General features: G+C 66.7%; 208 protein-coding genes, 1 tRNA gene and 10 pseudogenes (2 of these 219 running past the window's edge). 76 read left to right on the forward strand and 143 right to left on the reverse strand.

Annotated features, from left to right (window positions below; all coding sequences use genetic code 11):
- The 4 genes in view from KXD98_RS14430 to KXD98_RS14445 are tightly spaced (at most 18 nt apart) and all read right to left on the reverse strand, a layout consistent with a single transcriptional unit that may run on beyond the window.
- Nucleotides 1-57 carry the beginning of a S9 family peptidase gene (locus KXD98_RS14430; protein ID WP_260759077.1) on the reverse strand. 696 nt of this gene lie to the left of the window's left edge, so 57 of the gene's 753 nt are visible here — the first part of the coding sequence; it begins with the start codon at nucleotides 55-57; its stop codon lies off the left edge, out of view.
- A gap of 18 nt (nucleotides 58-75) precedes the next feature.
- Entirely contained in the window at nucleotides 76-1614 is a 1539-nt protein-coding gene (locus KXD98_RS14435; protein WP_260759078.1) for a class I adenylate-forming enzyme family protein, read from the reverse strand.
- The gene (locus KXD98_RS14440) at nucleotides 1596-2180 is read right to left on the reverse strand and encodes a cyclopropane-fatty-acyl-phospholipid synthase family protein (RefSeq protein WP_260759080.1); all 585 of its coding nucleotides are present in this window, start codon (nucleotides 2178-2180) and stop codon (nucleotides 1596-1598) included. The genes KXD98_RS14435 and KXD98_RS14440 overlap by 19 nt, the downstream gene beginning before the upstream one ends.
- The gene (locus tag KXD98_RS14445) at nucleotides 2177-2524 is read right to left on the reverse strand and encodes a DUF3253 domain-containing protein (RefSeq protein ID WP_260759081.1); all 348 of its coding nucleotides are present in this window, start codon (nucleotides 2522-2524) and stop codon (nucleotides 2177-2179) included. The genes KXD98_RS14440 and KXD98_RS14445 overlap by 4 nt, the downstream gene beginning before the upstream one ends.
- 155 nt (nucleotides 2525-2679) lie before the next feature.
- Here KXD98_RS14445 and KXD98_RS14450 point away from each other — a divergent pair, with 155 nt between their 5' ends.
- Nucleotides 2680-3102, forward strand: coding sequence for a hypothetical protein (locus tag KXD98_RS14450; RefSeq protein ID WP_260759082.1), 423 nt, complete (start codon nucleotides 2680-2682; stop codon nucleotides 3100-3102).
- A 62-nt stretch (nucleotides 3103-3164) separates the two neighbouring features.
- Here the strand turns inward: KXD98_RS14450 and KXD98_RS14455 are convergent, their stop codons facing one another.
- Nucleotides 3165-4148, reverse strand: coding sequence for an esterase family protein (locus tag KXD98_RS14455; protein WP_396881300.1), 984 nt, complete (start codon nucleotides 4146-4148; stop codon nucleotides 3165-3167).
- A 162-nt stretch (nucleotides 4149-4310) separates the two neighbouring features.
- Between KXD98_RS14455 and KXD98_RS14460 the strand changes: the two are divergent.
- Together KXD98_RS14460 and KXD98_RS14465 are read left to right on the forward strand one after the other, a co-directional pair.
- Nucleotides 4311-5618 (forward strand): annotated as a pseudogene (locus KXD98_RS14460) (NAD(P)/FAD-dependent oxidoreductase); the annotation flags it as partial.
- A 366-nt stretch (nucleotides 5619-5984) separates the two neighbouring features.
- On the forward strand, nucleotides 5985-6839 hold the full coding sequence (locus KXD98_RS14465; RefSeq protein WP_260759084.1) for a thioesterase family protein: 855 nt from the start codon (nucleotides 5985-5987) through the stop codon (nucleotides 6837-6839).
- Here KXD98_RS14465 and KXD98_RS14470 read toward each other — a convergent pair.
- Together KXD98_RS14470 and KXD98_RS14475 are read right to left on the reverse strand one after the other, a co-directional pair.
- The gene (locus KXD98_RS14470) at nucleotides 6828-7193 is read right to left on the reverse strand and encodes an RNA-binding S4 domain-containing protein (protein WP_260759085.1); all 366 of its coding nucleotides are present in this window, start codon (nucleotides 7191-7193) and stop codon (nucleotides 6828-6830) included. The two genes, KXD98_RS14465 and KXD98_RS14470, sit on opposite strands and share 12 nt — an antisense overlap.
- Nucleotides 7194-7225: 32 nt before the next feature.
- On the reverse strand, nucleotides 7226-7822 hold the full coding sequence (locus KXD98_RS14475) for a TetR/AcrR family transcriptional regulator (RefSeq protein ID WP_260759086.1): 597 nt from the start codon (nucleotides 7820-7822) through the stop codon (nucleotides 7226-7228).
- A 178-nt stretch (nucleotides 7823-8000) separates the two neighbouring features.
- Here KXD98_RS14475 and KXD98_RS14480 point away from each other — a divergent pair, with 178 nt between their 5' ends.
- Both KXD98_RS14480 and KXD98_RS14485 read left to right on the forward strand, forming a co-directional pair.
- Nucleotides 8001-10499, forward strand: coding sequence for a SpoIIE family protein phosphatase (locus KXD98_RS14480; RefSeq protein ID WP_260759087.1), 2499 nt, complete (start codon nucleotides 8001-8003; stop codon nucleotides 10497-10499).
- Nucleotides 10499-10810, forward strand: coding sequence for an STAS domain-containing protein (locus tag KXD98_RS14485; RefSeq protein WP_260759088.1), 312 nt, complete (start codon nucleotides 10499-10501; stop codon nucleotides 10808-10810). The genes KXD98_RS14480 and KXD98_RS14485 overlap by 1 nt, the downstream gene beginning before the upstream one ends.
- 145 nt (nucleotides 10811-10955) lie before the next feature.
- Here KXD98_RS14485 and KXD98_RS14490 read toward each other — a convergent pair whose 3' ends face one another.
- Nucleotides 10956-11531 carry an FKBP-type peptidyl-prolyl cis-trans isomerase gene (locus KXD98_RS14490; protein ID WP_396881303.1) on the reverse strand — a complete coding sequence of 192 codons (576 nt, stop codon included), beginning with the start codon at nucleotides 11529-11531 and terminating at the stop codon, nucleotides 10956-10958.
- A gap of 47 nt (nucleotides 11532-11578) precedes the next feature.
- A complete protein-coding gene (locus KXD98_RS14495) occupies nucleotides 11579-12022 on the reverse strand; it encodes an N-acetyltransferase (protein WP_260759090.1) in 444 nt (147 codons plus the stop codon).
- Between the two features lie 58 nt (nucleotides 12023-12080).
- On the opposite strand from KXD98_RS14495, the gene KXD98_RS14500 reads away from it, so the two are divergent.
- Nucleotides 12081-12545, forward strand: a complete 465-nt coding sequence (locus KXD98_RS14500) for an SRPBCC family protein (protein WP_260759091.1) — start codon at nucleotides 12081-12083, stop codon at nucleotides 12543-12545.
- Nucleotides 12546-12562: 17 nt separating this feature from the next.
- Here the strand turns inward: KXD98_RS14500 and KXD98_RS14505 are convergent, their stop codons facing one another.
- The 13 genes from KXD98_RS14505 to KXD98_RS14565 form a co-directional block, all read right to left on the reverse strand.
- Entirely contained in the window at nucleotides 12563-14491 is a 1929-nt protein-coding gene (locus KXD98_RS14505) for an HAD family hydrolase (RefSeq protein WP_260759092.1), read from the reverse strand.
- A gap of 36 nt (nucleotides 14492-14527) precedes the next feature.
- A complete protein-coding gene (locus KXD98_RS14510) occupies nucleotides 14528-14851 on the reverse strand; it encodes a circadian clock KaiB family protein (RefSeq protein WP_260759093.1) in 324 nt (107 codons plus the stop codon).
- Between the two features lie 7 nt (nucleotides 14852-14858).
- The gene (gene kaiC / locus KXD98_RS14515; RefSeq protein WP_260759094.1) at nucleotides 14859-16577 is read right to left on the reverse strand and encodes a circadian clock protein KaiC; all 1719 of its coding nucleotides are present in this window, start codon (nucleotides 16575-16577) and stop codon (nucleotides 14859-14861) included.
- Nucleotides 16578-16748: 171 nt separating this feature from the next.
- The gene (locus KXD98_RS14520) at nucleotides 16749-17414 is read right to left on the reverse strand and encodes a sterol desaturase family protein (RefSeq protein WP_260759095.1); all 666 of its coding nucleotides are present in this window, start codon (nucleotides 17412-17414) and stop codon (nucleotides 16749-16751) included.
- On the reverse strand, nucleotides 17414-18133 hold the full coding sequence (locus KXD98_RS14525; protein ID WP_260759096.1) for a FadR/GntR family transcriptional regulator: 720 nt from the start codon (nucleotides 18131-18133) through the stop codon (nucleotides 17414-17416). Before KXD98_RS14525 ends, KXD98_RS14520 begins: the two co-directional genes overlap by 1 nt.
- A gap of 54 nt (nucleotides 18134-18187) precedes the next feature.
- A complete protein-coding gene (locus tag KXD98_RS14530) occupies nucleotides 18188-19021 on the reverse strand; it encodes an arylamine N-acetyltransferase (protein ID WP_260759097.1) in 834 nt (277 codons plus the stop codon).
- 116 nt (nucleotides 19022-19137) lie between these two features.
- On the reverse strand, nucleotides 19138-19704 hold the full coding sequence (locus KXD98_RS14535) for a dihydrofolate reductase family protein (RefSeq protein WP_260759098.1): 567 nt from the start codon (nucleotides 19702-19704) through the stop codon (nucleotides 19138-19140).
- A 64-nt stretch (nucleotides 19705-19768) separates the two neighbouring features.
- Complete coding sequence (locus KXD98_RS14540; RefSeq protein ID WP_260759099.1) at nucleotides 19769-19915, reverse strand: hypothetical protein; 147 nt, start codon at nucleotides 19913-19915, stop codon at nucleotides 19769-19771.
- Nucleotides 19916-19978: 63 nt separating this feature from the next.
- Nucleotides 19979-20668, reverse strand: coding sequence for a class I SAM-dependent methyltransferase (locus tag KXD98_RS14545; protein WP_260759100.1), 690 nt, complete (start codon nucleotides 20666-20668; stop codon nucleotides 19979-19981).
- 220 nt (nucleotides 20669-20888) lie between these two features.
- The gene (locus tag KXD98_RS14550; RefSeq protein WP_260759101.1) at nucleotides 20889-21698 is read right to left on the reverse strand and encodes an LLM class F420-dependent oxidoreductase; all 810 of its coding nucleotides are present in this window, start codon (nucleotides 21696-21698) and stop codon (nucleotides 20889-20891) included.
- Nucleotides 21699-21755: 57 nt separating this feature from the next.
- Nucleotides 21756-22793 carry a zinc-dependent alcohol dehydrogenase family protein gene (locus KXD98_RS14555; RefSeq protein WP_260759102.1) on the reverse strand — a complete coding sequence of 346 codons (1038 nt, stop codon included), beginning with the start codon at nucleotides 22791-22793 and terminating at the stop codon, nucleotides 21756-21758.
- A gap of 8 nt (nucleotides 22794-22801) precedes the next feature.
- Nucleotides 22802-24508: a GMC family oxidoreductase gene (locus tag KXD98_RS14560; protein WP_260759103.1), complete on the reverse strand. Its 1707-nt coding sequence runs from the start codon at nucleotides 24506-24508 to the stop codon at nucleotides 22802-22804.
- A gap of 90 nt (nucleotides 24509-24598) precedes the next feature.
- The gene (locus KXD98_RS14565) at nucleotides 24599-25201 is read right to left on the reverse strand and encodes a TetR/AcrR family transcriptional regulator (RefSeq protein WP_260759104.1); all 603 of its coding nucleotides are present in this window, start codon (nucleotides 25199-25201) and stop codon (nucleotides 24599-24601) included.
- Between the two features lie 110 nt (nucleotides 25202-25311).
- Between KXD98_RS14565 and KXD98_RS14570 the strand changes: the two genes are divergently transcribed.
- Nucleotides 25312-26025, forward strand: a complete 714-nt coding sequence (locus KXD98_RS14570; RefSeq protein WP_260759105.1) for an SDR family NAD(P)-dependent oxidoreductase — start codon at nucleotides 25312-25314, stop codon at nucleotides 26023-26025.
- 12 nt (nucleotides 26026-26037) lie between these two features.
- On the opposite strand, the gene KXD98_RS14575 is transcribed toward KXD98_RS14570, so the two are convergent.
- Both KXD98_RS14575 and KXD98_RS14580 read right to left on the reverse strand, forming a co-directional pair.
- Complete coding sequence (locus tag KXD98_RS14575) at nucleotides 26038-27195, reverse strand: serine hydrolase domain-containing protein (RefSeq protein WP_260759106.1); 1158 nt, start codon at nucleotides 27193-27195, stop codon at nucleotides 26038-26040.
- A gap of 146 nt (nucleotides 27196-27341) precedes the next feature.
- Nucleotides 27342-28136 carry a helix-turn-helix domain-containing protein gene (locus tag KXD98_RS14580; RefSeq protein ID WP_260759107.1) on the reverse strand — a complete coding sequence of 265 codons (795 nt, stop codon included), beginning with the start codon at nucleotides 28134-28136 and terminating at the stop codon, nucleotides 27342-27344.
- Nucleotides 28137-28219: 83 nt separating this feature from the next.
- On the opposite strand from KXD98_RS14580, the gene KXD98_RS14585 reads away from it, so the two are divergent.
- Nucleotides 28220-28912 carry an O-methyltransferase gene (locus tag KXD98_RS14585; RefSeq protein ID WP_260759108.1) on the forward strand — a complete coding sequence of 231 codons (693 nt, stop codon included), beginning with the start codon at nucleotides 28220-28222 and terminating at the stop codon, nucleotides 28910-28912.
- 80 nt (nucleotides 28913-28992) lie between these two features.
- Here KXD98_RS14585 and KXD98_RS14590 read toward each other — a convergent pair whose 3' ends face one another.
- Nucleotides 28993-29256 carry a hypothetical protein gene (locus KXD98_RS14590; RefSeq protein ID WP_260759109.1) on the reverse strand — a complete coding sequence of 88 codons (264 nt, stop codon included), beginning with the start codon at nucleotides 29254-29256 and terminating at the stop codon, nucleotides 28993-28995.
- A gap of 514 nt (nucleotides 29257-29770) precedes the next feature.
- A complete protein-coding gene (locus KXD98_RS14595) occupies nucleotides 29771-30913 on the reverse strand; it encodes an amidohydrolase family protein (RefSeq protein WP_260759110.1) in 1143 nt (380 codons plus the stop codon).
- Nucleotides 30914-31294: 381 nt separating this feature from the next.
- Between KXD98_RS14595 and KXD98_RS14600 the strand changes: the two genes are divergently transcribed.
- A complete protein-coding gene (locus KXD98_RS14600) occupies nucleotides 31295-31699 on the forward strand; it encodes a DUF4267 domain-containing protein (protein WP_260759111.1) in 405 nt (134 codons plus the stop codon).
- Between the two features lie 24 nt (nucleotides 31700-31723).
- Here the strand turns inward: KXD98_RS14600 and KXD98_RS14605 are convergent, their stop codons facing one another.
- Nucleotides 31724-32080: a helix-turn-helix transcriptional regulator gene (locus KXD98_RS14605; RefSeq protein ID WP_260759112.1), complete on the reverse strand. Its 357-nt coding sequence runs from the start codon at nucleotides 32078-32080 to the stop codon at nucleotides 31724-31726.
- A gap of 344 nt (nucleotides 32081-32424) precedes the next feature.
- On the opposite strand from KXD98_RS14605, the gene KXD98_RS14610 reads away from it, so the two are divergent.
- From KXD98_RS14610 to KXD98_RS14620, 3 genes are all read left to right on the forward strand, one after another.
- Nucleotides 32425-32901: a GNAT family N-acetyltransferase gene (locus tag KXD98_RS14610; protein ID WP_157835606.1), complete on the forward strand. Its 477-nt coding sequence runs from the start codon at nucleotides 32425-32427 to the stop codon at nucleotides 32899-32901.
- 175 nt (nucleotides 32902-33076) lie between these two features.
- The gene (locus KXD98_RS14615) at nucleotides 33077-33550 is read left to right on the forward strand and encodes a GNAT family N-acetyltransferase (protein ID WP_016895292.1); all 474 of its coding nucleotides are present in this window, start codon (nucleotides 33077-33079) and stop codon (nucleotides 33548-33550) included.
- The gene (locus tag KXD98_RS14620; protein WP_043988409.1) at nucleotides 33550-34212 is read left to right on the forward strand and encodes a uridine kinase; all 663 of its coding nucleotides are present in this window, start codon (nucleotides 33550-33552) and stop codon (nucleotides 34210-34212) included. The genes KXD98_RS14615 and KXD98_RS14620 overlap by 1 nt, the downstream gene beginning before the upstream one ends.
- A 203-nt stretch (nucleotides 34213-34415) precedes the next feature.
- Here KXD98_RS14620 and KXD98_RS14625 read toward each other — a convergent pair whose 3' ends face one another.
- Nucleotides 34416-35735: an IS256 family transposase gene (locus KXD98_RS14625; RefSeq protein WP_064961518.1), complete on the reverse strand. Its 1320-nt coding sequence runs from the start codon at nucleotides 35733-35735 to the stop codon at nucleotides 34416-34418.
- A gap of 208 nt (nucleotides 35736-35943) precedes the next feature.
- On the opposite strand from KXD98_RS14625, the gene KXD98_RS14630 reads away from it, so the two are divergent.
- Complete coding sequence (locus KXD98_RS14630) at nucleotides 35944-37113, forward strand: MFS transporter (RefSeq protein ID WP_232004316.1); 1170 nt, start codon at nucleotides 35944-35946, stop codon at nucleotides 37111-37113.
- A gap of 631 nt (nucleotides 37114-37744) precedes the next feature.
- Here the strand turns inward: KXD98_RS14630 and KXD98_RS14635 are convergent.
- The 5 genes and pseudogenes from KXD98_RS14635 to KXD98_RS14655 all read right to left on the reverse strand — a co-directional run.
- Nucleotides 37745-39079 (reverse strand): annotated as a pseudogene (locus KXD98_RS14635) (hypothetical protein); the annotation flags it as partial.
- A 142-nt stretch (nucleotides 39080-39221) separates the two neighbouring features.
- Complete coding sequence (locus KXD98_RS14640; protein ID WP_043988411.1) at nucleotides 39222-39575, reverse strand: helix-turn-helix transcriptional regulator; 354 nt, start codon at nucleotides 39573-39575, stop codon at nucleotides 39222-39224.
- Nucleotides 39572-40675 carry a site-specific integrase gene (locus tag KXD98_RS14645; RefSeq protein ID WP_232004317.1) on the reverse strand — a complete coding sequence of 368 codons (1104 nt, stop codon included), beginning with the start codon at nucleotides 40673-40675 and terminating at the stop codon, nucleotides 39572-39574. Before KXD98_RS14645 ends, KXD98_RS14640 begins: the two co-directional genes overlap by 4 nt.
- Nucleotides 40676-41512: 837 nt before the next feature.
- Entirely contained in the window at nucleotides 41513-42871 is a 1359-nt protein-coding gene (locus tag KXD98_RS14650; protein WP_260759113.1) for an aminotransferase class V-fold PLP-dependent enzyme, read from the reverse strand.
- A 694-nt stretch (nucleotides 42872-43565) separates the two neighbouring features.
- On the reverse strand, nucleotides 43566-44444 hold the full coding sequence (locus tag KXD98_RS14655) for a class I SAM-dependent methyltransferase (RefSeq protein ID WP_260759114.1): 879 nt from the start codon (nucleotides 44442-44444) through the stop codon (nucleotides 43566-43568).
- A 459-nt stretch (nucleotides 44445-44903) separates the two neighbouring features.
- Between KXD98_RS14655 and KXD98_RS14660 the strand changes: the two genes are divergently transcribed.
- The gene (locus KXD98_RS14660; RefSeq protein WP_260765201.1) at nucleotides 44904-45815 is read left to right on the forward strand and encodes an MBL fold metallo-hydrolase; all 912 of its coding nucleotides are present in this window, start codon (nucleotides 44904-44906) and stop codon (nucleotides 45813-45815) included.
- A gap of 100 nt (nucleotides 45816-45915) precedes the next feature.
- On the opposite strand, the gene KXD98_RS14665 is transcribed toward KXD98_RS14660, so the two are convergent.
- The 9 genes from KXD98_RS14665 to KXD98_RS14705 all read right to left on the reverse strand — a co-directional run bounded on the left by KXD98_RS14665 (nucleotide 45916) and on the right by KXD98_RS14705 (nucleotide 55574).
- A complete protein-coding gene (locus KXD98_RS14665; RefSeq protein ID WP_260759115.1) occupies nucleotides 45916-46329 on the reverse strand; it encodes a cupin domain-containing protein in 414 nt (137 codons plus the stop codon).
- 18 nt (nucleotides 46330-46347) lie between these two features.
- The gene (locus KXD98_RS14670; protein WP_260759117.1) at nucleotides 46348-47070 is read right to left on the reverse strand and encodes an SDR family NAD(P)-dependent oxidoreductase; all 723 of its coding nucleotides are present in this window, start codon (nucleotides 47068-47070) and stop codon (nucleotides 46348-46350) included.
- Between the two features lie 14 nt (nucleotides 47071-47084).
- On the reverse strand, nucleotides 47085-47696 hold the full coding sequence (locus tag KXD98_RS14675; protein ID WP_260759118.1) for a sigma-70 family RNA polymerase sigma factor: 612 nt from the start codon (nucleotides 47694-47696) through the stop codon (nucleotides 47085-47087).
- 179 nt (nucleotides 47697-47875) lie between these two features.
- Entirely contained in the window at nucleotides 47876-50662 is a 2787-nt protein-coding gene (locus KXD98_RS14680) for a LuxR family transcriptional regulator (protein ID WP_260765202.1), read from the reverse strand.
- A gap of 132 nt (nucleotides 50663-50794) precedes the next feature.
- Nucleotides 50795-51550 carry an SDR family oxidoreductase gene (locus KXD98_RS14685; RefSeq protein ID WP_260759119.1) on the reverse strand — a complete coding sequence of 252 codons (756 nt, stop codon included), beginning with the start codon at nucleotides 51548-51550 and terminating at the stop codon, nucleotides 50795-50797.
- A 145-nt stretch (nucleotides 51551-51695) separates the two neighbouring features.
- Nucleotides 51696-52163, reverse strand: coding sequence for a ribose-5-phosphate isomerase (locus tag KXD98_RS14690; RefSeq protein ID WP_260759120.1), 468 nt, complete (start codon nucleotides 52161-52163; stop codon nucleotides 51696-51698).
- Nucleotides 52164-52168: 5 nt separating this feature from the next.
- On the reverse strand, nucleotides 52169-53926 hold the full coding sequence (locus KXD98_RS14695; RefSeq protein ID WP_260759121.1) for a dihydroxyacetone kinase family protein: 1758 nt from the start codon (nucleotides 53924-53926) through the stop codon (nucleotides 52169-52171).
- Entirely contained in the window at nucleotides 53923-55050 is a 1128-nt protein-coding gene (locus KXD98_RS14700; protein WP_260759122.1) for an ABC transporter ATP-binding protein, read from the reverse strand. Before KXD98_RS14700 ends, KXD98_RS14695 begins: the two co-directional genes overlap by 4 nt.
- A complete protein-coding gene (locus KXD98_RS14705) occupies nucleotides 55047-55574 on the reverse strand; it encodes a TOBE domain-containing protein (protein ID WP_396881319.1) in 528 nt (175 codons plus the stop codon). The genes KXD98_RS14700 and KXD98_RS14705 overlap by 4 nt, the downstream gene beginning before the upstream one ends.
- On the opposite strand from KXD98_RS14705, the pseudogene KXD98_RS28545 reads away from it, so the two are divergent.
- Nucleotides 55573-55617 (forward strand): annotated as a pseudogene (locus tag KXD98_RS28545) (hypothetical protein); the annotation flags it as partial. The gene KXD98_RS14705 and the pseudogene KXD98_RS28545 overlap by 2 nt on opposite strands.
- Before the next feature lie 192 nt (nucleotides 55618-55809).
- Here KXD98_RS28545 and KXD98_RS14715 read toward each other — a convergent pair.
- Nucleotides 55810-56019 (reverse strand): annotated as a pseudogene (locus KXD98_RS14715) (ABC transporter ATP-binding protein); the annotation flags it as partial.
- 93 nt (nucleotides 56020-56112) lie between these two features.
- On the opposite strand from KXD98_RS14715, the pseudogene KXD98_RS28550 reads away from it, so the two are divergent.
- A pseudogene (locus KXD98_RS28550) lies at nucleotides 56113-56190 on the forward strand (hypothetical protein); the annotation flags it as partial.
- 9 nt (nucleotides 56191-56199) lie between these two features.
- Here KXD98_RS28550 and KXD98_RS14720 read toward each other — a convergent pair.
- Nucleotides 56200-57615, reverse strand: a pseudogene (locus KXD98_RS14720) (sensor histidine kinase); the annotation flags it as partial.
- A 74-nt stretch (nucleotides 57616-57689) separates the two neighbouring features.
- A complete protein-coding gene (locus KXD98_RS14725; protein ID WP_313901234.1) occupies nucleotides 57690-58466 on the reverse strand; it encodes a response regulator transcription factor in 777 nt (258 codons plus the stop codon).
- 489 nt (nucleotides 58467-58955) lie between these two features.
- Between KXD98_RS14725 and KXD98_RS14730 the strand changes: the two genes are divergently transcribed.
- The 10 genes from KXD98_RS14730 to KXD98_RS14775 all read left to right on the forward strand — a co-directional run bounded on the left by KXD98_RS14730 (nucleotide 58956) and on the right by KXD98_RS14775 (nucleotide 75897).
- Nucleotides 58956-61136 carry a bifunctional SulP family inorganic anion transporter/carbonic anhydrase gene (locus KXD98_RS14730; protein WP_260759123.1) on the forward strand — a complete coding sequence of 727 codons (2181 nt, stop codon included), beginning with the start codon at nucleotides 58956-58958 and terminating at the stop codon, nucleotides 61134-61136.
- 354 nt (nucleotides 61137-61490) lie between these two features.
- Complete coding sequence (locus KXD98_RS14735; protein ID WP_260759124.1) at nucleotides 61491-61724, forward strand: hypothetical protein; 234 nt, start codon at nucleotides 61491-61493, stop codon at nucleotides 61722-61724.
- Between the two features lie 1554 nt (nucleotides 61725-63278).
- Nucleotides 63279-64739 (forward strand): hypothetical protein, encoded by a 1461-nt coding sequence (locus KXD98_RS14740; RefSeq protein WP_260759125.1) that lies wholly within the window; start codon nucleotides 63279-63281, stop codon nucleotides 64737-64739.
- 209 nt (nucleotides 64740-64948) lie between these two features.
- On the forward strand, nucleotides 64949-65812 hold the full coding sequence (locus KXD98_RS14745) for an urea amidolyase associated protein UAAP1 (protein ID WP_260759126.1): 864 nt from the start codon (nucleotides 64949-64951) through the stop codon (nucleotides 65810-65812).
- On the forward strand, nucleotides 65809-66459 hold the full coding sequence (locus KXD98_RS14750; RefSeq protein ID WP_260759127.1) for an urea amidolyase associated protein UAAP2: 651 nt from the start codon (nucleotides 65809-65811) through the stop codon (nucleotides 66457-66459). Before KXD98_RS14745 ends, KXD98_RS14750 begins: the two co-directional genes overlap by 4 nt.
- Nucleotides 66456-70064 carry an urea carboxylase gene (gene uca / locus KXD98_RS14755; RefSeq protein WP_260759128.1) on the forward strand — a complete coding sequence of 1203 codons (3609 nt, stop codon included), beginning with the start codon at nucleotides 66456-66458 and terminating at the stop codon, nucleotides 70062-70064. The genes KXD98_RS14750 and uca overlap by 4 nt, the downstream gene beginning before the upstream one ends.
- Nucleotides 70061-72547: an allophanate hydrolase gene (gene atzF, locus KXD98_RS14760; protein WP_260759129.1), complete on the forward strand. Its 2487-nt coding sequence runs from the start codon at nucleotides 70061-70063 to the stop codon at nucleotides 72545-72547. Before uca ends, atzF begins: the two co-directional genes overlap by 4 nt.
- A gap of 11 nt (nucleotides 72548-72558) precedes the next feature.
- Complete coding sequence (locus KXD98_RS14765; RefSeq protein WP_260759130.1) at nucleotides 72559-73593, forward strand: isopenicillin N synthase family oxygenase; 1035 nt, start codon at nucleotides 72559-72561, stop codon at nucleotides 73591-73593.
- 67 nt (nucleotides 73594-73660) lie between these two features.
- Nucleotides 73661-75151, forward strand: coding sequence for a sodium:solute symporter family transporter (locus KXD98_RS14770; RefSeq protein WP_260759131.1), 1491 nt, complete (start codon nucleotides 73661-73663; stop codon nucleotides 75149-75151).
- 17 nt (nucleotides 75152-75168) lie between these two features.
- Nucleotides 75169-75897, forward strand: coding sequence for a TetR/AcrR family transcriptional regulator (locus KXD98_RS14775; protein WP_260759132.1), 729 nt, complete (start codon nucleotides 75169-75171; stop codon nucleotides 75895-75897).
- Here the strand turns inward: KXD98_RS14775 and KXD98_RS14780 are convergent.
- The gene (locus tag KXD98_RS14780; RefSeq protein WP_260759133.1) at nucleotides 75856-77514 is read right to left on the reverse strand and encodes a cation:proton antiporter family protein; all 1659 of its coding nucleotides are present in this window, start codon (nucleotides 77512-77514) and stop codon (nucleotides 75856-75858) included. The genes KXD98_RS14775 and KXD98_RS14780 overlap by 42 nt on opposite strands.
- A 97-nt stretch (nucleotides 77515-77611) precedes the next feature.
- Here KXD98_RS14780 and KXD98_RS14785 point away from each other — a divergent pair, with 97 nt between their 5' ends.
- On the forward strand, nucleotides 77612-78385 hold the full coding sequence (locus KXD98_RS14785; RefSeq protein WP_260759134.1) for an enoyl-CoA hydratase/isomerase family protein: 774 nt from the start codon (nucleotides 77612-77614) through the stop codon (nucleotides 78383-78385).
- 22 nt (nucleotides 78386-78407) lie between these two features.
- Here the strand turns inward: KXD98_RS14785 and KXD98_RS14790 are convergent, their stop codons facing one another.
- Genes KXD98_RS14790 through KXD98_RS14800 form a run of 3 tightly spaced genes read right to left on the reverse strand, consistent with a single transcriptional unit; the run spans nucleotide 78408 to nucleotide 82146 of the window.
- Nucleotides 78408-79661 (reverse strand): DUF4010 domain-containing protein, encoded by a 1254-nt coding sequence (locus KXD98_RS14790; RefSeq protein ID WP_260759135.1) that lies wholly within the window; start codon nucleotides 79659-79661, stop codon nucleotides 78408-78410.
- 12 nt (nucleotides 79662-79673) lie between these two features.
- Entirely contained in the window at nucleotides 79674-80090 is a 417-nt protein-coding gene (locus KXD98_RS14795) for a pyridoxamine 5'-phosphate oxidase family protein (protein WP_260759136.1), read from the reverse strand.
- Between the two features lie 58 nt (nucleotides 80091-80148).
- Nucleotides 80149-82146, reverse strand: coding sequence for an ecdysteroid 22-kinase family protein (locus tag KXD98_RS14800; RefSeq protein WP_260759137.1), 1998 nt, complete (start codon nucleotides 82144-82146; stop codon nucleotides 80149-80151).
- Nucleotides 82147-82285: 139 nt separating this feature from the next.
- Between KXD98_RS14800 and KXD98_RS14805 the strand changes: the two genes are divergently transcribed.
- Both KXD98_RS14805 and KXD98_RS14810 read left to right on the forward strand, forming a co-directional pair.
- On the forward strand, nucleotides 82286-83275 hold the full coding sequence (locus tag KXD98_RS14805; RefSeq protein ID WP_260759138.1) for an SDR family NAD(P)-dependent oxidoreductase: 990 nt from the start codon (nucleotides 82286-82288) through the stop codon (nucleotides 83273-83275).
- Nucleotides 83276-83318: 43 nt separating this feature from the next.
- On the forward strand, nucleotides 83319-83798 hold the full coding sequence (locus KXD98_RS14810; RefSeq protein ID WP_260759139.1) for an SRPBCC family protein: 480 nt from the start codon (nucleotides 83319-83321) through the stop codon (nucleotides 83796-83798).
- A 2-nt stretch (nucleotides 83799-83800) separates the two neighbouring features.
- Here the strand turns inward: KXD98_RS14810 and KXD98_RS14815 are convergent, their stop codons facing one another.
- The 5 genes and pseudogenes from KXD98_RS14815 to KXD98_RS14835 all read right to left on the reverse strand — a co-directional run bounded on the left by KXD98_RS14815 (nucleotide 83801) and on the right by KXD98_RS14835 (nucleotide 86199).
- Nucleotides 83801-84136, reverse strand: a complete 336-nt coding sequence (locus KXD98_RS14815) for a hypothetical protein (RefSeq protein ID WP_260759140.1) — start codon at nucleotides 84134-84136, stop codon at nucleotides 83801-83803.
- A gap of 20 nt (nucleotides 84137-84156) precedes the next feature.
- Nucleotides 84157-84543 carry a hypothetical protein gene (locus KXD98_RS14820; protein ID WP_260759141.1) on the reverse strand — a complete coding sequence of 129 codons (387 nt, stop codon included), beginning with the start codon at nucleotides 84541-84543 and terminating at the stop codon, nucleotides 84157-84159.
- A gap of 67 nt (nucleotides 84544-84610) precedes the next feature.
- Complete coding sequence (locus tag KXD98_RS14825) at nucleotides 84611-84808, reverse strand: hypothetical protein (RefSeq protein ID WP_260759142.1); 198 nt, start codon at nucleotides 84806-84808, stop codon at nucleotides 84611-84613.
- 50 nt (nucleotides 84809-84858) lie between these two features.
- Nucleotides 84859-85185 (reverse strand): annotated as a pseudogene (locus KXD98_RS14830) (alcohol dehydrogenase catalytic domain-containing protein); the annotation flags it as partial.
- 102 nt (nucleotides 85186-85287) lie between these two features.
- Nucleotides 85288-86199 carry a manganese catalase family protein gene (locus KXD98_RS14835; protein ID WP_260759143.1) on the reverse strand — a complete coding sequence of 304 codons (912 nt, stop codon included), beginning with the start codon at nucleotides 86197-86199 and terminating at the stop codon, nucleotides 85288-85290.
- A 159-nt stretch (nucleotides 86200-86358) separates the two neighbouring features.
- On the opposite strand from KXD98_RS14835, the gene KXD98_RS14840 reads away from it, so the two are divergent.
- Nucleotides 86359-86757 carry a nuclear transport factor 2 family protein gene (locus KXD98_RS14840; protein ID WP_260759144.1) on the forward strand — a complete coding sequence of 133 codons (399 nt, stop codon included), beginning with the start codon at nucleotides 86359-86361 and terminating at the stop codon, nucleotides 86755-86757.
- On the opposite strand, the gene KXD98_RS14845 is transcribed toward KXD98_RS14840, so the two are convergent.
- The 4 genes and pseudogenes from KXD98_RS14845 to KXD98_RS14855 form a co-directional block, all read right to left on the reverse strand.
- Nucleotides 86748-87572: an alpha/beta fold hydrolase gene (locus KXD98_RS14845; RefSeq protein WP_260759145.1), complete on the reverse strand. Its 825-nt coding sequence runs from the start codon at nucleotides 87570-87572 to the stop codon at nucleotides 86748-86750. The genes KXD98_RS14840 and KXD98_RS14845 overlap by 10 nt on opposite strands.
- A gap of 68 nt (nucleotides 87573-87640) precedes the next feature.
- Nucleotides 87641-88474, reverse strand: a complete 834-nt coding sequence (locus tag KXD98_RS14850) for a thioesterase family protein (RefSeq protein ID WP_260759146.1) — start codon at nucleotides 88472-88474, stop codon at nucleotides 87641-87643.
- Nucleotides 88458-88541: pseudogene (locus KXD98_RS28555) on the reverse strand (short-chain dehydrogenase); the annotation flags it as partial. The pseudogene KXD98_RS28555 and the gene KXD98_RS14850, both read right to left, overlap by 17 nt.
- Nucleotides 88542-88613: 72 nt before the next feature.
- Complete coding sequence (locus KXD98_RS14855; protein WP_260759147.1) at nucleotides 88614-89093, reverse strand: TspO/MBR family protein; 480 nt, start codon at nucleotides 89091-89093, stop codon at nucleotides 88614-88616.
- Between the two features lie 106 nt (nucleotides 89094-89199).
- On the opposite strand from KXD98_RS14855, the gene KXD98_RS14860 reads away from it, so the two are divergent.
- Nucleotides 89200-90684 carry an MFS transporter gene (locus tag KXD98_RS14860; RefSeq protein WP_396881331.1) on the forward strand — a complete coding sequence of 495 codons (1485 nt, stop codon included), beginning with the start codon at nucleotides 89200-89202 and terminating at the stop codon, nucleotides 90682-90684.
- A gap of 18 nt (nucleotides 90685-90702) precedes the next feature.
- Here KXD98_RS14860 and KXD98_RS14865 read toward each other — a convergent pair whose 3' ends face one another.
- Nucleotides 90703-91134: an SRPBCC family protein gene (locus tag KXD98_RS14865; protein WP_260759148.1), complete on the reverse strand. Its 432-nt coding sequence runs from the start codon at nucleotides 91132-91134 to the stop codon at nucleotides 90703-90705.
- 441 nt (nucleotides 91135-91575) lie between these two features.
- Between KXD98_RS14865 and KXD98_RS14870 the strand changes: the two genes are divergently transcribed.
- The 5 genes from KXD98_RS14870 (at nucleotide 91576) to KXD98_RS14890 (ending at nucleotide 96237) form a co-directional block, all read left to right on the forward strand.
- Nucleotides 91576-92616, forward strand: a complete 1041-nt coding sequence (locus KXD98_RS14870) for an ABC transporter ATP-binding protein (protein ID WP_260759149.1) — start codon at nucleotides 91576-91578, stop codon at nucleotides 92614-92616.
- Between the two features lie 55 nt (nucleotides 92617-92671).
- Nucleotides 92672-93853: a spermidine/putrescine ABC transporter substrate-binding protein gene (locus KXD98_RS14875; protein WP_260759150.1), complete on the forward strand. Its 1182-nt coding sequence runs from the start codon at nucleotides 92672-92674 to the stop codon at nucleotides 93851-93853.
- A gap of 59 nt (nucleotides 93854-93912) precedes the next feature.
- Entirely contained in the window at nucleotides 93913-94788 is an 876-nt protein-coding gene (locus KXD98_RS14880; protein WP_260759151.1) for an ABC transporter permease, read from the forward strand.
- Complete coding sequence (locus KXD98_RS14885) at nucleotides 94785-95642, forward strand: ABC transporter permease (protein ID WP_260759152.1); 858 nt, start codon at nucleotides 94785-94787, stop codon at nucleotides 95640-95642. Before KXD98_RS14880 ends, KXD98_RS14885 begins: the two co-directional genes overlap by 4 nt.
- An 82-nt stretch (nucleotides 95643-95724) precedes the next feature.
- Nucleotides 95725-96237 carry a hypothetical protein gene (locus tag KXD98_RS14890; RefSeq protein ID WP_260759153.1) on the forward strand — a complete coding sequence of 171 codons (513 nt, stop codon included), beginning with the start codon at nucleotides 95725-95727 and terminating at the stop codon, nucleotides 96235-96237.
- 4 nt (nucleotides 96238-96241) lie between these two features.
- Here KXD98_RS14890 and KXD98_RS14895 read toward each other — a convergent pair whose 3' ends face one another.
- The gene (locus tag KXD98_RS14895) at nucleotides 96242-97060 is read right to left on the reverse strand and encodes an enoyl-CoA hydratase/isomerase family protein (protein ID WP_260759154.1); all 819 of its coding nucleotides are present in this window, start codon (nucleotides 97058-97060) and stop codon (nucleotides 96242-96244) included.
- A 43-nt stretch (nucleotides 97061-97103) separates the two neighbouring features.
- On the opposite strand from KXD98_RS14895, the gene KXD98_RS14900 reads away from it, so the two are divergent.
- Nucleotides 97104-98012 (forward strand): DoxX family protein, encoded by a 909-nt coding sequence (locus KXD98_RS14900; RefSeq protein WP_260759155.1) that lies wholly within the window; start codon nucleotides 97104-97106, stop codon nucleotides 98010-98012.
- A 31-nt stretch (nucleotides 98013-98043) separates the two neighbouring features.
- Here the strand turns inward: KXD98_RS14900 and KXD98_RS14905 are convergent, their stop codons facing one another.
- Nucleotides 98044-98793, reverse strand: a complete 750-nt coding sequence (locus KXD98_RS14905; RefSeq protein ID WP_260759156.1) for a DUF4333 domain-containing protein — start codon at nucleotides 98791-98793, stop codon at nucleotides 98044-98046.
- Between the two features lie 54 nt (nucleotides 98794-98847).
- On the opposite strand from KXD98_RS14905, the gene KXD98_RS14910 reads away from it, so the two are divergent.
- The gene (locus tag KXD98_RS14910) at nucleotides 98848-99732 is read left to right on the forward strand and encodes an SCO6745 family protein (protein WP_260759157.1); all 885 of its coding nucleotides are present in this window, start codon (nucleotides 98848-98850) and stop codon (nucleotides 99730-99732) included.
- Nucleotides 99733-99741: 9 nt separating this feature from the next.
- On the opposite strand, the gene KXD98_RS14915 is transcribed toward KXD98_RS14910, so the two are convergent.
- From KXD98_RS14915 to KXD98_RS14925, 3 genes are read right to left on the reverse strand one after another with little or no spacing between them, the layout of a single operon-like run.
- Entirely contained in the window at nucleotides 99742-100068 is a 327-nt protein-coding gene (locus KXD98_RS14915) for a YnfA family protein (RefSeq protein WP_260759158.1), read from the reverse strand.
- A gap of 42 nt (nucleotides 100069-100110) precedes the next feature.
- Nucleotides 100111-102069 carry a primary-amine oxidase gene (locus KXD98_RS14920; protein WP_260759159.1) on the reverse strand — a complete coding sequence of 653 codons (1959 nt, stop codon included), beginning with the start codon at nucleotides 102067-102069 and terminating at the stop codon, nucleotides 100111-100113.
- Between the two features lie 45 nt (nucleotides 102070-102114).
- Nucleotides 102115-103635 carry a carboxylesterase/lipase family protein gene (locus tag KXD98_RS14925; protein ID WP_260759160.1) on the reverse strand — a complete coding sequence of 507 codons (1521 nt, stop codon included), beginning with the start codon at nucleotides 103633-103635 and terminating at the stop codon, nucleotides 102115-102117.
- 85 nt (nucleotides 103636-103720) lie between these two features.
- On the opposite strand from KXD98_RS14925, the gene KXD98_RS14930 reads away from it, so the two are divergent.
- Complete coding sequence (locus KXD98_RS14930) at nucleotides 103721-104410, forward strand: hypothetical protein (protein WP_260759161.1); 690 nt, start codon at nucleotides 103721-103723, stop codon at nucleotides 104408-104410.
- 7 nt (nucleotides 104411-104417) lie between these two features.
- Here KXD98_RS14930 and KXD98_RS14935 read toward each other — a convergent pair whose 3' ends face one another.
- The 4 genes from KXD98_RS14935 to KXD98_RS14950 form a co-directional block, all read right to left on the reverse strand.
- The gene (locus KXD98_RS14935) at nucleotides 104418-104996 is read right to left on the reverse strand and encodes a hypothetical protein (RefSeq protein WP_260759162.1); all 579 of its coding nucleotides are present in this window, start codon (nucleotides 104994-104996) and stop codon (nucleotides 104418-104420) included.
- 8 nt (nucleotides 104997-105004) lie between these two features.
- A complete protein-coding gene (locus KXD98_RS14940; protein ID WP_260759163.1) occupies nucleotides 105005-105676 on the reverse strand; it encodes a hypothetical protein in 672 nt (223 codons plus the stop codon).
- A gap of 70 nt (nucleotides 105677-105746) precedes the next feature.
- On the reverse strand, nucleotides 105747-106964 hold the full coding sequence (locus KXD98_RS14945) for an alpha/beta fold hydrolase (RefSeq protein ID WP_260759164.1): 1218 nt from the start codon (nucleotides 106962-106964) through the stop codon (nucleotides 105747-105749).
- Between the two features lie 79 nt (nucleotides 106965-107043).
- The gene (locus KXD98_RS14950; RefSeq protein ID WP_260759165.1) at nucleotides 107044-107394 is read right to left on the reverse strand and encodes a hypothetical protein; all 351 of its coding nucleotides are present in this window, start codon (nucleotides 107392-107394) and stop codon (nucleotides 107044-107046) included.
- 169 nt (nucleotides 107395-107563) lie between these two features.
- Between KXD98_RS14950 and KXD98_RS14955 the strand changes: the two genes are divergently transcribed.
- A complete protein-coding gene (locus KXD98_RS14955) occupies nucleotides 107564-107902 on the forward strand; it encodes an RNA polymerase-binding protein RbpA (RefSeq protein ID WP_260759166.1) in 339 nt (112 codons plus the stop codon).
- Between the two features lie 6 nt (nucleotides 107903-107908).
- Here KXD98_RS14955 and KXD98_RS14960 read toward each other — a convergent pair whose 3' ends face one another.
- The 7 genes from KXD98_RS14960 to cobN all read right to left on the reverse strand — a co-directional run bounded on the left by KXD98_RS14960 (nucleotide 107909) and on the right by cobN (nucleotide 117141).
- Nucleotides 107909-108697 (reverse strand): polyprenol monophosphomannose synthase, encoded by a 789-nt coding sequence (locus KXD98_RS14960; protein WP_260759167.1) that lies wholly within the window; start codon nucleotides 108695-108697, stop codon nucleotides 107909-107911.
- The gene (gene lnt / locus KXD98_RS14965) at nucleotides 108694-110352 is read right to left on the reverse strand and encodes an apolipoprotein N-acyltransferase (RefSeq protein WP_260759168.1); all 1659 of its coding nucleotides are present in this window, start codon (nucleotides 110350-110352) and stop codon (nucleotides 108694-108696) included. Before lnt ends, KXD98_RS14960 begins: the two co-directional genes overlap by 4 nt.
- Nucleotides 110345-111889 carry an amidohydrolase gene (locus tag KXD98_RS14970; RefSeq protein ID WP_260765208.1) on the reverse strand — a complete coding sequence of 515 codons (1545 nt, stop codon included), beginning with the start codon at nucleotides 111887-111889 and terminating at the stop codon, nucleotides 110345-110347. The genes lnt and KXD98_RS14970 overlap by 8 nt, the downstream gene beginning before the upstream one ends.
- A 44-nt stretch (nucleotides 111890-111933) precedes the next feature.
- On the reverse strand, nucleotides 111934-112467 hold the full coding sequence (locus KXD98_RS14975) for an FxsA family protein (RefSeq protein ID WP_260759169.1): 534 nt from the start codon (nucleotides 112465-112467) through the stop codon (nucleotides 111934-111936).
- A gap of 50 nt (nucleotides 112468-112517) precedes the next feature.
- A complete protein-coding gene (locus tag KXD98_RS14980; protein WP_260759170.1) occupies nucleotides 112518-112910 on the reverse strand; it encodes a PPOX class F420-dependent oxidoreductase in 393 nt (130 codons plus the stop codon).
- A gap of 7 nt (nucleotides 112911-112917) precedes the next feature.
- Nucleotides 112918-113301, reverse strand: coding sequence for a PPOX class F420-dependent oxidoreductase (locus tag KXD98_RS14985; protein ID WP_260759171.1), 384 nt, complete (start codon nucleotides 113299-113301; stop codon nucleotides 112918-112920).
- Nucleotides 113302-113487: 186 nt separating this feature from the next.
- A complete protein-coding gene (gene cobN / locus KXD98_RS14990; RefSeq protein WP_260759172.1) occupies nucleotides 113488-117141 on the reverse strand; it encodes a cobaltochelatase subunit CobN in 3654 nt (1217 codons plus the stop codon).
- Nucleotides 117142-117428: 287 nt separating this feature from the next.
- Here cobN and KXD98_RS14995 point away from each other — a divergent pair.
- The 4 genes and pseudogenes from KXD98_RS14995 to KXD98_RS15010 all read left to right on the forward strand — a co-directional run.
- A pseudogene (locus tag KXD98_RS14995) lies at nucleotides 117429-118157 on the forward strand (TauD/TfdA dioxygenase family protein); the annotation flags it as partial.
- Between the two features lie 27 nt (nucleotides 118158-118184).
- Nucleotides 118185-119309 (forward strand): precorrin-3B synthase, encoded by a 1125-nt coding sequence (cobG, locus tag KXD98_RS15000; RefSeq protein ID WP_260759173.1) that lies wholly within the window; start codon nucleotides 118185-118187, stop codon nucleotides 119307-119309.
- A gap of 9 nt (nucleotides 119310-119318) precedes the next feature.
- Complete coding sequence (locus KXD98_RS15005; protein ID WP_260759174.1) at nucleotides 119319-119945, forward strand: precorrin-8X methylmutase; 627 nt, start codon at nucleotides 119319-119321, stop codon at nucleotides 119943-119945.
- Nucleotides 119942-121429 (forward strand): precorrin-2 C(20)-methyltransferase, encoded by a 1488-nt coding sequence (locus tag KXD98_RS15010; RefSeq protein ID WP_260759175.1) that lies wholly within the window; start codon nucleotides 119942-119944, stop codon nucleotides 121427-121429. The genes KXD98_RS15005 and KXD98_RS15010 overlap by 4 nt, the downstream gene beginning before the upstream one ends.
- Here KXD98_RS15010 and KXD98_RS15015 read toward each other — a convergent pair.
- Nucleotides 121411-122760, reverse strand: coding sequence for an FAD-dependent oxidoreductase (locus tag KXD98_RS15015; protein WP_260759176.1), 1350 nt, complete (start codon nucleotides 122758-122760; stop codon nucleotides 121411-121413). The two genes, KXD98_RS15010 and KXD98_RS15015, sit on opposite strands and share 19 nt — an antisense overlap.
- 148 nt (nucleotides 122761-122908) lie before the next feature.
- On the opposite strand from KXD98_RS15015, the gene KXD98_RS15020 reads away from it, so the two are divergent.
- A complete protein-coding gene (locus tag KXD98_RS15020) occupies nucleotides 122909-123523 on the forward strand; it encodes a TetR/AcrR family transcriptional regulator (protein ID WP_260759177.1) in 615 nt (204 codons plus the stop codon).
- 16 nt (nucleotides 123524-123539) lie between these two features.
- A complete protein-coding gene (locus tag KXD98_RS15025; protein WP_260759178.1) occupies nucleotides 123540-124628 on the forward strand; it encodes a phosphotransferase family protein in 1089 nt (362 codons plus the stop codon).
- On the opposite strand, the gene cbiE is transcribed toward KXD98_RS15025, so the two are convergent.
- Both cbiE and KXD98_RS15035 read right to left on the reverse strand, forming a co-directional pair.
- Nucleotides 124591-125784, reverse strand: coding sequence for a precorrin-6y C5,15-methyltransferase (decarboxylating) subunit CbiE (cbiE, locus tag KXD98_RS15030; protein WP_260759179.1), 1194 nt, complete (start codon nucleotides 125782-125784; stop codon nucleotides 124591-124593). The two genes, KXD98_RS15025 and cbiE, sit on opposite strands and share 38 nt — an antisense overlap.
- Complete coding sequence (locus tag KXD98_RS15035) at nucleotides 125781-126530, reverse strand: SDR family NAD(P)-dependent oxidoreductase (RefSeq protein ID WP_260759180.1); 750 nt, start codon at nucleotides 126528-126530, stop codon at nucleotides 125781-125783. Before KXD98_RS15035 ends, cbiE begins: the two co-directional genes overlap by 4 nt.
- Nucleotides 126531-126564: 34 nt before the next feature.
- On the opposite strand from KXD98_RS15035, the gene KXD98_RS15040 reads away from it, so the two are divergent.
- Entirely contained in the window at nucleotides 126565-126990 is a 426-nt protein-coding gene (locus KXD98_RS15040) for a F420-dependent biliverdin reductase (protein ID WP_260759181.1), read from the forward strand.
- 7 nt (nucleotides 126991-126997) lie between these two features.
- Here the strand turns inward: KXD98_RS15040 and KXD98_RS15045 are convergent, their stop codons facing one another.
- Nucleotides 126998-128128 carry a Xaa-Pro peptidase family protein gene (locus KXD98_RS15045; protein ID WP_260759182.1) on the reverse strand — a complete coding sequence of 377 codons (1131 nt, stop codon included), beginning with the start codon at nucleotides 128126-128128 and terminating at the stop codon, nucleotides 126998-127000.
- Between the two features lie 30 nt (nucleotides 128129-128158).
- Here KXD98_RS15045 and KXD98_RS15050 point away from each other — a divergent pair, with 30 nt between their 5' ends.
- Nucleotides 128159-129124 (forward strand): 5'-3' exonuclease, encoded by a 966-nt coding sequence (locus tag KXD98_RS15050; RefSeq protein ID WP_260759183.1) that lies wholly within the window; start codon nucleotides 128159-128161, stop codon nucleotides 129122-129124.
- A 4-nt stretch (nucleotides 129125-129128) separates the two neighbouring features.
- Here the strand turns inward: KXD98_RS15050 and KXD98_RS15055 are convergent, their stop codons facing one another.
- The 7 genes from KXD98_RS15055 to pafA form a co-directional block, all read right to left on the reverse strand.
- The gene (locus KXD98_RS15055; protein ID WP_260759184.1) at nucleotides 129129-129914 is read right to left on the reverse strand and encodes a DUF4333 domain-containing protein; all 786 of its coding nucleotides are present in this window, start codon (nucleotides 129912-129914) and stop codon (nucleotides 129129-129131) included.
- A 38-nt stretch (nucleotides 129915-129952) separates the two neighbouring features.
- Nucleotides 129953-132706, reverse strand: coding sequence for an RNA helicase (locus tag KXD98_RS15060; protein WP_260759185.1), 2754 nt, complete (start codon nucleotides 132704-132706; stop codon nucleotides 129953-129955).
- Nucleotides 132690-133640, reverse strand: coding sequence for a twin-arginine translocase subunit TatC (gene tatC, locus KXD98_RS15065; protein WP_260759186.1), 951 nt, complete (start codon nucleotides 133638-133640; stop codon nucleotides 132690-132692). Before tatC ends, KXD98_RS15060 begins: the two co-directional genes overlap by 17 nt.
- A gap of 77 nt (nucleotides 133641-133717) precedes the next feature.
- The gene (gene tatA, locus KXD98_RS15070) at nucleotides 133718-133975 is read right to left on the reverse strand and encodes a Sec-independent protein translocase subunit TatA (protein WP_260759187.1); all 258 of its coding nucleotides are present in this window, start codon (nucleotides 133973-133975) and stop codon (nucleotides 133718-133720) included.
- 30 nt (nucleotides 133976-134005) lie between these two features.
- Entirely contained in the window at nucleotides 134006-134992 is a 987-nt protein-coding gene (locus KXD98_RS15075) for a YafY family protein (protein ID WP_260759188.1), read from the reverse strand.
- Nucleotides 134989-135987 (reverse strand): YafY family protein, encoded by a 999-nt coding sequence (locus tag KXD98_RS15080; protein ID WP_260759189.1) that lies wholly within the window; start codon nucleotides 135985-135987, stop codon nucleotides 134989-134991. Before KXD98_RS15080 ends, KXD98_RS15075 begins: the two co-directional genes overlap by 4 nt.
- 43 nt (nucleotides 135988-136030) lie before the next feature.
- A complete protein-coding gene (gene pafA, locus KXD98_RS15085) occupies nucleotides 136031-137389 on the reverse strand; it encodes a Pup--protein ligase (RefSeq protein ID WP_260759190.1) in 1359 nt (452 codons plus the stop codon).
- Nucleotides 137390-137506: 117 nt separating this feature from the next.
- Here pafA and KXD98_RS15090 point away from each other — a divergent pair, with 117 nt between their 5' ends.
- Nucleotides 137507-137785 (forward strand): hypothetical protein, encoded by a 279-nt coding sequence (locus tag KXD98_RS15090; RefSeq protein WP_260759191.1) that lies wholly within the window; start codon nucleotides 137507-137509, stop codon nucleotides 137783-137785.
- Nucleotides 137782-139365, forward strand: coding sequence for an alpha/beta hydrolase family protein (locus tag KXD98_RS15095; protein ID WP_260759192.1), 1584 nt, complete (start codon nucleotides 137782-137784; stop codon nucleotides 139363-139365). The genes KXD98_RS15090 and KXD98_RS15095 overlap by 4 nt, the downstream gene beginning before the upstream one ends.
- Here KXD98_RS15095 and prcA read toward each other — a convergent pair.
- From prcA to dop, 4 genes are all read right to left on the reverse strand, one after another.
- Nucleotides 139362-140105, reverse strand: a complete 744-nt coding sequence (gene prcA / locus KXD98_RS15100; protein ID WP_260759193.1) for a proteasome subunit alpha — start codon at nucleotides 140103-140105, stop codon at nucleotides 139362-139364. The genes KXD98_RS15095 and prcA overlap by 4 nt on opposite strands.
- Entirely contained in the window at nucleotides 140102-140980 is an 879-nt protein-coding gene (prcB, locus tag KXD98_RS15105) for a proteasome subunit beta (protein ID WP_260759194.1), read from the reverse strand. The genes prcA and prcB overlap by 4 nt, the downstream gene beginning before the upstream one ends.
- The gene (locus tag KXD98_RS15110; protein ID WP_046365221.1) at nucleotides 140977-141171 is read right to left on the reverse strand and encodes a ubiquitin-like protein Pup; all 195 of its coding nucleotides are present in this window, start codon (nucleotides 141169-141171) and stop codon (nucleotides 140977-140979) included. Before KXD98_RS15110 ends, prcB begins: the two co-directional genes overlap by 4 nt.
- A 125-nt stretch (nucleotides 141172-141296) precedes the next feature.
- A complete protein-coding gene (dop, locus tag KXD98_RS15115) occupies nucleotides 141297-142808 on the reverse strand; it encodes a depupylase/deamidase Dop (RefSeq protein ID WP_260759195.1) in 1512 nt (503 codons plus the stop codon).
- 64 nt (nucleotides 142809-142872) lie between these two features.
- On the opposite strand from dop, the gene KXD98_RS15120 reads away from it, so the two are divergent.
- The 3 genes from KXD98_RS15120 to KXD98_RS15130 are packed head-to-tail and all read left to right on the forward strand — an operon-like array spanning nucleotide 142873 to nucleotide 145823.
- The gene (locus KXD98_RS15120) at nucleotides 142873-144021 is read left to right on the forward strand and encodes a hypothetical protein (protein WP_260759196.1); all 1149 of its coding nucleotides are present in this window, start codon (nucleotides 142873-142875) and stop codon (nucleotides 144019-144021) included.
- Nucleotides 144022-144069: 48 nt separating this feature from the next.
- The gene (locus KXD98_RS15125) at nucleotides 144070-145212 is read left to right on the forward strand and encodes a hypothetical protein (RefSeq protein WP_260765209.1); all 1143 of its coding nucleotides are present in this window, start codon (nucleotides 144070-144072) and stop codon (nucleotides 145210-145212) included.
- The gene (locus KXD98_RS15130) at nucleotides 145212-145823 is read left to right on the forward strand and encodes a hypothetical protein (protein WP_260759197.1); all 612 of its coding nucleotides are present in this window, start codon (nucleotides 145212-145214) and stop codon (nucleotides 145821-145823) included. Before KXD98_RS15125 ends, KXD98_RS15130 begins: the two co-directional genes overlap by 1 nt.
- Here KXD98_RS15130 and arc read toward each other — a convergent pair.
- Complete coding sequence (gene arc, locus KXD98_RS15135) at nucleotides 145820-147679, reverse strand: proteasome ATPase (protein ID WP_260759198.1); 1860 nt, start codon at nucleotides 147677-147679, stop codon at nucleotides 145820-145822. The two genes, KXD98_RS15130 and arc, sit on opposite strands and share 4 nt — an antisense overlap.
- Nucleotides 147680-147825: 146 nt before the next feature.
- Between arc and KXD98_RS15140 the strand changes: the two genes are divergently transcribed.
- The 3 genes from KXD98_RS15140 to KXD98_RS15150 are packed head-to-tail and all read left to right on the forward strand — an operon-like array spanning nucleotide 147826 to nucleotide 149212.
- Nucleotides 147826-148320 (forward strand): hypothetical protein, encoded by a 495-nt coding sequence (locus KXD98_RS15140; protein WP_260759199.1) that lies wholly within the window; start codon nucleotides 147826-147828, stop codon nucleotides 148318-148320.
- Nucleotides 148321-148350: 30 nt separating this feature from the next.
- Nucleotides 148351-148917 (forward strand): hypothetical protein, encoded by a 567-nt coding sequence (locus tag KXD98_RS15145; protein ID WP_260759200.1) that lies wholly within the window; start codon nucleotides 148351-148353, stop codon nucleotides 148915-148917.
- 1 nt (nucleotide 148918) lies between these two features.
- A complete protein-coding gene (locus KXD98_RS15150; protein WP_260759201.1) occupies nucleotides 148919-149212 on the forward strand; it encodes a DUF503 domain-containing protein in 294 nt (97 codons plus the stop codon).
- A 10-nt stretch (nucleotides 149213-149222) separates the two neighbouring features.
- Here KXD98_RS15150 and KXD98_RS15155 read toward each other — a convergent pair whose 3' ends face one another.
- Entirely contained in the window at nucleotides 149223-150059 is an 837-nt protein-coding gene (locus tag KXD98_RS15155; protein ID WP_260759202.1) for a tRNA (adenine-N1)-methyltransferase, read from the reverse strand.
- A 74-nt stretch (nucleotides 150060-150133) separates the two neighbouring features.
- Here KXD98_RS15155 and KXD98_RS15160 point away from each other — a divergent pair, with 74 nt between their 5' ends.
- Genes KXD98_RS15160 through KXD98_RS15170 form a run of 3 tightly spaced genes read left to right on the forward strand, consistent with a single transcriptional unit; the run spans nucleotide 150134 to nucleotide 152312 of the window.
- A complete protein-coding gene (locus tag KXD98_RS15160; protein ID WP_260759203.1) occupies nucleotides 150134-151012 on the forward strand; it encodes a RecB family exonuclease in 879 nt (292 codons plus the stop codon).
- Nucleotides 151009-151806 (forward strand): thioesterase family protein, encoded by a 798-nt coding sequence (locus tag KXD98_RS15165; protein ID WP_260759204.1) that lies wholly within the window; start codon nucleotides 151009-151011, stop codon nucleotides 151804-151806. The genes KXD98_RS15160 and KXD98_RS15165 overlap by 4 nt, the downstream gene beginning before the upstream one ends.
- Complete coding sequence (locus tag KXD98_RS15170) at nucleotides 151803-152312, forward strand: DinB family protein (RefSeq protein ID WP_260759205.1); 510 nt, start codon at nucleotides 151803-151805, stop codon at nucleotides 152310-152312. Before KXD98_RS15165 ends, KXD98_RS15170 begins: the two co-directional genes overlap by 4 nt.
- 50 nt (nucleotides 152313-152362) lie before the next feature.
- On the opposite strand, the gene KXD98_RS15175 is transcribed toward KXD98_RS15170, so the two are convergent.
- The 11 genes from KXD98_RS15175 to KXD98_RS15225 form a co-directional block, all read right to left on the reverse strand.
- Nucleotides 152363-153292, reverse strand: a complete 930-nt coding sequence (locus KXD98_RS15175) for a TIGR03619 family F420-dependent LLM class oxidoreductase (protein ID WP_260759206.1) — start codon at nucleotides 153290-153292, stop codon at nucleotides 152363-152365.
- Between the two features lie 102 nt (nucleotides 153293-153394).
- Entirely contained in the window at nucleotides 153395-154066 is a 672-nt protein-coding gene (locus KXD98_RS15180) for an alpha/beta hydrolase (RefSeq protein ID WP_260765210.1), read from the reverse strand.
- Between the two features lie 26 nt (nucleotides 154067-154092).
- On the reverse strand, nucleotides 154093-154971 hold the full coding sequence (locus KXD98_RS15185; RefSeq protein WP_260759207.1) for an SDR family NAD(P)-dependent oxidoreductase: 879 nt from the start codon (nucleotides 154969-154971) through the stop codon (nucleotides 154093-154095).
- A 283-nt stretch (nucleotides 154972-155254) separates the two neighbouring features.
- Nucleotides 155255-156193: a R2-like ligand-binding oxidase gene (locus tag KXD98_RS15190; RefSeq protein WP_260759208.1), complete on the reverse strand. Its 939-nt coding sequence runs from the start codon at nucleotides 156191-156193 to the stop codon at nucleotides 155255-155257.
- A gap of 1 nt (nucleotide 156194) precedes the next feature.
- Nucleotides 156195-156881, reverse strand: a complete 687-nt coding sequence (locus KXD98_RS15195; RefSeq protein ID WP_260759209.1) for a TetR/AcrR family transcriptional regulator — start codon at nucleotides 156879-156881, stop codon at nucleotides 156195-156197.
- Between the two features lie 68 nt (nucleotides 156882-156949).
- Entirely contained in the window at nucleotides 156950-158320 is a 1371-nt protein-coding gene (locus KXD98_RS15200; protein WP_260759210.1) for an FAD-containing oxidoreductase, read from the reverse strand.
- A gap of 9 nt (nucleotides 158321-158329) precedes the next feature.
- Nucleotides 158330-158812 (reverse strand): DUF4126 family protein, encoded by a 483-nt coding sequence (locus KXD98_RS15205; RefSeq protein WP_260759211.1) that lies wholly within the window; start codon nucleotides 158810-158812, stop codon nucleotides 158330-158332.
- A gap of 70 nt (nucleotides 158813-158882) precedes the next feature.
- Nucleotides 158883-159731, reverse strand: a complete 849-nt coding sequence (hisG, locus tag KXD98_RS15210; RefSeq protein WP_260759212.1) for an ATP phosphoribosyltransferase — start codon at nucleotides 159729-159731, stop codon at nucleotides 158883-158885.
- 1 nt (nucleotide 159732) lies between these two features.
- Nucleotides 159733-160014, reverse strand: coding sequence for a phosphoribosyl-ATP diphosphatase (locus tag KXD98_RS15215; protein WP_260759213.1), 282 nt, complete (start codon nucleotides 160012-160014; stop codon nucleotides 159733-159735).
- 40 nt (nucleotides 160015-160054) lie between these two features.
- Nucleotides 160055-161518, reverse strand: a complete 1464-nt coding sequence (locus KXD98_RS15220; RefSeq protein WP_260759214.1) for a sugar porter family MFS transporter — start codon at nucleotides 161516-161518, stop codon at nucleotides 160055-160057.
- 58 nt (nucleotides 161519-161576) lie between these two features.
- Nucleotides 161577-162260 carry an HAD family phosphatase gene (locus tag KXD98_RS15225; RefSeq protein WP_260759215.1) on the reverse strand — a complete coding sequence of 228 codons (684 nt, stop codon included), beginning with the start codon at nucleotides 162258-162260 and terminating at the stop codon, nucleotides 161577-161579.
- Between the two features lie 40 nt (nucleotides 162261-162300).
- Here KXD98_RS15225 and KXD98_RS15230 point away from each other — a divergent pair, with 40 nt between their 5' ends.
- Nucleotides 162301-163098 (forward strand): SDR family oxidoreductase, encoded by a 798-nt coding sequence (locus tag KXD98_RS15230; protein WP_260759217.1) that lies wholly within the window; start codon nucleotides 162301-162303, stop codon nucleotides 163096-163098.
- Between the two features lie 41 nt (nucleotides 163099-163139).
- On the opposite strand, the gene metH is transcribed toward KXD98_RS15230, so the two are convergent.
- The gene (gene metH, locus KXD98_RS15235) at nucleotides 163140-166955 is read right to left on the reverse strand and encodes a methionine synthase (protein ID WP_260759218.1); all 3816 of its coding nucleotides are present in this window, start codon (nucleotides 166953-166955) and stop codon (nucleotides 163140-163142) included.
- A gap of 221 nt (nucleotides 166956-167176) precedes the next feature.
- On the opposite strand from metH, the gene KXD98_RS15240 reads away from it, so the two are divergent.
- Entirely contained in the window at nucleotides 167177-168055 is an 879-nt protein-coding gene (locus tag KXD98_RS15240) for a PAC2 family protein (RefSeq protein WP_260759219.1), read from the forward strand.
- 8 nt (nucleotides 168056-168063) lie between these two features.
- Here the strand turns inward: KXD98_RS15240 and KXD98_RS15245 are convergent, their stop codons facing one another.
- The 8 genes from KXD98_RS15245 to KXD98_RS15280 form a co-directional block, all read right to left on the reverse strand.
- Nucleotides 168064-169065, reverse strand: coding sequence for a patatin-like phospholipase family protein (locus KXD98_RS15245; protein ID WP_260759220.1), 1002 nt, complete (start codon nucleotides 169063-169065; stop codon nucleotides 168064-168066).
- Between the two features lie 10 nt (nucleotides 169066-169075).
- Nucleotides 169076-170314 (reverse strand): cysteine--1-D-myo-inosityl 2-amino-2-deoxy-alpha-D-glucopyranoside ligase, encoded by a 1239-nt coding sequence (mshC, locus tag KXD98_RS15250; RefSeq protein ID WP_260759221.1) that lies wholly within the window; start codon nucleotides 170312-170314, stop codon nucleotides 169076-169078.
- Nucleotides 170315-170390: 76 nt separating this feature from the next.
- Complete coding sequence (locus tag KXD98_RS15255) at nucleotides 170391-171158, reverse strand: 3'(2'),5'-bisphosphate nucleotidase CysQ (protein WP_260759222.1); 768 nt, start codon at nucleotides 171156-171158, stop codon at nucleotides 170391-170393.
- 17 nt (nucleotides 171159-171175) lie between these two features.
- Nucleotides 171176-172012 (reverse strand): SCO1664 family protein, encoded by an 837-nt coding sequence (locus KXD98_RS15260; RefSeq protein ID WP_260759223.1) that lies wholly within the window; start codon nucleotides 172010-172012, stop codon nucleotides 171176-171178.
- Nucleotides 171996-172586, reverse strand: coding sequence for a DUF3090 domain-containing protein (locus tag KXD98_RS15265; protein ID WP_260759224.1), 591 nt, complete (start codon nucleotides 172584-172586; stop codon nucleotides 171996-171998). The genes KXD98_RS15260 and KXD98_RS15265 overlap by 17 nt, the downstream gene beginning before the upstream one ends.
- Nucleotides 172587-172606: 20 nt before the next feature.
- A complete protein-coding gene (locus KXD98_RS15270; RefSeq protein WP_260759225.1) occupies nucleotides 172607-173287 on the reverse strand; it encodes a histidine phosphatase family protein in 681 nt (226 codons plus the stop codon).
- Nucleotides 173284-174114, reverse strand: coding sequence for an undecaprenyl-diphosphate phosphatase (locus KXD98_RS15275; RefSeq protein WP_260765211.1), 831 nt, complete (start codon nucleotides 174112-174114; stop codon nucleotides 173284-173286). Before KXD98_RS15275 ends, KXD98_RS15270 begins: the two co-directional genes overlap by 4 nt.
- A gap of 42 nt (nucleotides 174115-174156) precedes the next feature.
- The gene (locus KXD98_RS15280) at nucleotides 174157-174465 is read right to left on the reverse strand and encodes a hypothetical protein (RefSeq protein WP_260759226.1); all 309 of its coding nucleotides are present in this window, start codon (nucleotides 174463-174465) and stop codon (nucleotides 174157-174159) included.
- A 101-nt stretch (nucleotides 174466-174566) separates the two neighbouring features.
- Between KXD98_RS15280 and KXD98_RS15285 the strand changes: the two genes are divergently transcribed.
- Genes KXD98_RS15285 through KXD98_RS15295 form a run of 3 tightly spaced genes read left to right on the forward strand, consistent with a single transcriptional unit; the run spans nucleotide 174567 to nucleotide 176940 of the window.
- Entirely contained in the window at nucleotides 174567-175622 is a 1056-nt protein-coding gene (locus tag KXD98_RS15285) for a YncE family protein (RefSeq protein ID WP_396881365.1), read from the forward strand.
- Nucleotides 175619-175879, forward strand: coding sequence for a DUF5703 family protein (locus tag KXD98_RS15290; protein WP_260759227.1), 261 nt, complete (start codon nucleotides 175619-175621; stop codon nucleotides 175877-175879). The genes KXD98_RS15285 and KXD98_RS15290 overlap by 4 nt, the downstream gene beginning before the upstream one ends.
- Nucleotides 175879-176940 carry a quinone-dependent dihydroorotate dehydrogenase gene (locus tag KXD98_RS15295; protein ID WP_260759228.1) on the forward strand — a complete coding sequence of 354 codons (1062 nt, stop codon included), beginning with the start codon at nucleotides 175879-175881 and terminating at the stop codon, nucleotides 176938-176940. Before KXD98_RS15290 ends, KXD98_RS15295 begins: the two co-directional genes overlap by 1 nt.
- A gap of 4 nt (nucleotides 176941-176944) precedes the next feature.
- On the opposite strand, the gene KXD98_RS15300 is transcribed toward KXD98_RS15295, so the two are convergent.
- Both KXD98_RS15300 and KXD98_RS15305 read right to left on the reverse strand, forming a co-directional pair.
- The gene (locus KXD98_RS15300) at nucleotides 176945-177481 is read right to left on the reverse strand and encodes a YbhB/YbcL family Raf kinase inhibitor-like protein (RefSeq protein WP_260759229.1); all 537 of its coding nucleotides are present in this window, start codon (nucleotides 177479-177481) and stop codon (nucleotides 176945-176947) included.
- A gap of 32 nt (nucleotides 177482-177513) precedes the next feature.
- Complete coding sequence (locus KXD98_RS15305) at nucleotides 177514-178848, reverse strand: M20/M25/M40 family metallo-hydrolase (RefSeq protein ID WP_260759230.1); 1335 nt, start codon at nucleotides 178846-178848, stop codon at nucleotides 177514-177516.
- A gap of 92 nt (nucleotides 178849-178940) precedes the next feature.
- Here KXD98_RS15305 and KXD98_RS15310 point away from each other — a divergent pair.
- A tRNA-Leu gene (locus tag KXD98_RS15310) sits at nucleotides 178941-179026 on the forward strand.
- Nucleotides 179027-179051: 25 nt separating this feature from the next.
- Here KXD98_RS15310 and KXD98_RS15315 read toward each other — a convergent pair.
- Nucleotides 179052-180251: an IS481 family transposase gene (locus KXD98_RS15315; protein WP_260759232.1), complete on the reverse strand. Its 1200-nt coding sequence runs from the start codon at nucleotides 180249-180251 to the stop codon at nucleotides 179052-179054.
- Between the two features lie 161 nt (nucleotides 180252-180412).
- Here KXD98_RS15315 and KXD98_RS15320 point away from each other — a divergent pair, with 161 nt between their 5' ends.
- Nucleotides 180413-181711, forward strand: a complete 1299-nt coding sequence (locus KXD98_RS15320) for an acyltransferase (RefSeq protein ID WP_260759233.1) — start codon at nucleotides 180413-180415, stop codon at nucleotides 181709-181711.
- Here KXD98_RS15320 and KXD98_RS15325 read toward each other — a convergent pair.
- Both KXD98_RS15325 and KXD98_RS15330 read right to left on the reverse strand, forming a co-directional pair.
- Complete coding sequence (locus tag KXD98_RS15325; RefSeq protein ID WP_260759234.1) at nucleotides 181690-185631, reverse strand: bifunctional nitrate reductase/sulfite reductase flavoprotein subunit alpha; 3942 nt, start codon at nucleotides 185629-185631, stop codon at nucleotides 181690-181692. The genes KXD98_RS15320 and KXD98_RS15325 overlap by 22 nt on opposite strands.
- Nucleotides 185628-187067: a NarK/NasA family nitrate transporter gene (locus tag KXD98_RS15330; protein WP_260759235.1), complete on the reverse strand. Its 1440-nt coding sequence runs from the start codon at nucleotides 187065-187067 to the stop codon at nucleotides 185628-185630. The genes KXD98_RS15325 and KXD98_RS15330 overlap by 4 nt, the downstream gene beginning before the upstream one ends.
- Nucleotides 187068-187243: 176 nt before the next feature.
- Between KXD98_RS15330 and KXD98_RS15335 the strand changes: the two genes are divergently transcribed.
- The 3 genes from KXD98_RS15335 (at nucleotide 187244) to nirD (ending at nucleotide 190492) form a co-directional block, all read left to right on the forward strand.
- The gene (locus KXD98_RS15335) at nucleotides 187244-187597 is read left to right on the forward strand and encodes a molybdopterin oxidoreductase (protein ID WP_260759236.1); all 354 of its coding nucleotides are present in this window, start codon (nucleotides 187244-187246) and stop codon (nucleotides 187595-187597) included.
- Nucleotides 187598-187599: 2 nt separating this feature from the next.
- Entirely contained in the window at nucleotides 187600-190068 is a 2469-nt protein-coding gene (gene nirB / locus KXD98_RS15340) for a nitrite reductase large subunit NirB (RefSeq protein ID WP_260759237.1), read from the forward strand.
- 109 nt (nucleotides 190069-190177) lie between these two features.
- Nucleotides 190178-190492 carry a nitrite reductase small subunit NirD gene (gene nirD / locus KXD98_RS15345; RefSeq protein WP_260759238.1) on the forward strand — a complete coding sequence of 105 codons (315 nt, stop codon included), beginning with the start codon at nucleotides 190178-190180 and terminating at the stop codon, nucleotides 190490-190492.
- Here the strand turns inward: nirD and KXD98_RS15350 are convergent.
- Genes KXD98_RS15350 through KXD98_RS15365 form a run of 4 tightly spaced genes read right to left on the reverse strand, consistent with a single transcriptional unit; the run spans nucleotide 190482 to nucleotide 193904 of the window.
- The gene (locus KXD98_RS15350; protein ID WP_260759239.1) at nucleotides 190482-190874 is read right to left on the reverse strand and encodes a universal stress protein; all 393 of its coding nucleotides are present in this window, start codon (nucleotides 190872-190874) and stop codon (nucleotides 190482-190484) included. The genes nirD and KXD98_RS15350 overlap by 11 nt on opposite strands.
- Entirely contained in the window at nucleotides 190871-192412 is a 1542-nt protein-coding gene (locus KXD98_RS15355) for a tripartite tricarboxylate transporter permease (RefSeq protein WP_260759240.1), read from the reverse strand. Before KXD98_RS15355 ends, KXD98_RS15350 begins: the two co-directional genes overlap by 4 nt.
- Nucleotides 192412-192927, reverse strand: coding sequence for a tripartite tricarboxylate transporter TctB family protein (locus tag KXD98_RS15360; RefSeq protein ID WP_260759241.1), 516 nt, complete (start codon nucleotides 192925-192927; stop codon nucleotides 192412-192414). Before KXD98_RS15360 ends, KXD98_RS15355 begins: the two co-directional genes overlap by 1 nt.
- Entirely contained in the window at nucleotides 192924-193904 is a 981-nt protein-coding gene (locus KXD98_RS15365; RefSeq protein ID WP_260759242.1) for a tripartite tricarboxylate transporter substrate binding protein, read from the reverse strand. The genes KXD98_RS15360 and KXD98_RS15365 overlap by 4 nt, the downstream gene beginning before the upstream one ends.
- 63 nt (nucleotides 193905-193967) lie before the next feature.
- Here KXD98_RS15365 and KXD98_RS15370 point away from each other — a divergent pair, with 63 nt between their 5' ends.
- The 4 genes from KXD98_RS15370 (at nucleotide 193968) to KXD98_RS15385 (ending at nucleotide 198283) form a co-directional block, all read left to right on the forward strand.
- Nucleotides 193968-195632 carry an ATP-binding protein gene (locus KXD98_RS15370; protein WP_260759243.1) on the forward strand — a complete coding sequence of 555 codons (1665 nt, stop codon included), beginning with the start codon at nucleotides 193968-193970 and terminating at the stop codon, nucleotides 195630-195632.
- On the forward strand, nucleotides 195625-196302 hold the full coding sequence (locus KXD98_RS15375; protein ID WP_260759244.1) for a response regulator: 678 nt from the start codon (nucleotides 195625-195627) through the stop codon (nucleotides 196300-196302). The genes KXD98_RS15370 and KXD98_RS15375 overlap by 8 nt, the downstream gene beginning before the upstream one ends.
- Before the next feature lie 230 nt (nucleotides 196303-196532).
- Nucleotides 196533-197450: an NADP-dependent oxidoreductase gene (locus tag KXD98_RS15380; RefSeq protein ID WP_260759246.1), complete on the forward strand. Its 918-nt coding sequence runs from the start codon at nucleotides 196533-196535 to the stop codon at nucleotides 197448-197450.
- A 161-nt stretch (nucleotides 197451-197611) separates the two neighbouring features.
- On the forward strand, nucleotides 197612-198283 hold the full coding sequence (locus tag KXD98_RS15385; protein WP_260759247.1) for a GntR family transcriptional regulator: 672 nt from the start codon (nucleotides 197612-197614) through the stop codon (nucleotides 198281-198283).
- 113 nt (nucleotides 198284-198396) lie between these two features.
- Here KXD98_RS15385 and KXD98_RS15390 read toward each other — a convergent pair whose 3' ends face one another.
- The 3 genes and pseudogenes from KXD98_RS15390 to KXD98_RS28560 all read right to left on the reverse strand — a co-directional run.
- Nucleotides 198397-199329, reverse strand: a complete 933-nt coding sequence (locus KXD98_RS15390; protein ID WP_260759248.1) for a DUF5996 family protein — start codon at nucleotides 199327-199329, stop codon at nucleotides 198397-198399.
- A 90-nt stretch (nucleotides 199330-199419) separates the two neighbouring features.
- Entirely contained in the window at nucleotides 199420-199827 is a 408-nt protein-coding gene (locus KXD98_RS15395) for a hypothetical protein (protein WP_260759249.1), read from the reverse strand.
- 62 nt (nucleotides 199828-199889) lie between these two features.
- Nucleotides 199890-200192: pseudogene (locus tag KXD98_RS28560) on the reverse strand (hypothetical protein); the annotation flags it as partial.
- A 240-nt stretch (nucleotides 200193-200432) separates the two neighbouring features.
- Between KXD98_RS28560 and KXD98_RS15400 the strand changes: the two are divergent.
- Nucleotides 200433-201731, forward strand: coding sequence for a glutaminase (locus KXD98_RS15400; RefSeq protein WP_260759250.1), 1299 nt, complete (start codon nucleotides 200433-200435; stop codon nucleotides 201729-201731).
- 31 nt (nucleotides 201732-201762) lie between these two features.
- On the opposite strand, the gene KXD98_RS15405 is transcribed toward KXD98_RS15400, so the two are convergent.
- Entirely contained in the window at nucleotides 201763-208599 is a 6837-nt protein-coding gene (locus KXD98_RS15405) for a Calx-beta domain-containing protein (RefSeq protein ID WP_260759252.1), read from the reverse strand.
- A gap of 564 nt (nucleotides 208600-209163) precedes the next feature.
- Between KXD98_RS15405 and KXD98_RS15410 the strand changes: the two genes are divergently transcribed.
- Complete coding sequence (locus KXD98_RS15410; protein ID WP_260759253.1) at nucleotides 209164-209895, forward strand: type 1 glutamine amidotransferase; 732 nt, start codon at nucleotides 209164-209166, stop codon at nucleotides 209893-209895.
- Here KXD98_RS15410 and KXD98_RS15415 read toward each other — a convergent pair.
- Nucleotides 209865-211229, reverse strand: a complete 1365-nt coding sequence (locus tag KXD98_RS15415) for a TIGR01777 family oxidoreductase (protein WP_260759254.1) — start codon at nucleotides 211227-211229, stop codon at nucleotides 209865-209867. The two genes, KXD98_RS15410 and KXD98_RS15415, sit on opposite strands and share 31 nt — an antisense overlap.
- A 109-nt stretch (nucleotides 211230-211338) precedes the next feature.
- Here KXD98_RS15415 and KXD98_RS15420 point away from each other — a divergent pair, with 109 nt between their 5' ends.
- On the forward strand, nucleotides 211339-212034 hold the full coding sequence (locus KXD98_RS15420; RefSeq protein ID WP_260759255.1) for a phosphoribosyltransferase: 696 nt from the start codon (nucleotides 211339-211341) through the stop codon (nucleotides 212032-212034).
- A gap of 7 nt (nucleotides 212035-212041) precedes the next feature.
- On the opposite strand, the gene KXD98_RS15425 is transcribed toward KXD98_RS15420, so the two are convergent.
- The 17 genes from KXD98_RS15425 to KXD98_RS15505 form a co-directional block, all read right to left on the reverse strand.
- Nucleotides 212042-212491 carry a phage holin family protein gene (locus KXD98_RS15425; protein WP_260759256.1) on the reverse strand — a complete coding sequence of 150 codons (450 nt, stop codon included), beginning with the start codon at nucleotides 212489-212491 and terminating at the stop codon, nucleotides 212042-212044.
- Nucleotides 212492-212521: 30 nt separating this feature from the next.
- Nucleotides 212522-213331, reverse strand: coding sequence for a DivIVA domain-containing protein (locus KXD98_RS15430; protein WP_260759257.1), 810 nt, complete (start codon nucleotides 213329-213331; stop codon nucleotides 212522-212524).
- A 225-nt stretch (nucleotides 213332-213556) separates the two neighbouring features.
- Nucleotides 213557-213847 (reverse strand): YggT family protein, encoded by a 291-nt coding sequence (locus KXD98_RS15435; protein ID WP_260765213.1) that lies wholly within the window; start codon nucleotides 213845-213847, stop codon nucleotides 213557-213559.
- Between the two features lie 100 nt (nucleotides 213848-213947).
- Complete coding sequence (locus KXD98_RS15440; RefSeq protein ID WP_260759258.1) at nucleotides 213948-214595, reverse strand: cell division protein SepF; 648 nt, start codon at nucleotides 214593-214595, stop codon at nucleotides 213948-213950.
- Nucleotides 214592-215428: a YggS family pyridoxal phosphate-dependent enzyme gene (locus KXD98_RS15445; RefSeq protein ID WP_260759259.1), complete on the reverse strand. Its 837-nt coding sequence runs from the start codon at nucleotides 215426-215428 to the stop codon at nucleotides 214592-214594. The genes KXD98_RS15440 and KXD98_RS15445 overlap by 4 nt, the downstream gene beginning before the upstream one ends.
- Nucleotides 215425-216174 carry a peptidoglycan editing factor PgeF gene (gene pgeF, locus KXD98_RS15450; protein WP_260759260.1) on the reverse strand — a complete coding sequence of 250 codons (750 nt, stop codon included), beginning with the start codon at nucleotides 216172-216174 and terminating at the stop codon, nucleotides 215425-215427. Before pgeF ends, KXD98_RS15445 begins: the two co-directional genes overlap by 4 nt.
- Nucleotides 216175-216192: 18 nt before the next feature.
- The gene (gene ftsZ / locus KXD98_RS15455; RefSeq protein ID WP_260759261.1) at nucleotides 216193-217359 is read right to left on the reverse strand and encodes a cell division protein FtsZ; all 1167 of its coding nucleotides are present in this window, start codon (nucleotides 217357-217359) and stop codon (nucleotides 216193-216195) included.
- A gap of 181 nt (nucleotides 217360-217540) precedes the next feature.
- Nucleotides 217541-218494 (reverse strand): cell division protein FtsQ/DivIB, encoded by a 954-nt coding sequence (locus tag KXD98_RS15460; protein WP_260759262.1) that lies wholly within the window; start codon nucleotides 218492-218494, stop codon nucleotides 217541-217543.
- The gene (murC, locus tag KXD98_RS15465) at nucleotides 218491-219951 is read right to left on the reverse strand and encodes a UDP-N-acetylmuramate--L-alanine ligase (protein WP_260759263.1); all 1461 of its coding nucleotides are present in this window, start codon (nucleotides 219949-219951) and stop codon (nucleotides 218491-218493) included. The genes KXD98_RS15460 and murC overlap by 4 nt, the downstream gene beginning before the upstream one ends.
- A complete protein-coding gene (gene murG, locus KXD98_RS15470) occupies nucleotides 219948-221015 on the reverse strand; it encodes an undecaprenyldiphospho-muramoylpentapeptide beta-N-acetylglucosaminyltransferase (protein ID WP_260765214.1) in 1068 nt (355 codons plus the stop codon). The genes murC and murG overlap by 4 nt, the downstream gene beginning before the upstream one ends.
- A 119-nt stretch (nucleotides 221016-221134) precedes the next feature.
- Nucleotides 221135-222661 carry a putative lipid II flippase FtsW gene (ftsW, locus tag KXD98_RS15475; RefSeq protein ID WP_260759264.1) on the reverse strand — a complete coding sequence of 509 codons (1527 nt, stop codon included), beginning with the start codon at nucleotides 222659-222661 and terminating at the stop codon, nucleotides 221135-221137.
- Nucleotides 222662-222685: 24 nt separating this feature from the next.
- Nucleotides 222686-224140, reverse strand: coding sequence for a UDP-N-acetylmuramoyl-L-alanine--D-glutamate ligase (gene murD / locus KXD98_RS15480; protein WP_396881380.1), 1455 nt, complete (start codon nucleotides 224138-224140; stop codon nucleotides 222686-222688).
- A 1-nt stretch (nucleotide 224141) separates the two neighbouring features.
- Nucleotides 224142-225221, reverse strand: coding sequence for a phospho-N-acetylmuramoyl-pentapeptide-transferase (mraY, locus tag KXD98_RS15485; RefSeq protein WP_260759266.1), 1080 nt, complete (start codon nucleotides 225219-225221; stop codon nucleotides 224142-224144).
- Nucleotides 225218-226735, reverse strand: a complete 1518-nt coding sequence (gene murF, locus KXD98_RS15490; protein ID WP_260759267.1) for a UDP-N-acetylmuramoyl-tripeptide--D-alanyl-D-alanine ligase — start codon at nucleotides 226733-226735, stop codon at nucleotides 225218-225220. The genes mraY and murF overlap by 4 nt, the downstream gene beginning before the upstream one ends.
- Nucleotides 226732-228270 (reverse strand): UDP-N-acetylmuramoyl-L-alanyl-D-glutamate--2,6-diaminopimelate ligase, encoded by a 1539-nt coding sequence (locus tag KXD98_RS15495; RefSeq protein WP_260759268.1) that lies wholly within the window; start codon nucleotides 228268-228270, stop codon nucleotides 226732-226734. The genes murF and KXD98_RS15495 overlap by 4 nt, the downstream gene beginning before the upstream one ends.
- 44 nt (nucleotides 228271-228314) lie before the next feature.
- Complete coding sequence (locus KXD98_RS15500; protein ID WP_260759269.1) at nucleotides 228315-230228, reverse strand: penicillin-binding protein 2; 1914 nt, start codon at nucleotides 230226-230228, stop codon at nucleotides 228315-228317.
- A protein-coding gene (locus KXD98_RS15505; RefSeq protein ID WP_260759270.1) for a hypothetical protein crosses the window boundary here: on the reverse strand, nucleotides 230225-230686 show its final stretch. 564 nt of this gene lie beyond the right edge of the window; only the last 462 of its 1026 coding nucleotides appear in the window; its start codon lies beyond the right edge, outside the window; its stop codon occupies nucleotides 230225-230227. The genes KXD98_RS15500 and KXD98_RS15505 overlap by 4 nt, the downstream gene beginning before the upstream one ends.

Consider the following 230686-nt stretch of genomic DNA (forward strand, 5'->3'; position numbering starts at 1 on the left):
CAACGATCCGGCCAGCATCGGCCCGGAACTACTCGGAAACGTCACGCGTTCAGCCACGCCGCCATCCTGTCACTGTCAGCGCACCGCGCCGTCCTGCACCCATTCCCGCAACGCTTTTCGGTCGAGTTTTCCGCTCGCCAATGTCGGAATGCGTTCACTGGCGGCAAGGATCCAGCGGGACGGGACCTTGTAGGACGACAGCAGCGTCGCGGTGCGCCGAGCCACGGCGGCCGTGTCGAGCTCACCGCCTATCGGCACCACGACCGCACACACCTCCTCGCCGCGTTCGGGGTGCTCGATACCCACCACCACGCACTGGGCCACATCGTGGAAACTCTCGATCACCGCCTCGACCTCCAGCGGCGAGACATTCGCACCCGAGGTCTTGATCAGGTCGGTGCTTCGACCGACGTAGAACAGTCGAGGGTCGCCGGGCTTTCGGTAGACCCGGTCACCGGTGTGGTACCAGCCGTCGACGTCGAACGTGTCGGATCGTTCCCGCTTGTTGTAGCCGGCCATCACTCCGATGCCGCGGACCCACAGTTCGCCGACGGTGCCGTCCTCGACCGGCGCGCCGGATTCGTCGACCACGACGATCTCGGTGTAGCCGAAGCCCCCGGCGGTTTCGGACATCGTCCGGTGCACCGGGAAGCCATCGGGCACATTGGTCATCGCGATGTCGACGGGGCCATCGCGTAGCAGCGGAGCCGACGACAGGTCCCGGGTGGCGAAGTCGGGATGAGCGCGCAACCGCTGGGTGAACGCCGGCCAACCCACCACCCCGGTCGCTCGCTCGGATTCGATCAGCTCCAACGCGACGCCGGGATCCAGACGCGGCAGCACCAGCAGGGTGACCGGCTCATGCAGGGCTCCGGTGACGGCGAGCACGCCGCCGATCCAGAAGAACGGCATCGCGCACAGGATGACCGGCGAGGCGTCGGACCCGGTGACGGCGCGGACCGCGGCGGGCCACGTCGAGGTCTGCCGCACCAGGGTGCCGTGGGTGTGCAGCACCCCCTTCGGATCCGCGGTGGATCCGGAGGTGTGCACCATGATCGTCAGATCGGCGGCGCTGACTTCGGCTTCCGCGCGGGCGAGAAGTCCCGCCCCGACGCGCTCGTCGGGGCGCGGGGCATCGGACCACCGTGGGCCGGCGCCGCCGGTGATCGCGATCGTCCGCAGGAACGGTGCCTCGGTCAGCATGAGCCGTGCCGGGCGCTGTCCGGCGAGGTCTGGCCAGGCCTGCTCGAAGAGCCCCGCGACATCGACGTTGAGGACCTGCACGGGGGCCACCATCAGGGCGACATCGGCGAGTCGGACCACCTTGGCCAGTTCCGCGGCGCGGTAGTGGGTGCTCAGCGGAACCACGATGGCCCCTATGCGCGAGGCCGCCAGCCACCAGGTCACCCATTCGGGCCCGTTGGGGAAGAACAACCCGACCCGGGTGCCCTTACCGACTCCTCGGGCCAGCAGCCAGCGGGCATGCTCAGCAGAACGCCGCTGGGCTTCGGCGTAGCTCAGCCGGCAGTCCGGGCTGACGACGTAGGTACGGTCGGGATGGTCGACGACGGCGCGCGTGAGCAGCGCGCCGACAGTCAGCGGGGCTTCGGGCACGCACCGATCCTGCCAAGCGCCGGCTGCCGACCCAGCAACCAGGCCAGCCCGCCACCTTCGCCACTACCGATGAGCTCGAGCTCTCCGAATGCTGCGGTGAGCTCGCCTCGGGCCGCACGAAAGCGCCCCGGAGCCGCCCCGACCTCGCTCAGCGCGCTCACCGCCAGCAGACCGGCGGGCGCCAGCCGGGTCAAGATCTCGTCATCGAGGCGCGCGTCCCGATACATGCTGACGACGATGACGTCCGCCGCAGGTCCCGGCGGTAGTCCGGCATCGAGGTCGGCGACGTCGAAACGGCAGCGCGATGCGCATCCGGCGAGCGCGGCCAGATCGCGTGCCTGGCCAAGCGCCTCGGGCGAGATGTCGTAGCCCCGGACACGCAGTCCGCGCCGCGCCAGCCACACCGCGGCCCCGCCGCGCCCACAGGCCAGGTCCAGCGCGGTACCGGCGCTGGGGAAGATGTCGGCGAATTCCCGGAATGCTGCGGGCAGCTTCGCCTCGCCCACATGCACCGGTCCGCGGTCGGCATACCGTTGATTCCAACGATGGCGGTCGGCGTCGCTCACAGGTCGTGCCCCGTCACCCTGATCCGGATCGGGCCGTGCCAGTCGAGGTCCGGGTCGACCGCTTCACCGCGTTGGGTGATCTGCACCTCGCCGCGTCGGGCCATCTGTGCAACGACCTCCCGAGTGCATTCCATCAGCTCGCGCCAATCGTCGCCGCCGACCAGTCGGGCGGCATCGGACGGACATAGGCTGCTGTGCGGGCCGCGGTGCTCGGCCAGCGCTCGGATGCCGGCCTCCAACCTGCGGCGGACGGCTCCGTCGGCCAGGGCGATGCGCGCGTCGGCGGCGCCGACGTCATCGTTGTCGATCACCCGCTGCAATTCGGCCCGCAGTCGATCACTCACCCATCCCAGTGAACGCCATCGCCCCGGTGTGTGCTCGGCCACACCCATCGCCCTGCGCCGGGCTGGGGGTTTACCGCTCCGCCAATAGGGCTAACAGAACTTGGTACTCACTGAATGAGGGTTCCGACGTGAGCCCCGGATAGGAGTTATGCCCGATGAAGATCTCCCAGATCCTCGCCAGCGCTGCTGTCGCCGGTGGTCTGGCGGTTGGTGCGGTCGGCGTTGCCGCCACGGCGGGCGCCCAGCCCGAGCCGTGGCCGCCGGTTCCCGGCCAGCCCGCCACCCCGGACCAGCAGCCCATGCACGGCGAACCGGCTCCGATGGAGTCGATGCAGCCGGCCGACTGGCAGCCCGCGCAGCAGCCGATGGAGTGGCAGCCGACCGAGCCCGTGACCTGGGCGCCCCCGCCACCCCCGCCGGCAGCTCCGCCGGCCGGCCCGAACACCGGTGAGCCGCCGGCCTGGGCCCCGCCGAAGCCGATCGATCCGGCCTGGGCTGCGGGCAACCCGCAGGTCTGGGATGAGGGCTGGAATCACTGGGGCGTCTGGATGGACGGCGTGTTCGTCCCCACGTTCTGATCAACACGTGCTGAGGCCCCCGCAGACGTTGCGCCTGCGGGGGCCTCTGCCGTGACGGTCGATCAGACGCCGAGCGTGCGCTGGATGTCGCCCTTCATCGCGTTGAGCTGGGAGGCCCAGTAGCCCCACCCGTGCGTGCCGTTGGCCGGGAAGTTGAAGACTCCGTTGTTACCGCCGGCAGCCTGATACTGCTTCTGGAACTCCTTGTTGCTGTTGAGCGTGATGGCTTCCAGCAGCTGGCCGGGAAAGTCGCCGCCCCCGCCGAGTTCGCCGGGACGCCCGGTGCCGCAGTACACCCAAACCCGGGTGCCGTTGGCGACCAGCTTGCCCACGTTCACGGTCGGGTCATTGCGTTTCCAGGCCGGCCCGCCGCCGGGGCCCCACATCGAGGTCGCACTGAATCCACCGGCATCGCGCATCGCGAAGCCGACCAGCGTGGGCCAGATGCCGTCGGAGAGGTTGAGGTAGCCCGACAACGACCCCGCGTAGCTGAACTGCCCGGGGTAGTAGGCGGCCAGGATCAAAGCGGAGCTCCCCGACATGGACAGACCGACGACGGCGTTGCCGGTGGGGGAGACGCCCTTGTTGGCCGCCAGATAGGCCGGCAACTCCGAGGTCAGGAACGTCTCCCACTGATAGTTGTAGGTCTGACCGTTACCCACTGCCGGTCCCTGCCAGTTGGTGTAGAAACTCGACATGCCTCCCACGGGCATCACCACCGACAAACCCGACTCGAAGTAGTCCTCGAACGCCGCGGTCTCGATGTCCCATCCGCTGTTGTCATCGCGGGCCCGCAGTCCATCGAGCAGGTAGACCGCCTTGGGTCCGCCGCCCTGGAACTTGACCGGGATGTCACGGCCCATCGCGGCCGACGGCACCATCAGTGTCTCCACCGGAAGGCCAGGTCGCGAGTACGCACCTGCGGTGCCGGACCCGCCGACGACTGCCACCAGGCCGGGTAGCAGCAAGGCTGCCGCCATCCCGGCCAGCAGCCGTCGACCGAGCGTTGGCAGTCCCTTCCGCCGGAACTCATGCATTCGTTTCATCGTGTGTCCTCTTCCGGCACAGCGCACAGCCGTGCCCCTCGGGGATTCGTGACGCCGATTGCGTCGGAGCGGTTGCTTCGCATCCGTTAGTTCGTCATGTGACGATTCGGCGTTACGCCGCGTCGGATATCGCAGGGGGTTGGCTTCGATAACCTCAGGCACATGAAGCGGCCTCGTGTGCTGATCATCGGCGGAGGGTTCGGCGGGCTGTTCTGCGCCCGCAGGCTCAGACGGGCCGACGTCGACGTCACGCTGCTCGATCGCGCCGCCGGGCACCTGTTCCAGCCGCTGCTGTACCAATGCGCCACCGGGACGTTGAGCATCGGTCACATCAGCCGTCCGTTACGCGAGCAATTCGCCGGCCAGGCCAACGTCAGAACCCTGCTCGGCGAGGCCATCGGGCTCGACCCGGCCACTCGCCGGGTGACCGCTCTGCGCCCCGATGCGACAACCTTCACCGTCGACTACGACGTGCTGGTGATCGCCGCGGGGATGCAGCAGTCATATCTGGGTAATGAGCACTTCGCCCAGTGGGCGCCGGGTATGAAGACACTCGACGACGCCCTCAACATCCGGCAGCGGCTGTTCACCGCGTTCGAGATCGCCGAGACGTTGCCGCCGGGTTCCGAGCGCGATGGGTGGCTGACCTTCGCAGTGGCCGGAGGCGGACCGACCGGTGTTGAGGTGGCGGGCCAGATCCGGGAGATGGCCACACGCACACTGGCCAACGAATTTCACAGCATCGAGCCCGAGGACGCGCGGGTCTTGCTCTTCGACGGGGGCTCGCGGGTGCTCAAGACCTTTGCACCGCAACTGTCGGACAAGGCCGCCGGCGCCTTGACCGATCTCGGCGTCGAACTGCTGCTCGGGGTGCGTGTCACCGACGTGCGCCAGGAGGGCGTCACGGTCACACCGAAGTCCGGCGGTGCGAGCCGGCAGTACTGCGCCCGGACGGTGTTGTGGACTGCCGGAGTGGAGGCCGTTCCATTCGCCCGCCACGTCGCCGAGGTGTTGGGCGCCGCGTCTGACCGAGCCGGACGAATCGGTGTCGAAGCTGACCTGTCGGTGCCCGGGCACCCGGAAATCTTCGTGATCGGCGATCTCGCCGGACGCGACCGGTTGCCCGGGGTCGCCGAGAACGCCATGCAGGGCGGCATGCACGCCGCGGCCTGTATCCGCCGCGATCTCACCGGCCGCCCCCGCAAGCCCTACCGGTACCGCGATCTCGGGTCAGCGGCCTACATCAGCCGGCGCAAGGCGCTGCTGCAGGTCGGGCCGATCAAAGTGGCCGGTGTCGTGGGCTGGCTGGCCTGGGGTTTCATTCATATTGCAGCTCTGACGGGGGTCAGCAACCGCGTCAGCACCATCGCGACATGGTTGGCCACCATTGCCCGGCCTACCCGCTATCACCGAGCGTTCATGCTCGGAGCAGCCGAGCACGAATCGCGCTACACATGGAGAAGTTGGGATCAGCCCGGTGTGAGGCCACCCCGACCCGGGCACACCCAAGGCATGACAGTTTCACCGCAAGATCTTCGCCGGCTGCTCGAAGCGGGACCGGATGCGACGCTGGTGCTCATCGAAGGCCGAACCAAGATACTGACCGCGGGCGGCCTGGACAGCGAGGCCAATCGCGGAGCGCTGGAGATCATTTCCCGGGCTGCGCTGCTCGAACGTACCGGGGGAGCGACACAGCTCAGCGACGCGGAATTGAGCACCCAGGCGACGGCGCTCGACACCGCGGTCTCCGAGCTCGGCGGATAACCCGCCGCCTCGTCGGTCTGACTGACCGGCCGGCGAGAATGTTACCGTAAGCACTTCAGTAAGCTGTCGCGCATGACTGGCCGCCTGACCCCTTTTCTGGTGCCCCACGAGGACGGGCTGATGCCCAACACCATCGCCCACGGCGGCTGGGGACCGACATTGGGCGGACAGGTGGTCGGGGGACTGTTGGCCCGGGCGGCAGAACATCAGATCGACGACCCCGAACTGCACCCGGCCCGGTTCACCGTCGAAATCCTGCGGCGGGTGGCCACCGCGCCGTTGCAGGTCAGCGCATGCGTCACGCGATCAGGTAGCCGAATGCGTTCGATCGATGCGCAGATGACCCAGCATGGTGAACTGGTGGCACGCGCCTCGGCACTGTGCCTGCGTCGCGGCGTGCAGCCGCAGGGTCGGTTCTTCAGCACCCCGGTCGATATGCCGCCGATGCCGCCCGAACCCGCGGAGTTCGATGATTCGTCACCGATGTTCATCACTGCCTTCGGCGGGGATTCCGTTGGCGCCGAGGGCATCCCGTGGCAGCATGATGGGCCGCGATACGCGTGGTTGCGCGAGGTGCGTGATCTGGTCGACGGTGAGTCGTTGACGCCGTTCATCCGGGCGGCCATGGCGGTGGACGTGACAAGCTCGTTGACCAACTTCGGCACTGCGGGCCTGGCTTTCATCAACGCCGACTACACCTTGACGCTGAGCCGGCTGCCGCGCGGGCCCTATATCGGCATGGCCGCGCTGACCCATTACAGCGCCGACGGTGTGGCCACCGGCAGCGCGACGCTCTTCGATGCCCAGGGTCCGATCGGCACCGGGGTGTCGGCTGCGATCGCCAACTTCAGCTTCAACCCCAACGGAAAGCTCGCCGATCGCCGAGCAGACGGTCGGCCGGCTCAGGACGCGTCGTCACCGGCCTGAGGCCAGCCACCTGTCGAGCACCCGTCGATCACGCTTCGTCGGCCGCCCGGCCCCGCGGTCTCGTACCGCCACCGGGGTCTGCGCGGTGGGTGGCGCCGGGGGAGTCCGGTCGCGGTAGCAGCTGACCGCGACGCCGGCTCCTACGCGCTTGGCGATCGGTTGCAGAACCTCGACCACACGGGTGTGCTCACCCACCCGGGCACGCACCTCGTCCCCGGTGACCACCGCGGTCGAGGGTTTGGCCACCCGTCCGTTGACGCGCACGTGCCCGCCGCGGCACGCGTCGGCGGCCTCGGGCCGGGTCTTGGTCAGCCGTACCGCCCACAGCCAGCGGTCCACCCGGATCGACTCCATCTGTCCATGATGGCGGCTGTTGGTGCAGTGCGTCAGGACAGTCGGGAGTCCAGGATGGCCAGCGCATTGTCCAGTGAGCGCTCGGGCAGTGGAGTGTCGTGCGATGCGGCGATCAGCACCCCGACGATCGCTCCGGCGAGCACACGTCGTTCGACGTCCTCGACGTGTTCGCCCAGCCGGATCTTCAGCGCGTCGGCGATCCGGTCGATCAGGTGGACGTACTCGGTGTAGATCAGCCCGCGCACCTCGGGAATGCCGTACATCATCTGCTCGCCGGCGATGACATCCTCGCGCTCGTCCGGTGACAGCGCACCGAACACCTGGGCCACGGCGTGCCGGTAGGCCGCGACGAAGTCCAGTTCGCGGGGAGCTTCGATGAACGCGGTGACGATCGGGCTGATCATGTCATTGCTGATCAGCACCGCTTCTTTGACACCGAAGTATCGGTAGAACGTCCGCGGGGAGACCTCGGCGGCGTCCGCGATCTGCTCGACGGTGGTGTTCGCGTACCCCCGCTCAGCAAAGAGCCGGAACGCGGCGCGCCGGATCGCCGTGCGAGTTCGGAGCTTTTTGCGTTCTCGCAGCCCTGGCGGCACGTCGCTGTCCGGCACCATTCCAGTGTCCCTCATGTCGGAAGGCAACTTCGGTGATCCGCCGGCGCCGACGGCATGAACTGCCAGATCCGCGACTGGTTTTTGCTACATCGGCATCGCAGGCGCGCTGATCGGTCGGGTCTGGTCGTCATGCAACCGGCTGGTCTGACCCGATTGCGGGGGCACGAGCCAGTCACGCACTAGGTTGGTCGACATGGAGCATCAACCGGGTGACTCGTTCGCCTGGCAAAGCGGTGACCACACGCCGGACCACCTGCACGACCAGCCCGATGACCCTGTTGCGGCTCGCGAACAGATGGAGCGACTGGTCGGCGCCATCATCGCCATCGGGTCCGACCTCGACGTCGAAAGGACGCTGCGCCGAGTCGTCGATGCGGCCAGAGAACTCAGCCAGGCCCGGTACGCGACGCTGGCGGTCCGCGGCGCCGACGGCGCCTATGCATCGCTCGTCGGTGACGGACTCGACGAGGACGCCGCCGGTGTGATCGGTGCACCACCGCCGGACCGGCAGCCGAGCGACAGCTTCCTCGAAGTGCCCATCGTGGTACGCGGTGCGGACTTCGGAACCCTGTTTCTCCGCGACGATCGGCCGGGTCGGCTGTTCACCGAAGCCCAGCAGAGTGCGGTGCGCGCGCTGGCGACGGCAGCGACGGCAGCCATCGACAACGCGCGATTGTTCGAGCGCGAGCGTGAGGGCGCGAGGTGGACGAAGGCCAGTCGCGAGATCACGACGGCCCTGCTGTCCGGTGACCCGCAACTGGGAACACTGCAATTGATCGTGAACCGGGCACTCGAGCTGGCCGACGCCGAGCAGGCGATTCTGCTGGTCCCGCGGGATTCAGAGACGCCGGGCGAGGTGACCACTCTGGTGGTGGCGGCCACAGCCGGCCGTTACTCGGCGGAGGTGATCGGTCGTCAGGTTCCGATGGACGGCTCGACAACCGGTGGTGTGGCGCGGCGCGGCCTACCGCTGATCACGGACTCGTTCCAGTACCCGATCGAAGGATTCACCGACGTCGGTGAACGATCGGCGATCGTGATGCCCTTGATCGCCGACGACCAGGTCCTCGGAGTCATCGCGGTTGCCCGGCGCATCCAGCAGACCCGATTCGACGAGGCTTACCTCGAACTGGTCAGCGACTTCGCGCGGCACGCAGCGATCGCGCTGGCACTGGCGGCAGGCCGCGAGCACGCACTCAATCAGGAACTCGCACAAGCCAATACCGTGGAAGATGCCGTCGTTGCCGCCGCGGAGCAGCTGCGCCGACTGTGGCGGGCCCGCCGCGTCCTGGCCGTCACGTTTCCCGCCCACGCTGCGCCGTCGCACGCGACGCCGAAGGTGGCGGTGGTCGGCGAGACAGTCGGCGAGTGGGACACCGTGCCGGCTCATATTCGCGCGGCGCTTCTGGAACTGCGCGACGCCGAGTTGTTGACCCCGTACACGTCGACCCCGGGCGCGGCCGGCATTGCGATCCAGCATCCCGACGGCGTGCTCGTCGTCTGGATCGAGCTGACCGAGCAGCGGCCGTTCACGCTCGAGGACCAGACCCTGTTGACGGTGCTCGCCGGGCGTCTGAGCCAGGGGTTGCAGCGGGTGCACCAGGTGGACCAACAACGGGAAACCGCTCTGGCGTTGCAGCATGCGATCCTGGGCCCTGCTGATCTACCGCAGGGCTTTGCCGTGCGCTACCAGGCGGCCAGCAAACCGTTGCAGGTCGGCGGTGACTGGTACGACGTCGTCGATCTCGAAGACGGCCGGGTGGCGCTGGTCGTCGGGGATTGCGTGGGGCACGGTCTGGCGGCAGCCACCGTCATGGGTCAGGTTCGTAGCGCGTGTCGTGCCCTGCTGTACGCCGACCCGAGCCCGGGAGCAGCTTTGGTCGGGCTGGACCGCTTCGCGGCCCGGTTGCCCGGAGCGCAGTGCACCACCGCGGTCTGCGCGGTCCTCGACACCGGCACCGGCGAGTTGGTGTATTCCAGCGCCGGACACCCGCCACCGATCCTGGTGCACTCTGACGGCAACCTCGAGACCCTCGACGAGGGGCACTCGATCGCGCTGGGATTGCGGGTCGACTGGACCCGCCCGGAAGCACGGGTGACCATCCCGGCGCGGGCCACGCTGGTGCTCTACACCGATGGCCTCGTCGAACGCCGTGATACCGGGTTGGAGCACGGCATCTCCCGGGCCGCAGAGTATGTGCACGACCACCGCGACTCCGCACTTGAGGTGCTGGCGAATCAGACGATGTCGGGTCTGGCGCCCAGTAATGGGTATCAGGACGATGTGGTCCTGCTGATGTATCGCCAACCTGCTCCGCTCGAGCTGGACTTCCTTGCCGACGCCAACAATCTCGCACCGGCCCGGGCGGCGCTGCGCGGCTGGTTGAGCCGGGCAGGTGTCGAACCGACGGCAGCGACCGACGTTCTCGTCGCTGCCGGGGAGGCGGTGACAAACGCCATCGAGCACGGTCACCGGCACACGCCGGACGGCACCATCAGCCTGCGTGCGACTGCTTCGGCCGAGTGCGTGCACCTGACCATTGCCGACACCGGATCGTGGAAGCAGCCGCGCACGAGCCCGGAGTCGAATCGCGGTCGGGGGATCGACCTGATGCGCATGCTGATGCACGAAGTCACCATCGAGCACGACACCGCGGGTACTACGGTCGAATTGTCGGCGAGGATCACCTGATGTCCGCAGCGCTGACCATCGACACTGCGCGCAACACTGACGGGTCGGTCACCGTCGTGGCCTGCGGTGAGGTCGATCTGAGTAATGTCGAGGCGTTCCAGCGAGTCCTTGCCGGTGCCGCCGACAGCGCCCCGGCTGCGCTCGTCGTCGACCTCAGCGGGGTCGAGTACGTCGACAGCGCCGGTATCAACGTGTTGTTCGGGCTGCGCGATCACATCGACAAGGTCGTCGCTCACCCGCTGCTGATGACCACCTTCACTGTCAGCGGGCTGACCGAGTTGACCACCGTCGAGCCTGCTGCGGAACGCTGACGCTAGGCGGCCGACAGCTCCTTGGTGTACAAGGCCCCATGCCGGCCAGCATGCGGTGTTTCGGCGACGCGACGGCCAACAGTCGGTAAGGACCGATACCGACGGGAGCATCGCGTACGTTAACGCGGCCGGCCCCGCTCGGGTGTCAGCCGGTGACGTCGAGGATCTTGATCGCGAAGATCAGCGAGTCGCCGGGGACGATACCGGCGGCGGGCTGGCCGCTGGGATAGCCGTCGGCCGGGGTCATCGCCACCGCGACGGTCGAGCCGACGTTCTGGCCGGCGATGGCCTTCTGGAAGCCGGCGATGACACCGTCGAGCGGGAACTCGACAGGCTCGCCGTACTGGTAGCTGCTGTCGAACACCGATCCATCGCGGCCGTTGACTCCCATGTAGCAGACCGACACGGTAGCGGTGTCCGCCACCACAGGTCCGTCACCGGCCTGCAGTGTCTGAACCTGTGTTTCGGCGACGCTGAACGGGGCGCTCACCTCTACCAGTGGTGCCGACGTATCCGTCGACCCGGTCACCTCGACGCTGCCGGTCTCACCGGCCAGCGTCCACTCGGGACTGCCCGTGGGTTCCGGGGCAGCAGTCGGGCAGCCCGTCGGCGGCTGCGCCTCTGAGGAGGCAACGGTGGAGCTGCAGGCACCGAGGCTCAGAGCGGAAGCCGCAGCGGCGGCCGCGAGGGCAACGGAGGAACGCACGCGAAGAGAAGTCACGGGCGCCACGCTACCTGCCCGACGTCGGGCCCAACCGCACCGTCGCGTCAAACGCCCAGCTCGATGGTGAAGTGGTGGGAGGTGATCTGCAGGTGATGGCGCATGTACAGCCGGTGCGCAGCCGCTCGGTCGGGGCCCACACCGGAGTCGAGGTGGACTGCTTCACAGCCCAACCGCTGCGCTTCGGCGATGACCCATCGAAGCAGGAGGTCGGCGTGACCGCGGCCGCGTGCGGTGGACACGGTGCTCAGGTCGTCGACGTAGACGTAGTGGCCCCACGCGGTGGAGTGCGCCTCGCGGAAGCCCAGTGCCGAAGATGCCGCCGCCGAGCCGGGTTCAAACGCGCCGACGATCCGGTAGCCCGCCGGGCGCAGTTGGGAATCGACGAAATCGACCAGAGCGGCGGGCGTCTTCCAGCGCGGACGCAGTTCGAGTAACGCGTCGGCGGCCTCGCCCGTTTTCCCGGTCAGGATCTCCCGAACTTCCACCATGGCGGCAACTTTGCCAGAATCGGTTTGGGCGGTGCGCCGGCCTGGGCAATCTGGGGGGATGAGCGACGACACGAACGTCACCGTCGAGCGAACCATCGACGCACCCGCCGACGCGATCTTCGAGATCCTGTCCAACCCACATCGACACCAGACACTCGACGGGTCCGGTTTCGTGCGAGGGGTGGACCATGCCGACCGAATCCAGAAGGTCGGCGAAGTGTTCACCATGAACATGCACGGATCGCACATGGGAGGCGAGTACAAGACCGACAATCACGTCTCCGGATATGTCAAGGACAAGTTGCTGGCATGGAAGACCGCTCCTGCGGGGACGCAACCCCCGGGATGGGAGTGGTTGTGGGAGTTGGAACCTCAGGGTCCGGATGCCACACTGGTCCGGCACACCTATGACTGGTCCGGCGTCACCGACAAGGCGCTGCTCGAAAAGGTGAAGTTCCCGCTCGTGACGGAAACTCAGTTGGCTGACACGCTCGCACGGTTGGCCGCCGAATCGTCGTCCTGATCAGGCTGGCCGGCGGGTCACCTGGATGCCCGGCTCTGGAGGGCCGCGACCAGCGCGAGGCGGACCTGCTCGGCGATTGCGCCTGGGCTCCCGCGCGGGAGTTGAGACTCAGCGGCGGCCAACTCCGCGGCCAGCCGCTTGTCGTGGAAAACACCCGCCACCCAGTTCGAGAAATCGTGGGCGGGGCAGTGGTGTCGCAATACTCCTGCGTCGCAGCGGTTCAGCACGTCTTCGAGCTCGGCGAGATTGGCGGCGACCGTGCCGGTGAGACGGTCACCTGAGCTACGAAAGTAGAACCGCCGGCTCGGTTCAACGCCGGCTTGGGCGTACTTGTGCTGATGACGCAGGTGCGGTGTCCTGCGGGCGCCGGGAGTGAAGGCGACGGCCTGGTGTGGTTTGGCCCGCCACGCCAGTACGGCACGGCCGGTCGGCCCGTTCAGCAACTGGGCCATCTGCGCCGGCGGCATGCCCGCCACTGCGGCGGTCAGGTCGACCAGATGGTCTGACGGATCCGGTGATGCGAGCGCGATGACCGCATCCAGGGCGGCGGGGACCTCATTGGCCAGTTGTTCGGGCCGCCAGGTGATGAGCAGGTAGCCCTTGGCGGCCGGGTTGAACACCGACAACGCCACGCCCGCCCGACCGAACGGGGCATGGGCCTCGTCCACGACGACCCACTGGGGCAACCCGCTCAAAGCTCGCTGAGCCTCGATCTCGGCGGGCAGCCCCGCAAGGTAATGGGCCTGTTGGGCGGTGTTGAGATGGGACAAATCGATGACGACCGACGCGTTGCGCAGCAGGCGGACGACTTCGGCCGGGTCGGCGAGGCGGCGGTCCTCGCCGCCGGTCACCAGCACGTGCCGCAGCTCACCCAGCCCGACGTGGTCGCCTTCTGGATCGCAGATGACGCTCGCGTAGCCAAGAGCGAGGAGCTGTTCGCAGATCAGCCCGGTGAGGTAGGACTTGCCGGTGCCGGTGTCACCGCACACAGCGATGTTGAGCTGGGAGGCGGGCAGGGTGACGGGCCGGCCGTCGTCATCGGTTCCCAGCATGATCTGCCATCGGCTCGGATGAAGGTGGGTGCGCCCGGCGAGCAACGGTCCCCGCAGGAGGTCGGCCACGCCTTGACCGTCGGGCAGGGTCAGCGTCAGATCGGCCTCGGCACTGAGACTTTCGACGGCGTTGGCAACAGCTACGCCGACCTCGCACACCTCCAGCAGACTGTGGTCGTTCTCGGCGTCACCGACGCCCAAGGTGTTGTGCTGCGACAGTCCGAGTTCGGCGAGCGCCTCCAGCAGACCGCTGCCTTTGGTGACCGCGGCGGGCAGGATCATCAGCTCCCCCCGGTTGCGCACGAGCCGGCACTCCAAGCCTAGCCGACGAATCACCTCCAATGCGGTCGCCTCGTCAGCGGCGGCGCACGCGATCAGCACCTGCCCGTTGCGATGAGCCACGCCGCGGGCGTTCAGCGCCGAGCTGACGGCGCGGTCGATCGGAGCCGCGAGCCGACGAATGCCGACCGAGGTCACGAGCACCGCGCCGTTCTCGGCGACCAGCGCGTCGACGTGGTCCTGCACCTCAGGGAACACGGCGCGCAGCTCGTCGACGATCCGCCCGGTAACCAGGATCACCCTGACCCCGCGGGAACGCACCTCGTCCAGGGCGGTCAACGTGTCAGGCGCGACGGTGCCCTCTGCCAGTGTGCCGTCGAAATCGATTGCCACCGCACGGAAGTAGCCCAGGGCTGCGTTGACGACCACTTCGACCAGCCGGTGCGGCCGCTCGGTCCGGTTGAGTGTGAACAACTCATCGCCGCGGCCGGTGTCGATGACGAGGGCATCGAACTCACCGGTTCGAATGGCGCGCAGCGCTTCTCGTGCCTCGTCGAGTTCGCGGCGCAGTTCCCGGTCGGTCTCGGGTGTGCCGTTCGGGGGATCCTCGATCATCGTGCTGCCGACCGGTGACGATGTGCACGGTGCCGATTACGATGCGTCAGGTCGCCTGCGCAGTTGGAGGCCTGCCAGGAGCCTGTCGGTGTCCGACAGGTCACCGACGATCTTGCGGACGGGCTCGGGCGCCTTACGGACCAGGGTGGGTACTGCCACGATCTGATCGTCGGCGGCCCGTCGGGGGTTTTCCAGCAGATCGACGATCTCGACCTCGTACCGGCCGGCCAAGTGGGCCTCGCAGGCGCGCCGCAGATTTTCGATCGCGCCGAGACACTTCGGCGAGCGACCGGTGACATAGAGGCGCAATTGCCAGATTTCTGCGTCAGCGCCAGGTTCATTGGTGCGCGGATGAGCCATTGTCGCATCATTCGACAGTCTTGGCCGGATCAGCCCAGCGCCACGTGGCGAGGACCGATCGGTCCGCGTCGGCGTCGGCCACCTCGTTCTTCTCGTGCACCTCGAGTCGTTCCAACTCGGCCCGACCGGCGGTCAGCTCTTCTTCGAGCAGACGGAGCTGGGCTTCGTTCTCGGCGATGCAGCGCTGCAGCTGACGCCGCTGACGTGCAGACTCCTCGGCCCGCTGCTGGGCGGCGACCCGCTGCTCTGCCTCCCGCACGATCCGGGCAGAGCCGGTCAGTATGCCTGCTGCGCCGACGTACACGTCGACAAGATCGACGCCGTGGTCGGTGAGGACGAACTCCCGCACCTGATTGGAATGCGAACTGCCCCGCGACTTCAGAACAGACAGCAGGCGGTTGCGCTCGCCGTTGGATTCGACGTTACGTAGCTGCAGCCAGGTGTCCACCAGCGATGACACGCTGACGGTGCTCGTCTCCTCACCGCCGGCCAGCGTCGTCGCCAACGTGGTAACCCCGCTGCTCTTCAACAGATAGATCTCGCGGGCAACCATCGACGTCACCTCGGAGGTGGACGCACCGTGCAGAAGACCGGCCAGCCCGTCGAGGACCGCGACTGATGGCCCGACGTCCTCGAGCAGCTCCGCGAAGATCGCCAGGTGCGCCTCCAGCCCGTACGCGCTCGGACGGGCCGCCCAGACGCGCAGTAGGCCCGAATCGACCCACCGGCTCAGGTCGAGACCGACCGACCGCATGTTGCGGACGTACTGGTCAGGTGATTCTTCGAACAAGACGAGTAGCGCTCGTTCTCCACGGGCGCAGGCCGCGTCGACGAGGTGTGCTCCCAGCGTGGTCTTGCCGGTGCCTGCCCCACCGCTGACCAGCAACGTCGATCCCCGGAACGGACCGCCGCCGAGCATGTGATCGAGGCGCGGCACCCCCGTGGACACGCGCTCCTCCGAGACGCTGTAATCCAGACGAACCGACGTGCTGGGCACCACCGTGAAGCCGCGGTCCGAGATCAGGAAGGGGTATTCGTTGGTCTCATGGGCTGACCCGCGGTACTTGACGACGCGGAGGATGCGTGTGGCAACCTCCTCGCGCACCCGCTGGTCGAGCACGATGACGCAGTCCGAGACGTACTCCTCGATACCGTGGCGAGTGAGCCCGTCGTGGCACTCGCCGGTCACGATCGCGGTCACCGATCGTTCCTCGAGCCAATTGAAGAGGCGACGCAATTCAGCACGCACGATCGACTGTTCGGCGAAGGCTCCGAAGAGCACTTCGATGGTGTCGAGCACGACGCGTTTGGCCCCGATCCGGTCGATCGAGTGGGCCAACAGGATGAACAGCGGCTCCAGATCGAACTCGCCTGCCTCGCCGAATTCCGCAGGGTCCACGCGAAAGGCGTCGGCGATGAGCAGTTGTTCACGCTGCAGTCCCTCGATGTCGAAGCCCAAAGACGCGACGTTGGCGCTGACCTTTTTCGCGGATTCTTCGAAGGTGAGCAGAACGCCGGGTTCGGCGTATTCTCGGGCACCGGCGACAAGGAACTGCAGGGCCAGCAGTGTCTTGCCGGTCCCGGTTCCGCCGGTGACAAGGGTTGTTCTGCCCCGCGGGAGACCGCCGCGGGTGATCTGGTCGAGCCCTCGGATTCCGGTGGGTGTCTTTGGCAACCCAACGCCGGCAGCGACTTCCGCAGTAGCCGCGGCGTGTGGTGCTGTCACTGCCGACTCCCATTCGCAGTCGTGAGGGCGCCGCCATCGTATGCAAGCACAGTTGGTCCCGACGATGGTCCAAAGGCACCATTGTCAGGGCCCTTCGGATCCAGAGTCCTGGTCCCGCTTCCTGGTCACCCAGGCGATAGTCCGTCTTCGCGCGCCGGATACCGCTTGCCGCTACACCGTCGCGTGCAGGTTCCTCGCAGTCGGTGAGGTCGCCACCCCGGCCGGGTCGGGGCAGGTACCCAGTACCCGGTCGGCTGTGCCGGAGCTGGTGACGGTAAACCAGTAGTGCTCGTTCTTGTAGTGGTGCTGTCGGTGATTGCGCCAAACCGCGCGATAGGCAACGGTTTTAGGCTTGTAGTCGGTGTGGACGAGGTAGTGACACCACTCGTAGCACAGGCCCAGCACGGCCAGGAAGGCCAGGAACGTCAGGCCCAGTGCCGTCCGGGGGAACACCAGCAAGGCTGCCCCCAGGGCGACGGGCAGCACCCAGAGCAACGCTTGCCAGGGAATGAAAACCAGCCCGATGTCTCTCGGATCAGTGTGGTGTTCCCGGTGTTTACGTGCCAGCAGAGGATCGACGCGCAGCGCGCCGATCCGCCGTGGTCGCCAATGCAGGATGCAGACGTGCACCAGCCACTCGAAGAACGGGAAAGCCGCGAGCATGATCAGCGGCACCAGCGCGTCGGTGATCTGCCAGTCGCCGACGGCGACGCGCGCACCCAACGCGCCGACCAGAGTCGCCGTGATCATCCAAGGTGAGGGATGGCGCCAGAACGCGCGTCCGGCATCGAAGAGGGTGAATCGTTGCCGGGCGGAACGAGCCGCGGTCGTGGTCATCAGCTTTCCTCCAACTTGTGCAGCGCTTCCAACAGCGCAGTCGTCGCGGGTTCGAGCAGACGGTGGGCGCATTCGCGTGCTGCGGCGGGGTTGCCGTCGCGTACCGCATCGGCGAGCGCACGATAATCGTCCACACGTCCGACTTCGGCGGCCATCATCGTGGCCAGAGCGGGCAGCGCGGGCTCGTAGGTGGCCCGCAAGGTGTTGAACATCAGCCGGAACGCGATGGAGTCCGCGCCATCGACGATGCGGTCCCAGAAGTCCAGCGCATACCGTTGCACAGCAACGGGATCGGTTTCGTTCGCCAGGGTTTGCACAGCGACGTTCAGCTCGCCGGACAGTGCGGCGCCCCCGCGCTGCGCGGCGAGTTCGGCCACCTTGGGCCCGTTGTGCAGCCTGGTCTCCAGGATGCTGCGGACGACGACGAGGTCAAGTTCGCCATCTCGGAGCAACAGCCGGGGGAGCAGGTCGAGCCCTGCGGTGCGGCGGAAGTCGCGCACCGTGGTGGCGTCGCCCTGACGCACTTCGATCAACCCGGCTGCTGCCAACCGCTTGAGCGCCTCCCGGACCGCGGGCCGCGAGACACCCAGCACCTCGGCAAGTTGCCGCTCGCTCGGGAGGGTCTGGCCGGGCCGCATCTCGCCGTTGAGCACGTCGGTGATGATCTGGTCGAAAACGTCCTCGGGTACCGAACGTCGGCTCACCGGTCGAAGTGCCATGCACCCAGGATGGCCCACACCCGCACAGAGGTCAAGTGGTCAGACCAGTGCAACTCAGCTGTCCAGTACCTCGTCGACCCGTTTCTCGATGTCGGCGCGCGCGCCGACGGTTGCCAGGTCGAGGTTGAAGTGTTCGACGAGGGTCTGGACAACCTCGTCGGCGGTACGCAGGCGAGTGCGCTCAGTGCCGGCACGGGTATGCACCGTGAGGTTTCGGCCCCGCATGTTCCAGCGTGCATCGTCGGTGACCAGTGACGCAGTAAGTCCGACGACGAACACCGATTGCGGGTGCGTGGAGACGTACCAACTGCCCACTTCGAGATCGATACGAGGCTGCGGACGGTCGGTGAAGAGGTAGAGCCGTTCCCAGCGATCGCGGATCAACGCTTCCAACACGAAACCCCCGTCCTGTCGCCGAATGCGGTACGGCTCATGGCGCGTGGGCTGCTCGACGTCGACCTCGAACCGAATCGGTGAGGACAGTGTCTGGCCACCGAAACCGACGTCGACGAGGAACCGACCGCCCACACCGGGGATGGCCACCGAGAGGAATTGATGAGTCTGAGCGGGCAGGTTGTCGTCCGCACTCATCCAGACCACGCGGCCGGCGAGCCGATCCACCTCGAATCCAATCGTCTCCAGCACGTAGCCCAGCAGCCCGTTGTGCTCGTAGCAGTATCCGCCGCGGCGCCGGTAGACCAGTTTGTCGGTCAACGCCGGTGCGCCGAGATCGGCGACGGGCACGCCGAGCAAGGGATCGAGATTCTCGAACGGGATGGACCGGTTGTGTGCGGCGACCAGCCCTTGCAATGTCTCGAGGGTGGCCCCGGCACCACCTCGATACCCGATTCGACGCAAATACGCGGGAACATCGACAGGAGCATTCATGACCCGATCGTGCAACCTGAACGGCTGTTGAGGTCAACGGGTGGGGAGACTGGGCGATGACAGTCGAGACCGACTGCGGGTGCGGATCGCGCCCATGGTGTGCCGCGCACGTCCGGTCAGTCGCGTTTCGTCTCGTAGCGCAGCAGGACCGTGCCGCATGGGAAGGTGCGATTTTCCAACAATCGCAGTGAGATCCACGACGGCAAGGTCGGAAAGAACGGAGTTCCGCCGCCCACGGCGGTCGGCGCGACGACGATTCGGTATTCGTCGACCAATCCGGCCTGCACAATAGGCGCAGCCAGCGTCGCGCCGGCCACCTCCAGCCTGCCGTCGGTCTCGGCTTTGAGCTTCCTCACCACTTCGATGGGGTCGCCACGTTCCAGGCGTGAGTTCCAGTCGACGGACTGCAAGGTCTGCGAAAAGACGACCTTGGGCATGTCGCGCCAGATGCGGGCGAAGTCAACGATCAGTGGGGTGGCATCCGGGTCCTCGTCGGCGGTCGGCCAGTAGGCGGCCATCAATTCGTAGAGCCGCCGTCCATAGAACGCCAGAGCGGTCTCCCGCTCGAAGTCGTTCCAGTACTGGTGCAGCTCCTCGCTCGGATCGGACCAGTCGATGTTGCCTCGAGTGTCGGCGATGTACCCGTCGACCGACACGTTGAAGCCATAGATGAGTCTGCCCATACCGATCAGACTGCGCCGACGAGTCGAACTCATCGCGATGCAGCCGGAGCCGCGGGTCCGGCCGTCACTCGTCTTCCTCGTCGCGACGTCGCGCCGCCTCGATCACCTCGGGCGGAGCCGGCTTCTGCAACCAGGCCCGCATCCGTACCAGTCCGCCAACAATCGTGCCGATGGCGAGCACTGCAATGACGATCCAGAGCGCAGTGGACATGGATCGATTGTCCGCCTGCCGGTCAGCTTTTGGGTCGAAAGTGGTACACCGCCGGGTGCAGCTTCAATCGGACTCGTCGACGTAGCAAACCCACCCGCGAAACGTCAGGGCGGTGTAGAACTCGGTGATGTTGGTGAAGCCGGCGTCCCGCAGGATGGCTTGGTCCTCATCGGGGGTCAGGATGTGCAGGTGCTCATCGATGGCCAAACGTGCAGCTTCCGCATCCTCGCGGGCAACACCGGAGGCGACGGCGAACTCGACATAGCGCGACAACCAGTGTGACCGGTCCTCGAGGTTCTGGTGGGGAAACCCAAAATGGGCGACGACAAAGGGCGCGCCCGGCTTGAGCCGGCGTCGAACCTCGGCCACAGTGCGGCTGCGTTCGCCAGGGTCGAGAAACTGCAGAGTCAGTATGCTGGCGGCAGCATCGAACGGGCCCGATGGCGCGTCATCGATAAGCCCGCACGTCAGACGCGCGCGATCGGCCAATGGTCCAAGTGTGTGTTCGGCCAACTCAAGCATGTCGGCCGATGGGTCTACACCGTCGAAGGACCAACCAGGGTTGGCTTCGGCGAACGCCTTGATCTCCAGTCCGCCCCCAGCGCCGAGCACAAGCACCTGCGCGTCGTGGGGAGCATGCTCCGCGATCAGAACCGCGGCCATACGATGCATCGCGTGATAACCCGGTACGCGACGTGGCTGCTGCCCTTCGTACGCCGACAGGAACTCGCGGTCTGAGAATTGGGTCGACATGCGCTAATCGTCCAAGACGAGCTATACCTTGACAACATCTCCTTGCTGAAACGGCAACTGGCGAACAGCATGTCAAATCAGAACGATCTCCGCGTCACATCACGGGTGGCGGTACTACCGGCCCGCGAATTTCAGGCTCGGTCGAACCTCGCGATATCTGTTGGTCCACATGGCCGAAACGTGGGATATGACCGCTTCCGCTACACCGGTTTGGTCATGGTCACCCGTTGTCCCGCCATGTGAGCACCTCCTTGAGAGACGTCAGGTCGTAGCCGTCGTCGGAGGTGAGTTCGGTCTGGAACAACGTGACGCCCGCCTCGCGAAAGGCATCCGCGCTGCGGGCGTTCTGCCAGAGCGTCGAACGTTCGATGTCGCCGCCGTGGCGACCGAACGTCGCCGCCAAGTCGTCGACGCGGTCACTGGACCTGCGGAACGCGTCGAGGTCTTGGAACGCATGCCAGATGTCGGCGTGGCGGGCAACGGCGGGCAGCGAGCGCTTGGGCCCCGTGCCGCCGATCAGGATCGGTAGCTTGCGCACGGGCGGAGGGTTCAATGCAGCCAGCCTGTTCTCGATGCGGATCAGGCTCTCGTCGAATAGGTCGAAACGGGAGCCGAAGGTGCCGAATTCGTAACCGTAAGTGGTGTAATCCTTTTCATACCAGCCCGCGCCGAGGCCGAGAACAAGCCGACCGCCGCTGATGTGGTCGACGGTGCGCGCCATATCAGCGAGCAGATCCGGGTTGCGGTAACCGACGCCCGTGACGAGGAGCCCAATGTCAGCGTGTGACGTGATCTCGCCCCACGACGCGAGCGCAGTCCAACCCTCAAAGTTGGAGACATCAGGCTGCTCGTCCGCCAGGATCGGCTTGCCGTCGATGATGGCTTCCATTGCCGGGCGGTGAAAGTGGTCGTAGCCGAAGATGACGTCGACGCCGAGGTCGTCGGCGGCCAAGACAGCCTCGCGCCACGAGCGGTAGTCAGGCGCGCCGCCCGGCTGGATCTGCACGGCGACACGAATGGGAAGGGTCATGGATGCTCCTGAGTCGGGGAAGAGACGACTCTTGAGCCAAGTTCACCGGCACGCCGTTTATTCCGATGCGGTGAGCGATTGTCCGGTCTCAGTGCGGATAGGCGGAAGCTCCACCGTTTCACCCGCCACATCGATCGCGATCTTGCCGCGCAGCGCATACGACCGCCGGTCCTCGAGGAGTTCATGGGCCTCGGCCATTCGAGCCAGCGGCAGTGTCGCGCCGACGACCGCCTTGACGAGACCGCGCTCGACCAGCGTGGTGAGCGCGTCCAGTTTCCCTCGGTTCTGTCGCGTGAAGACGAAGTGATAGGCGGCATTCCGACCCCACGCCTCGATGAGGTTCTGCGGCTGCGCGATGTCGACGATGCTGACGACGCGTCCAAGGTCGGCGAGCGCCAACGGGCTTCTGGTGAGCGTGTCGCCGCCGATCGTGTCGAAGACGACATCGACGCCCTTGCCGCGCGTGATCTCAGCTACGGCATCGACGTAGTCCGTCGACGCGTAGTCGATTGCAGCATCCGCGCCAAGCGAACGCACGAACTCATGGTCCCCGGCCCTCGCGGTGGTGATCACTCGCGCGCCCATCGCTTTCGCGATCTGGATCGCGATCGTGCCGACACCGCCGGTACCGCCGTGGATGAGAATCGTCTCCCCGACGGTGAGCTGGGCTCGTGTCACCAGGGACTCCCACACCGTTCCGCCGACGAGAGTCAGGCTCGCTGCCTCCAGGTGTGTAAGGTTCTCGGGCTTGCGGCCGACGAGGTCGACGTCGGCGACGTGTTGCTCGGCGTAGGAGCCGGGGCCACCGAAGATCCGTGGCGTGTAGTACACCGCATCGCCGGCGCTGAACTCGGTCACGTGGGATCCGACGGCTTCGATCACTCCGGAGATGTCGTGCCCGATGATCGCCGGGAGCGGCACATCATCCGGGTAATCTCCGCGACGGATCTGATAGTCGAGCGGGTTGACCGCGGTCGCATGGACGCGCACCCGGACCTGACGGGGTCCGACCTCCGGGATGGGAACATCGCGCAGCTCGAAAGCGTCGACGCCTCCGAATCGGTCGAGCGCAACGGCCTTCATCATGTCGGTCATGTGTCCACTCAACGATATGGCGCACCTCCGCATTCCAGGATGGCCCGCGCCGCGCGCTCTGCGATCAGCATGACCGGCGCGTTGGTGTTCCCCGATGTGATGGTGGGCATCGCCGAAGCATCAGCCACTCGAAGGCCTGCGACGCCGAACACGCGGCAGTCGGTGTCGAGCACGGTGCCGATCGACTGTGGCAGACCGCGGGTGTCAAAGGCGCCCATCGCGCAGGTGCCCACCGGATGGAAGATGGTGGTACCCAGTTCACGGGCAGCCATGCGCAGGTCGTCGTCGCTCACCCGTTGCGGGCCGGGAAGCAACTCTTCCGGGCGGTAGCGGGCCAGGGCGGGCGCAGCCATGATCTGTCGGGTCATCCGCAGGCCACGCACGGCGATTTCACGATCGGCTTCGGTGGACAGGTAATTGCAGAGGATCTTTGGGTGGGTCAGCGGATCTGCGTGGGTCATCCGCACGTGCCCGCGCGAGGTGGGGCGCAGATTGCAGACCGAGGGAGTGATGGCCGCGAAGGGGTGAAGAGGTTCGCCGAACTTCGGCAACGACAAGGGCTGCACGTGCCATTCCAGATCGGGGCTGGCCAGCGCAGGGTCACTCTTGGCGAAGGCCCCCAACGTGGATGGCGGCATGGTCAGGGGACCCGATCGCAACATCAGGTACTGAAATCCCATGCCTGCCCGGGTGATCCAATTGCGATACAGCGTGTTGACGGTTCGTGCTCCCCGGACGCGGTAGACGGTCCGAAGTTGGAGATGGTCCTGAAGGTTCTCGCCGACTCCAGGTAGGTCGACGGCGACCGGCACCTGATGGTGGGTGAGCAGTCTGGCCGGCCCCAGACCCGAGACCTGCATCAGGTGTGGCGAGCCGATGGCTCCGGCGCTCAGGATCACTTCCCGACGGGCTCCAACGTCGAGGATCTGGCCGTCTTTGAGTAGCCGCAGGCCGGTGACGCGGTGCTGCGCGGTGGTCCAGGCACCGCGACGCTGATACTCGCTGACCTGATGGTCCATCAGAAGCTGTAGTGCCTGGGATTGCGTGTAGACGGTGAGATTGGGGCGGTGGGTGACAGGGTGCAGGAAAGCGTCAGCCATCGACCAGCGCCGGCCACGCCGCTGATTGACATGAAAATATGCACAGCCGGAGTTGTCCCCCCGGTTGAACTCTTCGATCGGCGCAATGCCCAATTCGGCAGCGGCAGCCTGCCAAGCGTCCAGGATCCTCCAGCGCACCCGCGGGCGTTCGACTCGGATCTCGCCAGCGGCGCCGTGCCAGTCGTCGGCCCCGCCGAAGTAGTCTTCCAGCTCCTTGTAGATCGTCAACGTCTCGCCCGGACGGTCGGAGCCGCCCCAAAGCCACCGCTCGTCACCGGTAGCTTGCGCCCAAAGTTCGTAATCGCTGGCCTGGCCGCGCATGTGGATCATGGCGTTGATCGACGAGCAGCCGCCGATCACGCGGCCCCGCGAGTAGATGATGCTGCGACCGGCCAGACCTGGATCGGCCTCGGTGGTAAAGCACCAGTCGGTGCGGGGGTTGGCAATGGTGTACAGGTAGCCCACCGGCACCTTGATCCAGAACCAGTTGTCCTGGCCGCCGGCCTCAACCAGGAGCACACGATGATCAGGGTTGGCGCTGAGCCGATTGGCGAGCAGGCAGCCCGCGCTTCCCGCCCCGACGATGATGAAGTCGAATTCGGCCACAGGGCTCATTCCCGGCACCGTTCCTCCTCTTGCCGTCGGTTGGTGTCCTAGTCTGCGCGACGACGCCCGGGGAGAAGAACCGTTCGGGCGCGGCTGAGCTCAGGACAAGTGGGGTGCAGGCAGGGGTAGCGGGCTCGCGCCTTGCGGGCGTAGCCCGTCGAAGATGATCGTCAGGTAGCGCCGCCACAAGTCGGGTGGCGGATCAGTGAGACCGTCCATCACATGGACCGGTGCGCACATCAGCAGGAAGACATCGGTCCCGGTGACATCGGGGCGGATCGCGCCCGCGGCGCGGGCGTTGGCCACCAGCCTCTCGACGCCAGCGTGCACCTCATCACGGATCGCTACCACCCTGGAGTCGCTCGCACTATACGTCTGCAGGTAAGTCAAGTCGTGTTGGCGACGCTGGTCGGCGGCGATAGTCAGAAACTCCAGCAGCGCCGCACCGGGGTCACGGGCATCCGCCAACCGGCGCAGGGCGTCGGTGAGGGTGACCAGATGCTCGCAGACGAGGGACGCGATCAGATCCTCTTTGGAGGCGAAGTGGCGGAACACCGTGCCCTTGGCCACTCCCGCACGACGGGCGATATCCGCGACCGAGGCCTCGACCCCGCGCTCGGCGAACACCTCCTCGGCCGCGGCCAGTAGCGACTCGCGGTTGCGCGCGGCGTCAGCACGCAGGGCACGAGGGGTTGACGTCACCCTCGCACACTACCAAGTTGACCGCACGGTCATCTTCTGCTTAGGGTAGCGGAGTCAAGCTGACCGATCGGTCAGCTTTTGCCGCTGGTCCGGAATTCCATGGAGGACAGATGAAATTAGCAGGGGCCACGGCGTTGGTCACCGGCTCCAATCGGGGTATCGGCACGCATTTTGCCACCGAGCTCCTGCGTCGCGGGGCCAAGGTGTACGCCACGGCGCGACGACCCGAACTCGTCGACATCCCAGGGGCCGAGGTGCTGCGCTTGGACATCCTCGACCCGGACTCGGCACGGGGCGCCGCCGAGATTGCTGATGACGTCGACATCCTGATCAACAACGCCGCCGACACTGCCGGTGGCAGCCTGGTGACCGGCGAGTTGGAGGACGTCAGGCGGGTGATGGAGTCCAACTACTTCGGCACACTGAACGTCATTCGGGCATTTGCGCCGGTCCTCGCACGCAACGGCGGTGGCGCTATCGTCAACGTGTTGTCGGCAGCCGCGTGGCTCACGGTGGACGGCAACACCGCCTACGCAGCGGCCAAGTCAGCCGAGTGGGGGCTCACCAATGGTGTACGTCTTGAATTGGCCAGCCAGGGAACACATGTCGTCGGCCTCATGCCGGGGCTCGTCGGCACCCAGACGCTGTTCGACTTCGCTCGCAAGGCGGGGATCGAGTTTCCCGAGGGCGCGGTTACCGAGCCGGCCGCTCTCGTCGAACTGGCCCTCGACGGGCTCGAGGCGGGCAATACCGAGATCGTCGATGCGATCGGGCTCCGGGCCAAGGCCACGCTCGCCGGGCCACCGCAGGTCTTCACCATCTGAAACGCCGCGACGTCACAGCGCGTCGTACACCGCAGCGATGAGCCGATAGGCACGGCGATCGCCGGCCAGCCAGTCACGACGCAAGTTGGGCACAAAAGCGAAAGCGACCTTGCGCTCGAGGTCAGCCAGTCCCACCGAGCCACCGGCCCCGGGGTGGCCGAATGCCGCTTGTTGCGCCGGCTCGGGCACCACGAAGTTCTGCGACGGCAGCATGTAGCCCAGCGCGAATGCGCTTTCCAGCCGCAGCACGCGGTCGCGGCCGCGTACGCGTTGGGTGATCGCTTCCCGCAGATGACCCGGGGCGATCAAGGTGCCGCCGATCAGGTCGTCGTAAAACCTGGCCAGGTCACGAGCGGTGGTGACCAGGCCGGCAGCGGGCCAGCCGGCCGCCAGAACGTCTGGATCATTATAGGAAGCAACGGGATTCGACGCTGACCGAAGGAACAACGATTCTGGATCGTTGAACGCGGCCACCATCTCCGCGACTGTGTCGTCCGGTATCGGCGGTGCATTCTCTGCGCTCCAGACACGCTGCTCGGGCGGAGGCGAACTGACCCGAGCAGCCTCACGCATTGTCGCACCGGAGACGCCGATGAGCAGCCGGTCGCCCAAGTGGCGCCGGGTGAACTCGCCGACGGTCATACCGGTGTGGCGGCGCACGAATTCGCCCACCAGCCATCCGAAAGTCAAAGCGTGATAGCCATGTTCGGTTCTCGGCCGCCAGAGCGGGCGTTGGTGCGCGAGCAGATCAGCCATCGCTGCGGGATCCGCGGCTTGTGCCACCGAAACCGGGCGCTCCAAGACGGGCAAGCCGGCCTGATGGGCCAGCAGATCACTCAGTGTGATCTCGTGTTTGTCGTGTTGTGCGAATTCCGGCCACCACGCGCTCACCGGTTCGTCGGCGCCGTAGCCGCGTTGCTGGGCGACCATGAGGGCCGCGGTCGCTGTCACACCCTTGGTGCAGGAGAAGGTCGGACAAGCCGTGTCGCGCGTCCACGGACGCCCGGTCCGCCTGTCCGCGATGCCTCCCCACAGATCCACCACCGGACGACCGTCGACGAACACCGCCACTGCCGCACCGAGGTCGTCGCCGTCGGCAAGAGCGGCTTCAAAGACGGCCTGCACTTCGGCGAACGCGGGGTCGGCATGCCCCGCCACTGAACTGGACATGCCGAATTAGAACACGTTCTAGTATTGGCCGAGTGCGAATTCTGTACTCCACACGCTTTCCGAAAAATGACTCGCGCCTTGCAGGACGGCGCACTTCGAGACCGGGCGTGAGACGTCTCGAACGCCCAGATTCGGCACAGTGCGGTTCAGTCGCGCGTAGTTTCTGACGCCCGGAGGCCGGCTTGGTAGCGACCAGGCGTCTGTCCGATCACTGCGGTGAACGCCTCGATGAAGCTGGTGGGGTTCGACCATCCGCAGGCGATCGAGGTATCGGTGACCGACTGTCCGTCGGCGAGGTGAGCGAGGGCACGGTGGACGCGCAGCATCGTGCGCCACCGATGGAAGCTCATCCCGAGCTCGCGGTCAAAGAGTCGAGTGAGCGTCCGTTCGCCCGCGCCCACGGCGCGGCCAAACTCGGCCAGTGTCGTCACTTGTGCCGGGTCGTGGTGCAGCAGCTCGGTAACCGCCCGTAAACGGTCGTCACGTGGTTCAGGCAGGTGCAGAGACTGCTCGGGTGTCTCGACGAGTTCATCGATGAGCACGGTGCGCAACCGCGCGTAGACCTCGGGTCGTGTGTCGCGCCGGTCGGTCAACGCCAGAATGGCCTCGCGCAATAGCGGACCGACCGCACACACGCTGGGCCGGCGGGGGAGCCGCGGGCACAGCTCCACGGGGATGACCACGATGCGCACGTCGGTATCGCCGAGGCAGCGGTGGGCGTGCTGGAAGCCCGGCGGCGTCCAGGTCGCCCGATTCGCTGGTGCGACCCAGGTTCCGTGTGAGGTAGTGGTCGCCAATGCGCCGCTGGCGCAATACACCAGCTGACCTTCGGCGTGGCGGTGAGCTGCAATACGAAAACCAGCACGGGCACGACCGGTGATGTGCGGGGCTCCGGCCGGATAGGTCGGCACCGGTACGTCCGACTGGCGGGTTTGCGGCATAGCGAGTCACGTTACCGGTGGTTGAATCCAGTTTGTTAGGTCACCCTTACTCAGTAACCACCATTCAGGATGAAGGAGCGCTCATGGACACTCTCAACTCACCGCCCGTCGCCGACGTGCTGGCCCGGCTGTTCATGGAGGCCCAGGTCGCAGACGGCCCGCTGTACGCCGAATGGTCCGAGGCGTTGCAGGACAACAGCGAGGAAGTGGCACGACTAATGGCCCGGGAGGCGCAAGACTACAAGAGCGTTTATCGAGAGTTCGCGAAAAACTTTCTCAACGTGTCGGCGGAATTCGGGCGGTTCCTCTACGTCTGCGCCCGGGCACGCCGCGCACGCCACATCGTCGAATTCGGCACCTCTTTCGGCGTCTCGACCATCCACCTCGCCGTGGCGTTGCGCGACGGAGGTGACGGCCGAATGGTGAGCACCGAGCTCGAACCGGCCAAAGCCCAACGTGCGCAGGAAAATCTGACTGACGCGGGACTAGCCGACCTGGTCGACATTCGCGTCGGGGACGCGTTGGAGACACTACGGGACGGCATCGACGACGGTATCGACCTAGTGCTGCTCGACGGCGCTTGGAGCCTGTACCTTCCGGTGCTACAGATCCTCGAATCACGCCTGGCGCCGGGAGCGTTGGTGATTGCCGAGAACGCCGTGGACGAGTCGGGTGACTATCTCACCTACGTGCGCAACCCCGGCAACGGGTACCGCTCGCTGCCCCTGCCGTTCGAACCCGGCCGCGGCAACGAGATGTCCGTATACACCGCCTGATACGGCCGGCCCCGACAGACCCACCGCACTCACCGGCAGGAGAACCCGCCGCGCTCTCTGCCGCTGAAGTCGACGGCGCGCTAAAGCAGACCCAACGGCCGGCAGACATTGGACAGGGCGTTCCAATACTCACCCGGCGCACAGTTGTCCGCGGGACGCGGCGTCTGGCAGGTGTTGGTGATCGGATCCCAGAACTGACCGTTGATGCAGTTCAGGGGCTGTGCTGAACCGATCCCGGCACCGAACAGCGACACAGCAGCAAGGGGAGCGGCGGCAGCAATGGTGATGGTCGTACGGATTGAGAGATTGCGCATAGGTTGATCTTGCCCGACGACGCGGGTCATCAAAAGCGTTAGCTCGAGACAATTGCCTTTGGCCGCGACAATTCAACCGACGGGCGCACCCTGCCGGTGTCTCGTAGTTGGTGCGCGAGCGGTCCATGTCGGTGACTTTGTCTTGAGTGATGGACGTAGGGATGGCCGCTCCTTGAGTCCGGATTGATCGCGACCACAGCGCAGCTCGACGCCGAGGCGCTCTACAGCGCCCGCAATCCTAGCGACTACGAACAACTCTCGTCATACCGCCGCCTGGCCTACGAATACCTGCCAACCGAGGACGAGCACTGGCAGATGGCACTCGGCGCGCAACGGCCATCAATGGGTTCTGGCCCCGGGGACCATCTAGCTGTTTGACTTCAAGGCCCGGCGGCAACGCAATCTTGAGCGATTGACCGGTAAACCTCCATACTCGTTTCCGTCGTATTCAGAGGCAGTGCGCCCGCGAAAGATAGGTGCGCTCGACTGTTTGCGCGCGAATGCAGGGGTCGGGCGGTATCGTTTCCAGCGCCGCATCAATGCGTTACACCGTTATGCCGAACAGCTTTTCAGCATTTCGGAACGCGACTTTTTCCTTGGTCTCGCGCGGCAGGTCCACTGCCCGAAACCAGTCGGTTCCTTCCTTCATGTTTGCAAATGGGTAGTCGGTTGCAAACATCACTCGATCCACGGTGATGTACTTCAGCAAAAGATGGAGCAGCTCATCTTGAAAGAATGCGCTGGTTGTGTACCAGAAGTTGTCGTTGAAGTATTGCCCGACAGGCTTGTTCAGATAACCCTCGGTCGGTTCTCCCAGATCTTCGACGATGCGCTCGTAATAGAACGGAAGGCCTTCTCCCATGTGGCCGATAATGATCTGCAATCTTGGGAATCTGTCGAACACCCCGGTCATGATCAGTCTAAGGGATTGAGTAAGCACCTCTTGGTGCCAACCATATCCTGAGCCACTGAAAATATGCTCCTGGTACTCAGCGTCAAATCCTGGGCGTCCGATTTTGTAGTAGATATCAAAGACTTCTTTCGGTGGGTAACCCGGATGAAGGTATATCGGAACATCAAGTGCCTCGGCACGGGCCAGAACGGGCTCGAAATCCTGGTGGTCGAGGAACTTGCTGCCAATGAACCCATTGGTCATGGCGCCAACGAAGCCGTCTACGCGGACGGCGCGCTCCAATTCGTCCGCAGATGCCTCGGGGTCCTGCAGGGGCAGGGTCGCATAGGCCTGGTATCGCCCAGGATGGTTGGCCATTGGGCCATCGGCGATCATCTTGTTGAGGCGATACGCAAAATCGTTGCCCTCCTGACCGGCGAGATCCTGCACGCCCGGCGTGTGTGCGGAGAGAATTTGAACATCGATACCCGCCTCGTCCATTTCGCCGATGCGGCCGGGCCCGAGTTCGGCAAGACCAGTTTCCTTGAGGTACTCTGCGTGATCATCGCTAATTGCGTTCAGCGCGATCAGCTCATCGGTGGTATAGGTCTCTTCTGTGGCAATAAAGAGCAGGTCTTGGTCTCGCAACGAGATGTCCGAAATCTCTGCCGCCGGGTCATTAGATGCAGCGGCACACGCGGACAATCCGGCACCAACACCAAGTGCGGCAGCGCCAGTAAGAAAGTTGCGGCGGCCCATCACGGATTTCTGTACGGGTTTTGCGCTCATCTTCATTTGACCCTGCTCCTATGTTGCCTTGTCCGGTTTGGTGCAACTTTCTCGCTTGACAGGGACTTCGATGGGTCCTCAGTAGCCATCGCTAAACGAAAGTCCCGACCACAGACAGCATGCTGCTGGAAAACTCAGGTGTCACGGGGGATAACCTCCCCGTATGAGTGTGGATAACCTCCGTTTGTTCGGTACTCGTGCGGAGCTCACCATGTCGCGTAGCGTAGGGATACAAAGGAAGTCGAACCATCGATGATGGCATTTCCGGTGATGTTCACCGTTGGTCACCAGAGATCAGCGGTCCGACCCGCTCGCTCGGCTTGCCGCCGCCGTCTCGCCCTGACCGAAACCGGCGCCCACCGCGAGTCGGTGCCATAGGGTTCCGGCATGAGCGCAGATCGTGCAGCCGTGGTTGCTGGTGGCATCCGGCTGGCCTCGGGCATCTCGTTTCTCGTCGATCCGCTTCGCGCGAACAAGCTCTGGGGTGATCCCGACGAGCCGCCGCCGAGCACACGGCTGCTCCTGCGGTCGATGGGCTACCGGGACGCGTTGATCGGTGGACTGTTGATCGCCGCGGGCGTGCGAGGCCACGACACGCGCGGATGGTTCCTGGCCTCCGGCGGCGCCGACGCAGCCGACCTCCTCGGCGGGATGAGCGTGCACGACCAGATGAGGCCGGCGCAGAAAGTCGTCGGTCTCGGCGGCGCGGTCATCGGCATCGCAGTAGGGCTCTGGGGCTGCACGAGACGCCCCCGCCGAGATCGCCAGCGGGAGGCGGTTCGGCACAACTAACCCCGGTGCTCACCCGACGTCCCGTCACCGGGTCAGTGCCCCGCCGTCCTGTGACGCGTTGCGGTAGTGCCGAGGCGAGGAGCCCACTTCACGGCGAAAGGCTGTGCTGAAAGCGCTTTCAGATTCGTAACCCGTCGCCGCGGCGAGCTCGGAGATCGACCGACTGCCGCTGCGCAGCGCGTCGCGGGCCAGCGTCATTCGCCAGTTGATCAAGTAGGTCAGCGGCGGTGTACCCACCTTGGCCTTGAACGCGGCGGCAAATACTGAACGCGACATCTGCCCGATCTCGCTGAGCTCGGCCAGAGTCCATCGGCGGCTGACATCGGCGTGTAGCGCCCGTAACGCCGCACGTAGCGGACGACCGTTGGTGCGCCACCGCAACTCCTGAGTCGACTGACTCTTGCGGTGGCGAATGCGCTCGACGATGTGGCGTGCTGCGGAATAAGAGTGGAGTGGTGGCCGGTAGACGGCTGAGCTGAGTTTACTGGTAACCCTCAGTATTCGATTCAGCCGTAATCCGGTGATTGTTGATATCGATAGGGTCGGCAGTTTCGGGATGGGCGGCTGGCAGCAGCTGTGATGGACTCACACTTGGCAAGCCCTTTGGGCTCTTGGTTAACCGTCCACGGAATGTTTGCTGGCGACTGTTTCGCGCCGCGCCCGTACATCCCATCTCGTCAAAAATCGATATGCGTGCAGCAGGGAACTTCTGCCACAATCTGCCGATGGCACAGTCCAGAGTGCGACTCCGCTCGGCGACCGCTGACGATCACGCTTTCGTCGTCGAGATGGCCCGCCATGCCTGCATTATCGAAGACTGGCCACTTCCTGACCCCGGTGACGGCGAAGTGCTCGAATTGCTCCCACCTGTTGGCATCGTGCCGATCCTTGCCGAGGATCACAGCGCGATCGCTATCGGTGCGGTGTGGACGTACCATAGCAATCCGCCATTGCGCACTGATGCGGCCGGGTCGCCATTGCCGGAACTCTGCATCGCTGTCGCACCAGGCTCGCGGGGAGCCGGCATCGGCGGCTTGCTTCTGGATGCACTGTTCGCCGAGCTTTCGCCACATGCAGAAGCAATGTGCACTAATGTCCATGTTCGCAATCCGGCCAAACATCTGTACGAGCGCAAGGGATTTCGCGTGGTGGGCCAAGGCAATGGACCCCTCGGCATCGCTATGATCAAAGATTTGCGATGAAGGGCCTACGCGTGGATGCCGCGTTCTCGTTGGTCTAGGTTCGGATTTTGCGCGATGATGCCATGTGTGCCGACTTTGATCCCGCCGGCGATATCCGCTGTCTCCTCATCCGTCGTTGTCGGTGGGCTCTATTGCGTTGCTCCGACCGTGGCGACTGTCTGACGCTCGCGCGGTCGTGGACGCCTTCAATGACCCCGAGATCCAACGCTGGCATGTGCGGCGCGCCGATTCTGAGGACGAAGCGCGCCAGTGGATTAGCGAGTGGCGTGACGGGTGGACTGCAGAGGCTCAGTTGAATTGGGCGCTGGTTGACCGCACCAGCGATTCATTGACCGGCCGTATTTCGCTCAAATGCGTGGATTTGCACGATGGTTCAGCTGAAGCGGCGTACTGGATGGCGCCAGCGTGGCGTGGACGAGGACTCTGTTCTCAAGCCCTTACTACTTTGTGTCAGTGGGCATTCCGTGAAGTCGGTTTCCAGCGGATTGGGTTGGAGCATTCGGTCGCCAACCTCGCCTCTTGTCGGGTTGCGGAGAAGGCCGGGTTTCGCGTGGAGGGCATCCGGCGGAGTGCTGCGTTGCACGCTGACGGCTGGCACGACATGCACGTGCATGCGCTTCTGGCCGGTGATACGCAGGACCGCCGGTGATGAGCGCTGCTTTCGGTCGAGTGGATGCGTTGGACTTCGTCGCGGCGCGGATTCCTGTCTTCGACGGTCAGCGTTGCCCGAGGATCGCGATCGACGGGCCCGACGGTGCCGGCAAGACCCATTTCGCGGACGCACTAGCCGAACTTCTACGAGACCGACAACGACCAGTCGTCCGAGTATCACTCGACGACTTTCACAACACCCGCGAGGTTCGGTACCGGCTGGGCCGTAGTTCGCCTGAGGGGTTCTGGTCAGACTCCTACAACTATCGCCAGTTCTATACCGATGTCCTTGTCCCGTTTCGGCCCGGCGGATCTCGGCGATACCGCACCGCCTGCCATGACGTCACCACTGACACGATTCTCATGCCGGAGCCGCAGCTGGCCGCCCCGGGCACAGTGCTCGTGGTGGACGGAATCTTCCTGCACCGCAACGAGCTTGCCACTAGCTGGGACCTATCCGTGTTCCTCGATGTTCCCTTCATCGAAACCGCACGAAGGATGGCCTTGCGAGATGGAAGTAACCCAGACCCGGACCATCCCACCATGCGGCGCTATGTTGAAGCGCAGCGCCGCTACTTCCGAGAATGCAAGCCTCAGGATCGAGCGACGATCCTGATCGCAAACAGCAACCACGAATCGCCAGTAGTACTCCGCGGGTAACCAAACGAACTGCGAGCACGCGCACCCCCCGCTGCCTTCAGAGGTGATCGGGGCCCAGTGGCTTGTCCACAGAACGGGCAAGGTGTTAGCAGTGTCGGCTCTCGACCAGATATCGAGTCCTACCGATCGAAAGGTATTTTAGACTGGTCTCGAGCTGCCTGTTCGCCGTGGAGGAATTGTCAATACCTGTGGATCGGCGTGTTTCAGGCGACCTCCGTTCCGGCTTGCTGATCGCCGTCTGAGGGCGGTGTCGGTGGGGTGATTTCGGTGGGGCGTTCGAGCAGTTTGCCCTTGTGGAAGACCGCGCCGGCGCGGACCAGGGCGACCAGGTGTGGTGCGTTGACGGCACGCCAGCGGGCCGCGGCGGCGTCGATGAGCTTGTAGGCCATGGCCAGACCAGCCGCACGTGATCCCGGCCCCTTGGTGACCTTGGTTCTCAAACGTACTGTGGCAAAGGTGCTTTCGATCGGATTTGTCGTGCGTAGGTGGATCCAGTGCTCGGCGGGATAGTGGTAGAACTCCAGTAGGGTGTCCAGATCGTCGGTGATCTTGGCGACCGCCTTGGGGTACTTGGCCCCGAAGTCGACCGTGAAGGCCTTGACCGCGACCTGGGCCTTGTCGATATCCTCGGCGTTGTAGATCTCCTTGAGCGCCGACAACGCCGACGCGTGCGCTGATTTCGGCAGGGCGGCAAGCACATTGGCTTGCTTATGAAACCAGCACCGCTGTTCTTTGGTGGCCGGGAACACCTCGCGTACCGCTTTCCAGAAGCCGAGTGCGCCATCGCCGACGGCGAGCACGGGTGCGGTCATGCCGCGTCGTTTACAGTCGCGCAGCAGATCAGCCCACGACTCGGTCGATTCCCGGTAGCCGTCGGTGATCGCCACGAGCTCTTTGCGGCCGTCCGCGCGCACGCCGAGCATCACCAGCAGACACAGCTTTTCCTGGTCCAGGCGGACCTTGAGGTGGATGCCGTCGACCCACAGGTAGACGTAATCGGTGCCCGACAGGTCCCGGGCGGCGAACGCGCGGGCCTCGTCCTGCCACTGGCTGGTCAGCCGGGTGATCGTGGTGGCCGAGAGCCCGGCACCCGAGCCCAGGAACTGCTCCAGAGCGGGGGTGAAGTCGCTGGTGGACAGCCCGTGCAGGTACAGCAGCGGCAGCACTTCGCTCATCTGCGGTGACTTGCGTGCCCAGGCCGGCAGGATCGCCGAGGAAAACCGTTTCCGCTCACCGGTGTCGGGGTCGACGCGTTTGTCGTTGACTCGCGGTGCTTTCACCTCAACTGCCCCGGCTGCCGTCAGCACCTCGCGGGCCTGGTGATAGCCGTTGCGGACCACCAGCCGATGCCCCTTCTCATCGAGCTGATCGGCGAACTGGGCCACGTAGGCGGCGACCTCAGCCTTCAACGCGGCGGCCAGCATCTGACGGGCGCCGTCGCGGACGATCTCGTCCAACAACGACCGACCAGCACCGCCAGTGCTTTCGTTGGCCTCGATGGCATCGTGAACTACGGTGAGCATGGGCGTACCTTCCCGAACCAGCGCGCCAACGCCGGCTCATGATCGGACCTTCGGATATTCAGATCATCCTCGGGAAGGTGCGCCCACTTTCACGCCCCCTCACCGAGGCTCATCCACAGGTTCTGATCATTGCTCTTCGCCGTGAGACAGTGGTGTCGTGGGGGATAGTGCGGGTGAAGGTACTCGCTCGGCTTTTGTTCGTTTTTGGGTGGCTGCGGCACTCAGTTCCATCGGGTCGGCGATCTCTGCGGTCGCGATGCCCGTCTTGGTCGTCCAGTTGCTCGGTGCCAGCCCATTCGAGGTTGGCGTGGTCAACGCCGCACAGTTTGTTCCGTACGCGGCCCTTGGACTTGTCGCCGGGGTGTATGTCGACCACTGGCGCCGCAAACCTGTGCTGGTGTGGGCCAGCGTGGGGCGTGCTCTGAGCCTGGGGCTGGTTCCAGTTCTGTGGTTGGCCGGCAGTCTGCAGATGTGGATGCTGGTCGTCGCGTTGCTGGCGTTCGGGGCGTTCTCGGTATTCGGGTTCGCCGCCACGCAATCATTGCTTCCCCGACTGGTACCGACGGGACAATTGGTTGCGGCGAACGCGCGTCTCGATCAGGCCGACGCTGCCGCCCAAACCCTCGGCCCGGCGATGGGCGGTGGACTCGTGGGCCTCTTGGGCGCTCCCGCGGCCATCGTCGTCGACGCGATCAGTTACCTCGTCGAGGCTGTGCTGATTGCGAGCGTCCATGCCCCCGAACCCCAACCAGAACCACGCTCGCGCCACCTCCGTCACGAGATCGGCGAAGGCCTGAAATGGACTTACCGCCACCGGACTCTCGGTCCGCTGGCAGTGTCGACACACATATGGTTCCTCGCCAACGGGGCAGCGATGACAGCGCTTTCCCTGCTGGCCCTGCGCTCCATGGGGTTCACCCCCTACGCATTCGGAATGCTATTGACGGTCTTCGGTGTCGCGAGTCTGATCGGGGCCTCGTTGGCACCGTCGACCGGTGACCGAATAGGGGTGGGACGGGTGATCATTCTGGCGCGCACCGCATACCCGATCACGTGGCTGCTCGTGGCCTGCGCCCCTGAATCCAGTTTGGGCGATGCAGTGATTTTCGTTGCGTTGGGATTCCAAGGGATCGCAGCCGGCATCGAGAATGCCAACGAGATGGGCTACTGGCAGACGCTTACACCGGACCGGCTGCTCGGGCGCGTGAACGCCACGAGGCGCTCCATTAATCAGACGATGGGCGCTTTGGGAGCGGTCCTGGGCGGCTTGTGCATCGGCGCCTTCGGTGAGCAATTCACGCTCGCTACCGCTGTCGCTGGTTTCGCGGTCGCAGCGGCCATTGCCGCGTCATCAGCGCTTCGAAGACACGGCAGCTAGGTGGAATACGTCTCACACCAATGCAAGTCGCGCCTCGGTGGGGTGATTCCGCTGTATTCGGTGCGATCGGTCTGTCTGCTGGATCGGCGCTCAGAGATGGGGTCGTGGAAGGCTCGTGGAGTCATCGATGGGTATCGGCGGCTTGGGTGCGGCTTGAGGTCGTTTACGGTGTCAGCTAGGAGATCGGGATTTCGGATTCATCGCCGTCCTCGACATCGTGAATTGTCGCGTTATCGTCCTCGCGTAAACGTCGAGCCCAGCGTTGATAGGCCGATTGCTGCGAGATACCCAGGGCCTCACCTATTTTCGCCCAAGATACGCCGGCCAGATGCGCCTGGAGCACTACGTCGGTGAGCTGCGTTTTGGCTGCTTTAGCTGTCGCGCGCGCCTGACCGAGGGCGTTCGTGGCCACCTGGACCGCGCCGCGGGCGTCGTCGAATGCGGCCGCCGCGGCTCCTAGTGACTCAATGTGGACGTCGTAGGGCCGAACCGGGGGATCGAGGTCGAACAACGTGGGCTCGGAGGTATCCGTGTCCGGTTCGTCTTTGTCGTCGGTGGGGCAAACCTGCGGAGAGTCGGTCGTCATGGTTCGTCCAGGTGGTGTTGTCGGAGTGTGCTTCCGATCGGTGGCGGATGCGTACTGCGCCCAGGTGTTGCCGGCTTCGGCGGCGTGTTTTTGGGTGACTTGGTCGCTGTAGCCGAGCATTTCGGCGACGACCGGTGGCGGTATTTGCGATACGAGTTCGCGAAGGGCTCTGTTGCGTGAGCCCAGCAACTCGATGCCGAGCCATCGAAGCCGATGCATGATTGATTGCGGGTCGAGGTGACGGCCAGCCCGGCTGCTGGGAAACAGCCAGGGCGTGGCGATGGCTCCGCCGGTGGTGCGTTGATTGGGCCGGTTGTAGAGGTGATGGTGCAGCTGGGAGGCGAACGGCTCGGGCACCGGGGTGGGTTCTTTGCCCAGCGCGATACGGGTCTCGGCGCCTACCCGGATGACAGCGGTGGTCTGCAGGCCGGCGATCTTCGTCAACGGCTGCGCGTAGAGCAGCAGCAGGATTCCAGCGATCCGGTAGGGAAGACTCTCGGAGTCGCCGGTGAGGAGTTCTTTGAGCCACGCGAGGCGCTGGTCTTGGGTGATGGTCGGGGATGTTCTGGCTTGTCGGTGCTCGATGGTGATTGAGGTGTTGATCTTGCTGCGTTTGGCCCAGACGAAGAACGTCCGGATCGAATGGCGGGTGGTCGGACCTGAGGCCAGGTATTCATCGACGTCCTGCTGGCTGCAGGTTGAAGCGGTGCGGTCGTGGGTCTGCTCGAGCCAGGTCAGGAATTTGATGGTTTCGGTGATCTCTTGTTGTGCTGCGCGTTTGGGTCCGTCGGTTCCTTGGCCGGGCTTGGACTCGCTGCGCAGGCGGCGCAGGTGGTGCCAGGTGGCGAACTGCTCCACGGGTCCTCGCACTGTCGGGGAGTCGATGGCGTCGAGTTTGGTGGCGAGCCAGCGTTCGAATCGTGCGAGGTGTTCGTCGCGTGGTGGGAGGAGGTGGTGGTGCACCAGCATGCTGCGTAGGTGTTCGATGTGTCGGCCCGGGCCGGCGGTGTCGAGGCCGTCGTGGGTGAGGGGTATTGCGCCGGAGGTGATTCCGCCGAGGAGCTGCAGTACCTGGATGTTGCGCTTCCAGGTGAGGATGCTTTCGGGCCGGTCGACGCCGCAGAGCACTTCGAGGAGGGTTTCCATGGCGGCCGGGTCGGCGGGATGGTGCAGCAGGATTTTGCACAGGTCGTCGCGTAGAGCGCATCGTGCGCATTCGCCGCGGCGGTGGATTTCGCCTTCGTGGCCGCAGGTGCGGCAGGCGTAATCGCCGGGGATGGCGGCGCAGGTCAGGCAGACCGGCCGTGGGTCGGTGCGGTTGAGGCGGCCGGGAAGGACGCCGTCGTGCCCGCAGTTGGGGCAGATGCCGTGGGTGCGCATCGCAGTGTAGAAGCAGCTGTGGCACAGCTGATCGCCGGGCCAGTAGACGCGCAGTGTGTTGGCCTTGCGATGGCAGCGGCTGCATTCGTAGTGACCGGTGGTGACGGGTGGGCGTCCGCGGCGCCTGGATCGTGGCTTGGGATTAATCGGGGCCATCGGTGATGACCCGCGCCCGCCGTGGCCGGACCGACTTGTTGAGTTCGACCACGTTCGGCGGCGGGGTAGCGGCTGCCCCGGATGCGGTCTTCCGGCGTCGGACGTCGGTGGCAGTGACGGTCACCAGGTCCTCCACGCCACAGCCGAGGATGTCGCATAGCGCGGCCATCAGTTGCAGCGAAACACGTTCGGGCCGTTGGTGGACAACACGGTAGACCTGGGGTCGGGAGAGCTGAATGCCACGTTCGGCCAGGCGGGGGATCAGGTCAGTGCTGTTGTGCATGCCATGCGCGGCCATGAGCTCGGCGAGGCGCCAGGTGTAGTCGACTTCGCGTTTCATGATGATTCTTCCCCGAAGGAGAGCGCATCTTTGACGGTCTGATCGAGCATGCGGCGCAGTGTGCGGGTGCGGTAGTCGCTGGATACACCGGTGTAGAGGGATGTGGTGCTGGCGACATCGTGGCCGGCCTGGTCTTGGACGAATTTGGCGTCCCAGCCGTCCTCTATGAGGTGGGTGATGTGCGAGCGGCGAAACGAATGCAGATCCAGTCCGGCCGGCAGATCCAGTTCGTCGCAGTAGCGCCGGAAGCGGCGCAGCAGGGTGGTCTCAGCGATCAGGCTGCCGCGCTCGCTGGGGAACAGGTCAATGCTGTCGTCGATATACGGTTGGCCGTGGGTGAGCCAGTCGGCGATGACTTCGGGTGTCCAGTCGAACACCGTGAACACGGTGCGCCGCTTCGGCGGTGAGCCTTTTTTGGCCTTGCCGTACCGGATCAGAACCGCGCCATAGCGCCCGAATTCGGCGGCGTGCGGATTGCGCGAGAAGTCGACGGTCTGCAGGTGTCGCAGTTCATTGAAGCGCAGCCCGTAGGAGTAGGCCACCTTGAACATCACCGAGTCGCGGTAAGCCGGCAGCCAGCCCTTCTTACGGGCATTGGCAATCAGGGACACTTGCTCGTCGGCATGATCGAAGAAGTCCTGCAGCTCCTTTTTGGTGAAGGGCCGCTTGAGCGGATTCTGCTCGTTGTCTTGGACGTGGGCAGCGGTGTTCCACTCGAAGAACACTTGCGCAGGGTGAGTGCCGAAGCGCTGCTCGCATACCCGATCCCAGCCGTAGTCCGGATCAGCGATGTACGAGCAGAACAACCGTAGGCCGTTCTGGTAGCCGCGCACGGTCGATTGCGCCCGGCCTTTGATGCCGCGCAGATCGGCGAAGAACTCTTCAACCATCGCCGGTGTCCAGGCCCAGGGGTACTCGTTGCAGTGGTCGATGAAGCGGCGCACCAGGGCGATGCGCTTGCTGATGGTCTCGTGGTCGAGGTTGCGGCACAGTTGCTGGTTGCGCCAGCCGTCGAGCATGTCCTCGACGGTTTGGGCCTCCGGATGCAGCAGCGGAACTGACCCGACCAGAACCACGCGACCGCTCTTGTCGACGGGCAATTCAGCCTCCCAGGACGTCTCATCTGATGCATCATTGAATCATCTAATGAATCATTACCACATCGCCGCAGGTAGGTCCATCGCAAAACGAACGTTCGCCGATGCGTGTCGCGGCGGCCAGCCGGAGAGGGGGTCATGCATACTCGTTCGCATCCACCGAAAACCCCTGGTGTCCAGGCTGTTTCATCCATGGGTACCGGGTCGGTAGGCGAGAGTCACACGATTGCTGCGTGATTCATCGGATGAAAATGCAGTGATTTACCTGACATAATGTCGCTTATCGGCATACAGCAATGGGGTATCACCAGCGAGGACTCAGACCGCGCCAGTTGTCCGTGTCCGATCCGAAACTAGTTGGGAGTAATCCGGGAAAACCTGGTAACTGTCCGATTTCTCGCCCTCCGTTCCAGAACTATCTGACAGTGACACCCGCCCCAGGGGTCGGCGCAGATCTCACGACGGCCTGAGCGCAAATGTGCCGGCGACTGGAAACGTCAGACAGAGCGCAGCGACAAGGGCACTGACGCGAGGTTGCAGGCAGGTACTGGTCGACGGCGAATCCCTATCGCTTCCCCGCCGACTGCCAATATTACGTCACAGTGACAAATTAACCTGGTCTAGCGGGACACCGGAATCTGTTGTTGCACAGACATTCCCGGTCGCTGCATCCGGCCGGTCGAGCCATAAGCTGACCCGGAAAGCCGGCGGATTCGGTAGATCCAGCCAATCCCATTGGGTCTCTTCACCTGGCAGACGCCGCCGCTTTGGCGCTTGTCTGCGCAATCGTCCAGGAAGGCCGTCCACTGCTGGCGGCTCAGCTGAGCCGCAGCATTGGCCTTACTCCTGTTGAGCCTTTCGCGCCGCCGCCAGCGATTGCCGCAGCGCTTCAGCGAGGCGGTCGACGTCGTTATCCGCTGTGGTCCAGTTGGAGAAGGACACACGTATCGCCGCTCGACCGTGCCATTCGGTTCCCGCGACCCACGCCTCTCCGCTGCGTCGCACGAATTCTGCTACAAGCCACGTGCGCTCGTCGCTGTCGTCAGCACGGATCAGGACCTGGTTGAGCACGACGTCGTTGCACACCACAAAGCCGTGCGTGCCCTGGATCATCTGGGCCAGACGGTCGGCATGGTCGCAGCAGCGTTCGATCAGTTGCCGCAGCCCCTCCCTGCCTAGCGAGGCGAGCGCTGCGTAGACGGGTAACGCCCTTGCACGCCGGGACATCTCGGGCACCAGGACACCGGGTTCGCGCTCGCTACTAGTGGGCAGATAACTGGTGTTGGCGCCCAGTGCCGAGCGGGCAGCTTGGGGATCGGCAACGATGGCCAGGCCGCAGTCGTAGGGAACGTTGAGCCACTTGTGCGCGTCGGTCGACCATGAATCGGCCAGCTCGACACCTTGAACCAGTGCCGACAGTCGCGGCGATGCGCAAGCCCATAGTCCGAACGCGCCGTCAACGTGAACCCATCCGCCGTGCTCGTGGGTTGCCGCGACGATCTCTGACATCGGATCACACGCTCCGGAGTTCACGTTGCCGACTTGTGCGCACACGATGGCGGGGTCGGAGTCAGCGGCGAGCGCGTCGGCGAGCGCGTCCGCTCTCATGGCTCCTTGTGCGTCGACTGCAACGCGCTCGACGCGGCGCGCTCCCAAACCGATCATCTGCAACGCCTGCAGTACTGAGGGATGGACCTCGTCGCCCACCAGCACGCGAACACGGGGTGCCTGCGCGAGCCCATCGGCCTCGACGTCCCAACCTCGCCGCGCTAACAGCACGTGCCGTGCGGAAAGCAACCCAACGACGTTTCCCGCCGTGGCTCCGGTCACGAAACCCACGGATGCGTCCGTGGGCAGCCCGAGAGCGTCAAGAACCCAGCGCTCGGCGGCGGCATCGATCGCAGCACCCGCCGGCGACGACATCCGGCTGTACGCCGTCTGATCCCATGTCGATACCAGCCAGTCGGCAGCCAACGCCGCGGGTAGCGTTCCCCCGACGACGAGGCCGAAGTAGCGGGGGCCGGCGCACGCAATCGTTGCCGGGCCTAGAGTTGCGGCTAACTGCTCGACTACCGCGACCGCATTCGTGCCTTGGTCGGGCAACGGCCGGTTCAGGGCATCGACTACTTCGTCGTAGCTGGTACTCGCATCGACCGGCCGGTGTGGGAGACCCGCCAGGTATTCGGTCGCCAGTTCCATCGCCCTGGGCAGAGCCGCGTACATGTCGGTTCGAACCGGGGCAGAATTCTGATCCATCGAAACTATCCTTTTGTCCGGCACTATCGTGTCGTTCTGGATTCTGTCCGACACTCTCGGTTGGCTCTGGACAGACGGCCACGATTCCGTCCAGAACTATTTGAGAGTGCCCAGGTCAGCGCATTCTCCCCTCTCAACAAGTTCCGGATCGGACAGCCCGATCCGGAACTGTTGGGAGTAGTCCGGGAAAACCTGATAGCTGTCCGATTTCTCGCCCTCCGTTCCAGAACTATCTGACAGTGACACCCGCCCAGGTCCCTGCCCATGCACGTGCAGATCTTCGACCGGTGTAACCACGGCGCCGACTCTGAATCCATGACTATCCGACAGCGCCGGACACTACGATCGACAGCCCAGAACTACCTTGACAGCGGCGGACACTCCGCGCTGTCGACGTCCAGCGTGAACCGCTTAATTCGTCACTATGACGTTATGTAGGCCCCCGCCGACAGTGAACGCCAGGCCATAGAACTGTCCCTTCCATGAATTGACGGTCGGTGCCGGACGATGGCACGCACGTACCTCCAGAGGAACTCCTCAAAAGCGAAAACCCCGTTCAGCGCATCCTCATTCGTCACGGCAACCCACGTCCGATTGCAGCCCGAGGCCTTCGGCCCCGAGCCAGCCTCCATACCGTCTAGCTGAACAGATGTTTATCGGCGCGGGTTGGGGTGCGGCCCCCTTTTTTTACAGCCGTCACCAACAGGTACTCGGCGTCGTAGGCCGTGCGGCCCGGCTCGTCGGCCCGGTTCTGATCGGTGAGAAACGACAGCAAGTCGTCATCGAGCGCGGCCACCCGGTCGGGCCGGTCCTGATTGAACCGGTACGCCGCGATGGTCGGCCCGTAGTTGCGCTTCCAGTACTCGCGGAACTCCAGCGGCGTCGCGCAGTGGTCCATCCGCACCGTCCGGCGCTGCAGCGTCAGATCGATGACGTGATCGGCGAACAGCGAACGGACATGGTCCTCGCTGCCCCACAGCGGAGGCGGGCCGGCTCCCGGTGGTGGCGGCGGCGCATACGGTTTCATCGTCGCGAACAGCCCGCCGATGAATCCGTCAGGTGTCCAGTTGATCAGCCCGATTCTGCCGCCCGGCCGGACCACCCGAACCAGCTCGTCGGCTGCCCCCTGATGATGCGGGGCGAACATCACTCCGACACAGGACATCACGACGTCGAAACCGTTGTCGGCGAACGGCAACGCCTCGGCGTCTGCTTCGACCCACTCCAGGTCGACACCACGCTCGGCGGCGATGCGCCGACCGGCGTCAAACAATTCAGGGGTCAGGTCACCGGCAGTGACGACAGCTCCTGCGGCCGCGGCCGGGATGGACGCGTTGCCCGATCCGGCGGCGACGTCGAGCACCCGCTCGCCGGGGCGGACCGCACAGGCCCTGACGAGTTCGGCGCCCAGGGACGGGATCAGCTCGGCGGCCACGGCCGGGTAGTCACCTGAGGCCCACAGCGCGCGATGTCTAGCCTTGAGCGCGCGGTCCGCGTCGAGGTCGGTGGTGGTCATTTCAGTCTCCTTGCCTATCGAGGACATGTGAAAGGATGACTGTGCGACGTTGTGCATCCGTTGTAGACCGGTGAAATCACCTGGTCAGCGGGTATCCTTCGGCACCATTTCCGCCATGGGGCCGATGCGCGCGCTGCCATCGCACCGGCACACCGCCCGGCCCGTCGTGAGCGCTGGGCGACGGCGGCATCTGCCCGTTGCGCCGCTTGCCGACCTGGCGATTTCACGAATGCAACGCAACCGACATCTTGATTCTCATGGTCCCCCAGGAGGATTTCACTTTCAGGCCGCTTTCAGCAGTATTGGCGCCCATCCCTCCGAGGGCTCTCCAGCGGATTAGCAACCAGCGACCTTGTCAGCGACTGCCGGGGATAACTCCGGCGGGGGTGCTGCGTTCGGCAGGTTGGGGCGGACGGCGTGTCCACCGCCTCCGTGCATGTCAATCAAAGGAGGAAGACCATGAACTTGACGAATATTGCTGGGAACACACGGGCTGTCGATGAGCCTGTGCCGTCGCGATACGCGCTGAAGGTCGGCGATATCGACGTGATGGTGATCAGCGACGGTGTGCTGCCCATTACCACCGCGACACTGGCCACCAATGCCGAGCCTGCCGATCTGCGAGAATGGCTGGATGACAATTTCCTGCCGCGTGAGGTGCTGGACTGGCCGCTGAACGTCGCTGTCGTGCGAAGCGGCGGCAGGACTGTCCTCATCGATTCCGGTCTCGGGACGGAGTTTCCGGACTTTCCGCGAGCCGGTCAGTTGGCCATGCGCCTGATCGCTGCCGGGATCCAGCCATCAACAGTGACCGACGTGGTGCTGACACATCTACACATGGACCACATTGGTGGCTTGCTTGTCGACGGATTGCGGAACCGGTTGCGGCCGGATCTGCGCGTCCATCTGGCCGCAGCTGAAGCCGAGTTTTGGGAGTCGCCTGATTTTTCACGCACTGTCATGCCCGATCCAATCCCGGAGGTGCTTCGGCGGACTGCGGCTCGATTCCTGAACGCTTATCGCAGCAAGCTGCGTGCATTCGAAGCCGAGTACGAGGTCGCACCCGGAGTGCTGGTCCGCCGCACCGGGGGGCACACCCCGGGTCACAGCATCGTTCGCGTTGAGGCCGGCGGGGACGCACTGACTTTCGCCGGTGATGCCCTGTTCCAGCCTGCGTTCGATAATCCCTACTGGCAAAACGGCTTCGAGCACGACCCTGTTGAAGCGGCACACGTCCGCGTCCGTCTCCTCGAGGAGCTGGCGGCCACCGGTGAGCAGTTGGTGGCAACGCATCTACCGTTTCCGTCGGTCTGCCATGTCGCGGTCGCCGGCAGTGGGTTCCGGTTCGTCCCTGCCGTGTGGGATTTCTGAGGGGCGTGGTCGCCGACCGCAGGGGTTCCGACGGTGCGTTCGGAACCCCCGCGCGAGGCATGCAATGGTGTGTTGTCTTAGCCGGTGCTCGGCGCATGTATTACTCGTGGGGCGAGACGCGAAGGTGCTTGCGCGCGTCCAGTTCTTCGTCGTCGACGAGTACGAGCATAGGTTCGCCCGGGACGCAGAGCATCGTCACGGTGAATCGGCATCTCATGTCATCCCGGTTGTTGGCGTCCGAATAGTGGATCACGTCGCCTCCGGGTTCCCAGAAGGCCTCCCCTGCTCGCACCACCCGCGGTGGCTGGCCTTCGAGTTCGAAGAGCATTTCACCTTCCAGAACGAGGCCAAATGCCGGCCCGCTGGGATGGCGGTGTGGTGGGGCGCCGGAGCTGCCCGGCGGGTAGTCGACGACAACGGTCATGGCGTGCGCGCCGGACGGGATGGGCGGAGGCGTCACCTCTTGTAGAACCGTCAAGGCGTCTTCCCAGGAGGGATCGTATCGAGTGTCCATGTCTTTCCTTCGTGTATCTCAGATCGCGCTGCCGCCGCCGTCGGCGTGCAGTACCGAGCCGGTGATGAATGTGGCGCGTCGAGAGGCCAAGAACAGCACAGCTTGGGCGATCTCGTCGGGACTGGCGGTGCGCCTCAGGGGTAGGGAGCGCCCCAGCTGTTCGTTGGTTTCTCCCCAAGTCGCTTCGACGCCTTCAGTTTTGGTCGGACCCGGCGCGACGCTGTTCACGCGGATGCCCGACGGGCCGAACTCCGCGGCCCAGGTCCGGGTGAGGGATTCGAGAGCAGCCTTCGATGCGCTGTAGGCACCCGCCCCGGGTACGCCTTTGGACGCGACCATTGTCGTGACGTTGATGATGCTGCCGTAGCCTCGGTTCAGCATGCCGGGTATCAGTTCTGCGGTCAGGAAGTACGCGCCGCGGACGTTGGTGTTGAATGTCGCCTCGAACGATTCGAGTTGCTGATCGAGAGTCAGCGCTGCCGGGAAGCTCGCGGCATTGTTGACGAGGATGTCGACCTCGCCGGCGTGCCCTACGAGTGCCCGCACCGATTCGAGGTCTGCGAGGTCGGCTCGCACGAATCGGACGACGCCGTCGATGCCCGCGGCTGCGGTGGCGCCGCGGGCAGCGTCACGTCCGGTGATGGTGACCCCAGCGCCTTCGCGCGCGAACAGTCGCGCGCACGCCAAGCCGATGCCTGCTGTTCCTCCGGTAATCAGGGCCGTCTTGCCTGCCAGTTCCATGACGACTCCTCGATCTAAGCCACGACGGATGGGGCGACGGATTCGGTATTGCCAGGAGCCAGGTGGGCCAGCGTGATGCGCAGCCGCTTGCGGCCGCGAAAAGTCCGCGACATCACGGTTCCGACCGGGATTCCGAGAATTGCTGCGGTTTCCGCGTAGGTGTAACCCTCGGCATCGGCGTAGTACAGGACCTCGGCGAAGCCTTCCGGTAACGCGGACATCGCGGCCTTGATGTCGCCGCACGGCAGCGATTCGAGCAGCTCCGACTCGGCTGACCGGCCGCTGCCGGGCAGGCGGGAGGCGCTGGCAGCCAGGTCGAATTCGTCGACGCTGTCGGCCAGCACCTCGACGACTCGTGACTGTTTCGCGCGGTAGCTGCTGATCCAGTGGTTATGGAGGATCCGGAATAGCCATGCCCTGAGATTGGTGCCTTCTTCGAAGGTGTGGAAGCCGGTGTACGCGCGAAGCAGGGTGTCCTGGAGAAGGTCTTCGGCGTCCGCCTCACACCGGGTCAGCCGGCGCGCCGCGCGGGCGAGGACGCCGATGAGTGGCTCGACCTCGCGGGTGAATCTGGTGGCGAGGTCGCGGTCGGGTGTGGTTGCAGTGGGTAGATAGGTGACGGTCATGTTCGGACGCCCTTCTCGGCATGCTGGCTGCTGTCACATCTCACAATTGCGACAACACAGCAGATCCGAGCCCTTGGTCGTCCGTAGTGGCGTATCCCCAGTCCGTAGGTGCCGGCAGGAAATCCCTGGGCCCGGGGAGCTCGGCGTCGACACCAGACCGAGATACCCTTATCGAGCGGTCAGAAGGTCAGCGCTCGTAGCTGCCTGCGCGAGGTGACGCCCAGTTTGGGAAAGACCTTTCGAAGGTGCCATTCCACTGTATGGGGACTGATGAACAGCTGTGCGCCGATCTCCTGGTTGGTCAGTCCGTCGGCGGCCATCCGGGCGATCTGCGCCTCTTGGGCGGTGAGTTCCACGCCCGTGCGTGTCTGCCGGCTACGGACCTTCTCGCCGGTGGCTGCCAACTCCCGCCGGGCCCGTTCTGCGAATCCCCGCGCGCCTATACGGTCGAACGCCTCGTGTGCCGAGACCAGCTCGCGCCGAGCGTCAGTGCGTCGATTCGCCCGCCGCAACCATTCGCCGTGTAAGAGCCGCGTTCGGGCCAGGTGCACGACGATGGGAGTGCGGCTCAGCCGCTCGGTGGCCTCGGTGAACATCTCATCGGCGGTTTCGCCGGCGGCCACCATCGCCTGTGCGCTGGCCAAAACTCCTAAGCCCCAGTTGGTTCCGCTGGCACCTGCGGTATCGACGAGGCGCGAGACGGCTTCCTTGGCGGCGTCGCCTTCTCCGCAGCGGGTGGCGGCCTCAACCAGCTCATAGAGACACCAGCCGTGAAACCCTAGATCCAGGTAGTCGCACGCACCGCGCGCAGCGGCGAATGCCTCTTCATAGCGGGCGAGACCGTTGTTCAGTACCGCGGAGGCGTAGCGGGTGAGGCCATGTAGTCGTCCCTCTCCCCGCAGCGTGCCGTCGTTGGCAGCGTCGACGAGTTCGGCGGCCGCCGCGGGGTCTCCGCGCCATGCGGCCAACAACACCGAGTGATAGCGGACCGGCGACATTCCCGCGGTTGCCTCGGTGATGGAGGCAGCCTCGCCGAGAAGTTGCCCGGCCTGTGCGAACTCACCTGAGACCAGGTGCACCCCAGCGCGGTAGGTCAGGGCACGCGGTAAACCAGCGAGCGCACCGGCGTCGCGCGCGTGGTTCACTGCGGCTGTCGAAAGGTGCCGCACGGCCTTTTCGTCCCACAGTTCGTGGGCGGCGGATTCCTGCAGAATCGGAAAGCCGGGCACCCGCAGCCACCGCCCGACTGCGGTGGCGTCTGTGTCAGCCTGTTCACACATCGCTGCGAGCGCGGCGCGCAACGTGTCGGCGCCGCTTCGGAGCCCATCGGTGATTCGCTGGGCCATGCCTTTGAGCAGGAGATCCACGGGTCGCAGGTCACCTGTCGTATCGGCGAGCGCGTTCAGCGCCGCCTCGGCGACCTCCTGGAGGACTGAGGGATCGGCGAGACGTCCGGCATAGACCAGCGCAGCGATGGCCTCGAGGTAGCACTCCCGCGAGCTGTAGTCGTCGAGGCGCTCCAGCCGTCGGGCAGCGTCGAGCAATGTCGAAGCCGTATCGGCGACTTGCGGTGCGCCGGTTTCCCCGGACCGGCTGCGAACGAAATCCATCTGGGCTCGCAGCCGCGAAACATGCGCTTGCTGCACCGCCGAGAGTTCGCTGCACTCGACGATGGTCAACAAGTCGTGCGCCGCTGATGTGTCCGCAGCATCGCGTTTGGCCTGTGCAGCGGCCAGGGCCCTGGCAGCTCGCATAGTCGGATCAGCCGTCAACGTCGTCGCTCGTTCCAGAAACGTCGCCGCAGCTGCGATGCCACCACGTCGTTGGGCGCGCTCTGCCGAACATTCCAGGTCAGCAGCGATCGCGTCATCGGGGCCCGCCGCGGCCTGAGCCGCGTGCCACGCGCGGCGGTCAGGATCGGATTTTGGGTCCGTCGCGTCGGCCAATGCGCGGTGGGCTGCCCTCCGGTCGGCCAGGTCTGCTGCACGGTAAGCCGCAGATCGAATCAGCGGATGGTGAAACCGCATCTGCGGTCCAAAGCCGATCAGACCGTCCGCCTCAGCTGGACCCAAGGCGTCGACAGGAATTCCCAAGCGAGCTGCCGCACCGAGGAACAACCCGGCATCGCCGATGGGCTCGGCAGCCGCGACCAGCAAGAGCAGTCGTGTCTTCTCAGGCAGCGCCTGGACACGGCGCACATAGCCCGTCTCGACAGCGGCCGCCGAGGAGCGCTTGCCTGAAATCCAGAACCCACCCGACAGTTCCGCGGCAGAAATACTGCGCGGCACCTCCAGGATGGCAAGAGGCAAGCCACGGGTCTCGGCGACGATCCGGTCCCGCACGCGCGAGTCCATGCCGCCCACCATCACCGATTCGAGGAGCTCCCTGGCGTCGGCGACGGACAAACCTCCGACGGTCAACTCCGGCAGGCCCCCCAAAAGCTCGGGACTGTCACGAACCGCGAAGACCAACGCGACCGGCTCAGCGAGCAGACGCCGGCCAACGAACGCCAGTGTTTGCACGGTCACCTGGTCGAGCCACTGAGCATCGTCGATGACGCACATCAGCGGTCTGCCTGCCGCCGCCGCGGCCAGCAGACTCAGCACTGCCAGCCCCACCAGGAAGCGGTCCGGCGCCGCCCCGACGGCCCGACCAAACGCCACGTCGAGAGCGTGACGCTGCGGTTCCGCAAGGACGTCGAGGTGCCCGAGCAGCGGTGCGCACAGCTGCTGCAGGCCGGCGTAAGCGAGCTCCATGTCAGACTCGACGCCCGCGATCTGCACGACATCGAAGTCGTGGGCGCGCTTGACCAGATAGTCAAGCAGCGCGGTCTTGCCTGCGCCGGCTTCACCGCGCAACACCAGCACCTGGGAGCTACCCGGTTTGACACCTGCGATGAAGTCATCGAGGGTCGCGCACTCGGTCTCACGACCGCGAAGAGGCATTCTCCGACCCCGGCTTGACATCGGCATCACCGCGCCCGCTGCAGGGACCTCCACCGTCAACCCTGCCGCGCGCCGGTCCGGTCCGGTCTGAATATGGCAGTTTGCAGTTTAGCCCGGCGTTGCCCGGCTGTGCGGCGCCGTGTTCGGGACAATTCAGCCCTTGGCGGCCGCCTGGAGGATCCAGTCCTCGAACCGCGTGTCGAACAGGGTCGCCTCCGGGCCGGGCACCAGGGTGCGCTCGCCCAGATCGATTCCCCAGTACTTGGCTTCCGGGTCGGCCACCACCGTGCGGCTGTCACCGACGGCGGTCAATGCAGTGCCCAGAAGGTCAGGCAGGAGGACTGCCACCGGTCCGCCGATCTCCACGGTGCCATTCTCTGGGCCGTTGACCGTTGCGGTGGCGACGCCCTCGGCGACATCCGCGGCCGCCATCGGCTGGAAATACGCCGGCGGCACACGGACCTTGCCGTCGATCGTCGCCGCGTCGGCAAGGGTTTCGAGAAACTCGAAGAACTGCGTTGCCCGCACGATCGTGTACGGGATCGGCCCCTCGGCAAGCAGCCTCTCCTGCAAAAGCTTGGCATCGAAATAGCCGCTCTGCGTGGCTAACTGATCAGTGCCGACTACCGATAGCGTGACGTGGTGGGCCACACCGGCGGCCTTCTCCGCAGTCAGCAGATTAGTCGTCGCGCACTGGAAGAACTCCTTCGCCGCGGCGTCGAGCGTCGGCGAGTTCGACACATCGACGACGGCATCTGCGCCGGACAGGACCGTCACAAGACCTTTCCCCGTGTAAGCGTTGACCCCGGTCGACGGAGCCGCGGCGATGGCGTGGTGACCGTGTTCGATCAGCGTCTTCACCAACTTCGAACCGATGAGTCCGGTTCCGCCGACGACAACGATTTTCATGGTGACCCTCCCTGGTTGTTCTGATGGCACTGCTTCCATGCCCCCAGAACGGATCGCAGGTGCCGAACTCATCCCCACGACGCCGATCGGTCAGTCGGTGCTCGGGGTTACGTCCTCAGATCGGGAGATTCCCGCTACCGCCGCGTCATCCGGCGGCCGACTCGTACCCGCCGATGGCCTCGACCTTGCCCGCCGAGGCGCCCTGCGGATCGAATTCATAGCCCAGCCACTCCCGCGTCAGGCGGCGCGCCAATTCCAGCCCGATCACGCGTTGCCCAAAGCACAGCACCTGCGCGTTGTTGGACAGCACTGACCGTTCCACGGAAAAGCCGTCGTGCGCGGTGACCGCGCGAACTCCAGGCACCTTGTTGGCACTGATGGCCACGCCGAGCCCGGTCCCGCACACCAGCAGGGCACGGTCGGCCTTCCCCTCGGCGACCATGCGCGCCGCGGCGACCGCGACGTGCGGGTAGGCGGTGTTGTCGTCGGCGCCGACGCCGACATCGGTCACGTCGACAACCCGATCGTCAGCGAGCAGGTCGCCTTTGAGTGCTTCCTTGTACTCGTAGCCGGCGTCGTCGGATCCGACGACGATGCGCAGCCCTGAAGACATTTCGGTCACTTCCCTTTCGCTGATGTCGGGGTCGATGCGAACGTCTCGGCGACCGCGCGCAGACACATCGCCAGCGAGGTCGCGCCGGCATCGGGGGTACCGACGCTTCGCTCGGCCAGCGGACGTGCCCGGCCCACCTTGGGCCGCAGTTCGGCGGTCGCTCGCGCTGCCTCGGCGGCGACAGCGACCGCCTCCTGCCAAGCGCCCTGCCATTGCTGACCGTCGGCGACCCGCCGCTGCACGTCTTCGACGAACGGCAGACCCGCATCGAGCATGGTCTTGTCGCCGGGAGCCGCACCGCCCAGCGTGATCAACGCGTCGTAGCCGTCGCGGACCGCGGCCGCCACGGTCACCGAGTCAGGTCGCCCGACGTCGCCCAGTCGTGCGCCGATCGCCGCCAGCAGCGCACCCCAGAGCACTCCCGACGTGCCGCCGGCCTTGGCTGCCCACGCGGCGCCCGCCTCGGCCAATACCGATCCCTGTCCCCCGCCGGCCACGACCGCCTTCTCGGCGGCTTCGGAGGCAGCGGCGGAACCCTTCACCATGCCTCGACCGTGGTCACCGTCCCCGGCGACGGCGTCGATGCGCCCCAGTTCGTCTTCGGCATCGGCGAGCATCGCGGCCATTGCGGCCAGCATTCGGGCGACCAACCGGCCGCCGCGCCGCCCCTCGTCGTCGGACAGTTCGGCCAGCGCCGGAGCTGTTGTGCTGGTGTGTAACTCATCGACCGTTCGCAATTCGGCCGTTCCGCCCTCGGGAATCTGCGCCGCTGCACCCTTGCGGTAGGCCGGCGTGTCGGCAGGTGCGGTCCAATACCGTTCCAGCTCGTCGTCGAGCCACATCACCGTCAGCGAACAGCCGGCCATGTCGAGGCTGGTGACCAACTCACCGACCTCCGGCTCGATGATCTGGTAACCGCGTTCGCGGAGCAGGGTCGCAACTGTCCCCCACACCACGAACAGTTCCTCGTACTTGGTGCGGCCCAGTCCGTTCAGGATCACCGCAACCCGCGTGCAGTCCGATCCGGGGTGGTCGGCCAGTACCCCGTCGACCAGTTTCTGCGCCAGCTCGGCTGCCGTGGGCATCGGCTCGTCGGCCACGCCGGGTTCGCCGTGGATACCCAGACCGACACCCATCGTGCCCTCCGCGACGGTGAACAGCGGGTGATCTGCCCCGGGCATCGTGCAGCCGTCGAACGCCACGCCCAGCGTGCGGGTGGCGGCATTCGCTTTTTCGGCGACCCGGACCACCCCGGCGAGGTCGAGGCCGTCCTCGGCAGCCGCGCTCGCACACTTGAATACCGGGAAATCACCGGCGATCCCGCGCCGCTTGGCTTCCTGGCCGCGGGGTGCGCTGGCGATATCGTCGGTCACCGCGAAGTAATGAGCCTCGATGGCCTCGTTGCGCAGCTGTGCCACCGCGAGCCCGAAATTCATCACGTCGCCGGCGTAGTTGCCGGTGGTCAGCAGCACACCGGCGTCACCATGCGCAGCCCTGGCGACCGAGGCCGCATCCTCGGCCGACGGTGAGGTGAAGATGTTTCCGACCACCGCTCCGTCGGCGAAGCCGTGTCCGACCGTGCCGCAGAAGGCCGGATAGTGGCCAGACCCGCCGCCGATGACGACGGCGACCTTTCCGGGCCGGGTGCGGTGCGCGCGGACCACACCGCCGGGCACAGCCGTGACGTACCGGGCGTTGGCGTCCAGGAACCCGGTCAGCATGTCCTCGGTGAACTGAGCCGGGTCGTTGTAGAGCTTGGTCATCGCAGACGCTCTCCGGTGTCGGTGTCGAACAGGTACACCCGCTCGGCCGGCGCGGTCACCGTGACCTGCTGCTCGGTTCGATAGTCCTGCTCGGCCGGTGTCTGGACCAGCACACCCTGCTCGATCCCGGGCACGGTGCTGGTCGCCAGACCGAACTCCAGCAGATGTTCGAAATACGCCACCGTCGCTGCCACACCCTGGCCACCGCGCGCCGACAGGACGCAGTCCTGCGGCCGGATCCCCACAGTGACCCTCGTGGTGTCGGGCACGGTGGTAACCGTGGTCTCGAGAAAGCCTGCCCCGGAGCCGATCTCGACCCGGGCCCGGCCGCGGTGGAGCCGCACTGTGCCGGGCAGCACGTTGATCGCGGGCTCACCGACGAACTCTGCGACGAACAGGTTGGCAGGATCGTCGAACACCTCGTCAGGGGTGCCGAACTGCTGGACCTTGCCACCGTCCATCACGGCCAGCCGGTCGGCCAGCGACAGCGCCTCCACCTGATCGTGGGTGACCACGATGGTGGTGTAGCCGAACTCCCGCTGCAGCACCTTGAGTTCGCGGCGCACTCGGTTGCGCGCCGAGGCGTCCAGATGGCTGAGCGGCTCGTCGAGCAACACCACCGGCGGATTGCGGACCAGCGCCCGCGCCAGCGCGACCCGTTGCTTCTGACCGCTTGACAGCCCGGCCGGCCGCAGTCCGAGCAGTTCCTTCATCTCCAGGCGCTCGCAGATCGAATCGACCATCCGCTCAGCGCCCTTGACCTTGCGTGCTTTCAAGCCGTAGAGCAGATTGTCACGGACCGACATCGGCGGATACAGCGCATAACTCTCGAAGCCGACCCCAATCCCCCGCTTGGCTGCGGGAAGCTGGGAAACCTCCCGATCCCCGATCTTGATCGAACCGCTGGTCACGGTCTCCAGCCCGGCGATCATGCGCAGCGTGGTGGTTTTCCCGCACCCGGAGGGTCCCAGCAGGGCCACCAGCTCGCCGGGTTCGATCTCCAGGTTGATGCCCTTGACCGCGGTCACGCTGTCGCTGCTGCGTGATGCGTAGGTCTTTACCAGGTCGCGCAGCGTCAGTCTCTGAGCGACCTGTTGGGTGGTCCTGTCGATCGTGACGCTCACTGCACTGCCTCCAAAGTTGGTTCGCCGAGCCTGGCCGTGTCGCCATCGCCAGGCGTGAACACATGCACATCGGTTTCGGCGATACGCATCTTCACGGTGTCGCCCTCGCCTACCCCGTGCCGGCCCGAGGTCAGCGCGATCAGCTGCGCGCCTCCGACGTCGACCGTCAACTCGATGTTGCGGCCCAGTCGTTCGGTGAGCACAACCCGTCCGTGCAGCGATCCTTCTCCGCTGGTCACGTGAATATCACTGGGGCGCAGCCCTACTCGCACTCGGTCACCACGCCCGCAGCGCACTCCGGCGGGCACCGGAACGTCGAGCGAGCCGTCACCGAGCCGGATCCGTCCCTCGTCGACCACACCGTCGAGCAGGTTGATCTCGGGCTGGCCGAGGGAACGTGCGACGAAGGTGTCAGCAGGTCGGCGCCAGATCTCGTCTGGTGTACCGATCTGCACCACCCGACCCTCTCGCATCACCGCGATGCGGTCACCGAGGGCCAGTGCCTCCTGGTAATCGTGGGTCATGTCCAACGGTCAGCGTCAGCGAGTGGCGCTGGGCCGGGTGCTCGTCCGGCCGGCCGATGTGTATCTGCTCGACGAGCCGCTGAGCCACCTCGACGCCAAGCTGCGCGCATCCATGCGCGCCGAACTCAAGCAGCTGGGCGCGATGTCGAACACCACCACGATCTACGTGCAGCTCACGCGGCAAGCGGTTCTTCAGGGCGTTGATGCCCAGGGTGGTGGTGACCTGATCGATCCGATCTTCCTGCTCAGCAGCCGAGTACCGACCGGTCCGACCGGATCGCAGCGGCGAGGCCAGGTTCTGAGCCACGGTCTTCTGCGGGTAGAGCGCATAGCTCTCGAAGGCCATCGCGACGTTGCGATGGTAGGGCTCCACCGCCGTCATGTCGGCGCCGCCGATCGCCACGGTGCCCGAGTCGACGTCGACCAGCCCGGCGATGGACTTCAGTGTGGTCGTCTTCCCGGCGCCGCTGGGGGATCAGTGCACATGATGGTGCAGGCCGGATTCATCATCGGTTGCGGACTGCTGCTGGACACCTTCGTCGTCCGGACTCTCACCGTGCCGGCGATCGCCACACTCTTGCAGGAGAGGAGTTGGTGGCCGAGTCGAGTTGGGTGACGCGTCGTCTCCCAACGGCGCCAGGCGGCTCGGCAGTGCTGGCAACTGCACCCGGAACGCGGTTCGGCCGTTGCCTGACTCTGCGCTGACAGTACCCTGATGCGCCTGCACGAGCGCCGCCACGATAGTCAGTCCCAGGCCGCTGCTGCCTGACTTTCGGGATCGCGAATTGTCCGCGCGCACAAACCGATCGAACAAGTGCGGCAACAGTTCCGGATCGATCGTCGGTCCGTCGTTGACCACCTCAAGCTCAGCAGCGGGTGCCTCACCGCAGCCAGATATTGTGCGCAGCGTTGCGACGACTGCCGTGCCGGGTGGACTGTGCGCATGGGCGTTGGTCAACAGGTTGCTGACCACCTGGTGCAGGCGCATGGCGTCGCCGCGGACCCAGACCGGGCCGTCGGGCAGGTCCATCAACCAACGGTGTGTCGGTGCCGCGACGGCGGTGTCGTTGACCACGTCGAGTACCAGATCACACAGATTGACCATTTCGCTGTCCAGTTCCTGGCCCTCGTCGAGTCGCGAAAGCAACAACAGGTCAGCCACCAGCTTGGCCATCCGTGCAGCCTCTTCTTCGATGCGCGCCAGCGAATACTCGCTGGAGGCCGGCAGGATCGCACTGTCTTGGCGGGTGAGCTGGGCGTAACCCAGGATGACCGACAACGGTGTGCGCAGTTCATGGCTGACATCGCTGAGGAACTGGCGCATCCGGGTACTGGCTTCGGCCCGCTCCACCAGCGCATCGTCGACTTTGGACAGCAACCGATTCAATGCTTCACCAACAGTTCCGACCTCGTCGTCGCGGTCGGTGTCCTCGGCGCGGACCCGTACCGTGACCCGTTGTTCGTCCTCTTCCAGCGGCATCTTGGCCACGAACCGCGCGGTGTCGGCGATGCGGCGCAGCGGCCGGTGCACCCAGCCCACGACCGCTATCGCGCCCAGCGCCGCCACCCCCAGACCGGCAAGCGCAAGACTGGCGACCGTCAGCGAATGACGCAGGACGAGTTGGTTCTCGTCGGCGAGATTGAGCCCGCACAGCAGCACGAGATCGCCGTCCACTGAGGATGCCTGCACCCGGTAGTCGCCGAGACCGGGCAGGGTGATGGTCCGCGGCTGCGGATCCTGCCACGTCTGCGTCTCCAGTTCCCGCAGCGCCTCGGCGGGTGCCGGCAACGGATCTGTGTCGGAGTACACCGCAGAACCCGCGACCTCGCCGTCGCGCATGACCGCGATCAGGTTCCCAGGCCCCTGGCCGATGAAGCCCGCGAGAACCTCAGCCGAATCGCGCAGGTCTTCGTCGGTCAGGTTGGTGTAGGAGTACTCGAAGGCCGCAAGGGACCGGTTCAACTCGACATCGGTCATCTCTGTGACATAGACGCGCAGGCTGTGCATCGAGAGGGCGCCGATGACCGCCAGGACCAGCATGACGATCGAGGACGCCCCGAAGACCAGCTGGCTGCGCAGGGAACGCGGCCACAGTCGGCGAGATCGCAGGTCACTCACTCTGGTGACCGAAGCATGTACCCCACGCCCCGGACGGTGCAGATCATCGGCTCACGACCGTCGTCGATCTTGCGTCGCAGGTACGAGATGTACAGGTCGACGATGCTGGAACGACCACCGAACCCGTAGTTCCACACCTCATCGAGAATCTTCGACCGGGTCAGGACGCGGCCGCTGTGCCGCAGCAGACAACGCAGCAGCTCGAATTCGGTCGCGGTGAGCGCGATCGGCTCCCCGGCACGGGTGACCTCGCGACTGGCACTGTCCAGCGTCAGATCCCCCTCGGAGAGAACCTCGTCATCAGCAGCTGTCCGGTCGGCGTGCCCAGCGCGGCGCAGCAGCCCCCGCAACCTCGCGACCAGCTCTTCCAAGTTGAACGGCTTGGTCATGTAGTCGTCGGCGCCGGCGGTCAATCCGCCGACCCGGTCGCGCACCGAGTCCCGGGCGGTCAGGAACAGGATCGGGGTGTGGGTGTCCGACCCGCGCACCTTATGCAGGATCTGCAACCCGCTGATGTCGGGCAGCATGATGTCGAGGATCAACAGATCGGGCTCTCGTGCGTCGAAACTGCGGATGGCGTCGCGCCCGTTGTGGGCCACGTCGACAGTCCAGCCCTCGTGACGGAGGGCCATGGTGACCAGGTTGGTCAAGGCCGGTTCGTCGTCGACAAGCAGGACACGTATCGGCGACCCGTCCTTGCGATTCATCGTCGGGAGTTGCCCCAGGGCGGCCGGCCGCCGACCGCCACGGGAAAGGGTCGGGGTGGCTGTCATATCTCAAGTGTCCCGATTGCCGATAGCGGTGTCACGGAACTCTTATCAAAGACAAATGAATTGTCCACGGGTGCTGCGGCTGCCATACCAGCGCAGTACCCATGGCGCGCCCCGTAAAACGTCGCGACCAACGCCTCCGGAGGTACACATCCGGGGGCACACCGAGCGACCTGCCGACCTAGTCGATCCTGAGCGTAATCAGGTACAGCACAAAAGATTTGGCTTTCATATGAATGCCGACTTCCCGGATTGGGATGACAGTTCGCCCGGGAACACCATGATCAGCAACGATCGAACCATGATTCTTTGCTGAGGCTCATCTGCACCAATTGCCCTGAAAAGCCTGTGGTTTGGCATCTTCGGGAAGTGGATAGAGCCGAGCTGGCCTACTGCACAGGTCGTTTCACGGATAGCTAGGAGAACATCATTCTGCAGATGTCGCGCCACTCGCCAGCGGAGGAAACCGGCGATCACACGGTCATGAAAGGCATGAAAGGCCGACTGGGGCCGATAGTGCGTCATGACCTCCCAGCGTCGATTGTCGTCTTCCTCGTCGCCCTCCCGCTGTCGATCGGCATCGCCGTCGCCTCGAATGCACCGGTGCTCGCCGGAATCATCGCGGCCATCGTCGGCGGCATCGTGGTCGGCGTCCTCGGCGGATCGCCCTTGCAGGTCAGCGGTCCGGCTGCCGGGCTGACCGTGATCGTCGCGAGCCTGATCGACCAGTTCGGCTGGGCCGTCACGTGCGCGATCACCGTCGCCGCGGGAGTCTTGCAGGTATTGCTCGGACTCAGCCGGACCGCCCGCGCGGCGCTGGCCGTGTCGCCAGTGGTGGTCCACGCGATGCTGGCCGGCATCGGTGTGACCATCGCGCTGCAGCAGGTCCACGTCCTACTCGGCGGGGACTCGCATGGTTCGGGCTGGGAGAACCTGAGCGGTCTACCCGAGCAGGTCCTGGGCGCACACCTGCCGGGCCTGCTCATGGGCTTGCTGGTCATCGTGGTGATGGTGGGTTGGCGCTGGGTGCCCGCTCCGATCAACACAGTTCCCGGCCCCCTCGCCGGGATCGTCGCAGCAACCGCACTGTCGGTGGTCGTGCCCTGGTCCGTGCCCCGAATCGAGCTCGACGGATCGATCGTCGACGCGATCCAGCTGCCCGCCCTGCCGGACGGGAACTGGGGCGCCATCGCAGTCGGTGTGCTCACCGTGGCGCTGATCGCGAGCGTGGAAAGCCTGCTGTGTGCGGTGGCCGTCGACCGCATGAAGAGCGGACATCGCACGAACTTCGACCGCGAGCTGCTGGGCCAGGGTGCAGGCAACATCACCTCCGGCATGATCGGCGGCCTTCCCATCACGGGTGTGATCGTGCGCAGCTCGGCCAACGTCCGAGCCGGCGCCGAAACCCGCGCCTCCGGGATCATGCACGGTTACTGGGTGCTCGCGTTCGCCCTGCCGTTCGCCTGGCTGGCCGAGCTGATTCCGACCGCTGCGCTGGCAGGTTTGCTGATCGTCGTCGGTGCCCAACTGGTCAAGAAGACCCAAATCCAGACCGCGCTGCGCACCGGTGACATCGCGGTCTATGCGGTCACCATCCTCGGTGTGGTGTTCATCAATCTGCTGCAGGGTGTCCTCATCGGGTTGGCGCTGGCTGTCGCGCTTGTGGTGTGGCGAGTGGCGCGGGCCAGAATCAAGGCCGAGCGCGTCGATGACGACAGCTGGCAGGTCTCCGTCGAAGGATCATGCACCTTTCTTTCGCTGCCCCGCCTCACCCGAGTGCTCAACTCGCTACCCCCGGAGAACAAGGTCAGCGTCGAGCTGTCGATCGATTTCATCGACCATGCAGCGCTGGAAGCCATCGAAGACTGGACACGGCAGTACCGCGCGACCGGAGGCACCGTAGAGATCGACGAACTAGGTCCGACCGAACTGCAAAGCGCTGCCGACGGTCCGCCGGCGCGCCGCTTCGGCGCGATCGACAAACGCGCAGGCGTCTTCCCGTGGAGCGCTTGGCGCCAGCACCACTTCCCCTCTGTTCTGCAGGGATTGGACATTTACCATCGCAGCACAGCGCCGTACATCCGCCCGCACATGGAGCAGCTGGCCAACGCCCAGCGGCCCGAGACGCTGTTCATCACGTGCACGGACTCGCGCATCGTGCCCAACGTGATCACCAGCAGCGGCCCCGGTGACCTGTTCACTGTTCGCAACGTGGGCAATCTCGTGCCCCCAGAACAGCGCGATCCGTCCGTTGAAGCGGCTATCACCTTCGCGGTCTCGAAGTTGCGGGTGTCCTCGATCGTCATCTGTGGCCACTCCAGCTGCGGCGCGATGAACGCACTGCTCAGCGACGGCGCCAAGCGAGACGCCGGAGATGAACACCTCTATGCCTGGCTGGCCCACGGCCGTTCGACGGTGGCCGCCTTCCAGGACGGTCGCCACCCTGTCGCCCGTTCAGCAGCCGATGCCGGGTTCGGGAGGGTCGATCAACTCAGCATGGTCCACGTGGCTGTACAGATCGAGACCCTGCGCGAACACCCGCTGATCGCCGAGGCCTACCAGGAGGGCAAGCTGGACATCATCGGGCTGTTCTACGACATCACCAGCGCTGCTGCGGTCCGCGTGTCGCCGACCGAGATCAACGGTCACATCGAGGCCCACCACCACTCGTAGACCGCCGTGCGCGCACTCGCGTCGACTCCCTGGAGATCGGCGCGGGTGCCGGCGCGAATATCGCTCGGCGGGAAAGAAGTGTGAATTCAATCGCTCCTTAATGAATGGCGGTACCACTGCGCGGTACTTTTTAAACCTGATTTGTTCACCATTTTCCTGAGAGTTGAACATATTTGAGTTATCTATGACTGCAATGACGAAAGCAACTTGAATACCTAGAATTGATGGTAACGCGGTCAGATGCCAGCGTTTACCGATAAACCGGTAACTTGATGCCCCCAAGCATTGAGTGAGGGAGGTTCGCCATTCTCGATGAACCCCCGCAAGAGGCGCCAAGAGAAATGGAGACAGAGAATGAAGTTCAACGTACGTCGCTCGATACCATTGGTGGCCGCAGGCGCGCTGATGGTCGGCAGTACGCTGTTGGCACCCGCCGCCGCCGCCAATACCGAACAGAACTGTGACGTGACAGGTCCCCGGTCGGTGATGTGCGGTACCACGGGGAGCACCTCGATCTACACCGAGCCGGTACCCCGTGGCCCCAACCCGTGGCTGCCAGGTCCGCTGATGCCGGGACGCGGCTTCTAAGCAGCAGCGCAGCACTACTGCGCGACATCGCAGGGGCGCTGACGCGATCCGAACCTTTCGGAGCGCGTCGGCGCCTTTTCTGCTTTCCGCATCACGTCTGCGCATTACGCCTCACCTCTTCACCATTTCTGCGATTCGGCTCACATCGCCGCCCCGGACACTCGTTTCCAGAAACACGCAGCAGGGCGAAGTCGCCAGCCATGACTGCCGCGTGACACCGCCTCTGGCCGCCGGCATAACGGCACAGACCAGGATCGCCGACAAAAACAGTCGCCAGAAAGTCATACGGCCGTCTGCGTGGAACCCACGCGCCATTTCGACTACACAGAACCCGCTGATTTCGACCCGCGCCCTCGCGCCCCCGCCTCAGTGCACGCTCTGCCAATGCGGTTGACGGTATTCAGTCCGTTTAGACCGCGCAGTTCCGCTTCGCCCATACTCATAGATTGCGCTGAAGAATTACCAATCCAAGTCAAATCTGGGTTAGCTATGACCATAATGACGCGAGGTTCCAACGGTCGTATATTGGATTGTAGAAGGATAAAGCGATCGCCAATGTCCAGTAGAAACTCTCGCCTGGTCTGCGCCTTCTGGAAAAATGATTCAGTCAGCTACCTGGGCGTCTTCATGGACAGAAGGCATCCAAGAATTGAGAAGGAGAATGAAGTTCACCCTGCGTCGAATAGCGCCGATGTTCGCAGCCGTTGCGCTCACCGCCGGCACGATGGTCACGGCACCAATGGTCAGCGCGAGCAACCAAACCCAATGTAACTGGACAGGGCCTCGAACGTCGGTGTGCCAGAAGCCGGGCCACGCATCGATCTACACCGAACCGGTGCCACGTGGGCCGAACCCATGGCTGCCCGGTCCGTTGATGCCGGGGCGCCGCTTCTAGCCGCGCGGCGAAACAACCGGAGAACACAATCGAACAATGTCGCCGGCGCGGATGACCCATCGTGGTCCGCGTCGGCACCTTTTTGTCAGATCAATGTTCCGGCCCGAAATAGATCTCTCCGTACGGCAAACTCCTGCATTCTTTGCAGCCGCGGTCATAATGAAGCAAGGTGATTTGCTGGCGAAACTTCAGCCGCAATCTCGGCCCCACACCGGGGCCGAGTCCCGGCAGTCTCCGCGGCTCGAGGTCACATCGCTGCGCCCCAGGCGTGACGGAGATCGCAATCCGGCGCAGCCGACATCCCGAAGCTAGACCCCCATGAACCCACCTCCGTGGGCTACATTGGTGCGGCACCACACCAGAGCTAACAGTGTCTGCGTGGCAGACAGGCCAACTCGCCTGTCATATGTCTAGCCGAATCGGCGACAACGGTCGATCCAACGACAGCTATTGCCCTAGCTAAGTTTGTTGTCCGAGAACAGCTTTCAAGGCACAAGCGATGAGTTCGGCACCCGAGCCGGGGCCGTTGCGCCCAGCGCCGTGCCGCTCGCGGCATCTGACTGCTAGCAAATTGCGTAGCACTTGTTTCTTAGGTTAGCCTCAGCTAGCGTCGCGTCGGCCGATTGGCTTGATTCCTCTTTATCTGACACAGGAGAACCATGGCGTTAGCGCTCTCTGCTCACCCTGAGCACATTTCGACGTCGGAGCGGTCGAGTGCCCCACCGCTACACAAACGCGCGGTACTGACCGGTGTCGCGCTGGTGAGCGCGTCGGTGCTCACCATCACCCCGATGGCTCCGGCGCCGGCGGCACTGGCCGCCGCGCAGGCTCGCGACGTCCAGATGGCGGCCTGGACGAACCCGCTGACCACCTGGCAGGAGGCGTTCAAGGCGTCCTCCCAGAACATTGCCTACGGACTCAACGAAGTCGCGACGAAGTACCCCGTGTGGCTCGGTGACGTCCTGCGTGGCTCCCCCACCCTCTTCCAGGAGCTGGGCGGGGTGTTCGGCAACACCACCGGGTGGCAGGCCTTGGCCGCGGACCTGCCCGGGTACGGAGATCGCATCCGCGAGGCCATCCAGACCAGCATCGCCGACAGTCAGGGCCGGTTCGACGGCGTTGCGGACCTGATGCGTGACGTCGCGGGCTACCTGGGAGCGGCGCAGTTCAACAACGCGTTCGCCGCGGTCAACGAATACTTCTTGTGGAGTCTCGGGGCCGGAGCGTGGCCGTTGTTCGACGTTCTGGCGATGCCGGGACAAATCGCCCAGACCCTGGGCGCCGGAAAGTTGGCCAACGTCTTCGACGTGCTGCTGACCGACAACGCTCTGGGCCACTACACCGAGTCCCTGCTCGGCCCCGTGGTCACCGCCGCGTTCCAGTTCACCGAAGTGCTGGACGACATCGCGGCTGCGATCAAGACCGGCGATTGGACCACCGCGCTCAGCGAGACCATCAACATGCCGGGCAAGGTCGTCAACGCCCTACTCAACGGCTACACGCCACGGCTTGCCATCGAGGACGGCAAGCCGTGGCCCTGGGTGGGCCTGCTCACGCCGAAGGGTGCCTTCGAGCAGTTCTTCATCAACATGCCCCGCGATATCGCCTGGGCGATGAAGGTCTCCCGCGAAGAGTTCCTCGCGGCGAAGAACAATCCCGCCGCGGCGACTGCCGACGTGTCGTCCACCGATCTCGCCGCGGAGGACCGTCTGGTATCGATCGAGGTCGGACTGCGCGGAGAGGAAAGGAAGTTGAGCCAACCGATCTCGACGGACTCCTTGGCGGTCCCGCAGACTCCGGAACCAGACGGCGCGCCGGTCGGTGCGGACGCCGAGACCGAGAGCTTGCCCGGCCCCGCGGACGACGTTGCGGACACCTCCGTCGGTGACGAGGTCGGTGACACCGCCGCAGACGCCGCAGACACCTCTGAACCCGACGCCACCGAGCCGGACAAATCCGAGTCCGCCACAGACGAATCGGGCACGGGTGAGTCTGGCCGCGCAGCAGCCAGGGGCGACTCCTCGGACGCGTCCGGGAACTCCTCGAGCAGACGTGGCGGTGGCTCGTCCGCCGGCTCTGACAGCGGTTCTTCGTCTCGGAAGGCACGCAGCAGCGGCTGACGCACCGAGCACCCGCTATGGCCCCCTTGAGACCGAGGGGGCCATAGTCGTCGTGCCCGCGCGGCGAATACCTGTCACCTGAAAGAAACAAACGCAGTCCACTGTTAACGGCCGCGGCGTATTCGGTTACGCCGCGGCAACCATCTCCCGCGCCTGCTGCGCAAAACTGTCAAACGACAGAAACGGCAGGCAATGAGCGGGAGAGGTCCGTGACCAGCACAGACACCATATCCAGCACGGCCACCACAGCAGGTGCCCGCGACCACGCACGCGCGCAGCACGGCCGTACCGCCGAATTCATGCGTCACGTTCCGGCCTCGACGTCCCCGGATGTACCCGGCGACATCCCCTCCGAGCAACTGGTGTGGTCGGAATGCGTTGCGCCAGGCGGCTACACGACCGCGGTTCTGGCCCGCGGAACCCGGATCCGGCTCACCGACACCAACGGTGACGCCTGCGCTCATCTGCTGCTGCACCGCGCGGACTCACCGCACGAGCGGCTCAACGTCGCCGACACCGTCAAGGTGCCCTGGCAGGCCTACCTCGGGGCCGGTCACCCGCTACTCAGCGGATTCGGCCGTGTCATGGCCACCATCGTCTCCGATACCTCCGGCAACCATGACGCGTTGACCGGAACCTCGACCCGGGCCGGAAATCTGGAACGCTACGCCGCAGCCGCACCGGAGTCCGGAGCTCCTGCCGGGCGGGAACTCTTCACCCTCGGCGCTCTCAAACACGGCCTCGACAGCCGTGATGTGCCACCGTCGGTCTCCTTCTTCAAAGGCGTACGTGTCGACAGTGCCGGCACATTCAGCTGGCTCGGCTCGGCCGGCCCCGGCGCGACGGTCGACCTGCTCCTGCATGTCGATGCAATCGTGCTGCTGGCCAACACAAGTCACCCACTTGATCCCCGGCCGACATTCACCTGTTCACCGCTGTCGGTGCACGCGTGGACAGCCCGCACCGACCTGGAACGGCTGGTACGCGGAGCTCTCGTGGGCCCGCTCGGACCCGAACACCGGCAAGCCATCGCCAACACCGAGGCCGACCTCACCGCGAGAGGACAGTTGTGAGCACCGCTACCGTCGAACCCCTTGTCGCCGGGACCATCATCCTCGACCAGTACGTTCCCGCCCGAGCCGCCTGGTCGGCCGTGGTGAGTGCGGGTGACGTGCTGACCATCGTCGATCTCGCCGGAAACCAGGCGGTGGACTGCCTGCTCTATGCCGCAGGCGACACCCGACTGCGCTACAGCGCCCCCGAGACGATCCGCCGGCAGGGTCGCATCACCCTGACCATGGATTCGGTGCTGCGCGCCGAAACCGGCGAGGCATTGATGACCGTCGTCGCCGATGAGGTAGGCGCCCACGACACCCTCGGCGGTGCGTGTTCCAAGGAGTCCAATACATTGCGCTACGGCCAGCACACCCGCGCCCAGCACGGCTGCATGGAGAACTTCCTGTTAGAGGGATCGCGCTGGGGTCTGGGCGCTCGTGACCTCGCCAGCAACATCAACTGGTTCATGAACGTGCCAGTGGATCCCGATGGGGCTCTGGGCATCGTCGACGGGTTGTCGGCCCCGGGCAAGCGCGTCGCGCTGCGCGCCGAGGTCGACACATTGGTCTTGGTCTCCAACTGCCCGCAGATCAACAACCCCTGCAACGCTTTCGATCCGACTCCGGTCCAGATGATCGTGACCCGGCCGGCGGACGACGCATGACGTCGGTGCTGGTGGCCAACCGCGGCGAGATTGCGGTGCGCCTGGTCCGTGCCGCCCGTGCGCTGGGCCTGCGCTCGGTGGCGGTGTTCTCCGACGCCGATCGAGGCGCACCTCACGTACACCTCGCCGACCAAGCCGTGCGGATCGGCCCGGCCATCCCTCGGGAAAGTTACCTGCGTATCGACACGATCCTCGACGCCGCAGCCCAGACCGGAGCGACGATCGTTCACCCGGGATACGGATTCCTCTCCGAGAACGCCGATTTCGCCGCAGCTGTGGAAGCAGCCGGAATCAGCTTTGCCGGTCCCACGCCCGAGCAGCTGCGCCGCTTCGGGTCCAAACACACTGCGCGCGCGGCAGCCCGCGCCGCGGGGGTGCCGGTCTTCGCCGGCTCCGACCTGCTCGATGGCACCGACGAGGCGGTCAGCGTCGCGGAGAGCATCGGGTATCCGGTGATGCTCAAGGCCACCGGGGGCGGCGGTGGCATCGGCATGCACATCTGCCGTGATGCAGACGATGTGCGCACCGCCTACCAACGGGTGGTGGCTCAGGCCGAACGCAGCTTCGGCTCTGCCGGCGTGTTCGTCGAACGGTACGTCGACAACGCCCGCCACGTCGAGGTGCAGATCTTCGGCGACGGCAGTGGACGGGTGGTCAGCCTCGGTGATCGAGACTGCTCGCTGCAGCGCCGCCACCAGAAAGTCGTGGAAGAAGCTCCCGCCCCGGCACTTCCCGACGAGATCCGCACTCACTTGCACCGTTCGTCGCGGGCGCTGGCTGCCGCGGTCGGTTACCGATCGGCGGGCACCGTGGAGTTCATCTATGACCCGGTGCGGCAGGAGGCGTCATTCCTTGAGGTCAACGCCCGCCTACAGGTAGAGCACCCGGTCACCGAAGCCGTCACCGGTGTCGACCTCGCCGGCTGGATGCTGCGCCTGGCGCTCGGTGACACCGCCATGCTCGACGCCTACCCCAGCGGCAGGGTCCCCACCACCGGTCACGCCATCGAGGCTCGCATCTACGCCGAAGACCCGGCGCGCGACTACCGCCCCAGCACCGGAATCCTGACAGCGGTCCGGTTCCCCGCCGACGTCCGGGTGGATTCGTGGGTGACCGAAGGCACGGAGGTCACCTCGTCTTACGACCCCCTGCTGGCCAAGGTCGTCGCCAGCGGCGCAGACCGCGACGACGCGCTGAGCCGCCTGCGGCGGGCGTTGGCGGACACCGAGCTGCACGGTATCGAGGTCAACACCGGATTACTCTGTGCCGCAATTGAGCACACCGACGTGCGCGCTGCCCGACACAGTACCGCGACACTGGCAGAGGTGTCCGATCCGCGGCCGCGGATCACCGTGGAGCGGCCGGGACTGATGACGACAGTGCAGGACGTGCCGGGCCGGGTGGGCCTGTGGCAGGTCGGGGTGCCGCCCAGCGGTCCGATGGATGATCTGTCCTTCCGGCTGGGCAACCGCGCGCTGGGTAACCCCGATCACGCCGCGGGCCTGGAGTGCACCGCCTCGGGCCCGGCGCTGCGGGTCACCCACTGCACGACGGTCTGCGTCACCGGCGCCGAATGCCTGGTCACCGTCGACGGCACCCCGGTGCCGATGTGGGAGCCCGTCGAGATTCCAGCGGACGCGGTGCTCGACATCGGCACCGCCGCAGCGGGATTGCGCACCTACGTTCTGTTCGCCGGCGGACTGAATGTGCCCTGCTATCTCGGCAGCGCTTCGACCTTCACCCTGGGACGGTTCGGCGGCCACGGCGGACGCGAGCTGGTGACCGGAGACGTCTTGCGTACCCACGCCCCGGCTCCGGACGCCGGCAGCAAGCCGGGGGTCGGTCCGGTCCCTCCCGAGGTGCGGCCCGCGCTGACCAATGACTGGGAGCTTGCGGTCACCGAGGGGCCGCACGGCGCACCGGAGTTCTTCACCCGTGCCGACATCGACACCCTGTTCCAGGCGCGCTACCGGGTGCACTTCAACTCGGCCCGTACCGGGGTGCGCCTGGAAGGACCCAAACCGCAGTGGGCGCGCCCCGACGGTGGTGAAGCGGGGCTGCACCCGTCGAACATCCACGACAACGCCTACAGCGTGGGTGCGCTGGACTTCACCGGCGACACACCGATTTTGCTGGGCCCGGACGGTCCGAGTCTGGGTGGTTTCGTCTGCCCCGTCACCGTAATCGCGGCGCAGCGCTGGAAACTCGGCCAGTTGCGGCCTGGTGACACCGTGCGTTTCGTGCCGGTGCGCACCTCGGATGCTCCGTCCCGCCGGGAACTCGGCCTGTCCCGCGGCGCGGCCGCCCTGCACGTCACCCGGACCGGTGACGGCGACGATGGGGTGCTGGCCCGCCGGTCGGGTGTCGACGGTGCGCCGGATGTCACCTACCGCCGCAGCGGCGACGACAACGTGTTGGTCGAATACGGCGATATCGTGCTGGATCTGGCGTTGCGCGCGCGGGTGCACGCGCTGCACACCCGTCTCGACGGCGCCGCCACCGGAATTCTGGATCTGACGCCCGGGATCCGCTCGCTGCAAGTCCACGTGGACCCCGACGAGCTGTCGATCCCGCGGTTGCTCGGCCTGCTGTCCGACATCGAGGACGAGCTACCGGCAGCCTCGGAACTGGTAGTACCCAGCCGGCGGGTTCGGCTGCCTCTGAGCTGGGACGATCCGGCCACCCGGGAGGCGATCGCCCGCTACACCTCCGGCGTACGCGATGACGCACCGTGGTGTCCTTCCAACATCGAGTTCATCAGGCGCATCAACGGATTGGACAGCGAGGACGATGTCCGCACCACCGTGTTCGACGCCCAGTACCTGACACTGGGGCTCGGCGATGTCTACCTCGGAGCTCCGGTGGCCACCCCGCTGGACCCGCGCCACCGGTTGGTCACCACGAAGTACAACCCGGCCCGAACCTGGACGGCAGAGAACTCTGTCGGGATCGGCGGCGCCTATCTGTGCATCTACGGCATGGAGGGTCCGGGCGGATACCAGTTCGTGGGTCGCACCACACAGGTGTGGAGCCGCTACCGCCACACGCCGCCGTTCGAGCCGGGAAGTCCGTGGCTGCTAAGATTTTTCGACCGCATCTCGTGGTATCCGGTCTCGGCCGAGGAGCTGCTGGAGTTGCGGGCCGACATCGCCGCCGGCCGCGGCTCGATCGACATCACCGACGGTGTGTTCTCGCTGGCCGACCATGAGCGGTTCCTTGCCGACAATGCCGAGGACATCGGCGCCTTCCGGGCCCGGCAGAGTGCCGCCTTCGCCACAGAGCGGGCCGCCTGGGCCGCTGCCGGAGAGTTCGATCGCGCCGAACGCGCAGCCTCCAGCGCGGCAGCCCGCACCGACAAGTTGGTGCTCGACGAGGGTGATCACCGCGTCGACGCACCGTTCGCCTCGAGCGTGTGGAAAGTCGACGTCTCGGTCGGCGACCAAGTGGTAGCGGGACAACCGCTACTGGCGTTGGAGGCGATGAAGATGGAGACCGTCCTGCGTGCGCCCTCCGACGGGGTGGTGACCCAAATCCTGGTTTCGGCAGGACATCTGGTGGATCCCGGCACTCCCCTGGTGATCGTCGGCGCCGGAGAACGGCCGTGAACGCAGTCGAGCGCGTTCGCGCTGCCTATGCCCGGATCGCCGCGGTAGACCGTCCCGAGATCTGGATCACCCTGCGGCCCATGGCCGACGCGCTGTCCGAGGCTCGGACAGTCGATGCCGCAGCACGATCCGGGGCGCAGTTGCCGTTGGCCGGTCTGCTCGCGGCAGTGAAGAACAACATCGACGTCGCCGGGATACCCACCACGGCCGGTTGCCCCGGCTACGCGACAGAACCGGCGAGCACCGACGCACCTGTGGTCGCACGGCTGCGGGCCGCCGGGGCTGTGGTGATCGGAGCAACCAATCTCGACCAGTTCGCCACCGGTCTGGTCGGCACCCGAAGCCCCTATGGCGCAGTGCGCGACGCGCGCCGACCCGACTACATCTCCGGCGGGTCGAGCTCGGGCTCGGCGGTGGCGGTGGCGTTGGAACTCGTCGACATCGCGTTGGGCACCGACACCGCGGGGTCGGGCCGGGTACCGGCGGCGCTGCAGGGCATCGTCGGAATCAAGCCGACGGTCGGCGTGGTCCCGACCGACGGAGTGGTCCCGGCATGCCGCTCCTACGACTGCGTGACCGTGTTCGCCCGCGACCTCGGCACTGCCGATGCGGCGATGGGCGTGATCGCCGGCGGAGCCCGCGCTTTCTCCCCCCACGCTCCGCTGGCCGCTCCGGCCACGCCGCGAGTCGCGGTGCCGCGGGCCCTTCCGGCTCTGGCTCCGGAGTGGGCGCAGATGTTCCAGGCCGCCTGTGAGCGGCTGGGCGACACCGGGGCAGAGCTCATCGAGATCGATCTGACTCCGTTCCTGGCCGCTGCCCGCCTGCTTTACGACGGCGGTCTGGTCGCCGAACGCCACGATGCGGTCGGCCGATTCGTCGACACGCATCGCGGTGACGACGTCCTGGACCCGTCAGTGGCGACCATCATTTCCGCCGCCGGAGCAGTGCCGGCCACCCGGCTGCTGCGCGACCGCGTGACCCTGGCCGAGTTCACCGACGCCGCAATGGCCGAGCTCGGCGACTGCCACGCGCTGCTGATCCCCACCACGACCGGACATCCCCGCATCGCCGACGTAGCCGCCGACCCGGTCGCGGTGAACTCGCGGCTGGGAACCTACACGAACTTCTGCAACCTGATGGACCTGTGCGCCGTGGCTGTGCCGGGCGGGACCGATTCGCAGGGAGCGCAATTCGGTCTCAGCGTCGTCGCCCGCGCCGGAGAAGACGTCGTCGCACTCGACCTGGCCCACCGACTGATCGACGCCACCGGGAGCACCGCTCCGGCGACCCCGTGGCCGGTGCGGGCAGGACTGGCAGCCACCCCGCTGCTGGTCGTGGGCGCGCATCTGCGCGGTCATCCGCTGGCCTGGCAGCTCGAGCAGCGCGGTGCCCGCTGGTGCGGGCCGACCCGCACCGCGCCGTCATACCGGATGGCACGACTGGACACCGAACCGACCAAACCCGGGCTGGTGCGCGTCGGGGCCGAGACGGGCATGAGCATCGCCGGCGAACTGTGGCTGATCAGCACCGCGATGCTGGGAGACTTTCTTGCCGACTTGCCCACACCGATGTCCCTGGGGCGGGTCACCCTGGCCGACGGCGCCGAGGTCATCGGATTCGGCTGCGCTCAGGACGCCTGGCAGGCCGGTACCGACATCTCCCACCACGGCAGTTGGCCCGGATATCTGCGCCGCACCTCACCGGGCGGATACGTCGGTCGCGACGAGCTCACCCACCGCTGCTGGCGGCGCGATGCGCTCGTCGAGCCGGGTCAGGCAGTCGACACCACCACCGATGTGCAGTGGCTGCAAGGCGCCGAACTCTATGTCGATCTGCGCACGCCCGCGGACATGCCCGTGCTCACCGGAACCTCCTTGGTCGAGCTGACCCGTGCCGATCTGCTGGCGCTGTGCCGGCAGGAGGCCTTCGCCGGGACCCTGCTCGGCGACGGCGACGAGTTCACCTGGCAGCGCACCGTCGACCTGCATCCGCCCCAGCGGCTACCCGACCGCGGACGACTGCACCGGGTCGGCAATGTGGTGGTCGAAACCGGTCTGGGTCGCGAGTATCACGAGGACTGGGTCGAGGAGTCGACGTCGGCCGGGGTTGGCTGCGAACTGACGCTGGGCGACGAGACCGGCCGGCCCGGCATGCTGCTGCGCGTCGGCGACCGGTTCGGCTACGTCCGTGGACGCGATGCGACAAGCCGTCCCGGCGACGGGGTCACATTGCACACGGCGATCGCCGCCGCTGATCTGGAGCAGGCGCGCGCACTACTGGATCTGGAGATCTCGGTGGGGATCGTCGACGGCGACACCTGGCGGATCACTCGGTCGTCCCTGCCGTTCCGGGTCGGTGATGACCTGGCACCCCAGCGCGACGGTCCGGACCTGACCGTCGCTGACCGCTCACCCAGCGGCGCCGCGATCCGCCGTCGGTGGGCGGTGACCGTTGAGCACTCCGACCACCTTCTGACCCGATAAGGCCTCCGCTGATGACATCCACCCGAGATTTCACCGATGTACCGGTTCTGGACATCACCGCGCTCAGTGAGGAGTCCGGGCCCCGATATGACGCAGCAGTGCGCGCACTCGGGGATGCGGCCCGCACCATCGGTTTCGCCCAACTCGTCGGCCACGGTGTGAGTCCCGCGCTGTTCGAGGCTCTGCTGGAACACACCCGAGCGTTCTTCTCACTGCCCGACGAAGACAAGAATCGCGTGCACATCGCGCAATCCACCAACCACCGCGGTTACGTCCCACCCGGTGAAGAGGTCTTCTCCGAAGGCACCACCGACACCAAGGAGGCCTTCGACGTCGCCATCGACCTGCCCGCCGACGATCCCCGGTACCTGGCCGGCCATCCGCTGCTCGGGCCCAACCAGTGGCCCGACCTCCCTGGCTTCCGAGAAGCCGTGATGAATTGGTACAAAACAGTATTCGCGCTTTCGCGTTCTCTGTTGCGCGCATTCGCGGTAGCTTTGGGCGAACCCGCCGACCGGTTCGACCGCCATGTCACCGCACCCCCGTCACAGCTGCGCCTGATCCACTATCCCTACGACCCGACGGCAGCCGATCGCCCGGGCATCGGCGCTCACACCGACTACGAGTGCTTCACACTGCTGCGGCCCACCGCACCGGGCCTGGAAGTGCTCAACCCCGCCGGCGACTGGGTCGACGTCCCGCTCGTCGAGGATGCATTCGTGCTCAATATTGGTGACCTGCTCGAGATCTGGACCAACGGTGAGTTCGTCGCCACTACCCACCGGGTCCGCAAGGTGAGCGCCGAGCGGTATTCCTTCCCGCTGTTCGTCAACGTCGACCATGACACCGAGGTCGCACCGTTACCTGCCTTCGTCGACAACGGCAAGCCGGTGAAGCCGCCGGTGATCGCCGGGGAACACCTGTTCGCCCAGACCGTGCAGAGCTTTCGATACCTCAAGCACCGCTTGGCCCGAGGGGAGGTGACTCTGCCCGAAGGTGCGCAACCGCTGTCCACCTTCGGCCGTAAGGCCCTCAGCAACAGCTGATTTCGATCGCATCTCTCCGGCAACGACGCCGGTACTCCCGTTCCCTTCGTCCATCTGGAGTTCCGCCATGATCATCACCGGCGTCGCCATCTTCCTTGTCATTCTCACCGTGAGCGGCCTGATCTCGATGCGCCGCGTACGCGGTGACTCGGCCAACTACCTTGTCGCCGGGCGCACCCTGTCGGCCGTTCTGGTCGCCGCGGTGCTCATCGCCCAGCCTGTCGACTCCAACGCCACCATCGGCAACGCGGATCTGTCTGCGGCGTTCGGTTTCTGGGCGGGCGCGGCACTTCCGATCGGGCTGGCGCTGTGCCTGCTGCTGATGGGACTGTTCTTCGCCAAGCGCTTGCGCGCCACCCAAGTGGTGACGCTGCCCGAATACTTTCGGCGACGCTTCGGCCCGGCCATCGAGATGGTCTCGTCCTGGCTGACCGTCGGCAGTTTCGTGATTCTGCTGGCGGGCAATCTGGTCGCAATCGGCTTCCTGCTCAACCGCTTCCTCGGGGTCTCCTACACCGTCGGTGTGCTGCTGACCATCCCACTGGCCCTGCTCTACACCATCACCGGCGGCATGTTCGCCAGCGTCTACACCGGTGTTGCCCAGGTTGTGGTCAACGTCGTGGCGGTGGCAGCGCTGGTGACCTGGGTGGCATCCACCCACGGCTTCAGCGCACCGGAGGGTATGGGTATCGGTAATCTCGACCAGCTGACCTCGGCCGACTCGGGGGCGGTGATCAACTGGGCCACGATCATTGCGCTCGGCCTGGGCAACCTGGTGGCAATCGACCTGATGCAGCGGGTGTTCTCGGCGGCCAGCCCCGGCGCGGCGCAGCGCGCCTGCTTCACGGCTGCCGGCGGCATCCTGGTGTTGTGCCTGCCGCTGTCGTTCGTCGCGCTCGCGGCGGTCGGCATCGTCGGCGACGCCGCGGGCGACGGACCCATCCTGTACACCCTGCTGGGCGAGTTCGCGCCGACGTGGTTGGCGATCATCGTCATCTCCGGGCTGGTCGCTGCCACGTTGACCACGGTGAGTGGCATCCTGCTGTCGACAGCTTCGGTTCTGGTGCGCAACGTGTTCCGGGTCGACGACGGCGCAATGGTGATGACGCGGCGCATCCTGACCGCGACGCGGTGGATGACGCTGCCCATCGCCGCGCTGGCCGGCGTGGTCGCGCTGCGGGTTCCACAGACCGGCATCCTGTTGACGTTGGCCTTCGATCTGCTGCTGGCCAGTCTGGTGGTGCCCTTCATCTTGGGGCTCTACTGGTCCCGGGGCGGTGCAGCTGCAGCGGCGGCCGCGATCGTGGTCGGCATCAGCGTGCGTCTGTCCTTCTTCGTGTTGACGCCGACTATCTACGGGGTGGACAACACGCTGTTCTACGTGGCCAACGACACGGTGTCGAGCGCGGTGGACGGGTGGAGCACCTTGGGGGCCGCCGCGGCGTCGCTGGTTGCCTACCTGGTGGTCGCGCTGCGTACTGCGGTGCCGGCTGCCCCGCTGGAAACCCCGGCTGCGGCGGACGCGCCGGCGGCCGATCTCATCCCGGCCCGGCCCTGATCGAGCCGAGCGCTGTCATGGTTGCGCACGTGTCGGAGTCTGCGTGGCAGGATCGACACGTGCGCAACCCGACAAGCGGCCGCCCGCGCCTCGAGCGCCGCAAGCGTCCGGGCGCCACCGCCCGCGACGAAGTCCTCGACGCGGCAGCCGAACTGTTCACCACGCTGGGCGTGGCGGCGACCTCGACACGTCAGATCGCCGAGGCGGTCGGGATCCGCCAAGCCTCGCTGTATCACCATTTCCGCACCAAGGACGACATCCTGGCCGCGCTGCTCAGCGGAACAGTCATCTCGTCGCTGACGGCGGCTCAGCGGCTGCGGGCACGACCCGAGCCGCCGGCGGTGTTGCTGCGCGCATTGACCCTGCTGGACTGCCGATTGCTCTGGGAGAGTCCGTGGAATGTCGGTATTCTCTACCTGCTGCCCGAGGTGCGCAGTCCGCGGTTCATCGAATTCCATTCTCAGCGAACCGAATTACGTGACTCCTATCGCGACCTGGCGCACCGGGTGATCACCGGCCTGGGCCCGCCGCCGACCGGCTCACTGGACATCACGATGGACGAAGACGTGGTGTTCCGCCTCGTCGAGACGCTGCCGAACCTCAGGGCTGACGGACTCGGCGGCTCCGATCAGCCTCAGCGCACCGCCGATCTCGCCGTCCACGCCTTGGGGTGGCGTGGGGACTGGACGACGTTGCGGGCCGCGTCACTCGCCGTCATCGACGAGCTCACCGTCGCGGCGCCCTGACCCGATCTCGGTCCGCCCGCCGCTCTCATCCTCGGTGACGGCGTCGACTGCGCCCACCTGATCGGCCAGTTCCAGACCGGCACCCGCATAGACGTTGAAGGCGATGTCGACTCCGTTGTCCTTGGCCCACTGCACCTCGTCGTCGTATCTGGCCACCGAAGCCACCTTGCCGCTGAAGCCGGACTCGCGAAGGCATTCCAGCGCACTGACATTGGAGCCGTGCCGGGGCGTGGCCAACACCGCCATTCGCACCGAATCGGAGCGCCGCAGCCGGTTCCAGAAATCCAGGTCGGTGGCGTCTCCTTCGACCACCCGAAGTCCGTTGTCGGCATGTCGCCCGATCAGCGCGGCGTCGTAGTCGACGCCGATCACCCGCAACCCGTAGTGCTCGGTAAGGCGTTGATAGGCAGCCGCACCGACCCGACCCATCCCGATCACCACCACCTCGGCATCGCCGGCATCGACGGGACGTTCCTCGGGGTGCAGTCTGTGCTCGTCCTGCGCCGGCAGCCGCGTCGCGATCTTCTCCACCATCAGATGGCCGCGTCCGTTGACCAACGCTGCGGCGATGAAGCTCAACGCCACCGCAATCGACATCTCGACCAACCATGCCTCGGCCAGCAGTCCGACCGAGACCCCGACCGACACCACGATCAGCCCGAACTCGGAGTAGTTCATCAAGCTCAGCCCGGCCAGTATCGCGGTGCGGTACCGCAACCGCATCAGCGACAACAGCACGACGTACCAGATCGCCTTGAAAGGCAGCAGCAGCAACATCACCACTGCGACCGTGAGGGTCGGGAGATCTGGTAGCCCGGTCAGGCCGATGGACACGAAAAAGCCCACCAGGAGCAGTTCTTTGATGTGGAACAACGAGCGGGCCAGTTCGGCGGAGGCCGGATGCGATGCCAGCAGCACACCGACGATCAGCGCACCGAGATCACCCTTGAGCCCGACCGCGGTGAACAGCGCGTAGCCGGGAACCAAGGCCATCACGATTCCGAACAACGACTGCATCTCGCCATGACCCAGGCGACTCCAGATCTTGCGCACCGCCCAGGTCAGCGGCCACAAGCCGACCAGCGCCAGCGCCCACGGACTGGGCAGGTGGCCGCTGGTGGCGGTCAGGAAGACCACCGCCACGATGTCCTGCAACACCAAGATGCCGATCGCGATGCGGCCGTAGAGCGAATGTGACTCGCCCCGCTCTTCGAGAACTTTGACGACGAAGACCGTGCTGGAAAACGACATGGCGAAGGCGAGCAGCGCGATCGTTCGCACACTCTGTCCTGACAGCATGCTCAACCCGGCCACCGCGGCCAACCACAGCGCCGCCCCGCCGAGGACGACACTGATCGCCATGTGGGCCGACGTGGTCAGCCACACCTCGCGGCGCAACAGGATGCGCACGTCGAGCTTGAGACCGATAGCAAAGAGCAACAGGGTGACGCCCAGGTCCGCCAACACGTCGAGTTGCGGCATCTCTTCGACGTCGATGGCGTTGAGAACGAACCCCGCAGCCAGGAAACCGACCAGCGGCGGAAGACGCAACGCCAGGGCGAGCCCGCCCAGCCCGAACGTGATGACGAGATAGATGGCGACGACTGTCGCGGTCACTGCTCCCCCGTTTCCAGGCCGTCGGCGGCTCCGTAGAAGTGTCGCCTAGATCTTGGTGGTCATCTACTCGTATCCACACGATCACTACAGTGCGGTCATGAGTCTCGTCACTTATGAGCTTCGCGACCATATCGCGACGATCACCCTCAACCGACCGGAGGCGCGCAACGCGATCAACGGTGCCGTGCGCGCGGAGTTGAACGCCGCCTGGGACCAGTTTCGCGACGACGAAGATGCCTGGGTCGGCATTTTGACGGCCAACGGCAGCGTGTTCTGTGCCGGTGGTGATCTCCGCGACGGCGAGGGTGTCGTCGGCACGTTCGGCGGCACCTTCTGGGAAAAGCCGACCATCAATAGTTTCGAGAGCGGGATGGAGCTCTTCAAGCCGACCATCGCCGCTGTTCAGGGCCCGTGTATCGGTTACGGTCTGACCGGAGTGTTGTTCTGCGACTTCGTGATTGCCAGCACTGAAGCCACCTTCTCGTTCCCGGAGGTGACGCTGGGCACCCCGACCATCGTCGGGGCCATTCGGCTTCCTCCGCGGATCGGCTGGGCCAATGCCATGGAATTGTTGTTGACCGGCAAGCCGATGAGCGCCGAGCGGGCCAAGGAGGTGGGCCTGGTCTGGCGACTGGTGGAGCCCGACGCGCTGCAGGCAGCCGCCTGGGAGTGGGCCAAGACGCTCACCGAAGCAGCTCCGCTGGCACAACGCGCCACCAAGGAGGTTGCCTGGCGGACCGCCGACATGGGCTGGATCGAGTCGGTGCGCTTCGGTGAAACCATGCGCAAGGTTGTCGGAGCCACCGAGGATGTCATCGAGGGAATCCGGGCGTGGCAGCAGAAGCGCACACCGGACTGGCGGGGCCGCTGACGCGCAGTTCTGGGCGCGCCGCTCAGCGCGCCAGCACCACGGCAACCATCGTTACGCCGAAGACGGCTGCCGGCGCAATCATGCCCGCGCAGAATCCGGTCCCGAACCGCCGACCCCCGGCGACGAACGCCAGTACCGCCTTGACCAGCAGATTGGATCCCAGCGCGGCGGCAATGGCGACCAGGGCGGTGTCGACGGTGATGTCGTGACGGGCGGCCAGACTCGCCGCAGCCATCGAACCGGCGTGAGCGTCGGCCAAACCTGCCGCCGCCGCCGCGAGCACCGATCCCTGTGCCCCCAGCATGTCGGAGCCCCACCGGCCGACGAGCAGCGCCAGGGTCAATACCGCGGCCAGCACCAGGGCGGGATACAACGCGAACGGAGGACCGGCGGGCATGGTCGCCTCCACACGGTCACCCTCGGCGGCACGGTCGTGAAGACCGCCGCTGCGGTAGACCACGGCCACCACCGCTGCCTGTACCACCGCGGCCGCGACAACCGGAAGCCACAGGCGGCCGAGCACGTCAGGGCTGACCACACCGATGACCAGCAGTAGTTGGAGAAACGTCGCAAGGCTGGCCACCAGGGCCGCGGCCAGCGGTGCTCGCATACTCCTGGCCGTCCGGCAGAGCCGCCCCATCGACGCCGTCGTCGCCGAGGCCGAGATGAACCCGCCGGCCAGCCCGGTGACCAGCAGGCCGCGTTGGGGACCGAGCGCGCGCACACCGATGTAGCCGATCCAGCTGATGCCAGTCAGCAACACCACCAGCAGCCAGATCCTCGACGGGTTGAGCACACCGAAGGGCCCGAGCTCACGATCTGGCAGCAGCGGTAACACCACGAACGCCACGACCAGGAACTTGATGGCATCTTCGAGTTCGACCTCGCTGATGATGTCGCGGGCAAAATGGTGGATGCGGGCCTTGGACACCAGCAGAGCGGCGGCGACCACGGCCAGCGCCACCGCCAACCCCGGGCGGGTGTACGCGAGCGCGCCGAGCATGTAGGCGACGAGCGCGGCGATCGTGGTGGTGGTGCCGGGATCCTCGGAACTGGTACGAAAGTACGCCAACGCCATCACCGCCGCGACGCCGACGAGTCCGAACGCCACTGCCGCGCCACCAAAACTCGCAGCGACCGCACCCACGAGCGCCAGCAGTGCGAAGGACCGCGACCCGGCGGGTAATCGGGTGCTGCGGCTGCGTTCGCGCTCCAGCCCCAGCAGCAAGCCGATGGCCAGTGCTATCAGAAACGGCTCGATCAGCTGCCAGGTCACGACGCTCCTTACCTACGTCGAATAATCCTCGCTCAGCCAACGCGTCGGACGCATCCGAATCACGATCGAGGTGGATGTCAGGTTCTCGTCGGTGAACTGATCCCCGGCCTCGCGGCCGAGGTAGCGCACCGCGAGCGCGCGCACCACTTCGTCGTCGGCATCGGTGATTCCGGTGACCTCACCTTCGACGGTGACGAACCGGTATGGCGGCTGCTCGTCCTGCGCGGTGAGGGCGAACCGGCCCGCTGACCGAATCAACCTGTGCTTGAGCGATTCCGCTTCGGTCCACAAGAGCACCTCCTGCCCCGGTTGGTAGCCGTACCAGATCGGCACCGCCAACGGCGCCCGATTCTTGCGCTCGACGGCAATCACACCGACGTGGACATCGGCCAGGAAACGCTCGCGCTCGTCATTCGTCATCTTCGCCATGGTCGATGCAACCGCTGTGACTGCGGTCGCATTCCACCCCGACGGTTCAACCGCAGCGCTAGGACTGCTGGCTGCGGTTCCACTCCACCCAGCCGACCCCCGTGCGTCCGTCGGCGGTGGTCACCGTGCCCCAAGCGCGCGGAAACCGACTCAACCGGCCGTCATCTGATGTCAGCAGCACCGGCGCGTGACCGCGCACCTCGAAGGCCGCCACCAGATCACCTGGGGCACAGGTCAACTGCATCCGCACCGGTAGCTCACCGGCGAAGGTGCTCTCGGGACTGACCTTGTGCAGTTCGAGAAGGGGTCCGTCCGGAGTCTGCAGATACCCGACGCATAATGGCGGGATTCCGGGAATGCGGATCTCGACGCCGTGCTGGTGGGTGCCGTCATCGAGATGCAGTGCACTCCAGACCCAGTCCATGCTCCACCAGTCACGCGCAGCCCACGAATGGTCCCGCTGGCCGGCCACCTTGCTGAAGTCGTAGACGGAGCTATCGATGGAAACTGAACCTGTTACTTTGCAGGGGATCTCATAGCGAGGGGACACCCGATATCGGTACGGCCTACCGGCGGTGTGCCACGTCAGGTCCATGGCCACGTCGACGGCCCGGCCGGCTCCCCCGTCCAACAACTCCTCCGGATCGTCGAACGCCTGCCCCCGCCCACTGACCGTGACCCGAAAGGTCCGCAACGGCTCGACGACGTCGAACGCCAGCTCGATGCCCGCGGTGCGCGTCTGGGTGTGGTCGACCGGCAGCGGCGCCTTGAAGTCCAGTAGCGCGACGGTCGGCATATCCGGACCGCACAGCAGGGCATTGATCCATGCGTGCCCTTGATTGGGGATCAGCCCCAGCCGGATCCAGCCGCCGATGTTCTGTGCGGCGTCGACGAAATCGAAGTACCAGCTCTCACTCCAGAGGGTTTCGTCGGTCGGTTGATGTCGGCCTTCGTCGTGTGCGGTGGGTTGCAGCGGTTCGGATACCGTCGGTTCGGGAAGGATCGACAGGGCATCGGTGTCGAGGACATGCTGGCAGTGTCGTTCGATCATCGCCATGAACATCTCGTCGCCTCGCTCGGTACGCTCCACCAACATCGGCGACACGATGGACATCAGCACGCCGAAGAAGCTCTGCCGCCGGACACCGTCACGCACATCGTCGATCGTCACCCCCGAATCCGGGCCCAGCGCTTCGTGATACACACCCAGCAGTTCGTCGTACTGCTCTCGGCGGTGCGCGACCGGCAGCGCGCAGCCCAGGAAGTACGCGACATCGCTGAACGCCGGGCCCCACGTGACGGTCTGCCAGTCCAGTACCGTCAGTGGCTGCTCGGCGCCGGCTGTGCCGAACAACATGTTGTCGAGCCGGAAGTCGCCGTGCACGAGCCCGCGGGGCGCGTCGGAACTACTCTGCGTGTCCATATATTCGTCGAAGACTTCGACGAACCGCTCGCACACCGCGCGGTGCTCGTCGGAGATCCGATCTCGGTAGCGGTCGATGAACCCGGCGTACAGCGCGGCGACGAGGTCCTGGGTCACCGGCGATTCGCGGTTGATCCAGGCGGCGCCTTCGAGTGTGTCGTCGCCCAACAGTCGTCGGTGGATGTTGCCGACCTGCTGCAGAGCCAGGCGCGCCTGCTCTGGAGTGGCACCGCGGATCTCATCGCCGGCCACCGCCGGCGCGGCATCGGAGAGCACAAGATCGAATGCGCCGCTGTCCGGGTCGTAGGCCGCGTGGTAGCAGTGCGCCACCGCGCCATGGACCCTGGGCGCGATGTCAGTGTAGAACCGTACCTCGCGTTCATAGAGTCCCATCGAGGCACCGGTCTGGCGACTGCTGCCGTCCGGGGCGGCGATCTTGAGCACCACCGCCGCCGGACCGGTCTCGCCATCTGCGTAATGCAGGCCCACCCGGTAGCACTGGCTCATCTGACCGGTGCCGATGCGGTCCACGGTGTACCCCGTCACCGCGCCCTCGCCGATCACCGCGGTGAGCCACTCGGAGCTCAGATCGTCGACGGTTTCGATGAGCCGGGGAAGCAGCGAGGAAGACACCCGGCCAACGTATAGCACCGCCCGCACGCGCAAAGCCGATCTCGCGAAAAAGTTGACGCCCGTCAACAAGGTGGGCGACAGGTGTGTGACGACGGGTCTGCCGGGGTGATGGAGCGCGCAAAACGGGTATAGCGCGATCGTGAAAGTACTGATCACCGGAGGCACCGGGTTCGTCGGTGCATGGACCGCCAAGGCGGTACAGCAGGCCGGACACCAGGTCCGATTCCTCGTGCGCAACGCCGCCCGGCTTCAGGCCAGTGCCGCCTTCATCGGCGCCGACATCAGCGACCATGTCCTCGGCGACATCTCCGACGCCTCGTCGACCACGACCGCACTGAACGGCTGTGATGCCGTCATCCATTGTGCGGCAATGGTGTCCACCGACCCCGACCGCGCCGACGAGATGTTGCACACCAATCTCGAAGGTGCCCGCAACGTCCTGGGCGGCGCGGTGGCCGCCGGGCTGGACCCGATCGTGCATGTGTCGAGTTTTACCGCGCTGTTCCAGCCAGACCTCGACACTTTGCACGCCGACCTGCCCGTTGTCGGCGGCACCGACGGATACGGCCGGTCCAAGGCCGCCGTCGAGGCCTACGCGCGCGGGCTGCAGGACGCCGGCGCCCCGGTCACCATCACCTATCCCGGAATGGTTTTGGGTCCACCGGCCGGCGAACAGTTCGGGGAGGCCGCCGAGGGTGTCGAAGCATCGGTCAAGATGCGCGGTGTGCCCGGCCGCAGCGCCGCGTGGATCGTCATCGACGTCCGTGACCTGGCCGACCTGCACGTCGCACTGCTCGAACCCGGCCGCGGTCCGCGCCGTTATATGGCTGGCGGACAACGGGTTGCGGTCGGCGAGCTGGCCAAGACGATCGGCGCGGCAGCCGGACAGACGCTCTTTGTCTACCCGGTGCCTGATGTCGCGCTACGTAGCGCGGGTCGCATCATGGACCTGATCGGCGCCCATCTGCCCTTCGACACCCCCATCGACTCGGCGGCCATGCAGTATTACACCCAGATGCCCGCCTCCGACGACTCGCCCAGCCGGCGTGACCTCGGTGTGACGCAGCGCGACCCCGCCGAGACCATCGCCGACACCGTGACCGGGCTGCGGCGCCTCGGGCGTCTCTGACCCGCCGGGTTTACCGGCCCGTGCTGCGGGTAACGAAGATTCGATGAAGACTGAACCGGACGAGATCAGCAGTTCGCTGGTCGTCGAGCGGGACACCTCCGCTTCACGCCAGCAGGTCTGGGATGTGGTCGCCAACGGGTGGACCTATTCGCAGTGGGTGGTCGGCAACAGCCGGATGCGTGCCGTCGACCCAAACTGGCCCAAACCCGCGAGCACCATCCACCATTCGATCGGCATATGGCCCGCGTTGATCAACGACAGCACGGTAGTGGACTCCTGCGATCCCGGCCGAGAACTGGTACTGATCGCCAATGGGCGACCGTTCGGCAAGGCGCGCATCACGTTGAAGCTGCATGATCTCCCCGGCGGGGGCTGCCGTATCGAGATGTCCGAGATTCCGGTGACCGCACCGATGCGTTGGTTACCCCAGTCCGCGGCGCTGGCACTGGTGTACCCACGGAACCGAGAGACCACCTGGCGCCTCGCGGCGATGGCCGAGCGCCGGCCCGAGGCGGTGCCCTGAGGTCAGGGACGCCCCCGCTTGGGTGTCTGATCAGCCACTCCATGGCGTAGCGGCGTGCTGGCCTGCGCGGCGGTTTTCTGCTGCACCGGGGATCCGCCGGGTGTCGAATCCACGCCAGGGGCCCTGGCCGGGTTTCCCGGCGAAGGTTGAGCTCCTGCTTCGAGTTCGCGTTGGCGCGCTTCGAGGATCTCCAGGACCGGAACCCGAGCCGCATGGCCGGCCTCGTGGTTGAGCACCTCCCCGAGTTCCTCCGCGGTTAGGGACCGGATCTTGTGCTGCAGGTCCCCGATGGCGAGTTGGTCGTAGTCGGGTATCGGAAGTTCGTGCTGCTCTGACATGGCTGGTAGCTGCTCCCGTCCTATTCGACGACCTGGAAGAAGGGATCGCCGTCCTCAGGCGCGCCGCCGACCTGACCCTGGTGGCTGCCCGGATCGACGGCCTCGGAATCCGGAACGGCGTTGTCACTGTCGGCGGCGGTGTCGACGCCATGGCCTGGGTCGACACCATCGGCTGAGACGTCCGGCACCTCTTCGGCCAGCCGCTCGTCGAGCGTGTCACCCTGACGCTGCTCCTCGGAGGACATGCCGTACTTGTCCGCGCCGCTCCAATCCTCGGGAGGATCGACAACCTCGTCGCCGTCGGCGTTGCGGATGTCGTCGGGGTCCGTCGACTCCATCGGGCTGAGCATGTCCTCGGCCCCGCCCAGGTCGTTGGCGGTAGTGCCGCCCACATCATCGGTGCTCATGGTCATCTCCTTCGTTGGGGCGAACTTCGTAGGGAGCCATAGCCGTCGCGGCCGACAGCGAAACCCCTCAGTCGGTGCGCCGCTTGCGCGACAGACGCAGGACGACCCCTGCCAGAACGAGCCACGGCGCGGCGACGACCAACGGATCCATCCACAGATGCTTGACATCTGTGCGTCCGCGCCCGACTCGGGACCGCACTCCGCCGCGGGTGAACTCGGCCTTGAGTCCAAGCTCACCGATCACGTTGTCGGGCTTGCCTTTCAACAGCGCCGCGACACGCTGCTCGGCGACGTCGATGCGGTCGGCATACAGCAGGGATTGACGTTGTGACAGTTGGAGTACAGTCCTCGCGCGCAGAAGTAGCAAGACCCGCAGAATATGTTGAACGGCACCATGACCCGATCCCCGGAGCTGAGGTTCTGCACCGAGGATCCGACCTCGTGCACGACGCCGATGAACTCGTGGCCGAACGTGTGGCCGACCCTGGTATCGGGCATCAGACCGTGGTACAGGTGCAGATCCGAGCCGCAGATTGCTGCGCGCTGCACCCGCAGGACCGCATCATTGGGATGCTCAATCTGCGGAATGTCTTTCTCCTCGACCCGAACCCGGTACGGGCCGCGATATGCCATGGCCTTCACTACCGCTCTCCTGCCGTTGCGAACGTATCTCGACCAGTGGGGGCGGGGCGGGGCGTCATGCCGCCCCCAGCCGACGCCCCGCCCCTATTCATGGCGAGCTGCTCACGTCTTGTCCGGGTCGATGGCGTCCTTGAGCTTGCCTACGACGCCCTTCTCGGTTCCGAACGCCGGTGTACGCGGTTCGCCCATGTTCCCGTCGTAGGTGACGTAGAGCTTGGGGTCCGGCGGGGGGCCCGACTGCAGATCACCGAGCGGTTGCGGATCAGCGAGAAACTTGCCCATATGGCGACCGTCTTTGAGCGGTCCATGTGCCCAGCGACCTTTGTCGGCGTCGGCGCCATCGGACAGATGCCACAGGGTGCTGGCGTGCTCGTCGAACTCCTCGTCGAACAGGTCGTCGGGTGCCACCACACCTTCCAGACCGTCGGCCTGCAGTTCCTCGATCGCGGCCAGCCACATGTTCTGGTGGTAGGTGTCGCGAGCCAGGTTGAATTTCAACATCGCCTTGACACCGGGGTCATCGGTCATATGCCACAGCCGGGCGGTCTGCACTCGCCCTTGAGCTTCGGCGGCGACATTGGCATAGAAGTCGGCCAGCAGATTTCCTGAGGCGACGATGAACTTGCCGTTCCATGGGGACCCCTGGCTGTCGGACAACGTGGGGGCGCCACCGGAGATGATTGCCTGTTGCGGATCCATGCCACCCATCACCGCGGCCACCACCGGATCACCGAGCGCGTTCTGGGTGGCATCGGTGGCCGGGGCGCCCTCCAGCAGCCGGGCGCACATGGTGGCGATCATCTCGACGTGGCCCATCTCCTCGGTGGCCACGTCCATGATCAGGTCCTTGTACTTCCCCTTCATCCGGCAGTTCCAGCCCTGCATCAGGTATTGCATGGTGACGGTCATCTCGCCGAACGCACCGCCGAGCAGCTCTTGAAGCTTGCGCGCATAAATCGGGTCCGGCTTTTCCGGTTTGGCGTCGAATTGCATGTAATCGGTGTGACGGAACATCTTGTTCTCCCCTTCGCGGGCACGAGTACGGATAGACCGGCTGCCCGGGTGCATCTGCTCAGCGGCCCGACACGCTCCCAAATACCCGAGCACAGCGCGCTAAACCAGATCGGGGGGCAGTTTTTCCGCTGCCTGCTGGGCGCCGCTTAGACTCGGGCGATGCACGCATTCCGGCAGGCGGTCGAGGCTCGTGACCCGGCCGCCATCGAAGCACTGTTGGCCCAGGACGTGGTGTTCACCAGCCCGGTCGCTTTCAAGCCCTACTCGGGTAAGCCGATGACCGCGGCGATTCTGCGCGCCGTCATGCGGGTCTTCGAGGACTTCCGCTACCTACGCGAGATCGGCGATCCGAACGGTCGCGACCACGCTCTGGTCTTCGAGGCGACCGTGGCGGGCAAGAAGCTCACCGGCTGCGACTTCCTGCACGTCGACGACGACGGCCTCATCGACGATTTCATGGTGATGGTGCGGCCACTCTCGGCAGCCACCGCGCTGGCCGAGGCGATGGGGGCACAATTCGAGCGCATCCAGCGCGAGGCCGCCCAGCCTCAGGACTGAATGAACTCCAGCAGGTCGGCGTTGATCACCTCGGCGTGGGTGGTCGGCATCCCGTGCGGAAAACCGTTGTACGTCTTGAGTGTCCCGTTGGGCAGAAGTTTCGCCGACAACGGTGCGGAAGCCGCGTAAGGCACCACCTGATCATCGTCGCCGTGCATGACCAGCACCGGAATCTGAATCCTCTTCAGGTCATCAGTGAAGTCGGTCTGCGAGAACGCGACCACCCCGTCGTAATGCGCCTTTGCGCCGCCCATCATGCCCTGCCGCCACCAGTTCGCGATGAAGCCCTCGACGGGCTCGACACCCTCGCGGTTGAAACCGTAGAACGGGCCCTCCGGGACGGCACGGTAGAACGCGGCGCGACGGGTCGCGACCTGCGTCTGAAAATCGTCGAACACCGCCTTCGGTGTCCCCTCGGGGTTCGAGTCAGTCCGGACCATCAGGGGCGGGACCGCCGCGATCAGCACGGCCTTGGACGCGCGCTCGGCGCCGTGGCGGGCCAGGTAACGCACCACCTCTCCGCCACCGGTGGAGTGACCGATGTGCACGGCGTCATGTAGATCGAGGTGCTCGACGACTGCGGCCAGGTCGTTGGCGTAATGGTCCATGTCATGCCCACCGGCGACCTGCGCGGAGCGCCCGTGCCCACGCCGGTCGTGTGCCACCACGCGATATCCCCGCTCCAGGAAGAACATCAGCTGGGCGTCCCAGTCATCGGAGGACAGCGGCCAACCGTGACTGAACACCAGCGGCCGACCCGACCCCCAATCTTTGTAGAAGATTTCGACACCGTCGCTGGTCAGCACGGTCGGCATGGCGCCCTCCTCGTCGCTCCACCGAGAAACCTACACCGCCGCGTGCCGACCCGCGCGCCGAAAATCCGCTACTCGTAATTGATGTCACCGGGACCGAAATTGCGTGCGGAGAAGTCGATCTGGGCGGCCGGATTGGCGATCGCCGTGATCATTCCGGCGCCGAACGGACCCAGGTGATCGAACAGAGTGGCCGTGCCGACGGCGATCCCCTCTGCGGCTTGATGACCGTCGGCCTGGATGCCGACCCATTCGTCGACAGGCAGCCGGGACAGCGCCACGGTCAGATCACCGTTGATGTAACCAATCCCGGCCGTCCCGAGGTTGGTGACCAGGCTGGTCGCTTCGGCCACCATCGCTGCGCGAACAAACCCCGAGTTGACCTCGCCGGCAACCACGCTGATGCCGTCGTTGAAGAACCGCTTACGCGAGGCGTTCTGGTGTTCGGCCGGTGAGCGCGTCCAGCCCACATCGTCACTGCCGACGTAGGGCAGAACCGTCGCATCCGGTGGAGGCGGGGTCGGGAAGGTCGCCGCGTCGTGCCAGAGATCGCCCGCCGGGGCCGCCGAGCGGCGGTACCGCACCAGCGTCGCCCGCGCTACGACGTCGCCGCGCTGCAGGACGTCGCAGTGCGCGCTGCGGATGCGGCGGCCGGCCCGTACCACGGTGACGTCGAGGACGGTGTGGGTGTTGCGCGCCGCGCGCAGCAGATCGACCGTCAGCCGGGTCGGCCGGAAATCTCCGTCAACACACTCTTGCTCGAGCGCCCTCGCGGCCAAGCCCACCACGGCCGGACCGTTGAGGTGATCCGGGCCCCAGTGACTTTGCGCGTAGCGGGTCGGCAGAAAGCCGCCGTCGGCGCATGTGAAATGGGCTGCGTACTCCCCGTCAGGCGTTTCGGCCACCGTTGACTCCCAGGATCTGCCCGATGAAACCGGCTTCGTCGGAGACCAGGAATGCGCGCTGCGCGCTCCCTCACCTGCCCGACCATTACTCGACGAGGGTAAAGCAGGCCCATGGCGCGATCGTCGAGGCGGGCGGGAGTCAGCGGTTGAGCTGCCAGATGCGCGTCGACAATGCGGTCGCAAAGGCACACCACAACGGATATGGGGCGAGCACCGCGCCCGCGGCAGGGTTTGCCTCCGCCGCTCGGCGCGCCAGATCGGCACTGCTCACCGCCAGCAACCCGGCAGCCACCGCCGAGGTCCCGAGCCACCGCCGGTTGAAGAACAGCCACGACCAACTCGCGTTGAGCACCAGATTCGCTGCCAGAGCCCGGGTGTAGGCGGCCGCCTTCTCGTTCTGGCCGCGCTCGTCGAGGGTGTCGATCGTCGCCGCCGACACCGCAGCGATGTCGGCGTAGAGGATGGGCCAGACAATGGGAAAAGCCTGCCGCGGAGGTTGAAATCCGGGCTTGCGCAGCCGCGCGTACCACAGCGATTGCGAGTCCTTGCTGGCGAGCCCACCCACCACCGCAGTTGCCAGAGCCGCAGCGCCAGTCTTGGCCAGTGTCGATATGCGCATGGATCACTTCATACCCGCAACGGCAACGGTTGCATCGATTTCGTCGGCCAGACCCCCGGACGCATAATCGGACAGAACCGAAGATGGGCTAACGATCGGAGTGGGCGTGGGCGATGGCAGGACCGCTCGCGTCGACCGTCCGACGCCGGTCACCGACCGCGGCGGGCGGGTGCTGGTCGCCGGGCTGAGCGTTGTCGTCCTGACCGTGGCGATCTTGCAGACCGCCGTGGTCCCGGTGCTCGGCGTGATTGCCGAGCAGATCGGGACGTCGATGGTCGCGGTGAGCTGGGCGGTCACGGCGAACCTGCTGGCGGCCGCCGCGGCGACGCCACTGATCGGACGCCTGGCCGATCTGTACCGCAAGAAGCGGGTTCTGCTGGCGGTGCTGATCGTGGTGCTGATCGGTTCGGTGCTCGCCGCCACCACAACGTCGTTGCCACTGTTGATCATCGCGCGCGTGCTGCAGGCCGCGTCGTTCGCGCTCTATCCGATCAGCATCGCCATCCTGCGCGAAGAGCTGCGCCCCGACCGGATCGTGCCGGCGATGGCCGTGCTCTCGGGGACGCTGGGATTCGGCGGCGGAGTCGGACTGGTCGTGGTGGGACTCCTGATGGCCGGCCAGGCCGACTATCACCGGGTGTTTTGGTTGACCACCGTCTTCACGGTCGTTGTCCTGACGCTCGTGGTGTTCATCGTGCCAGACCGTGCCCGCACCACACGCGGGTCGATCGACTGGGTTGGCGCCCTGGGTCTGGCGGTCGGGCTGTCGGCGGTACTGCTGGCCGTCACGCAGGGCACCACCTGGGGTTGGGCCTCACCGCGGACCATCGGCAGCTTCGTCGCTGGCCTCGCCGTCCTCGTCGGCTGGTGGCAGTGGGAACGTCGCTGCGCCAGACCGCTGGTCTCCACCCACATGCTCGCGCGGCGTACCATGCTGTTCACCAACCTCGCGACGATATTCGTCGGGATGGGGCTGTATTTCGCGTTCCTCGGTCTCACCCAATTCGTCCAGATGTCTCCCGAGACCGCCGGTTACGGCTTCGGCGCGTCGGTGCTGCAGGCCAGCGTGATCTACCTGCTTCCGGGTGCAGTCACGGGCTTTCTCATCGCGTTGGTCAGCGGTCGGTTCATCGACCGGTTCGGAGCGCGCCCGGTACTGATCGTCGCCGCGTTCGCCGGTGTCGCCGGTTTCCTGCTGATCGCATTCGCACACGCATCGCCATGGCAGGTGATCCTGGCCAACATCCTGGCCAACGCCTACATCAGTCTGGGATACGGCGCCCTTCCTGCGCTGGTGGTCAACGAGAGCCAGGCCGGTGAGACCGGGGTAGCCACCGGAATGAACGCGATCGCGCGCACCGTCGGCAGCTCTACCGCCGCTGCGGTCGTCGCCTTGCTCCTCGGTCGCACCACCGAAACGGGAATGCCCGCCGAGAGCAGTTTCGTGCTGATCTTCGGCCTCGGTGCGATCACCGCCGTGCTCGTGATGGGTCTGATCGCCGCGTCGAAGTCACCCACACCGGATCCACGGCGACCGACCTCGCATGAGGCGCGCTTCGAATCCCGGGCGATGAACCACGAGTGGGGCTGATCCCGGACTGCCGACGTCTCAGTGCAGTGCGGCCAGGTTTCGCACCGACCGGTCCACGTCACCCCGGATGACACGCGCCACCACTCCGCCGACCGGGGTGGACAGCAACCCGCCGGTCAGTTCGGCCATCACCTTGAACGCCGACCCTTTCGGTTCCGACGGCTCCACCTGCATCGACAACGCGATGCAGACACTTCCGCGGCCCTTACCGACCAGCTCGATCTCCTTGGGCTCGTCGTAGCGAGTCACCCGCCAGTGGATGACATTGCGAAATCCCTTGACCTTGATCAGTGACGAGACCTGGGTGTCGACGTCGATCTCGGCAGGCACGTCACTCTTCCAGCCACCGAAGATGGTCAACCATTCGTCAAAGCGCCTCAGATCGGAGGCCAGCTCCCATGCGCGCTCGGGACTGAGGGACGACGATACCGATACGTCAACTATGGCCATGGTGGTGCACTACCCGCGCACATCGCCGGTGTAAACGGCCGCGCGCAGTGACGCCGACTGAGAATATTTGTCCACCAGTGATCATGTGTCGGGCTCGGGGCCGGCCCGGCGATGACGTGCTGTCCGCCCGACACACGGAATATCGCACGCATATGCGGAATCTACGAAGGATTCCATTGTGGAATTGTAAATTCGTTACGGAATCGCTTGCGTGAGGCGGCGTGATCCGCGAAGGTTTATCCACAGCCGCACGGCTGAACCCGAGGAGGACCTGTCCTGACCGGCACACACACCACCGCTGTAGACCACACGGCGGATCCGCAGACCACCCGTAGCTCGGGAGGTCCGGTCATCGAGATCGACCACGTCACGAAACGGTTCGGTGACTACATCGCCGTCGCCGACGCGGATTTCTCCATCGCGCAGGGAGAGTTCTTCTCGATGCTGGGGCCGTCGGGCTGCGGCAAGACCACGACGCTGCGAATGATCGCCGGGTTCGAGACACCAACCGAGGGCGCCATCCGTCTGGAGGGCGTCGACGTGTCGAAGACGCCGCCGAACAAGCGCAATGTCAACACCGTCTTCCAGCACTACGCACTGTTCCCCCACATGACGGTGTGGGACAACGTCGCCTACGGACCGCGCAGCCGCAAGAAGACCGCCAAATTGGATGCTGTCGAGGTACGGAAGCGGGTCGACGACCTCCTCGAGATCGTGCGTCTGACCGAGTTCGCCGGACGCAAGCCCGCGCAACTGTCCGGGGGCCAGCAGCAGCGTGTGGCGTTGGCGCGTGCGTTGGTCAACTACCCGAGTGCGCTGCTGCTCGACGAACCGCTGGGCGCGCTGGACCTCAAGCTGCGCCATCTGATGCAGTTCGAGCTCAAGCGCATTCAACGCGAGATCGGCATCACCTTCATCTATGTCACCCACGACCAGGAGGAAGCGCTGACGATGAGTGACCGCATCGCGGTCATGAACGCCGGCAACGTCGAACAGATCGGCAGCCCGACCGAGATCTATGACCGGCCCGCGACGGTGTTCGTCGCATCCTTCATCGGGCAGGCCAACCTGTGGGCCGGCCGACAGACCGGTCGCGCCAACCGCGACTTCGTCGAGGTTGATGTCCTCGGCTCGACCCTGAAGGCCCGCCCAGGAGACACCACCATCGAGTCGGGCGGGCACGCAACCCTCATGGTGCGTCCGGAACGGGTTCGTATCTCGATGGACGCGCCGAGCGCCGAACTGGCCGGTGTGCGCGCCACCGTCGCCGACCTGACCTTCCAGGGCCCGGTTCTGCGCTTGTCGCTGGCAGCGCCGGACGACTCGACGGTCATCGCGCACGTCGGACCGGAACAGGATCTGCCGCTGCTGCGCCCCGGAGACGAGGTGTTCGCCAGTTGGGCTCCTGACGCGTCTTTGGTCCTGCCCGGAGCAGACATTCCAACCACCGAGGACCTCGAGGAAATGCTCGACGACGCCTGACCCATCGCCATTGCCCCATTCCGCCTCCCGAGAGCCGACGAAAGGCACGCTTGCCATGTCCCGCGAAATCGATCCACGTCTGCTGGCCCGCCTGACCGCCAGCCGCACCTCCCGCCGTCGTTTCCTGGGCGGAAGCGTCGCCGCAGCAGCAGGTCTGACGCTCGGCTCCTCGCTGTTGACCGCCTGCGGATCCGACAGCGGCACCCCGGGTCCCACCACAGATGACGGTGGGCCGGCCAGCGGAACCCTGCGGGTGTCGAACTGGCCGCTCTACATGGCCGACGGATTCGTCGCCGCCTTCCAGACCGCGTCGGGCATCACCGTCGACTACAAGGAAGATTTCAACGACAACGAGCAGTGGTTCGCCAAGGTCAAGGAACCGCTGGCCCGCAAGCAGGACATCGGCGCCGACCTGGTGGTGCCGACCGAGTTCATGGCCGTCCGACTCAATCAGCTCGGCTGGCTCAACGAGATCAGTGAAGACGGGGTCCCGAACAAGACGAATCTGCGGCCCGATCTTCTTGATGCCAGCGTGGACCCTGGTAGGAAGGTCACCGCGCCCTACATGTCCGGTTTGGTCGGCCTGGCCTACAACCGGGCAGCCACCGGCCGCGATATCCGCACCATCGATGACCTGTGGGATCCCGCGTTCCGGGGCCGCGTCAGCTTGTTCTCCGATGTTCAAGACGGACTCGGGATGATCATGCTGTCCCAGGGCAATTCGCCGGAAGACCCGACCAGCGACGCCATCCGGCAGGCGGTGGACCTGGTTCGCGAGCAGAATGATCGCGGACAGATCCGCCGGTTCACCGGCAACGATTACAGCTCCGACCTCACCGCGGGCAATATCGCAGTGGCACAGGCGTATTCGGGCGACATCGTGCAGTTGCAGGCCGACAACCCCGACCTGCAATTCGTCGTTCCCGAGTCCGGCGGCACCACGTTCCTCGACACGATGGTGATTCCGTACACCACCCAGAACCAGCGGGCCGCCGAGGCGTGGATCGACTACGTCTACGACCGCGAGAACTACGCCAAACTGGTGGCCTTCACCCAATTCGTACCGGTGCTTTCGGACATGACCGAAGAGCTCGAAAAGGTCGACCCGGCCGCGGCGGCCAACCCGCTGATCAATCCGCCCGCCGACGTCCTGGAGCGGTCGAAGAGCTGGGCGGCTCTGACTGACGAGCAGACGCAGGAGTACAACACCGCGTACGCCGCTGTCACGGGCGGCTGACCGTGCCACTGCGCACGCGTGGGGGTACCTCCCGCCCGGAGGGGAGGAGGAAAGCATAGATGGCAGGTGTCGCCAGCAGCAGTCGCCAGCGGAGCAAGCTCGCTCCGTACCTGATGGTTCTACCCGCGCTCGTCTACCTGGCGGTCTTTTTCGTCGTGCCGTTCTTCACCCTGGCGCGTATCTCGTTGTCGGAGACCGCCGGATCGGTGTTCATGCCGACGCTGACGTTCGCATGGGACTTCGGCAACTACACCGACGCGTTCAGCACCTATCGCGACCAGATCCTGCGGTCGTTCGGGTACGCCTTCGCCGCCACCGTGTTGTGTCTACTGCTGGCGTTTCCGCTGGCCTACGTCATAGCGTTCAAGGCCGGTCGATACAAAAACCTGATCCTCGGCCTGGTCATCCTGCCGTTCTTCGTCACGTTCCTGATCCGCACGATCGCCTGGAAGACCATCTTGGCCGACGAGGGTTGGGTGGTCAGCGCATTGGGCGCGATCGGGTTGCTTCCCGCTGAAGGGCGACTGCTGTCAACGAGTTGGGCGGTGATCGGCGGGCTGACCTACAACTGGATCATCTTCATGATCCTGCCGCTGTATGTCAGCCTGGAGAAGATCGATCCACGGCTGATCGAGGCGTCGAAAGATCTGTACTCCTCGGCGCCGCGCAGCTTCGTCAAGGTGATCCTGCCGCTGGCGATGCCGGGTGTGCTCGCCGGCAGCCTGCTGGTATTCATCCCTGCCGTCGGGGATTTCATCAACGCCGACTATCTGGGCAGTACCCAGACGACCATGATCGGCAATGTCATCCAGAAGCAGTTCCTGGTGGTCAAGGACTACCCGGCCGCGGCGGCGCTGAGCCTGGTGTTGATGTTGACGATTCTGGCCGGCGTCCTGCTCTATACACGGGCCCTGGGTACGGAGGATTTGGTATGACCACCCAGGCCGGTGCGGCGATTGCCACGGCCGCACAGCAGACACCTCGATCCAGGAAAATCCGGGCCCGCCGCAACTGGAGTGACCTCATGCTGCGGGTTGTAGCTGGACTGGTGCTGCTCTATCTGTTCCTGCCGATCTTCGTCATCATCCTGTTCTCGTTCAACAAGCCGGTCGGCAAGTTCAACTACACGTGGCAGGGCTTCACGCTGGAGAACTGGGCCGACCCGTTCAAGTACCCCGCATTGACCGAGGCCCTCAAGCTCAGCCTCAACGTCGCGGCGGTCTCCACCGGCATCGCGCTGGTGCTGGGCACGCTGGTGGCGATCGCCCTGGTGCGTCAGCGATGGCGTGGACGACGCGCCGTCGACACCTTTTTGATCCTGCCGCTGACCGCGCCCGAAGTGGTGATGGGCGCTGCGCTGCTGACCCTGTTCCTCGACTTCGGCTGGGCGGCCGGATACACCACGATCGTATTGGCGCACATCGCCTTTGAAGTCAGCTTCATCGCGATGACAGTGCGCGCCCGGGTCCGCGGATTCGACTGGACCCTCGAAGACGCGTCGCTGGACCTCGGTGCCGGCCCGGTCCGCACGTTCTTCAAGGTGACACTGCCGCTGATCGTGCCGGGAATCGTCGCGGCAGCCATGCTGTCGTTCGCGCTGTCGCTCGACGACTTCATCATCACCTACTTCGTCAGCGGATCGACGGTGACCTATCCCCTGTACGTCAATGCCGCGGTCAAAGCCGCGGTTCCGCCGCAAATCAACGTGCTGGCCACGGCGATTCTGCTGGTCAGTCTGCTGCTGCTGGTCGTCGGCACGTTGTGGCGACGCAAACGGTTCCAGAGCTGACGGCGTCGACCTCAGACGACCGGAACTGAGCACTTCGGTTACCGAGGTTTCGAATCGGCGGATCGGTGGTACTCGCCGCCCCATGCTGGTCAAGCCGAAATACCTCACCTCGTTTTTGCTGGGCGGCGCCTTTGCCGCGGCTGTCGCGGTTGCCCCCGCGGCGATCGCTGGCGGCCCGGCCGGGTGTTACGACCCGTACGGCACCGGGTGCGCCGCACCCCCGCCGACGGATCCGGGCGTCTACGGGGCTATCCCCGGCGGACCCGCAGGCGTGGCCGGACCCGAAGGCGCAGCCGGCGCCATCCCCGGCGGACCCGCAGGCGTGGCCGGACCCGAAGGCGCAGCCGGCGCCATCCCCGGCGGACCCGCAGGCGTGGCCGGACCCGAAGGCGCAGCCGGCGCCATCCCCGGCGGACCCGCAGGCGTGGCCGGACCCGAAGGCGCAGCCGGCGCCATCCCCGGCGGACCCGCAGGCGTGGCCGGACCCGAAGGCGCAGCCGGCGCCATCCCCGGCGGACCCGCAGGCGTGGCCGGACCCGAAGGCGCAGCCGGCTGCATTCCGGGCGTGGGCTGTGCCAGCGTTCCGGCTCCTTAACGTCTCAGACAGGCGGCGGCTCGGGTAACGGCTGCCAGCGCGCGGACACCGAGGTCGTCCACCGCGGGTCGCGTCGCTGCACGAAGGCAGCGACGCCCTCGATGGCATCCGCACCGCCCATCACCCGTCGGTGCAACTCGGTTTCGAGGTGGGCAACCTGGCGAGGTCGGTAGCCCATCATCACGGTGTCCCAGAGCAGCCGCTTGGACAGCGCTGCCGACATCGGCGCGACGTGCAGTGCGATGTCGCGCGCCACGTCCACCGCCTGGTCGAGGACCTCCGAAGCGGCGACCGCGCGGCTTGCTAGCCCGAACGACGCGGCCTCGGCACCATCGAAGGTTCGACCGGTCAGCAGCAGGTCCGCGGCCACTGCGGTGCCGACCAGGTGCGGCAACGTCCAGTGCGACATGCAATCGCCGAGCACACCACGGCGTACCTGGGCGACGGCGTACTTCGCCTCCAGCGCCATGATCCGGATGTCGGCCTGCAGGGCGATGGTCAGGCCGATGCCAACAGCGTGGCCATTGACCGCGGCGATCACCGGGGTGCGCAGTTCGAATGCCGCCGGGTCCACCGGGGACGCGGTGAACTCTGCAGCGGGCGCATCGAAAGGACTCCTCGGACCCTCCACGTCGGCGCCCACACAAAACGCATCCCCGGCCCCGGTGAGTACGATCGCGCGCACCCGGTCGTCCTGGTCGCAGCGCCGGTAGGCCTCGCCGAGCAGCTCGCCCATTGCTGCTGTGTAGGCATTGCGGCGATCCGGCCTGTTCAGCGTCACGACGGCGACCCCGTCGGAAACGGAAACGGTGAGGTCGGTCATGGAGGCAAGTTTGCACCCCCGTAAGCGTGGGAACACAGGCCGCATGTTGATCAGACGTGTTGCGCGCCCCATGCTGTCAGCAGTATTCATCTCGCGTGGTGTCGAGGCGCTTCGAAGCCCGAAGCCGGCCGCTGACGCCACCCGCCAGACCCTGGAGGAGCTCAGCAAGCTGCCCGATCCGGTCGGCACCAGCATTCCGTCCGACGCCGAAACGGTGGCTCGGGTCAACGCCGCGGTGCAGATCGGCGGCGGCCTGCTGCTGGCGACGGGCAAACTGCCGCGCGTCGCCTCTGCAGCGCTGGCTTTGACCGTGGTGCCGAGCTCAGTTGGTGGCCACGCCTTTTGGAACATCTCCGACCCGGCCCGCAAGGCCGAGGAACGCCGGGCGTTCATCACCGACATCAGCCTGATCGGCGGACTGATCATCGCGGCGGTGGACACCGCCGGCCGCCCCTCGTTGGGCTGGCGCGGCCGCCGCGCTGCCCGCAAGGTCTCGGCTGCAGTGACCGGCGCCCTTCCCGTCGGCGCCGGAGCCGGTGGAGCACTGTCGGACAGCCAGCTGGCCGACAAGGTCAATCAGGGTCTGCACATCGGAGCCGACCGGGGCCGCGAACTCGCGCACATCGCCCGTGAGCGTGGCGCCGAACTCGCCGACGTCGCCCGCGACCGCGCCCCAGAACTGGCCGCAGTAGCCCGCAAGCGCGGCCACGAACTCGCCGACGTCGCCCGCGACCGCGCCCCAGAACTGGCCGCAGTAGCCCGCAAGCGCGGCCACGAACTCGCCGACGTCGCCCGCGACCGCGCCCCAGAACTGGCCGATGTCGCCCGGGAACGGGGCGGTGAGTGGGCCGAGGTGGCGCGGGCCCGGGCAGAGGAGGCGCGTGCCCGCGCCGCAGACCTGGCCGATACGGCCAACACCGAGGTCAAGAAGAAGAAGCGCTTCCGGCACTGAAGCTGAGCTTCACGAAGGAGACCGAGGCACCTCACGCTTTCGGCCCGTAGGAGTAGTCGATCCGGTCGCCGTCGACGGTGGTCACCGTGAGAGTGAACTCTGCGCTGTCGGCGCCGGCTACGACGATGCAGTCCACCGTGTTGCCTGGCCTGCCCTCCAGGTTTCCGGCACACTGCGCCGATTCGGGCCGGGTGCCGAGGTGAATCGCCAGCTCGTCGAGCAACGAATCCTCGAGCTCAGCCTTGGTCAACAGCGGCAGCAGGTCGAAGTTCATCAGCAGGCCGTCGACGCTGGTCACTTCCGCGGTGCGCGCCAGGGTCGCTCCTGCGGTGGTCACGTCGCAGACAGCGACGGCACCGGGCTCCCCGACCAGACCGGAGAAGCAGTCCACCGTGCTCGTCGATGCTGATGAGCTGTCGACCAAGCGCGCCACGCCGCGTTCCAACTGCAGCTCGGACAACGCGGGCAACATCTCGTAACTGATAGCCGAGCCGTCGACGGCGGTGACGGTGACGATCGGTTCGAAGCTGTTGGTCGCACTGAGCACCACGTCGCAGCGGGCCACCTGGCCGACCTCGCCGGCCAACGGGTCCTTGCACGTCACCGACTCAGGCTGCTGGCCCACTTCGGCCAGCCGGGCAGAGATGTCGCGCTCGAGGTCTGCCGGTGCCACCGCGGGCACCCCGTCGGGGGTGGCCACGGTGCACGCGACCAGCCCGGCAGCTGCCGACATGACCGCCAGTGCGCTGAATACGTCACGCATGTGCAGTCCCATCACCATCTCGGAGATTGCACCGGACCGTAGCAGGCCGACCGCGGATGATTGACTGCAGCGGTGAATCGACAACCAGCACTGGCGCGCCGCCTGTTCGACCGCATCGAGCCGGTCCATGCGGTCACCTATTTCGCCCCCGAGGTCCGCACCGCGCTCGACGGCCTGGGTTTCCGGGGCTTCTGGATGGGCTACTTCGCCGCGCGGTCAGCGCCGATGGGCACGGTCGCACCCGAGATCGTCACCGCGGCGTTCTACAGCTTCACCGCGCAGCGCGTCGCCAAGGCACTGCCGAGTGCCTGGGATGTCGCGTCTCCGGCCGATGCGCTGCGGGTGCGCGAGGAGTCCGCGGTCGCCGCACTGCGGCGCATGGGTGTGACCGACGACGATGCCTGCGCGGCGGCCGAACTGGCCGCCAAAGCAGCAGCCGGCGCCGACCTCGGCGGCCGGGTGCTCTTTGCCGCCAACCGGGCACTGCCCTGGCCGCGGGAGCCGCTGGCCCGGTTGTGGCATGCCGCAACCTTGTTGCGCGAACACCGAGGCGACGGTCACGTGGCGATTCTGACTGCGCAGCGACTTTCCGGACGAGAAGCCAACGTGCTGCATGCGGCGGCCGGACGCGTTTCCGAAGACATGATCAAGCGCGCCCGCGACTACGACGATGCTCAGTGGCAACACTGTCAGCAGACTCTGCAAGGCCGCGGCCTGCTCGACGCGACGGGGGCATTGACGTCGGCCGGGCACAACCTCAAGAGCCACATCGAGGACGCGACGGACGCCGCCGCGCTGAGCGCTCTCGATGCCCTCGACGACCACGAAGTGGAGTCACTGTTCCGTGTTCTCACGCCGATCACCAGGACCGTGGTTGCCGCCGGCGATGTACCGGAGAGCACCCCGATGGGGTTGAGTCGAGACGACCTTGCCGATGACAGCGCGCATCTGATCTGACGGACCGCTTCACCGCGGCGCATACATGATCAGGGCCACCCCGAGCAGTGCCACCATCGCGCCCGTCACATCCCAGCGGTCGGGCCGGAAGCCGTCGGCAACCACCCCCCACAGCAGCGAACCGGCGATGAACACACCGCCGTAGGCGGCCAGCACCCGTCCGAAGTGAGCGTCGGGCTGCAGAGCTGCCACGAACCCATAGGCACCGAGCGACATCACGCCCAGACCGATCCACAACCAACCGCGGTCCTCGCGTACTCCCTGCCAGACCATCCAGGCACCACCGATCTCGAAGATGGCGGCAACGACGAACAACGCGACGGACTTGGCTATCACCCTCTCAGCGTGCCGGGCGCGTAGACGCTAGGCAAACGCAGGTCAGTGGCAGGAGTCAGGTGGAGTCGCCGGCACATCCAGCGAAGGATTGCGGTCGAAGAAGCCGAATGGCTTGAGCCAGAACGACACCACATCGACGGGCATGATCGGCCAGTCCTCGGGTCGGGTGATGTGGTGGATGCCGAAGACGTACCACAGCACCACGTCGGTATTGTCGATCGACCGGTTCCCGGCGGTCCAGCGCGTCAAGCCAGTGTCTTCCTCAGACTGGTTGACGAATTGCCCGGCGGGCCAACGCTCGTGTGGACTGTTAGGGGTTACCCACAGGGTGTGCCCGATGACGCCTGCACGTGCGAGCACCGGGGAACCGTCTTCGAACATCGCCGGAATCGCCCCGCTGGGAATCAGCTTGTACGCCGGATGCGCACCAATGCCGGTGACGACGTTGGTGTTGACAATCTTCCACCCCCGCTGCGTGGCAAAGTCGACATCCTGCTTGCCGTCGGACTCGTTGCGCAGAGCGATATTGCGGGTTACCAGCGACAGGCCGTACGGATTGTCGGGACCGATGGGTTCGGCATACGACTCCGAGCAGAACACCGTGTTGTCGGTGCCGTCGATGTCCAGATCCAGACGGGCAACCAGAAAGTGTTGGTGGAAAGGCGCATACGTGCGCTCATCGACGATGGTGCCGTTGGGACTCGCCGCACCGGGCGGCAGCGGCGTGGTCACCATGATGCCGGTGGCGCGGACCTCGCACTCGATGTTGCCGTCCTGATAAAGCCGCCAGTACACCAGGTACTCGTAGTTGGCGACGGTCACGTGAAACGACAATGTGAGCCGACGCATCCGCCGGACCTCGGCGCCGATCTCGTGGTCGACGTGCTTCCACAGCACCGCGTTGTCTTCTTCGTGGATACAGATGGCGTTGGCAATGGTGTACGGCTCGCCCTTGCTGTTGTGCAATACCGCATCGAGGTAACGGATCTCGCCGAGACAATCACAGCCGAGAGTCAGCGAGGTGGTCATGAAACCCAGCCCCCATTCGCCGATGTCGAAGGCGGTGCGCCGGTAGTGGTCCGGCGAGGAGTCACGGTAGGGCACGATCATCTCGGCGAACGACATGCGGTGGGCCACCGAGCGTTCGCGGTCGCCGTCTCGGTAGCGCACCGTGTGCAGAGTCATCCCCTCGCGGTGATTGAATCCCACCCGCAGCGACCAGTTCTGCCAGCGCACGAGGTTCCCCTCGACCGTGAACGACGGTCCGTCCGGTTGGCTGATGTGCAGCGGCTTGAGCGGTTCTCGGCGGTGTGCGGACAGGATGCGCTCGGGGATGTGCCGGGGCACGTACTCCCCCATCACCGGTGGTGGTGTCGTCACGCCGCCGGCGAACGGCCCGTCGTCCTCGATCCGCAGGAGTTCCATCGCGTTGAGATCCAGCACGCAGTGCAGTCCGCTGATCATCTGCGCATAGGGGTTGGCGCCCGGAGCGGCTTTGAGCCATGCATCGGACCACCCGATACGCCGGTCGCGGTACTCCGGTGGGGCGACCGCGGCGCCGTAGGTCCAGGTGTCGAAGAACACCAGGTCGACGTCGGTGACACCGCGGTTGCGCAACGCGGCGATGACGTCGGGATGTGAGCGCAGCAATTGATCACACTCGCCGAACTCGTCGACGGTGAAGTTGGCCTGGACCCCGGGGATGTGTTCGAAGGCCTCGACCCCGGCCTGCGTCAACGAGACCACGGCGCGGTAGGTCGCGTTGGCGCCGCGGTCCAGGCAGATCACCTCGGCCCGGCGTGCCGGTCGTGGGCCACCCTCCTCGAACGACGCCAGGTCGGCCTTGTCGGGTTCGATCAGTTCGATTGCGGTCAGCCGCCAGCCTGGTGTGGAATCCGGGGCGGCGCGCACGCCCCGCTCGCGCGCCAGGATCGCGGCTACGGAGCGGATTTCATCTGCGCTGAGCGGGTCGAGCGGGAACACGCGCTTACGCAACCACATGGCGCCGGTAGCGGCACCACGATTGGCCGAACTCGGTGCCCGGACCTACTTCGCGGCCAGCGAGAACCCTTCCCATGCCTGGCGCCGATGCGCGTGCGGGTCGTATTCGACGCGGCGGCGCCGATCCAGGATCAGCACGGCCCGTTCGTCTTCGGTGTACTGCGGCCAATCGTGTCCTGGGGCCGCGGCCTGGGCGAATGACAGCCAGCGAGTCTGCATGTCCCTGGTGACCTTGCGGGCCGCCGCGGCGTCGGCACCGGCGGTCAGCAGTCTGCCTAACCCTGTCCGGTAGACGTTGAACACCGCGAACAACTCGGTCGCGTGGGTGGCACCCATTCCCGCCCAACGCAAAGCGCGGGTGGCGTAGTCGAATCGGTATACGTATGTGGGCGCGTGTCGGCTGTGCGACCGGGCCATCTCCCACATCGCCGAGCCGAAGATGCAGTCGCCACCGAGCCGAACACACTCCGAGGGATCCGGATAATCGGGGTAAGCCGCCAGAATGCGCTGGCGCACCTCGGGATCGGCCTGGGCCAACATCTGCTCGATGGCACGTTCGGTGGTCGGCAACAACTTCAGGAAGCGGGTGAAAAGGCGGCCCTCCTCGGCGTTGGTTCCGACAATCAGGGGGACCCGGGCCGCGGACCCGTGCCGCATCGCCTCGAACGGCTCCCGCGGCAGATATTCGGTACCGAACGTGGGGCCGATGGCGAACGCGCCGACCATATCGCGTTGTCCCTCGATGATGAGCCGGTCGAGCGCATTGACCAGCTCGGCCGGCCGCAACGCGAGCAACCTCTCGGCGGCGCTGTCCCGGTCCGCGCCCAGTATCCGGGCGAACCGGGCGGCATACTCGGCGGCCACGTCGGTCCCCCGGCTCATACCGCTGCCGGGGCTCTGCGAAATCGCTTGGGAGAACAGGCCGTGGGCATCCGGGGTGGCCAGCAGGGTGGCCACGGCATGGGCCCCAGCGCTTTCCCCGAAGATCGTGACGTTGTCGGGATCACCACCGAACGCGGCGATGTTGTCGCCGACCCAACGCAGCGCCAGGACCAGATCCCGCAGGAAAAGGTTGTCATCGATTCGTATGTCGGGCGTCGACAGCGAGGACAGGTCCAGACAACCCAGCGCGCCGAGCCGATAGTTCACCGATACGTAGACACATCCTTTGCGCGCCAGCGCTGCACCGTCATAGATCGGTGTGGCCGAACTGCCCAGCAGGTATCCGCCGCCATGAATGAAGACCATCACCGGCAGCGATGGGTCGGTGTCGTTGGGTGTCAGCCCCGCGGGCATGGTGACGTTGAGCGTCAGGCAGTCCTCGCTCATCGGCTGATACTTGCCCGGAGCCAGCATCGTGTACATGCGTTGCTGCGGGGCACAGTTGCCCAGCCCGTGACAGTACCGGACGCCCGGCCAGGGCTGCACCGGCTGCGGCGCGCGGTAGCGCAACACCCCCACCGGCGGTTTGGCGTACGGAATGGCCCGCCAGCGGTGGACACCGTCGCGGGTGAACCCCTCCACGGTCCCGGAAGTGATCTTCGCCCGGACGGTATGTTCGTGCATTCTCCGACGGTAGCGAATGCCGTCGGATTTCGACGGGCGGCCGCGTCCGTCCAGCTGACCCGGGTGGGCCGGTTAACCTGGCGGGATGCGCATCGCAGTCCTGTTCGCGCTGGGTGCTTTGAGCACGGCGTGTTCGCAGTCGGTGGGCGGCCAGCCGGAGCCGCCCACGGTGTCGGCTCCTCAGGCGACGTCCCCGACTGCGGCCACGACTGCACCCCAGACCCCCGCGCCGACCGGTGCCCAAACGCCGATACCAGCTGCGGATGCCTCAATCAGCGAGGTCATCCGCTGGGTCGAGGACGGAACTGCTGCCGACCCCACGGGTTTTCATGTCGTGTTCCGCGACGGCGTGACCACCCAGCTCGGCGAGGACATCGCGTTCACCGCGTCGGCGGGCTCGCCATTCGCGACGATGCGATGCGTCACCGACGAAGCGCTGACCTGCCTGCTCGAACTCGACGATCCACCCCCGCGACCCGAGGGCGCCGAGGGTGCCTGGAAACCGGGCTGGATCACCTTCCCGGGCACCTCGGTGCAGGTGGGCTCGCTGCGCGCGGACCCGGGCCCATTCGGCGACGGTAGCGGCCCCGAGTTGTCCGACGGGCACTCGCTGGCATTCGGGGACTATCGTTGCCGAGCCGATGCCGCCGGGTTGATCTGCGTGAACTACGCCCACCGCACCGGAGTGCGGGTCAATTCCGCCGGAGTGTCGGCATACGGTTGCCTGCAGCCGGCTCCTGCGCCACCCGACGCTGCGACCCTGTTCCGCTGCTAAAGGGCGTTCAGGAAGCCTCCCGCAGCGCCTTGTCGCGCGCATGTCTCGGATAGGCCAGGGTCATGCCTACGGCACCGACGAGCACCACAACCGGGATCACCGCCTTGGTCAGATGCACCGTGGTGGGCGACGTAGCCGCAAGATAGCCCAGTGCCGCGATGAGTGCGAACACCAGCGCCCACATCAGCGTCAGCACCTGATTGGTGCGCCGGAACGCAATCTGCTCCCTGGGTTCGCGGGGCGCCGACGGCGGCGCGTACTGCGCGGTGAACGGCTCGAACGCCAACGACACCAACGCCATCACGGCCAGGACACCGCTGGAGAGTGTGGTGGCATAGGTGTCCATCCAGTCGCCATCCTGATGGCCCAGCACCAAGCCCGCGATCGTCACCGCGGTGAAAAAGACGACGGTGACGATGTCGAGCAACCGCACCCCGGCATAGCCCGCGGACACACCGAGGATGAGCGTGGCGATCACCGCGCACATGGCGCCGAACATCCAGGTGCTGGGCCCGTCGGCCACCACCCAGTAGATGATCCACGGCACGAATCCGATGAAGGGGCTGCGCTCGAACCATCCGTCCATAGGGGGATTCAGCCTAGTCGGAAACTCCCGGTGACCAGAATCGGCGTGACGGTCTGGCCGTTGATGCTGGACTTGGGTCGACCGTCGGGGAATTCGATCGGCCCGGCCGGACCGAGGTTGCGCTTGTTGCGGACGTCGTTGCGCACCTGGAAGTCGGTCAGCCCGTCGAGGTTGAACGGATCGAAATTGCGGTCGCGGCCGCTCTGGCTGAAACCACTGAACTGCACGCCGACGGCCGAACCGTCGGGGCGCACCACCCAGGACGCCCTTACCCCGTCTGCCTCTGCGGTGTACATGCCGGCCAACCCGGAGACAGGGCTCGCCGTAAACGGGTACTCGACACCGTTCATCGTCACCACCCCGGTGACCTCGGTCCCGTCGAGTTCGGCAGCCAGCGTGTCGCGCATCCGCGAGGTCAGCTCGATCCCACCCTGGCTCTGGTCACCGAAAAACCATGCCTCGTCATCAGTTCCGTTGCACGCATAGGCGGCCACCGAATCGCCTTCGACGCTGATGCCGATGGCCATGGCCGCTCCGTCGGGCGTTGTCGCGTCGGACATGTAACGCGCGGTCTGCGGGAACGTCGCAGGTTCCGACGGCGCCTGGTTCGAACAACCGGACAGCGTGCTCAGCGCCAGGATTGCCCCGACCGCGACCGACAGTAGGTGTCTGTTTCTCATGCCAGCAGCATGAACCTACCCGGGTGGGCGCGCATGGAGATTGAGTGGAGATTGCCTGAAGATCGGCAGGTCAGATCCCCAGGAACAGCTCGACCTCGTCGCAGAAGGTGCGCCACGCCGGTTCCCCAGAGGTCAGCAGGTGGTTGTTGCTCGGCAACGCGACCAACCTGGCCTCGGGGATCAGCGATGCCAGTTCCTCGGCGTAGCGCAGCGGCACCCGGTGGTCGTCACGGGAATGCAGCACCAGAGTCGGGCAGCGCACGTGGCGGGCAAGATCGCGGACATCGATACCGGCGAACACTTCGAGGAACCGCACGGCGTTCTGCGCCGACGTCGTGCGCTGCTGCAACTGGTCGAACGCCTCCCAGTCCGCACGGGTGCCGTCGGGTAGGAATTGGGCGGCGAAAACCCGACGGAAGGCGGGGTCCGACCGACCCCAACCGACCCTCGCCAACTCCAGATCCAGTGCCGCTGCACGCTTTTCGTCATCACTGAGAGCTCGAACCGCTCGACCCTGCGCATAGGCCCCGTTGAGTACCAGCCGGCTGACCCGGTCCGGGTGACGGGCAGTGTAGGCCACGGCGACCGCACCACCCTGTGACACCCCCAGAAGCGCGAAGCGCTCCAATCCAACAGCCTCGACCACCGATTCGAGATCGGTAACCCAGTCGTCGAAGGTGAAGTCCTGGGCATGCCAGTCCGACAGACCGCAACCCCGCTCGTCGTAGCGCACGAACGTGTGGTGCGCCGAGAGATCACGCACCCAGTGACTCCACACCGGGCTCTCGATGTCGTAACCCAGATGCGTCATCCAGTTCGCCGCACGCACCAGCGGGGCACCCTTGCCGGTGACGGCGTAGGCCAGCCGCACTCCGTCCTCGGCCCGGCAGAACGCAACGTGCTGAGACGGCATCGGCGGTTCGGGTTCGGGATCCGCTTCGTCGGACAACTCCCGCAGCTGTCCGACGAACTGGTATCCACGTCCCCGAACCGTTCGAATGTAGCGTTGCGAGGCGCCGTCGTCGCCCAGCGCCCGGCGGGCGGCCTTGATCCGGCTGGTCAGGGCAGCCTCGCCGACGAAGCGGCTGCCCCACACCGAGTCCAGGAGTTCCTCTTTGGTCAGCACACGGTCGTGATGAGTGACCAGCTGCATCAGCACATCGAACACCTGGGGCTCGACCTTGATCACGGTGTCGGCGCGGCGCAGCTCATAACGCGCGGCGTCGAGGACGAAGTCGTCCCAGCGCCAGAGTCCTCCCGGCGGTTCCGCGACGGCACGACCGGCCACCGATATACCCCATTTCCGCAGGCGCAATGGTGCAAATACGGGCCAACAGTACCGACCGGAGGTCGACGACGCGGGTCGACTAACGCCACCCGTCGGCGGCTCGGGCAGCACGCATCACCGCGTCGCAGAGCTCACGCAATTCGGAGCGGTCGGCGCCCTCCTCCAGCGCGGTGACCATGTCCTCCGCGGCGCACCGCACCTGATAGACGCGGTCGGACAGCACGGCGGCTTCGTCGGCACTGAGCACGACCGCATCGGCGGGAACCGAGGTCCCCTTGACCAGCGCCCGCTGCTCGTAGGCGCGTTGCCGACACGACTGCCGGCAGTACTGGCGCCGTCGACCCAGCCCGCTGTCGGCAACTTCGCGTCCACACCAGCGGCAATTCTGGGGTCGGGTTCGCGTGCGGGTGGGGGTGGCCTGAGGCGTCACAGCCAGACTCTAAACCCAAGCCCACAGCAATCCCGGTATCATCGACGGTCGAGTCGGGTCATCTCGGGGAACTCGTGACGGCGCCTGCGCGTTGGACGTCAGTACCCGATTCGCCGTGGGGCGGAGCCCGGGAAAACGCTTTTCACAGATTTTCGCAGAGGAGTTGACGATGGCTGATCGTGTACTGAGGGGCAGCCGACTCGGCGCGGTGAGCTACGAGACGGATCGCAATCACGACTTGGCGCCGCGTCAGGTCGCTCGCTACCGCACCGACAACGGCGAGGAATTCGACGTCCCGTTCGCCGACGACGCCGAAATCCCCGGCACCTGGCTGTGCCGCAACGGCATGGAAGGCACCCTCATCGAGGGCGACGTGCCGGAACCCAAGAAAGTCAAGCCGCCCCGCACGCACTGGGACATGCTGCTGGAGCGCCGCTCCATCGAAGAACTCGACGAGCTGCTCAAGGAGCGGCTGGACATCATCAAGACCCGTCGCCGCGGTAGCTGAGCGGCTTCAGCGAGCGGTACCGCGCGCCCGGTCGATGCGGGCGCGTATCCCCCACTGCGCGACCTTGACGATCGCTTCTCGGACGGTCGAGCCGTCCATCTTCGACTGTCCGTGCTCGCGCTCGGTGAAGGTGATCGGGACCTCGACGACGGTGAACCCGGCATTGATCGACCGCCACGTCAGATCGACCTGGAATCCGTAGCCCTTCGAGTCCACCGCGGACAAGTCGATCTTCTCCAGAACTTCGCGCCGGTAGGCGCGGTATCCGGCAGTGATGTCGTGGATATCGACGCCGAGCAAGATGCGCGAGTAGCCGTTGGCGGTGCGCGACAGGATCAGGCGGCGCCGGGGCCAGTTGCAGACCTCTCCCCCGTCGACGTAACGGGATCCGATGACCAGGTCGGCGCCGTTGTCGATCTCGTCGAGAAGCCGGTGCAGCTGCTCGGGCGCGTGGCTGCCGTCTGCGTCCATCTCCACCAGCACCGAGTACTGCCGAGTCAGCCCCCACGCGAACCCGGCGAGGTAGGCCGCACCCAGACCGTCCTTCGAGGTCCGGTGCATCACGTGGACCCGGTCGGGGTCGGCGAGCGCGAGCTCGTCGGCGAGATCGCCGGTGCCGTCCGGGCTGCCGTCGTCGACGACGAGAACGTCCACGTCAGGAGCTGCTTTGTGAACCCTCGAGACGATCGTCAACAGGTTGTCGCGCTCGTTGTAGGTCGGGATGATGACCAGAGTGCGTTCGCTGGGCCGCGCAGCGGATGTGCGGTCGCCGTTCAAGCCACCGGGGACGCTCATGCGGCTCCTTTGTTGTCTGCAGTGTCGTGGGGCATTGCTCGCCGGCCCCGCGTTCTCGCCGGTACGACTGATCCATTGTGCAGTATCGCGCCGACCACACCGGCCAGCCCGAGGGCGATCAGAGCTGCCTCGACATATGGCCCGAACCGCGTCGCCGGTGTCAGGGTGGTCTTGAGGCGAAGCTGGTGGTCGAGATAAGCCGGCTCAAAGAACCCGGTGCGGGCCAGTTCGCGGCCGTCGGGCGTGATCATCGCGCTGATGCCGGTGGTGCCGGCCACCACGGCGTAGCGGTCGTGTTCGACCGCGCGCAACTTGGCGAACGTCAGCTGTTGCTCGCTCATCGACTCGTCGAACGTCGCGTTGTTCGTCGGTACCGCCAGCAGCTGCGCGCCGCTGCGCACCGACTCGCGGGCGGCCCGGTCGAAGATGACTTCCCAACAGGTCGTGACGCCGACCGGCACCCCCGCCGCGCGCACGACGCCGTCGCCGTCACCCGGGATGAAATACCCCGCGCGGTCGGCGTAGGGCGAAAGCTTGCTGAACAGGCTGCGCCACGGCAGGTACTCGCCGAACGGCTGCACGATCTGCTTGTCGTGGCGGTCGGCCGGCCCGGTGCCGGGGTTCCAGACGATCACCGAATTCGTCGAAACCGGGTTCTCTCGGCTGTAACCGGGCGCCGCGACCACACCACCGACCAGGATCGGGGCGTCGATGGCCGCTGCAGCACTCGAGATCTGCTGGGCAGCATCGGCGTTGACCAACGGGTCGATGTCCGAGGAGTTCTCCGGCCAGATCACGAGTCTGGGCCGCGGTGCCCGTCCGGCGCTCACATCGTCGGCGAGTCGCAGCGTTTCACGGACATGGTTGTCGAGCACCGCTCGCCGCTGGGCGTTGAATTCCAGACCCAGTCGCGGCACGTTGCCCTGGACTGCGGCGACCGTGACCGGTGCGTCGTCTCCGGCACCCGAGCCTGAGGTGCGCACCTGAGGCCACACCAGCGCGGTGGCAAGCAGCACCACCGCGATGCTCAGCCCGGGCAGCACGACCGCCGGGGGCGCCTCGGTCCGGGTGGTCCGGTCGCGGCGCCACCAGTCGACGATCTCGATGGTCAGGGCGGCCAGACCGAAACCGACCAGCACGGTGGCGAATGACACCAGCGGGGCACCGCCAAGGTATGCCAACGGCAGCAGCGGACCGTCGGTCTGGGAGAACCCGACGGCACCCCACGGAAAGCCGCCGAACGGCACCGTGGACTTCAACCACTCCTGCGCCAACCACAGACCCGCGAACCACAGCGGCCAGCCCGGAACCCTGCGCACCAGCACCGCAACCAGGCCGAACAGGGCCGGGAACACGGCCTGCGCCGCGCTGAGCGCCAGCCAGGGCACCGCCCCGACCAAACCGCTGATCCACGGCAACAGTGGCAGGTAGAAAGCCAGACCGAAGAGAAATCCGTACCCCAGGCCACCGGCTGCAGTGGTGTTCGGGCGGGTCAGCACCCAGCTCAGGGCCGCCACCGCCACGATCGCCATGAACCACCAACCGATCGGAGGGAAGCTGGCGTAGAGGGCCAGCCCGGCTCCGATGCTGACGCTGAGGCGGGGTGAACGGTGCGCGATGGCGCGGCCGACACGCTTTCCGAGGTGCTCAGCCATAAATCGTCACGCCTTGGCGCACGGTCTGGCGGCAGCGTGGCAGGCGACCGTGCAGGGCGGGCAGCGCAGGGACGCGAGATCGCGGATCGGTCGACCAACGCGCCACCGCATCGGCCGGTGCGGCGACATCGAACTCCTCGGCGTCCCACACCGCGTAGCTGGCCGGCGCTCCCGGCACCAACATCCCGCTGACCCCGTCGCGCACCCCGCCGGCCCGCCACCCGCCACGGGTGGCTGCGGCGAACGCCGCACGGGCCGAGATGGCACTGCCCGGGCTCTGATGGTTGGTCGCCGCGCGGATCGCAGACCAGGGATTGAGGTCGGTCACCGGTGAATCGGAGCCCAGTGCGAGTGGCACGCCTCGGGATGCTAGCAGCGCGAACGGGTTGAGCCCGCGGGCCCGGGTCGCGCCGAGACGCTGCGCGTACATGCCGTTCTCGCCGCCCCACAGCGCATCGAAGTTGGGTTGCACGCTGGCGATCACGCCCCAGCCGGCGAGCTGGGCGACCTGTTCCTCCGAGACCATCTCCAGATGTTCGAGGCGATGGCCGCATCGGGCCAGGGCCACCGCGCCGCAGCGTTCGGCGACCCGCGCCAGCGCGCTCACCACCGTTGTGACGGCCGCGTCGCCGATGGCATGGAAGCCCGCGGTGACCCCGACTTCGGTACACGCGCCGAGATGCGCGGCGACGGCGTCGACATCGAGATAGCTGTTGCCGGTCGCGTTCGGGCAGTCGGTGGGGACGTCGGCGTAGGGGTCGTGCAACCACGCCGTGTGCGAGCCCAGTGCGCCGTCGACGAAGAGATCACCAGCCAGTCCGCGCGCCCGGGTTCCCCGCAGCAGGTCACGCGCGTCGTCGGCGGTGTTCACCGCCTCCCCCCAGTAGCCGACGACCTCGACTCCGTGGTCGAAATCCCGTAGCTCTCGCCAGTCGTCGAGCCCGGAGATCTCCGGTCCGGCACATTCGTGCACGGCCACGATTCCGCACGCGGCGGCCGCATCGAGCGCGGCGCGGCGAGCGTGGTCACGCTGGATGGCGGTGAGCGCGTCGCGAGCCGCGCGCCGGACCCGGTGATGTGCGTCTGCCCTCAGCGGCGCCTGGCCGTCAGCCGCTGTCACCCCGGCCCGAGCCCGCAGCGCCGACGACGCCGCCGCCGAATGGACGTCGATCCGGGTCAGATAGACGAGTCGGTCGCCGACCAGCGCATCGAGATCGGCGGTGCTGGGCGCGTCACGTTCCGGCCACGCCGTCTCGTCCCAGCCGTGACCCCAGAGCACGCCCTCGGGGTGGGCACCGACGAAATCGGCGACCATCTGCAAGCAGTGCCGCCGGGACTGCGCGGGCCGCAGGTCCAGCCCGGTCAGCATCAGACCCGTGGAGGTGGTGTGGAAATGACTGTCGACGAATGCCGGGGCGACGAAGCCGCCGTCGAGGTCGATGATCTCTGCGTCGGGAAACTGGTCACGGCCCACGTCATCGCGTCCGATCCAGGCCACGATCCCGTCCCGCACGGCCATCGCCGTGGCATCGGGCATGGTCGGGTTGTGGATGCGCCCGTTGAGCAGCAGCGCGGTGGCGCTCACTCCGGCAGACGCGGCTGGTCAGCCCGACCCGGTGGGGGTGCGTCACGGTCGACGTCGACCACCTCACCGTCGACGGTGATCACCTCGCTGTCGACGTCAACTACTTCACCGTCGATGTAGTCGCCTCGACCAGGGCGGCCCGCAGCCGCCGAGCCCATCGTGCTCACGCCGACGATCAGTGGGGCGCGCCGTGCCGCCAGCGCGGTGACCAGGGGGCGCGCCGCGGCACGGGTCGGTGGCAGCAGCAACAAGGCGCCCAGAACGGAGCTGGCGAGGCCGGGGATCACGACGAGCACCGTACCGAGTGCGACCAACACGCTGTCAGTGACGGCGCCCTGCGCCTGGCTGAGGGTCAGACCCGACCGCAACCGACGGACGTGACGGCGCAGCTGTGAGCCGGCCAGTGCCAGACCGATCACAAAGGTGCCGGCGAACAACAGCACGGTCCATCCGAAGCCGATCGTCGACGCCAGCGCGACCAGCACGGCCAGCTCGACGACCGCGTAGAGCAGAAACAGCCTCATCGCCATAGTCGGTTAACGCTCGGCCGCCGCCTCGGGTTCCTGGCTGGGTTCCCAGCTCAGGCCGGTGGCGCCTGGACCTCGATCGCGGCGTGCACCTTGTCGATACCGCCGCGCAGCATCGCTTGCGGGATGAAGTACCAGGCGTGGTTCCAGTACCGGCGAATGATCAGGTTGAACACCCGCCGCGTCTCGGATTTCGGCAGCATGCGAGCCACCGCGTCGACCGGCTCTCCTTTCACCTTGCCGAGTACCCCGCACTTCTGGATGGTCACGCGGGGCGTGTTCTTGATCCGCTTGGTCTTCCAAGAACCGTCGTCGGTGATGATCAGCAGCTTGTCGCCCTCGGGCACGCCCCAGACCGGTGTGGGCTTCGGCTTGCCGTCCTTGGTGAAGGTGGTCAGCAGCAGGTACTTCTCGCGGTAGACGTCCTGGAAGGTCGGAGCGGCCATGGCAGAGCTAATTGACCGGTTTGATCTCGATCGAAACGTTTTTCTCCATGCCGCCGCGAAGCTTCGAAAAGAAGTTGAAGGTCTTGCCGAGCAGTCCGTACCGCTTGCCCAGCGCGTCGTAGGTGGCGCCGTTGGCTGCCTTGTCCAGGACCTGTGCGGTTGCCTCGACCGCTTCTCCCTTGGGCTTGCCCGCCCGATCACATCGGGCGATGGTCACCCGGGAGGTATGGCGCAGACGTTTGACCTTCCACGATTTCTCCTGGGTGATCGCGATCAGTCCGTCGCCGGATGGCGCCGCCCAGATCGCGGTCGGCTTGGGCCGGCCGTCCTTGGTGAACGTGGTGAGCAGGATGTACTCCGACTGTGCGACGTCGGCGAAGGTAGCGGTCATGCCGCCAATCTAACGTCGGTGTTCAGGCGGCGTGTGACTGCCGCGGCGCTCTGGCGAACCCGAGTTGACGTTCCCTGCGTGGGATCGCCGCCCAGTTCCGTAACCTCACGGAGATTTCCCGTCGAGATTGCGCCGCTGTGTTACGTAACCGCCCCGAACACGGTTCCGTCCGGTCCCGACAAGGCGTCAGCCCTCCAGATCGCCCTCTGTCTCGAGGAGGACCTGTCGGAGACTGTCCAGCGTTGCCGGTTCAGGAGCAGCCCACAGTCCGCGACCGGCGGCCTCGAGAAGGCGCTCTGCCATGCCGTGCAACGCCCACGGGTTCGACTCGGCCATGAACTTGCGGTTCTCGTCGTCCAGAACGTAGCTCTGTGAGAGCTGCTCGTACATCCAGTCGGCCATCACGCCGGCAGTGGCGTCGTAGCCGAACAGATAGTCGACGGTGGCCGCCATCTCGAACGCCCCCTTGTAGCCGTGGCGGCGCATCGCGTTGATCCACCGCGGGTTGACCACCCGCGCACGGAACACCCGGGTCGTCTCCTCGCTCAGCGTGCGGGTGCGCACTGCGTCGGGTCGGGTGTTGTCGCCGATGTAGGCGGCGGGATCCTTGCCGGTCAGCGCGCGCACGGTGGCCACCATGCCGCCGTGATACTGGAAGTAGTCGTCGGAGTCGGCGATGTCGTGCTCGCGGGTGTCGGTGTTCTTGGCGGCGACGGCGATTCGGCGGTAAGCACGGTTCATGTCGTCGGTGGCCGGGGCGCCGTCGAGACCGCGGCCGTAGGCGAAGCCGCCCCATGCCGTATAGACCGCAGCCAGATCGGCATCGTCTCGCCAGTTGCGGCTGTCGATCAACTGCAGCAGTCCGGCGCCGTACGTGCCGGGCTTGGAGCCGAAAATCCTGGTGGTGGCCCGCCGTTGGTCACCGTGCTCAGCAAGGTCGGCCAACGTGTGGGCGCGCACGAAGTTGTCTTCGGCGGGCTCGTCGAGCTCGGCCACCAGCTGCACGGCGTCATCGAGCAGCGCCACGACATGCGGGAAGGCGTCGCGGAAGAATCCGGAAATTCGCACGGTGACATCGATGCGTGGACGTCGCAGCTCGGCCAGCGTGATCGGCTCCAGACTCACCACGCGTCGAGATGCGTCGTCCCAGACCGGCCGAACTCCCAGCAACGCAAAGACTTCGGCGATGTCGTCGCCGGCTGTGCGCATCGCCGAGGTGCCCCACACCGACAACCCGACCGACTCCGGCCACCGGCCATGATCGCTGCGGTAACGCTCCAGCAGCGAATCCGCCATCGCCACACCGGTTTCCCATGCCAGTCTCGACGGCACGGCCTTGGGATCGACCGAGTAGAAGTTGCGCCCGGTGGGCAGCACGTTGACCAGTCCGCGCAGCGGGGATCCCGACGGTCCTGCCGCGATGTAGCGCCCGTCGAGCGCACGCAGGATCTGGTCGATCTCGGCGGCTGTTCCGGCCAGCCGCGGTACCACCTCGGTCGCCGCGAAACGCAGGATCGCGGCCACGTCGGCATCATCGGTCAGCGAGTCGACCACCGCCGAATCCCAGCCGCTGTCCTGCAGCGCCACCACGAGCTCGCGGGCGCGAGCCTCTGCCTCGTCGACGGCGACACGCTCGTCGGTGCCATCCTCGGCCAGGCCGAGCGCCTGGCGCAGCCCGGGCACGGTCTGCTCCCCACCGAAGAGTTGACGGGCCCGCAGAATCGCCAGCACCAGGTCGACTTCGTCCTCACCCTGGGGAGCGAGCCCGAGTATGTGCAAACCGTCGCGAATCTGGACGTCCTTGATCTCACAGAGCCAGCCGTCGACGTGCAGCAGCATGTCGTCGAAGGAATCCTCGTCGGGCCGGTCCTCGAGTCCGAGGTCGTGGTCCATTTTCGCGGCTCGCATCAGCGTCCAGATCTGCTGCCGGATGGCCGGCAGCTTGCCCGGGTCCAGGGCCGAAACCGTCGCATGCTCGTCGAGCAGCTGCTCCAGCCGCGCGATGTCGCCGTAGGTTTCCGCCCTGGCCATCGGCGGGATGAGGTGGTCGACCAAAGTGGCGTGGGCTCGGCGCTTGGCCTGCGAACCCTCCCCTGGATCGTTGACCAGGAAGGGGTAGATCAGCGGGAGATTCCCCAGCGCGGCATCGGTTCCGCAGGACGCCGACATGCCCAGCGTCTTGCCGGGCAGCCATTCGAGGTTGCCGTGCTTGCCGAGATGAACGACAACATCAGCTTTGAAAGTCGAGGAGCTGTTTCCGAATTCACCACCGAGCCATCGATATGCCGCAAGGTAGTGATGGCTGGGCGGCAGGTCGGGGTCGTGGTAGATGGCCACCGGATTCTCGCCGAATCCGCGCGGCGGCTGGACGAGGATCACGATGTTTCCGCTGACCATTGCGGCGATGACGATCTCGCCGTCCGGGTCGCGGCTGCGGTCGACGAACAGTTCGCCGGGCGGCGGGCCCCAGTGCTCGATGATCGCGTCGGCCAGATTCTGCGGCAGGGTGGCAAACCATGCGCGGTAATCCTTGGCGGACACGCGAATCGGGTTTCCGGCCAGCTGGCTGTCGGTGAGCCAGTCCGGGTCCTGACCGCCCCGTTCGATCAGGGTGTGGATCAGCGCGTCACCATCGCCGGAGGCGATGATCGTGCCAAGGTCACCGGAGGCCAGCCCAGGGACCTCGCCAATGTCGTAGCCGGCATCACCCATGGCCTGCAGCAGCCGAATCGCACTGGCCGGGGTGTCCAGACCCACGGCGTTGCCGATCCGCGCGTGTTTGGTGGGATAGGCCGAGAAAACCAGCGCCACCCGCTTGTCTGCGGGAGCAACCGAGCGCAACCGGCCATAGCCGACCGCCAGTCCGGCCACTCGGGCACACCGCTCGGGATCGGCAATGTAAGAGATCAGACCTTCGTCGTCAATCTCCTTGAACGAGAACGGGACAGTAATGATGCGGCCGTCGAATTCGGGTACCGCGACCTGGGTGGCGACATCCAGCGGGGACATGCCGTCGTCATTGTTGTCCCAGTCCGACCTCGAGCTGGTCAGACACAACCCCTGCAGAATCGGCACGTCCAACTGGGCCAGATGGGCAACGTTCCAGGTGTCGTCCGCTCCTCCGGCCCCGACCGCCGCCGGGGTGGCGCCGCCGGCAGCGAGCACCGTGGTGATCAGCACATCGGCGGTTCCGAGCAGCCGCAGCAGCTCGTCGTCAGCGGTGCGCAGCGATGCGCAGAAGACCGGAAGCGGCACGCCTCCGGCGTTCTCGATCGCATCGCACAGCGCCTCGATGTAGCCGGTGTTGCCGGCGAGATGCTGTGCGCGGTAATACAACACCGCGACGGTGGGCCCGGGCCGCTGAACAGATCCGGCGGCGGGCCGCTGCAGCAGTCCCCAGGTGGGCGTGGCGACCGGTTCGGCAAAGCCGAACCCCGTCATCAGCACGGTGTCGGAAAGGAAGGCGTGCAGGTTCTTCAGGTTGGGCACCCCGCCCTGGGCGAGGTAGATGTGAGCCTGCAGCGCGACACCTGCTGGAGTAGTGGAGTGCGCCATCAAGTCTGCGTCGGCAGCCTGCTCGCCGCTGACCACTACCGTCGGGATACCGGTGGCGACCACCGCGTCGATGCCGTCCTCCCAGGCGCGGTAGCCACCGAGAATTCGGATGACCACAACCTCGGATCCGGAGAGAAGCTCGTCGAGCTCACCGTGGACCAACCGCGTCGGGTTCGCCCACCGATACGGCGCGCCGCTGGCCCGGGCGGTGATCAGGTCAGTGTCCGACGTGGACAACAGCAGAACGGTGGGCGCGTTGTCAGCGGGGGCGACGGGCTCTGTCACCCCCTATTCGTACCGTACGGACGCGCCGCCGCCAGACGCCCGTCAGCGGTGCGGGTTCCAGCGGGCGTACCAGGTCTGCCCGTAGGGCAGCCCGAGAAAGCCGATGAGCGCGAGGACGACAGCGGCGATGACGATGACGGACAGCATGAGGAGGTCCTTTCCGGCGTCCCGCGACATCGCGGGTCGACACGCCAGACGGTACCGCCGGTACCGGGTTTTCAGACGATGGTGTGCGGGACGGAACTGTCCGCTCAACGAAGTGGCGCTCGTCACAACCAATGTCACTGCGGGGTCAGTTGGCGTTCGCCCGCGCGCTGGGCACCCCCACCCGGGCGCACCCGACGGTGACCTCGCGCGGGGCCGCGGTGCTGCCCATCGACTCGCGCTACGACAAGGCCAACAGCTGGCACACCGACGTGACGTTCGTCGACCGGATCCCGAAGGCGTCGCTGCTGCGGGCCGTCACCCTGCCGCCCTACGGCGGCACCACTGCGTAGGCGTCGACGGAGGCCGCCTACGACCAGCTGCCGGCTCCGCTGCGCGTGCTCGCCGAGAGCCTGTGGGCGGTACACACCAACCGCTACGACTACGCCGCCGACACCGAACGCCAGTACCGGGCCCAATTCGTTTCGGACTACTACGAAACCGAGCATCCGGTGATACGTGTGCACCCGGAGACGGGCCGGCGGGTGCTGCTGCTCGGTCAGTTCGTCAAGCAGTTCGTCGGTCTGGGCGCCACCGAGTCGAATGCACTGTTCTCGCTGCTGCAAACGCGAATCACGCAGTTGGAGAACACGATCCGGTGGCACTGGGAACTCGGCGACCTGGCCGTGTGGGATAACCGCGCCACCCGGCACTACGCCGTCTCCGACTACGACGACCAGTTCCGGCGCCTCAACCGGGTGACCCTGGCCGGCGACGTCCCGGTCGACGTGCACGGCGCGCCCAGCCGGGTCATCGCCGGGGACGCCTCCACGAATTCGCAGGTCGTCACCCCGGTCCGGCTGGCCGGTTGACAGCGGCGGGACTTGTACCGTGGACAGGTGGCCAGATCGCGGGACGATGACGCCTGTCCGGGCGCGCTGCAGACCCACTCCGCCGCCGACGGCGAGTTGGCCCGTGTCCGGCTGCCCGGTGGGGTGCTGGGCGCTGCGCAGTTGGAGGCGATGGCGCTGGCCGCGATCGACCACGGCTCGGCCACGCTGGAACTGACCTCCCGCGGGAATCTGCAGATCCGCGGCGTGCAGGACACCGGGGCGGTCGCCGCGACGCTCGTGGCGGCCGGGCTTCTGCCCTCGCCGACACACGAACGGGTGCGCAACATCGTCGCGTCACCGCTGTCCGGGCGCTCCGGCGGCCTCACCGACACCCGGGGGCTGGTGGCCGCGCTGGACGCGGCGATCCGGCAGGACCCGCGTCTGGCGGAGCTGCCGGGGCGGTTCCTGTTCGGCCTCGACGACGGCCGCGGCGACGTGTCCGGACTGGCCGCCGACGTTGCCGTCCATGCCGTCGGCGACGCCACCATGGCGGTGCTGCTGGCCGGCCGCGACAGCGGATTGCGGGTGGCACGCGACCAGGTGGTGGGCACACTCACGGCGTTGGCACATCGATTCCTCGATGTGCGCGGAACGGCGTGGCGGGTGGCCGAACTCGCCGCCCCGGAGGCCGTGCTCGACCGAGAGCCCGACGCGCCACCGGGGGCCACGTGGCCGGCACGGACGCGGCCACCCGTCGGCTGGATCGAACAGGACGACGGACGCGTCACGCTGGGCGCCGCGGTGCCCCTGGGCGTGCTCGACGCCCACACTGCACGATTCCTGGCCGCGGTGGCATCACCGATGGCCGTCACGCCATGGCGGTCGGTCCTGCTGTTCGACCTGGACGAAGGTGTCGCCGACACCGCGTTGCGGGTGCTGGCCCCACGGGGCCTGATCTTCGACGAGAACTCGCCGTGGCTGGACGTCTCCGCGTGCACCGGCGTTCCCGGCTGCGCTCGGTCTGCAGCCGATGTGCGCGCCGACGCTGCGGCCGCGGCTCGCGCCGCCGGCCCCGCAGAGGTGACTCACCGCCACTACGTCGGGTGCGAACGGGCGTGCGGCAGCCCCGGCGCCGGGCAGGTGCTGATCGCCACCGGAGACGGTTATCGACCGTTGTCGGGCCACCTCTAGGGTGAGCACGTGCTCGACTACATCCGCGACGCCGCCGAGATCTACCGGCAGTCGTTCGCGACCATCCGCGACGAAGCCGACCTGGCAAGATTTCCCGACGACGTGGCACGCGTGGTCGTGCGGCTGATCCACACCTGCGGCCAGGTGGATCTCGCCGAGCACATCGCCTACACCGACGACGTCGTGACCAGGGCACACGCCGCGCTGTGCGACGGCGCGCCAATTCTGTGCGACTCGTCGATGGTCGCCGCGGGGATCACCCGGTCCCGCTTGCCCGCCGACAACGAGGTCGTATCCCTCGTCGGTGACCCGCGCGCCGCCGCGCTGGCCGCCGAGCAGGGCACCACTCGGTCGGCGGCGGCCGTCGACCTGTGGGCCGACCGAATGCCGGGAGCCGTATTTGCCGTCGGCAACGCCCCGACCGCGTTGTTCCGCATGCTCGAGCTCGTCGACGAGGGGGTCGGTGCGCCGGTGGCGGTGTTGGGCGGACCGGTCGGGTTCGTCGGCTCGGCGCAGTCCAAAGATGAGCTGATTGGTGACCCCAGAGGAATGTCGTACCTGCTGGTCAGTGGTCGACGCGGCGGCAGCGCCATGGCCGCGGCAGCCGTGAACGCGATTGCGGCAGAACAGGAATGACTGGGCGCGGGACGCTGTGGGGTGTCGGGCTCGGCCCGGGCGACCCAGAACTGGTGACGGTCAAGGCCGCGCGGGTGATCGGTGCCGCCGATGTGGTGGCCTATCACAGCGCGCGGCACGGCCGCAGCATCGCCCGCGGCATCGCCGCGCCGTATCTACGTGACGGCCAGATCGAGGAGCACCTGGTCTATCCGGTGACCACCGAGGTCGCCGACCATCCCGGCGGCTACGCCGGCGCGATGGAGGACTTCTACCGCGAGGCCGCCGAGCGCATCGCTGCGCATCTGGACGCCGGGCGCGACGTCGCATTGCTCGCCGAGGGTGATCCGCTGTTCTACAGCTCCTACATGCACATGCACACCCGGCTGACACAGCGCTTCGACGCCACCATCGTGCCCGGAGTGACGTCGGTCAGCGCGGCGTCGGCCGCCGTGGCGACCCCGCTGGTGCAGGGCGAGCAGGTGCTGACCATCCTGCCCGGAACCCTGCCGACCGACGAGCTGGCGCGCCGGCTGGCCGACACCGACGCCGCGGTGGTCATGAAGCTCGGCCGGTCATATCCGCGGGTGCGCGAGGCTCTGTCCGCGGCTGGCCGCCTCGACGACGCGTTCTACGTCGAGCGGGCCAGCACCGACCGCCAGCGCGTGCTGGCCGCCGCCGACGTCGACGACGGCTCGGTGCCTTACTTCTCGCTGGCCATGCTGGTCGGGCGGCCGACTGTTCCGGCGGGCACCGGCGGCGTCACGGTGGTCGGACTCGGGCCGGGCGACGCGCAGTGGACGACCCCGCAATGCCGTCGCGAATTGGCCGCGGCAACCGATCTCATCGGCTACGCCCCCTACCTGGACCGCGTCCCGGTCCGGGACGGACAACAGCGCCACCCCAGCGACAACACCGACGAGCCCGCCCGCGCTCGGCTGGCCTGCGAACTCGCCCAGCAGGGACGGACCGTTGCCGTCGTGTCGTCTGGCGATCCGGGCGTTTTCGCGATGGCCACCGCGGTCCTCGAGGAGGCCAAGCAGTGGCCGGGCGTCGAGGTACGGGTCATCCCCGCCATGACCGCCGCGCAGGCGGTCGCCAGCCGGGTCGGCGCGCCGCTGGGCCACGACTACGCGGTCATCTCGTTGTCCGACCGGCTCAAACCATGGGACATCATCGAGCGCCGGTTGCGCGCCGCGGCTGAAGCCGACCTGGTGCTGGCGATCTACAACCCCGCGTCCAGAACCCGCACCTGGCAGGTCGGCGCCATGCAACAGCTGCTGCTGGCCCACCGCGACCCGAACACTCCGGTGGTCATCGGACGCGATGTCGCCGGGCCTGCGGAGTCGGTGACGGTGGTGCGCCTGAATGATCTGGAGCCGGCGCAGGTCGATATGCGTTGCCTGCTCATCGTCGGCTCCTCACAGACCCAATGGCATCCGGCCGACTCGGACGGGACACCCGACCGAGTGTTCACCCCGCGCTACTACCCGACCGGCTTCTGACCCAGGATCCGGTCGGCCTCCCGCAGACCGCTGAGGTAGGCGCCATGCGTGGTCGCCCAGAACCGTCGATGGGTCGCCTCCCCCGCGAACGCCAGCCGGTCCCCGACCGGCTCAGCGAGCGTGCGCTGATCATCAGGGCTCGATCCGACCGCCAGATAGCTGTAGGAGCCACGAGCGTAGGGATCGGCCGCCCAGCGGGTCACAACGGCCCCGACGGGCTTCGGGGCGCGCAGAGATTCGACCACGTCAGCGACTGTGCGAGCATCCGAATGCGCCTCGCGGGCAAGGGCATTGGTGCCGCCGCGAAGCCCTACCAACAGCGCAACGTCGGTGAACCGCAAGCCGTTGACCAGATCCGACACCGGCTGGTCGCGGCCTGGGATGCCGACCATGTCCACCTCGCGCGGCCAGAACGGCTCATCGAAGCGTAGAACGACCTTGTCGAGCAGACCGAACCCGAGTCGCTCGATCGCCCGCCTCTTGTCGTGCGGCAGCGGCGGATCGAAGGCGATCACCCCCGCCTTGAGCACGCCCAGTGGCACGGTGAGGATGACCTGGCTTGCCTCGATGACCCCCTGCGAGGTGTCCACCCGCACCACGGACCCGCCGTACCGGATGCCGGTCACCGCGCAGTCCAGCGTGACGTCCAGGCCATCGGCCAGGTACTCGACGAGCTGTGTGTAACCGCCGGGCAGCAGGACGTCGGGACCATCGAGTTGATCCTCGCTGCCCAACCAGCGCAGCGACAGGTCCGCCGGGTCCGCGGCGTACTCGGCGGTGATGGTCGAGGCGAGGCACCACTGGACGAGCGGGTCGTCGAGGTCGACCCGCCCGTCCAGGGCATCAGCGACGGAGGCGGTAACGGAGGCGTCGGCCGCTGTGGCGTAGAGGTCGTCCATCACGTCGGGCCAGGCACCGATCGCGGCCTCGACGGCAGCCGGGCCAACCGGTGCGCCGCCGTCGAGCACCACCACGTTGTCGAAGTCGGTCTCGACGGTACGCGCGCCTGCTTGTTCGGCGATGTTCGTCAGAGGGTTGTCCCGGGTGCCGTGCAACCACGCCGCGCCCACATCGATCGGTACGCCCAACGAGGTGTCGGTCCAGGTCCGCCCGCCCACCCGGTTGCGGGCCTCCAGCACCCTGACCGTTACTCCCGCGTCGGCAAGCCTGCGCGTCGCGGCCAAGCCTGCCATCCCAGCACCCACGACGACGATGCGTTCGCCGGCGAGATCGCGACCGTCCGAGCAGCCGGCCAGTGCAGGAGGCACGGCCAGCCCGGCAAGACCGGCGCCCAGTCCCAGCGCAAACGCGCGCCGCGACGTCGGGGGCATACGGTGTTGGTACCACGCCGACGCTCCGACGTCTCGCGACTGATCGTTGACAGTCGTCTCACATCGTTGACAGTCGTCAGAAGCCCCGGCTAGGGTCGCGCGACAAGGTCAGGAACGGAAGGCGCCGCCCGTGCAGTCTGGATTACCGGTGCGCTCGCCGACCGACCGGCGCCAGCCGCAGAAGAGCGACCTACGCCGCACCGCGATCCTGGAATCGCTGGATCATCATCTCCGCGAGTCGGGATTCGACGGACTCAACATCGCTGACGTAGCCCGACAGGCCGGCGTCACGCGTTCGGCGTTCTATTTCTACTTCGAGAACAAGGCCGCTGCGGTGGCCGCGCTGCTGGAACCGATGTACGACGACGGATTCATGGCCGGCAACCTGCTCAGCGATACCGGCAGCGGGCCCCGCGATCGGATCCGCGGCATGCTCGAAGCGCTGCTCGACACCGTCGACCACCACCGATACCTCCTGCAGGCGATGTTGGAGGCCCGCGCCACCAGCGCCGCGATCCGCCGGGTCTGGGACGACGCGCGGGAATCGTTCGTCGCCTCGGTGGCAGCGGTGATCACCGGCGAACGCGCCGAGGGGCGCGCACCCGCCGGCGCGGCAGCCGAGGTGCTGGCCAGCATGCTGCTGGAATTCAACGACAGGTTGATGGAGCGCTACACGGTCGGCGGCCGGTTGAGCCGTGCCGAACTGCTGGCCGGGGCCGAGACGATCTGGTTGCGCGCGATCTACGCCGGCGACGGCGAGTAAAAGGAAGGCGGTCCGAGTGCCGATACCCCGCAAACCTGAGGACCTCACGGCCGAGTGGCTGAGCTCGGTGCTGGACACCGGTGTCGGCGCTGTGGAGGTGGTCGCCATCGGCACCGGCCAGACCGGCGCCACCTACCGCGTCACCGCCAGCTACCTGCAAACTGCCCAACTGCCCACTCCACCAAAGACTTTCGCGGTCAAGCTGCCCGCCCAAGATGACCAGGTGCGGGAGCGGGTGGCTCTCGGATACGTCTCCGAGGTGGACTACTACACCACCATCGCCAAGGATGTGGCCATCCCCGCGCCGGATTGCTACTACAGCGAAATTTCCTCTGACGGAAAGGATTTCGTACTGGTGTTGGCTGACATGGCGCCTGCCGAGCAAGGCGACCAGATCGCCGGGTGCACCCCCCAGGAGGCGGTGTTGGCCGTCGAGGCGCTGGCCGGGCTGCATGGGCCGACCTGGAACGACCGGCGCTACTTCGACATGCCCTCGATCGTGATGCCCAAGCCCGGCGATGAGGCCGCCGCCGGCGGGATGGGCGAAGTGGCCAAGATGGCGGCCGACATCACGCTGGACAAGCTCGGCGCTTCCATCAGCGACGAGGACCGGGACACGCTGCTGACCTCGATGGGCCTGGTCACGCCCTGGCTCCTCGCGGTGCCCGACAGATTCTCGCTGATGCACGGTGACTATCGGCTCGACAACCTGCTCTACGACCCGGACCGCACCCGCGTCACCGTCGTGGATTGGCAGACTCTCGGGCTCGGGCTCCCCAGCCGAGATCTTGCCTATTTCACCGCGACCAGTCTGTTGCCGGAGACCCGAGCCGGCGTCGAACGCGACCTGGTGCGGCGCTACCACGCCGCGCTGTCCGGCCACGGCGTCAGCGGCTATGACATCGACACCTGCTGGCACGACTACCGGCTCGGAGTGTTGCAAGCACCGCTGATCACCGCGCTGGGCACCGCGTTCGCGTCGTCCACCGAGCGAGGCGACGAGATGATGCTGACCATGCTGCACCGCGGCTGCCGGGCGATCCGCGACCTGGACACGATCGACCTGGTCAGGTCGTATCAGGCTTCGTCACCGACCACTGTGTGACCGGCATCGCCGGACGCCAGCCGGAAAACGATCCGACCGCTTCGCCTTGATAGTGCTGGTAGCGCCGCAGTTCCCCGCCGTATTGTGAATGCCACTGCGCGAGAACGGCTTCGGACTCCACGGTGACGGCATTGGCGACGAGTCGCGCGCCGTCGGGCAACGCTTCCCAGCAGGCGCCCAGCAAGCCGAGCTGACTCACCCCGCCGCCGACGAAGATGGCGTCGGGTGTCGAGGCGGCGGCGAAAGACTTCGGCGCGCCGGCGCTGACGTTTACATCAACGCCGTGGGCGGTGATGTTTTCGACAATGCGGTCGCGCCGCCGTTCGTCGCGCTCGAAGGCCACGGCACGACACGCCGGGGCGCTGCGGCACCATTCGACAGCGATGCTGCCCGACCCGGACCCGACGTCCCACAGCAATTCTCCGGGTCGCGGCGCCAAGGCAGCAAGTGTCACCGCACGCATCATCTGCTTGGTGATCTGACCGTCATGGGCAAACAGGTCATCGGGCAACGCTGCGCCGCGACGCTGGTCGGGCAGGTACAACACGGCCATCACATTGAGGTCGTCAACGTCGGCCGGCGCCTGGTCGGCCCACTCGCGCGCGGTGGCAGCGCGGCGACGCTCGGCCGGGCCGCCGAGTTGCTCGAGCACGGTGATCTGCGAATCGCCCCGGCCGGTGGCTACCAGCAGCCCGGCCAGCGCGACGGGCGTGGACCCATCTCGCGACAGCACGACGGCCTGCCCGCCGCGCCGCACGGCGGTGCGGGTGTGGCCGGTGACAAGGCTGATCACCTCGGTATCCGGCACGGCCCAGCCGAGCCGTGCGCACGCCAGCGTCACCGACGACACGTGCGGCAGCACCGTCACCCGGCCGGTCCCGTGCAACCGGATCAGCGACGTCCCGACTCCGTGCAGCAGCGGATCGCCGCTGGCAACCACGTGCACGTCGCCGTCAGTGCCGTCGAGCAGCCCGCGCAGCGCCGGTAGCATCGGCGAGGGCCAGGTCCGCCGCTGCGCCGACACCGACCCGTCGAGCAGGTCGAGCTGGCGCGGTGACCCGTAAACGACGGTGGCCCGTTGCAGTTCGGCACGTGACGCCGGCGCCAACCCGGTCACACCGTCGGCGCCGATCCCGACCACCACGATCCTGCTCACCGCGGAAGCCTCCGCCAGATCGCTTGCGGCAACAGTCTCATGACCGCGAACACCGGTTTGAGGATCCACGGCACCCACACCTGTGAACGGCCACGACGCAGGGCTCGCACGGCGGCCTCGGCGACCTCGACGGGCGTGGCGGAAAACGGCGCCGGCGCCATGCCTTCGGTCATCCGCCCGATCACGAAACCCGGACGCACCACCAGCAGGCGGACCCGCGAACCGTGCAATGCGTCAGCCATCCCACTGCAGAATCCGTCCAGGCCCGCCTTGGCTGATCCGTACACATAGTTGGCCCGACGCACCCGCACACCTGCCACCGAGGAGAACGCCACCAGCGTCCCTCCGCCGGCCGCGCGCATCCGGTCAGCCAGCACGGTGAGCAGGCTGACCTGCGCGACGAAATCGGTGTGCACGATTGCCGCGGCATGGCTCGGATCGCGTTCGGCGCGTGCCTGATCACCGAGCACGCCGAACGCCAGCACCGCGACGCCGATGGCACCGTGGCCGGTGATGATCGCGTCGACCACCTCGGAGTGGGAGACCAGATCGTCGGCGTCGAACTCGACAGTGTGCACCGCCGCCGCGCCGGCCTGCCGCATCGCCGCGATCTGCTCGCCGAGGTCGTCGGCACGGCGCGCAGCCAGGATCACCGTCGCGTCCCCGGCCAGCCGGCGGGCCAGCTCGGTGCCGATCTCACTACGCCCGCCGAAGATCACGACCGGGCCGGCCATCGTGTCATCCACGGCTGCGATTATCGCCTGCGCTAGCGTGGGGCCGATGTCTACACCCGGTCGCAAGGCGACTACCAAGCTGACCACCGACGCGCTGGCCTTTCTGACCGAGCGTCACCTGGCCATGCTGACCACGCTGCGCAACGACGGGTCCCCGCACGTCGTGGCCGTGGGGTTCACCTTCGACCCGCAAACCCACATCGCGCGGGTGATCACCACGGGTGGGTCGCAGAAGGCGGTCAACGCCGAGCATCGCGGAGTGGCGGTGCTCAGCCAGGTCGACGGAGCCCGGTGGCTTTCCCTGGAAGGCAAGTCGAAGGTCCGCACCGACAGCGACAACGTGCGCGACGCCGAGCTGCGCTACGCCCAGCGCTACCGCACCCCGCGTCCGAACCCGAGGCGGGTCGTGATCGAGGTCAAGATCGAGCGGGTGCTGGGTTCGTCGAGCCTGCTTGACCGCGGCCAGAGCTGATGGCCCGTCAGCGCACCGGCACCACGGTCAAGCCGTGTGGGCCGTTGTTCACCGGTTCGGCACCGGAGCCGGTGACGATCACGATGTCCTCGATCCGCGCGCCCCATTCGCCGGCGAAGTAGATTCCCGGCTCCACCGAGAACGCCATGCCCTCCTGCAGCGGAAGCGAGTTGCCCGCGACGATATAGGGCTCCTCATGCACCGACAGACCGATGCCGTGGCCGGTGCGGTGCACGAATGCCTCGGAAAGCCCGGCGGCAGCCAGGACGTCGCGCGCCGCGGCGTCGACCTGCTCGGCGCTCACCCCGGGGCGTACCGCGGCCACCGCCGCGCGCTGCGCCTCCTCGAGGACCCCGTACCGTCGACGCACCTCGTCGTCGGGTTCGCCGATGCTGTAGGTCCGGGTGCAGTCGGAGTTGTAGCCGACCCCGTACGGACCGCCGATGTCGACGACGACGATGTCCCCCTCACGCAGCTGCCGATCCGAGCATTCGTGATGCGGGTCGGCCCCGTGCGGTCCGGAGCCGACGATGATGAATGCCACCGCCGAATGTCCTTCGGCGACAATTGCTTCGGAGATGTCGGCGGCCACTTCGGCTTCGGTGCGGCCGGGAGCGAGGAATTCGGGCACTCGGGCGTGCACGCGGTCGATCGCCGCACCGGCGGCGCGCAGCGCGTCAAGCTCGGCACCGTCTTTGATCATCCGCAGTGTGCGCATGACGTCAGTGGCCAGCAGCGGCACCACCCCGAGCGTCTGCGCCAACGGCAACAGGTGCAGCGCTGTCATCGATTCGGTGACCGCCACGGAAGGCTGCGGCGATCCGGCGAACGCATCGGCGACCAGAGCATAGGGATCATCGCCGTCGACCCAGTCGCGCACCGTGACACCTAGTTGGGGCACCGCGGAGTCCTTCAGCGCGGCGAGCTCCAGGCGGGGTACCACGATCGTGGCGTCGCCGGTGGCCGGCACCACCAGTGCGGTCAGCCGTTCGAACGTCTGCGCGCGGGAACCGGTGAGGTACCGCAGGTCGTATCCGGGCGTGATGACCAGACCCGCCAGCCCGGCGTCGGCGGCAGCCCGCGCGGCGGCCGTCATCCGTTCGGCGTAGACATCAGTGCTGAATCGACCGTCGGACATGACCATCAGGCTAGTCAGCACCCTGGCAGGATGTCGGGGGTGACTGCCCCTCTGGTGCTCCTCGACGGCGCGAGCATGTGGTTTCGGTCCTACTTCGGTGTCCCGTCATCGATCACCGCACCCGATGGCCGGCCGGTCAACGCGCTGCGTGGCTTCCTCGATGCGGTCGCCACGGTGATCACCCGCGAACAACCGCACCGGCTGGTGGTGTGCCGCGACGACGACTGGCGCCCGCAGTGGCGGGTCGACCTGATCCCGTCCTACAAGTCGCATCGGGTGGTCGAGGAGAGTCCCGACGATGAACCCGACGTGGAGGAGATCCCCGACGATCTGACCCCGCAGGTCGACATGATCTTCGAGATCCTCGACGCGTTCGGCATCGCGACCGCCGGCGCGCCACACCATGAGGCCGACGACGTGCTGGGCACGCTGGCCGAGCGCGAACGTGCGGACCCGGTGGTGGTGGTCAGCGGTGATCGCGACCTGCTGCAGCTGGTGCGAGACGAGCCCGTCCCGGTACGCGTTCTCTATTTGGGCCGCGGCCTGGCCAAGGCAACCAAGTACGGTCCGTCCGAGGTCGCCGAGAACTACCAGGTGCCCGTCGATCGGGCCGGGCCGGCCTACGCCGAGCTGGCGTTGTTGCGCGGCGATCCCAGCGATGGGCTACCGGGTGTGGCCGGCATCGGGGAGAAGACCGCGGCGTCGCTGCTGGCCAGATTCGGGTCGCTGGAACAGATCCTGGCCGCCGCGGAGGACCCCCGCTCATTGCTGTCGAGGTCACACCGCAGCAAGTTGCGCAGCGCCGCCGACTACATCGCGGCCGCCACCTCGGTTGTCCGGGTGGCCACCGATTGCGACGTGGACTTCTCCACTGACAGCGACACATTGCCGCTGGCGGCCCGCCATCCCCGCAAAGTGGCCGAACTCGCCGAACGCTACGGCGTGTCGTCGTCGATCGGTCGACTGCAGGCGGCGCTCGACAAACTGCCCGACTGAGCGCCTACCTGGGCCGACCGACCTCGTAGGTGCCGTTGTCGTCCTGGAAGGTCACCGTGACCTGGCGAATGGTGCCATCGATGCTGACCTCGCACTCGAAGGTGTCGCCGCGGCGCACGGTCGGGCTGACGCCGTCGTTGCACGTCACATTGTTGACGTTGGTGGCGCCGTAGCCGTTGGTCTCATCGGTCAGGATCTGCTGGACGCCCTGCTCGGCAGCAGCGATGTCGAGCTTGGTGGTGACGAAGAACCCGGGCCGCCAAAAGCCCATGACCAGCACCGCGATGACGACGACACCCACCAGCACGCCGACGACGGTGCCGATCACCGCCAGGGAACGCTTCGAGCCGTCGTCTGACCCCGGCGAGGGGTAGCCCGGGTACTGGCCGAACTGGCCGGGTTGCTGCCCGAACTGCCCGGGCTGCTGGCCGAACTGGCCCGGCTGTTGGCCGAACTGGCCGGGCTGCTGGCCGTATCCGGGCGCCGGCTGACCATAGGGCTGGCCGTAGCCCGGTTGTCCGTACTGACCCTGCGGGGGGTAGCCGGACGGCTGCCCGTACTGGTCGGTCGGCGGGTACTGCGGCTGCTGATACTGCGGATACTGCTGCGGGGTGTAGGCCGGCGGCTGCCACTGGGGTTGCTCGCCCCCGGGCGCCTGCGCCTGCTCCGACCCAGACGGCGGCTGCCAACCCTGGTTGGCGGTCGCGTCTCCGGTCGGTTGCTCCGCGCCCGACTCAGGCTGTTGACCCGGCCACGGCTGCGTCGGATCAGATCCCTGCGGTCCGCTCATTTCTCTCCTTGGTCGTGCCGTGCCTGCTGGGCCACACCCTACCCGGCATCAACAGCAACGACGCCGCGCCGGACGTCGTTGATGGCGCGTTTCGCCGTTGCCCGCAACACAGGCGACGGCGCTGCGCCGCGGACCTGATCAGCCAGATCGAGTACCTGGCGGCACCATCGCACGAAATCGCCGGCCGACATGGTTGATCCGTTGCCCGCCGTGTCGGACGCCGACAGCGCCGATGCCAGATCACCGGTGCGCGCCCAGCGATAGATGGCAGTGACGAAACCGTCGTCGGGTTCGCGGCTGTGGCTGATCCGGTGCCGTTGCTCGTCGGTGCGCAACTCCGCCCACAGCCGGCGGGTCTGGTTCAGGGCGCGGCGCAGCCGACCCGTCGGCACCTCGGCTCGCTCTCCTGATCCGCTGTCCCGCCGGGACTCGTAGACGACCGCAGACAGGGCCGCGGCCAGCTCGGCTGGATCCAGGTCGTCCCACACTCCGCTGCGCAGGCACTCGGCGACCAGCAGATCGCTTTCGCTGTAGATGCGGGCCAGCAGCCGTCCGGCGTCGGTCACCGCCGGCGTGTCCCCTTCGGCGCCGGTGATGAAGCCGCGCTCGGTCAGCAGCACCACGATGCGATCGAAGGTCAGCGCCAACGAGTTGGTCGCCGTTTCGATCTTCTTACGCAACGCTGCATTGTCCCGCTCGATCTTCAGATAGCGCTCTGCCGCACGGGCCCGGTCTTCCCGGTCGGTCAGCCCGTGGGCCGGATGGACACGTATCCGGTTGCGCAGCGCCGCCAGTTCCGGGTCGACGTCGGGTTCGGGCGCAGGCCCGGTGCGGCGGGCCCGCGCCGACGGCACGTCCAGCCCGGCTGCCGCCGAGCGCACCGCCGATGCCAGATCACGCCGTATCCGCGGATTACGGTGTTCCACCCGCTTGGGCAGGGTCATTCTGCCCACCGGCGGCGCCGCGCCGGTGTAGTCCGCCGACGAGATGCGCCCCGCCCAGCGGTGCTCGGAGAGCACCAGTGGTCGCGGATCCTCGTCGTCGCGTGCGGGTTCGAGCACGACGGCCAGTCCCCCGCGTTTCCCCTGCGTGATCGAGATGATGTCGCCGCGGCGCAACGCAGCCAGGGCGTCGTTGACGGCCTGCCGTCGTTGCAGCCGCGACGCCCGGGACTGCGATCTCTCCCGCGCGGTGAGCTGCGCGCGCAGGCGCACATAGTCCAGGATCGGCGCATCACGGCCGCCGAACTCGGTGGCCAACTCGTCGAGCATCCGTTCGCCACGCTCGACACCACGCACCAGGCCGACCACCGAGCGGTCTGCTTGATACTGCGCGAACGAGCGTTCCAGTAGCCGATGGGCCTGCTGTGGACCCATCTGGTGGACCAGGTTGATGGTCATGTTGTAGGTGGGTGCGAAAGAACTCCGTAGCGGGAAGGTCCGCGTGGAAGCCAGCCCGGCAACTTCGGCCGGATCCACCTCGGGGTTCCACAACACCACGGCGTGGCCCTCCACGTCGATACCCCGCCGACCCGCTCGACCGGTCAGCTGGGTGTACTCCCCCGGCGTCAGCGGCATGTGCTGTTCGCCGTTGAACTTCACCAGCCGCTCCAGCACGACGGTGCGGGCGGGCATGTTGATACCCAAAGCCAGTGTCTCCGTGGCAAATACCGCCTTGACCAGACCTGCTGTGAACAGTTCCTCCACGGTGTGGCGGAACGTGGGCAGCATGCCGGCGTGGTGGGCGGCCAGACCGCGCAGCAGACCTTCCCGCCACTCGTGAAAGTCCAGCACCACCAGATCGGTGTCGTTGAGCTCGGCGGTGCGCCGGTCGACGATATCGGCGATGCGGCGCCGTTCGGAGTCGGTGGTCAGCCGCAATGACGACCGCAGGCACTGCTTGACCGCGGCGTCGCAGCCGATACGGGAGAAAATAAAGGTGATAGCAGGGAGCAGGTCGCGCTGCTCGAGCACCGAGATCACATCGGGCCGCCCCGGCGTGCGGTAGATGCTCGGCCGGCCCCGACCGCGTGGTTGCCAGTCCGCCAGCCGGTCGGCCTCGCGCCGGTGGGCGATGTGGCGCAGCAATTCCGGGTCTACCGCCGGTCCGCGCGTGGACACGGCCGCGTCGGCGCCGCGGTAGTCGAACAGGTCGAGCAGCCGCTTGCCGACCAGGACGTGCTGCCACAACGGCACCGGTCGGTGCTCGTCGACCACCACTGCGGTGTCGCCGCGGACGGTCTGGATCCAGCCACCGAACTCCTCGGCGTTGCTGACCGTGGCCGACAGTGACACCAGCCGCACCTCTTCGGGCAGGTGCAGGATGACCTCCTCCCACACCGCGCCGCGCATCCGGTCGGCCAGAAAGTGCACCTCGTCCATCACGACGTAGGAGAGGTTGTGCAGGGCGGGAGAATCGGCGTAGAGCATGTTGCGCAGCACTTCGGTGGTCATCACCACGACATCGGCATCGCCGTTGATGGCCTGGTCTCCGGTGAGCAGACCGATGCGTTCGGGGCCGTAGCGGCGCACCAAGTCGTTGTGCTTCTGGTTGCTCAGGGCTTTGATCGGCGTGGTGTAGAAGCACTTTCGCCCGGCGGCCAGCGCCAGATGGACCGCGAACTCTCCCACCACCGTCTTGCCGGCACCGGTGGGGGCGCACACCAGTACCCCGTGCCCATTGGCCAGCGCCTCACAGGCGCGGCGCTGGAAATCGTCGAGCTCGAAGGAGAGTAGCGCGGTGAATGCAGCGATCTGCGGCTGCGCCGGAACGGGATCAGGTCGCGTCGTCATCGACCACAAGTCGCGACGGTGTGGGCACCGCCGACGGCCTTTCCAGTGGCTCGGCTGAATCGATGGGAGCCGCTTCGTCGTCGGCCACCGAGTTCAGCGCGGCGCGACGGGCCCGGCTCTTGTCGGAGAACCGGGCCACCTGGATGGCGAACTCCATCAGCGCGGTGATCGCCAGCGCCAATGCCAACATCGAGAACGGGTCCGAACCCGGGGTGGCGAATGCGGCGAAGACGAACACACCCATGATCAACCCGCGGCGCCACGCCTTGAGTCTCTCGTAGGTCAGCACCCCGACCATATTGAGCATGATGATCAGCAACGGGAACTCGAAGCTGATGCCGAACACCAGCAGCAGGTTGATCAGAAAACCGAAATATTGTTCACCGGACAGCGCGGTCACCTGAACGTCACTGCCGATGGTCAACAGGAAGCCCAACGCTTTGGCCAGCACCACATAGGCCAGCAGCGCTCCAGCGACGAACAACCCCGCGCCGACGGTGACGAAAGCCACCGCGAAGCGACGCTCCTTGGCGTAGAGCCCTGGTGTGATGAACGCCCACAGCTGATACAGCCAGACCGGACACGCGAGCACGATGCCCGCCGTCAGGCCGACCTTCAGCCGCAGCATGAACTGGTCGAAGGGCGCGGTGGCCAGCAACCGGCATTCCCCGTCGGGTGTGATGGAGGCCCGAGCAGAGTCCGGCAACGCACAGTAAGGTCCGCGCAACCAGTCACCCAGGCTGGGCAGACCGAAAAATCCGTGGCCGTACCACACGAAGCCCACGATGGTGGTCAGCACCACCGCGAGCACCGAGATCAGGAGCCGGGAACGCAGCTCGGTGAGGTGCTCGACGAGAGACATGGTGCCGTCGGGGTTGACCCGCGAACGACGCCGACGCGGATCGAGTTTCTTGAAGATTCCAGGGATCTGCACGGCGGTGGGCTAGGTGCTGCTCTCAGGCGCGTGATCACCACCGCGGAGCTGGCACCGCGGCACGCGAGTCGACCCGTTCAGGCTGAGCGCTGGTCCGGTGAGGTTTCGGACGGTGCCGGTTCCGCGCTGCGGTCGGTGCCCTCAGAAACACGCTCAGACGTGATCTGGGTCGGCGAGTCCGACTTCGACTCGGCCTGCATTTCCTTGATCTCGGACTTGAAGATGCGCATCGACTTACCGAGCGAACGTGCGGCGTCCGGGAGCTTCTTGGCCCCGAAGAGCAGCACGAACACGGCGATGACGATGGCCCAGTGCCACGGTGAGAGACCACCCAATTTCGTTACCTCCAGACCTCTGCGCCGAGTCTACTCGGTTCTTGCCGCACCGCTGCCCTGATAGGCCGCCAGCGCAGCGGCGGCTGCCGAACGGACCCGTTCGGCCAACGCCGCGGGCTCGAGCACGTCGACCGCCGAGCCGAAGCCGAGCACGAAGCGCGACATCCAGTCGTCGGAGGCGTAGGTCATGGCCGCGTCGCAGGAGCCGTCGGGATGCTCACGCAACACCCGCAGCGGGTAGTAGTCGAACATCCAGGCCGCTGACCGGCTGATCCGTAGGGTGGCGGTCGGCAGCGCCGGATCGGCGGTGTCGGGGTCGAACAGCGAGGTGTCCGGTTCAGCCGCAACGGCGGGCTGCGGCGGCAGCGCCGGCTCGTCGAGCACCCGAGCGTCGACGATGCGGTCGAACCGGAACAACCGCACACCCTCCGCGGTACGGCACCACGCCTCCAGGTAGCTGTGGTCGGCGACGAGGACCACCCGGATCGGGTCGACGACCCGACTGGAGAGCACGTCGTGGGAGGCGGAGTAGTACTCGATGGCCAGTGCCTTACCCGCACGAACCGCGGTGCGCACCGCCGCGGCGGCCTCGCTTTCGATCGGGGCCGGTTCGTCGACGGCGGCATCGCCCTGCGGGCCGGCGTGCCCGGCAGCGGACTCGATCTTGGCGATCGCGCTGCGCGCAGCCTCGGGATCGACCATTCCCGGCACGTCGAGCAGCGCGCGCAAGGCGACCAGGACGCCGGTGGCCTCCGGCGAGGTCAGGCGCAGCGGGTGGTCGATACCGGCAGAGAAGGTGACTTCGATGGTGTCGCCGGAGAAATCGAAATCGATCAGGTCGCCCGGGCCGTAGCCGGGCAGCCCGCACATCCACAACTGGGTGAGGTCGTCGCGCAGCTGTTTGACGGTGACGCCGAGGTCGGCGGCGGCCTCGGCGTAGCTGATACGCGGGTTGGCCTGGAAGTACGGCACCATGTTGAGCAGCCGAACCAGTCGGGTACTGACCGATGTCGTCATGGACCGGCCACCTTCGCCTGTGCGCTGAGGCGGGCGATCACCTCGGCGCGCAGCGCCTCGGGCTCCAATGCGATCGCATCGGCTCCGTAGCTGGCGACCTCACGGGCGAGCCGATCGAACATCCCGATCTCGACGGTGAGTTCGTCTCCGGGTCGTCCGTCCAGAGTCAGCGGTGTCGTCGCCGTCGCGCGCCGGCGCAGCGCCAATGCGCGGTCAGCGGCGGCCCACACCCTGGCCTGACCGGCGTCGGGCCACTCACCCACCACCCGGGCGACGAGTTCGCGAAGGTCCACTCCGGGGGGCTTGCGCACCGCGCCCGGCTCTCCGATCAGGGTGACCTCGGACCCGATGCGGGACAACCGAAATGTGCGTACCGCATCCCGGTCGCGGTCGTGGCCGACCAGGTACCAGCGTCCCCGGTCGGTCACGACACCCCACGGCTCCACCATGCGGGTGACGTACGGGTCACTGCGCGAGGCCCGGTGCGGGAACTGCACCGCCTGCCCGGCATCGACAGCCGACAGCAGCACGCCGAGAACCCCTTCGGAGCCGCGCAGGCCTGGCAGTGCCCCCGTCGAGGTGATCATCACGTTGAGGTCGTCGGCCGCCTCGATGTCGATACCCGCGGCCCGCAGTTTCAGCAGCGCACCCTGAGTCGCGGTGATCAGCTCCGGTGACTCCCACAGCTGCGTGGCCACGGCCACCGCGGCGGCCTCTTCGGCAGTGAGACGAACCGCCGGCAACGCATAGGCCTCCCGGTTGATCCGGTAGCCCTCGGTCGGGTCGCTCGCCGATACCCGGCCCGTCTCCAGCGGGATACCCAGGTCGCGCAGCTCGTTCTTGTCGCGTTCGAACATCCGGGAAAATGCGTCGTCGCTGGCATTCTCGCGGTAGCCGTGCACGGTTTCGCGGATGCGTTCGGCGGTGATGAACGTGCGCGTCGACAGCAGCGCGATGACGAGGTTCATCAACCGCTCAACCTTGGAGACCCCCACGGCTAAGAGCTTAGAGCCCGCCGGAGATGGCAAGAACCGCGACTCACATGCTCGCGATGAGCCGTTTGACCCGCTCGTCGACAGAGCGGAACGGGTCCTTGCACAGCACGGTGCGCTGAGCCTGGTCGTTGAGCTTCAGGTGCACCCAATCGACGGTGAAGTCGCGGCCGGCTTCCTGCGCTGCGCTGATGAACTCGCCCCGCAGCTTGGCCCGGGTGGTCTGCGGCGGGGTGTTGACGGCGGCCTCGATCTCCTCGTCGGTGGTGATGCGCGCGGCAAGACCTTTGCGCTGCAACAGATCGAAGACCCCGCGTCCGCGCTTGATGTCGTGGTAAGCCAGGTCGAGCTGACTGATCTTCGGGTCGGAGAGCTCCATGTCGTAGCGATCCTGGTAGCGCTGGAACAGCTTGCGCTTGATCACCCAGTCGATCTCGGTGTCCACTTTCGCGAAGTCCTGGCTTTCCACCGCGTCGAGCTGGCGACCCCACAGGTCGACGACCTGGGTGATCTGCGGATCCGGTTCGCGGGTCTGCAGATACTCCACGGCGCGGGTGTAGTACTCGCGCTGGATGTCCAGCGCACTGGCCTGCCGGCCACCGGCCAGACGCACCGGCCGCCGTCCGGTCAGATCGTGGCTGACCTCACGGATGGCGCGGATCGGGTTGTCCAGCGAGAAGTCGCGGAAGGCCACCCCGGCCTCGATCATCTCCAGGACCAGCGAGGCCGAGCCGACCTTGAGCATCGTGGTGGACTCGCTCATGTTCGAGTCGCCGACGATGACGTGCAGTCGGCGGTACTTCTCGGCGTCGGCGTGCGGCTCGTCGCGGGTGTTGATGATCGGACGCGAACGGGTCGTCGCGCTGGAGACCCCTTCCCAGATGTGTTCGGCGCGCTGGCTCAGACAGAAGGTTGCGGCCTTGGGCGTCTGCAGCACCTTGCCCGCACCGCAGATCAGCTGCCGGGTCACCAAGAACGGCAGCAGCACATCGGAGATCCGGGAGAACTCACCGGCACGCACGATCAGGTAGTTCTCGTGGCAGCCGTAGGAGTTGCCGGCCGAGTCGGTGTTGTTCTTGAACAGGTAGATGTCCCCACCGATGCCCTCGTCGGCGAGCCGCTGCTCGGCGTCGATCAACAGGTCCTCCAGAACCCGCTCACCGGCGCGGTCGTGGGTGACCAACTGGGCGAGGTTGTCGCATTCGGCGGTGGCGTACTCGGGGTGGCTGCCCACGTCCAGATACAGGCGAGCACCGTTTCGGAGGAAGACGTTGGAACTGCGGCCCCACGACACCACCCGGCGGAACAGATAGCGGGCGACCTCATCGGGGCTGAGCCGACGATGGCCGTGGAACGTGCAGGTGACACCGAATTCCGTCTCGATGCCCATGATTCGTCGCTGCACCTCATCGAGACTACTGGTTGCCCGGCTGGTGTGGTGTCCGACACTGCGAGACCGGCCGTGCCGATGCGCCTGTGGATAACCGGGGTGGGCGTGGTGCGGGACCTGCCAGCATGAGCCATGGGGGAAATCACGCAGGTCGATCTCGTTCGCCTCGCCGGGCTGGTCGACCACGTCGACGACGCGGCCGACCGGGTTGCGGCCATCGCGTGGCCGCGCTTGGAACCGGCCGCACTGCCGGGCTCAGCGGTCAGTGGTGTGGCGACGTCACAATCCCTGGAGCCGCATGTCGAGCAGTTGTCGAGTGCACTACACGGGTGGGCGGTTGCTGCGCGAGCCGCCGCCGACGCGTTCGTCCAGGCCGACACCGCCAACGGTGAGCGGTTCGATCGGCGGTGAGCAGACCGACCGTCGCACAGGCCCGGGCGTGGGACCCCGAAGCGTTGTCGCGGCTGGCCGCGAGCTGGGACGATGCTGCACGCCGATTGGTCGCCGACACCGAAAGTGCGGCCGGCGCGGTCGAACGCAGCCGCGAGCATTGGACCGGCGCCGCGGCCGACGCCGCCCGCCGGCAGGCCGATCGGGTTGCCGCCGACGCCGCCAGGGCGGCACGGGTTCTGATCGCCGCCTCGGTCGCGGCCCTGGACGGCGCCGAGCAGATCGCCGTAGCCCGCCGGCAGGTGCTGGCGCTGGTCGATGCCGCAGCGCGCGACGGATTACCGGTCAGTGACAACGGGACCGTGCTCGCGGACAGCGACCCGCAACCGCTGCTGACGATGCTGGCCGGAGGTGACCCCTCGGCGGCGGCAGAGATGCTGCGATCTCGGGCCCGACGGTTGAGCGTGGATATCGGCGACGCGCTGCGCCGTCTCGGTGACGCCGACCTCGACACGGCCGCCGACATCGCCGCGGCATTCGCCACCGCGTCTGCGCCTGCGTCCGGGCCGGCGTCCACCGTTCCGGCGGGGGCGTGGACGGCGAGCCAGGTGGTGGACGCCTGGCCGAGGATGGGCCAGGACCGGATCGCCGCCCAGGTCGCCGCGATGACGCCGCAGCAGCGCGACCAGTTGGTCGCCGAATTTCCCGGACAGGTCGGCAACACCGACGGGGTGCCGTGGACGATGAGGTCGCGGGCGAACCGGGTGAACCTCGCTGCCGCGATCCTCTCCGAGGACGGGCGCGATGAGGGTTCGCGGCGTCGCCTGGCGGTCTACCGCGACCTGCTCGGCGAGGTCGACGACCCGGCCGGTGCCGGTGGCCGGATTCAGCGCCAGATCATCGCTTTCGACCCCGAGCGCGCGTCGCTGGTCGAACTCAACGGTGACCTGTCCACTGCGCGCGCCGTGGCCGTCCTGGTTCCGGGGGTCAACACCACGATGGACGGGTCTGCCGCCAACACCGCAACCGCACGCCGCTTCGTTTCAGGCAGCCGGGGCGAGGTCGCGATGATCACCTACCTCGGTGGACCGTTCCCTCAGGTCGATGACCCGACCGATGTGTGGCGGCACGCCGCGGATCCGCGCTACGCGCTGGACATGGCGCCTCGGCTGGTCGCCTTCAGCGAGGACGTCGAACGCACTGTCGCTCCGGGCATCCCGGTGACCGTCATCGGCCATTCCTACGGCGGCTCGATCGTCGGCACCGCCGAGACGCTGGGTCTGACGTCAGACCGCACGCTGTTTCTGGCCGCGGCCGGCGCCGGGGTCGGGGTCGACGATCCGTCGGACTGGCGCAACCGGAACCCCGACGTGCTGCGGTACTCGATGACCGCACCCGGCGACTTCATCGAATTGGTGCAGGGCATCCGCGGAGGCCCGCACGGCGCAGACCCGGACACGATGCCCGGTGTCACCGTGCTGGGCACCGGTCGTTACGACGACGGGGGGCCGGTGGCGGGGTGGGGCGCACACAGCGGGATGCTCAACCGGCCTTCCGATGCATGGCGCACGATCCTGGCCGTCATCGCCGGCGACTCTTAGGACGTGTCGCCCGCCGAATCATCCTCGGTAGCCGAATCAGCCTGCGGCAGCATCGCTTCCAATGCGGCACCGGTAATGCGACGGAAGGCTCGCCGGGGCCGGTTGGCGTCGAGGATGGCCACCTCCAGCGTCGCGGGGCCCAGCGTGCGGGGCTCGGTCCCGTTTCCACCGGCCGTCAGCGCCGCGACCGCGATCGCCACCGCGTCCTCCAACGAGGCATTCTCGGTGTAGGACTCGCCCAGCGCGGCGATGATCGGCTCGGTCGTGCCGCCCATCACGACGAAATGCGGCTCGTCGGCGATGGACCCGTCGTAGGTGATGCGGTACAGCTCGGGGGCTTTGGTCTCGCCGAAGTGCGCCACCTCGGCCACACACAGCTCGACCTCGTAGGGCTTGGCCTGTTCGGTGAAGATCGTGCCCAGCGTCTGGGCGTACACATTGGCCAACTGTCGGCCGGTCACGTCCCGACGCGAATAGGCGTAGCCTTGAGTGTCGGCGAACCGAATTCCACCGCTGCGCAGGTTGTTGAACTCGTTGAACCGTCCCACGGCCGCGAAGCCGACCCGATCGTAGAGCTCACTGACCTTTTGCAGCGACCGCGACGGGTTCTCCGCAACGAACAACACGCCGTCGGCGTAGGCCAGCGCGATCACGCTGCGGCCGCGCGCGATTCCCTTGCGGGCGAGCTCGGAACGCTCGCGCATCGCCTGCTCGGGCGAGATGAAATACGGAAAGCTCACAGTTCGTCACCTCGCAACGGCCTGGCGTCGGGTCCGAACGTGTCTTCCCGCGAACGGTTGTCGATGATCTCGCGACACACCGCGGCGATCTGCTCCTCGGTGATTTCGACCGCGCCGTCGGCGGTGATCATCACCGCGGTCGGGAAGATTCCTCGCACCAGATCCGGGCCACCGGTTGCGGAGTCGTCGTCGGCGGCGTCGTACAGCGCCTCGATGGCTACCCGCAGTGCGGAATCCCCGTCGCTGACTTGCGAATACAGCTTCTTCATCGATGACTTCGCGAAGATCGAGCCTGACCCGACCGACTGGTAGCCCTCCTCTTCGAGGTTGTGGCCGCCCGCAGCGTCGAACGACACGATGCGACCGGCCGCCTCGGGGTTGGGGTCATCGAGGTCGTAGCCCGCCAGCAGCGGCAGCGCCACGAAACCTTGCAGGGCCGCCCCGAGGTTGCCTCGCACCATGGTCGACAGTCGGTTGACCTTGCCGGGGAAGGTCAGTGCCACACCCTCGAGTTTTTCGTAGTGCTCGAGCTCGACGGCGTAGAGCCGGGCGAACTCCACCGCGATCGCGGCGGTGCCGGCGATACCGGTGGCGGTGTAGTCGTCGGTGATGTAGACCTTCTGCACGTCGCGGCTGGCGATCATGTGCCCCTGAGTGGCCCTGCGGTCCCCCGCCATCACGACGCCCCCGGGGAACTTCAGCGCCACGATGGTGGTGCCGTGCGGCAGTGCGTCACTCGGCATCGGTCCCGCACCGGGCAGTAGGTGAGGCGCCTGGTGGCGCAGGAAATCACTGAACGACGACAGGTTCACACCGGTGTGGGTCAGGGGTAGCGCGGACGGTAAGGCCGAATGATCGTTATGCGGCCAGGTCACTGTCCACCCTTCTGCACGTATGCGCGCACGAAGTCCTCGGCGTTCTCCTCCAGGACGTCGTCGATCTCGTCGAGCAGGTCGTCGGTTTCCTCAGTCAGCTTCTCGCGGCGCTCCTGGCCGGCGGCCGTGCTGCCGGTGAGGTCGTCGTCTTCGCCGCCCCCGCCGCCACGCTTGGTCTGCTCCTGAGCCATCGCTGCCTCCTGCGTCAGTCTTCATCGTGGCGGGCCAATTCCCTCGCCCGCCAGTTCCTCCACACTACCGGTCGGCCCCGGGATTGCCGGGGATAGCTCGATCGGGTTCATCCATCAGTCATCCATCAGGTGGTGGTGAGCTGTTCGACGAGCTCCACGGCGCTGTCGACGGAATCCAGCAGCGCACCCACATGGGACTTGCTTCCGCGCAGCGGCTCCAGCGTCGGGATGCGCACCAGGGAGTCTCCGCCGAGGTCGAAGATGACCGAATCCCAGCTCGCCGCCGCGATATCGGCGCCGAACCGGCGCAGGCACTCGCCACGGAAGTACGCCCGGGTATCGGTGGGCGGATTGTCCACCGCGTCGAGCACCTGCTGCTCGGTGACCAGACGTTGCATCGACCCGCGGGCGACCAGCCGGTTGTAAAGGCCTTTGTCCAGCCGGACGTCGGAGTACTGCAGGTCGACCAGATGCAGCCGCGGTGCGTTCCAGTTCAAGTTCTCGCGCTGGCGGAACCCCTCCAGCAGCCGCAACTTGGCCGGCCAGTCCAGCAGGTCTGCGCACTCCATGGGATCGCGCTCAAGCAGGTCGAGCACATGCGCCCAGGTCTCGAGCACGTGCGATGCGCGCGGATCGGGATCACGGCTGTCGACCAGCTTGGCGACCCGGTCGAGGTAGATCCGCTGCAGCGCCAAACCGGTCAGTTCACGGCCGTCGGCCAGGGCCACGGTGGCCCGCAGCGCCGGGTCGCGGGAGAGCACGTGTACCGCGTGCACCGGCCGGGCCAGCGCCAGGTCCGACAGATCGATGCCGATCTGATGGCCTTCCTCGATCAGGTCGAGCACCAGCGAGGTGGTGCCCAGCTTCAGATAGGTCGAGGTTTCGGCGAGGTTGGCGTCACCGATGATGACGTGCAGGCGCCGGTACTTGTCGGCATCGGCGTGCGGCTCGTCGCGGGTGTTGATGATGCCGCGTTTGAGGGTGGTCTCCAGCCCCACCTCGACCTCGATGTAGTCGGCACGCTGCGAGAGCTGAAATCCCGCGTCGTCGCCGGACGGGCCGATCCCGACCCGGCCGGAGCCGGTCACCACCTGGCGTGACACCAGGAACGGAGTCAGCCCGGCGATCACCGCGGAGAACGGCGTCTGGCGGCTCATCAGGTAGTTCTCGTGCGAACCGTAGGACGCGCCCTTGCCGTCGACGTTGTTCTTGTAGAGCTGCAGCTTGATCGCGCCGGGAACGCTGGCGACGTGGCGCGCCGCGGCCTCCATCACCCGCTCACCGGCCTTGTCCCAGACCACCGCATCCATCGGATCGGTGCACTCCGGTGCGGAGTATTCAGGGTGGGCGTGGTCGACGTACAGGCGTGCGCCGTTGGTGAGGATCATGTTCGCCGCACCGACCTCGTCGGCGTCGACGATCGGCGGCGGACCCGAGGACCGGCTGAGATCGAACCCGCGGGCGTCGCGAAGTGGCGACTCCACCTCGTAGTCCCACCGGGTCCGTTTGGCGCGCTGAAGGCCGGCGGCTGCGGCGTAGGCCAGCACCGCCTGGGTGGACGTCAAGATCGGATTCGCGGTCGGATCAGACGGCGACGAAATGCCGTACTCGACCTCCGTTCCGATGATCCTTTGCATACCGCCCACCCTAGACATCGCGATAACCGCCTGGCACGGCAGCCTGTGGTGAGATTGGGCGGTCATGACCACGATCGACCGCCAGCAGCGCGTGCTTGCCGAGCGCTGGTTTCTGGAGCGCGGCCTGCCGGCAGTGCTGCGCCCCGGAGCGCTGGTGCGGCGGGTGTGGCAGCGCTCCGCGCCCGGGTTGGCCGGCTATGCGGTCGTGATGACGTTCTCCCTGGTGTTCGTGCTGGCGACCGGCCAGCACACCATCGACATTGCGGGCGCCCCCACCCGCGCCGAGTGGTTCGTGCTGGCCAGCATCGTGGCGGTGCTGCCAGTGGCCGCGTTGACCGGGTGGCTGACATCGCGCGTCGCCGATGACCGGCTGCGCAGCGTGGTCTCGGCCGTGTCGGTCGCGGTGGTGATGATCAGCGCCGCAGTCGGAGGGCCGACACCGCGGCTACTGGTCGACCTGGTCATCGAGGCGGTGGTGGTGGGGCTGATCCTGGCGTGCACCGCCACCGGCGTCGGGGCGATCCTGGGCTGGGCGGTGCGGATCATGTTGGCGAATCTGGCGTCAGTCGGAGATCTGCTGCTCGGGGCGCTGCCGGTGATGCTGCTGACGGTCCTGGTCTTCTTCAACGGACCAGTGTGGACGATGGCCTCCACCGTCAGCCGCGCCCGGCTGTGGTTGGCGTTGCTGTTCCTGTTCACCATCGCGGTGTCGTTCCTGCTGTCGAGCACACTGGCGCGGGTCCGGCCGATCCTGCTACCCGACGCCAAACGCCCCGAAGACGCCGCCAACCTCGTCGGGACGCCGTTCGAGACGATGCCCGACCGTCCGCGTCGGGTGGCGCTGTCCAGGTCCGAGCGGCTCAACGTGCGGTTCGTGCTGGCGCTCTCGCAGATCGTGCAGGTCATGACGGTGGCGCTGGTGACCGGCCTGCTGTTCCTGGTGCTCGGGCTCATCCTGGTCAGCCCCGAGATGCTGGCGGCTCTCACCCGCGGCGGCCCGTCCGACGGCCAGATCCTGGGTATGACGCTGCCGATTCCGCAGGCCCTGATCCAGCTCACGATGTTCCTGACCGCGCTGACGTTCATGTACTTGGCGGCGCGTGCCGTCGGCGACAGCGAGTACCGCACCCGCTTCGTCGAGCCACTCCTCGACGACCTCCGTCTGACTCTGGTGGCGCGGGACCGATACCGCACCGCCACCAAGTCCGGCTGAGATCCGGTGCGATCCGCGGCGATCGCGCACAATATCGGCGTGTCGGACATGCGACAGGTCCACCAGTGGTTTTTGCATCGCGGCCTGCCGCTGGTGCTGACCCGCCGGGTGCGCGCCCGCAAGCTGGTGCAGCGCTCCGCGCCGATGATCAGCGCTGTGGGCGCGCTGACCGCGGTGACGATGCTGCTGGCCGACGTAACCGGCCCGTCGCCCGATTACGGGTACGCCGCCCGCCTGGCCATCATCGCCGTCGTGCTGCTCGCCGCGCCCTTCGCACTGGAACTTTTGCACCGGTCGGGCACTCGAGGCGGCGAGGTGCTGCGTCGCTGGGCGGCGGTCCTGGTGATGACCATTTTCGTGGTGGTGATGCCATTGACCGTCAGCGGGTGGTCGAGCTCAGCGGCCGCCGAAGCCCCCGTCTTCGTCGTCATCTCGCTCACCGCGATCTGGCTGACCTATCTCGGTTTCGGCTCCATCGCGCTGTGGGCGTTCCGGTTTGCCTGGGTCCAGCTCGGCGCGCTGGGAACATTGATGAGCAGGGCCCTGCCGCTGTTGATGTTGACGGTGCTCGTCTACTTCACCGGCGAGCTGTGGCAACTGTCGGCCCGGATGAGCCGGGAGCGGCTCTGGCAGACGATCGGGTTCTTGAGCGCGGTGGCGCTGGTGTTCATGGTCGCCACCATCCGCGACGAGGTCCGCGCATTGCGTCAGGGCCGCTCGATGCAGTCGGATCCCGACGAGTTGCTCGCCGGGACGCCACTGCAGTCGCGCGGGGTCACCGCCGCGACCTCTCCACCACTATCGCCGGCCGAGCAGGTCAATGTGGTCGCGGTGATGGTGGTGGCTCAGGCGATCCAGGTCGTGTTGTTCACGGCGGGCCTGTTCGCCTTCTTCCTGGCACTGGGGGTGGTCGCGGTGCCCGATGACGTGGCCGTTCTGTGGTCCGGCGAGCAGGGGTGCGCAGTCGGCCAACCCCCCTGCGCGGGAACATGGTTCGGCGTCCATATCCCGATTGCGCAGACGTTCGTCCACATGTCGCTGTTCGTCGCCGTGCTTTCCGGGCTGTATTTCACCGTGAGCACCAGCGTCGATCCGATGTACCGTCAGCGGTTCTTCGAACCGCTGATCACTGATGTCGCGGTCAGCCTGGCCGGCCGCGACGCTTATCTCGAACTGGAGGCACGCAGCTGATGACCGATTCGATGCGCGGCAAGCGGTACGGCGAGGTTCTGCTGATCAGCGGCGGGCAGGCCCAGGACACACCGCACGCCACGGTGTACAACACCTACCCCCTCAACGACTGTCCGGCCGAGCTGTGGTCGCGCCTGAACCCGGAGGCGCTGGCCAAAGAGCACGGCGTACTCGCGGTGATCCTCAACGGCCCGCGCTACTGGCTGATGGACAACATCGAGAAGGACATGGGCGAACGCGTCATCGCGACCTTCGGTGGCATCGACATGATCCGGCAGGCCACTGTCGCGCTCACGTCGATGAGCCCAGCGCCCTATCTGCCCAACACGGTCGAACGCCACGCGGTGTTCGTGTTCGATGCGGGCAAGCCGGTGTTCGAGCTGGCCGACCCCGACGGCAGCCGCTGGGTCATGCAGACGTGGAGCCAGCTCGTCGACTCCGCGCTGGGTTACGCCGACCTCGCCGGCCTGGGCGCCCGGTTGGCCCTGCCCGAGGGCTGGACCTACCGCTCTCGGGTGCTCGATGAGGTCCTGCGCATCGACACCACCGATCAGCCCGCGCAGGTGCTGCAGGACAACCTGACCAACAGCTATTCGCTGCTGACCGGTTAGAGGTACTGGCCGAGGTTCGACTCGGTGTCGATAGCCCGGCTGGCCGAGGAACTCTTACCGGTGACCAGCGTGCGGATGTAGACGATCCGCTCACCCTTCTTGCCGGAGATGCGCGCCCAGTCGTCGGGATTGGTGGTGTTGGGCAGATCCTCGTTCTCGGCGAACTCGTCGACAATCGAGTCGAGCAGATGCTGGATGCACAGGCCCCTCTGACCGGTCTCCAACACCGACTTGATGGCGTACTTCTTGGCCCGGTCCACCACGTTCTGGATCATCGCGCCAGAGTTGAAGTCCTTGAAGTACATCACCTCTTTGTCACCGTTGGCGTAGGTCACCTCGAGGAAGCGGTTGTCGTCGATCTCGGCGTACATCCGCTCGACAACCTTTTCGATCATGCCCTTGATGCACGCCGCGCGGTCGCCGCCGAACTCGGCGAGGTCACCGGCATGCACCGGCAGCTCTTCGGTCAAGTACTTGCTGAAGATGTCCTGTGCCGCCTCGGCGTCCGGCCGCTCGATCTTGATCTTGACGTCCAGTCGGCCGGGCCGCAGGATCGCGGGGTCAATCATGTCCTCGCGGTTGGAGGCACCGATGACGATGACGTTCTCCAACCCCTCGACGCCGTCGATCTCCGAGAGCAACTGCGGCACGACGGTCGTCTCCACATCGGAGCTGACGCCGGTTCCGCGGGTGCGGAAGATGGAGTCCATCTCGTCGAAGAACACGATGACCGGGGTGCCCTCCGAGGCCTTCTCGCGGGCGCGCTGGAAGATCAACCGAATGTGCCGCTCGGTTTCGCCGACGAACTTGTTCAGCAGCTCGGGACCCTTGATGTTGAGGAAGTAGCTCTTGGCCTCGCGGGCGTCGTCGCCACGGACCTCAGCCATCTTCTTGGCCAGCGAGTTGGCCACCGCCTTGGCGATCAGCGTCTTTCCGCAACCCGGCGGACCGTAGAGCAGAACACCCTTGGGCGGGCGCAGCGAGTACTCGCGGTAGAGCTCTTTGTGCAGGAACGGCAGTTCCACCGCATCGCGGATCTGCTCGATCTGCCGGGTCAGCCCGCCGATGTCGTGGTAGGCGACGTCGGGCACCTCCTCCAGCACGAGATCCTCGACCTCGGCCTTGGGGATGCGTTCGAACGCATATCCGGCCTTGGTGTCGACCAGCAGCGAGTCACCGGGCCGGAGCTTGCGCGGACGGTCGTCGGTCAGATCGTCCGCGTCGGCGTATGCCTCCTCGGGGAGATCCTCGGCGGCCACCAGCGGCTCGGCCAGCCACACGATGCGCTCCTCGTCGGCGTGTCCGACCACCAGCGCGCGGTGCCCGTCCGAGAGAATCTCGCGCAGTGTGCTGATCTCGCCGACCGCCTCGAAATTGCCGGCCTCGACGACCGTCAGCGCCTCGTTGAGGCGCACGGTCTGCCCCTGCTTGAGCAACGACGTGTCGATGTTGGGCGAGCAGGTGAGGCGCATCTTGCGCCCCGAGGTGAACACATCGACGGTGTCATCCTCCTGCACCGCGAGCAGCACTCCGTAGCCGCTGGGCGGCTGCCCGAGCCGGTCGACTTCCTCGCGCAGGGCCAGCAACTGCTGGCGCGCTTCTTTGAGGGTGTCCATCAGTTTGGCGTTGCGGGCGGCAAGTGAGTCGATCCGCGCTTCGAGCTGGTGCACATCGCGGGCGCTGCGCAATCCGCTCTGCGGGCCTACGCTGTTCTCCAGCTGCTCGCGGAGCATGGCCGCCTCGCGGCGCAGCTGTTCCAGTTCCGCCGCATCTTCGCTGGACAGCCCATGGGGCAGGTCGTTGTCGGGGGATGCTCCAAAGACTCCAGAGGCCTCAGAACGCTCGGACTCACTCATATTGCGCTCCTTTCCCACACCGGATGTTGGTGCAGTAACAACTTCAAAGCTACCGGCGATTCAGTCATTGTGTGCGGTCTAGGAATTCGACACACCTGCACCACTGTTAACCTCTGAAGATCATTCGGCCGAACGGAAGGACAGCCGTGACCCTGAAAACCCTCGTTACCAGCCTGACCGCTGGGGTGGCAACCGCATTCGTGCTGGGCGCCGCTGCGGGTGTGACCTCTATTGCAGCCGCACCCGGTACCGCTGGAGCGAGCCCGGCCGTCATTGCTCCCGTTCCCGCCGCTCCGGCCCCTGACCTGCAGGGTCCGTTGGTCGCGACGCTGTCGGGACTGCAGGGGCCGGGAACCTTCACCGGCGCCAAGTCCAGCTACGTGCAGGGCGGTCTCGGCGCCGTCGAGGCCCGCCTGGCCGACCGGGGCTACAACAATGCCGCGGCCAGGGGTTACTTCCCGCTCAGCTTCGCCATCGACAACATCGATCAGAACGGTCCGGTCGTCACCGCCCTGGTCACCGCCACCGCGCCGTCCGGTGAGGTGGCCAGCCAGCCGCTGACCTTCGTCGCCGGCCCGAGCCCGACCGGCTGGCAGCTGTCCAAGCAGTCGGCCATGGCGCTGATGACCTCGGTCGGTTAGACGGCGGGCGCTTCCTCACCAGATCCACAGATGCCTCGGGCGCGTCGCATCGTTTCGTCGCTGAGCGCCGCCACCCTGGTGGCGGCGCTCATTGTCAGCGGTTGCACCTCCGCGGGGGACTCGTCGTTACCTGCGGGACCGGCGTCGGTGGAGACCTCTCCCGCGCCCTCGGTGGGTCTGCCCGCACCGTCTCGACCTGCTCCGGGCGGTCCTCCGCTGCCGGCCGCCGGCATGCTGACCGACGTCATGAGCCGGTTGGCCGATCCCGCAGTACCCGGAGCCGAGAAAGTCGCACTGGTCGAAGGTGCCTCGGACGCTGAAGCCGACGCGTTGGACCGATTCGGCACTGCGCTGCGCGACAACGCCGCGCTGCCGCTGACCTTCGAAGCCCGCGACCTGGCGTGGTCGACGAACGAGCCGGGTCATGTGGTGGCCACCGTGGTGGTCACCACCGCCAACCCCGACAACGGCTCGTTCACCTATCCGATGGAGTTTGCCCGGGGCGCCCAGGGGTGGCAGCTGACCAGGCGGTCAGCTGATCAGCTCCTCCAGTTGGAACCCGAGACGGGGTCGGACCCTGGCACGCCACCGCGCTGACATGTGGATCGGTTGGCTGGAGTTCGACCTGTTGCTCGGTGACGTGCATTCGCTGAAGCAGAAGCGCTCGGTGGTGCGGCCCATCGTCGCCGAGTTGCGCCGCCGGTTCAGCGTGTCCGCTGCCGAAGTGGGCCACACCGACCTGCACCGCCGCGCCGGCATCGGGGTGGCCGGCGTCGCCGGGGACCGCGCCCATGTCGTGGAGGTTCTGGACGCCGCCGAACGACTGGTGGCCGCGCGACCGGAGATCGAACTGTTGTCGGTGCGTCGCGGACTGTCACGCAGCGACGACTGAGACGTTGTCGTCAGACCTGGCGTTTGCGCCGCAGCGGAACGGGGGCCACCGCGCCGGGCGCCAGCTTGCGGGCACTGATCAGAAATGCCGTGTGACCGCGCATCGAATGCTCCGGGCGGACCGCCAGACCCACCACGTGCCAGCCGCGCTGCATGCTTTCCCAGGCGCGAGGTTCCGTCCAGCACTGTTGCTCGCGCAGCGCCTCGACCGTCCGGGACAGCTGGGTGACCGTCGCGACATAGATGATCAGCACGCCGCCGGCAACCACAGCGTTACTCACCGGCCCCAGGACCTCCCATGGTGCGAGCATGTCCAGAACCACGCGGTCCACCTCACCGCCGGTGTGTTCGGCGAGGTCGCCGATGACCAGGTGCCAGTTGTGCGGCCGCTCACCGAAAAACGTCTCGACATTGCGCACCGCGTGTTCGGCGTGGTCTTCACGCACCTCGTAGGACGTCACCGAACCCTCGGGACCCACAGCCCGCAGCAGCGAACAGGTCAGTGCACCAGAACCGGCACCCGCCTCCAGAACCCGGGCACCGGGAAAGATGTCGCCTTCGTGCACGATCTGCGCGGCATCCTTGGGGTAGACGACCTGGGCGCCACGCGGCATCGACATCACATAGTCGACCAGGAGCGGTCGCAACACCAGGAACTGATCACCGTTGGACGAACGGATCACACTGCCCTCGGGCAGCCCGACCACCTCGTCGAGGGCGATGATGCCGCGGTGGGTGTGGAACTCACCACCGGGCTTGAGCAGCATCGTGTAGCGCCGGCCCTTGGCATCGGTGAGCTGGACACGGTCGCCGACGGCAAACGGACCGGTCGCGGCGTACTTGGGCACAGCAGCTCAGCCTGCCACCAGACGCGCCGCTGTGGGTATTCGGGGTTGTCCGAGCCCGGTCCTATGGTGAGCTCATGACCGAACCGACGCGACATCCGGTGCGGCGGCCCGCGCTGTCGCCGTCGAGAGCCAGCGACTTCAAGCAATGTCCGCTGCTGTATCGGTTTCGCGCGATCGACCGGCTGCCAGAACCGGCGTCGGCTGCTCAGGTCCGAGGTTCGGTGGTGCACGCCGCACTCGAGCAGCTCTACACACTGCCCGCCGCGCAGCGACACCCCGAGGCGGCGCTGTCTCTGGTGACGCCGGCGTGGGAGCGGGTGCTGGCCGAACAGCCGGCGCTGGCGCAGGACATCGACCCCGCACTGCGCGAGGAACTGCTCGAGCAGGCCCGCACGCTGCTGTCCGGCTACTACCGGCTGGAGGATCCGACCCGGTTCGATCCCGACAGCTGCGAGCAACGCATCGAGGTCGAACTGTCCGACGGCACGCTGTTGCGCGGGTTCGTCGATCGCATCGACGTTGCTGCCACCGGCGAGGTAAGGGTCGTCGACTACAAGACCGGAAAAGCACCACCGGAAGCGCGGGCGCTGGCCGAGTTCAAGGCGATGTTTCAGATGAAGTTCTATGCGGTCGCGCTGCTGCGCTCCCGCGGCGTGCTGCCCGCGCAGCTACGGCTGCTGTATCTGGCCGACGGTCAGGTCTTGGATTACGCCCCCGCCCATGACGAATTGCTCCGCTTCGAGAAGACCTTGATGGCGATTTGGCGGGCCATTCAGTCAGCTGGTGTCAGTGGCGACTTCCGGCCCAACCAGTCACGGCTGTGCGACTGGTGCGCCCACCGGGCATTGTGCCCGGCTTTCGGCGGCACTCCCCCGCCCTACCCGGGGTGGCCTGAGGTGCCCGACGAGGGCGACCCTGATGCGGTGCTCGAAGTGACTGAGTCCGCAGCGTGATCGATTGTCTGTATCACCGCGTGGATCGCGACGGTGACGAACACCTCTTTGCGTCCACCGATGGAACCCGCAGCAACTGGGATCCCCAGATCCAGCACGGTTCACCTCCGCTGGCCCTGCTGACCAAAGCGATCGAGGAACTGGCCGGCGGGACCGGGTTGCGGGTCGGGCGCCTGGCGCTCGACATCCTGGGCGCGATACCGGTTGCGCCGGTGCGCGTCCGGGCCTGGGTGGAGCGTCCAGGGACGCGGATCTCGCTGATGGTGGCCGAGATGGTCATCGAACGTCCCGACGGGAGCCGACGCGCGGTGGCCCGCGTCAGCGCATGGCTGCTGGCACCCAGCGACACTCGCGAGGTGGCCACCGCGCGCTACGCACCGCTGGTGGAGGGCCCCGAGACAGGGCTGTCCCACGCCTGGACCGGAGCGCACGGCTATCTGGAAACGGTGAGCTGGCGCAAGCAATTTACCCCAGCAGGCGCCGCGGCCGAGGTGTGGATGAGTCCGCTTGTACGGCTGGTGGATTCGGAGCCGACAACAACGCTGCAACGCCTGGCGATGGTGGTGGACTCGGCCAACGGTATCGGCGCCGCGCTGGACCCGCAGCAGTTCGTGTTCATGAACACCGACACCGTGGTGCACCTGCATCGGCTGCCCGAAGGTGAGGACTTCGGGCTGCGCGCGCTGGGCTCCATCGGTCCGGACGGCATCGGGCTGACCACGGCCGAGATCTTCGACCGCGACGGCTTCGTCGGCACCTGCACGCAGACGTTGCTCGTGCAGCGCCTGCCGTGATCAACGCAGTGCGACACCAGTTCGAGCTGGCCTGGGCGCTGACTGACCTTCATCTCGCTGCGCTGGCCGAGGACGACTTTCTCTGGGAGCCCGCACCACTGTGCTGGACGGTGCGGCGCGATGACGACGGCATCTGGCGAGCGGATTTCGCCGAGATCGAGCCTGATCCGCTACCGGTACCCACGATCGGGTGGCTGACCTGGCACATCGACTTCTGGTGGAGCTCAGCTATCGCCGCGATGACCGGTGGTGCGATGCGTGGACCGTCCGAGGTGTCGTGGGCCGGTGAAGGCGCAACGGCGGTCGCGCGAATTCGCGAGCTGGCAGATCGGTGGCGAAAGTTATTGGCCGACAACAATGAGGAGACTCTGGGAGCGGCCACGAACTTCCCGTGGGGCCCAGAGGCTGGTCGCACGGTCGCCGACACCGCGCTGTGGGTGACCGTGGAGCTGACGAAGAACGCCGCGGAGCTGGGACAGCTGCGTCTGTTGCGCGCCGCGCACTGACGCCGAGCCGATGGGTCACGCCGTCGACGCCGGCGCCCCGCCGGCTCATCTCAGCGCGTGGCGGTCCGGAATGCGTCGACGAACTGTGTCAAGAACACGACCGCCTCGTCGTACCGTTCGGGAACGCGGAGCGGCATCCTGAAGTCGGTGACCCCTGCAGCGACCAACGCCGCAACAGGCTCGAGGGTGGCGTCGTAGTCGATACCGGCACCGCTCTTGACCACCCGCGTACCGCCCTGGACCTGCAACCCGGTCGGATTGCCGCCGGCCTCGCGCACGGCCTCCTTCATCTCCGAGATCGCGCTGGGCAAATCACCCAACGCCGAACCCCAGGGGATCCAGCCGACACCGAACCTCGCAATCCTGCGCGCGACGGCTCTGTTCACCGTACCGCTGATCCACAGTGGAAGCCCCCCAGCCTGAACTGGTTTCGGCATCTGGTGGATGCCATCGAACGACAACACGACCGACTCATAGGAAGCGCGCCGCTGGGTCCACAAGGTCCGGCACACGTCCAGCGTGTGGTCGAGCAGGGCCCCACGGCGGTCAAACGGAAGGCCGCACGCCTCGTACTCTTCGCGCTGCCAGCCGACACCGACCCCGACATCAAGACGCCCACCGGAAATCACGTCCAGAGTCGCGAGTTGTTTGGCCAGCACCGTCGGGCGGCGCAGAGCCGCCAGGAGAACGGCCGTGCTGAGTCGAATCCGGGAAGTCGATGCCGCAATCGCACTGAGCACGCTGAGCGGCTCGAGCCATGCGCCGTCGGGTCCGGTCGGTTGAACGCCGCCGACAGTGCCACCGACGCTGGGGTCACCGTAGGCATCGGTATTCTCACCGAACACCACGTGGTCGGAAACCGCGACCCGGTCGATTCCGGCAGTGTCCATCGCACGCGCAAGCGCCAGCGTCGCGGGCCAGTTGAAGGTCGGCTCCGCGCTGAACACCGGCAGATACATCGACAGCTGCGGATATGTCACTGCACACTCCTGACGGTCTGCCCCACGGATTCACAGTTGCGGTTGCGGCAGCGGCCTCGGCGGAGGGTTTCTGCCAGATGCCGTGACGATGCCTGAAGCTCGCTAGCCGGCACCGATTCGGGCCAGAGATTCTGCCAGCTCGGCGGGCCGGGAGAAGAACGGTGAATGTCCGCCGTCCATCTCGACCAGGTCGGCCCCGATGCGTTCGACAGCGTTGCGGCGCGCCCACTCCGCACCGACCGTTCGGTCTTCGCGCAGGAGGATGTAGGTCGACGGGGTCTGCGGCCAGTCAGCGATCGGGCAGGTCTCGAGCAAGACCGCGAACGACTGGTGACGCATCTCATGGAATGCACGTCGGCCGACCACTTCAGGACAGTCGTGGTAAAAGCCATCGCGAACCGACTCCCATGTCAGTCCGAAAGGCCCGGTGCCGCCTGTTCGTGGTTCCGGGAAGGTGATCGCATCGGGATGGGCGGCAAGGTGTTCGGCAAAGGATATTCCCGGCTCTGGTAGCAACCCGCCGATAAAGATCATCCGGCTCACCGGCCGCAGCGTTGCCAGTACCGGCAAGCACAGACCGGCTATCGAGTGGCCGACCACCACCACGTCGTTGGAAGAATCGCCAATTACGTTGCCGATCGCTTTGTCTGCCAACCGGGCCCACTGCAGAGCGCCCGCCGAGTCGTCGTCCACCGGAAGATCCGGCGCCACTGTGCAATGGCCGTGCCGCCTGAGTTCCACCTCGACAGCTTCCCAGCACCACCCTCTGTGCATGCCACCGTGCAGCAGCGCAAATACCGTCACAGCGAGGAGGGTGTGTTGGCCTGCGGGGTGCTGTTCACATACTCGCGCCCCGCAGTAGCGCCGCTGCCTTTGATGACGGGCATGTTGGTCCATTTGCCACGGTCGTCCCGATACCAGCCGGCAGCAGCCAGTGCGCCGCCATCGGCGTGTACCACTGTTCCGGACACCCATGATGCAAGCGGGCTGGCCAAGAACAGGACGCATCCTGCGATGTCGTCTGGTGTACCGAAGCGGCCCAACGGAATCCAATGTGGGATGTTGTGGCGCTGGGTCGGGTGGATCATCTGGTCGAGTGGAACTTGTGCGGTGTCAGTCGTTTCGGGCGCCACCGCGTTGACCCGAATTCCGTCAGGGCCAAGTTCCAGCGCCAGGCTCATCGTGAACCCGGTGACCGCCGCCTTGAACGCGCCGTACACGGCGAAACCCGGTATTCCGCGGAAACCCTCGATCGACGACACCGTGGTGATGCTGGAGCCCTGGCCCGCTTCCCGCAGGAGCGGCAGCATAGCGCGTGTGACAAGGAAGACGTGCTTGAGATTGATCCGGTACACCTCGTCGATCTGCTCGTCGCTGAGCTTCTCGAACCTGGTGGGGCGTGTCACGAAGTGGCCGACATTGTTGACGAGGATGTCCAGCTTGCCGAAGCGGTCGCCGACGGCTGCGGCCAGCGCGGCTACATCGGCCGGGTCCGTCGCGTCGCCCTGAACGACCAAGGAGCCGGGGCCGAGTTCGGCGCGCAGATCCGACACGAGGCCGGCATTGACGTCCAGAACGGCCACCGCGGCTCCGAGTTCGGCGAATCGACGCACCGTCGCCCGCCCTATCCCGGCCGCGCCCCCGGTCACCACGACAATCTTTCCGCTGAAATCGATCATCAAACGCCACTTTCCACGAGCGAGATCATTAATTCTTAAACATGAGAATGCATGATCTTAATGCCGGGCGGGCACTCTTCGAGCGAAAAGCAGCTCAGGCGGCGCGCGTTCTTCATCACCGAGAACGCAGGGCCGACGACATGAAACGGCGCCAGCACGGCCCCTTTCCAAAGCGTTGTGGCAGGTCGGGTGCCACGAGAGACCTCCGGAGGCGCGACGACGCTGCCGAGGTCGATCGGTCCGCTGCAGCCCAGCGCTGATGCCGAGCCGAGGGGTCAGGCCGTTAGCCCATTGCCGCCAGTGCTTTTCGGTCTTCGTCGGCGAAGGTGTCCTCCAGATGCAGCGGCGAGTAGTCCAGATCGATCTCGCCCAGCGGGCGCCCGCGTGCACTTCCGATGGTGCCGAAGCGGCGCATGCCCTTGTCTGCGGCGTACTGCTGGAACTCCTCCCTCGTCAAGCCGAACGGGATCTCGTCGTAGAGGGCGAACGCGTCGTCGGTGTTCTTCAGTGCCAGCGGGATCAACTCGTTCATCCGGGTTTCGAACACCGCCCAGTTGGCCTCGTCGGCGGCGACGTGACGCCGGCAGGTGAATGTGCCCCACGCCATGTGCCGCCGTTCGTCGTCACCGATCCGGCGCACCAGTTCCTGCATCCCGGGCAGGATGCCGCGATCCACGCAGATCCGGTGCCACGCATAGTATCCCGTCAACGCCATCATCCCTTCGATGACGTGGTTGTAGGTGACCGATGCGCGGACCTGTGCCGCCGGTGACGGGTCGATGGCCAACGCGTCGAGCGAGGCCGGCAGTTCCTCGTAGAACATCTGCCGGTAGGCGGGCAGGTCGTCGAGATAGCCCTGAAGGTCACCGGTGATGCCGACGGCGTCGAGCCACATCCGGAAGACCTGGGTGTGTTTGGCTTCTTCGAACGCGAACTGGGTCAGATACATCTCGTCGCCGAGGCGGCCCTCGGCCCGCATCGCCGCCATGAACGGCTGGATATCCTGAGTCACCGCTTCCTCGCCGGCGATGAACTCCGCACACAACCGGGTGGCCCAGTCGCGCTCGAGATCCGACAGCGACTCCCAATCGGCGCGGTCGCGGGAGAAGTCGATGTCGGCGGGGTCCCAGAACTTGGCGTTGCCGCCGGCGAACAACCGCAGCGGCAGGCTGTTCCAGTTGAGGCCGCCGGCGGCCAGCGAGTCCGAACGTGTTCTGTTCATCTCAGGGTTCTCCTTGGGTGAGTCGGGGGTTCAGGGATCGGTGGGTGACCGGAGCGAATGCGGCGGCCAGCACGGCGACATACCGTCGTACGACGAGGGCCGGCTGATCGGGCGACAGCTCGTCGAGTCCAAGCACGGGGTCCATTCCACGCACATAGGGCGCCAACGCCAGGTGCGGTAGGAGCATCAGCAGGAGCGACAGCAACGCGTCGACGTCGGCATCCCGGCGCAGATCGCCGCGCGCCCGCGCGTCGGAGACCAGCGGCCGGAGCACCTCCAGATAGTGGCGGTGCACGACGGCGCGCACGCTGACCCGGGCGTCGGTATCGACCTCGAAGCTGGCGGCGGCATGCAGCGACCGGTCGCGCGGATGCTCTGCGTAGTAGGCCACCCACACGTCGAGCAGATCGGTCAGGAAGTCGAAGAACGGCCGACTCGGGTCGAGCCGGCGGATCTGCTCCTCCATGTGGTACCGCACGCGCTGGCTACCGATCTCGGTGATGTAGGCGTAGAGATCTCGCTTGTCCGCGAAGTACTGGAACAGGCTGCCCTTGGCGACACCGGCCCGGCGCGCGATGACATTGAGACTGCCCGCGGAGAAGCCGTGCGTGGCGAATTCGGCTTCCGCGGCGGCGACGACGGCGTCGCGGCGTTCGGCGCCGAGCCTCGACCATGTCACCGTCGGCATCACGCCTCCCACACAATATGACCACTGGTCATATTACTGTGATGCGCGACACAGTCAAGGGGCCGGCGTCACTCCAGCGGCTTGAGATCCTGCAGCAGGGTGGGCAGCAGTTCACTCACGGTCGGATGGATGTGCATGGTGCGCGAGATCGCGGTATAGGGCAGTCCGGCGGTCATCACGTCGAGCAGCGTGTGGACCACCTCGTCGCCGCCGACACCCAGGATCGCCGCCCCGAGGATCTGCTCGGTCTCCGCGTCCACGAGGACCTTCATGAACCCGTGGGTCTCACCTTTCTCCACCGCGCGCCCGACACGCGTCATCGGCCGGGTGGCCACCAGCGCCTTCCGACCCGATCGGCGCACGTCGTCGACACTCATGCCGGCACGGCCCAGCGGCGGGTCGATATAGAGCGCGTAGGTGGTGATGCGGTCGCTGACCCGGCGCGGGTCATCGTCGAGCAAGTTGGCGGCGACGATCTCGAAATCGTTGTAGGAGGTGTGGGTGAAGGCGCCGCGTCCGTTGCAGTCGCCCATCGCCCAGATGTGCTCGACACTGGTGCGCAAGTGGTCATCAACGACGATGTAACCCCGGCCGTCGGTCTGGACGCCGGCCGCGTCCAGACCGAGGTCGTCGGTGTTGGGTCGCCGCCCCACCGCCACCAGCAGGTGGGTGCCGGTGACCGGGTCGGCGTTGCGGCTCGGAGTGAGCGTGAAACCGTTGTCCTGCTTGGTGATCCGGATGTCGTCGGCGCCGACGACGACCTGGATGCCCTCGGCCTGCAGGATGTCGCGGATCGCCGCGGCGACATCGGGGTCCTCGCGTGAGGTCAGCCGGGCGCCCTTCTCGATGACGGTGACCTCCGCTCCGAAACGGCGGTACATCTGGGCGAACTCCAAAGCGATGTAACTGCCACCGATGACGACCAGATGCTCGGGCACCACGTCGAGGTTCAAGATTCCGGTGTTGGTCAGGTAGTCGACGTCGTCGAGCCCCGGTAGGTCTGGGACGACGGCGCGCCCACCGACGTTGAGGAAGATGCGATCGGCCTGCAGCACCTGCTCATCGACGCGCAGCGTATGCGGGTCGATGAAGCGGGCATGGCCGCGGATCAGGGTCGCGCCGTCCATGCCCTCCAACCACGATTCGACGTCCTCACGGTTGCCTCCGCTGATGCGGTCTTTGCGCGCCTTGACCGCGGCCATGTCCACGGCGACCGGTCCGGTGCCCACCCCGTAATCGGCTCCGCGCCGCGCCAGGTGGGCGGCGTGCGCACTGGCGATCATCGTCTTGGTCGGGATGCAGCCGTAGTTCACGCACGTACCGCCGACGAGTTTGCGTTCGATGACCGCGACGTTGTGACCGGCGGCGGTGAGCCGTCCGGCCAGCGGCGGTCCGGCCTGCCCGGCGCCCACGATGATGGCGTCGAAATGCTGTGTCATCGTCGCGGCCTAGACGAGGCTGACCAGGAACACGACCAGGAAGGCCCCGCCGACGGCGATGACATCTTCTCCGATCGCGCCCGGTCGGTCTCTGCCGTTGTTGCGCTCGGCCAATCGTCGGCGTAACTCGGCTCCGGCCAACGTGCCCAGGACCGCGCCGACGATGCCGGCACCGGCGCCGATGAAGGTGTGGAAGAAGGCGCTGCCGATCACCGCCCCCGCGAAGCCACCGCTGAGCAGCCGGGCGATGAACTGCGCGGGCACGCGACGACTGGGCGTGTTGGGTAACTGGTCGGTGACCAGCTCGGCCAGCAAGAAGATCGTCAGTACCGTGACGGTGATCGGGTGGGCCATCCACTCCGACCACTTGTCGCCGACGTCGATCCAGCCGAACATCGTGCCCCAGGCCACGACCGCAGGTGCGGTCATCGCCCGCAACCCGGCAATGACACCGATGAGCAACGCCAATATCAGAACGAGTACCTGGGTCAAGAGGACCTCCGGGCGGTGAATGATCACCCGGACGCTAACACGCAGGCCGGTGTCGTGTGCGCCTGTCGATCTAAAAGCGACAGAACCGGATGTCGGTGGCCAGGATCGCCTTGGCGCCGATGGCGGCCAGCTCGTCCATGATCGAGTTCACCTCGCGGCGCGGCACCAGCGCGCGCACCGCCACCCACGCCTCATCGGCCAGGGGGGCGATCGTCGGCGACTCCAGCCCCGGTGTCACCTCGATGGCCCTGTTGAGAACCGTTCGGGGACAGTCATAGTCCAACATCAGGTACTTCTGGCCGAAGACCACACCCTGTACCCGGGCGGCCAGTTGGTCGCGCGCGGCTGCATTGTTCTCGGCTCCGTCCTGCTCGATCAGCACCGCTTCGGAATCACAGAGCGGCTCGCCGAAGGCCACCAGGTTGTGCAGACCCAGGGTGCGTCCCGAACCGACGACATCGGCGATCGCGTCGGCAACCCCGAGTGCCACCGAGATCTCCACGGCCCCATCGAGTCTGATCACTGTGGCATCGACTCCGTTGGCGGCCAGGTCTTTCCGCACCAGGTTGGGAAAAGCTGTGGCGATGCGCTTGCCGTCGAGGTCGTTGACGCTCCAGTCCTGCCCGGCAGGCGCCGCATAGCGAAACGTCGACGATCCGAAGCCCAGCGCCAACCGCTCGCGGACCGGCGCGTCGGATTCCCAGGCCAGGTCGCGTCCGGTGATGCCGAAGTCCAGCTGCCCCGAACCGACGTAGATCGCGATGTCCTTGGGCCGCAGGAAGAAGAACTCGACTCCGTTGGCCGGGTCCACCACGGTCAGGTCCTTGGTGTCGGTGCGACGGCGATAGCCCGCCTCCGACAGGATGGCCGAGGCGGGTTCACTGAGCGTGCCCTTGTTGGGAACAGCAACACGCAACATGTCACAACTTCCCGTAGACGTCGTCGAGGGTGAGCCCGCGTGAAAGCATCAGCACCTGCGTCCAGTACAGCAGCTGGCTGATCTCCTCGGCGAGATCTTCGTCGCTTTCGTGCTCGGCGGCCAGCCAGACCTCGCCGGCCTCCTCCAGGATCTTCTTGCCGATACCGTGTACACCGCCGTCCAACGCGGCCACGGTGCCGCTTCCGGCAGGACGGGTGCGCGCGCGCTCACTGAGTTCGGCGAACAACGCATCGAAGGTCTTCACGGCAGGCGATTGTGTCATGCCTGGCAGCCCGCGGTCACGCCGGTTTGCCCGGGACAAGTCAGTTCGGGGCGGGATGGCTTCCGTAGTGCAGGACCTCGCGGTGCATGTCCTCAAGGTGCTTGCCTTTGGTCTCCTCCACCCATTTCCACACGAACAGGAAGGACAGCACCGCGCACAGCGCGTAGAAACCGTAGGCGGCGCCGAGCACGTCGCGAAGCCCCGGGAAGGTGACGGTGATCGCCCAGTTGGCCATCCACTGCCCGGCGGCAGCCAGGCCCAGTGCTGCGGCCCGGATCCGGTTCGGGAACATCTCGCCCAGCAGCACCCACACCACCGGTCCCCAGGACATGCCGAACGCCACCACGAAGAGGTTGGCGGCGATCAGCGCGATCGGTCCTGCGGCACCGTCCAGCTGAGGCTGGCCGCCGACCTGCGGCGCCGTGCCGAAGATGACCGCCATGGTGCCCAGGGTCAGCGCCATGCCGCTGGAACCGATCAGCAGCAACGGTTTCCGGCCGATCTTGTCGATCAGGGCGATCGCGATGAGCGTGGTCACGATGTTGGTCACCGAGGTGATCACGGTGATCAAGAACGCCTGACTCTCGTCGAAACCGACCGCCTCCCACAACACATTCGAGTAGTAGAAGATCACGTTGATGCCGACGAACTGCTGGAAGATCGACAGGCCCAGGCCGACCCAGACGATGCCGTAGAGCCCGCCGGTCGGTTTGCGCAGATCTCGCCACGACGGCGGTTTTTCGGCCTGCAGCGACTCCTGGATGCGGGTGATCGTGATTTCCAGGTTCTTCTCCCCCAGCAGCATCGACAGCACGCGCCGGGCCTCGGGGATCCGGTATCTGGCCACCAGATAACGGGGCGACTCGGGAATGGTGTACGCCAGCAGGCCGTACGCGACGGCCGGGATGGCCTCGGCCAGGAACATCCAGCGCCAGGCTTCCAGCCCCAGCCACAGTTCCTCCCGCGAACCGCCGGCCAGGTGCGCGAGCAAGAAGTCGATGGCCAGCGCCAGGAAGATCCCGGTGACGATTGCCAACTGCTGCAGCGAGCCCAGCCTGCCCCGGATATTCGGCGGTGCCGTCTCGGCGATGTAGGCCGGGGCGATCACCGAGGCGATGCCGACCGCGACGCCACCCACGATCCGGAAGGCCACCAACAGCCAGATGTCGTTGGCCAGCCCGGTGACCAGGGCGCTGACCAGGAACAGCAGCGCGGCGATGCGCATGACCTGCAACCGGCCGATGCGATCGGCGAGGCGGCCCGCGGTCAGCGCCCCGAGCACACAGCCCAGCAGCGCCGACGCGACGGCGAAGCCGAGGGTGGCATTGTCGACTTCGAAGTGGTCCTGGACAGCCGACACGGCGCCGTTGATCACTGCGCTGTCGTAGCCGAACAAAAACCCACCGAGGGCGGCGACGCCGGCGACCCGGACCACCCGTCCGGTGATGTACTCCGATTCGTACTCAGCCCCGCCGGAAGATTCGATCGCGCCGTCGGTTGCCATCTCGACCCCTTCCGCGGTGCTGTGACCCGAGTCACTTATTGAAGCACCGCGGTGGGCCTCACGCGGTTCGTTCGCCGAACTCCAGGCTCAGCGCGGCATGGACTGCCCGCAGCGCGGCGGCATCGAGCGCGCCGAGCGATCCGATATGACGTCGCCGCGGTCCCTGCGGCACCGGCACGTCGTTGGGAACTACCAGCACCGGGCACCCGGCTCTCTCGGCTGCCGCAGCACCGGTGACCGAGTCCTCCACGGCCAGACACGCTTCGGGTGACAGCCCCAGCAGCTGCGCTGCCCGCAGATACGGGTCGGGCGCAGGTTTACCCAAGGGCACCTCGTCCCCACACACCGTCACCGAGAAGTAATGCCTGCCAATGCTGTTCAGCGCGCGGTCGGTCAAAAACCGCTGGGTGTTGGTGACCAACGCCATCGGGGTCCGTTCGGCAGCAAGCACTTCCAAGAGTTCTCTGGCGCCTTCACACCAGGGAAGGCCGCCGTCGAACAGGTCGGCGGTGTAGTCATGCAACCACCGACTCTCGACCGCCATCGCCGCCGGATCGGGGTCCAGACCGAGGTCGGCGAAGACGGTGCGCACAGTGTTCTCGGCTGAACTACCCACCAGTGCGGTACGGATGTCTGCCGAGAGCGTGCTGCCGTACTTCTCGTACAGCGCAGCCAGCGAGACGTCCCACAGCTTTTCGGAGTCGACGAGCGTGCCATCCATGTCGAACAGCACTGCTCTCATGGCTTCGATTGTCGTCGGCGGGTTCGGCTAGCGTCAAATCATGACCATCCTCGTCACCGGAGCAACTGGAAACATCGGCCGTCTCGTCGTCAACTACCTGATCGACTTGGGCGCCAACGATATCCGAGCACTGACGAAGGACCCCGCCAGGGCAAACCTGCCCGACGGTGTGACGGCGATCACGGGTTACCTCGGTGACCCGGACTCGCTGCCTGCGGCGCTGGAAGGCGTGGCGTCGATGTATCTGGCACCACTGCCCTCGACGTTGGACACCACCCTCGAGCTCGCCGGACAAGCCGGAGTCGGGTACATCGTGGCGCTGTCCGGAGGCGCGCATTGGCAACAACACGCCGATACGATCGCCGCGTCAGGCCTGGTCAACACCCAACTCGGGCCCGGTGAGTTTCTGGAGAACTTCGGCATGTGGGCTGAGCCGATCAAGGCCGCGCGCACCGTGCGGGAACCCTACCCCGATGTCGTCCAGGCGCCGATTTCGATGGACGACATCGCGCGAGTGGCCGCGGCACTTCTGGTCAGGCCCGAACAGACGCACTTCGGCCAGATGTATGAGCTCACCGGTCCCCAAGCGCTCACCCGTGCGCAGATAGCCGAGCAGATCGGCGTAGGCATCGGCGTCGACGTCGCATTCCAGACGTGCAGCCGCGAGGAAGCCGAGCAGGCACTGCGACCGATCATGGGCGACCAGGCCGGCTGGTACCTGGACCTGATGGCCGACGGCCCTGCCCAACAGGCCAACGGCCTCGTCGCCGAGCTCACCGGGACACCCGCCGAATCAGTGGCGCAGTGGGCTGCGCGCAACGCCGAGTTGTTCACCTGACAGCCCCCGCAGGCGACTGAGCCGGCTGGACAACGTCGCGCTCAGTCCTCCGGGTTGTAGCCGAGGTTAGGAGCCAGCCAGCGTTCGGCCTCGACCAGGGTCCAGCCCTTGCGCCTGGCGTAGTCGGCGACCTGGTCCTGGGCCAGCCGGCCGACCACGAAGTACTGCGATTGCGGATGCGAGAAGTACCAGCCGCTGACGGCGGCACCGGGCCACATCGCCATCGACTCGGTCAACTCGATACCGGTCCGCTCCTTGACGTCCATCAAGTCGAACAGCGTCGCCTTCTCGGTGTGCTCCGGGCAGGCCGGGTAGCCCGGGGCCGGACGGATTCCCACGTACTTCTCACCGATGAGCGCCTCGTTGTCCAGTTGCTCGTCGGGCTGGTATCCCCAGAACTCCTTGCGGACCCGTTGGTGCATCCGTTCGGCGAAAGCCTCGGCCAGCCGGTCGGCCAGCGATTCCAGCAGGATCGCGTTGTAGTCGTCGTGCGCCGCTTTGAATTCGGCGATCTTGTCGTGGCTGCCGAGCCCGGCAGTGACGGCGAAGGCTCCGACATAGTCGGCCAGACCGGTGTCTTTGGGTGCGACGTAATCACCCAGGGACCGGTTGGGAATGCCGTCGCGGTGCTGACCCTGCTGACGCAGGTTGTGCAAGGTCGTCAGCACCTGGGTTCGGGTCTCATCGGTGTAGACCTCGACGTCGTCTCCCACCGCGTTGGCGGGGAAGAACCCGATCACCCCGTTGGCGGTCAGCCACTTCTCCTTGATCAGAGTGTCGAGCATCTCCTGGGCGTCGTCATAGAGCTTGCGCGCAGTCTCGCCCGAGGCCGGGTTGTTGAGGATGTCGGGAAAACGGCCCTTCATCTCCCAAGCGTTGAAAAACGGTTGCCAATCGATGTATTCGCGTAGTTCGGCAAGGTCGTAGTCCTCGAATTCCCGAACACCGAGCCCCTGGGCGGGCACCGGCGGAACGTAGCCCTCCCACTCGATCGGCGTCCTGTTCGCGCGCGCCTTCTCCAGCGTCAACATCGGCCGCTCGTTCTTCTGAGCGTGCCGTTCGCGCAGCGACGCGTAGTCCTTCGCAGTTGCCTCCAGCAGGGAACCGCGCTGCCGCTCATCGAGCAACGCGGCGGCGACCGGAACCGACCGCGACGCGTCCTTGACCCAGACCACCGGACCGCTACGACGCGGCGCCACCTTCACCGCCGTGTGCGCGCGCGAGGTGGTCGCACCGCCGATCAGCAGCGGGATCTCCAAGCCTTCGCGTTCCATCTCGACGGCGAAATTGACCATCTCGTCCAGTGACGGGGTGATCAGGCCCGACAGCCCGATGATATCGGCGTCGTGCTCCTTGGCCGCGTCCAGGATCTTCTGTGCGGGCACCATCACACCGAGGTCGATCACTTCGAAGTTGTTGCACTGCAACACAACCCCGACAATGTTCTTGCCGATGTCGTGGACATCGCCCTTCACCGTCGCCATGATGATCGTGCCGTTGGTGTCCTTCGCAGCTTTTTCATTTCCCGTCGCTGCGCTCGCCCCGGCGGCCGCGAGCTCTTCTTTCTCCGCCTCGATGTAGGGCAGCAGGTACGCCACGGCCTTCTTCATCACCCGGGCCGACTTCACCACCTGTGGCAGGAACATCTTTCCCGCACCGAACAGGTCACCGACGACGTTCATGCCGTCCATCAGCGGACCCTCGATCACCTCGATCGGCCGGCCACCGGCGGCGGCGATCTCGGCTCGCAATTCCTCGGTGTCGTCGTCGACATGGGCGTCGATGCCCTTGACCAGCGCGTGGGTGATCCGCTCGCGGACCGGCAGGCTGCGCCACTGGGCCGCAGCTTTGTCCTCGACTTCGCCCGAGTTCTTCGTATTGAACCTCTCGGCGATCTCCAGCAGGCGCTCGGCGGCATCGTCGCGACGGTTCAGCACGACGTCCTCGATGCGGTCCCGCAGCTCGGGGTCGATCGAGTCGTAAGGCACCAGCGCGCCGGCATTGACGATGCCCATGTCCAGACCGGCTTTGATCGCGTGGAACAGGAACACCGCGTGGATCGCTTCGCGCACCGGGTTGTTGCCACGGAAGGAGAACGACACGTTGGAGATACCGCCGGAGATGTGCACCCCGGGCAGGTTCTCCTTGATCCAGGCACAGGCCTCGATGAAGTCGATGCCGTAGGTCGCGTGCTCCTCGATGCCCGTGGCCAGCGCGAAGCAGTTGGGGTCGAAAATGATGTCCTCGGCCGGGAAGCCGACCTCTTCGGTCAGGATCCGGTAGGCGCGCCCGCAGATCTCCTTGCGGCGCTCCAGGTTGTCGGCCTGCCCTTGCTCGTCGAAGGCCATCACGACGACCGCGGCACCGTACTTGCGGCACAGCTGGGCCTCCCGGATGAACTTCTCCTCGCCCTCCTTCAGCGAGATCGAGTTGACGATCGGCTTGCCTTGCACGTTCTTCAGGCCTGCCTCGATGACCTCCCATTTCGACGAGTCGATCATCACCGGGACCCGGCTGATGTCCGGCTCGGCCGCGATCAGCTTGGTGAACCGGTCCATCGCGGCGACGCCGTCGATCATGCCCTCGTCCATGTTGATGTCGATGACCTGGGCACCGACCTCGACCTGCTGGAGGGCAACCGACAACGCAGTGTCGTAGTCCTCGGCCTTGATCAGGTTGCGGAACCGGGCGGAACCGGTGATGTTGGTGCGCTCACCGATGTTGACGAACAGCGAATCGTCGGTGATGTTGAGCGGCTCCAGGCCCGACAGCCGGGTGGCCACCGGAATCTCGGGCAGCTTGCGGGGCGGCTTGCCCTCGACGACCTTGGCGATCTCGGCGATGTGCGGTGGTGCCGTCCCGCAGCACCCACCAACCAGGTTGACCAGGCCGGCCTCGGCGAACTCGGCGATGTAGCCGGCCTGGCGCTGCGGGGACTCGTCGTACTCACCGAAGGCATTGGGCAGTCCGGCGTTCGGGTAGCAGGAGACGAAGGTGTCCGCGATCCGCGCCATCTCGGCGATGTAGGGCCGCATCTCTGGTGCCCCCAGCGCGCAGTTCAGGCCCACCGCGATCGGCTTGGCGTGCCTGATCGCATTCCAGAACGCTTCGGTGACCTGGCCGGACAACGTCCGTCCGGACGCATCGGTGATGGTGCCGGAGATGATCACCGGCCAACGACGTCCACGGTTTTCGAACAACGTCTCCACGGCGAACACCGCGGCTTTGGCGTTGAGCGAATCGAAGATCGTCTCGATGAGAATGATGTCGGAACCACCGTCGACCAGGCCGTTGGCTGCCTCGAGGTAGGCGGCGACCAATTGATCGTAGGAGACGTTGCGGGCACCGGGGTCGTTGACGTCCGGAGAGATCGACGCGGTGCGGGTGGTCGGGCCGAGGGTGCCGGCCACGTAGCGGGGCTTGTCCGGGGTGCTGAACTCGTCGCATGCCGCCCGCGCCAGGGCAGCGCCGACATAGTTCAGCTCGTAGCTCAGTTCGGCCATGTCGTAGTCGGACATCGAGATCGCGTTCGCGTTGAACGTGTTGGTCTCCAGGATGTCGGCGCCGGCCTGGAGGTACTCGCGGTGGATTCCCTCGATGATGTGCGGCTGCGTCAGGTTGAGCAGGTCGTTGTTGCCGACCAGATCGCTCGGCCAGTCCTTGAATCGCTCGCCCCGGTAACCGGCTTCGTCGGGGCGGTCGCGTTGAATCGCCGTGCCCATCGCGCCGTCGATCACCACGATCCGCTGGCGCAGCGCGGCGGTGAGTTCGTCGGTGCAGTCGGGGCGGATGTTCGGCACGAAGGTGGTCGACCCTGAGGTGTTCGACTCGACGGCGTTCACGTGCGCTCCTTCCATGAGAGGAAGGCGTCCTTGACTCTGCCGAGCGTGGCGGCTACCGGCAATGACCCGGCACCGTTGCAACGCCTCTCGACCACGAAAGTCTACGTGCTCACTCGATCAACGTCAGGGACGCCCAACCGGCTGCGGTTCATTCTCTCAACCACGACGGGTCGCGATCGATTCCGGTGGCGGGTTGATGCCCGTCGCAGGACCCGCCCAGGGCTTACGCTGGCATTGTGACCCCCTCGGATTTCCGTGGTCCGAAGCGATCCGACCTGCCCGATCTGCGCGACACCATCGTCGTGGCGGCGTTCGAGGGCTGGAACGACGCAGGTGATGCCGCCAGCGACGCGCTCGAACACCTCGACGCCATCTGGCATGCCGAGACGATCGTGGAGATCGACGACGAGGCCTACTACGACTACCAGGTCAATCGGCCGGTGATCCGCCAGGTCGACGGGGTCACTCGTGAATTGGTCTGGCCGTCGATGCGCATCGCGTACTGCCGTCCGCCAGGCTCTGACCGTGACATCGTGCTGATGCACGGCGTGGAACCCAACATGCGTTGGCGCACCTTCTGCGCGGAGCTGCTGGCCATCGCCGACAAGCTCAACGTCCAGACCGTGGTCATCCTGGGGGCGTTACTGGCCGATACCCCGCACACCAGGCCGGTGCCGGTGTCGGGCTCGGCGTACTCGTCGGACTCGGCCAAGACGTTCGGGCTCGAGGAGACCCGCTACGAGGGGCCCACCGGAATCGCCGGGGTGTTCCAGGACGCTTGCGTGCAAGCCGGGATTCCGGCGGTGACGTTCTGGGCGGCGGTGCCGCACTATGTCTCGCAGCCACCCAGCCCCAAGGCGACCGTCGCGCTGTTACGACGGGTGGAGGACGTTCTTGACGTCGAGGTACCGCTGGCCGACCTGCCCGCGCAGGCCGAGGAGTGGGAACAGGCAGTCAGCGAGATGACCGCCGAGGATGACGAGATTGCCGAATACGTGCAGTCGCTCGAGGAGCGCGGCGACGCGGAAATCGACGTCAACGAGGCGATGGGCAAGATCGACGGGGATGCATTGGCTGCGGAGTTCGAACGCTACCTGCGCCGTCGCGGACGGTGAGGGTCGGCCTACCGCTGGCGGAAGCGGCTCAGATAGTCGTCCCAGTCCCAGCTGGTCAGGAACTCCTCGGCGGCCTCCCAGCCTTTCCCGTAGAGGCTGCGCTTGTCCTGCTCGGACAGGTCGAAGTTCAGCACGCCGACCGAACTGGTGTCGACGCGCACCGTGCGGGCACTGACCCACGGTTGATTCAGGTGGGCCTGGTCGCGGCCGACCAGGATCGTGGTCACCACCTGTTCGAGGAGGGTCGGTCCGAACACGTGCAGTGGATGCAGCGCCGGGATCACCGCGGCGTTCTCGGCCGGCAGGTCGGGCAGCAGCGTGATCCCGAAAGTCGGCCACCGGGGGCTTTCGCCGTCGGTGCGGTCCAGCGAGTCGATCGGGAAGTTCGACAGCAACCCGCCGTCGACCAGCCGTGACGTTCGGCCGTCGGCGCTGGTCAGCTCCTCGGGACGGTAGAAGAACGGGATTGCGGTCGAGGCGCGCACCGCATCGGCGATCGACTGCTCATCCGGGTCGAGGCCGTAGATCCGCTGGTAGTCCCACGGCAGCCGCACGAGCTGACCCAGCGTCACATCGGCCACGGTGACCACCAGCCGGTAGCGCTGCTCCGGCGGCAGGGTCGGGTCGTCGAGAGCCAGATCGGCGAAGGTCGTCACGCCGAACTCGGCAAGGCGGTCGGCGACCCACCGCCGCAACGCATCGCCGCGGTAGATGCCGCCACCGCTGAGTGCCCCCCACGCCGGTCCGATCAGCGGCAGCCGTTCCACCGGGCCGGGGTCGAGGAATTCGCGGTAGTCCAGCCCCATAGCGAGCTCGGTCAGCTGTGTCACCGACAGCGCTCCGCTGCGGGTGGCCGCCGCCAGCACCGCACCGACCAGCGCTCCCGCCGAGGTTCCGGAGATGCGCCGGGGCCGGTAGCCGGCCTCGACGAGGGCGGCCGCCGCACCGACCAGGCCGATACCTTTGACTCCCCCACCGGAGAGCACCAGATCAGCCTGATGATGTGCCACGCGAGTGCCCTTACAACTGCACACCGAGCAGCGCGTCGACCGCGGTGGCGACCGTCGCGCCCGCTGTCTCGTCGTGGCCGCCGTAGGACAACGCGTCGGTGGTCCAACCATCAACGGCGGCAAGCGCTTTGGGAGTGTCCAGGTCATCGGCGAGGTAGCGGCGCACCCGCGCCACCAGATCGCCGGCGTCGGGTGCGCCGGTCAGTGCGGTGGCGCTGCGCCAGCGGTGCAGCCGGCGGTTGGCGTCATCGAGCACGTCGGGACTCCAGAAGCGATCCTCGCGGTAGTGCCCGGCCAGCAGACCGAGGCGCACCGCCGAGGGGTCCACGCCGTCGCGGCGCAGCGCTGAGACCAGCACCAGGTTTCCGCGGCTCTTCGACATCTTGTGGCCGTCCCAGCCGATCATGCCGGCGTGCACGTAATGCCGGGCGAAGCGCCGCTCACCGGTGACGCACTCGGCGTGGGCGGCCGAGAATTCATGATGCGGAAAAATCAGGTCGCTCCCGCCGCCCTGGATGTCCAGACCGGTCCCGATACGGCTGAGCGCGATCGCGGCGCATTCGACGTGCCAACCTGGTCTGCCCGGTCCGAAAGGTGACGGCCAGCTGGGTTCGTCGGGGCGCGCCGAGCGCCACAGCAGGGCGTCGAGCGGGTCGCTCTTGCCCGGACGCTCGGGGTCACCGCCACGTTCGGCGAACAGTTCCAGCATGGTGTCGCGGTCGTAGCCGGACTCGTACCCGAACTGCACGGTGGCCCCGGCGTGGAAGTAGACGTCGGGGTACTGCGGGTCGTCGACGACGTAGGCGGCGCCCGCAGCCAGCAGCTTCTCGACCACCTCGATCACCTCGGCGACGGCCTCGGTGGCGGCGACGTAGTCGTGTGGCGGCATCACCCGCATCGCCGCCATGTCCTCGCGGAACAGGTCGGTCTCCCGGTCGGCGAGCTCGCGCCAGCCGATGCCGTCGCGTTGGGCGCGCTCGAACAACGGATCGTCGACGTCGGTGATGTTCTGTACGTAATGCACCTGGTGACCGAGATCGAGCAGCACCCGGTGGACCAGGTCGAAGGTCAGGTAGGTAGCCGCGTGACCCAGGTGGGTGGCGTCATAGGGCGTGATGCCGCAGACGTACATGGTGGCGGTGGCGCCCGGGGTGACCGGCCGGATCTGCCGGTCGGCACTGTCGTAGAGCCGCAACTGCGGACCCTTCCCAGGCAGCACCGGAACACTCGGCGCCGACCACGATTGCATAGTCCCGACTCTAGACATCGCCGTGTGTGACACCGCGGACGGCTGTTTCATTCCTCGACTTCCGGGTTCAGCGCAGCTACCGGTTGCGGTAGGCCGACCAGATGGCCTCGAGCAGCACCGGGGCCAGCTCCGGGCGACACATCAGCAGATCCGGCAGGTAGGGGTCGCGGCGGTTGTACACCAACGGGGAACCGTCGATGCGCGACGCGTGCATCCCGGCAGCCCACAACACCCCCGCCGGAGCTGCGGAGTCCCACTCCCACTGCCCGCCTGCGTGGATGTAGGCGTCGACCTCACCGCGGACCACCGCCATCGCCTTGGCGCCCGCCGAACCGATGCGCACCAGCTGGATGTCGAGGTGGTCGCGCAGGTACCACAGCACGGCCGGGGGTCTGTTGGCGCTGGCGGTGATGCGGATCGGCCCGTCGGCGCGCGGCGGAGGGCCGACCACGGTGTCGGACCGGTACACCTCACCGCGTGCAGGTAGGGCCACCGCTGCATCGGTGATGGCCCCGCCGCCGTCTCGGCGCTGCCAGAGTGCGATATGCACAGCCCAGTCAGCACGACCGGGCATCGAGTACTCGTGGGTGCCGTCGACGGGATCGACGATCCACACCCGGTCGGCCTCGACACGTGCCAGGTCGTCGGTGGCCTCCTCGGACAGCACCGCATCCTGCGGCCGCTCGCGGCGCAGCCGGTCGAGGATCAGCGTGTTGGCGCGGCGGTCGCCGGCATCTCCGAGGTCGTAGGGATCCCAGTAGCCGATCTGCTCACGCATCGCCAGCAGCAGCTCACCGGCTTGGGCGGCCACCTCGGCGGCCAGCGCGGCATCGGTGTGGGTCACCGAGAAAGTAGATCATGTCAAAATGCGGGCCACGGTATGGGCCGTCGCCGGTCCGGTGTGGGCATCACCGGGTTCTGCAGCAGGCCAACGACTCTGGCACGCAGCGCAGCGACCTCGGCGGAGGTGAGATGCGCGCGCAGTTCGGCGCCGAGCGGACCGGCCAGCGCCTGCTGCAGGCACCCGACGTCGGCCAGCACGGCGTCGTCGATCGGTTTGCCGGCCCACCCCCACAGCACGGTGCGCAGTTTGTCCTCGACGTGCAGGGTGACGCCATGGTCCACGCCGTAGACGTTGCCGTCCACCCCGCACAGCACGTGACCGCCCTTGCGGTCGGCATTGTTGATCAACACGTCGAACACCGCCAGCCGGCGTAGCCGGTCATCGTCGGCGTGCACCAGCGTGACTTCGTTGCCGGCATAGTCATAGGCCTGTAGCACCGGGAGGAACCCGACCGGTACCGAGCCGGCAGGCACCAGGTCGACCAGATCGGGACCGGCAGTGGCTTCGGCGTCCTCGGTGTCTTCGGTGTCGGTGGGCTGTTCCACCCAGCGCTGCAGCATGCCCAGACCTGCCGGACCGTCGCGGATGATGGTGTACGGGACCAGATTCCAGCCCAGCGCAGCCGAGACCAGGTAGGCGCCGCGCTCTCGGCCGGCCAGCGTGCCATCGGGAAAGTCCCACAGCGGCGCCTCGCCGGCGACGGGCTTGTACACGCAGTGCACGCTGCGGTCGGCCAGTGTCGCCTCGCACAGGAATGTCGCGTTGCTGGCCGACCGAATCCGGCCGATCACGGTGAGCTCACCGCTCTGCAGCACCGCGCCGTCACCGGTTGCCGGCTCAGGCAATGTCGTCATCCTCGGCGCCCCCACCCAGAGCGCCGCGGCGGTAGCCGTTGGTCCGGACACAGATGTGGCCCTCGGGGTCCAGCGGTTCCTCACACAACGGGCAAGGCGGCCGCCCGGCCGAGATCACCCGATTCGAGCGCGTCGCGAACTGGCGGGCCGATTCCGGGGTGAGGAACACGCGCACCGCATCGGGACCCTCCTCGGCGTCGTCGAGGACCACCGACGCATCGAACTCGGTGTCGGACACCGCGAGCAACTCGACGACCACGGTCTGCGCCTCGGAGTCCCAGCCCAGGCCCATGGTGCCGACCCGGAATTCGGCGTCCACCGGCATGACCAGCGGGCTGAGATCCTCGACTTCCCCGGTGTCGGGCGGAATCGGCGTGCCGAAGCGGCGATTGATCTCCAGCAGGAGCGCGGCGATCCGTTCCGCGAGCACCGCCACCTGCTGCTTTTCCAGAATCACCGAGATCACGCGCTTGTCGTGGACGGCCTGGAGATAGAAGGTCCGATTTCCCGGCTCACCGACGGTACCGGCCACGAAACGGTCGGGGGTGCGGAAGACGTGGATAGCGCGGGACATGGCAGTTCCAAAATACCGGGTCAGTCCGTCGAACCCCCGACGACGGCGTCGCCGGAAGGGACTTCTGGGGAGGCGGCCAGCGCCGAGTTCAGCGCCGGGCCGGTGTGGTTGACGTGAATCACGAAGGGCCGCAGCGCGGTATAGCGGATGACACTGACCGAGGCCGGATCGGCGTTGATGCGCTGGAAGCTGTCCAGGTGGGTGCCCAGCGCATCGGCCAGCACCGCTTTGATCACGTCACCGTGCGTGCACGCGATCCACAGGACGTCTGAGCCGTGCTCGTCGGCGAGCCTGCGGTCATGCTCGCGCACCGCGGCCACGGCACGGGCCTGCACCGCGGCCAGACCTTCGCCGTCAGGGAACACCGCCGCGCTGGGTTGCTGCTGCACCACCGCCCACAACGGCTCCTTGACCAGCTCACCGATCTTGCGGCCGGTCCACGATCCGTAGTCGACCTCGCTGATCCGCTCGTCGACGACGGGTTGTACACGCAGCGCGGCGGCCAACGGTTCCACGGTGCGTTCACAACGCAGCAGCGGGGAGCGCACGATCGCCCGGATCGGGAGCGCGCCGACGCGCTCCACCAGCGCTTGGGCTTGTTCGCGACCCCGGTCGTCCAGGTCGACTCCGGCCGACCTGCCGGCCAGGGTGTGCGCAGTGTTGGACGTGGAGCGGCCGTGCCGCACCAACAGCACGGTCATATCGGCGCCACCACCCCGGTCACGAGCAGGATCAGTACCACCACGCCGAGAATCATCCGGTATCCGACGAACCAATACATGCTGTGCCGGACCAGGAAGCGCAGGAACCAGGCGACCGCGGCGAAGCCGACCACGAAGGTGATCAGCACCGAGATCAGCAGCTGGGGTCCGGTGGCGCTCATCCCCTCCCCGGACGGCGCGAACGCATCCGGTAACGAGAACAGGCCGGACGCGAACACCGCCGGGATGGCCAGCAGAAAACCGAAGCGGGCGGCCACTTCCCGCTTCATGCCCAGGAAGAGCCCGGCACTGATCGTGGCCCCTGACCGGGACACACCCGGCAACAGCGCCAGACACTGGGCCAGGCCCACCAACACGGCGTCCTTCCAGGTCAGCTTCTCGATTCGGCGACTTTGTCGGCCGACGTACTCGGCGGCGGCGATCACCAGCGAGAACACCACCAGCGCGGTGGCGATCAGCCATAGATTGCGGGCGCCGGTGCGGATGTGGTCCTTGAGCAGCAGACCGAAGAAGCTGATCGGGATGGTGCCGATGATCACCCACCAGCCCAACCAGTAGTCGGCGTTGCGTCGGGCGGCGTCGAAGAGCCCGCCGAACCAGGCGGTGACGATGCGTCCGATGTCGCGCGCAAAGTACAGAATGACCGCGGCCTCGGTGCCGAGCTGGCTGACCGCGGTGAACGAGGCACCGGCGTCGCCGTTGAAGAACACCCGCGACACGATGGCAAGGTGGCCCGACGAGGACACCGGCAGGAACTCGGTGAGGCCCTGCACCACGGAAAGAACGATCACCTGCAGCCACGACATCGCAGGCAGGTCGGTCACGACGACGACCGTACCGTGGTCGGGTCAGCGCATCGGTCGAGGCACCGGCTGCGCCTCGGCCACCGCGTCGCGCACGACGGCGACCAGGCTGCGTTCGTCGGTGAAGTCGATGTCGGTGAGCTTACGGGTGGACACCGCCACGACGTCGTCACTGTCGGGCACCAGGGTGCGCAGCCGGGGTCGATAGACCTCGACGACCAGTTCCTGACGCTCGACGTGGAAGGAAAACGTGCGGCCGTCTCCCACCTGTCCGAATCCGCTGGCATGCAGGCCAGTGGTGATGTCTTCGACCTGGAATTCCTGACCAGCCGTGTCTTCCCTCGCGGGGGTCATGATCGCCAGGATACCGCCGCGGGCATCCCGGGGCAGTGTGGCACCGCCCGGGTGTGGGTCACGACCGTGCATAGACTGACTCCCCGATCAGTTTCGCCCCGATGTCGACCGAGAGCTCCCCATTGGCCCGCCGCTCCATCCCGCAGCATGTGATTGTGCGCTTCGGCGCGCTCGTGTCGGCCGCCGCGCTGATGGCCGGGTGCTCGTCCAATCCGGTCGACGCGCCCCCTCCGACGATCACCCCGGCCCAGGCCGCCGACTCGCCGCCGGCAATGCCGTCGCCGCCGGGGACGGTGCTGCCGTTGGCGTCGTCGGCCCAGTCCGCGACGTTCGACGAGGTGACCCGGGCGCTGGTGGTGCTGGCCCCCGCGGCGCCCGGCCGTTCGGCCCTGACCGTGTTCGGATCCGGCGGGCAGACCGCAGTCGTGCCGTTGGATGATGCGGCCACGGCGATGGCCGGTGGGGACGGCGTGGTGTTCCTGGCGAGCACGGGTGGCTACCTTCGGGTGGACCTGGCCAGCCGCGCGGTGTCGCGTTTCGACGTCGAGGGCCGCCCGGACCTGGAGTTCACCGCGATCGCACGCCGCGCCGACGGCCGGATGGTGCTGGGCAGCGCGGACGGCGCGGTGCTCACGCTGGCCGACGACACCGCCGTGGCCGCCGAGGCGCGGCTGTTCGCCCGGGTCGACCAGATCGTCACGCAGGGCGATACCGCGGTCGTCCTCGACCGCAGCCAGACTTCGGTGACCACGCTCAACATCGACGGAACGGCCAAACAACAGGCGCTGCGCGCAGGAAACGGCGCGACCACCATGGTCGCCGATGCCGCCGGAGGGGTCTTGGTGGCCAACACCCGCGGTGGCGAGCTTCTGGTCTACGGAGTCGATCCGCTGATCTTGCGGCAGCGCTACCCGGTCCCGGATGCACCCTACGGATTGGCCGCATCGGCCACCGGATGGGCCTGGGTGGCACAAACGGCGACGAACTCCGTTGTTGGTTACGATCTGGCATCCGGAATCCCCGTCGAGAAGGTGCGCTATCCGACCGTGCAGCAACCCAACTCGCTGGCCTTCGACGACGCCTCCGGAACCCTGTACGTGGTTTCCGGAGCAGGCGCGGGGGTGCAGGTGATCGAGTCCGCGGAAGGGGTGCAATGAGTTCGGCACGAGGCCCGATGCCGGCAGCGTGGAACCGGGCGGTGGCCGAGGATTCCGGCGATTACGAGTGGATTCCGCTGCGGCTGCCCCCGGAGGTGACGCGGGTCAGCGCCTCGGTGCGGCTGTCGATCGAGGCCGAGTACCGCGGGTGGGAGCTGACCCGGGTGCGGCTCTACACCGACGGCAGCCGGCGAGTGCTGTTGCGGCGCCGGAAGCGCGCCGACGCGGTGCCGGGCCCGGATCAGCCCGCACTGTGATGTACCGGGCGCTGCGGCAAGGCCTGTTCCTGGTCGAACCTGAGCGAATCCACACCGCTGTCTTCGCCGGCCTACGCGCCGCCACCGCTACCCCGCTGACACGTAACATGTTGCAGCGCAGGCTTTCTCCGAGCGATCCCGCCCTGGCCAGCACAGTGTTCGGGGTCCGGTTCCCCGGGCCGCTGGGGTTGGCGGCCGGGTTCGACAAAGATGGCCGGGGCGTGCGGACCTGGGGTGCGCTCGGTTTCGGCTACGCCGAGGTGGGGACCGTGACGGCGCGACCACAACCCGGAAATCCGCGGCCCAGATTGTTCCGGCTTTCCGCCGACCGCGCCCTGCTCAACCGGATGGGCTTCAACAACGACGGTGCCGCCGCGCTGGCCGCGCACCTGGCCCGCCACCATCCTGATGTGCCGATCGGTGTCAACATCGGCAAGACGAAGCTCACGCCGGCGCAGCGCGCGGCAGAGGACTACGCCGAGAGCGCCCGCCTGCTGGGGCCGTTGGCGACCTATCTGGTGGTCAACGTCAGCTCACCCAACACCCCGGGTCTGCGCGACCTGCAGTCGGTCGACACGCTACGACCCATCCTGACCGCGGTGCTGGCCGAGACGTCCACGCCGGTGCTGGTCAAGATCGCACCCGATCTGGCCGACGACGACATCGCCGACATCGCCGACCTGGCCGTTGAACTGGGGCTGGCCGGGATCGTGGCGACCAACACCACGGTGTCGAGGGCGAATCTGCGGACACCCGGCGTCGACGCGCTGGGCCCTGGCGGGGTGTCGGGACCCCCGGTGGCGCGCCGGTCTCTGGAGGTCCTGCGCGGGCTGTACCGGCGGGTCGGGGACCGCCTGGTGCTGATCAGCGTCGGCGGTATCGAAACCGCCGACGATGCGTGGGAACGCATCACCGCGGGCGCCACGCTGCTGCAGGGCTACACCGGGTTCGTCTACGGCGGCGGGATGTGGGCCGCCACGATCCACCAGGGCATCGCCCGCCGCCTGCACGAGCACGGTTTCACCGGCCTGGCCGACGCGGTCGGTTCGGCGGCGGGCTGACAGCTCAGTGCTGCTCGTAGGTGCCGTGGATCAGGGCCCGGGCGATGGCCTGGCTGAACAGGTTGAAGCCCAGGTAGGCCGGGGTGGCATCGGCGGGCACGTCGAGCTTCTCCACGCCGACGGCATGGACGGCGACGATGTAGCGGTGCGGGCCGTGGCCGGGCGGCGGGGCGGCACCGAGGTAGCGCTTCAGGCCGGCGTCGTTGGCCAAGGTGACCGCGTCGCCGGGGAATCCGCTCGCGCTGCCGTCGCCGACACCGGCGGGCAGTTCGGTGACCGTGGCCGGCAGGTTGAACACCGCCCAGTGCCAGAACCCGGATGCCGTCGGCGCGTCGGGGTCGAAGACGGTCACGGCGAAGCTGCGGGTCTGTTCGGGAAAGCCCGACCAGCTCAGCTGCGGTGACACGTCCGATCCGCCGGCACCCATGATGCCGCTGACCTGGTCGTTGGCCAGCGGCCCCCCGTCGGTGAAGGACTGGGAGGTCACCGTGAAGGTGGGGAGCTCGGGCAGGAAGTCGTACGGATTGTAGGGAAACGACACAGCGGCCATACCTTTCTGTCGAATTCGGTTGATCAGCAGTGCAACAGGAAGTGTTCGAGCACTTGCGCGCCGAACGTCAACGCATCTACGGGTACCCGCTCGTCGACGCCGTGGAACAGCGCGGCGAAGTCCAGGTCGGGCGGCAATCGCAGCGGAGCAAAGCCGAAACAACGGATTCCCAAGCGCGCGAAGTGCTTTGCGTCAGTGCCCCCGGACAGCATGTAGGGCACCGTTCGGGCCTGCGGGTCGGCGGCCAGAATCGCGCTGTTCATCGCCTCGAGCAGTTCGCCGTCGAACGGTGTCTGATACGAGGGCAGTTCGGTGATCCACTCCCGCACGACGTCGGGCCCGATGATGTCGTCGACCTCACGCTCGAAGGCTGCCAGCCGTCCCGGCAGCACCCGACAGTCGACCACGGCCTCGGCGGTGCCGGGGATGACGTTGGCCTTGTACCCGGCCTTGAGCATGGTCGGGTTGGCGGTGTCGCGCAGCGTAGCGCCGACGATCTTGGCGATGCCGCCGAGCTTGGCGACGGTGCCGTCGAGGTCGGGTGCGGACGGGTCGAAGGTGTAGCCGGTCTCCTCCGACACCGCAGTGAGGAACTGTTCCACGGCCTCGGTCAGCACGATCGGGAAGCGGTGCCGACCGAGCTTGGCGACCGCTTCGGCCACCGCGGTCACCGCGTTGTCGTCGTGCACCATCGATCCGTGCCCGGCGCGACCGCGCGCGCTCAAACGCATCCACATCATCGCCTTCTCGGCGGTCTCGATCAGGTAGAGCCGGCGCTCTCCGCCGTCGCGGCGCGGCACGGTGAGCGAAAACCCGCCCACTTCTCCGACCGCCTCGGTGACCCCGTCGAACAAGTCTGGCCGATTGTCCACCAGCCATCGGCAGCCGAAATTGCCGCCGGCCTCCTCATCGGAGACGAACGCGAACACCAGGTCGCGCGGCGGCACGATGCCCGACCGTTTGAAGTGCCGGGCCACCGCGATCATCATGCCGACCATGTCCTTCATGTCGACCGCGCCGCGGCCCCAGACGTAGCCGTCCTCGATGGCGCCGGAGAACGGGTGCACGCTCCAGTCCGCGGCCTCGGCGGGCACCACGTCCAGATGGCCGTGCAGCATCAACGCCCCGCGCGCCGGGTCAGCGCCGGGCAGCCGCGCGAAGACGTTGGCCCGCCCGGGCGCGCCGGCTTCGAGGTACTCGCAGGTGTAGCCGACGTCGGTCAGCTGATCGGCCACCCAGCGTGCGCATTCGGCCTCGCCTTTGGTCGTCGCGGGGTCGCCGGTGTTGGAGGTGTCGAACCGGATCAGGGTGCTGACGAGGTCGACGACCTCGTCGCTCGGTGTCGGGGCAGACCTCACAGTCCCTTTCCTACCACTGATGCCCTGCTCGCCCCCGGCCTTGGTTTGGTCCGAGGGTGCCGATCCGATAGCCTTAGCAGCCGCACAAGCAGGTCCGAGTGGCGGAATGGCAGACGCGCTAGCTTGAGGTGCTAGTGCCCTATTAACGGGCGTGGGGGTTCAAGTCCCCCCTCGGACACTCCTGTGATGAGTCGCGTCATCGGTTACACCTGAGTCGCGTCATCGGTGACAGATTGCCCCGGCCATCGGCCGGGGTTTTTCTGTTGGTTGCGCCAGTAGTTGCGGTCGGGGTCGATGTGGTGGCTGGCGATGAGTTGGTGGCTGGTTTTGCTGATGACGGTGACGGTTTGGGTGGTCACGAGGATCAGGACTGGGGTGTGGGCGTGTTGGCGGCCGATGCCGAGGTGGTGTAGGCGGCTGCTGTAGCGCAGGGTGAGCTTGCCGAATTGGTCCACGGTGTCGTGGCGGATACGGAAGTGCTCGGTGACGCCGGCGGGGTGGGCTTTGGGCAGGGCGTGGTAGACGGTGTGCGGTGTGGCGCTGTGGCGGTGGGCGCGGTGGGGACGCTCGGTGTTGTAGATCATGGCGAAGGTGTCGAGCAGCTGTTGTAGCTCAGCCAGTGTCGAGGGGCGCTGGTGTTGGCTGAGCCAGAGCTTGAGGGTTCGGTGGAAGCGTTCGATCTTTCCTTGGGTTTGCGGGTGGCCTGGGCGGCCGTTCTTTTGGGTGACGCCGAGGCTGTTGAGGAGGCGCTCGAAGTCGTTGTGGCCGTGGGTGAATCGTGAGGTGTAGACCGCGCCGTTGTCGGTCAGCGTGGCGGCGGGCAGTCCGTGGGTGGCGGCGGTGTCGGTGAAGCTGGCCACGACGTCTGCGCCGGTGACGCGGGGGTAGGCGGTGCAGGTCAGCAGGTAGCGAGAGCAGTCGTCGAGCCAGGACAAGATCTCGGTGTCAGTGCCGTCGGCCAGGGCCCAGTGGGTGAAGTCGGATTGCCAGCATTCATTGGGCTGGGAGGCTTCAAAGCGCCGGTAGGAGCTTTTAGGACGCTTGCGCGGCTGGGCGGTGATGAGGCCGTGGTGGTGCAGGATGCGCCGGATGGTCGAGGTTGAGGGCACCGGCAGCCCACGTTGGCCCAGATGCCACTGCAGGGTCAGGGGTCCGGCGTCGAGGCCGTCGGCGGTCAGCGCTTCGCGCAGCGTGACGATGGCGATGATGACGTCGTCGGACACGGCGCGAGGGTTGCTGGTCGGGCGCCGTGAGCGGGCGTCGACAGCCGCCAGGCCGCCGTCGCGGTAGCGGGCGAGCAGCCGGTAGATGTGTTGGCGCGACAGCCCGTACTGGTTTGCCGCTTCGGTGACTGTCAGGTGGCCGCTGGTGACTTCGAGGACGACCACACGCGCTTTGGACATGGACCACGACTGTCACCTATGACGCGACTCATCGAGGACTCTTGCAGGTGTAACCCATGACGCGACTCATCTGTCACCTATGTCGTGGTTTCACACACCCCCTCGGACACTCCTGCGCGGTGTCGGCGGCGGCGCAGCGGTTTCGGCCACAATGGACGGTGATGGACACCACCAGGGCAACGGCACCGGCGCGCGAGCTCTCGCTCGACCTCTACCGATCCGCAGCGGTCATGCTCGTCGTCATAGGGCACTGGCTGATGTCGGTGATGACCTACCGCGACGGCGAGTTCGGCCGCGACAACCCGCTGGTCATCCTGCCGTGGACGCAGTGGCTGACCTGGGGCTTTCAGGTGGTCCCGGTGTTCTTCGCCGTCGCCGGTTACGCCAGCGCGGTGTCGTGGGCGTCTCGGCAGGAGTCGCGTCAGGAGTGGGTGCGCCGCCGGATCGCACGCGTGCTGGGCCCCACTGCGGTCTATGTCGGCTTCGTCCTCGTCGTCATGGCGGTGCTGCTGGCCGTGGGCGTCGACGGCGAGGTGCTCGAGCTCGGCGGCTGGGCGGTAGCCATGCACCTGTGGTTCTTGGCGGTCTACCTGATGGTGGTCGCGCTGACGCCGATCGCGGTGGCCGCGCATGCGCGCCTGGGCCTGGTGGTTCCGGCGGTTCTGGCCGGGTGTCTGGTTCTGGTGGATGTGATCGCGATCAGTACCGACCGCGCCGAGATTCGTGTCCTGAACTATTTCTTCTGCTGGGCGGCGATCTATCAGCTCGGAATCGCCTGGCACGGTGCGCTTCTGCGCCGACGAGTCCTGGTGGCGATGGCCACCGTGGCCGCGCTCGCACTGCCCCTGCTGGTGACCTGGGGCCCCTATCCGGTCGCGATGATCGGTGTGCCGGGAGTCCGGGTGGAGAACTCGGCACCGCCGTCGGTGGCGCTGCTGGCGCTGGCCACGGTGCAGATCGGTGTGCTGTTCGCGCTGGTGCCGATCCTCAATCGGGTGCTGACGAGGGGAAAGTGGCCGCGGATCATCGGCGTGGCGAATGACAACGTGATGGCGCTCTACCTTTGGCACATGCTGCCGGTGATCGTCGTGACCCTGGTCGGCTACCCGACCGGGCTGCTCCCCCAGCCCGACATCGGATCGGGAGCCTGGTGGTTGGCCCGACTGCAGTGGGAGATCGTGCTCGCCGTCGTGACCGCTGCACTGCTGTGCCTGCTGTACTGGCAGCGGCGGGTGTTCGCCCGGCCGATGCCGACGTTCCCGGTCCCGCTGCCTCGCGGGCTGGGCGAAGCGCTGCTGTACGCCGGCACCGGGTCGTGCGCGCTCGCGCTGGCGCTGTTGTCGGCCAACGGGTTCGCCCCCGGCGGGCGGCTCCCGCTGCTGGCCATGGCGCTGTTCGCCGGCGGTGCGCTGTTGGTCGCCGCTCGTCCGCGAGCTCGTCAGTACACGTCGCGCAGGTAGCGCTTGTCGGCCACCATCTGTCGTTTGTAGGCACGGGCACTATCGGTGTCCATCCGTCCGTGGGTGGAGATGATGCGGGTCAATGCGTCGTCGACGTCGCGGGCCATCCGGGTGGCGTCGCCGCAGACGTACAGGTGTGCGCCGTCTTCGAGCCAGCGCCACACGTCGGCGCCGTAGTCGAGCATCTTGTGCTGGACGTAGACCCGGTCCGGTTGGTCGCGGGAGAACGCCAGGTCCAAGCGGTTGAGGAAGCCGTCATCGACCATGTCGGTCAGGTCGTCGCGGTAGTAGAAATTCTGGTCGCGATGGTGGTCGCCGAAGAACAGCCAGTTGCGGCCCCGGTGGCCCAGCGCGCGGCGTTCCTGCAGGAAACCGCGGAACGGTGCGATGCCGGTGCCGGGCCCGACCATGATCATCGGCGTGTCCGGCTCCTGTGGCGGACGGAAGTGCGGAGAACGCTGCAGGAACACCGGCACCGGAGTGCCGTCGGCCAGGTCGGCCAGGTAGGTCGACGCGACACCACCACGGGGTCCGCCGTCGGGGCCCCGGTAGCGCACGACCGACACGGTCAGTTGCGCCTCGTGCGGACTGACCAGAGGGCTGGATGAGATCGAGTACTGCCGCGGTGTCAGCCGGACCAGCACTTCCTGCCACAGTTCCGGGTCGGCGCGCACGCCGAACTCGCCGACAAGGTCGAGGCCGTTGCGGTTGACCAGCCACCTGTCGAGTTCGCCCCGGTTGTTGCGCAGTCGTTTGGCCGCCGCGGCATCTGGACTGTGCTCGGCGACAAAGCGCACCAGGTTCGACGTCACCTTGCATATGTCGTAATGCGACCGCAATGCGTCCCGCAGTGCCAGCTGCACACCGTCGACAACGACCGCCTCGGCGCCGTGGAAGCCGGCAGCGGCCAGCCAGCTCTCGACGACGCTGTCGGAGTTGATGACCCACACGCCCAGCGAGTCGCCGACCGAGTAGCTGACGTCGTGTCCGCTGAGGTCGAATCCGAATTGCCGGACGTCCTTGGCCGCGCCATGCGGGGTCAGCCGGGTGTTACGGCACAGCGGCACAGCCAGCGGCTCGGATCGCGTGAAAAGTGTCGTTGCAGTGCGTTTCTCGGGTACACGGTCGGATGGCCCGATGAGCTCGACGACGGCGTCGGTCCATTCGTTGCGCGGTTGGTCCTCGTAGGCTTCACATTCGGTACGGTCGATCATCCTGGTGGCGCCCAGATCCGCAAGGCGGGTGTCGAGGGATTTCGCGTGACCGCAGAAATTGTCGTAGGAGCGGTCTCCGATGCCGAGCACCGTGTAGCGCACCCCGTCCAGTGACGGCGCGTGCGGGGATTCCAGCTGTTCCCAGAAGCTGGTGCCGTTGTCGGGTGGTCCGCCGTCACCGAAGGTGCTCGTGACGATCAGGACTTCACCGGCTTCGGACAGTTCGTCGAGTTCGATATCGTCCATCGCGCGCAGCCGGGCACCGGCCAGCCGCTCACTCAGCTGGCCGGCGAACTCCTCGGCATTGCCGGTCTGCGACGCCCACAGCACCAGCGGCCCGGATCCCGGCTCGGCCCGCGGCGCCAACGCGCCGAGCCGGGAGTAACGGCCGGCCAGCAGTCCGTCGATCCACAGCCGCGCCCGCGCACTGACCGGTGCGCTTGCCGGCAGTACCGGAACTCCCGGTGACCCGTCCTCTATCCCGGCCAGAAACCCGTTCAGGTACAGCTCTTCGGCGGCGGTCAGCGCGGGCTTTCCCGAGCCGGCCGGCACCGGGGCCAGCCGTACCGCGCACACCTTGAACTCCGGCTGTAGTGAGTCCGGGTCGACCGCGTCGTTGGTGAGCGCGTTGACGGTCAAGAATTCGCCGTGCTCGTCGTTCCAGTGGAACGGCACCCACGTGTTGCCGGGGCGGACCCGGTCGGTGATCGCTGCGGGCAGCATCGCACGGCCCCGGCGGGTCACCAGTTCGACGTCGTGGCCGTCGGCGATGTCCAGTGCGTCGGCGTCATCGGGGTGAATCTCGACGAACGGCCCAGGGTTGAGCTTGTTGAGCTTGGTGACCCTGCCGGTCTTGGTCATGGTGTGCCACTGATGCTGCAGCCGGCCGGTGTTGAGGACGAACGGGAAGTCGTCATCGGGCAGTTCGGCGGCGTCCAGGTGCGGCCGGGGATGAAAGACGGCGCGCCGTGAGGAGGTCGGGAACGCCAGCCGAGGTCGGTGACCGTCCGCATCGACGAACAGCTGTTGGGACACACCGTCATTGCGGTATCGGACCGGGTTGCGGTCGGGCGCCTCCGGGGAGGGGCACGGCCACTGGACCGGCGTCTCACGGAGCCGTTCGTAGCTGATGCCGCGCAGGTCGTATCCGGTCCGCGGATTGTGGAAGCGACGGATCTCGTCGAAGATCTGCTCGCTGGACTTGTAGTCGAAGGCCTCACCGAACCCGAGATGCCCGGCCACACCGCAGATCAGTTCCCAGTCGGGCCGCGCGTCACCGACGGGCGCCACCGATTGCTGTAACAGCGTCAGATTCCGATCGGAGTTGACCATCACCGCGTCGGCTTCGGCCCACAGCGCGGCGGGCAGCACGATGTCGGCGTAGCGGTTGGTCGCGGTGTCGGCGTAGGCGTCCTGGGTGATCACCAACTCCGCGGATCGCAGACCGCCCAGCACGGTGTCCCGGTTGGCCACACTGGCCACCGGATTGGTGCAGATGATCCAGATCGCCTTGATCTCGCCACTGTTCAGCCCCCGGAACAACTCGACGGTGCCGGGGCCGACGTCGGTGCGGATGGTGCCGGGCGGTAGCCCCCACTGATCCTCGACGAAGGCGCGGTCCTCGTCCGACAACACCGCGCGCTGCCCCGGCAGTCCGGGTCCCATGTACCCCATTTCGCGTCCGCCCATGGCGTTGGGCTGCCCGGTCAGCGACATCGGGCCACTACCGGGGCGGCAGATGGCTCCGGTGGCCAGGTGCAGGTTGCAGATCGCGTTGGTGTTCCAGGTGCCGTGGGTGCTCTGGTTCAACCCCATCGTCCAGCAGGACATCCACTCTCCGGCAGCCGCGATCATCGCGGCGGCGGTACGGATGTCGGCTTCGGCCAGTCCGGTCAGCGCGGCCACCCGCGCCGGCGGATAGTCGGCGAGGAACTGCGGCATCGCCTCCCAGCCCTCGGTGTGCTCGGCGATGAACTCCTCGTCGATGGCCTCGTTCTCGACCAGCAGGTGCAGAATCCCGTTGAGCAGAGCCAGATCCGTGCCCGGCCGGATCGGCAGGTACAGATCCGCCTTCTCGGCGGTGGCGGTTCGGCGTGGGTCGACGACAATCAGCTTGGCACCGGCCTTGAGGCGGTCGGCCATCCGCAGATACAGGATCGGATGGCAATCGGCCATGTTCGACCCGATGACGAAGAACAAATCGGTGCAGTCGAAGTCGGTGTAGGACCCGGGTGGACCGTCGGCACCCAGCGACTGCTTGAAGCCGGTGCCGGCACTGGCCATGCACAACCGCGAGTTGGATTCGATGTGCACGGTGCGCAGGAAGCCCTTGGCCAGCTTGGTTGCCAGGTACTGCGATTCGATCGACATCTGACCTGACACGTAGAGCGCTACCGAGTCCGGGCCGTGCTCGTCGACGATCGCTCGCAGCCGCTCACCCGCTTGCGCCAGCGCGTCGTCGACGTCGACCGCGACCGGTTCGGCGTCGCGCGACGGCCGCAGCAGCGCCGTCATCAGCCGGCCGTCGGTGGCCGCCATCATCTCGGCATGCGTGGCGCCCTTGGTGCACAGCCGTCCAAAATTGGTGGGGTGCAACTTGTCCCCGGAGACGCGCGCGATGACCGGAGCACCCGTGACGGCGTCGGGGCGGGTCTCGACCGAGATCCCGCACCCGACACCGCAATACGAGCAGGCGGTTCGACTCATTTCGGAGCGACAGGCTCCGGAGCCGGTGCGCGCCCGATGTGTTCGTAGGCGCGCTGCTCATGCAACCTCAGGAAGACGTACCAGGTCACGAAAGCGCACACCACGTAGAACCCGAGGAACACCCAGAATGCGTTGGTCGCCGACTGTGCCTCACCGACGTAGGAAGCACGCAGCACCACGTTGATGAACACTCCGCCGAGAGCACCGACCGCTCCGGCGAATCCGATCAGTGCACCCGACATCGCCCGCGACCACGCAGCCTTCTCATCGCGGCTCAAGTCGTCGCGGCCCTGGGCCTTGGCCTCGAAGATCGACGGGATCATCTTGTAGGTGGAGCCGTTGCCGATCCCCGAGAGGATGAACAACACGATGAAGCCGATGACGTAGCCGGCCATCTGGCCGCTGGTGGGTGCGCCGGGCAAGGCATCGTCAAGCATCCCGGCGACCACGACGATCCCGGCGGCCATCATCATCGCCATGAAGGTGTACAGGGTGACCTTGCCGCCGCCGACCCGATCGGCCAGCTTGCCGCCGAACGGTCGCGAGATCGAACCGAGCAGCGGGCCGAGGAATGCGATCTGGGCGGCGTGCAGAGCGGCCTGCGCCGGGGTGTCGCCGCCGGCCAGGAAGTTGATCTGCAGGACCTGGCCGAACGCGAAGGAGAAGCCGATGAACGACCCGAACGTGCCGATGTAGAGAAAGCTCATCACCCAGGAGTCCCGGAAGCGCATCGCTTCGACCAAAGCCCCGAAATTCGACTTCTGGTTGCGCAGGTTGTCCATGTACACCGCCGCACCCAGGGCTGCTGCCGCGATGGCCACCAGGTAGATGGCGCAGACGATCTCCGGTCGGGCATTGCCCACCGTGGCGATGACCAGCAGACCGATGAGCTGGATGACCGGTACGCCGATGTTGCCACCGCCGGCGTTGAGCCCCAGCGCCCAGCCCTTGAGCCGTTGCGGATAGAACGCGTTGATGTTGGTCATCGACGACGCGAAGTTGCCGCCGCCCAGACCGGCGAACGCCGCGATCACCAAGTAGGTGGTGTACGACGCCGGATTCTTCATGTAGTAGAGGGTCAGCACCGTCGGGATCAGCAGCAGCAGCGCGCTGACGATGGTCCAGTTACGCCCCCCGAACCGGGCCGGGGCGATGGTGTAGGGAATCCGTACAAACGCGCCCACCAGTGTCGGGACCGCCACCAGGTAGAACTTTCCGGCGGCATCGATGCCGTAGACGTCCTGCGGCATGAACAGCACCATCACCGACCAGATGGACCACACCGAGAACCCGACGTGCTCGGCGACGATCGACCAGATCAGGTTGCGCTTGGCGATGTCTTTGCCGGCAGGTCTTCCCCCGGTGCCTTCCCAGGCCTCGACGTCCTCGGGATCCCAGTGCTCGATGTCACGGCTGCGGGGTTGGGTCGATGTCATGCGCCAAGTGAACTGCCAGGCGATTCCGCACCCATTGCGCATCGATGACCCTGGTGAAAACTCGCCCTCACATCGCCACGGGCTTCACCGTGAGGCGGGGCTGCTGTGATCGGCGGGACTCATAGGTGACTTGCAGGTGAAACGGGCCGGAAACACGCTGCTCCTAGCGTCGAACCATGACCGACGGAAGCAGCCCTCGTTTCCTCCAGGGAGCGTTCGAGTTCGACGGTGCCGGCTACGACAAGCCGGTGGCGCTGGACACCTCATTGCGCTATGTCGTGCCGGCGGGCGCCATCGCGCAACCGGTGTACTTCCGGGGCGGCAACTCGACAAAGCAGATGGTCACCGTGGTGTTGTTGCGCGACGGCGCGCCCATGCGGTACTTCCCGATCGCGGCCAAGGGTGCCACTCACGTAGCGCTTCGGGTGGTGGAGGATCTGCTCGCCGACACCGTACTGGAACTGCAGATCGCGGCTCCGGAGGGGGTGCAGGGCACGGTGGTCGTCGACCTCGGTCTGGTGGAGGTGTAGCGGTGGCGCAGCATCTGGTGGTTGTCGGCAACGGGATGGCCGGCATCCGTGCCATCGAGGAGGTGCTCGCCCGCGGTGGCGGTGACCATTTTCGGATCACCGTGTTCGGCGACGAGCCCTATGGCAACTACAACCGCATTCTACTGTCCAATGTGCTTGCCGGGGTTGATGATCCGGACGAAATATATCTGAACGCGCTGGATTGGTACGCAGACCACGGGATCGACCTGCGGGCCGGGGTCCGGGTGGTCCGACTGGACACCTTCGCCCATCTGGTGCACGCCGACGACGGCACCACGCTGCACTACGACAAAGTGATCCTGGCCACCGGCAGCCGGTCCTTCTTCCCGCCGATGGCCGGATTGTGGTCCGACGACAAGACCTTGGCCGACGGCGTGTTCGGCTTCCGCACCCTCGACGACACCGCCACGATGGTCGCCGAGGCCACAAACCGCACCAAGGCCGTCGTGATCGGCGGCGGCCTGCTCGGGCTGGAAGCAGCCCGCGGGCTGCAGAACCGCGGACTGACAGTCGACGTCGTACATGCCGGACCGACTTTGATGAACGCCCAACTCGACGACCCGGCTGGCGCGATCTTGCGCACGTCGGTCGAACAGTTGGGTATCAGTGTGCACACCGAGAAACGCACCACCGAGGTGCTCACCGACGACAGCGGCAGGTTGTGCGGGGTGCTGTTCGCCGACAGCACCCGGTTGGAATGCGACATGCTGGTCATCGCCGCAGGGATCCGCCCCAATGTCGGTCTGGCACAGCGGGCCGGACTGACCGTCGAACGCGCGATCGTCACCGATGACCATATGCGTTCGGTCGACGACGACGACGTCTACGTCGTGGGTGAATGCGCCCAACACCGTGGCCAGGTCTACGGACTCGTCGCGCCGCTGTGGGAGCAGGCCAAGGTGCTCGCCGACCATCTCACCGGGTCGGACCCGGCGTCGGCCTACCACGGATCGCGGGTGGCCACGAAGCTCAAGGTCGCCGGCGTCGACGTCGCCGCCATGGGAGTGAAGGCACCCGAGCGTCCCGACGACGAGTTCGTCCAGTACAGCGAGCCCAAACACGGTGTCTACAAGACGGTGGTGATCCGGGACGGAAAACTGGTCGGCGCCACCCTTGTCGGTGACGTGTCGAAAGTGTCGTTCCTGACCCAGGCCTTCGACAGTGGGCTGCCACTGCCCGAGGAACGTATCTCGTTGATGTTCGACATCGGCACCCCGGAGGTGGGCGTCGGGGTGGCCGAACTCGCCGAGGATGCCCAGGTGTGCAACTGCAATGGCGTATCCAAGGGTGCGCTGGTCGCCTGCGTGCGCGGCGGCGAGACCTCGGTCAGCGCAGTGATGGCAAAGACCAAGGCAGGCAAGGGCTGCGGCTCGTGCAAAGAACTGGTCTGTCAGGTGGTCGAGTGGGCGGCCGACGGCGCCGTCACCGAGGATCCGTCGGCCTCGTGGTACGTGCCCGGCGTGCCGTATGACAAACCGACGCTGATGCGGCACATTCGTGAACTCGAATTGCACTCGGTGTCCTCGGTGTTCGCCGCGCTCGCCCCGGACGGCTCGGAGGACGCGGCGTCGAAAATGGCGCTCGCCTCGCTGCTGGAGACCATGTGGGCCGACGAGTTCGTCGACGAGCGCGACGCCCGGTTCATCAACGACCGGGTGCACGCCAACATCCAGCGTGACGGCACATTCTCGGTGGTGCCGCAGATGAAGGGCGGGGTGACCAGCGCCGGGCAGCTGCGCCGGATTGCCGATGTCGCCGAGAAGTACGAGATACCGATGATCAAGTTGACCGGCGGGCAACGCATCGACCTGCTCGGGGTGCGCAAAGAGGACCTGCCCGCAGTTTGGGCGGACCTGGACATGCCGTCCGGTTACGCCTACGGCAAGAGCTTTCGGACCGTGAAAACGTGTGTTGGCAGCGACTTCTGCCGCTACGGGGTCGGCGATTCGACAGCGCTGGGCATCGCGATCGAGGAGCGTTACCAGGGGCTCGCCAGTCCCGCCAAGATGAAGCTGGCCGTCACCGGATGCCCCCGCAACTGCGCCGAAGCGTTGTGCAAGGACCTCGGCGTCGTGGCGGTGGACGGTGGCCGTTGGGAGATCTACGTCGGCGGGGCTGCCGGAGCACACATCCGGAAAGGCGATCTGCTGGCCACCGTCGACGACCCACAAGTCGTGATCACGCTGACCGGCCGGTTCCTGCAGTACTACCGCGAGAGCGCCAATTGGCTTGAGCGTACGTATAAGTGGGTGCCCCGAGTGGGGATCGAACATCTGCGCGCGGTCATCGTCGAGGATGCCGAGGGGCTGGCGGCCGGGTTGGACGCTCGGATGCAGAAGTCGGTGGACGCCTACCGTGACCCGTGGCAGGACGGCCGCGAGCCGGTATCGGAAGGCCAGTTCCGCCCGTCGCTGCCGCTGCTGCCGTTGCCTCAGGTGCCGGTGCGGTGAGCACTCGCGCGAGCAGCCACGTCGAGACTGCTTCTACGGCAATATTTCGGGCGAAAACGCCGCCCTGGCCGCAGTCTCGACCCGAACCCATGAAGATCCGAGACAACCGATGAGCGTCGAGGTGGGTGTCGACATCGGTCGGGTGGACGAGATCCCGGTCGGCGAGGGCCGGACGTTCACGATCGACGGAACTCAGATCGCGGTTTTTCGGCTGCGCGACGGGTCGTTGCGGGCGATCGACGCGGTGTGCCCGCATCGGGGCGGACCGCTGGCTGACGGCCTGGCTGACGCGTGCGTCGTGGTGTGCCCGCTGCACGGCCATACCTTCGACTTGCGTACCGGCCGCGAAGTTTCCGGGGCGGACATGTCGGTGCGCAGTTACTCTGTCGAAACCGTCGACGGCGCGATCCGGCTCAATCGCTGATCGGCTTGACCGCCAGCACGGGTTTCGGGCATTCCAGGATCAGCTGCTGCGCGACACTGCCGAGCAGCAGTTTTCCGACCGGGTTGCGGTTGCGGATGCCCACGACGAGCAGTTCTGCGTCGCTACGCTCCATGGCGCTCAACAGCTCGTCAGCCGCGTCCACCCCGACCGGCTGCACCAGTTTGAAATCGATGCCGCATTCAGCCAGCCGCGCCTCGACGTCGTGGACTTCGGCCTCCGCAGCGAAGCGGGTGTCGACGTAGGCATCCCCCGAGGTCGCATTGATGACCAGCAGGCTGGTGTCACGCAGTCTGGCTTCGGCGATGCCGTGCTCCAGGGCAGCATGTCCGAAGCGGTCTGCGGTGTACCCGATGACGATCACAGCTGTCCGGCTTTCTCGCGCTGGTCTTTGTCGTCTTCGACGATGAGCAGGCTCTCCTCGCTGCGGTTCATCAGCCGCAGGATCAACGGCAGCAGCAGCAGGATCGCCATCAGGACGTAGGTGATGATCGCCACCGGCTCGGTGAACAGGCTGCTCCACTCGCCGCCGCCGAGCTGCAGGCTTTGGCGCAGCTGCCGTTCGATGCGCGGCCCCAGGATCACCCCGATGATCAGCGGCAACACCGGCAACCCGAAGCGCCGCATCATCAAACCCATCAGCCCGAAAACCAGCAGCAGAACCAAGTCGAGCGGCTGGAGGTTGACCGCGAACGCCCCCAGCGTGGCGAAGAACAGGATGCCGGCGTACAGGTAGGGCCGCGGGGTGCGCAGCAGCTTCGCCCATATCGGGGCCAGCGGCAGATTGAGCGCCAACAGCAGGAAGTTACCGATGAACAGGCTCGCGATCAACGTCCAGATCAGCAACGGCTCCTTGTCGAAAAGGGTCGGTCCAGGCTGGATGCCGTAGGAGACGAAAGCGGTCAGGATCACCGCCGCCGTGGCATTGGTCGGTAGCCCCAGCGACAGCATCGGTACCAGAGTTCCTGCGGCAGAGGCGTTGTTGGCCGCCTCAGGCCCGGCGACGCCCTCGATGGCGCCCTTACCGAACTCCTCGGGATGCTTGCTCAGCTTCTTCTCGGTGACGTAGCTGAGGAATGTCGGCAACTCGGCACCACCGGCCGGTAGCGCACCGAACGGGAACCCGAACGCGGTGCCGCGCAGCCAGGGCTTCCACGACCGTTTCCAGTCCTGCCGACCCATCCAGGGGCGTCCCACCGGGATCACCTCGGCCGGCCGCCGGCGCAGGTGCGCAGCCACCCAGAGCGCCTCGCCGAGAGCGAACACCGCCACTGCGATGACCACGATGTCGATGCCGTCGGAGAGCAACGGCACCCCGAAGGTGGCGCGCGGCTGACCGGTCAGTGAGTCGATGCCCACCACGCCGATCGCCAGACCGAGTAGCAGCGAGATGACACCGCGCATTTTCGACGACCCCAGCACCGCGGTCACCGCGACGAGCGCGAAGAGCATGATCGCCAGGTAGGACGGGGCGCCGAGCGCGACCGCGAAGCGGGAAATCGCGGGGGCGAACGTGGCCAGCAGTGCGGTGCCGATGGATCCGGCGACGAACGAGCCGATGGCCGCGGTGGCCAAGGCCTGCGCGGCACGTCCGGCCCGGGCCATCTTGTTGCCTTCGATCGCGGTGATCACCGACGACGACTCACCGGGGGTGTTGAGCAGGATCGAGGTGGTCGACCCGCCGTACATGCCGCCGTAGAAAATGCCGGCGAACATGATGAACGCGGCGCTCGGGCTGACGTTGTAGGTGATGGGCAGCAGCAGCGCCACCGTCATCGCCGGGCCGATACCGGGCAGCACGCCGACCGCGGTGCCCAGCAGCACGCCGATCACCGCATACATCAGATTCATCGGCGTGGCCGCCTCGGCGAACCCCTGCAGCAGCCAGTCCAAGTTCTCCATTACAGAATCCCATCGAGAATGCCTGCAGGCAACGGGATTCCGAGCCCGGAATAGAATGCGTAAAAGCTTCCGACGGCCAGCACCGCACCGATTGCCAGGTTGCGCACATAGTGTCTGCTGCCCAGCACGGTGGCACATCCGGCGAAGAACAGCGCACTGGTCACCGCCCAGCCCAGCGGTTGGACCAGCACGATCATCATCACGAACAGCCCGACGAGCAGGCCGACGGTCCGCCAATCACTGGGCATGTCGGGGTCGATGTCCTCCCCGGCGTCGGCCTCACCGCGTGACCCGCGCGGTATGGCGATCGCCAGGATTGCCGCCATGGCAAGCAGTCCCACCCCGATGGTGATCGGAAAGAACCGCGGCCCAACGGGATCGACCTCGGCGTAACCGCCCGGCATGGATACGGCGTCATAGATCAGGAACGCGCCGACGACGACCATCACCGCGCACACCACGTACTGTGCATAGTCCGGCCGCGCGGGCCTGCGGGTTTCGATGTCGGTGCTCATACCAGCCCCAGATCGGTCAGCGTCGTCTCGACGCGCTTGTCCTGCTCTTCCAGGAAGCTCTCGAAAGCCGGCCCGGTCATGAACGCATCAGTCCAGCCGTTGGTCACCAGCGCCTCCTTCCACGCTTCGGTGGCGTGCAGCTTCTCCAACAGGCCAACCATGGCGGTCCGGTCCTCGTCCGAAATACCGGGCGGTGCAAGCACTCCGCGCCAGTTGGTGAACGTCAGGTCGATACCGGCCTCGGTCAGGGTCGGCGCGTCGACACCCTCGACACGTTCACTGCCGGAAACCGCCAGCACGCGTACCTGTCCCGCCTCGATCTGGTCGACGTACTCGCCGAGGCCGGAGGTGCCGGCCGAGATCTTGTTCCCCAGCAAGGCGGTGAGCAGATCGCCACCGCCGTCGTAGGACACGAAGTTGACCAGCGCCGGGTCGACCCCGACCGCTTTGGCGGTCTCCATCGGGAACAGGTGGTCCGGACCGCCGGGGTTGGAACCCCCGCCGATGGTCACCGCGGCCGGGTCGGCCCGCCACGCCGCGACGAAGTCCTGCACGGTCTGAAACGGCGATCCGGCCGGAACCAGGATGCCTTCCTGCTCCTCGACGACCTTGGCCAGTGCCGTCGCGTCGGAGACGCGGGCTTTGGAGCCGTTGGTATAGACGGCTCCGACGACGCCGAGCCCCATCATCATCATCAGATCACCGTTGCCGCGCTCGTTCATCAGCCGCGCCATCGCGACGGTACCGCCGGCGCCGATGACGTTGAATACTTCGACGCGGCCGGTGATGTCGTCTTCCTCCATGATCTTGACCGCTGTGCGGGCAGTGAGGTCATAGCCGCCGCCGGGGCTGTTGGGCACCATCATGCGCAGCCGGTGCAGCCCGGTGTCGTCGCCGCGGGTGACCCCGCAGGCCGACAGCAGCAGCGCGGCGACGAGGAGGCCGATGATGAGCCTGAGTCGGCCCGAAGCGAACATGTCGTCCCCTATTCATTGTGATGCTCAGCAATACTGGATCCTGCCGTGACCCAGGTCACTGATATGGAAGCAAAGGAAGTATTGGTCATTAAGAACATCCGCCCGACGCGCTCGGCAGTCGTGGGGCTGCTGCGCGGTCGCAGTCTGGCCGGCCAGTTCCTGGCCTTTCAGCTTCTGGTCGTCGCGGTGGTGCTGATCGCGGTGGCGGCGGTGTCGGTGGCCCAATCAGAAGCGGAGTTCCGCGAGGTGCGGGGACAGCGGATGATCGCGGTGGCCGAGAACATGGCCTCGGCGCCCATCGTGCGGGACCGGCTGACCGATCCGTTCGCCGCGCGCACGCTGGCGCCCGAGGTCGACCGCGCGGTCGCGTTGTCCGGCGCCACCATGGCTGAGATCCTCGCCCCGGACGGCGTGGTGCGGGTGTCGTCGGTGCCGTCGCGGGTGGGCGCGCGGGTCGATCTGGGGCTGAGCCGGGCCGACGAGGGTCGCGCCTGGTTCGGTGATACCGACATCGACGGCGCCCACAGCCTGGTCGGGCAGGTGCCGGTGCTATCGACCGACGGCGAGGTGCTGGCCGTCGCGTCGGTCAGCGAGAGTTACCCCTCGATGTGGCGGCTGCTCAGCGGGGCCGGGGAGCGGCTGCTGGTGTACCTGGGGTTGGGCGCGGCGTTGGGTCTGGTGGCGTCCTGGCTGTTGTCACGGCGGATCAAGCGCCACACCCGTGGACTGGAAGTGGCCGAGATCGCGAGTCTGGCCGATCACCGGGAAGCATTGCTGCACAGCATCCGCGAAGGCGTGATCGCGGTCAACAACGACGGACAGATCACCGTGCTCAACGACAGCGCCCAGGATCTGCTGGACGTGCCCGCCGACGCGGTCGGTCAACAGGTCGACTCCGTCGGTATCGATTCCTCTGTCGTGGCCTTTCTCGTCCCGGGCGAGGACGCTCGCACCACCGACTCTGGCGAAGACACCGTGATCACCACGAGGACCCGGGTGCTGGCGTTGAGCAGGCGTGCTGCCAGCAGCGGCGGCCGGCGTATCGGCACCGTGACGACGATGCGCGACAGCACCGAATTGGCTGGGCTGCAGGGCCAGTTGTCCTCACACAAGAGTGTGACCGACACGTTGCGGGCACAGACCCACGAGTTCGCCAACCAACTACACACGATCTCGGGTTTGGTCCAGCTCGGCGAGTACGATGCGGTACGTGATCTGGTGGGGACGTTGACTCGTCGGCGCGCCGAGATCAGCGATGCGGTGACCCAACGGATCTCCGACCCGGCTGTGGCCGCCCTGCTGATCGCCAAGACGTCACTGGCAGCCGAGAGTGGAGTGGCGCTGCAACTGAACCCCAGGTCGCACCTGACGGCGCTCGACCCGGCGTTGGCCACCGATGTCATCACGTTGCTGGGCAACCTGATCGACAACGCGGTGGATGTCTCGGTCGGGTCGGCGGCCACGCAGGTGATGGTCCACATCGACGACCGCGAGGGCCTGATGATCTCGGTGGCCGACTCCGGACCCGGTGTGCCTGAACACCTTCGGGAGGCCATCTTTGCCCGCGGGGTCACATCGAAGTCTGATGTGCCCGGCGGTCGGGGCATCGGATTGGCGCTGGTGCGGTTGGTGACTGCGCAGCACGGCGGCAGTGTCGAGGTCAGTGACGCCCCGGGCGGCGGGGCCCGCTTCGAGGTGCGGCTGACCGGGGCGTCCCATCATGGTTGACGTGCTTGTCGTCGACGACGACTTCATGGTCGCCGAGATCCACCGGCGATTCGTGGACCGGGTCAATGGGTTCCGCGCCGTGGGGGTCGCGCGCAGCGGAGCGGAAGCGCTGGCCTCCACCCGCAGGCTGCGGCCGCAGTTGATCCTGCTCGACGTCTACCTGCCCGATATGACAGGCCTGGATGTGCTGCACCGCTTGCGGTCTGAAGGCGACCGGGTCGACGTCATCATGATCACGGCAGCACGTGAACTCGACACGGTACGGGGTGCGCTCGACGGTGGGGCTGCCGACTACCTGATCAAGCCGTTCGAGTTTCCCCATCTGGAGGCCAAATTGCAGGCCTACGCCGCACGCGCCGATGCGCTGCAGGCGCCCGGCGGTGTCGACCAAAGTCTGATCGACACCCTGTTCGGCGGCCCGTCGGTCACCTCGGCCAAGGTGTTGCCCAAGGGCCTGGGCGCCGAGACCGGCGAACTGGTTCTCACCGCCGTACGTGATGCCGGTGAGGTGTCGGCAGCTGAATGCGCTGATGCGGTGGGCATCTCACGGGTCAGCGCCCGCCGGTACCTGGAGCACTACCTCAGCGAGGGCATCCTGGAACTGCGCCTGCAGTACGGCGTGGGCAGGCCGGAACGCCGATACCGGATCGCCCGCCAGATGGCGCGCTGAAACGCCGCCGACGTGACGACGGAAAAATATCGATATATCCTGCAAATATCGGCTCTAGATGTTAGATTCGCACGAAGCCGGCGATTCCCAGAGCACGGAACCTGCTTCGTGATCAGCGCCAACAACCGGTCTGCGCCATCCTCCGCCGCGTGCACGTCCCGGCGACGGGACATCGCGGTGTGGCCACGAGATACCGAGGAACAGCTCACGTGAAAGCGAATGACGCAAAGATGGCGCGCACAATCCAATTCAGCGAGTACGGCACTTCCGAAGTGCTCCGCGTGGTCGATGCTCCGGTTCCCACCGCTGGGCCCGGGCAAGTGCGGGTTGCGGTGCGCGCAGCCGGCGTCAACCCCATCGATGCGAAGATCATGCAGGGTTTCATGCGCGAGGTGGTGCCACTCGAGTTACCGGCCGGGCTCGGATCGGATGTGGCCGGGGTTGTCGATCAGGTCGGCGCCGGCGTCACCGCGTTCGGCGTTGGCGATGAGGTCATGGGGAGTTCACTGACACCCGCGATATCCGAGTACGCACTGGCGGACTCGGCCAACCTGATCACCAAACCAGCTGAGATCGCCTGGGAGGTGGCTGGCAGCGTCGCTGGTGCGGGCGGCACCGCTTGGTCTGTCCTCGACCGTCTGCGGATTCGGGCGGGCGAAACCCTGCTCGTCCACGCCGCCGCCGGCGGGGTGGGCACGTTCGCGGTTCAGCTCGCTGTCGCACGGGGCGCACGGGTGATCGGCACGGCCAGCGAACGAAACTTCGACTACCTGGAATCCATCGGCGCCGAGCCGGTCCGCTACGGCGACGGACTTGGCGACCGCGTCCGCGCCATGACACCCAACGGGGTGGACGCCGTGCTGGACGCATCCGGCCGCGGCGAGATCCCGCTCTCGATCAAACTTGCCGGCGGCCCCCAGCGGGTACTGACTTTGGTCGCATTCGACGCCGCCGACAGCGGAATTCAGATCTTCGTCGGAGGAACCGGCGATGATCGTGGTCCTGCCCTGCGCGAGATCGTCGCGCTCATCGAGGGCGGATCGCTCACCGTCCCGATCTGGCGCGCATTCCCGTTGGCCGAGACCGCCGCTGCCCTGCAGATCAGCATGGCTGCCCACCTCCGCGGCAAGATCGTGGTATTGCCGTAATCTGCGCGCGCAAGCTGCGTTGGTCGCCGTGTGCAGCCGTGCGCCCGACCCGGCGATCACCATGCCGATGAAACGACGCACCGGTGGTCAATAGCGTTAAATACCAACAATTTCGATATGCTACACACTTCATCCACTATCTGAGGCAGGAGTTGGCCGCTGTGACTCGGACCGCAGAGGTGTATGACGTGATCCTCGCCGAGCTGCTCGATGGACAGCTCGCCCCGGGTCAGAAACTCCCACTCGTCGCGATCGCCGCGCGTTTCGGAGTGAGTCAGTCCGTGATTCGCGAGGCGCTGACCCGGCTTGCCGAGCAGGGCTTCGTTGTCGCGACACCGCAACGCGGGTTCAGAGTGCGCGAACTGTCCGTCGAAGACATCCAGTGCCTGACCGAAGCCCGCGTACAGACGGAGACGGCTGCGCTGCGACTGGCGATCACGCGCGGCGACGTGCATTGGGAGGCAGGCGTCCTCACCTCGCATCACCTGCTGGATCAGACACCGTTCTTCAACGACGACCACACCGTCAACGAGGAGTGGAATACCCGGCACCGCGAGTTCCACCGCGCATTGCTGGCCGGGTGCAAAAACCCCTGGCTGGACAGAATCGCACAGGCGATGCGCGACAACGCCGAGCTCTATCGACGCTGGTACCTGGTGTTGGCCGAAGGCCAGCCGCACAATTTCGCGATCGAGCACGACCAGCTCAAAGACCTTGCGCTGGCCCGAGATGCCGACGCCGCGGTCGCGCAGCTCACCGAACACATCGAGCGGGCACCGCGCGAGTTGATCGCGCACGCGACCGAGCACGGAATCGACGACTTCGGTGGCTGACGCGAGCCGCCAGAGCGCTCCCCTACGGCTCCCAATCCCCCACAGCCGCGCGACCGTACACCTCGATCACTCGCTGCGACAGGCTGATTGCCGTAGACACCTGGACAATGCTCTCATCGGGTCGACCACCGGTTCGGATCGATCTCCAGCATGTCACGGTCCCAGCCAGCCAGATCGGCGGCCGCACGGTAGGTGAACTCGAGGAAGTCCAGCACGCACTGATCGGGATCGCGCGACGTGCGCGCAGTCTCGTAAGGAAGAAGGTACTGGCGCAATTCGGGATGGTAGAAGGCTCCCTCAGGACGCCCGGCAACATCGGCATAGCCCGCAGGCTCAGGATAGGCGTACGAGTAGAACGCGCCTTCGTCTGCGCCACCGGGCCAGAATCCGCAGCTGCTCAGCTCGTGCGAATAGCCCTCCACCATGACCCAGTCGCCACAGTTCGGTGCACCCCCCGGGTGCGGAGGCGCCGGCCGACCAGAGAACCGGCTGCAGGCCAAATCAAAAGAGCCCCAGAAGAAATGGACCGGACTGACCTTGCCGACGAATCGGGAGCGGAACTGGCTGATCACCCGGTCGGCCTGCACGAGCTGTTGCCAGAATGCTCCCGCCGCGGAGGGGTCGTAGCCCGCATGTTGGTCCTCGGCGAATGGAATGGCCGGATCCACCTCGTTGGGTCCGTCCGAGATCCGCGCCACGACACCCAGCCGGTCCAACATTGCCATCATGTCGCCGTGGAACTGGGCCACTGACTTGTCTGGCAATTCCATGGAATCAGCACTACCGTCACTCACCCGCACCGCGAGGCAGTGGTCGACGAAGTCGAACTCGATGTCGAAAACACGCGTGCCTACCGGAATCGCCGACGTGGTGAGCCCGCGCGGTGTCACGTACAACGGTACTTGCCACCAATGATTCAGCATCGGAGCGTGGGCCAAGCGCACCTTGCCGACAATCTGGGTCCACATGTGCAACGTTCGGCGCGTCGGCTCCCAATCGTCGACGCGCAGAGACGGCCAGTTGCCGTCGGCAAGAGAACGGGTCATGTCAGCCTTTCAATCGGTGGGCCGCAGTGAACATACTGCGGCCCGATCCGCGGATCTAGCATCGTCTGCCCTGCTCGTCGGCTACCCCGCCTATCCCGCAGGCACGGTCACACGGTATGGGAAATAGAGGCGACCGGAGGCGACATTCGCTGGCGCCACCACGACCTGCCTGGAACCGTCTCGAAATTGGGCGACATCGTGACCAGATATGCCCTGGAACTGGACCTGCAGGACGCGCGGTTGACTCCACTCTCCGTTGACCCCGAACTGGACGTCACCCATCACGGTGTGAAACATCGCGCCGCGGGCGTACTCCGACAGTTCGGCGTCATCAAGACCACCGGTCGCTTCGACGGCTTGGGCGACGACCTGCAGCTGGGCATAGGCCAGCGGCGCCATGTAGTGCCCGAGCAGGTCGACGCCTGCGTCAGCGGCGCGACTCTGGTACGTGGCGAGCAACTCCTGAACACCCGGAAACGCCATCGCGGGTACCGGCACCCAGTATTCGTAGTCACGAATCCGTTGAGCAGGGACCCGAGCGCCGCTTTCACTGCGGTGTTCTGAAGCCCGATCATGGCACCACCGACCAACGTCGGGCGGTACCGGTGTGCACTGATGGTGCGTACCAGACTGACCGAGTCGTCCAGGTAGGAGCAGAGGAAGAGCACGTCGCAACTACTGTCGGCGACGGCATCGATGACCGGCACGAAGTCCTCGGTGTCTAGTGAATATGTTCGCTCGTACCCGATCTCGATGTGGTAGTTTCCCGCGTTGGCCTTGGCCCCGAGGACGGGATTGCGGGAGAACGATTGCACTGGGGACCGGGCCGGCACGGACCGGGCCACAACCTGTTCACTTATCATTGGGATCCCGATGGCAACACCGTTGAACTGTTCACCCAACTAGACGTCATTCACGACGAGTCCACGGGATATTTCGAACCCCGTCCCTGGCATCAGCAGAACCCGCAGTACCCGCGGACCTGGGAGGTCGACATAGCCACGATCAACATGTGGGGCCCGGTCGATGAAGCGGAACTCCAACGTTGACCGACCAGACCAGGGGCCGTCATTTCCCGGCCCGCGTTGCGCGCAAGGAGTGGCATGCTCTCACCGATTCCTGACTACCTGACCGAACAGCTCTCAGCCGTCGCGTCGCAGACCTCCGGCGCGCCGGCGGACTACATTCCCGAACTCGCCTCGGCCGACCCCGAACGTCTCGGTGCCGCCTTCGCCATGGTCGACGGAGCGATCTACGGCGCCGGCGATATCGACGTCGAGTTCACGATCCAATCGATCTCCAAGCCGTTCGCCTACGCGCTGGCCCTCACCGACCGAGGTTTCGACGCGGTGCTGGCCAAAGTCGGTGTCGAACCGTCGGGCGAGGCGTTCAACGAGCTGTCCCTGGAAGGCGGTTCGGGACGCCCGCTCAACCCGATGATCAACGCCGGTGCCCTCACCACCCACGCGCTGGCAGGGCCCGAGGGTCTGGATGCGCGGCAGCGACTGGAACGTGTCGTCGAGGGTCTTTCGGCGTTTGCCGGTCGCCGGTTGGCGATCGATGAATCGGTGTGTGCCTCGGAAATGGCGCACGCGCACCGCAATCTGGCCATCGCCCACATGCTCCGTAGCTACGACATCCTCACCGAGGACCCAGCCTCGGTCGTCGACGGTTACACCCGGCAGTGCTCCCTACGTGTCACCGCGCGCGACTTGGCGATAATGGCAGCGACATTGGCCAACCATGGCGTCAATCCGCTCTCCGGCGAGCGGGTGGTTCCCGAGCCCGTCGTTCGTCAGGTTCTGAGTGTCATGTCCACCTGCGGTATGTATGACGCTGCCGGCGACTGGGCGACCCAGGTCGGCATCCCCGCCAAGAGCGGTGTGGCCGGGGGCCTGATCGGCGCCCTTCCCGGTCAGATCGGGATCGCCACGTTCTCACCACGATTGGACTCCCACGGCAACAGTGTTCGCGGTGTGGCACTGTTCGGGCGGTTCTCCTCCGACATGGGTCTGCATGTGATGGAAGTTCCCGCCGCCGCCCGTGCGGTTGTGCGGTCCAATCACGTCACGGGCGCCGGACCGGAGGCAGTCAGGGTCTTCCAGTTGCAGGGCGGGATCCGATTCGCCGGCGCGGAGCGGGTGGTTCGAGAGGTCGCAGCGACCGCGCCGGTGGAAGTCAGGGTGGCGCTGGACCTCACGATGGTGTACTCGATCGACGACGTCGCCCGTCGCATCCTGCTGGAAATCGTCCGGCGGCTCAGCCTCGAAGGTCGCGACGTCTACCTGATCGACCCGGAATCCCTCGTCCCAGACCCCGACCCGGGCACCGGCGGACGGGTGACGGTGATCAGCCATGTCACACAACTCGGCGGTACCGTCGCACAGGCTGACCGCGGATAACCATCAACGAAGCGTCAGTCGCCTTCCTACCTCAGGTCAGCGCGCGATCGACGATGGTACCGATTCCGGTGGCACCGACGATCGCCGCGCCGGACGGATTCGACAACGTGACGATGAAGGTCTCGTCGTCCTCGACGATCATGTCCCCGAACACCAGGACGGTGATCGTCTTACTGGTCTCACCCGGCAGGAAGGTCAAGGTTCCTGCCGTCGCCGCGAAATCGGCACCACTGGTCGCGGTCGCGCTGGAGGTCGCGTACTGCACCGTGACAGGATGGGTCGCCGGGCCGGCCAGCGTGACCACGAAGTGGGCCAGCACCCCGGCGCCGCCGTCGGCGAAGTCGAACTGCAGGGCCTGCAGATAAGCCATCTTGTGCGTATTGACGGTGTTCCAGTCGTTGGCCAGGATCCCGCCTGTGTCACTGGAATTCGGGTTCCACGACCAGAAGGTCCAGGACATGTCCTCGGTTCCGGCGACGATGTCGATGATGCCGTCATTGTCGAAGTCACCGGACAGATACGAGGTGATCGCCTCGAACCAGACCAGGTCTTTGGGATCGGCGAGCCGGGTGCCGAACTCGCCGAGATAGATCGGGGCGATGTTCTGCTCGTAGATGAAGCCCCACATCTGCTGGAACTTCTGCGGCAGCGCGGTCCCGAAATCCGGGGCCTGGAACCACGGCTGGTTGTACACCGAGTTCGGGTAGTCATGCGGCGAGTAGACGACCCGGTTCGGGACGTCCAGCACGATGGGCCGATCTCTGACACCCATCAGATTTCCGCCCCACCAGTAGTGCTGACCCTGATATTCGGCGACACCTTCGACGAAGATCAGCCAGTTCGGGTTCACCGCCAGCACCGCATTGCCCGCCCGTTCGGCCGCAGCCGCCCAGTCCGTGGCTCCCCCGCCACCCCAGGTCCCGGCGTGCGGTTCGTTGTGCAGATCGGCACCGATGACCGTCGGGTCGTTCAGATATCGCTGCGCCAGCATGGTCCAGTTGTCGATCCATGTGGCTTCGGTGTACTGCCCCTCGTACCACAGGCCGTTGGCGTTCGGGCCCGCGCCGGCGCTGCTGCGGTGGTGATCGAGGATGACCCGCATTCCGATCTCACCGGCGTACCCGATGATCTTGTCCATGAGCTGCAGCGGCGACAGTCCGACCAGGTCGGGATTCTTGTGGAAGTCGATGCCCGACGGTGCCGCGGTGGGGTGCAACATCTGGCTGGAGTAGGCGAGCCGGATGGTGTTGAAGCCCAGCTCCTTCATCTGGTCCATCATGTCCTGATAATTTCGGGTCCACAGGCCGTGCGGCGCGAAGATGTCGCTCTCGAATCCGAACCAGTTCACGCCGGCGATCTGCACGGGATTGCCCGCCGAATCCACGATCTGGTTGCCGGAGGTGCTGAACCAACCGGGGGCCACGCCAGTGCCCGGCGCGCCTTCGGTGACCGAGGTATCCGAGATGCTCAGCGACACGTTCCCGGGAATGACGAAGTCGTCGTTGAGAATGGTCCCGGTGGCCGACCCGCCCGCGATGGTCGCACCGATCGGGTTCGACAGGGTCAGCGTGAACGTCTCGTCGGCTTCGACGTCGGTGTCGCCGAGGACCGAGATCTGGATCTGTTGGGAGAGCACACCCGGGGCGAACGTGATGGCGCCGGCCTTGGCGAGGTAGTCCACGCCGGCCGATGCGGTGCCGTCCGACGTCGCATAGCTGATGGTCACCGGGTCGGCCGAGCCTTTGGAGAGCGTGACGACAAACGTCATCTGCGTCATGCCGTTGTCGCCTTCGTCCACCACGGCGTCACCGATCGATATCTGCGGTGGTGGTGCCGCGCCAGCTGGTTGCCCGTTGACCACGAAATTGGTGGCTGTCGCCGCCGAACCGCCCGGTGATGCCTGGAATCCGAAGCTGACGGTCGCCCCGGCGGCCACGGTGGCATTCCAAGAAGCATTGCGTACCACGTAGTGGTCGCCGACCCGACTGACGATCTCGGCGTTCCAGATATTGCCGATCTGCACCGGGGTGTCGAATTCCACTGTCCAGCCGCTGAATCCGGAGGCGCCCGCCGCCACCGTGACGGTTGCGGTGAAGCCTGATCCCCAGTTGTCGTTGATGACCAGGGTGGCCGACGAGTCGCCCGGTGTCGGCGCGGCGACGTCGTCGTTGACGATGGTGCCGACCGCGATACCGTCGGCGATGGTCACCCCGTCCGGGTTCGACAGCGTCAGCATGAACGTCTCGTCGGCTTCGACCTCGGTGTCGCCGAGGATCGGCACGGTGATCTGCTGGGTCAGCACACCGGCAGCGAACGTCAGCACACCCGTGGTCGCGAGGAAATCACTGCCCGCCGTGGCGGTCCCGTTCGACGTTGCGTAGGCCACGCGTACCGGCGTCGCCGACGCCTTGTCCAGCGTCACCACGAACACCATGTTGGTGGTGCCGGTGTCGGACTCGACGACGCTGGCATCGGCCACCGTCACCTTCGGCAGCGACGGGATGGGGTTACCGCCGACTGGGATACCGTTGACCACAAAGTTGGTCGCCGCCGTCGTTGCGCCGACGGTACCGGCCTGGAAGCCGAATTCGACCCGCTGTCCCGCGGCGACGGTGCCGTTCCAGGCTGCATTGCGCACCACGTAATGATCGCCGCTGTGGCTGACGATCTCGGCGTTCCAGATGTTGGTAATCCTTGCCGGGGAGTCGAACTCCACCGTCCAGCCGTTCATGCCTGCCGGCCCGGCGGTGATGGTGACCGCCGCGACGAACCCGGTCCCCCAGTTGTCGTTGACGACGTAGGACACCGACCCGGCACCGGGTTGCGGTGCGGGGCCAGCGTCGTCGTCGACGATGGTGCCGATCGCGGTCGCGTCGGCCAGCGTCGCACCCGTCGGGTTGGACAGTGTGACGGTGAAGCGTTCGTCGGCCTCGCTGTAGGTGTCGCCGTTGACCATCACGTGCACCTGCTGAATGGTCACCCCGGGCGCGAAGGTGAGGGTGCCCGACACGGGGATGTAGTCGCTGCCGGCGGTCGCGGTGCCGTTGGAGGTGTTGTAGGTCACCGTCACCGTGGAGGTCGACGCCTTGCTCAGCGACACCACGAACACCGCGTGTGTCTGTCCGGTGTCGCCCTCGGTGACCACGACGTCGGCGATGGACAGCGCCGGCGGCGGGCCGGTGATGACGTTGATGGTGCCGTAGTCGTTCCAGACACCACTGAACGCCCCTGCGGGAGCATCGATCCCAGAGGCATTGTTGGTGGCCTGACCGGGAGTTCCCGGGTTGTCGCGGGTGACCGACCACATCGACAGCATGCCGATGCCGTGGACGCGGGCGAAGTCCTCGAGCGCGTGCGCGTCGGCGACGGTGAACACCTCGGTGGTCACGTCGTTGACCCCGATCATCGGTGTGACACCGATTTGATTCCAGCCGAATGCCTGACCGAACTCGGCGTAGAGCGCGCTGAGCTGCGCGTAGGTGGACTCGGCTGCGGCGATGGCATAGGCCCCCATCGTCTTGGCGTTCGGACCCGTTGTCGGAGCTGCTGATTCGCCGTAGTCCATGGCCATGATGTTGACACCGTCGAGCGCGACGCCTGCATACACGGCGGCGCGCACGACGTTGAGACCGTCGACGGTCAGGCCGCTGGGCAGTACCGGCAGGGTGTACCAGATCTCCAGGTCGGGTCGTTGCTGCTGCAACAACCGCAGCGCGTGACTGCCCAGGGTGATTGCGGCAGCGTCGGCGACCGCGGCGCCCTCGATGTCGAAGTCGATGCGGTTGAGGGCATAGCGGTCGACGATGTCGACATAGGCGTCGGCCAGCGCCGCAGCGCTGAGCCCGCGCGCGGCGTACCACTGGGCCAGACTGGTGCCGGCCGCCCCGCCCAACGAGATCATCACGTCGCCGCCGGCGGCCCGCAAGGCCGCGATGGAGGCGTTGATCTGTCGGGCTTGTTCGAACTCGGAGTCCGGCGCCAGCAGGGGCAGTCCGGCCCAGGCGAGCTTGCCGTCCGGCGTGGCCTGCAAGAATCCCAGCGTCAACAGCGACGTACCGTGGGCCTGCGCGATGGCCAGCAGATCCGGCACCGGCCACAGGCCCATGTCGACGTACGGCGCGAAATACGCTTCGCCCCAGAGGGCGTCACCGACATTGCCGGAGTTCTGGCCCGGCTGATCGGGCGCCGCGTCGTCGTCGACGATGGTGCCGATCGCGATGCCGTCGGCGATGATCGCACCGGTCGGGTCGAACAGCGTGACGGTGAACGTCTCCGCCGGTTCGGGAGCGGTGTCACCGATGACGTCGACGTGCAGCAGTTGCATCGTCACCCCGGGCGCGAACGTGAGCACACCTGAGGTGGCCACGTAGTCGCTTCCGGCCACCGCAGTCCCGTCGCTGGTCACGTAGTGCACGGTCACGGTCTGCGTCGGCGCTTTGTCAAGCGTCACCGCGAACATGAAGTGGCTGTGCTGGCCGTTACCCTCGACCACCGTCAGGTCGGCGATGGATATCGCCGGCGGGGTGTTCGGCGCGGCATCGATATCGTCGTTGACGATCGTGCCCACACCGGTGCCATCGGCGATGGTGGCGTTGACCGGCGCCGACAGAATCAGCGAGAAGTGTTCGTCGAGCTCGACCTTGGTGTCGCCGAGGACGTTCACCGCAACAGTTTTCACGCTCTCGCCCGGCGAGAACGTCAGGATTCCGACGGCTGGGAGGTAGTCACCGTCGGCTACGGTGGCCGTGCCGTTACTGGTGGTGTAGCCCACCGTCACGGTCTCGGTGGACGGACCCGACAACGTCACCAGGAACGACATTGTGGTTGATCCGCTGTTGCCCTCGGCCATACTGGCGTCGCTGACGGTCAGGGTGGGCATTGGCGCCGACGGCACCGCGGCGTAGATCAGGTTGTGCCACTTCGTGCGGGCGCTGTCGTCGAGCGCGATGATGTTGCTTGGCGAGAGGTTTCCGATCAGGACGCCGGTGAGGGTGTAGCTCTGGTTGTTGTTGGTGATCGTGATGCGTGTGGAGCCGTTGAGTTCCTCGACACCGAATTCGTGCGCCTTGAACCACCCGAAGTCCAGCGTGTCGGCAGCGGGGTTGAAGTTGACCGTGGCGTGCGCACCGTAGTTCCATGAGATCTTGGTGGTGACACCCGTTATCCCGGTGGGCGGGGTTCCGCTGCCGGGGGCGACGGGCCAGGAGTCGGTCCCGGCGACCGGCACGTTCTGCGGGCGCACCTGAGAATCGGGCACGCTGCCGATGCCCAGCTGCTGGTGGAGCCGGTCCTCGCGCACCTGCGCGTTGTGAAAAACGAAGTTGCGCACGCCGAGCTGGCCGACGGTGACGCCCTGCAGGACCAGCGCCTGGCCGGTCCCGGCGTTGGAGATCACCACACCTTCGGGCGTGTCGACCATGTACAGCTGCTCGCGCGTGCCGTAGTAGCGGAAGTCGACCACATCGGTGGTCGGGTTGAAAGCGACACGATCGATCTGGCCCACTTCGTGGGAACGCGCGTAGACGGTGTTGGGCGCAGCGGTGATGCCGTGTTCCCATGCCAGCGCGCCCGAGAGGTCCTGGCGCAGATGGTCATTGACGATAGGAGTGAAGCTGTCGACGGTGAGCTGACCCAGCGACACTCCCCGGATGACGGCGGTCTGCCCCGACCATGGATTGCGGAAGCCGACCCCCTCGGGCGTATCGACGACGATGAAGTTGTGCACCGAGACATCGCCGAAGTCGAGCTTGTCGGCGGCGGGGTCGAACCCCTCGATATCCCCGCCGGTAGTGGTGACCTGATAGAGCCTGCCGACGCCGACATCGGCAGCGACCGCCCGGGCCGCGAGGGTGATCTCCGGCTCGGACAGCATCACCGTCACCGGGACCGCCGCGGTAAGCGGGGTGATCGACCGCAGGTGCACACCGGCGTCCCGCACGCCGATCACGAACGAGTCGGCGCCGGCGGGAATATCGAGGGGGTCGACCCGGTAGGTGAACTGCCCTGACGCGTTGACCTGCACAGTGCCGTAGGCAGGTGCTTTCAGCACCGAGTAGACCAGCCGGTCGCCTTCCGGGTCGACTGCGTCGACCTTCCCGGTGATCGCGCCGTCGAGGATGCGGCTGACCGACGCGACCGCCGCCGTGGGACCTCGGTTGGCCAACAACCTGTCGATCTCGCGCCGGATCGTGCCGAGCACCGCGGTGACGAACTCGAACGCCGGCAGCGGCACGGCTCCGGGACCCGCGGACTGGCCGATCCCGAGCACCGCAAGGAAGCCCGACACCAGGCGACCCAGACCCGTCGTCGCAGCCGCGCCAACCGGCCCCGCGACGTCCGGGGTCGTCTGGGTGTCGACCTTCAGCGCAGTGCTGGTGCTCGTCGACAGTGCCGCGGTCGACGTCGGCTCGTGCGGGGCAGACAAGGGCGTGGTGTGGCGCGCATCTGCCGGAGCAACGGCGGCTTCTGCGCGTCCGCGCGGCGGTGAGTCAATGGCTGCCCTCGACGAGGTGGACTCGCTGCTGCGGACGGAGTCGGTGTCTGCTCGGGTCGCACGGCGCTCGTCGCGGGCGATGCTTTGACGGCGAGCGCGCGGCGCCGGTTCTGCCTGCTCGGCGGGTTCTTCCTCGGATTTCACCTCCACCTCGGGCTCGTCCGACTCGGCGGGCTCGCCAGGTTCGTCGGCTGTCGCGTCCGAACCCGCGGTCGGCTCGGCAGCGGTTCGGGTCGTCGGCGAACGACGCGTGGGCGCGTCGGTGCGGCTGTCGTGTCCTCGCGATGCGCCGACCCGGGAGTCCCGTGCGTTGCTGTCGGACCTGGGTTCCGCCGTGGCGACCGCCGGCCCGGCGATGCCGATTCCCAGCGCCACAGCTAACACACCGACCCGCCCAACGAATCTTCCGTATTCCATCAGCAACGCGCCCCTGCCCATTAGAACCGCCGCGACACCGACGGAAATCTGTCGGCACGGACTTCTTGTTGATCAATTATTGACGAGTACGAAAGCATATAACCTTACCCCGCTGTTGGTCGTCAAGGAATTCGCCAGATACGCCCACATGGGCGGCGCATACGCAAAGAAGCAAACTGTTGGAATGACACTGTGTGCACAAAAACACAGTTTATATAGGTATTCCATGTAATTCTGTACTGCTGAGCGAACTGATATGCCACCGATCGCGCGTGATCGTTCGGGCATCGAGCAGAGCGCAGGCTCGCCCCATTGTCGATTTGCCGAACAAAGCCGCCCAGCATGTCAACGTCTTCGACATCTGATACGAGAAACTCATCAGACTTCGTCGCACGGTCTACATGAAATCACTTCGGCAAACTATGTACATCCTGCAGTGAGTAATCCTGGCTAAGTCAACGAGGCGCCAGCACCCGGGCGCGGTCCGCCTCATGCGTGCCGGCCGCCGGGCACAGCGCAATAATGGCCGCCGTGTGTGGCAAGGTTCTGTTTCTGGTCAACGACCCCATCGCCACCGAGGCGCTGCTGGGCGACGCGTTCGTCGACCACGGATTCGACGTCGACGTGTTCAGCGTCGTCCCGGCAGGACGGGTCGACGATCCCGCCTGGGACCCCAGCTTCCCCGATGTCGGTGACTACGACGTCGTGGTACCACTGGGGGCACGGTGGCCGGTGTACGACGAAGCGCTGACCCGGACCTGGGTGGGAACGCAAACTCAGCTCATGCGCGATGCTGCCGAGGCCGGAATCGCCTTGTTGGGCGTGTGTTTCGGCGGCCAACTGTTGGCACAGGCCTTCGGCGGGACGGTCACCCGCTCACCGCGTCCGGAGATCGGTTGGTACGACGTGCTCAGCGACCGGCCCGAGATCGTCCCCGACGGCCCGTGGTTTCAGTGGCATTTCGACCGCTGGACTGTCCCCCCTGGTGCGATCGAGATCGCCAGGACGCCCAACGCATCGCAGGCCTTCGTGCTCGACCGCGCAATGGGTGTGCAGTTCCATCCCGAAGTCGACACCGCGCTGTTACGGTCCTGGTTGGCTGACGACCGAGACGGAGAGGCAATCGCAGCAGGTCTGGATCACCACCAATTACTCTGTCGAACAGAAGACCTGGCCGCGTCGACGGCGCCGCGGATTCGGGCCTTGGTGTCCGGGTTCTTGACTCACGTCGCGGCCGGTCGGCGGCCCAGCTGATGGGCCAACGCGCCGGCGATCTCGGGCTGGCGAAACGGGTGCCCGAGACCGAGCAGGGTGGCCGGCACCACCCGCTGACTGGCCTCGGCCAGCTCCCGGGCACCCTGCTCCCCCAGCAGCAGGCGGGGTCCGAACGACGGCACCGGCAGGAGCGTCGGTCGACGCAGCACGCCGGACAGCGCAGAGGTGTATTCGGAGTTCCGGATCGGTTCGGGTGCAACAGCATTGACCGCGCCGTCCAGTCGGTCGTCGAACAGTGCGCGGTGATAGATGTCGAGCAGGTCGTCCAGAGCGATCCACGACATCCACTGGCGACCGTCGCCGACCCGACCACCCAGCCCGGCGCTGAACAACGGTCGCAGCAGACGCAGCGTCCCACCGGCCGACGACTGCACGATCCCGGTGCGCACCGTGACCACCCGCAATCCCCCGTCTCGGGCCGGCGTGGTCGCGGCCTCCCAGTCGGTGACCACGTCAGCGAGGAATCCGTTCCCGCGGCTGCTGTCTTCGGTGAGCTGCGTGTCACCACGATTGCTGCCGTAGTACCCGATCGCCGAGGCCCCGACGAATACCCCCGGTCCGTCGGTCGCCGCGGCAGCCACCTCGGCCAGTAGCCGGGTCGGCTCGACGCGGCTGTCGCGGATCTGAGCTCGATGCTCAGCGGTGAACCGACCCGCGATCGACGCCCCGGCCAGATGGACGACGGCGTCGACACCGTCGAGGAGGTCGCGCGCCGGCGACTGTGGAGACCACTGCCGTTCGTCGGGGCCGCCGGCCGGTCCGCGCACCAGCCGAATGACCCGGTGTCCACCGGTGCTCAGAAACGCGCAGAGCGCCGCACCCACCAGCCCTGACGACCCGGTGACGGCCACCACCATCGGCGACATGCCGGCCTGGGCAGCCCTGCGGTGGGCCGCCAGATCGTCGGCGACCTGGCGATGCCGGTACACGAACATCGGCCGCAGCAGGACTGCCGGCACCGCAGCCTCGACATGGTCGTGCATGCGGGTGCGGGTGCCGTCGAGATCATCGAACGTGTGGGTGTGGCGCCAACCGCCGGCCAACCGCACCGGCCACGACACCACACCGTCGGAGGAGAGTTCATCGACGAAGCGGTGCGGCGGTTGATATGCCGACGGGTCGTGGCGCGCGACCCAACGCAAGCCTCCCGGCAGGCGCAGGACCGCGACACCGTCAGCCAGAGACTCGGCTTCGGCCAGCGCCGTCATCGGTTGCCAGGGCGGAGTCAGCCGGTGGATCGCCCCGGGCCGGCTGTGCCAATCCCACACCTGGCCTCGGGGGTGCTCGACGATGCTCTCGAACTCGATCCCCACGGTCCCTCCTGATGTCGTCGGTCGCAGGTTATTCGACGCGCACTCCGGCACGGATTGCCCGTTGCGGTCGCGGGTATCCCCTCGGCAAGGTGGCAGACAGGGTGCACAGGTGAGGACAGGTCGAACACGCACGTATGCGGACCGCCGGGAGGCCGGCCGGGTGGTGGCGTGCGACCTGAGCGGCTATCGCGACCGGGCCCACCATGGTGCTCTGCAGGTGCTGGGACTGGCCCGGGGCGGTGTGCCGGTCGGCTGGGAGGTCGCTGCCGCCCTCGGAGCGCCCCTGGACGTGTGTCTGGTGCGCAAACTCGGCGTGCCCCAGTACCCCGAACTGGCCATGGGCGCCCTGGTCACGGGCGGGGGCGTCGTGCTCAATGACGATCTGCTGGGCCGCTTGGGCCTTGGTGACGCGGAAGTCCAGGCAGCGGTCGAGCGGGAAAGCGTCGAACTGCGCCGGCGCGAACAGGCCTACCGCGGCGGACGCGGCCCCCTGCAGATCAGCGGCCAGACCGTCGTGCTGGTCGACGACGGAATCGCCACGGGAGCCAGCATGACCGCCGCGGTGCGCTCGGTGCGACAGGCCGGCGCCCGGGACGTGGTGGTCGCGGTTCCGGTGGGACCGGTGTCGGTGTGCCGCAGCCTGCGCCGCGAAGCCGACCACGTGGTGTGCTCGACGTCCCCGCCGGAATTCAGTGCTGTCGGCCAGGTGTACGCAGACTTCCACCAGATCAGCGACGACGAGGTACGAGACCTACTGGCCACCCCGCCGGCCACGGCCGGGCCATCGACGAAAATTGTTGACTAGCAGCCGTTCAGGACCTGCGTGCATCCTCGCCGGAGTCATCGGGAGCCTCGCCGGCATCGACGTAGGGCGACACGCTGTCATCGCTGATCGACGGCTCGGAAGCCAAATCAGACGGCTCGCCGTCGGAAGCCAAATCAGACGGCTCGCCGTCGGAAGCCAAATCAGACGGCTCGCCGTCGGAAGCCAGACCAGACGCGACGGGCGCCTCATCGGGATAGTCCTCGACGTAGGTGTCGTCGGCGTAGTTGTCCTGCGGGTAGTCGTCGGCGACCCCGTCACCATCGGCGGATGCGGCGCCACCTCGGGATCGATCACGCAACGCGTCGACGATGAGCAGGACAACTCCGATGACGCTGGCGGCGATACACACCCACGCGATCAGCTCGTTGCTGGTCACCACGGCGGTGACCAGGGCCGCCAACCCGATGACGGCGAGCACAAGGGCCACGATCAGCATGGGCCCACCTTCGGTCCGAGGGGCACGGAACTAGTTGTTGCCCCGGTTGAACTGGTTGAAGCCGCCGTCGTTGCCGGCGCCTGAGTCCACCGGCGCGGCAGACCCACGCTGGCCGAGTTCTTCGAGCTGCGATTCCAGGTAGGTCTTCAAGCGGGTGCGGTACTCACGCTCGAACGTGCGGAGTTGCTCGAGGCGCCCCTCCAGCACGGTGCGCTGCTGGTTGATGGTGCCCATGATCTCGGAGTGCTTACGCTCGGCGTCGGCCTGGAGGGCATCGGCCTTCTCCTGCGCCTGGCGCAGCTGGGTCTCCGAGCGCGTTTGCGCGTCGGCAAGCATCGCCTCGGCGCGCTGGCGAGCGTCGGCCACCGTGGTCTCGGCCGTCTGGCGTGCCTCGGTGACCATCGCATCGGCCTGGGCACGGGCGTCGCTGAGCATCTTGTCCGACTCGGCCTTGGCGCTGCTGGTCAGGCGGTCGGCAGTCTCTTGGGCCAGGCTGAGCACCTTGGCCGCGCGCAGGTGCTGCTCCTCGCTGCTGGCCGCCGGGGCCGCTGCAGGCGCTTCGTACACCGGCTGCGGAGCAGGTGCGGGCTCGGGCTCCGGCTCGTAGGCTGGGATGGTCTGGGTCGGCTGCGCAGCGCCGGCCCCGGACCGGGCGGCGGCGAGCTCCTGATCCAGCTCGGACACGCGCTGACGAAGGTCGCTGTTCTCCTCGATGAGGCGGGACAGCTCGTTCTCTACGAGGTCGAGGAATGCGTCGACCTCGTCCTCGTTGTAGCCGCGCTTACCAATGGGTGGCTTGCTGAACGCGACGTTGTGCACGTCGGCAGGAGTGAGCGGCATCGTCTGCCCCCTTGAAGTCTGGACCGTGAACGATCACAAAGTGTAAAGCCTTACAGGGTCGTAACTGGCGTCCATCCTGTCACACCAGACCCTGGGGTTGCAGACGAGGTTGTGAAATAAGACGGATTTTCAACAATCCCGAGGTGAGCGCGATGCGGCGGAGCTAGGCGCCGACAGCCCGGCCCAGACCGGGCTACTGCAGCATCATCGCAGGTCAGCTGGGTTCTAGAGGGCGGCACTGAATGCCAGCTGCATGCCGATGAAGGCGACCAGCAGCAGCACCATGATCGAGAGGTCGAATCGGATGGCGCCGATGGTCAACGGCGGGATGATGCGCCGCAGCATCCGCACCGGGGGGTCGGTCAGCGTCATGATGATCTCCAGGATCACCACCGTCACCCCGCGCGGATGCCAGTCCCGACTGAACGAGCGGATGAACTCGACCACGACCCGGGCAATCAGCAGCAGCCAGAAAACGAACAGCGCGAAACCCAGGATCTGGAAGAAGAGCCCCAACGGAAGCGACCTCACTCGTAGGCGAATTCATCCCGCCCGCGATCCGCGGCCGGCGCCGCTCAGTGCGACGCCGTCAGCCTACCTGGGGCTGACGCCGCGCTCATTGGTAGGCGTAGAAGCCTGCCTCGGCGATACGGCGCCGCTGCTCGGCGGTCACGTCGACGTCGGCCGGGGAGAGCAGGAAGACCTTGGTGGCGACCTTGTCGAAGGATCCGCGCAGTGCGAACGCCAGCCCGGCGGCGAAGTCGACGAGTCGTTTGGCGTCGGCGTTGTCCATCGATACCAGATCCATGATCACCGGGGTGCCGTCACGGAACCGCTCACCGATGGTGCGGGCCTCGCTGTAGTCCTTGGGACGCAGTGTGGTGATCTTGGCCAACGGGCTGCCGGCCTCGAAGAGTTCGGCCATGCCTCGGGGATCCATCGCCAGTGCCCCCCGGGTGGAGCCCCGAAGACTGCCGAAACGCGGTGGGGTGCGCTCGAATTCGCGCGGACCACGCATCCGCGGCTCGAATCGCGCGTCGTCGAAGCCGCCGGCCAGACCGCCGCGGTAGCCCACGGGCTCGTCGTAGTCGCGGCGATCGTCGTAACCGCGCGCGTACCCCTCGTCCTCGAAGCGTTCGTCGCGGGGACGGCGGTAGCCGCGGGCGGGTGCGGGGGCTCGGTCGTCGTCGTCGTAGTAGTCGTCGTCGTAATCGTCCATCGGAGCCATACCGAAGTAGGCCTTGACCTTATGCAGTGTGCTCATCGTGCGAACCCCTTGTGCGGTGATGAAGTTTCTGTCTTGTCGGTAGACCCGAGAGACTCTGTTGTCTGTGGTGAACGTGTGACTGGTGTGACTGCGGGTGACGTTAGCGGGCGTGGTCCCAATAAAGCGGTACCGACACGCACACAAGTGGAACCGTGTTGGACCGCCGCCTCCAGGTCACCGGACATCCCGGCGGACAGCTCGAGGCGCTGCGGATACCTGCCCTGCACCCGCTGGTGTTCCTGCTGCAACCGGGCGAACGCCGAGTCGGGGTCGGCGCCGATCGGCGGGATCGCCATCAACCCGACGAACCGCAGCCCGCGGTGCTGGTCGGCCGCATCGCACAGGTCATCGATGCGGGCGCTGGCCTCGACGTCCACGCCGCCGCGGTCCTCGTCACCGTCCAGGCTGACCTGAACGAACACATCCAGGGCAGCAGTGCGCGCGCCCTGGTCGAGCGCTTCCGCAGCGGCGCGACCCAGCGCGTCGACGAGCTTGCGACTGTCCACCGAGTGCGCCACGTGCGCCCACTGCGCCACCGAGCGCGCCTTGTTGCGCTGGATCCGCCCGATCATGTGCCAGCGGATCTGGGCTCCCCCGGTCAACGCGTCGACCTCGGCGATCTTGCGGCCGGCCTCCTGATCGCGTGATTCGCCGAATGCACGGCAACCCAGGCGGTGCAGCGTCACCACATCGGAAGCCGGGAAGAATTTCGTGACCGGCAGCAACTCGATGTCGGCCACCGCGCGCCCGGCCGCGGCGGCCGCCCGGGCCAGCCGCGTACGGACGTCGACCAACGCGGCAGCCAGCTGCTGTTCCCGCTCGGCGCTCACCGGCCCGAGTCCTCGACCGGCTCCAGCCAGATCAACGATGCCAGCCGACCCGTCGGATTGTCGCGACGGTGGCTGAACAACGCCTGGTCGGCAACGGTGCACCGCGGGTCGACATCGACCGCGCCGACCCCGAGCGTGCGGAGCTGGGCGGTGATCCCGGCCCGCAGATCCAGTCCCGGCGTGCCCCGGGCAGTGGTGGTGCGGCTTCCCGGCAACGACCGCTCCACCTCGGCTGCCATCTGTTCGGGCACCTCATAGTTGCGACCGCTGACAGCCGGCCCGAGCAGCACCGACACGTCGTCGACCTGCGCGCCGACCGCCACCATCGTTTCCAGTGCCCGCGCCACGATGCCGCGCTGGGCACCGACCCGCCCCGCGTGCACCGCAGCCACCACTCCCGCCCGGGCGTCAGCCATCAACACCGGCACGCAGTCGGCAGTCACCACCGCCAGCGCGACACCAGGTTCGGTGGTCACCAAACCATCTGTGTTGTCGACGGTTTCCGACGTTGCGTCGACGACCTGCACATGTGCACTGTGCACCTGGTTCATCCACACGATCCGGGCAGCACCACCCTCGCGACCGTCCCCGCGACCGAGCTTCAGCGCCGTCGCCAACCGGTGGCGGTTGGCTGCCACCGCGGCCGGATCGTCCCCGACGTGGTCACCCAGGTTGAAGGCGTCGTACGGAGGCTTGGAGACCCCGCCGGCGCGGGTCGTCGTCACACGGCGCACACGGAATCGCACGCTGCGACCGTACGTCGTTCAGTGACGCATGAAGGGCGGCACGTCGACGTCGTCGTCGGAGATGCCCCCGTCGTCGCCGCCGATGCGCACCGTCGCGCCGTTGGTGTGGACCGGCACGCTGGCCGGATCGTTCTGTTCGAACAACGACGCGCCCACCCGGCCGGCCTTCCCGGGGGCGATCGGCGTTCCGCCCGGCGCCTCGGCCTGGGTCTCGCTGGTGACCGGCTTGCGGCCCGGACCGGCAGCGTCGAAACCGGCTGCGATGACGGTGACGCGCACCTCGTCGCCCAGCGAATCGTCGATGACGGTTCCGAAGATGATGTTGGCGTCCGGGTGTGCGGCTTCCTGTACCAGCGATGCCGCCTCATTGATCTCGAACAGACCCAGATCGCTGCCGCCGGCGACTGACAGCAACACGCCCTGGGCGCCTTCCATCGAGGCCTCCAGCAGCGGGGAGTTGATCGCGATCTCGGCCGCCTTGAGGGCCCGGCCGTCACCGCGCGCCGAGCCGATGCCCATCAGCGCGGTCCCTGCCGAGCTCATCACACCCTTGACGTCGGCGAAGTCGACGTTGATCAGACCGGGCGTGGTGATCAGGTCGGTGATGCCCTGCACACCGTTGAGCAGCACCTCGTCGGCACTGCGGAAGGCGTCCATCAGCGACACTGCGGCATCCCCCATCTGCAGCAGCCGGTCGTTGGGGATCACGATCAGGGTGTCGCAGCTCTCGCGCAGCGCTGCGATGCCCTCGGCGGCCTGATTGCTGCGCCGCTTGCCCTCGAAGGAGAACGGCCGGGTCACCACGCCGACGGTCAGCGCACCGAGCTTGCGGGCGATCGACGCCACCACGGGTGCGCCGCCGGTGCCGGTGCCGCCACCTTCGCCTGCGGTGACGAACACCATGTCGGCGCCGCGCAGCAGCTCCTCGATGTCGTCTTTGGCGTCCTCGGCGGCCTTGCGGCCCACCTCCGGGTCGGCGCCGGCGCCCAGCCCGCGGGTCGAGTCGCGACCGACGTCGAGCTTGACGTCGGCATCACTCATCAACAGCGCCTGGGCGTCGGTGTTGATCGCGATGAACTCGACGCCCTTGAGTCCTTGTTCGATCATCCGGTTGACGGCGTTGACGCCGCCGCCGCCGATGCCGACCACCTTGATCACTGCGAGGTAGTTATGCGGAGGGGTCATCGCCGCGGTTGCCTTCCTGCCTGGTTGCTGTCTGCTCTGCGGAGTTCCCCCTGACCAAAACTGTCAACCTCAACCTGAGGCTTAGAGTTATGTCAAGTTGGTCCGCGTAGACAGAACGGTAGGGTGAAGGCGCCTGCGTGGCCCGCAGGCGCGCCGACACGCGAAAAGAAATTTCCGCCGACTACTTGACCGTCGGCAGATCGGGGCTGGAGACGTCGTAGACCTGCCCCGGCTGGGTCAACAGCGCCGCGAGCTTGAGGGCCTTCTCCTCGGTGCGGTCGGTCGTCCCCCACACCACCGTGCGACCGTCGACCAGCGTCAGCGTGATGGAGGCGACCGACGGCGCAGACACTCGCCCGACCTGGGCGGCCACCTCAGGCCGCAACGACGTCATCACCTGCAACGCAGCCAGCGTCGCCGGATCCTGCGGACCCGGATTCTCGGTCTCCAGATACGGAACACCCGGCGGTGGCGGCCCGGTGGCGAAATCCACCCCGTCACGGTCGAACTGGTGCACACCGTCGGGGTAGTCGCGGATCACGACTGCGACCCGCTCGACGATGGTGACGCGCAGCGTGGAGGGGTACTCGCGCTGCACCCGCGCCGAGGCGACTCGCCGGATCCCGGCGACCCGCTCGGCGACCTCATCGGTATCGACCTGCAGCAGCGGTGTCCCCGGAGCGACCGCCACCACATCGACGACCTCCTGCTCAGGGATTACGCCGATGCCCACCACCTCGATGTTGCGTGCCGACATGATCGGTGTGAAATACAACAGCAGGCCCAGCCCGACCACCAGCAGGGCGATGGCCGTGGTCCACACCAGGGCTTTGAGTCCACGCACCGCACCGCGACTCAACGACGCGCGTTGCGGGGCGGCGGTGTCCAGCGTGCGGCGCTTGGCCTCGCGGCGAGCCTGTTCGATCGCGGTCGCCCGGGCCTGAGCGGCGCGGCGTTGTTCACGTTCGCGCCGGGCCCGCCGGCGCGGCCCTTCGGGGTCACCGGCAGCCTCCTGCGCGGAATCGGGCCGAGCGGCGCCGGGTACCGAGGTATCGGCGGCGTCCTCCACCGGCGCTTCCTGCTCCTGGTCGGGCGCGGTGGGTCCGTCCTCCGGCTCGCCGTGCGGTCCGGTCATCGCGGCACCACGCCCGATCCGCCCGGGGCCTGCCGGTTGGCCCGGTCGCCGAGCTCGGCCACGATCAACGGCCCCAGCATCGTCACGTCGCCGGCACCCATGGTCACGACGACATCGCCGGTGTGCGCTGCGGCAGCCACCCGTGCGGCCACCGCCGAGAAGTCCGGAACGTAGTGCACCGGCACGGTCACGTGGTCGGCCACCGTCGCGCCACTGATGCCGGCCAGCGGCTGCTCGCGCGCGGCATAGACGTCGAGCACGAACACCTCGTCGGCCAGGCTGAGCGCAGCTCCGAAATCGACCGCGAAAGCCTCGGTGCGCGAATACAAGTGGGGTTGAAACACCACGATCGCCCGGCCCCCGGTCTCATCCACGAGCGTCCGCACCGCAGTCAGCGCGGCGGTGACTTTCGTCGGGTGGTGGGCGTAGTCGTCGAACACCCGCACCCCGGCGGCAGTCCCGACGAACTCGAAACGGCGTCGCACGCCCTCGAAGTCGGCGAGCGCGTCGAGCACATCGTCGGGCGAAGCACCCACGTGCGTGGCTGCCAGCAGCGCGGCCAGCGCGTTGAGCGCCATGTGCCGTCCTGGCACGGCCAGTCGCATGGTCCTGGGCCGACTCTCCCCTGCCAGCGCCACCGTGGCCACCGCTCCGGTGCCGCGCTGCTGCCAGTCGAGCAGCGCCCCGGCCAGCTCCTGACCGTCGCCGCTGCCATAGCGCAACACTCGAATACCTTGTGCGGCAATGCGTTCAGCGAACGCTGCCGAGCCGGGATCGTCGTTGCACACCACAACCACCCCACCGGGCCGCAGTCGCTCGGCGAATGCGTCGAACACCGCGACGTAGGCCTCTTTGGTACCGAAGAAGTCAAGGTGGTCGGCCTCGATGTTGGTGACCACCTCGACGTCGGGGGTGTACTGCACCAGCGAGCCGTCGCTCTCGTCGGCCTCGGCAACGAAATACCGGCCGCTGCCGTGGTGGGCGTTGGTGCCGGGCTCACCGAGATCGCCGCCCACGGCGAATGACGGGTCAAACCCGCAGTGCTGCAACGCCACAATGAGCATCGATGTCGTGGTGGTCTTGCCCGCGGTGCCGGTCACCATCAGCGTGGTGTCATCGGCCATCAGCTTGGCCAGCACGGCGGGGCGCAGCATCACCGGGATGCCGCGGCGAGCCGCCTCGACGAGCTCGGGATTGTCCTTCGGGATCGCGGCGTGAGTGGTGACGACAACCGTCGGCCCGCCCGGCAGCAGGTCCAGCGCGGCCGGGTCGTGACCGATACGCACCTGGGCGCCCCGGGCGCGCAGCGCGATCACGCCTCGCGACTCCTTGGCGTCCGAACCAGACACCAGTGCGCCGCGGTCCAGCAGGATGCGCGCGATTCCGGACATGCCGGCTCCCCCGATGCCCACCATGTGGACGCGGGCCAGTTCAGGTGGCACATCGGGCCGACTCACTGCCGAGCCTGCCTGGCGCGACGGGCGTGGGCAACGTCGAGGGCCACCGAGGCGACGTGCCGCGCCGCATCGGGGTGGCCGGCCAGCGCCGCCGCAGCAGTCATCGACGTCAACCGCGCCGCGTCGGTGAGCAAGGCACCGACGGTGTCGGAGACGAACCGGGGGGTCAGGTCACGATCCTCGACGAGCAGACCGCCACCGGCCTCGACGACCGGGCGGGCGTTGAGGCGTTGCTCACCGTTGCCGATGGGCAGCGGGACATACACCGCGGGCAATCCGACCGCGCTGACCTCGGCGACGGTCATCGCCCCGGACCGGCAGATGGCCAGGTCAGCCGCAGCGTAGGCCAGGTCCATCCGGTCCAGGTAGGGCACGGCCACATACGGCGGGTCCCCCGCGGCCGGCGCCGGCAGCTGCAGCGTGTTCTTCGGGCCGTGCGCATGTAACACCGAGATGCCCTGCCGCGCAAGATCTTCCGCAGCCGCAGAGACCGCCCGGTTGAGCGACTGCGCACCCTGGGAACCACCGAAGACCAGCAGCACGCGGTCGTCGTCGGCGAAGCCGAAAAACTCACGTGCCTCGGCGCGCAGGGCGATTCGGTCCAGCGAGGTGATCGCCTCGCGCACCGGCACGCCAACCACCTCGACGCGGCCGAGACCCGGGTCGGGCACCGCGGAAAGCACCCGCTCCGCGATCCGGGCACCGACCTTGTTGGCCAGACCAGCGCTGGCGTTGGCTTCGTGGATCACCACCGGCACTCGGCGCCCGGGCCGGGTGCTGCGGGCGGCGAGGTAGGCCGGCAGAGCGACATATCCGCCGAACCCAATCACCACATCGGCGCCGACGTCATCGAGCACGCCGCGGGTCTGGCGTACCGCGCGGCGGACCCGGGCCGGCAGACGCAGCAGGTCCGCAGTGGGCTTACGAGGCAGCGGGACCGGTGTGATCAGCTGCAGGTCATAGCCGCGCTGCGGAACCAGCCGGGTCTCCAGGCCACGTGCGGTACCCAACGCGGTGATTCTGACGTCGGGCTCCAGCGCCCGCAGCGCGTCGGCAACCGCCATCGCCGGTTCGACGTGGCCCGCCGTGCCGCCACCGGCCAGGACGACGGAGATACTCCGGTCGTCTTCTGCGCTTCGCGCGCGGGCCCGGCGCTGCTTCCCCGCCGGGACCGAATCTCCCGTCACCCGTGACGCTGACCTTCCAGTGTGCGGGCCCGTCGGCCCTGCTTACGCTGGCCAGCACCATATCGGACGTCGCCGCGGTCAGCCTTAACCGGCTGCTCGGCGCGACGCGACGACGTGCGCGCCGGGCGTCCGGTGGTGGTCGCGGTGCGTTTGGCCCGCCGCGCCGTGGAGCCACCCGAACGACTGCTCCCCGACCGCAACCGGTCACGCAACGCCTCGGTGCGCGTCGGCACATACGGCGCCGGCAATGGCAGCCGCAGCAGACGGTTGACCCGATCGTCGCGGCCGGCACGCAGAGCTGCCACCGCCTCGGGTTCATGTCGGGCGGCGTTGGCCATGATGCCCATCATGAACAGCGTGGTCGCCGTCGAGGTACCCCCGGCCGAGATCAGCGGCAGCTGCAGCCCGGTCACCGGCAGCAGCCCGACGACATATCCGACGTTGATGAACACCTGCGACAGGATCCACAGGGTGGCGGTTGCGGTGAGCAGCCGCAGGAACGGATCGGCCGAGCGGCGTGCGATCCGCATGCCGGTGTAGGCGAACAGGCCGAACAGGCCGAGCAGTCCGGCGGCACCGACGAAACCGAGCTCCTCGCCGATGATCGCGAAGATGAAGTCGTTGTGGGCGTGCGGCAGGTAGTTCCATTTCGCCGAGCCTTGCCCCAGACCGTCACCGAAGATGCCGCCGTTGGCCAGCGCGAACCGGGCCTGTCGAGCCTGATAGCCGGCGCCCTGGGCATCAGCTGCCGGGTTCAGCCAGGACTGCACCCGGGCCGAGCGGTAGCCGGCCGAGAATGCCAGCACCACGCCGGCGACCAATACCGCTCCCAGCGAGCTGAGGAACACTCGCAGCGGCAGGCCCGCGTACCACAGCAGACCGAGCAGGATCACGCCCATCGACAAGGTCTGCCCCAGGTCGGGCTGATACACGATCAAGGCGAGCGCGATGACCGCGGCGGGCACCAGCGGCACCAGCATCTCGCGCAGTGACGCGCGTTCCATCCGGCGCGCGGCCAGCAGGTGGGCTCCCCAGATCGCGAACGTGATCTTGGCCACCTCGGAGGGCTGCATCGAGAAGCCCGCGACCACGAACCAGCTGCGGGATCCGTTCGACAGCGTGCCGATGCCGGGGATCAGGACCAGGACCAGCAACACGATCGACAGCGCGTAGCCGGTGAAGGCGAACCTGCGCATCACGGCCACCCGGGTCCGCAGCGCCACGTAGAACGCCACCAGCCCGATCCCGGCCCACAGTGCCTGCCGACTGAACACCGACCAGGGTGAACCGGCGTGGTCGTAGGAGTAGACCCCTGAGGCGGACAGGACCATCGTCAGGCCCATCGTGGTGAGCAGCGCGATGATGGCGATGATCAGGTGAAACGACGTCATCGGGCGGTTCAGCCAGGCGCCGAACCGGGTACGGGGCATCGGCGACGCGGCTTGGGTGGCCGGCGCTGCCGGGGTCGCGTCGACAGCCGCGGTGGCCCGCCGGTTACGCAATCGGGTGAGAATGTTGCTCACGGAATCGCCCTGACCGCTCGTCGTCTACTTCAGCGCGGCGCGCACAGCGGCGGCGAATGCGTCCCCGCGGTGCCCGTATCCGCGGAACTGGTCGAATGATGCACCGGCCGGCGCCAGCAGCACGGCGTCGCCGGGGCCGGCGAGCGCACGGGCGGCCCGGACGACGCCCGCCATCACCGCATCGGCAGACGGCCGCGCCCCGACATCGACCACATCAGTCACATTTGTCACAGCTGCATCAGCTTTCACAGGCACCCCAGAATCCTCCCCCGTCACAACTTCGATGACGGGGACATCCGGTGCGTGTCGCGATAACGCCTCTGCCACGACGGCCCGGTCCCGCCCGATCAGCACCACACCGACCAGCCGATCGGCGACCGCGGCGACGAGGCCATCCACCGATGCGCCCTTGAGCAGTCCACCGGCGACCCACACCACCCGCGGGTAGGCCGTGAGGGACGCCTGCGCGGCGTGCGGGTTGGTGGCTTTGGAGTCGTCGACATACGTCACGCCGTCGGCGACCGCGACCACCTCGGCGCGATGGCGCCCGACGTGAAAGCCGGCCAGCGCCTCGGCGATCGGCCCGGCCGGCACCCCGACCGCGCGCGCCAGCGCTGCCGCAGCCAGCGCGTTGAGCACGCCGACGGGACCAGCAACCGGCACGCTGTCGGCTCGCGCGAGCACCTGATCGGCGGCGAAGGCGTTGTCCACCAGCGCGCCGTCGCGGACACCGAGCTCGCCCGGGCCCGGATCACCGAGCCGGAACCCGACCCGCACCGGCGCCGGTGCGGCCGCCAGCAACTCGGAGGCCACCGCGTCGTCCAGGCCGGCGACCGCCACCCGGCCGGTCAGCGCGCGCGCCTTGGCCTGTGCGTAGGCCGACATCGAGCCGTGCCAATCCAAATGGTCCTCGGCGACGTTGAGCACCGCCCCAGCCTCGGGACGCAGCGACGGCGCCCAGTGCAACTGAAAACTGGACAACTCCACGGCCAACACATCGGCGGGCAGATCGAGCTGTGCGAGCACTGGGTCGCCGATGTTGCCGCACAACACCGAGCGACGGCCTGCGGCCTCCAGCATCGCGTGCAGCATCGAGGTGGTGGTGGTCTTACCGTTGGTCCCGGTCACCACCAGCCACCGGCGCGGCCGACCGTACCGGCCCGACTGGTCCAGTCGCCACGCCAGCTCCACATCGCCCCACACCGGTATCCCTGCCCTCGCCGCGGCCGCGAGCACCGGCGCCGTCGGCGGGAAGCCGGGACTGGTGATCACCAGTGCGAACTGGGCCACCCGGGCGGCCGCATCGACGGGACCCACAGTGGCCACGCCGTCGGCGGCCAGAGCTGCCAGGGTTGCTGCGTCGTCGTCGGTCATCGTCACCTGCACGCCGAGCGGCCGCAGCGCAGCCAGCACGGCCTGCCCGGTGACCCTGGCCCCGGTGACCAGGACCGCAGCACCCGGTGCGATGGGTTCCAGCACGTCAGGCACCGACGGTGGTCAGCCACTCGCTGTAGAACAGGGCCACGCCCAGACCGCAGGCGATGGCGGTCAGCAACCAGAATCGGATGATCACCGTTGTCTCAGCCCACCCCACCAGCTCGAAATGGTGGTGGAACGGCGCCATTCGGAACACCCGCCGACCGGTGGTGCGGAAAGCCAGGATCTGCACCACCACCGAAGTGACCTCGGCGACGAACAGCGCGCCGAGCACCACAGCGAGCATCTCGGTGCGGCTGGTGACCGACAGACCGGCGATGACGCCACCGAGAGCCAGCGATCCGGTGTCGCCCATGAAGATCTTGGCCGGCGCGGCATTCCACCACAAGAATCCGATGCAGGCCCCGGCGGTGGCGGCGGCGACGATCGCCAGGTCCAGCGGGTCGCGCACGTTGTAGCAGCCCACACCCGGGCTGATCGCACAGGCGTTGCGGAACTGCCAAAACGTGATCAGCACATACGCCGCGCAGACCATCGCCATCGCGCCCGCCGCCAGGCCGTCGAGTCCATCGGTGAAGTTCACCGCATTGGACCAGGCACTGACGAGGACCACGCAGAACAGCACGAAGACCGCCGGCGCCAGCGTCACCGTGGCAATCTCACGGACGTAGGACAGTTCAGCGCTGCCCGGGGTCAGCCCGTCGGCGTTGCGGAACTGCAGCGCCAGCACTCCGAACACCACTGCGGCTAACAGGATCCCGACCGTCTTGGCGGTCTTGTTCAAGCCCAGGTTGCGCGCCCGGCGAAGCTTGATCATGTCGTCGACGAAACCGACCAGACCCAGCGACGTCGCGAGCATCAACACCAGCAGGCCCGACGCCGAGGGGCCCTTGCCGTCGATGACGACCCCGACCAGATGGGTGACCAAGTAGCTGGCCCAGATGCCGGCGAGGATGGCCACCCCGCCCATCGACGGCGTGCCGCGCTTCTTGTGGTGGCTGGGCGGGCCGTCCGCGCGGATCTCGTGGCCGAAGCCCTGCCGGGTGAACAGCCGGATCAACACCGGGGTCAACAGGATCGACACCGTCAGTGCGATACCGACGGCGATCAGGATCTGCCTCATCGGCCGGCCGCCTCGGTGTCGTCGGGGGCGTCGGTGATCAGTGCGTCGGCCAGCGAACCGAGCCCCGCCGAGTTCGACGCCTTGACCAGCACGACATCGCCGGGGCGCAGTTCGTCGCGCAGCACCGCCAGAGCGGCCTCGGCGTCGGCCACCGCGGTGGCCTCCGAACCCCACGACCCCTCCATGACCGCCCCGTGCAGCATGGCGCTCATAGGCCTCCCGGTTCCGACGACGATGAGTCGAGAGACATCTAAGCGCACCGCCAACCGGCCGATACGGTCATGCTCGGATATCGCGTCGTCACCGAGTTCGGCCATCTCGCCGAGGACGGCGAAACTGCGCCGCTTGTCCGCGTCACCCCGACTCATCCATGCCAGCGCCTTCAACCCGGCGGCCATCGAGTCGGGGTTGGCGTTGTACGCGTCGTTGATCACCGTGACGCCGTCGGGGCGGGTGCTGACCTGCATGCGCTGGCGCGACGCCGGACCGGCCGTGGCGAGGGCGGTCGCGACCTGGTCGAGGGTGGCACCGCACTGCAGCGCCACCGCCGCCGCGCACAACGCGTTGGAGACCTGATGATCGCCGTGCACCGCCAGCGTCACCGGCACCGACGCGCCGTGGGCGTGCAGCGTGAATTGTGGTCGCGCCAGCGGGTCCAGGGTCACCGAGTCGGCCCAGATGTCGAATTCCGGCGAGCGCCCGACCCGAACGACGCGCGCCGAGGTCTTGGCGGCCATCGCCGCGACCACCGCATCGTCGGCGTTGAGAATCACCACGCCGGACTCTGGAACCGATTGCGGCAGTTCTGATTTGGTTTCCGCGATGGCCTCCCGGGAACCGAACTCGCCGAGATGGGCGGTACCGACATTGAGCACCACGCCGACCGACGGGGTCGCGATCGCGGCCAGCGCGGCGATGTTGCCGCGGTGCCGCGCCGACATCTCCAGCACCAGAAAGTCGGTGGATTCGGCGGCGCGCAGCACCGTCCACGGATGTCCCAGTTCGTTGTTGAACGACCCCGGCGGCGCGACCACCTCGCCCAGCGGCGCCAGCACTGCAGCGATCAAATCCTTCGTCGAGGTCTTGCCCGAGGACCCGGTGATACCGATGATCGTCAGGCCCCGCTCGACCAGACGTGCAGCAACGGCGGCAGCCAGTTTGGCCAGCCCGGCGATCACCGCAGCGCCCGAGCCGTCGTGATCGTGCTCGAGGACACTGGAGACCCCGGCGCGCCCACCGGCCGGCGGGTCGGCTGGCGCCACGACGACCGCGGGAACGCCGACCGGACGCGCCGCCAGTACCCCGACCGCGCCGGACTGCACTGCCGCGGCCGCGAAATCATGGCCGTCGGCACGCGCCCCCGGTAGCGCCAGGAACAGGCCGCCCGGCCCGACCGCGCGCGAGTCGAACTCCACACTGCCGGTGACACGCAATTCGGCCGCCTGCACGTCGGTCACGTCGGCCAGACGCCCGCCGACGATCTCGGCGATCTCGGCCAGGGACAACTCGATCACGGGACGCCTTCCGTTCCCAACGCCTCCAGTGCGGCGGCGAGCTCATCGCGGTCATCGAACGGCCGCGTCTGGCCCATGCTGGTCTGTCCCGCTTCGTGCCCCTTCCCGGCAATGAGCACGGTGTCTCCTGCCTGGGCCCATCCGACTGCGTGCGCGATGGCTTTGCGCCGATCCCCGATCTCGACCACTTCGGCAGCACCGCCGGCGGCCCCGGCCAGCAGCGCCGCCCGGATCGCCGCCGGATCTTCGTCACGCGGATTGTCGTCGGTGACCACCACCAGGTCGGCCAGCTGCGCGGCGACCCGGCCCATGGGCTCGCGTTTGCCCTGATCCCGGTTTCCGCCGGCACCGACCACCACGCCCAGCCGGCCACCACCGCAAGCCCGCAGCGTCTCCAGCACAGCGCTCAGCGCGCCGGGTTTGTGGGCATAGTCGACCAGCGCCGCGAACCGCTGACCGCGGTCGACCGCTTGCATCCGCCCGGGCACCGCGGCGTCCCGTAACCCGGGCGCGGCCTGCTCGGGTGACACCCCGACCGCATCGAGCAGTGCGACCGCCAGCAACGCGTTGGCCACGTTGAAGCTGCCGGGCAGGCTGACCTGCAGATGGTGGTGCACACCGGCCGGATCGACGGCGTGGAACTGCTGGGAGGTGGGCCCGCCCGAGCCTGCGGTGACGTCCTCGACCCGCCAGTCTGCGGGGCCGGTGAGGCTCACCGTCACCGAGTCGTCGCGCCGGCGGGCCAGGGCCCGGCCCCATTCGTCGTCGACACAGACCACCGCATGCGCCGCATGGGTAGGCGAGTCCAGGTCGAACAGCCTGGCCTTGGCCTCGAAGTAGTCCTCCATCGAGGCGTGGAAATCCAGATGGTCGCGGCTGAGGTTGGTGAACCCGCCCACCGCGAACACGGTGCCGTCGACGCGGCCCAACGTCAGCGCATGGCTGGACACCTCCATGACCACGGTGTCGACCCCGTGCTCGACCATCGACGCCAGCAGCGCCTGCAGATCGGGGGCCTCCGGTGTGGTCAACCCGCCAGGTAGTTCACGTCCGTCGATGCGCACCCCGACGGTGCCGATCAGTGCGGCCACCCGGCCGGCCGCACGCAGGCCCGCCTCGACGAGATAGGTGGTGGTCGTCTTACCCGACGTGCCCGTGACCCCGATGACCCGCAGCTTCTGCGACGGGTTGCCGTACACGGCCGAGGCCGCGGTGCCCAGCACCGTGCGCGGAGCCGGATGCACCAGCACCGGCACCCCGAGATCACCGCTGTCGGTGACTCGGGCCACTCCGTCGGGGTCGGTCAAGATCGCGACCGCGCCGCGCTCGACGGCCTCGGCGGCATAGCCGGCACCGTGTGAGCGCGCACCCGGCAGACCGGCGAACAGATCGCCCGGTCGGGCGTCTTGACCGCGCAGGGTGACCCCGGTCAGTGCCACGTCTGCCACCGGGGCACCGTCGACGGAGACCGCAGACACCAGCTGCGACAGCTCGCGCAGCGGCAGGCCGACAGGATGGCGGGGACGCAGATTCATGGCTTTGACACAGTACCGACCCGGTGGGCCCCGCCCGTGCTGTGTCAGCCGGCCTGAAGCGTCAGCGGCGCACCCGGATCCGCCGACAGCGGTACGTTGTCGCGCTGCAGCAGCCAGGACGCGATGTTGTGGAACAGCGGCGCAGCCGAGGATCCCGCCGAGCCGTCGGCGGCCCGGTGCGGTGCGTCCATCATCACGCCGACCACATAGCGCGGGTCGTCGGACGGGGCCATCCCGGCAAAGGTGATCCAGTAGACGTCGCTGTAGTAGCACCCACAGGCGGGGTTGATCTGCTGCGCGGTGCCCGTCTTGCCAGAGATCTGGTACCCCTCGACCGCGGCTTGCGGAGCGGTGCCCTGCTGGATGCCTCGGGGGTCGCGCTGAACCACCGATCGGAACATGTCGCGCACGGTGCGAGCGGTCTGCGCCGAAACCACCCGGACCCCTTCGGGCCGCGGCTCCTCGGTGCGGTTGCCATCCGGGTCCAGCGTGGCCTTGAGGATGCGCGGCGGGATGCGCACCCCGTCGTTGGCGATGGCCTGGTACATGCCTGTCATCTGCAGCAGCGTCATCGAAAGGCCTTGGCCGATGGGCAGGTTGGCAAAGGTGCTACCCGACCACTGGTCGATCGGCGGAACCAGGCCGGCGCTCTCCCCGGGCAGCCCCACCCCGGTGCGCTGCCCGAGACCGAACTTGCGCAGCATCTCCGCGTAGCGCTCCGGCCCGATGCGCTGGGCCAGCATCAGGGTGCCGACATTGGAGGACTTGCCGAAGACTCCGGTGGTGGTGTAGGGCATCACCCCGTGCTCCCACGCGTCTCCCACGGTGACGCCACCCATACCGATCGAACCCGGCACCTGCAGCACCTCGTCGGGGTCGGACAGGCCCATCTCGATGACCGTCGCAGCGGTCACGATCTTGTTGACCGAACCGGGTTCGAACGGTGACGAGACCGACGGGTTGCCGAGCTCACGGTTCTTCTGCCGACCGAGATCCTGGGACGGGTTGAACGTGTTGTCGTTGGACATGGCCAGCACTTCGCCGTTCTTGGCGTCCAGGACGACCGCCGAGACGTTCTTGGCGCCCGAGGCGTCCTTGGCCAGCTGGACCTGCTGCTGGACGTAGAACTGGATGTCGTCGTCGATGGTCAACATCACCGTGGATCCGTTGACCGCGTCATGGCGGTTGCGGTAGCTGCCCGGGATGACCACGCCATCGGATCCGCGGTCGTAGGTGATGGAGCCGTCGGTACCGGCGAGCACGGCGTCCAGCGAGTCTTCCAGACCGAGCAGACCGTGTCCGTCCCAGTCGATTCCGCCGATGATGTTGGCCGCCAACGCGCCGCCGGGGTACTGGCGCAGATCCTGACGCTCGGAACCGACCTCGGGGAAGTTCGACCGGATCGCGTCGGCGATCGCCGGGTCCACCGCACGCGCCAGGTAGACGAAAGTCTCCTCACTGCGCAGTTTCTTCAGCACCGCGGCGCTGTCGGGCTTGCCACCCAGCCGAGACGACACCTCCTGGGCGATCTCGTTGAGCCGATCATCCGGATCAGGAGCCTCCGAGCCCGTCTCCTGAGCCTTGGCGGCCGCCTCTTCGAGTTCCTTACGCACCCGGACGGGCTGGAAAGTCAGCGCTCGTGCCTCGATGGTGAAGGCCAGCTTGTCCTCATTGCGATCCACGATCGAGCCGCGGACCGCGGGATCGATGTCGGTGACCTTGAGCTGACCGGCGGCCTGAGCGCGCAGCCCCTCGGCCCGGGGCACCTGGATGGTGAACAACTGGGCGGCAGCTATCACCAGCAGCATGAAGATCGCCGCGTTTCCGGCCCGGTGTCGGAACACGAAAGAAGCACTGCGCAGGCCGTTCTGCGGGGCGGCCTGCCGGGTGCGACGGGCCCGCGCCGAACGTTCCTGGGTGGGCGCGGCAGCAGTGCGCCGGCTCGACTTGCGGGTCACGCCGGCGGACCCGGGACGGCGGGGGCAACCGGGGCGGAATGTTCGGGCAGCGACGGGACCGCCGGCGGCGGCGGTACAGCCAGGTCGGCGCCCAGCGGAGCGGCTGCAGCCTCACCCGCAGCGATTGGCGCTTCGAGCGCAGGCGGTTGCTGACCCGGAACCGGACCGGGTAGCCCACCCGAAACGGCATGGGGCACTTCGACACCCGGCACCGCCAAGGGCACGGGCAGCAGACCGGCGGCCGGTGGTTGCGCACTTGGCAGCCGCACCGGAACCTCACGCGGTTCGACCACCCGCGGCGCCGGCGGGGCCGGCGGCTCGGGTTCGGGCAACGGCACGTTCAACGGCGGCGGCGGAACCCCGTCGGCGGGTTTGGGGGTGCCCACGACCACCCAGTGACCAGCGGGGTCCTGAATCAGTCGCGCGGTGTCCCGGGACGGGATCATCCCGAGTTCGCG

It is taken from the genome of Mycobacterium sp. SMC-4, from assembly GCF_025263265.1.
In the GTDB taxonomy this organism is placed as follows: domain Bacteria; phylum Actinomycetota; class Actinomycetes; order Mycobacteriales; family Mycobacteriaceae; genus Mycobacterium.

Bases quoted from the DNA above. Each gene is read 5' to 3' on its own strand.
- KXD98_RS14735 (WP_260759124.1), top strand. From the start codon at position 61,491: ATGAAGTTCAACGTACGTCGCTCGATACCATTGGTGGCCGCAGGCGCG.
- KXD98_RS14500 (WP_260759091.1), top strand. From the start codon at position 12,081: ATGAGCGACGACACGAACGTCACCGTCGAGCGAACCATCGACGCACCC.
- KXD98_RS14475 (WP_260759086.1), bottom strand. From the start codon at position 7,822: ATGAGGGACACTGGAATGGTGCCGGACAGCGACGTGCCGCCAGGGCTG.
- KXD98_RS15050 (WP_260759183.1), top strand. From the start codon at position 128,159: ATGTCGGGGGTGACTGCCCCTCTGGTGCTCCTCGACGGCGCGAGCATG.
- KXD98_RS14575 (WP_260759106.1), bottom strand. From the start codon at position 27,195: ATGTCCAGTTCAGTGGCGGGGCATGCCGACCCCGCGTTCGCCGAAGTG.
- KXD98_RS14890 (WP_260759153.1), top strand. From the start codon at position 95,725: ATGCTGGTCAAGCCGAAATACCTCACCTCGTTTTTGCTGGGCGGCGCC.
- KXD98_RS14930 (WP_260759161.1), top strand. From the start codon at position 103,721: ATGCGCATCGCAGTCCTGTTCGCGCTGGGTGCTTTGAGCACGGCGTGT.
- KXD98_RS14870 (WP_260759149.1), top strand. From the start codon at position 91,576: ATGCTGGGGCCGTCGGGCTGCGGCAAGACCACGACGCTGCGAATGATC.
- KXD98_RS15390 (WP_260759248.1), bottom strand. From the start codon at position 199,329: ATGACCCGTTCTCTTGCCGACGGCAACTGGCCGTCTCTGCGCGTCGAC.
- KXD98_RS14835 (WP_260759143.1), bottom strand. From the start codon at position 86,199: ATGTTCCGTCACACCGATTACATGCAATTCGACGCCAAACCGGAAAAG.
- KXD98_RS14740 (WP_260759125.1), top strand. From the start codon at position 63,279: ATGGCGTTAGCGCTCTCTGCTCACCCTGAGCACATTTCGACGTCGGAG.
- KXD98_RS15370 (WP_260759243.1), top strand. From the start codon at position 193,968: ATGGAAGCAAAGGAAGTATTGGTCATTAAGAACATCCGCCCGACGCGC.
- KXD98_RS14655 (WP_260759114.1), bottom strand. From the start codon at position 44,444: ATGACCACCACCGACCTCGACGCGGACCGCGCGCTCAAGGCTAGACAT.
- hisG (WP_260759212.1), bottom strand. From the start codon at position 159,731: ATGTTGCGTGTTGCTGTTCCCAACAAGGGCACGCTCAGTGAACCCGCC.
- KXD98_RS14505 (WP_260759092.1), bottom strand. From the start codon at position 14,491: ATGATCGAGGATCCCCCGAACGGCACACCCGAGACCGACCGGGAACTG.
- KXD98_RS14670 (WP_260759117.1), bottom strand. From the start codon at position 47,070: ATGGAACTGGCAGGCAAGACGGCCCTGATTACCGGAGGAACAGCAGGC.
- KXD98_RS14600 (WP_260759111.1), top strand. From the start codon at position 31,295: ATGAGCGCAGATCGTGCAGCCGTGGTTGCTGGTGGCATCCGGCTGGCC.
- KXD98_RS15430 (WP_260759257.1), bottom strand. From the start codon at position 213,331: ATGCCGCTCACTCCTGCCGACGTGCACAACGTCGCGTTCAGCAAGCCA.
- KXD98_RS14895 (WP_260759154.1), bottom strand. From the start codon at position 97,060: ATGACCGACCTCACCGTTTCCGTTTCCGACGGGGTCGCCGTCGTGACG.
- KXD98_RS15230 (WP_260759217.1), top strand. From the start codon at position 162,301: ATGACCATCCTCGTCACCGGAGCAACTGGAAACATCGGCCGTCTCGTC.
- lnt (WP_260759168.1), bottom strand. From the start codon at position 110,352: ATGGCTGAGCACCTCGGAAAGCGTGTCGGCCGCGCCATCGCGCACCGT.
- nirD (WP_260759238.1), top strand. From the start codon at position 190,178: ATGAGCGTCGAGGTGGGTGTCGACATCGGTCGGGTGGACGAGATCCCG.
- KXD98_RS14985 (WP_260759171.1), bottom strand. From the start codon at position 113,301: ATGACCGCTACCTTCGCCGACGTCGCACAGTCGGAGTACATCCTGCTC.
- KXD98_RS14530 (WP_260759097.1), bottom strand. From the start codon at position 19,021: ATGAATGCTCCTGTCGATGTTCCCGCGTATTTGCGTCGAATCGGGTAT.
- KXD98_RS14820 (WP_260759141.1), bottom strand. From the start codon at position 84,543: ATGAGCACCGATGATGTGGGCGGCACTACCGCCAACGACCTGGGCGGG.
- KXD98_RS14775 (WP_260759132.1), top strand. From the start codon at position 75,169: ATGGTTGCGCACGTGTCGGAGTCTGCGTGGCAGGATCGACACGTGCGC.
- KXD98_RS14590 (WP_260759109.1), bottom strand. From the start codon at position 29,256: ATGACCCGCGTCGTCGGGCAAGATCAACCTATGCGCAATCTCTCAATC.
- murG (WP_260765214.1), bottom strand. From the start codon at position 221,015: ATGGCGGTTGCCGACGCGCTGCGGGCGCTGGAGCCCGACGTCAGAATC.
- KXD98_RS15365 (WP_260759242.1), bottom strand. From the start codon at position 193,904: ATGTTCGCTTCGGGCCGACTCAGGCTCATCATCGGCCTCCTCGTCGCC.
- KXD98_RS14855 (WP_260759147.1), bottom strand. From the start codon at position 89,093: ATGCGCATATCGACACTGGCCAAGACTGGCGCTGCGGCTCTGGCAACT.
- KXD98_RS14550 (WP_260759101.1), bottom strand. From the start codon at position 21,698: ATGACCCTTCCCATTCGTGTCGCCGTGCAGATCCAGCCGGGCGGCGCG.
- KXD98_RS15460 (WP_260759262.1), bottom strand. From the start codon at position 218,494: ATGACCGGACCGCACGGCGAGCCGGAGGACGGACCCACCGCGCCCGAC.
- KXD98_RS15120 (WP_260759196.1), top strand. From the start codon at position 142,873: ATGACCACGATCGACCGCCAGCAGCGCGTGCTTGCCGAGCGCTGGTTT.
- KXD98_RS14770 (WP_260759131.1), top strand. From the start codon at position 73,661: ATGATCATCACCGGCGTCGCCATCTTCCTTGTCATTCTCACCGTGAGC.
- KXD98_RS15075 (WP_260759188.1), bottom strand. From the start codon at position 134,992: ATGACGACATCGGTCAGTACCCGACTGGTTCGGCTGCTCAACATGGTG.
- KXD98_RS14940 (WP_260759163.1), bottom strand. From the start codon at position 105,676: ATGAGAAACAGACACCTACTGTCGGTCGCGGTCGGGGCAATCCTGGCG.
- mshC (WP_260759221.1), bottom strand. From the start codon at position 170,314: ATGCAATCGTGGTCGGCGCCGAGTGTTCCGGTGCTGCCTGGGAAGGGT.
- KXD98_RS15185 (WP_260759207.1), bottom strand. From the start codon at position 154,971: ATGATCGATTTCAGCGGAAAGATTGTCGTGGTGACCGGGGGCGCGGCC.
- KXD98_RS14540 (WP_260759099.1), bottom strand. From the start codon at position 19,915: ATGTCCACTGCGCTCTGGATCGTCATTGCAGTGCTCGCCATCGGCACG.
- KXD98_RS15150 (WP_260759201.1), top strand. From the start codon at position 148,919: ATGTGGATCGGTTGGCTGGAGTTCGACCTGTTGCTCGGTGACGTGCAT.
- ftsZ (WP_260759261.1), bottom strand. From the start codon at position 217,359: ATGACCCCTCCGCATAACTACCTCGCAGTGATCAAGGTGGTCGGCATC.
- KXD98_RS15280 (WP_260759226.1), bottom strand. From the start codon at position 174,465: ATGACCCCCGCGAGGGAAGACACGGCTGGTCAGGAATTCCAGGTCGAA.
- mraY (WP_260759266.1), bottom strand. From the start codon at position 225,221: ATGAGGCAGATCCTGATCGCCGTCGGTATCGCACTGACGGTGTCGATC.
- KXD98_RS15130 (WP_260759197.1), top strand. From the start codon at position 145,212: ATGACCGATTCGATGCGCGGCAAGCGGTACGGCGAGGTTCTGCTGATC.
- KXD98_RS14470 (WP_260759085.1), bottom strand. From the start codon at position 7,193: ATGGAGTCGATCCGGGTGGACCGCTGGCTGTGGGCGGTACGGCTGACC.
- KXD98_RS14545 (WP_260759100.1), bottom strand. From the start codon at position 20,668: ATGTCGACCCAATTCTCAGACCGCGAGTTCCTGTCGGCGTACGAAGGG.
- KXD98_RS14520 (WP_260759095.1), bottom strand. From the start codon at position 17,414: ATGACCACGACCGCGGCTCGTTCCGCCCGGCAACGATTCACCCTCTTC.
- KXD98_RS15145 (WP_260759200.1), top strand. From the start codon at position 148,351: ATGCCTCGGGCGCGTCGCATCGTTTCGTCGCTGAGCGCCGCCACCCTG.
- KXD98_RS14975 (WP_260759169.1), bottom strand. From the start codon at position 112,467: ATGGCGATGAGGCTGTTTCTGCTCTACGCGGTCGTCGAGCTGGCCGTG.
- KXD98_RS15160 (WP_260759203.1), top strand. From the start codon at position 150,134: ATGACCGAACCGACGCGACATCCGGTGCGGCGGCCCGCGCTGTCGCCG.
- KXD98_RS15260 (WP_260759223.1), bottom strand. From the start codon at position 172,012: ATGACGACATTGCCTGAGCCGGCAACCGGTGACGGCGCGGTGCTGCAG.
- KXD98_RS15440 (WP_260759258.1), bottom strand. From the start codon at position 214,595: ATGAGCACACTGCATAAGGTCAAGGCCTACTTCGGTATGGCTCCGATG.
- KXD98_RS15355 (WP_260759240.1), bottom strand. From the start codon at position 192,412: ATGGAGAACTTGGACTGGCTGCTGCAGGGGTTCGCCGAGGCGGCCACG.
- KXD98_RS15335 (WP_260759236.1), top strand. From the start codon at position 187,244: ATGACCGACGGAAGCAGCCCTCGTTTCCTCCAGGGAGCGTTCGAGTTC.
- KXD98_RS15090 (WP_260759191.1), top strand. From the start codon at position 137,507: ATGGGGGAAATCACGCAGGTCGATCTCGTTCGCCTCGCCGGGCTGGTC.
- KXD98_RS14795 (WP_260759136.1), bottom strand. From the start codon at position 80,090: ATGGCGAAGATGACGAATGACGAGCGCGAGCGTTTCCTGGCCGATGTC.
- KXD98_RS14580 (WP_260759107.1), bottom strand. From the start codon at position 28,136: ATGCCGCAAACCCGCCAGTCGGACGTACCGGTGCCGACCTATCCGGCC.
- KXD98_RS14620 (WP_043988409.1), top strand. From the start codon at position 33,550: ATGAGCGCTGCTTTCGGTCGAGTGGATGCGTTGGACTTCGTCGCGGCG.
- KXD98_RS14485 (WP_260759088.1), top strand. From the start codon at position 10,499: ATGTCCGCAGCGCTGACCATCGACACTGCGCGCAACACTGACGGGTCG.
- arc (WP_260759198.1), bottom strand. From the start codon at position 147,679: ATGAGTGAGTCCGAGCGTTCTGAGGCCTCTGGAGTCTTTGGAGCATCC.
- KXD98_RS14765 (WP_260759130.1), top strand. From the start codon at position 72,559: ATGACATCCACCCGAGATTTCACCGATGTACCGGTTCTGGACATCACC.
- KXD98_RS14560 (WP_260759103.1), bottom strand. From the start codon at position 24,508: ATGAGCCCTGTGGCCGAATTCGACTTCATCATCGTCGGGGCGGGAAGC.
- KXD98_RS15225 (WP_260759215.1), bottom strand. From the start codon at position 162,260: ATGAGAGCAGTGCTGTTCGACATGGATGGCACGCTCGTCGACTCCGAA.
- KXD98_RS14570 (WP_260759105.1), top strand. From the start codon at position 25,312: ATGAAATTAGCAGGGGCCACGGCGTTGGTCACCGGCTCCAATCGGGGT.
- KXD98_RS14730 (WP_260759123.1), top strand. From the start codon at position 58,956: ATGAAAGGCCGACTGGGGCCGATAGTGCGTCATGACCTCCCAGCGTCG.
- KXD98_RS14465 (WP_260759084.1), top strand. From the start codon at position 5,985: ATGACTGGCCGCCTGACCCCTTTTCTGGTGCCCCACGAGGACGGGCTG.
- KXD98_RS15375 (WP_260759244.1), top strand. From the start codon at position 195,625: ATGGTTGACGTGCTTGTCGTCGACGACGACTTCATGGTCGCCGAGATC.
- KXD98_RS15400 (WP_260759250.1), top strand. From the start codon at position 200,433: ATGCTCTCACCGATTCCTGACTACCTGACCGAACAGCTCTCAGCCGTC.
- KXD98_RS15015 (WP_260759176.1), bottom strand. From the start codon at position 122,760: ATGCCCCCGACGTCGCGGCGCGCGTTTGCGCTGGGACTGGGCGCCGGT.
- KXD98_RS14840 (WP_260759144.1), top strand. From the start codon at position 86,359: ATGCACGCATTCCGGCAGGCGGTCGAGGCTCGTGACCCGGCCGCCATC.
- KXD98_RS14495 (WP_260759090.1), bottom strand. From the start codon at position 12,022: ATGGTGGAAGTTCGGGAGATCCTGACCGGGAAAACGGGCGAGGCCGCC.
- KXD98_RS15315 (WP_260759232.1), bottom strand. From the start codon at position 180,251: ATGTCCAAAGCGCGTGTGGTCGTCCTCGAAGTCACCAGCGGCCACCTG.
- KXD98_RS14680 (WP_260765202.1), bottom strand. From the start codon at position 50,662: ATGTCAAGCCGGGGTCGGAGAATGCCTCTTCGCGGTCGTGAGACCGAG.
- KXD98_RS14935 (WP_260759162.1), bottom strand. From the start codon at position 104,996: ATGGACGGATGGTTCGAGCGCAGCCCCTTCATCGGATTCGTGCCGTGG.
- KXD98_RS14810 (WP_260759139.1), top strand. From the start codon at position 83,319: ATGAAGACTGAACCGGACGAGATCAGCAGTTCGCTGGTCGTCGAGCGG.
- KXD98_RS14450 (WP_260759082.1), top strand. From the start codon at position 2,680: ATGAAGATCTCCCAGATCCTCGCCAGCGCTGCTGTCGCCGGTGGTCTG.
- KXD98_RS15290 (WP_260759227.1), top strand. From the start codon at position 175,619: ATGAGTTCGGCACGAGGCCCGATGCCGGCAGCGTGGAACCGGGCGGTG.
- KXD98_RS14845 (WP_260759145.1), bottom strand. From the start codon at position 87,572: ATGCCGACCGTGCTGACCAGCGACGGTGTCGAAATCTTCTACAAAGAT.
- KXD98_RS14695 (WP_260759121.1), bottom strand. From the start codon at position 53,926: ATGACCAAGCTCTACAACGACCCGGCTCAGTTCACCGAGGACATGCTG.
- KXD98_RS15010 (WP_260759175.1), top strand. From the start codon at position 119,942: ATGACTGGGCGCGGGACGCTGTGGGGTGTCGGGCTCGGCCCGGGCGAC.
- KXD98_RS14725 (WP_313901234.1), bottom strand. From the start codon at position 58,466: ATGACAGCCACCCCGACCCTTTCCCGTGGCGGTCGGCGGCCGGCCGCC.
- KXD98_RS15045 (WP_260759182.1), bottom strand. From the start codon at position 128,128: ATGTCCGACGGTCGATTCAGCACTGATGTCTACGCCGAACGGATGACG.
- KXD98_RS14970 (WP_260765208.1), bottom strand. From the start codon at position 111,889: ATGCCCGATGCCACGGCGATGGCCGTGCGGGACGGGATCGTGGCCTGG.
- KXD98_RS14900 (WP_260759155.1), top strand. From the start codon at position 97,104: ATGTTGATCAGACGTGTTGCGCGCCCCATGCTGTCAGCAGTATTCATC.
- KXD98_RS14640 (WP_043988411.1), bottom strand. From the start codon at position 39,575: ATGAAACGCGAAGTCGACTACACCTGGCGCCTCGCCGAGCTCATGGCC.
- KXD98_RS14660 (WP_260765201.1), top strand. From the start codon at position 44,904: ATGAACTTGACGAATATTGCTGGGAACACACGGGCTGTCGATGAGCCT.
- KXD98_RS14920 (WP_260759159.1), bottom strand. From the start codon at position 102,069: ATGTGGTTGCGTAAGCGCGTGTTCCCGCTCGACCCGCTCAGCGCAGAT.
- KXD98_RS14875 (WP_260759150.1), top strand. From the start codon at position 92,672: ATGTCCCGCGAAATCGATCCACGTCTGCTGGCCCGCCTGACCGCCAGC.
- KXD98_RS15380 (WP_260759246.1), top strand. From the start codon at position 196,533: ATGGCGCGCACAATCCAATTCAGCGAGTACGGCACTTCCGAAGTGCTC.
- KXD98_RS14955 (WP_260759166.1), top strand. From the start codon at position 107,564: ATGGCTGATCGTGTACTGAGGGGCAGCCGACTCGGCGCGGTGAGCTAC.
- KXD98_RS14865 (WP_260759148.1), bottom strand. From the start codon at position 91,134: ATGGCCATAGTTGACGTATCGGTATCGTCGTCCCTCAGTCCCGAGCGC.
- dop (WP_260759195.1), bottom strand. From the start codon at position 142,808: ATGCAAAGGATCATCGGAACGGAGGTCGAGTACGGCATTTCGTCGCCG.
- KXD98_RS14595 (WP_260759110.1), bottom strand. From the start codon at position 30,913: ATGAAGATGAGCGCAAAACCCGTACAGAAATCCGTGATGGGCCGCCGC.
- KXD98_RS15220 (WP_260759214.1), bottom strand. From the start codon at position 161,518: ATGGCAACCGACGGCGCGATCGAATCTTCCGGCGGGGCTGAGTACGAA.
- KXD98_RS14885 (WP_260759152.1), top strand. From the start codon at position 94,785: ATGACCACCCAGGCCGGTGCGGCGATTGCCACGGCCGCACAGCAGACA.
- KXD98_RS14785 (WP_260759134.1), top strand. From the start codon at position 77,612: ATGAGTCTCGTCACTTATGAGCTTCGCGACCATATCGCGACGATCACC.
- KXD98_RS15325 (WP_260759234.1), bottom strand. From the start codon at position 185,631: ATGAGTCGAACCGCCTGCTCGTATTGCGGTGTCGGGTGCGGGATCTCG.
- KXD98_RS15265 (WP_260759224.1), bottom strand. From the start codon at position 172,586: ATGTCCCGCGCTATCCACGTCTTCCGCACCCCCGACCGTTTCGTGGCC.
- KXD98_RS15060 (WP_260759185.1), bottom strand. From the start codon at position 132,706: ATGACGACGCGACCTGATCCCGTTCCGGCGCAGCCGCAGATCGCTGCA.
- KXD98_RS15410 (WP_260759253.1), top strand. From the start codon at position 209,164: ATGGCCGCCGTGTGTGGCAAGGTTCTGTTTCTGGTCAACGACCCCATC.
- KXD98_RS15055 (WP_260759184.1), bottom strand. From the start codon at position 129,914: ATGAGCGGACCGCAGGGATCTGATCCGACGCAGCCGTGGCCGGGTCAA.
- KXD98_RS14455 (WP_396881300.1), bottom strand. From the start codon at position 4,148: ATGAAACGAATGCATGAGTTCCGGCGGAAGGGACTGCCAACGCTCGGT.
- KXD98_RS14555 (WP_260759102.1), bottom strand. From the start codon at position 22,793: ATGACCGACATGATGAAGGCCGTTGCGCTCGACCGATTCGGAGGCGTC.
- KXD98_RS15295 (WP_260759228.1), top strand. From the start codon at position 175,879: ATGTACCGGGCGCTGCGGCAAGGCCTGTTCCTGGTCGAACCTGAGCGA.
- KXD98_RS15200 (WP_260759210.1), bottom strand. From the start codon at position 158,320: ATGACACAGCATTTCGACGCCATCATCGTGGGCGCCGGGCAGGCCGGA.
- KXD98_RS14510 (WP_260759093.1), bottom strand. From the start codon at position 14,851: ATGGCTCATCCGCGCACCAATGAACCTGGCGCTGACGCAGAAATCTGG.
- KXD98_RS15330 (WP_260759235.1), bottom strand. From the start codon at position 187,067: ATGACATCGACCCAACCCCGCAGCCGTGACATCGAGCACTGGGATCCC.
- KXD98_RS14815 (WP_260759140.1), bottom strand. From the start codon at position 84,136: ATGTCAGAGCAGCACGAACTTCCGATACCCGACTACGACCAACTCGCC.
- KXD98_RS14880 (WP_260759151.1), top strand. From the start codon at position 93,913: ATGGCAGGTGTCGCCAGCAGCAGTCGCCAGCGGAGCAAGCTCGCTCCG.
- KXD98_RS14480 (WP_260759087.1), top strand. From the start codon at position 8,001: ATGGAGCATCAACCGGGTGACTCGTTCGCCTGGCAAAGCGGTGACCAC.
- KXD98_RS14525 (WP_260759096.1), bottom strand. From the start codon at position 18,133: ATGGCACTTCGACCGGTGAGCCGACGTTCGGTACCCGAGGACGTTTTC.
- KXD98_RS14705 (WP_396881319.1), bottom strand. From the start codon at position 55,574: ATGACCCACGATTACCAGGAGGCACTGGCCCTCGGTGACCGCATCGCG.
- KXD98_RS14960 (WP_260759167.1), bottom strand. From the start codon at position 108,697: ATGAGCGTCCCCGGTGGCTTGAACGGCGACCGCACATCCGCTGCGCGG.
- KXD98_RS14665 (WP_260759115.1), bottom strand. From the start codon at position 46,329: ATGGACACTCGATACGATCCCTCCTGGGAAGACGCCTTGACGGTTCTA.
- KXD98_RS14585 (WP_260759108.1), top strand. From the start codon at position 28,220: ATGGACACTCTCAACTCACCGCCCGTCGCCGACGTGCTGGCCCGGCTG.
- KXD98_RS15190 (WP_260759208.1), bottom strand. From the start codon at position 156,193: ATGAACAGAACACGTTCGGACTCGCTGGCCGCCGGCGGCCTCAACTGG.
- KXD98_RS14905 (WP_260759156.1), bottom strand. From the start codon at position 98,793: ATGGTGATGGGACTGCACATGCGTGACGTATTCAGCGCACTGGCGGTC.
- KXD98_RS15195 (WP_260759209.1), bottom strand. From the start codon at position 156,881: ATGCCGACGGTGACATGGTCGAGGCTCGGCGCCGAACGCCGCGACGCC.
- KXD98_RS14675 (WP_260759118.1), bottom strand. From the start codon at position 47,696: ATGACCGTCACCTATCTACCCACTGCAACCACACCCGACCGCGACCTC.
- KXD98_RS14690 (WP_260759120.1), bottom strand. From the start codon at position 52,163: ATGTCTTCAGGGCTGCGCATCGTCGTCGGATCCGACGACGCCGGCTAC.
- KXD98_RS14685 (WP_260759119.1), bottom strand. From the start codon at position 51,550: ATGAAAATCGTTGTCGTCGGCGGAACCGGACTCATCGGTTCGAAGTTG.
- KXD98_RS14610 (WP_157835606.1), top strand. From the start codon at position 32,425: ATGGCACAGTCCAGAGTGCGACTCCGCTCGGCGACCGCTGACGATCAC.
- KXD98_RS15180 (WP_260765210.1), bottom strand. From the start codon at position 154,066: ATGCACAGAGGGTGGTGCTGGGAAGCTGTCGAGGTGGAACTCAGGCGG.
- KXD98_RS14625 (WP_064961518.1), bottom strand. From the start codon at position 35,735: ATGCTCACCGTAGTTCACGATGCCATCGAGGCCAACGAAAGCACTGGC.
- metH (WP_260759218.1), bottom strand. From the start codon at position 166,955: ATGGAAGGAGCGCACGTGAACGCCGTCGAGTCGAACACCTCAGGGTCG.
- KXD98_RS15360 (WP_260759241.1), bottom strand. From the start codon at position 192,927: ATGAGCACCGACATCGAAACCCGCAGGCCCGCGCGGCCGGACTATGCA.
- KXD98_RS14925 (WP_260759160.1), bottom strand. From the start codon at position 103,635: ATGCACGAACATACCGTCCGGGCGAAGATCACTTCCGGGACCGTGGAG.
- KXD98_RS15125 (WP_260765209.1), top strand. From the start codon at position 144,070: ATGCGACAGGTCCACCAGTGGTTTTTGCATCGCGGCCTGCCGCTGGTG.
- KXD98_RS15425 (WP_260759256.1), bottom strand. From the start codon at position 212,491: ATGCTGATCGTGGCCCTTGTGCTCGCCGTCATCGGGTTGGCGGCCCTG.
- KXD98_RS14535 (WP_260759098.1), bottom strand. From the start codon at position 19,704: ATGGGCAGACTCATCTATGGCTTCAACGTGTCGGTCGACGGGTACATC.
- KXD98_RS15270 (WP_260759225.1), bottom strand. From the start codon at position 173,287: ATGACCGTGCTGTTGGTGCGGCACGGCCGCTCCACGTCCAACACTGCG.
- KXD98_RS14980 (WP_260759170.1), bottom strand. From the start codon at position 112,910: ATGGCCGCTCCGACCTTCCAGGACGTCTACCGCGAGAAGTACCTGCTG.
- KXD98_RS15215 (WP_260759213.1), bottom strand. From the start codon at position 160,014: ATGACACAATCGCCTGCCGTGAAGACCTTCGATGCGTTGTTCGCCGAA.
- KXD98_RS15320 (WP_260759233.1), top strand. From the start codon at position 180,413: ATGGACACCACCAGGGCAACGGCACCGGCGCGCGAGCTCTCGCTCGAC.
- KXD98_RS15275 (WP_260765211.1), bottom strand. From the start codon at position 174,114: ATGTCGTGGCTGCAGGTGATCGTTCTTTCCGTGGTGCAGGGCCTCACC.
- uca (WP_260759128.1), top strand. From the start codon at position 66,456: ATGACGTCGGTGCTGGTGGCCAACCGCGGCGAGATTGCGGTGCGCCTG.
- KXD98_RS14650 (WP_260759113.1), bottom strand. From the start codon at position 42,871: ATGGAACTGGCGACCGAATACCTGGCGGGTCTCCCACACCGGCCGGTC.
- KXD98_RS15495 (WP_260759268.1), bottom strand. From the start codon at position 228,270: ATGAATCTGCGTCCCCGCCATCCTGTCGGCCTGCCGCTGCGCGAGCTG.
- KXD98_RS15110 (WP_046365221.1), bottom strand. From the start codon at position 141,171: ATGGCTCAGGAGCAGACCAAGCGTGGCGGCGGGGGCGGCGAAGACGAC.
- KXD98_RS15285 (WP_396881365.1), top strand. From the start codon at position 174,567: ATGTCGACCGAGAGCTCCCCATTGGCCCGCCGCTCCATCCCGCAGCAT.
- KXD98_RS15040 (WP_260759181.1), top strand. From the start codon at position 126,565: ATGTCTACACCCGGTCGCAAGGCGACTACCAAGCTGACCACCGACGCG.